The following is a 230,686-nucleotide window of genomic DNA, read 5'->3' as shown; positions in this document are numbered from 1 at the left end:
ATTATGTGATTATTTTAAATACCAATGCCGGCCTTTGGGGTTACAATATTGGTGATACTGTTGAATTTGTATCGTTAAATCCACCAAGAATTGTAGTCACAGGAAGAATAAAACACTTTATTTCTGCATTTGGAGAGCATGTAATTGGGAAAGAAGTAGAAAGAGCCATTAATAGCCAAACAGAAAACACATCTATAAGCATAAATGAGTTTACTGTAGCGCCTCAAATTACGCCTGTAGCAGGTTTACCTTACCACGAATGGTTTATTGAGTTTGAAAATGAACCTGAAGATTTAATGGTTTTCGCTCAAAAAATTGATGAATCATTACAACAACAAAACACGTATTATTTTGATTTAATTTCGGGTAAAGTGTTACAGCCGTTAAAAATTACGGTTATTGAAAAAGGAGGCTTTAATAATTATATGAAATCTGTTGGAAAATTAGGTGGTCAAAACAAAGTACCACGTTTATCTAACGATAGAAAAATAGCAGATGAATTATCAAAATTTCAACAAAAATGATTGTAAAGTCAGTAAATATTGGAGAAAGAAAAGAAATTAATTACAAAGGTAAAATTGTAACAACAGGTATTTTTAAACAGCCTGTAAATAAGGCAATTTTTTTAGGAAAAGAAGATGTGGAGAATGATGCTGTAATTGATAGACGCTATCACGGAGGAATTGAAAAAGCTGTATACGCGTATTCAGAAAATCATTATGCATATTGGAAAGAACTGTACCCCAATTTAGATTGGCATTATGGAATGTTTGGTGAAAATTTAACCATTACAAATTTAGAAGAAACACAAATTTTTGTTGGAAGTCAGTATAAATTGGGAGAAACTATACTTGAGGTTACAAAGCCCAGAGAACCTTGTTCTAAGTTGGGTATTGTGTTTGGCACACAAAAAGTGGTGAAACAATTTTGGAATTCAACTAAAAGTGGTGTTTACTTTAAAGTGTTGCAAACCGGAAATGTAAAAACAGGCGACGCACTTGTATTGTTAAAAAAAGCGGAAAATACACCTAGTATTTCAGCTGTGTATGAAACTAAAAAGTAGGTTTAAAAACATATTAAAATAAAAAAGGGTTCGCAATTGCGAACCCTTCTTCGTTAATCAAAGAAAGTTTGGTTTATTTCTTAGACAGTAAATCTCTTATTTCAGCTAATAACTCTTCTTGAGAAGGTCCTTTTGGCTCTTCAGGAGCTGGTTCTTCTTCAACTTTATTTAAATTATTTAACTTGTTAACACCTTTTACAACCATAAACATTACAAAAGCAACAATTACAAAGTCAATAACGTTAGTTAAAAAATCTCCGTATAATAAGGCTACTTCACCTGTAACTTTTCCAGCTTCATCTGCAATTCCATCTTTTAATATGTATTTCAAATCTTTGAAGTTTGCATTGAAAATTAATCCAATAATTGGAGATACAATTCCTCCTGTAAATGATGTTACAACACTTTTAAAGGCTGCACCCATTACAAAACCAACTGCAATATCAACAAGGTTTCCCTTCATTGCAAATTCCTTAAATTCTTTTAGCATTCCCATATTTAATATTATTAATAAATTTTAGTGCCGCTAATGTAGTAAAAAAAAAGGAGTTGTTAAAATTATGTTAACTTCCTGTTTATTCTCTGTGAAATAGCGGTTAATAATTCGTATGGAATTGTGTTCGATTTTTTAGCTAAATCTTCTATATGTTCTTGATTTTTATAAATAAGTACAGTGTCTCCTTCACTGCAATTAATGTTGGTAACATCTACCATAATCATATCCATACAAACATTTCCAATAATTGGTGCTATTTTATTGTGAATGTAAACGTATCCAATACCGTTTCCAAGTTGTCTTGAAATTCCATCAGCATGACCAATAGGAATTGTGGCTGATTTTATAGTTTTTTTGGCTTTAAAAGCTCTATTATAGCCCACTGTTTCTCCTTGTTGAATAGTATGAATTTGTGAAATAACAGAACTTAATGATAGAACATTTTTTAAGTTACTTGTTTCTTTGTGGCTGTTTCCAAAACCATACAAGCCAATTCCTAAGCGTACCAAGTCAAATTGTGCTTCTTCAGCATAATTTAAAATGCCCGATGTGTTTAGCATATGTAGAAAAGGAGTATTGTGCAATTTCGAGATTATTTCAGAAGAAATATTTTTAAACAAATTTATTTGCTGTAAGGTAAAAGTGCGCTCATTTAAATCTTCACTAGCTGCAATATGTGAAAATATGGAACAAACTTCAACTTGTTGCTGGTTATTTAAAGTAGTAATAAGTGATGGAATGTCTTTTTGAGAAAAGCCCAATCTATTTAAGCCTGTATTAAATTTTAAATGAATAGGATAGTTGCTTAAATTTTTTGCCTTTGCAATTGTAATAAAATCATGTAATAATGCACTCGCATAAATATTAGGCTCTAAACAATGCTCAATTATTTTAGCTAAGTTTTGCTTTTGTGGGTGTAATACTAATATAGGCGTTTTAATACCAGCATTTCTTAAAGCAATGCCTTCATCTACGTAAGCAACGGCAAAGTAATCTACTTTTGAAGCAAGATGTTTTGCAATTTTTGCGGCGCTACTACCATATCCAAAAGCTTTAACAACCACTAATAATTTGGTTGTGTTTTTTAGTTTAGACTTAAAATAGTTTACATTAAAATCAATGGCGTTTAAGTCAATATTTAGAACAGAAACGTGATTATTTTCCATTGTTGCGTTGTTGTTCAGCTTTTTTAATTTTTTCTTCCTGAATGGCTTTGTAGTAAGCAGCTCTACTTAAAGGCTCGTACTCTTGTGTTTCACCTAATAAAACAAGTTCATCACTTGCAGCGGTTCTATGACTGTAATGTGCCAAATTTCCTGTTCTTGTACAAACGGCATGAACTTTTGTAACATATTCTGCAGTTGCCATTAATGCTGGCATTGGTCCAAACGGATTTCCTTTAAAATCCATATCTAAACCAGCAACAATTACACGTATACCACGGTTTGCCAAATCGTTGCAAACAGCAACTATTTCGTCATCAAAAAACTGAGCCTCATCAATTCCAACAACATCTACATCATTGGCTAAAATTCTAATATTTCCAGAAGCAGGTACAGGTGTTGATCTAATTTCATTGGCATCATGTGAAACTACTTTTTCATCATCATACCTAACATCAATGGCTGGTTTAAAAATTTCTACTTTTTGTTTGGCAAACTGTGCACGTTTTAATCTGCGAATTAGTTCTTCTGTTTTACCAGAGAACATAGAACCGCAAATTACTTCGATCCAGCCAAATTGTTCAATATGATTTACTGTATTTTCAAGAAACATTTCGTAATTTTATGCTTGAAAGATTATTGTTTTTAGTTTTCTACCAAATGCAATACATATATTATTATATTTTTTTACATTCGTTTATCATTAAATCTCAATGCGCGAAAGCACTTTTTTGAAATCATACAAATTTATTAAAAATAACACATCAAAAACTATTTAATATTTCAACTTATGCACAAAAAATTAGAAGCTGAATTGGTAAGTCTGGCACACAGTATTTTACAAGAGAAAAATATTGAAGATGTAAATGTTTTACATGAAAAAGCACGCCATATTTACGAAAAGCTTTCAGTATTAAAATTTGTAAACGCCAATATAAACGAAGCGTTGATAGCTGTTGAAGCTGAAGATGAGGTATTTTCTGAAGCAAAAAATGTTGAAGTTGAAAACACCATGAAGGTTGTACCTGAAACAGTTACAATTGAAGAAACGGTTGATGTTGTTAAAGAAGTTACTGAAGAAATAGTAGTAGAGAAGGTTAAAGAAACGATTGAAGAAGTAGATGAGGAAATTTCTAATGTTACTGAAACTGAGAAAACAAATTCTGAAGAAACAGCTATAGAAGACAAAGAAGTGTTAACTGAGGCGCAAGTTGAAGCTATTTTTGGAAACGCTGATGAGCCAATAAAAGATGATGTTAGAGATTTACAATCTACTTTATTTTCTTTAGAAGATGAATTTAAAGATGCTATTTCTGCTGATGTAGCTACAGATCTTTTTACAAAAGCCACCAAAGAAAATCCTGTGGTTGAAGAACCAAAAGAACCGGTAGCACCAAAAGCACGCTCTTTAAATGATACAATTTTTAGTAGTAACTTACAGGTTGGGTTGAATGATAGAATTGCATTTGTAAAACATTTGTTTGAAGGAAGTCAAGAAGATTTTAACCGTGTTTTATCACAGTTAAATTCATTTAAAACTGAAGCTGAAGCCAAAGAATTTTTACAAGATTTTGTAAAGTTAGATTATGATTGGAGTGAGAAAGAAGAATATGAGGCACGTTTTATGACGATTATTGAACGGAAATTTTTATAAGTAGAATGAACTATGAATTGCTAGAAAAAGAATTACAAAAAAGAACTAAATTAGCGTATACTTGGAAAACAAAACAAACTGATATATTAGATAAAGAAACCAACTTTATTTATAAAACAGCATCTTTTAATAAGGTTTTAGAGAAAATTGATACTCTTTTTAAAAAGCAACCAACGTATAGTAATTTAAAAAATTACGCCTTAAATCGTTGGTTTAATTTTTGGTCAGCCAAAGCGGTTGAACATATTTTTTGCGAGCATTCAAGCGTGCAAGCACATAAAAACTCAAAAGATAAGTATGTAGATTTTTTTATTTCAAACATACCATTTGACCATAAAACTACCGTTTTTCCAAAAGGCTTTCAAAAATCAATTCCATACGCAATTACTCATAAACATGAACTAATAAGTTGGTTGTATAACAACCAAAGTCAACAACAGCGCAAACATTATAAAAATAGACTTTTTATTGTGCTTATTAATTTTGAAGAGCAAAATTCACATTGGAAATTAAAGGCAGAAATACTTTGGTTAAAAAGTCTCATTTCAACTTATTTAATTAATTTTGACAGTTCAAAATTACAGTGTTTTACCTTTAATAATGAAAAAGTGTACGCTGATGTAATTTGGGCAATTAAGTAAGAGTTAAACACATATTAAGTCAGATTTTTAACTCTAAATAAGGGAAATGCACGGTGAATTATATAGGTTCTAAACATAAATTATCTTCATTTTTAAAAAAAACAATTAAAGATACTGTTGGAAACAACTTATCTGAAATGGTGTTTTGTGATTTGTTTGCCGGAACCGGTATTGTTGGCCGAAATTTTAAACCTTTGGTAAAGCAAGTAATAGCCAATGATGTTGAATATTATAGTTATGTTTTAAATAGGCATTACATTGGAAATTATAAAGAAATAAATGCACAGCAATTTTTAAAGGTATTAAATAATTTAGAAGGAGAAGAAGGTTTTATTTTTCAAAATTATTGTGAAAATGGTAATGAAAACAGGCTGTATTTTTCTTCTGAAAATGGAAAAAAAATTGATGCAATTCGTAAAAAAATTGAGTTTTGGAAAACTTCAAACAAAATTAATGAAAACGAGTATTTTTACTTACTAACTTGTTTAATTGAAGCTGCAGATAAAGTAGCAAATACTGCTGCTGTTTATGGCGCTTATTTAAAGAAATTAAAAAAAACGGCACAAAAAACACTTCACTTGGTTCCTGCTAAATTTTCTACAACTGAAAATTCACATCAAGTTTTTAATGAAAATAGTAATAACCTAATTCAACATATAAAAGGAGATATTTTGTATTTAGATCCGCCTTATAATGCAAGGCAATACGGTGCAAATTATCATTTACTTACTACCATAGCCAAATACGATAACTTTACTCCGAAGGGAAAAACCGGCTTACGTAATTATTATAAATCTTCGTATTGTAAGAAAAATGAAGTGAAGATTTCTTTCGAGGATTTGATAAAAAATGCTAACTTTAAATACATTTTTTTAAGCTATAATAACGAAGGTTTAATGACTGAAAATGAGGTTGAAAACATTATGAGTTGCTATGGAAAATATAGCTTAAAAACAATTAATTACCAGCGGTTTAAAGCTGATAAATCAACAAATAGAAATCACAAAGCAACTTCAACAGTTGAATATTTACATATTTTAGAGAAACATGAACAATAATAATACTACCGCAAATTATATATTCTGTATGAAATGGGGCACTTTATATGGTGCTGAATACGTGAATAGATTGTACGCTATGGTTAAAAGGAATTTGACCTACGATTTTAAAATGGTTTGTTTTACCGATGATGAATCTGGAATTATTGATGAAGTACAATGTTACCCAATTCCTGAGGTTGAAATTCGTTCTAATTTACCAGAACGTATGTGGAAAAAATTAACCACATTAAAAGAAGACTTATATGGTTTAGAAGGGCGTGCATTATTTTTAGATTTAGATATTGTTATTGTTGATAATATTGATTGCTTTTTTGATGTTGAAGGAGAATTTAGAATAATTAAAGATCATAGTTGGAGAACTTGGAGAATTACCGGAAACTCTTCAGTGTATAGATTTGATATTGGAAAACATGGATATGTGTTTGAAAATTTTACAAATAATTTTGAAAAAGCCATTAAAGAGCATAGAAACGAGCAAGAGTTTTTAACGCATCAAATAAACGATAAAGGTAAATTACAGTATTGGCCAAAAGAATGGTGTCCTAGTTATAAATATGACTGTAATTCACGTTTTCCTATTTCAATTTGGAAAAAACCTACAATTCCTAAAGGTGCAAAAATTATTATTTTCCATGGTGAAATTAATCCGCACAAAGCCATTGTTGGTGGGCAAGGAAAATGGTACAGATATGTGCAAGCAGCACCTTGGGTTGCTGATTATTGGAAATAAGAGGAGACAATATTAGAGCATAAAAAAAGCCTTTTCAAATTTTGAAAAGGCTTTTTTAGTTTTTTAACTACGATGTTATTTTGCTTCCTTTTTTGAAAAAGTATACGTAATACCAAAGTTAATACCAAAAGAAGAATATGGTGCTACTGATGATAATGCTTTTGAAGGATCATCATTAGGTTCAGCTAAAGAGTCTACATACTCAACTTTTGTAGGTGCATAAATTGTTCCAAATACAGGGTGTTCTAATGGAGCATCACCTAAATTCCAAGTCATTGAAGGAACATCAACTCCAACTATTGCAGCTGGTACTGCAGGTGTTGTAATTGTTAACTCTGCAAATTCTGAAGTGTCTCTTGTAACGTTTATTCCTAAATATTCTAATTCAGCAAATAAGTTTAAGTTTTCTGTCAATTTGTATTTGTAACCAAATGCTGCAGTAAACCCTAATGGTGGTCTACCGTGATATTCATTAATACCTTCAGTCATAATTGGCGCAATACCATACGCATTTAATGGTGTGTTAGTTTCTCTAGTAAATGTTGCTTCAGTTTTACCTCCTAATTTAGAAATTACACCAATTTTTCCGTAAAAGCTTTCGTTAAAATTGTACGTTAAAGCAAGGTTAATACCAAATGCTTCTGCATGCGCTTTACCATTTGTGTATTCACTAATTTCACCTGCGTCATTTGTTTCGTAAGAAGAAATATTTTGGTCTGCACCACTTAAGTAACCAAATGCTAATTCAACACCAAACATTTTGTTAAAAAAATAACCTCCTCTAATTTGTGTGTTAAAGCCTTCACCGTAACTTCCATAATGGTTAGTAGCTTCATCTTGTGCTGCGTTTAACGAGGTTCCTGTTAAAATTCCTGCTGATCCCATGCTATATCCTCCACTAGCGGACACATAGAACTGAGCAAATGCTACATTAATAGAGCAAAATGCGATAAGTAATAATAATGATTTTCTCATAATTTCATTTAATTTAAGTTTGTTTAGTTCTCCAAAAATAGATTTTAATTTTAGAAATAAAAATAAAACTGCTTATTTATAAGGATTTTACATTAAACTAATTGATTTTGAGTGTATTATATTGGTTAAGAAACTTATGTTTCTAACGGATTAATGAATGATTTACTATAAACTCACTAGTTTTTTAGTGTTTCCAACTAAAACTTCAGTGTTGTTTACTATTACTGGGCGCTTTAAAAAAGTATACTCATCTAAAATAAGTTGTCTATAATCTTGCTCAGTTAATGTTTGATTTTTTAAATCCATTTCTTTGTATTTTTTAGCCCGTCTGCTAAATAAAACCTCGTAACTATTTGTTAGTTTGTGTAACTCTTCTAATTGCTGAACTGTTATAGGTTCTGTTTTTATTTCTTGTAAAATATAGGTTGAAGTATCCATTTCTTTTAAAATTCTTCTACAAGTATCACAAGTTTTTAGGTAGTATATTTTTTTCATTTTATTTAAATATTTGAATTCATGTAAAATTAAGATGTTTTCTTTTAAATTTGATTTTTTTTAATTTAAAAACAGAAATTCATGCAAAAGCGATTTGACACTTTATTAAAATCAAGGCAATTAATGTTAAAAGTAATTGAAAATACTTCAAATGAGCAGTTAAATAAAATTCCAACAGGGTTTAAAAATAATATTGCTTGGAACATTGCACATTTGGTGGTAACACAGCAATTGTTATGTTATAAATTATCAGGCTTAGACTGTAAGGTTTCTGATGAGGTTATTCGAAATTTTCAAAAAGGATCAGCACCTAGTTACGAGGTATCTTCAGAAGAGTTTGAAGTTATAAAAAAGCAGTTTTTACAATTTCCAGTTGTTTTAGATGAAGATTATGCAAAAGGAATTTTTAAAAATTATACCAAATATACTACAAGTGTAAACGTAACATTGAAATCTATTGATGATGCTATAGATTTTAATTTATTACATGAAGGTATTCACTTAGGTGTCATACTTCAGCTGTTGAAGTTTGTATAGGTTTTTTGTGACTGGGTATTTTAATTAAGGTAATAAACGTAACCAACGTGAACCCAAAGTAGCCAGTCATTATATTTGTTTGCAGGGTCATCTTTTGCATTTAAACCGTCAACCCAATCTGTAAAAAAATATTGCCATCTAGATTCTATTAGAATATCTGAGTATTCACCTATTTTAAGTCTTGTTCCTATTCCACCTGTTAATGATCCTGTAAAACCTGATGAAGTGTCAACAGTTCCTGGTTCAGCCCATTTAGGATATAAAACCGAAGGATCTTCTGTCCAATCACCTAAATCAGACGTTAAAGAAGGGTTGTAAAAATCGGCCATTAATCCAAGGCTTACATATGGTGAAAATTTTAATCTATCAATTCTTCGAGATCCAAAATCAACAATGTCTACAATATGAAACTCCATTTGCGCACCTAAATTAAATAATTGTGCAGTACCGTGCATGGCTCGCAATTGCTCACCTGCATAAGAATCTGTTTCAGCCCATTCTCCAAAATGTTCTAAATCTGCAGACATATATGAAAACTCTGCTCGAACTCTAAAATGTTCTTGAAAGTAATTTGTTCTTTGATTCCATTTGTAGCGGTAATCTGTGAAGTTTAAGTAATAAATAACACCCAATCCTAATCCAACATTACCACCAACATTTGCTTGAAAATTATGTCGTTGTCCATAATCTGTTGTAAAAGAAGCGGAACCAATAATAACACCAAGTTCATGACTGCTTTTATCTTGTGCAAAAGAAGTTGTTATATAAAAACAACATAGCAAAGTAATTAATATTTTTAGGGCTTTGTTTTTCAAAAGTGTATAAATGATGTCAAATGTAACAAAATCTTTATGAATAATTAAAACCTTTACAAATAAGCTGTTATTTTAGTTGAAAAGTTTCGTTATCATCCCAATTTGCTCGTAATTCTATTAATTTATTAAAATATAGTACTTTTTCAGGTTGAGTTTTCATTAAATAATTTCCGGTATCCCATTTTCCATTTTCATTATCATCAAAAATTGCTCTAATAATATAGTTTTTAGGTAGTAAATATTTAAATGAAAGCAGTTGGTTACTGTTAATTTTTTTAGAAGCAATTATTTCATCTTTTTCGGTAATTACTTCAATAATTACGGGTGAAGTTACATTGGTAATCTGTAAATTAATTACACCGTAATCTTCAGGTTTTTTTGTTGTTAAATTGTATACCAGTGTGTCATTTGTGTTTCCAAAAACATCAAAAAGGGCTTCTGGTAGTATGTTTATTTTATAGTTTTGTTCAAATTTTTTGTTGAAATTTAAATACAATTCGTTTTTGTAAGTACTAATAAAACTATGAAAAGGTACTGCAAGAGTATCTTTATCTACTATTGAAACTTTGGTAGTGTCAATTTTTGAAATAGGAATGCTTGTTTTAATAGCAAAAGTATCTCTTGGGTTTAAAGTTGCATTTATTGTACTTTTAATGAATAATGAATCTTTTTTCTTAGACTTTAGTTTTACTGTTATTGTGTCTTTGAAATTTAAGTTTGTAACTTCAAAAATTAAAGAATCTTTCTCTGTTTCTTGAAACCAGTAGCTTAAGGTGTCTTTGTCTTTTTCAAAAGCAATTTCTGGTTTAAAACTTTCAGGAAGTGTATCTAGTAATTTAACAGCTAAATTTGTTTTATCACCTTCATAACCAAATACAATATGACCTTTTGTTGTTTCAATGGCTCTAATTAATCTAAAATCATTTATTTCTTTAAGTAAAGAAATTTGAAAGGTTGTGTCATTTGGTAAGGTAATAAGGTTCTTGTGAAAACCAATTTTATCTTGTCGTGGGCTGTAAATATAATCGTTGTTTGGTTGTTTTAAGGCCATTAACAAGTACTTACCTTCTTTTAAATTGGTCAACTCAAAATTTGTACTATCTAAAGTGCTGGTAACATAGGTTGGTTTTTCTTTGTACACAATAGAATCATTAAATGTTGAATCTACTCTATAAAGCATTACTAAAATTTCACTGTCTGTTTTACGGCTAAAAGCATCTGTAATATCTCCAGATAGTTTTAAAGAATCTAAGTGTTTTCCTGTTGAAAAAACATACTTAAAACTCTCAATCATATTTCCTTCGTTATTATCAACAATACTATTTCCAAAGTTAATAGTGTACGTGGTATTTTCTTTTAAAGTATCAAAAAGTTTAATAGTAATAACTTTACTGGCTGTACCAACAGGTGTTATTTCTGGTTTGTTTTTTAGAGGAGGAGAAATAATTAGTTTCTTATTTAAATCTTTAAACTTTATATACTCGTCAAAAAATATTTTAATTCTTGTAGCGCTAAATTCAACACTTTCTTGAGACGGCGTAGCGCTCACTAATATTGGTGGAATTTCATCTATTTCACCACCAGTAGGTCGTCCTCTTTTAGCGCAACTTGTAAAAGAAAGTACTAGAAAAGCAAAAATTAAAAATTTAAAAAAGTGATATTTCATACTATAAATTTAATGCAAAATAACAATTTATTTATTTAGTGTATGCCATACAAGCAATACTAATTTTGATATTTTTTGTTTTTTCAAAAGCAGTACAGCAAGCTACAAGTGTAGCTCCTGTGGTTATAATATCATCAATTAATAAAATATGTTTATTCTCTAGTGTTTTTTCATTGGCAACAAAAAACAATTCTTGTACATTTTCCCATCTATTAAAACGTAGTTTTTTAGTTTGTGTATTTGTAAAAGAAATACGGGACAACACATTTTCTTGAAAGGGAATATTTAGGGTTTTACTCAAACTATTTCCAAAGGTTGTTACTTGGTTGTAACCTCTAGTTTTTAATTTTTTTTGATGTAGTGGAACAGGTATAATTATATCAATAGTTGAAAATCTAGTGCTTTTTGCCAATTCGCTACCTAACCAATTTCCTAATAATGTACCAACTTGCTGTTGGTTTTTATATTTTAAATGGTGTAATAGATTTTGAATATTTCCTTTTTTAAAAAAATAAAATAAGGCAGTAGCAGCTTCAATTTGAGTTCTTCCGTAAAACGATTTCTCAATCAAGTTGTCTTTTTCTACTGTGAAGTTTGTTAAAGGTAAATCGTGTCTACACTGTAAGCAAATAACAGTTTCATTAGTAGTTAATGCCTTATTACAGCATAAACATAGCTCAGGATAAAATAATTCATAAATGTTTTTTAAAAAATTCATAGCAGTATATTTTTAAAAACGTGTAATTTATAACAAAAATTGTGGATTTTATTAGTTGGAAGTCAATTAATTATGTTTGTTGAAGGTTTTTTACTAATTTTAGTATTCCTCATAAAAAACAAATCACCTCAAATTTTTTGCCCTAAATTGTAATTAATTGCTATAAATTGCGTTCAATTATAAACCCTAAAATTTAAGTGATGGAACAAACAAAAAAATCGAATAATAAAATTATAATAATTGCACTTGGAGCATTGTTATTAGCTGCGTTGGTGTATACTTTTTATACTGCTGGTGAGCATAAAAAATTAACCAACGCCATTGAAGAAGAAAAGCAAGAAATAGCGTCTAATTTAGACAATATGATTGTTAAATATGAAGATGCTATTGGAGAAAACACTTCTATGTCTAATGAATTGGCATTAGAAAGAGATAAAATTATACTGCTTAGAGATTCTATTAAAGGTTTAAAAGCTACCAATTATAGTTTAATACGTCGTTATAGAAAACAAATTGAAAAGTTAGAAGCTGACAATTTAGAGTTATTTCAAATGAATGATGAATTAACAAAGAAAAACGAGTTGTTATCACAAAATTTAGACAGTGTAAATACACAATTTACCAATCAAGTAGCTAAAAACGAGGATTTATCTGCTGAAAATATGAAATTAGGTCAAAAAGTAGCTATTGGTTCTATTTTAAAAGTAGATGCTGTAAAAGTATTGGCAATGCGCGAAAGATCTAGCGGTAAATTAGTTGAAACAAAAAGATCTAAAAATACTGATGCTTTTAGAATTAATTTTGCTATTTCAAAAAATGAAATTGCTGAACAAGGTGAGCGTAGTGTATATATTCAAGTTGTAGATTCACAAGGAAATACACTTGCAAATAAAGGAGAATTAGTGTTGTTAGACGAAAGTACTATTACTTATAGTGATAGAACATTGGTTGAATATTTAAATAAAGAAGTTTCTATAATTTCTTTAGTTGAGGTAAACAGCAACAACATAAAAAAAGGAACTTATACGGTGAACGTGTATATAGATAATTTGCTTGCAAAGTCAGGTATTGTTACCTTAAAATAAAAAGGCAACTCCAATTTAATGTTATTTAATGTTAATGTGGGTGGAAATAGTTTCGGCTATTTCCACCTTTTTTGTTTTATAGTACTAAAAGCTTTACTATTTTTGCAGCATGGCAAATCAAGATGATAAATTTAAAAAAGTAATTTCACACGCAAAGGAATACGGTTATGTATTTCAATCAAGTGAAATTTACGACGGTTTGAGCGCAGTATATGACTATGCTCAAAATGGTGTAGAGTTAAAGAAAAACATTAGAGAGTACTGGTGGAAGGCGATGGTGCAAATGAATGAAAATATTGTTGGACTAGATGCTGCAATATTTATGCACCCAACAACTTGGAAAGCTTCAGGCCATGTAGATGCTTTTAATGATCCTTTAATTGATAATAAAGATTCTAAAAAAAGATATAGAGCTGATGTTTTAATTGAAGACTATGTTGGAAAATTAGATGCTAAAATTGAAAAAGAAGTAGCAAAAGCAGCCAAACGTTTTGGAGAAGCTTTTGATAAAGCAGAATTTTTAGCTACCAATGCACGTGTTGTTGGTTATAAAGAAAAAGGAGAGGCTATTTTACAAAGAATGGGACAATCTTTAGAAAAAGAAGATTTGGCTGATGTAAAATTGTTAATTGAAGAATTAGGAATAGGATGCCCTGTTTCGGGTTCAAAAAATTGGACAGATGTAAAGCAATTCAATTTAATGTTTGGAACTAAATTGGGTGCTTCTGCAGATACTGCAATGGATTTATATTTACGTCCAGAAACAGCACAAGGTATTTTTGTAAACTTCTCAAATGTGCAAAAAACTGGAAGGATGAAAATTCCTTTTGGAATTGCTCAAACAGGAAAAGCATTTAGAAACGAAATAGTTGCACGTCAGTTTATTTTCCGTATGCGTGAATTTGAACAAATGGAAATGCAATTTTTTGTGCGTCCTGGTACTCAAAAAGAATGGTACGAGCAGTGGAAAGAAACGCGTTTAAAATGGCACCTTTCTTTGGGAATGGGTGAAAATAATTACCGTTTTCATGACCACGATAAATTAGCACATTATGCTGATGCCGCTGCTGATATTGAATTTAGATTTCCTTTCGGATTTAAAGAATTAGAAGGAATTCACTCACGTACAGATTTTGATTTAAAAGCTCACGAAGAACATTCAGGAAAAAAAATACAATATTTTGACCCTGAAATTAACGAGCGTTATGTGCCTTATGTTGTAGAAACTTCTATTGGTTTAGACCGTATGTTTTTAGCTGTTTTCTCAAATTCTTTACAAGAAGAAGAATTAGAAAATGGTACGTCAAGAACTGTTTTAAAGTTACCTGCAGTGTTAGCACCAACAAAAGCGGCGATTTTACCGTTGGTTAAAAAAGATGGATTGCCAGAAATTGCAAAAAAAATAGTTGAAGATTTAAAGTGGGATTTCAATGTGGCATACGATGAAAAAGATGCTGTTGGAAGACGTTATAGAAGACAAGATGCCAACGGAACACCATTTTGTATTACAGTTGATCACGATACGTTGACAGATGATGCTGTAACTATTCGTCATAGAGATACTATGGAACAACAACGTGTAAAAATTTCTGATTTAAAAGAAATTATTAAACAAGAAGTTGATATAAAAAACTGGTTGCTAAAAATGTAATTTTTAGTAAAAAGCAAGCATAAAAAAACTCCGAAGATTTGTCTTCGGAGTTTTTTTTATATGTGAAAGTAAATTAAAGTCTGTACCCAATACTTACTCCAACTCTTGGAACAATTGAAGGAGATAAAGAGTCAAATAAATTTCTACCCAATCCACCATAAATATCAATTACAAAGCCTTTAGGAGAAACATATTTTGAACCTACCGAAACACCTAATGCGGCATCTGTATAATTTTCATAAATATCAACACCGTCGTTAGATACTTTTTCATCTCCACTGTTTATACCTAAAAAAACTTCTCCAAAAAAGTTCCAATTTGTGTTTGAAGGAAAATGATGGCGAAAATATGGTGTAAACATTGTTTTTTCATTATAGCTAAAGCTGGCATCATCATCTAAATTAAATAATGCTGAAACACCAATTGAAGATTCATTGTTTAAAAAATGTTCAAAGGAAACATCAATAGATTTTAAAATTAAACCATCAAAAATGTCAAATTTAATTTCGTTTTGGGCTTGACCAAATGTACATGTTAGTAGTGTAAAAGCAACTAATAGTTTTTTCATTGTATTTTTTTATATTAATTTTAATTAGAATCTTTTTCCAACAGAAACACCAAACCTTGGTACAAATTCATAGTTATCGCTGTTGTAATAATCATTATTGTTAAATAAATTACGACCAATACCACCGTAAATTTCAAAAATAAAACCACTACTTGTTAAAAATTTACCTCCAACAGCAATTCCCAAAGCAAAGTTTGTATTTTTTTCAAAGTTGTTATTGTTTTCATAATAAACATCGCTGTTTGGATCAGCAACATCGTAATAGTAAATTGCGTAATGCTCTTCTGTAACATTTAACATTCCAAATCCTTCCACAAAAAAACCAGCGGTTCTTTTCTTTCCAAAGTAAAAACGATAATAAGGTGTAAAAGCAAATTTAAAATCTATGTCGTTATCAATAGCATATAAAATTGAAGCACCTACACTAGATTCTTCGTTTATAAGATATTCATAACTAACTTCAGGCATTCCTCCAATTAAGTAAGCAACATTCAGCTTAATTTCACTGCGAGAAAGCGGCTCTTCATTTTGTGAAAAGGCATTTAAAAACACGCATAAAAAAGCGGTTGTTGCAATAAATTTTTTCATAAAAACTTAATTTGTGGAGGCAAAAATAATAGCATTCAGGTAACAAAGCTAATATTTGTGGTTAAAAATATATTTTTAACACTAATACAAGTGTAGAATTATTTAAAAGAGTGATTGTTGAGGTGATGGATTTTCGTGTTCTAACAACCATTTTTTGCGCCATATTCCGCCAGCATATCCTGTTAAGGAGCCATCACTTCCAATAACACGGTGACAAGGAATTACTATCCAAATAGGGTTTTTCCCGTTTGCAGAAGCCACAGCTCTTATAGCTTTTACATCACCCATTTTTTTAGATTGTTCAAGATATGAACGTGTTTTTCCAAAGGGAATTGTGGTTAGTTCTTTCCAAACTTTTTGTTGAAATTCTGTTCCTTTTGGGTTTAATTTTACGGAGAATTCTGTTCTTGTTTTATTGAAATATTCATCTAATTGCTGCACGCATTCTTGCAAACAAATAGGTATAACTTTAGGAATTTCAATTTCAGTATCTATAACCGCTATTGAAGAAATTCCATCTTCATTTCCCGTAATTTTAGCTATACCTAAAGGTGTTTTGTAGTATGTAGTTTCACTAGATTCCAAAAACATCTTTTGAGTTTTTTGTAGTTATAGTAGCAACTTCTTCAGCTGATATTTTATAAATATCAGCTAATTTATCAACAACATTTGTAATGTAGCTAGTTTCGTTTCTTTTTCCTCTAAATGGTGTAGGTGCTAAATACGGAGCATCAGTTTCTACAACAATATGTTCTAGCGGAATTTCATTTAAAAACTGATCTATTTTTCCGTTTTTAAAAGTTACAACACCGCCAATGCCTAGTTTTAAATTATAGGAAATAGCTTTATTAGCTTGTTCTAAATTTCCTGTAAAACAATGAAAAACACCAAATAAATCACTTCCTTTTTCTTCCTCTAAAATTTCAAAAATTTCATCAAATGCATCTCTACAATGTATGGCAATTGGTAGTTTTTTTTCTTTTGCCCATTTAATTTGTTGTTTAAATGCGTGCTGTTGTTGTTTTAAAAAGGTTTTGTCCCAATACAAATCAATTCCAATTTCGCCAACAGCATAAAAAGTGCGTTGGTCTAGCCATTTTTTCACAAAAGCCAATTCTTTTTCTACATTTTCTTTTACGTGTGTAGGGTGTAAACCCATCATTAAAAAAGTGTTTTCAGGAAAATCTTTTTCTAAATTTAGCATAGATTCTAAAAAAGTAGAATCAATAGCAGGGATAAAAAAACGTGAAACGCCGGCATCTAAAGCGCGTTGAATTACGTCGTTTCTATCTTCGTCAAATTGGTCGCTATATAGGTGTGTATGTGTATCGGTAATAATCATGTTGCAAAAGTAGAGAATAACAATTATAAATTATAGAAGCCGCCAAAATTGTGGCGGCTTCCTTTTTGGCATGTTTCTTGCATTAACATAATTTTAACAGTTATCCAAAAGTATTTGTAAGCTATTAATTAAATTAATTCCACTCAACTAATTAATTGTTACAGAATACAAAAGGCTAACACAAAAACCTTTTCGTATGAAAGCAAAAAAACATCCAAAAGCAAATTTAGAGAATTACAGTAAATTATTTGCACAATTAGGCCTAGTATTAACATTAACCATTGTTTATGTTGTTATTCAAAGTAAAACATTTACCAATGATTTATTAGTATTGAACGATTCAAATGTTGTGTTTGAAGATGAAACTGATGCAATTATTGAATACCGAGTAGAACCGCCAAAAAAAGCACCAATTCCAAAAAAGGTTACTCTTGAAGTAGTGAAACAAGTTGAAAATGAAGCCGAAATAATAGAGTCATTCATAGATGTTGTTGATGTTGAATCGCCTGTTGAAATAAGTGATATTGTTGAAACAGAACCAGAAGAAGCTATTATTGAAGAAGTTCCATTTATTTTAATTGAAGATGCTCCTGAATTTCCTGGTTGCACTGGAACTAAAGAAGAAAAAAAAGCATGTTTTATTTCGCAAATAAGCAAGTTTGTGGGAGCGAATTTTGACGGTGGTTTGGCATCAGAGTTGGGTTTAGATCCTGGAGTTAAAAGAATTTCTGTTTTATTTAAAATAGATAAAGTTGGAAATATTGTTGATGTGCAGGCTAGAGCTCCTCATAAAAAATTACAAAAAGAAGCTATTAGAGTTGTAGCATTATTGCCAAAAATGGAGCCGGGGAAACAAAGAGGAAATCCTGTTACAGTAAAATATGCATTACCTATAGTGTTTAAAGTAGAGTAGTTTTAATGGCTGAAAAGTTTGGTGGAAGGCTTTTCAGCCTTTTTATGTAAATAGCAATTTTTCATGTTAAAAACTGTAAGTTTGCATAAAATAAGATGGTATGAATTTGAAGAATATTCTTTTAAGAAAAGGGTTTGTAAAAATAAAACTTAAAAAAATAAACACCAATCATTTTGAAATTAAGGCAAAGCTAAACGGTGTTAAAGGGCGTTTTATTTTAGATACAGGAGCTTCAAATTCTTGTGTTGATATTTCATTAGCTCATAAATTTAATTTACAGGTTGAAGATTCTGAAACAAAGGCTGCTGGTGCTGGTGCTATTGGAATGGAAACCAAAATTTCTTCACAAAATAAATTAGAATTAAAAAAATGGAATTTTAATAATTGCCACATTGTTTTGTTAGATTTAACTCACGTGAATACGGCTTTAACAGAACATGACGCAAAGGCAGTTCATGGAATTATTGGTGCTGATATTTTAGAAAAAGGAAGTGCTATAATTGATTATAATAAAAAATGTGTGTACCTAAAAAAGTTGGTGTACAAATTTTAATTGTTTAATAATAAAACAAAAATAGTTTACATATTAACCACTATCTTTGCACTATGGAAACAAATAGACAAAAAAAAATAGCAGGTGTTTTACAAAAAGATTTAGCTGATGTTTTACAACACGCTGCGCAGGATGGAATGAAAGGGGTGATCATATCTGTGACCAAAGTAAGTGTAACTTCAGATTTGGGGCAAGCAAAAGTTTTTTTAAGCGTATTTCCTCAATTAAAAAGAGAAATCATATTAAAAGGTGTTCAAGAAAATACATCAACTATACGTTATGAAATGGCAAAACGAACTCGAAATCAATTGCGCCGTATGCCAGAGCTTTCTTTTTTTATTGATGATAGTTTAGATTATATTGAAGATATTGATAATGCTTTAAAAGGGAAAGTAGATAACCCTATTAAAAATCCAGATATTTTAGACAAACGTCAAAAGCGATAATTTGAACTTTTCGCTATACATAGCAAAACGATATTTATTCTCAAAAAGTAGTAATAACACCATAAACATTATAACCTTAATTGCAACTATTGGTGTTATTGTTGGAACTTTAGCGCTGTTTATTGTGCTTTCGGGATTTTCAGGTTTAAGAGCTTTTAGTGTTGGTTTTTTAGATACTTCAGATCCAGATATTAAAATCTCATCCATTAAAGGGAAATCTTTTTTATTTACCAATGAAATTCAACAAATTATTGAAGATCAAAACGGAGTTGTTTCTTATTCAAAAGTAATTGAAGAACGTGCTTTTTTTGACTTTAAAAATAAAACCCATATTGCATATATAAAAGGTGTTGATGCTAATTATATGCAAGTAAATAGTGTAGATACAACAGTTTACATTGGTACTTGGTTAGATGAAAAAATACCATTAGGTGTAGTTGTAGGAAATCGTATTTCAAGTACTTTATCTTTAGGTGTTTTCGATTTTATTGACCCTTTAAAAATATATGTTCCAAAGCCTCAAAAAGGATATATTTCCAATCCTAAAAATGCATTGTCTCAAATAAATACACAACCTATTGGTATTTTTGCGTTGACAGATGAAATTGATAGAAAATTTGTGTTTATATCATTACCTCTTGCTCAGGATTTGTTGAGTTATCAGCCAAATCAAATTTCAGCCTTAGAGTTAAAGGTTGAAAACTTAAAAGACAGAAGTAAAGTAATTGAAGCTTTAAAAAGTAAGCTTGGTTCTAATTTTAGCATTAAAACAAGAGAACAGTTAAATGCTGTTTTTTATAAAATGTTGAATACAGAGAATTTAGCATCGTATTTAATTTTTACGTTAATTTTGGTTATTGCATTATTCAACGTAATTGGAGCCATTATTATGATGATTTTAGACAAGCAACACAATTTAAAAACCTTGTATAGTTTAGGGGCAACTATAAAAAATATAAAGCAAATATTTGTTTTACAAGGCTTTTTATTAACAGTTTTGGGATTGATAATTGGGCTTTCAGTTGGAACAATTCTAGTGTTACTTCAAAAAAAGTTTCACCTTTTTATGATTACACAAAACTTAGCGTATCCAGTTGAATTTACATTTGCAAATCTTTTTACGGTAATAATTACCATTCTTATTTTAGGTTATTTAGCTTCATTAATTGCAAGTAGCCGCATTTCTAAAAAATTAGTTGAATAAATAATTTATAGTTTTCTTTAAAGAATAAAATTATTGTTTTAAATTTACTAAGCTGTTATTCAGTGTGATAATAGCTATTTACTTCACCTCAAGACTTAAAGTACTTATCAAAGTATAAATAATAATTATCGTTATTTTTTATTGATAATTATATTTTATACTTAATTTGTTATAACTTAAAAAATAAAATTATGAGCGAATCAAAAGATGGTAAATGTCCAGTTGACCACAGTCAATTTATTCAAAAAGAAGAAACAAATATAGTTGGAAAATGTCCTGTAATGCATGGAGGAAATACATCAACAGATAAATCTGTTATGGATTGGTGGCCCAAAGCATTAAATTTAGATATTTTACACCAACACGATACAAAAACAAATCCATTAAAAGCAGATTTCAATTATCAAGAAGAATTAAAAAAATTAGATGTTGAAGCATTAAAAAAAGATGTTCACAATTTAATGACTGATAGTCAAGAATGGTGGCCTGCAGATTGGGGACATTATGGTGGATTAATGATTCGTATGGCTTGGCATTCTGCAGGTACATATAGAACAGCCGATGGACGCGGTGGAGGTGGAACCGGAAATCAGCGTTTTGCTCCTTTAAATTCTTGGCCAGATAACGTAAACTTAGACAAAGCAAGACGCTTGCTTTGGCCAATCAAGAAAAAATATGGAAACAAAGTAAGTTGGGCCGATTTAATTATTTTGGCTGGTACAATTGCTTATGAAAATATGGGCTTAAAAACTTTTGGTTTTGCTTTTGGACGTGAAGATATTTGGCATCCTGAACAAGATATTTATTGGGGAGCAGAGAAAGAGTGGTTAGCGCCAAGTGATAATAGATATGAAAGTTTAGAAAATCCGGCAACCATGGAAAATCCTTTGGCAGCTGTACAAATGGGATTGATTTATGTGAATCCTGAAGGAGTAAATGGTGTTCCTGATCCTTTAAAAACTGCAGAGCAAGTTCGTGAAACTTTCAAAAGAATGGCTATGAACGATGAGGAAACTGTTGCTTTAACTGCAGGTGGACATACTGTTGGAAAAACGCATGGAAATGGAGATGCAAGTGTGTTAGGTCCAGACCCTGAATCAGCAGGTGTTGAAGAACAAGGTTTGGGTTGGGCAAATCCTAATAAATCTGGGAAAGGTCGTTATACGGTAACAAGCGGATTAGAAGGTGCTTGGACAAGCGAGCCAACAAAATGGGATAACGGATTTTTTGAAATGTTATTTAAGCACGAATGGGAATTACGTAAAAGTCCGGCTGGTGCCTTACAATGGGAACCTAAAACTATAAAAGAAGAAGACAAACCTGTTGATGTTGAAGATTTTTCTATACGTCATAATCCTATGATGACTGATGCTGATATGGCAATGAAAGTAGACCCAATTTATAAAGAAATTTCATTGAAATTTATGAATGATTTTGATGCGTTTTCAGATGCTTTTGCACGTGCTTGGTTTAAGTTAACGCACCGTGATATGGGACCTAAATCGTGTTATTTTGGACCAGATGTTCCTCAAGAAGATTTAATTTGGCAAGATCCTATTCCAGCAGGGAAGAAGGAATATAATGTTGATGCGGTTAAAGAGAAAATTACTGCTTCAGGATTGAGTATTTCTGAAATGGTTGCAACTGCTTGGGATAGCGCAAGAACATTTAGAGGTTCAGACAAACGTGGTGGTGCAAATGGAGCAAGAATTAGATTGGCTCCTCAAAAAGATTGGGAAGGAAATGAGCCTGAAAAATTAACAAAAGTATTGGCTGTTTTAGAACCAATTGCAGCAGATTTTGGAATTAGTATTGCAGATACTATTGTGTTGGCAGGAAATGTGGGTGTTGAATTGGCAGCTAAAAATGCAGGCCTTAACATTACAGTTCCTTTTACAACTGGGCGAGGAGATGCAACGCAAGAAATGACCGATGTTGAATCTTTTGAACCTTTAGAACCAGTTGCTGATGGTTTTAGAAACTGGTTGAAAAAAGATTATATAGTAAGTCCAGAAGAATTATTGTTAGATCGTACCCAATTAATGGGCTTAACAGCTCCTGAAATGACTATTTTATTGGGTGGAATGCGTGTAATGGGAACCAATTATGATGCAGCAAAACACGGTGTGTTTACCAATAATGTTGGAGCGTTATCCAATGACTTTTTTGTTACCTTAACTGATATGGGTTACGCTTGGGAACCTCTAGAAAATGGATTGTATAATATTCGTTGTAAAAAAACTGGAACAGTTAAATTTACAGCAACTAGAGTTGATTTGGTATTTGGTTCAAATTCTGTGTTACGCTCGTATGCTGAATTTTATGCACAAGATGACAATAAAGAGCAATTTGTTCATGACTTTGTAAAAGCTTGGGTAAAAGTAATGAACGCAGATAGATTCGATTTAAAATAAGAGTGAATTTAATATAGTTAAAAGCAGTTTGATAGTTTCAAACTGCTTTTTTTTTGAACGTTATTTTAAAAAAGGTTAGTTCTCCATTTTAAATACATATAAAGTATTTAAATAGTCACTTACTACATAAACATGATTTTTATAAATGGCAATTCCTTCGCCTTTTAAAACACCTGTTTTATATTTTTTTAAAAGTTTTCCTTCTTTTGAGATTCTATAAATAGCTTTTGATTCATCGCTAATAATCCATAAGCAATCATTATTTTTATCGTAACAAATTCCTGAAACGTCATTGGCAAAACTTAAAGGATATTTGTTTTTAATGTTGCCTTTTAAACTCAACTCTAAAAGTTGTTTTGGTTCTTTTTCATTAATAGCAAACAGTCTTTTTTTTGAGCTGTCAAAACAAATTCCTTCCAATCCACTATTAGACTCTTCTTGTTTCCCTTTAATTTTATGTTTGTTTAAAAATTTCCCTTTAAAATTTAGGTAAATAAGTGAGCGTTTAGCTTCGTTAACAATAGCTATTTTTTTTAAGGAAGGAAGCGTAGTTATACCCTCTAAATCTTTATAATTTGTTTTAATTTTTTCAACAACTTCACCACTTAAAGTTGTTTTGTAAATGTTTCCATTTTGGTCGCTAACAATGTATAAATGCTTTTTGTATGCTGTAATTCCAGAAGGTTCGTCAATATTAAGTTTAATAGTGTCTACTAAATTTAATTCTGCCTGAGAAGTAGCTTTTGGAGAACATCCAAAAAATAGGGTAGCAATTAGCATAAAAAGAAAAACATGTTTCACAAATTAAAATTATGAAAATTTCTCTAAAACTTCATCAAAAGTATCAAAAACATCTTGTGCTAAATCAGAAGTTACCATTTTTAAACGGTATTCTTTAAAATGCGGAATTCCTTTAAAATAATTGGTGTAATGTCTTCTAGTTTCCATAACGCCAACAATTTCACTTTCTTTCCAGTCAATTTCCATTTGTAAGTGGCGTTTTGCCATTTCAACACGCTCAGCAATAGTTACTTTTGGTAGGTGTTCACCGGTTTCAATAAAATGTTTAACTTGTTTAAAAAACCACGGATTTCCAATGCTTGCACGGCCAATCATAGCTCCGTCTAAGCCATATTTATCACGCATTTCAACAGCACGTTCAGGAGTGTTTACATCTCCATTTCCAAATACAGGAATATGCATTCTCGAGTTGTTTTTTACCTCAGCAATAGGTTTCCAATTGGCATCACCTTTATACATTTGTGCACGCGTACGACCGTGAATTGAAATAGCAGCACAGCCCACATCTTGCAAGCGCTCCGCAACTTCTACAATTTTTATAGACGACTCATCCCAACCCAAACGCGTTTTTACGGTCACAGGTAAATTGGTGTGTTTTACCATAGCGTCGGTCAACTTCACCATTAAATCAATATCCTTTAAAATTCCAGCTCCAGCACCTTTGCTCACTACTTTTTTAACCGGGCAACCAAAATTAATATCAATAATATCTGGTTTCGATTGTTCAACAATTTCAACCGTACGCAACATAGATTCTAAATTAGCGCCAAAAATTTGAATTCCAACCGGGCGTTCTTTTTCGTAAATGTCCAGCTTTTTTCTACTTTTTGCAGCGTCTCTAATCAAGCCTTCGCTCGAAATAAATTCAGTATAAACCACATCTGCCCCTTGTTCTTTGCACAACGCTCTAAACGGTGGGTCACTCACATCTTCCATTGGAGCTAACAACAACGGAAACTCACATAATTCTATATCTCCTATTTTTACCAAACCTAAAATTTTTGGCTGCAAAATTACTAATTATTTTTGATACTGTTCTTTTTTGGGCGTTCCCTTGCAGGTCGGGCTTTTCGCTGTATCTTTTGTTGCAATTCCACGTTGTTACATTTCAAAAAAAGGATGTCGCTGCTATCCCTAACGCAAACATACTTTAAGGATTTTTTTTACATTAAAATATAATTTAATGCAGCACAAGTATTCGTGAAAATTTATGTGTTGTTGCTATTTTTAATTGGACAGAAAAAAAGCCTAACAGGTTTTAAAATCTGTTAGGCTCATTCATTAATGTTATAGACTAAATAAATGTTACTGCTCCTGAATGAACATCATACATTGCTCCAACAATTTTGATTTCACCACTGTTTTGCATCTCAGCTAAAACCTCGCTATCCTTCAAAATTTTATCAATAGTTAGTAGTACGTTTTGTTCAGCTACATTGTTTACAAAATCTAAATTTCCAGAATTTCTTAAACTAGCATCTTCAGGTGATGTTATCGCATTAACAGCAGGTTTAATTTTAGCTAACATTCCGGTAAGCTTTCCTAATTTGGCGTCGTCACAAGCTCCTTTTACAGCTCCACATGCGGTATGGCCTAAAACCACAATAAGTTGGGTTCCTGCTAATTTACAGGCAAATTCCATACTTCCTAAAATATCATCGTTTACAAAGTTCCCTGCAATACGAATACTAAAAATATCTCCAAGTCCTTGGTCAAAAACTAATTCTGCAGAAACTCTTGAATCTATACAACTTAAAATTGTAGCGAATGGAAATTGACCTTGACTAGTGTCGTTTACTTGTTCTAAAAGGTTGCGATTTGCTTTTAAATTATTCTGAAATCGTAAGTTTCCTTCTATTAAAAATTGTAATGACTTCTCTGGAGTCATTGTTGCTTGTGTTTCTTTTGTATGTGCTTTCATATGTGTTTTGTGTTGTTTAAAATTAAATTATGCTTCTGAAACTATTAACGAAACGTTTAACTTACGTACTACTTCTTTTAATGAAATATTAGTGTTGGTAATGTTATTTGGTTTGTTTTTGTCTCTGTCTACGCATAATAAACTAATGTTGTTTTTTTGTAAATATGAAGAAATTGTTGCCATGGCATTGGCATTTTCCTCAAAGACAAACTCTACCATTTTTTCTTCATTTAATTTAGGTGAGTTTGCGTTTTTACTATTGAGAATTCTAAAAGATTTAATTGGCGCTTTTGAATGCGTTTTTAAATCATTAGAAAGCTCGTTTTTTAAAAATTTGGTAGAACCATTTAATACACCTAAAGCTATTTTTTCATTTGGAATCAAAGTGTTTTCATTAGAGAAAATCATTATAACTCCATTAAACTTTTTTAACATAAAGTGCGTAATGCTATCACCAATTAGTTTAAAAGGAGCAGATTCACGTTGGCCTAAAACAACAATATCCGGATTGTGAATTTGTAGTTGTTTTTCAATTTCTTCTTTTACTTTTCCAAATGCATAGTCACCCTTTATTTTTACGTCATATTCTTTTGATATGTCGTTAACAATAGTATTTATTTTCTTTTTGGTATTCTTATGCTCTTCATTTAAAGTTCTCATTGAAGATAATTGATTCTCTCTTTCTAAAATATCAATGTGTTCTTTAACATGAAATAATACTATTTCTGCATCAATCATTTTTGCTAAACTTACACTGCTTTTTATGGTTGAGTTTGCATATTTCTTTAAGTCTGAAAGTACAAGAATTTTGTAGTTATTATTTTCCATTTTAGTTTAACTTAAACTTATACTAGACTTAGGTCTCAATTGAAAAAACTCAATAAAACTTGATGGATTTTCAACAACACCTCTTTTTGAAATTAACTTAATATCAATATTTCTTTCTTTAGCTTTAAAAGCAAAATCCTCTAAAATTTCAATAATATCATAATCTAAGTATCTTGTTTTAGTAACATCAAATTCTAAATAAGTATCTCTTGGTAAACTATCTAATTCTTTTAAAATAGCACCTTTGTTAAAGAAAGTTACTTCTTCTGCAAGTTCCATTTTAATTTTATGTTTTCCGTTGCTCTTATCTTCAATATGAAGAAAGTGAGAGTTTTGATAGCTTTTTAATAAAATAACAATAATACCAACCAATAAACCTAAACTAATACCAACCAATAAATCAGTAAATACAATACCAACTACGGTTACAAAAAATGGTACTGATTGTTTCCAACCTAAATTGTACATTTTTTTAAATAAGGCCGGTTTTGCTAATTTATATCCAACAATAAACAGGATAGCTGCTAATACTGAAAGTGGAATTTTATTAATTAACCTTGGAATTAGAATAACAGCTGTAAGTAATAAAAGACCATGAATAATTGCTGACAATTTAGTTCTTCCACCAGATTGAATATTGGCTGAACTTCTCACAATTACTTGCGTTATTGGTAAACCTCCAATCAATCCAGAAATGATATTTCCAGTTCCTTGCGCTAATAATTCTCTATTTGTTGGCGTTACATTTTTATGTGGGTCTAACTTATCTGTAGCTTCTACACATAGTAAAGTTTCTAAGCTGGCTACCAGTGCTATGGTAAAAGCAACAACCCAAACTTCTGGATTTGTAATTTGAGAAAAGTTAGGGAAGCTAAACTGTCCTAAAAAAGAATCTAAATTGTCTGGTACAGGAACGCTTACTAAATGTGAAGGGTTAATTCCAAATTTTGAATTAGAACCAGTTACCATAAAGTAAATAATACCTGCAACAACAGCTACTAAAGGTCCTTGAATTAATTGAAAGAATTTTCCTTTTTTTGATAAAACATTGCTCCAAAGCAACAAAATAGCCAAACCAATAAGCCCAATAATAGTTGAGCCTAGGCTAATATTATTTAAGGCAACAAAAATTTCTGAAAATGTATTTTCTCCATCAACTTGAAAAAAGGCAAAATCACCTTCTGGATTTGCATCATAACCAAAAAAATGTGGAATTTGCTTAAGAATAATAATAATTCCAATTCCAGTTAACATTCCTTTTATTACAGATGAAGGGAAATAATAACCTATAATTCCTGCTTTTAAAAAACCAAAAATTAATTGAATAATTCCTCCTAAAACAACTGCAACTAAGAAGTTTTCAAAACCACCTAAAGATCCAATTGCAGTTAATACTATAGCGGCTAATCCTGCGGCCGGACCGCTAACTCCTATTTTTGAACCACTTAAAGATCCTACTACTACACCACCTACAATTCCTGAAATTAAACCAGAAAAAAGAGGGGCGCCACTGGCTAGTGCAATACCTAAACATAATGGTAATGCAACAAAAAATACGACTACACTTGCTGGTAAGTCACTTTTAATATATTTAAACATATTATATATAATTTTACTCTTAGTTATTTAAACTAAAATTTAATAATGTGATAATTGTGTCTAATAAAGACGTTGAACCGATTTATAAAGTGTAATAATCTGGTGGAGGAGAAATAAGATCTAGGTAAGGTTTACCATATTTTTTATTGCAATGCAATAAACTGTTTTTTGAATAGGAAAGAACAATACTAGAACTATTTGATTTTACATTGGGATATATGACTTGAAAGTCTAAACTCTTTTCGCTTTCTTCGTCATCAGTTGTAGTAGAAATAATTAATGAAATATCAATAGAATTATCAACCATTGTAAGAATGGTTGGTAAGCCTATAAATAATAGAAAAAGGATTGAGAAAACTAAAGAAATTCCTCTTTTTTTCATTTCATTTTTGTTTTTATTGCTGTCAAATATAATAATACTTTTTGCAATAATAGTATTACTATCATAAAAAAGTGTTAAACTTTCGTATATTTGTGTTGAATTAGATTTACTTCTTTATAATTACAACTAAACAGCTATCTTTTAAAAAAGTGTTTAAAATGAGTGTAGCAATAAAAATATCATTAAATAAAGGCTTGTATCTAAAAGAGCCACAAGATTCAAAACTTGGAAGGAAAATGATAAAGCATAGTATCATGCTTATTGAAAAGTTTGGTTTTGAGGCGTTCACTTTTAAGAAATTGGCAAAAGAAATAAATTCAACCGAAGCTTCCATTTATAGATATTTTGAAAATAAGCACCTGTTGCTTCTTTTTTTAGTGAACTGGTATTGGGAATGGGTAAGTTATTTGATAACGTTGAATACCATGAATGTAACTGATCCAAAATTAAAACTTAAAATTATAATACATTCATTTGTTGCAGCACATAAAGAAAATCCGAATGTTGAATATGTGAATGAAAGCAAACTTCATAATATTGTAATTTCTGAAGGAATGAAAGCGTATTATACAAAAGAAGTTGACAATGAGAATTCTAAGGGTTTTTTTAAAAGTTATAAGGAGTTAATAACCTCAGTTTCAAAAGTTATTTCAGAAGTTAACCCAGATTTTAAATATCCATATGCGTTGGCTACAAACCTATTTGAAATGTCAAATAATAGCATCTATTTTGCGCAACATTTACCTACGTTAACGGATATATCAATTAAAGAAAATCAAGTAGATGAAGTGGAAGATATGTTATTGTATTTTACAAGTAAATTGTTGAGAAAATAGCTCAAATATCTTGTGTTTTTAAAATTTATAAAATAAGTAACCTTTTCAATAAACCAATGTAATTAATCTTACCTTCTTATTTTTTATTCATTGTTTAAATTAATAGTTGTTATATTTTCGTTTTAAATAGTAATACTATTATCTTTACATGAAATGCTTTCGTTATAAATGAATAGTTTGAAGATAAATATTGAAGTTAATCAGGAATTATACTGTAAAAAACCCGATTCCTCAGAATTGGGACGAAAAATATTGTCCAAAAGTATTGAAATGATTAATGAAATGGGGTTTGAAGCTTTTACTTTTAAAAAGTTAGGCAATGAAATTCATTCTCCCGAAAGTTCAATTTATAGGTATTTTAAAAATAAGCATATTTTATTGGTTTATTTAACAAGCTGGTACTGGTCTTGGATGGAGTACGAGCTAGTTTTTGCAACAACAAATATTCAATCTTCAAAAGAAAGGCTTTTAAAATGTATCCATATTTTAACAAAGCCAACTATGGAAAACACCTCCATTCCTTATATTAATGAAGCGTTGTTAAGTAATATTATTATTTCAGAATCCATAAAATCTTATCATACTATAAATGTTGATGAAGAGAATAAAAAAGGGTATTTTAAATCGTACAAACAAGTAGTTCAACGAGTAAGTGATATTATTTTAGAATTGAAACCTAATTTTGAGTACCCACATATGTTGGTTTCAACCATTATTGAAGGTTCACACAACCAAAAATATTTTGCTGAACATTTACCAGAATTAACTGATATTAACAAAAAAAATAACACCATTGAAAGCTTTTATAAAGAAATGGTGCTAAATTTTATTAAATAAATATATATGAAAAACCTATTTGATTTTAAGCATTTTAAAGGAGATGTTTTTGGTGGTATTACTGCCGGAATTGTAGCATTACCACTGGCATTAGCATTTGGTGTAAGCTCAGGATTAGGTCCAAGTGCCGGTTTATACGGAGCCATTTTTGTGAGTTTCTTTGCTGCGCTTTTTGGAGGTACAAACACACAAATTTCTGGACCAACGGCTCCTATGACAGCCGTAAGTATGGTAGTTATTGCAGGTATGATTGCTGCATTTGACGGTGATGTAACAAAAGCAATGCCTGCTATATTAACAGTTTTTTTATTAGCTGGTTTAATACAAGTAGCTTTAGGTTTTATGGGATTAGGAAAATATATTAAATATATACCTTATCCGGTGGTATCTGGATTTATGACAGCTATTGGTGTAATTATTTTAATTACCCAAATATTACCTTCAATTGGATATTATCCAAAAGAAGATGCTGAATTTGTAAGTCAGTTTAAGCCTTATGCTGAAGAAATTATTTTAGATAACATTTTAAAAGAAGAGGCCGCTGAAGGATTTTTAGTGTTAGAAGATTTTAAAGAAACAATTTCAAGAGCTGAAAATATTACAGAAGCTCAAATAAACGCTGAATCACAAACTTTGGCAGGGAAAGAAGCTTCTGGAGTTTTAGGTGCTATTAAAGTATTACCAAGAGCGCTTCAAAATATAAATTGGTTAGAATTACTTTTAGCAGCCGGAACAATTTTTATTATTTACGGATTTAAACGAATAACTACTAAAATACCAAGTACGCTTGTAGCGCTTATTGTTATGTCTGGTATTGCAATTGGTTTCAATTTAAATTACAGGCCAATTGAAGAAATTCCTAGTGGTTTGCCAATTCCAAATCTTGAAATTTTCACAAACTTTAAATTAGGAAACATTACTCCGTACATATTTACGGCGTTAACTTTAGCACTTTTGGGAGCAATTGATTCTCTATTAACATCAGTAGTTGCAGATAATATGACCAAAACAAAACATAAACCAAATAAAGAGTTAATTGGTCAAGGTATAGGAAACAGTATTGGAGCTATATTTGGTGGTATTCCTGGTGCTGGAGCTACCATTAGAACAGTAGTAAATATTAACGCAGGTGGTAAAACAAGATTATCAGGAATGATGGCCGGCGTTTTATTATTGGTTATTTTATTAGCGCTTGGTCCTGTGGCTTCACAAATTCCGGCAGCTGTTTTAGCAGGAATTTTAATTACAGTTGGTATTGGAGTGATGGATTATAAAGGTCTAAAAGCAATTCCGTATATGCCAAGACAAGAAGTTGTAATAATGGTGGTAGTACTTGTATTATCTTCATTATGGAATTTAGTATACGCCGTTGGAATTGGATTGGTAATAGCTTCACTTATGTTTGTGAAAAAAATAGGTGATTTAACAGCTGAACGTTCAGACGTAAAACCGTTGTCAAAAGAAAAAGCTTGGTCTGATGAAGTTGATTTTCCTGAAAGCTTAAAAGAAGAAGTTTTTATAAAACATATTAAAGGACCGTTATTCTTCGGTTCAACAAGTGATTTTCAAGACTTGATGAAGCAAATTCCTGAAACGGCTTCAACAGTGGTTATTAGAATGGGAAGAATGCAATATATAGATCAATCAGGTTTATATGTTTTAGAAGATTCGTTAATAGAGTTGGCGAGTCAAAAAATAACAATTCTTTTGGTTGATGTTTTAGAACAACCTAGATATTTGTTAGAGCGCATTGATATTGTTCCTGATTTAATTCCAAAAGAACAGATATTTGAAACTTTTGATGAGTGTATGACTTGGGTAAAACAAAATGTAAATACTAATAAAAACTAAACTAACATGAGAACACAAACTAAAGAAACACAAGACAATTTAACGCCAAAATGCGCACATGATATTTTGGTACAGGGTAATAAACGTTTCGCTGAAAATTTGAAAGCTCAACGAAATTTACAAGATCAAGTTTTTGAAACAAGTAAAGGACAATTTCCTTTTGCTGTAATACTAAGTTGTATTGATTCTAGAGTGCCTGCTGAATTGGTTTTTGATCAAGGAATTGGTGATATATTTAGTGTTAGGGTTGCAGGTAATGTTGTAAACAAAGATGTTTTAGGTTCTATGGAATATGCTTGTAAAGTGGCAGGTTCAAAAATCGTAGTTGTTATGGGGCACACAAAATGTGGTGCTGTTACAGCAGCTTGTAAAAATGTTAAGTTAGGAAATATTACTGGGTTGTTAGAAAAAATTACACCTGCTGTAAATACAATTCGTAAAGATGATAACGAGTTAACTGATGAACAAATTGAGGAAGTAAGTTTTGAAAACGTGAATGTTTCAATAGATAGAATTAGAAAAGAGAGTCCTATTTTGGCTGAAATGGAAGAAAAAGGTGAAATTGAAATTGTTGGTGCGTCATATGATGTAAATACTGGTTTGGTTGAGTTTCATTAGCAACAAACTTGTTTTTATAAGTGTAGTATTTTATGTAACTTCAAAAGTGTAAATTTAGAAGTAGAAAAATTACACTTATGAAAACGTATAATTGGGCCATTTTAGGATGTGGTAAAATTGCAGGGAAATTCGCTGCAGAATTAAAAGGGCTGCCAAATGCTCATTTGTATGCTGCAGCTTCTCGAAATTTAGAGAACGCTCAAGATTTCGCCAATAAATTTATGTTTGAAAAAGCATACGGATCTTATCTAGAAATGGTAAATGATCCAAAAGTTGACATTGTTTATGTTGCTACACCGCACAATTTTCATAAAGAGCATACAATTTTATGCCTAAACCATAAAAAAGCTGTTTTATGCGAAAAAGCCTTTGCTATAAATTCAAAAGAAGTTTCGCAAATGATTGCTGCTTCCAAAAACAATAACACTTTTTTAATGGAAGCTTTTTGGGTGTTGTTCAGGCCAAAATATTTGAAAGTAAAAGAAATTATTGCACAACATAGCTTAGGAAAACTAAAATTTGTGAAGTCTGATTTTATGTTCAATGGAGAGTACAATCCTAAAAACAGATTGTATAATATTGATTTAGGTGGTGGTTCTTTGCTTGATATTGGTATTTATTCCATATTTACAGCATTGATGTTTTTAGGAACTCCAAATGAAATTAAAACTATGCCGCATTTTAGTGCCACAGGTTCTGAAGAAAGTATTTCAATGTTATTTGGGTATAAAAATGGAGCTACAGCAGTATTAACTTCAAGCTTTGATGCGGCGTATAAAAACGAATCTGAACTATGTTTTGAGCATGGAATTATTAAATATGAACGTTTTTCAAAAGAACCTATTTTATTAATTAAAAATGGTAAAACACAAGAGATTCCTTTTGAAAATGGGCCAAATTTAGGGTATCAATTTGAGGCAATTCACGTTATGGAGTGTTTAAATAAAAATTTAAAAGAAAGCCCAATTTTACCATTTTCATTAAGTATGGAGTTAATGAATATTTTAGATAAAGTACGAAAAGATGCTGGGATTGTTTTTCCAAATCACGACTAGATTTTATTTTCATTTTTGGAACAAATAATTAGTTATCTTTGCGGCAAATAAGAAGAGGAATACGAAGTATGAAAAATATTAGAAATTTTTGCATTATTGCACATATTGATCACGGTAAAAGTACCTTGGCAGATAGATTGTTGAGTTTTACTGGTACAACTACGGCTCGTGAAGAGCAAGCACAATTGTTAGATAATATGGATTTGGAGCGTGAACGTGGTATTACCATTAAAAGTCATGCGATTCAAATGGATTATCCGTACGAAGGTGAAAAATACATTTTGAATTTAATTGATACTCCTGGTCACGTAGATTTTTCTTATGAAGTTTCGCGTTCAATTGCCGCTTGTGAAGGAGCGCTATTAATTGTTGACGCTGCACAAAGTATACAAGCACAAACAATTTCTAATTTATATTTAGCTTTAGAAAACGATTTGGAGATTATTCCTGTTCTAAATAAAGTTGATTTACCTGGAGCGAACCCTGAAGAAGTTACAGATGATATTGTAGATCTTTTAGGTTGCGATGCAGAAGATGTAATACATGCAAGTGGAAAAACTGGATTTGGTGTTGAAAATATTTTAAAAGCTATTATTGAAAAAGTTCCAGCTCCAAACGGAGACGTTAATGCGCCATTACAAGCATTAATTTTTGATTCGGTTTATAATTCTTATAGAGGTGTTGAAACCTATTTTAGAGTTATGAATGGTGAAATTAAAAAGGGTCAACGTATTAAATTTGTTGCAACAGATAATGAATACAATGCAGATGAGGTTGGTACGTTGAAATTAACACAAGTTCCAAAGCAAAGTATAAAAGCAGGAGATGTAGGTTATTTAATTACAGGTGTAAAAGCAGCAAGTGAAATTAAAGTTGGAGATACTATTACTGATGCTATAAACCCAACTCAAAATATTATTGAAGGGTTTGAAGATGTAAAGCCAATGGTATTTGCAGGTATTTATCCTGTTGATACAGAGGATTATGAAGAACTTCGTAATTCTATGGAGAAATTGCAATTAAATGATGCTTCGTTAGTTTTTGTTCCTGAAAGTTCTGCAGCTTTAGGTTTTGGATTTAGATGTGGTTTCTTAGGAATGTTACATTTAGAAATTATTCAAGAACGTTTAGAACGTGAATTTGATATGACTGTTATTACCACAGTTCCTAACGTATCTTACCACGCATTTACCAACAAACAACCAAATGATATATTGCTGGTAAATAACCCGTCAGATTTACCAGAGCCTTCAAAATTGAATAGAGTTGAAGAGCCGTTTATAAAAGCAACTATTATTACAAAATCTGACTTTGTTGGACCAGTAATGAGTTTGTGTATAGAAAAACGCGGACAAGTAACTAACCAAACATATTTAACACCAGAACGTGTTGAATTAATGTTTGATATGCCTTTGGCTGAAATTGTATTTGATTTTTATGATAGATTAAAAACAGTATCAAAAGGATATGCATCTTTTGATTATCACCCAATTGGATTAAAAGCTTCTAAATTGGTGAAAGTTGATATTTTATTAAATGGAACATCGGTTGATGCGCTTTCAGCATTAATTCATGCAGACAATGCCTATACAATTGGTAAAAAAATGTGTGAGAAATTACGTCAATTAATTCCACGTCAACAATTTGATATTCCAATTCAAGCTGCTATTGGAGCTAAAATTATTTCAAGAGAAACTGTAAAAGCTCTTAGAAAAGATGTAACAGCTAAATGTTATGGAGGAGATATTTCTCGTAAACGTAAGTTATTAGAAAAACAAAAGAAAGGTAAAAAACGTATGCGCCAAGTAGGAAATGTTGAAATTCCTCAACAAGCATTTATGGCGGTACTAAAACTGAATGATTAATTTAGTTTAGCCTTATTATAAATAAAAAAAATCCCTTGAATAATTTATTCAAGGGATTTTTTTATGGATAACGTTGAGATTACTCTCCGTGCATCCAAGCTTTTTTCTCTAATAAAGCTTCTTCAGTTTCTTCGTGATCTTCATCAGGAACACAACAGTCAACTGGACATACAGAAGCACATTGAGGCTCATCATGGAAACCTTTACACTCAGTACATTTATCAGTTACAATAAAGTAAAACTCATCAGAAAGAGCTTCATTCATTTCATCTGCATCAGCTTCTCCACCGCTAGGTAAAGCAATTGTTCCACTTAAAGCAGTTTCATCTGCATACGACCACTCTGTATCTGGTTCGTAAATTGCATTGTTTGGACATTCAGAAATACAAGCATCGCAATTAATGCACTCATCTGTTATTTTAATAGCCATATTTTCGTTTTTAAAAAATTAATGATATAGCACAAATTTATAAAAATTTCTATAGAAGAGTGTGACAAAAGTCATTTATAGGTTTAAAAACTAGCTATAAATTTGATAAGGACTACATTAGTCTGCTAAAATTTACATAAATTTAAATAAAATTTTATAATTAATTAAATTATGAATACAGGTAAAATTAAAGAAGAACCTGAGGTACTAGAAGCAGTCATAATAAGATTTGTGGGTGATTCAGGTGATGGAATGCAGCTAACAGGAACACAGTTTTCTGATACTTCTGCAATGTTTGGTAATGATATTGCAACTTTTCCAAATTATCCTTCAGAAATAAGGGCGCCGCAAGGAAGCTTATATGGTGTTTCAGGTTTTCAAGTACATATTGGAAGTGTTGAAATTAGCACGCCAGGTGATGAGGTTGATTTATTAGTAGCAATGAATCCGGCTGGTTTAAAAACAAATTTACATGCGGTAAAACCAGGGCACACCATAATTATTGATACAGATTCTTTTACAAAAAAGAACTTGGAAAAAGCCCAATACGAATCAAATCCGTTAGAAGATGATACATTAGAAAATTATCGAGTAATTGAAGTTTCTATGACTTCTCTAACAAAAATGGCTTTAAAAGATGTTGAAGGTTTAGATAACAAATCAATTACTAGAAGTAAAAATATGTTTGCTTTAGGTATGGTGTATTGGATGTATGATCGTTCTACTGAGCATACCGAAGATTTTTTCAATAAGAAATTTAAATCTAAGCCAACCGTAATTGAGGCAAACACAAAGGTTTTAAAAGCGGGTTATAATTATGCAAATACATTAGAGTTAATTCCAAATGCATACACAATTTCTCCAGCAAAAATGGATGCAGGTACGTATAGAATTATAATGGGAAATACCGCAACAGCTTGGGGATTTTTAGCAGCGGCTGAAAAGTCAGGGTTAGAATTATTTTTAGGATCTTACCCTATTACACCTGCAACAGATATTTTACATGAATTGGTAAAACATAAACATTTTGGTGTGAAAGCTTTTCAGGCTGAAGATGAAATTGCAGGAATCGCTTCAGCAATTGGAGCTTCATTTGCAGGTGATTTAGCAATTACAACCACTTCTGGACCAGGATTGGCTTTAAAAGGTGAAGCTTTAGGTTTAGCTATGATGATTGAATTGCCTTTAGTTGTTGTTAATGTGCAACGTGGAGGTCCTTCTACAGGATTGCCAACAAAAACTGAACAGTCAGATTTATTACAAGCAATGTACGGTAGAAATGGGGAAAGCCCTGTAATTGTAATTGCTGCAAGTACTCCAGCCGATTGTTTTGACTTTGCATATCAAGCGTGTAAGTTGGCATTAGAGCATATGACGCCAGTTATTTTATTAACTGATGGTTATATTGCAAATGGATCTGCTCCTTGGAAAATTAAATCGGTAGCTGAAATGCCTGAGATTAAGCATAATAAAATTACTGAAGTGAGTGAAGATTGGCATCCTTATAATAGAGATGAAGCTACTTTAGCGCGTAATTGGGCGGTGCCTGGAACTGCCGGTTTAGAGCACAGAGTTGGTGGTTTAGAAAAAGACAAGGTTACTGGAAATGTATCTTATGTACCTGAAAATCATGAGCACATGACCAAAATTAGAGCCGAAAAAGTTGAGCGTGTTAAAAATTACATTCCAGATATTAAAACAGAATTTGCTGAAACGGGTGATTTACTTGTTGTTGGTTGGGGAGGAACTTACGGTTCCTTGCATTCAGCGGTAAAAGAATTAAATGAACAAGGTTATTCTAAAATTGGATTGGCACATTTTAATTATATAAATCCGTTGCCTAAAAACACAAAAGAAGTATTAAGCAGATTTAAAAAGGTGGTAGTTTGTGAGTTGAATAATGGTCAATTTTCAAAAATATTAAGCGGTCAGTTTAGCGGAATTTCGATTTTGCAATTCAATAAAGTACAAGGACTTCCTTTTGGCAATAGTGAACTAATTCAAGAATTTAAACAATTGGTACAATAATTATGGAAACAGCTGAAAAAAAATATACATTTAAAGATTTTACTAGCGATCAAGAAGTTCGCTGGTGTCCTGGTTGTGATGACTATGTTATTTTGCGTTCAATGCAAAAAGCACTTCCTGAAATGAACGTTAAAAAAGAAGACGTTGTGTTTATTTCTGGTATAGGTTGTTCATCTCGTTTTCCATATTATATGAATACGTATGGAATGCATAGTATTCACGGTAGAGCACCAGGTATTGCTTCGGGAGTTAAATTAGCAAATCCAGATTTAAGTGTTTGGATAATTACTGGTGATGGTGATGCAATGGCAATTGGTGGAAATCATTTTATTCATGTATTGCGTAGAAACATCAATTTAAACATTGTATTATTTAACAATGAAATTTACGGATTAACAAAAGGGCAATTTTCGCCAACTTCTCTAGTTGGGCAAAAAACAAAATCTTCGCCTTACGGAAATATCCAGCAACCATTTTCACCAGGGGAATTAGCATTGGGTGCGCAAGCACGTTTCTTTGCAAGAATTGGTGGTAATAACCCAAAAGAAATGTCTAAAATATTTGTTGAATCTCATAAATTTAACGGTACATCTTTAATTGAAGTGTTGCAAAATTGTGTGATTTTTAATGATGGATGTTTTGCTGGAATTACAGATAAAAGCGTTAAAGAAGACAAACAAATTTATTTGGAACATGGAAAACCAATGATATTTGGAAAAGAAAGAGATAAAGGAATTGTTTTAAACGGTTTGAAGCTTGAAGTGGTTACTATTGGAGAAAATGGTATTACACAAGAAGACTTATTGGTGCACAATGCACACGAGCAAGATCCAACTTTACATCAAATGTTAGTTAGAATGGAGTATCCTGTAGCAACAGGTATTATTCGAAGTTTTGAAGATATTACACTTGAAGAAAGAATGGATGATTTAACTGCTCAAGTGAAAGAAAATTCAAATTTTAAAGAAACAGATGATTTATTTTTCTCTGGAGAAACATATGAAGTAAAGTAGTTGTTTTTATAATTTACTGAAAATCAATTAAATAAGATCAAAGGTATTTAGGTGCTTTTGGTCTTATTTAAATTTATTCTAAATAATACTTCAATTTGTGCTAATAATCTACTACTTTTGTAGACTAATTAAAAAAACTAACTAAAAAAATGGGCTCAGAAGCAATTATTGTATTTCTGTTGGCTGGTATTGTGCTTGTTGCAGGAGCAAATTTTTTGTCGAATTTAATTTCGCACAAGTCAGATAATCCACAAAAAAGAGAACCTTATGAAAGTGGTATGACCACAGTTGGCCCAACTTGGGTACAATTTAAAGTTGGTTATTACCTATTTGCCATTCTATTTTTAATATTTGATATTGAAGTTGCATTTTTAATTCCTTGGGCAGTTGTTTTTAAGGAAGTTGGCGCTGTGGCATTTATTGAAATACTTGTGTTTTTAGTTATTTTAGGTTTAGGTTTAGTTTACGCTTGGAAAAAAGGAGCATTAAAATGGGAGTAGATAAAAAACGTTTTGTAAGTGAGTTGGAACCAAATATGATAGTTCCAAAAGTGCCAGATGATTTTCCGGGGAAAGTAATTCCTGCCGGAAATGGTGCAAATGTGGTAGTTACAACCTTAGATGAGGTTATCAATTGGGGAAGATCAAATTCTTTGTGGTCGCTTTATTTTGGTACTAGTTGTTGTGCTATTGAAATGATGCAAACAGGAGCTGCAAAACATGATTATTCAAGATTTGGATTTGAAGTAGCACGTCCTTCACCGCGTCAGGCCGATTTAATTATTATTGCCGGAACTATTGTAAATAAAATGGCGCCTGTTTTACGAAGATTGTACGATCAAATGGCAGAACCAAAATATGTAATTGCTATGGGAGCTTGTGCTATTTCTGGAGGTCCTTTTTTTTACAATTCCTATTCTGTAGTTAAAGGAGCTGATCACGTAATTCCTGTAGATGTATATGTTCCTGGTTGTCCGCCGCGTCCAGAAGCTTTGTTAGAAGGTATGATTATGCTTCAAAAGAAAATTAGAACTGAAAGTTTAAAACATAAAGAGAATCCTATTGATGGATTTGATGAAGGTAAATAATACGTAAATGATGACGAACGAAGCATTACAACATTTAATAAGTGGTTGGAATTTTGAGTTAGAATTCACAGAAGAAGGCTCTCAGTTTTTAAATATTTCAGTAAAACCTGAAGATTTACACAAATTAATGTCGCAATTAAAAAGTAATAGCGAAACAAATTTCGATTATTTGTTTTGTGTTACCGGTATGGATTATGGTACAGTTTTGGGAGTAATTTATCATTTAGAATCTACTACTTTCAGACATCAAATAGTAATAAAGGTGAAGACCGAAGACAAGGAAAATCCAACCTTAGATACTGTTTCTAATATTTGGAGAACAGCCGATTTTCACGAACGTGAAATTTTTGATTTCTTCGGAATAAAATTCAACAACCATCCAAATTTAAAACGCTTGTTTTTAACAGATGAATGGGAAGGATTTCCATTGAGGAAAGATTATGTAGATGAAATTAATATGGTTATTAAATAAATGATAATGGATATAAACATTGCAAATAGCAACTTAAAATCTGAAGATTATTTTATAAATATGGGGCCTCAGCACCCGGCAACTCACGGTGTTTTACGCTTGTTGTTAACCATAGATGGTGAAATAATTAAAAAAGTAGAACCAGATTTAGGTTACATTCATCGTTCTATTGAAAAAATGTGCGAACGCGATAGTTATCAGCAAATTGTTCATTTAACCGATAGAATGGATTATTTATCGTCTCATATTAATAACGAAGCGGTTTGTTTAACGGTTGAAAACGCGTTAGAATTAGAAGTGCCAGAACGTGTAAAAGTGATAAGAACAATTATTGGCGAATTAACACGTATTGCATCTCATTGTTTATGGTGGGGAGTTATGGGAATGGATATTGGTGCGTTGACAACGTATTTTTACGGTTTTAGAGATCGTGAAATGATCAACGATATTTTTGAAGAAACCTGTGGAGCGCGTTTAACCATGAACTACAATATTCCAGGTGGTTTAATGTTTGATATTCACCCAAATTTTGTAAAAAGAACCAAAGATTTTATAGCGCATTTTAAAACTAAAATTCCGGAATATGATAAATTATTAACCGGAAATGTAATTTTTCAAAAGAGAATGAAAGGAATTGGAGTTTTAAGTAAAGAAGATGCCATTTCTTTTGGAGCATCTGGACCTGTAGCGCGTGGTTCTGGATATTCTTGTGATGTTAGAAAATACCATTCGTATAGTGCTTTGGATAAAGTAACATTTAATGAGTCATTAAGAACAGCAGGAGATAGTTTAGCGCGTTACGAAGTAAGAATTCAGGAAATGTGGGAGTCACTTTCAATCATAGAGCAGTTGATAGACAATATTCCTGAAGGTGATTATAAAGTAGAAACTAAAGCGGTTATTAAATTACCAAAAGGAGAATTTTATCAAAAAGTAGAAACAGCAAGAGGTGAATTGGGTGTTTTTATAAATAGTACAGGAACTAAAAATCCGTACAGAGTAAAATTTCGTTCTCCTGGTTTTTCAAATTTATCATTGTTAAATCATATTGCAGTTGGTGGTAAAATAGGAGATTTAGTAGCTTCAATGGCAACATTAGATTTGGTAATTCCTGATATAGATAGATAAACGATATGATTTTAAGTATAAATATTGTAAACAATAGCATACTAAATATGCTGATGATAGCGCTAATTTACTTAGGGATATTTTCTGTTGCAGGATTGTTTTTAGTATTACTAGAGCGAAAAGTAGCTGCATGGTTTCAATTGAGAATTGGACCAAATAGAGTTGGGCCTTGGGGATTGTTACAAACAATGGCAGATGCTTTAAAATTAGTTTCAAAAGAATTAACAGGAACGGTAAAAGCAGATAAATTTCTATACAATTTAGCACCTTATTTTGTAATTATTTCAGCATTAATGGCATTGGCTGTGTTGCCTTTTACGCAAGATTTTCAAGCGTTTGATATCAATATTGGTCTTTTCTTTTTAATTGCAATTTCATCAATTGGTGTTATAGGGATTTTATTAGGTGGTTGGGCGAGTAACAATAAATTCGCTTTAATTGGTGCAATGAGAAGTGGAGTTCAAACGATTAGTTATGAACTTTCGGTAAGCTTATCATTGGTAACAATGGTGCTGTTAACCGGTACGTTACAATTGTCAGAAATTGTAGAGGTTCAAAAAAATGGTTGGTTAATTGTGCAAGGTCATATTCCTGCAGTAATTGCTTTTATGATTTATATGATCGCCGGAACAGCAGAAACAAACAGAGCACCGTTTGATATGGTAGAAGCTGAAAGTGAATTAGGTGCAGGTTTTCATACAGAATATTCAGGAATGAAATTCGCATATTTCTTTTTAGCTGAATTTATTAATATGTTCATTATTGCAGCCATTGCAGCTACCGTATTTTTTGGTGGTTGGTTGTCGCCATTTGGAATTACAGATTCAATTCCGTGGTTGGGAGTTTTTTGGTTTTTAGCTAAAACTTTTGTGTTAGTTTTTTTAATGATGTGGTTTAGATGGACTTTCCCAAGATTAAGAGTTGATCAATTATTAACATTAGAGTGGAAATATTTATTGCCACTTAACTTGCTAAACTTAGTGCTTATGGCATTTATGGTTTGGTTAGGATTCACAATTCAACTATAGTTATGAGTTATTTTGGAGATATTTATAAAGGAATAAAAACGCTATTGACCGGTATGAGTGTTACTGGGAAAGTTCTTGTTAATAATAAGGATAATTGTATCACGCAACAATATCCAGACAATAGAGAAACGTTAAAAATGTTTGATCGTTTTCGTGGTGAAGTGGTAATGCCACACGATGAAAATAATGAGCATCGTTGTACTGGTTGTCAAAAATGTGAAATAGCTTGTCCTAATGGAACGATAGAAATTATTTGGGACAGAAAATTAGATGAAGAAACAGGGAAAAAGAAAAAAATGATAGACCAGCATATTTATCATTTAAGTATGTGTACTATGTGTGGTTTGTGTATTGAAGCTTGCCCAACAGATGCTATTATGTGGGCGCAGAATTATGAAAATTCAGTGTACGACAGATCATCATTAACTAAAGTTTTAAATCAGCCAGGTTCTAAAATTATGCCTGGAGTAGAATAAACGTATGGAAAAATATATATTTTACATCTTATCGGTAATCCTTATTGTTTCGGCTATTGCATCTGTCACAAGCAAAAAAATGTTGCGCTCGGTAATTTATCTATTATTTACACTTTGCGGAATAGCAGGAATTTATTTTTTAATTGATTATAACTTTTTAGCAGCTATTCAGCTAACGGTATATGCAGGAGGAATCATTGTTTTAATCATTTTTTCAGTAGTGTTAATTCATCATATTGAAATGGAATTAGAAGTTGCAAAACGCTCTAAACAAATTATAGTTGGATTAGCTTGTATTCTTGGTTTAGGTGTTTTTTTAACAACTATTTATGCGCACCAATTTAATGTGGTCGAAAATTATAACACAACAACTACAAAACAAATTGGATTGCAATTATTGAGTTATGAAGATGGCGGATTTATACTGCCTTTTGAATTAATTAGTGTGTTGTTATTAGCTTCTATGATTGGAGCCATAGTAATAGCAAAAGGAACGAAGTTAACTAATAAAAAAGAAACAGAATGATTGCAGGAATTAGCATTTACGAAATACTAACCGTGACTTCTATCTTGTTTTTTATTGGAGTGTATGGTTTTTTAACACGAAAAAATTTGATTTCAATATTAATGTCAGTTGAATTGATATTGAACGCATCGGTTATCAACTTTGTGGTGATTAACAAATATTTATATCCCGATATGTTGCAAGGAGTTATTTTCTCCATTTTTATTATTGCTGTTGCTGCTGCTGAAACAGCCTTAGCAGTTGCCATTATTATTAACCTTTACAGGCAAATTGCTTCTGTAGAAGTGAAGGATACAGAAATTATGAAGTATTAATAGCTAAACTATGAACTTTATTTATATCATATTAATTCCGTTAATTCCTTTGGTAGTTTTTTTACTGTTAGGAATTTTTAACAAAACAATTAAACCAGCTGTTTCTGGTTATATTGGTGTTGCAGGTTTATCAACTTCAGCACTAGTATCGTTTTATGCAGCATATCAATACTTTTTTGTTCGTGGAAAAGTTGATGGTGCTTACCAAGCAATTGTTCAAAAAACAACTTGGATGAATTTTACCGATGCACTTGCCATTGATATGGGAATTTTGGTTGATCCAATTTCTATAATGATGTTAATTGTTGTTTCTATTATATCTTTAATGGTACACATTTACAGCAGAGGTTATATGAAAGGTGATGAAGGATATACAAAATTCTTTGCTTTTTTAGGCTTGTTTTCATTCTCAATGTTTGGATTGGTATTAGCTACCAATCTATTCCAAATTTATATTTTTTGGGAATTAGTTGGTGTTTCATCCTACTTATTGATAGGCTATTATTACACCAAAAATTCAGCAGTTGCAGCGGCAAAAAAAGCCTTTATAGTAACTCGTTTTGCTGATTTAGGTTTCTTAATAGGAATTTTAATTATAGGATATTACACAGGGACATTTGATTTTGAAACGTTGAATAATCCTGAAGGAAATGCCATTTTAACTTGGGCTTCTACATCATTTATGGGGTTATCTGCCTTAACTTGGGCGTTACTATTAATATTTATAGGTGGTGCCGGAAAATCGGCCATGTTTCCATTACACATTTGGTTGCCAGATGCAATGGAAGGTCCAACGCCAGTTTCAGCATTAATTCACGCAGCAACTATGGTTGTTGCAGGTGTTTATTTAGTGGCACGACTTTTCCCAATGTATTATTTTATTGAAGACGGATTCGCTTTAAATATAGTAGCATACGTTGGTGCATTTTCGTCATTATTTGCGGCTGTAATAGCAATTACTCAAACTGATATTAAACGTGTTTTAGCATTTTCAACAATGTCGCAATTAGGGTATATGATGTTGGCTTTGGGAGTTTCTGGTTATAGCGGACACGATGGTGTTGGTTTTATGGCTTCTATGTTTCATTTGTTTACACATGCTATGTTTAAAGCATTGTTGTTTTTAGGTGCAGGTTCTGTGATTCACGCTGTGCATAGTAATTATTTGAAAGATATGGGCGGATTAAGGAAATTTATGCCAATTACCAATATTACGTTTTTAATTGCTGCATTAGCCATTTCGGGTGTATTTCCACTTTCGGGTTTTTGGAGTAAAGATGAAATTTTAGTTGCTGCTTTTGAGCACAACAAACTAATTTATAGTGTTGGTGTTTTTGTAGCAGGTTTAACAGCTTTTTATATGTTTCGATTGTATTTCGGAATTTTCTGGGGAAAGAATACGGAATATAAACACACTCCTCACGAATCACCTTTTTCAATGACAATTCCTTTAATGATTTTGGCTTTTATAACTATTGTCGGTGGTTTTATTCCTTTTAGTGAATTTATATCAGCGGATAAAATTGGGTTCGAAACTCATATCAATTATCCGGTAGCTTTGTTGTCTTCATTTGTAGCTGTTTTAGGAATTGTACTGGCAACTATTTTTTACAAAAAAGAAAACAACTTATCAGATAAATTTGCCAATGCTTTTGGACCTTTTTACAAATGGGCTAGCCACAAGTTTTATTGGGATGAAATTTACATGTTCGTTACCAAAAAGATTTTATTTAATGGAGTTGCTGGTAATATTGCCAAATTTGATAAGAAAGTTGTTGATGGAACTATGGAAGGTATTGGAAATAAAACAGTTGTTTTTTCTGAAAAAATAAAAGGAATGCAATCTGGAAAAGTACAAGATTATGCCTTTGCATTTATTGCTGGTGTAGTAATTATTGCATTAGTATTCATTTACGTGTTGGGTAATTAAAATATAGAATTAAAAAAATAAAACGATCGTCAACCTGAACTTGATTCAGGTTCACATAACAATTGAAGAGCAATATGATGAGATTCTGAAAAAAGTTCAGAATGACGTTTTTTGTAATTTCAAAAGTATTTAGAATAAAAAATATGGATATTTTATCACTTTTTGTCACTGTACCTGTGTTAACAATAGTAGCCTTGGTTTTTACCAAAGGTTTAAAGCAGGCGCGCATAGTTTCAATGGTAGGAAGCTTCATTCAACTTGGAATGGCAATCAATTTGGTTTTTGCGTATTTCAAAGAAAGAGCAATAAACGATAGTATTATGGTGTTTGCCAAAGATGTTGTTTGGTTTAAACATTTCAACATACATTACGCCATTGGTGTAGATGGTATTTCGGTTGCGTTATTGCTATTATCTGCAATTGTTGTGTTAGCGGGCGTTTTTATTTCTTGGAAAATGGAAAATTTACCAAAAGAATTTTTTATTTCTCTATTGGTTTTGGCAACAGGAGTTTATGGGTTCTTTATTTCAATAGACTTGTTCACCATGTTTGTGTTTTATGAAATTGCGGTAATACCTATGTATTTATTAATTGGTATTTGGGGAACTGGTCCAAAGGAGTATTCAGCAATGAAGCTAACATTGATGTTAATGGGAGCTTCAGCAGTTTTATTGGTTGGTATTCTAGGAATATATTTCAATTCCAATGCAACTGGCGGCGCTTTAACCTTTAATATTTTAGAAATTGCTCAAGTAAATATTCCATTTGAAGCACAAAAATTATTTTTCCCTTTAACATTTATTGGCTTTGGAGTTTTAGGTGCGTTATTTCCTTTTCATTCGTGGTCGCCAGATGGTCATGCATCTGCACCAACAGCAGTTTCAATGTTACACGCAGGTGTTTTAATGAAACTTGGAGGATACGGTGTGTTTAGAGTTGCTATGTTTTTATTGCCCGAAGGAGCAATGCATTGGGATTGGTTTTTTATTATTCTTTCAGCAACCGGAGTAATTTATGGTGCTTTTGGAGCCATAAAACAAACAGATTTAAAATATATAAATGCCTATTCTTCAGTAAGTCACTTAGGAATGGTGTTATTTGCGTTATTAATGTTGAATAAAACAGCTTGGAACGGAGCCATTTTACAATCGCTTTCGCACGGATTTATGACCGCATTATTTTTCGCTTTAATTGGAATGATTTACGGTAGAACACACACTAGAGATATTACCAAATTAGGCGGTTTGTTAAAAGTGATTCCGTTTATTTCAGTTGTTTATGTAATTGCTGGTTTGGCTTCATTAGGTTTACCTGGATTTAGTGGTTTTGTTGCTGAAATGAACATATTTGTTGGAGCATTTCAAAATGAAGGACTGTTTTACAGAGTTGCAACCATTATTTCAGTATCTGCAATTGTGGTAACAGCTGTTTATATTTTACGTGTGGTTGGAATTATGTTAATGGGACCTGTAAAAAATCAAGAGTTTTTAAACTTGCCAAAAGTTACTTGGTATGAAAGAACAGGGATTTTATTATTACTAATTCCAATTGTAGCAATAGGTGTTGCTCCACTTTGGTTAAGTGATATGATTTTAGCAAGTTTAGAACCGTTTATTCAAAGAGTATTGTAGAGAAAGAAGTTTAATGGTCACTGTGGGAAGTAGAAGTGATTTTTATCAAAATAGAAACAAATTAAAATAATGAATTTTAGTAATTTTTTATTAATGAGATACGAAATTTTACTGCTTGTAATAACATTGTTATTGTTAGTAGGTGAAATTTTTATTCATAAAAACAAAAAGGAAAGTTTGGTGCATTTAGCTATATTTTTGTTTGCAATTCATACAGCAGTTGGATTTTTAAAACTAGAAGAAAGCAGTTTGTTTGGGGGTTCTTTTCAATCGAACAATTTAATTCATTTTTTTAAAAATATTTTAAATGTAGGTGTGTTAATAATTTTGTTGCAATCTGCAGATTGGATACAAGAAAAAATTGTTTCACAAAATAGAGGAACAGAATTTTTCATTTTGTTATTCTCGTCATTAATAGGAATGTATTTTATGATTTCTTCTGGAGATTTTTTAATTTTTTACATAGGTTTAGAATTATCAACACTTCCAGTAGCAGCTTTAGCCGCTTTTGAGGTATCTAAAAGAATTTCTAGTGAAGCAGGTATAAAACTAATACTCTCGGCAGCATTGGCTTCAGGAGTTTCATTGTTTGGTATTTCATTAGTTTATGCAACATCTGGATCAATCTTTTTTAATGAAATTATTACCGTAATTACTGCCAATAGCTTAACTGTTTTAGGGTTTGTTTTATTTTTCGCCGGTTTGGCATTTAAAATATCTTTAGTGCCATTTCACTTTTGGACTGCAGATGTGTATGAAGGAGCACCTATTGGAGTTACTTCTTATTTGTCGGTTATTTCAAAAGGTGCAGCTGTTTTTATTTTAATGATTTTAATGTTTAGTGTTTTTAAACCTTTAATGCATGTTTGGGAACATATGATTTATGTGGTGGCTTTGGCAACAATGTTTATAGGTAATTTATTTGCGCTTCGACAAAAAAATATGAAACGGTTTTTAGCTTTTTCATCTATTGCGCAGGCAGGTTTTATTTTATTAGGGTTAATTACTGGCACCCAATTAGGTATTGCTACTATTGTTTATTTTGTGCTGATTTATATATTTTCTAACCTTGCTGCTTTTGGAGTTGTACAAGCAATTTCATTAAAAACAGGAAAAGAAAATATGGACGATTATAATGGCTTGTATCAAACAAATCCAAATTTGAGTTTGGTTATGTTGCTAGCTTTATTTTCGTTAGCTGGTATTCCGCCGGTTGCTGGTTTTTTTGGTAAGTTTTTCTTATTTACCGCAGCTGCAAGTAAAGGTTATTATTTATTAGTGTTTTTAGCGGTTGTAAACGTAACCATTTCATTGTATTATTATTTATTGGTTATTAGAGCAATGTTTATTAGAAAGAACGAAAATCCAATTCCATTTTTTAAGAATAAACTTTATATGCGATTAGGATTACTAATTACAGTTGTTGGAATTTTGGTGTTAGGATTATACAGTCCGTTGTACGATTATATTTATGAATTAAGTAGTGTTTTAAATTAAAATTATGGCATTAGCAGGAAAACATACCTTTGGAAGTATTGGAGATACCAGAGTTACTTTTGTTGAAAAAAAGATTGATGAAAGCCGTAAAGATTTTCTTCAAAAATTATTAGAGCACAATGGTTTTGAAGTAATTATTCAAGAAGAAAAACGTAAAACGGAAGAAGAACCACAATTATACACAGTTGCTGTTACTGATATGGTTTTTAACCCAACTATTTGGGTGTTTGAACGCAAGCTAAAAACATTAGATGGTAGAAAAGTAACACAAGATTATTGGAATCAAAAAACTGATGATACCAATCCGCATTACTGGAATTACGCAAATTAAGATAAAGGTTTAAAATTTCTAAACGTTAAGTTTATTCTTGGCTTTAGTACCTTTTTACTTTTTGGAACACCGTGTAACCAATGTTTTTGTGTGGTACCTTTCATAACCAATAAATCACCTGTTTCTAAAAATAAATCAATTTTTTGCTTGGTTTTTATATGTTTTAAAGAAAATTTTCTGGTTGAACCAAAACTTAAGGAAGCTATTGCAGGAGTTTCGCCTAACTCTTTTTCATCATCAGTATGCCAACCTAATCCTTCTTCACCATTGTGGTATAAATTTAACAAGCAAGAGTTGAATTTTTCACCTGTTTTTTCTTCAATTAAATTTTTAAGAACTAATAATTGTGGTGTCCAATTCAATGCAACTTTTTTGGATCCAGAGTACTTGTATTCAAAATTATGATCACCAAACCAGGCAATTTTTCTTGAGGTAATAATGTGTTTTCCAAAAACTATGAGTTCGTCGTTTTTCCAAAAATCAGCTTTCAAAAAATGGTTAAAATAGTGGTTGCAATCTTTTTTGTTTAGTAATGAACCGTAATGAATTACTTCACCATCAAAAGGTAATTTATTTTGAAGGCTATTTGTATTGAATAAATCCATTGAAATATTAAATAGTTCCTAATATTTTGTCCATTACCCAACTTGTGTGCAAAGCCGATTTTCCTAATGAAGGATGTATACTTTTACCAAAAAGATGATCTCTCATGTTTTCTACATGAAAAAATTGAACGTGTTTTGGGTGTTCAATAATAAGGCTTTCATTTTCAAACTCATTTTTTAAAATAATTGGATTTTTATCAAAAACAGAAAAACAAATTTTGCCTTTACTTCCAAAAATTTCTACTGTATCTTCTCTTGTATTACATCCAAAATTCCAACTTCCAGCACCAGTAATACCATTTTCATGTACCCAACAAGCGGTAATTGCATCTTTTGCAGAGTACAGTTTTTGTTGATTTAAACTAATGCCTTTGGCTTCTTTAATGTTACCTAACAAATATGTAAATAAATCTATACCGTGACTTGCCAAGTCATCAAAATAACCTGCAGGAGCAATAGTAGCGTCTGTGCGCCAGTTGTACTTTTTAGAAATATCTTGTTCGCTTGCATTTTTACTTAAATGCCAATTTATGTGACGTACTGTTCCAATTTTATTTGCTGTTAGCCATTTTTTTATGCGTGTAAATCTTGGAAGAGATCTTCTGTAATAAGCAACAAATAAAGGAATATTTAATTTTTTAAAGGTGTTGTAAATTGTTAAACTATCGTTGTAATTTGGAGTTAGTGGTTTTTCAATACAACAAGGTTTTTTGGCTTCTGCTACCTTTAAAGCATAATATTTATGTGTGTCTGGTGGTGTTGCAATATAAATAGCATCTACTTCATTGTCATGAATTAGTTCATCTGCATTTGAGTAGTATTTTTGAATTTGATGTCTTTGTGCAAAATTCTTGGCTTTTTCCAAATCTCTTCGCATTACAGCCACAAGATTAAAGCCTTTAACAAGGTAATATGGCGGGCCGCTTTTAACTTCAGTTACATTTCCGCAACCAATAATTCCCCATCTTATTAATGTTGGTGTGTGTTTTTTAGTACTCATTTTTTGGCTTCTTTAAAAGGAATTTTAAAATTTAAAGATACTAAGAACAACCTTCAGTTTTAGAAATAATTTATGTTGAGAGAAAATAAAGTTTCTTAAATAATTGTTTTACCAACATAACTTAATGTATTCCCTTTTTCAATTTTAAAGTTTTCATCAAGTGAAGATATAATATGAATAACACCTTTGTTGTCTTTTAAAAACATTGGAGAAGATTGGTGTTCTCCATTAATTTCATCCATTAATTTTAAATAGTGCTCTTTAGAATCTACTTGAACTTCATTTACCAGTGGGAAATCACGTACTATTTCACCTAAATTTAAAAAGTCATCTTTATGTGTAAATAGTTGTTTTTTGTTTTTCACTTCGCCTGACAATAATTCTTCAGTAGTAATAATTCTAAAAGCGCCATTTTCACCAAAGTCTGGCGCAAATTTTTCAATAGCATATTCATTTACGGCGCCACCACCGGTTAAGGCAAGTAAATAACCAATATCGTTAAATTCAACATTTCTTAAGAGTTCGTCAGCATAAATATCAGCCTGAAATACTTCTAAACCTAAAGCTTTAGCTTTTTCAATATGTTTAACATTATTGTCAATTAAAACAACTCTTCTTCCATTTTTTTGTAAGTAGCTTGCAATTAATCTTGAGAAATTTGAGGCCCCAATAATCATAATTCCATCAGAATTTTTTAAGAAAACACCTACTAATTTTGAGAAAAATCGTGCGGTTGTAGCGTTTAATAGTACCGTTCCAAGTACAATCATAAAAACTAATGGAGTAATATATTCGGCACCTGGCTCGCCTTGCATTTCTAATTTTAAACCAAATAGCGAAGCGATTCCTGCAGCAACAATTCCTCTAGGTCCAACCCAGCTTATAAATATTTTTTCGTTGAATTTTAAACTAGAGCCTGAGGTGCTTAAAAATACGCCAATGGGTCTTAAAATAAAAACTACAATGGCAAATAGTTCAAGAGTTTCCCATCTGTAAAGTAGCATAATATCGTCTATGCTAATATTGGCAGCTAGTAAAATAAATAATATTGAAATTAATAAAATGCTTAAAGACTCTTTAAAATATAGAATTTCTTTAAGTTCTGCTACTTTCATATTTCCTAATACCATTCCCATAATTACTACCGCTAGTAAACCAGATTCGTGGGCAAATAAATCAGACAAAACAAATACAAAAAGAACACTTGCTAAGGTAATAACGTTTAATAAGTAATGTGGAATTAGTTTTAGTTTTAATGAGTAATAAAGTCCGTAAGCAGCTGTAAAACCTAAGGAAATACCAATAATTACAATTTTGGCAAATTCAACTAAAGCTTCTTTTGTATAATTATATCCGTGACCAATACTAATAAATTCAAAAACCAAAACCGCTACTAATGCACCAATTGGGTCAATTAAAATCCCTTCCCATTTTAATACTGCCGATACATCTTTTTTTAAGGGAATGTTTCGTAAAATAGGACCTATTACTGTTGGTCCTGTAACAATTATTAATGCTGAAAATAGGAATGAAATATCCCAGCTTAAGTGAAAGATAAAATGTGCAGCAATACCTGCTCCAAAAAAAGTAACAACTGAACCTAGAGTTATTAGTTTACCAATTACAGGTCCAACATTTAAAACTTCGTCTCTTTTAAGGGTTAGTCCGCCTTCAAAAAGAATAATACTAATAGCTAAAGAAACAAAGTTAAATAAGCGTTCACCAGGAAATAAACCTTCCGTTCCGTTCCATACAGGTTGAATCCATTGTTTGCCATCTGCAGTTATAAAAGTAGAAATAGGACCAACTAATAAACCAATTAAAATTAATGGCAAAATTGCTGGAATTTTAAACTTCCAAGCAGCCCAATAAGCAATAACTCCTAAAATTATAATGGCAGCAAATTCTAACATTTATTTAAATTTTGTTGGTAGCAATATACTTAATATTTACCATTTGCTGTATGGTTTTTTTGATAATGCTGAATTGTAATACTTGCTTTGGCCTGTAACTTCATCTCCTAACCAATTAGGTTTTTCAAAAAAAGTATTTTCTTTTGGTAATTCTATTTCGGCAATTAGTAAACCTTTGTTATCGCCTAAAAACTCATCAACTTCAAAAAACAGGTTGTTATTTGTTGGAATTATGTATCTATTTTTTTCAATAATGGTAGGTTCACAAATGGCTAATAATTGTATGGCTTCTTCTTTTGAAATTTCTTTTTCCCATTCAAACCTTGTGGTTCCAGATGCATTTCCAATTCCTTTAACAGTAATAAATCCCGTTTCATCTTTTAATCGTACACGAACAGTTCTTTCAGGAACTGTAGATAAAAATCCTTGTGAAATATGAAAATGCTGTGTAGCCTTACTTTTAAAATCTACTTTCACTAAAAATTTACGTTCTATTTCTTGTCCCATTTTGTGCTATGTTTATTGAGTTGTAAACTTACTACAATACTTTCATAAAGTTTTGTACATTTAAAATTCTAATAAAAAATTCATAGTATGAAAAAAATCAACCTTATTTTTTTAGTTTTAGTGGTTACTTTATCGTGTAAAACTGAAACAGCTAGCAAGAAATCAACTGAGTTATCTGAAGCTGAAATTATTGAAAAAGCATTGGCAATTCATAAAAGAGTATTAACTGTAGATACGCATAATGATATTAATGTTAAAAACTTTACAGATTCTTTAAATTACACGCAAGAACTTGATAATCAGGTGAATTTACCTAAAATGAAAAAAGGTGGTTTGGATGTTTCGTGGTTTGTAGTATACACAGGACAAGGAGAACTTACCAACGAAGGTTTTGATGAAGCTTACCTTGATGCGATTAGCTCTTTTAAAGCTATTCATAAGTTAACTGAAGAGATTGCACCTAATGAAATTGAATTGGCAACAACACCGGCAGAAGCTATTGAAATTAATTCCAAAGGAAAAAAAGTAGCTATGATTGGAGTTGAAAACGGGTATCCAATAGGAAAAGAAGTTAGTAGAGTAAAAGAATTTTACGATTTAGGAGCAAGATATATGTCGTTATCTCATAACGGGCACAGTCAGTTGTGCGATTCAAACACTGGCGAGAAAGAAAATGAATGGTTGCATAATGGCGTTAGTGAATTGGGAAAAGAAGTGATTGTTGAAATGAATAAATGGGGAATGATGATTGATGTTTCTCACCCTTCAAAAGAGGCAATACGTGATATGATTGAATTGTCTAAAGCGCCAATCATAGCATCGCATTCATCAGCAAGAGCTTTGTGTAACCACAGTAGAAATTTAGATGATGAGCAATTAATGTGGATGAAGCAAAATGGAGGTGTTGTTCAAACAGTAGCATTTAGTTCATATGTAAATACTGAAAAAAGCACCAAATTTACTGAAGCTTCAAAAAGTGTGTTAGAAGAAGTAGCAAGCGAACTAGGAGTTGAGTTAATAACTTGGAAAGATTATGGATTGTTGTCTAAAGAAGCCAAAGAAGCTTATTTAAATAAGTATATGGAAGTTGTAAAATTAGCAAAACCTAAAATGGCTGAAATTGAAAAAATTGCCGAACGTGTAAATGTGGCAGATTTTGTAAATCATATAGATTATTTAGTTGAGAAAATTGGAATTGATCACGTAGGAATAAGCTCTGATTTTGATGGAGGTGGAGGTGTTAAAGGTTGGGATGATGCTTCAGAAACTATGAATGTAACAATTGAACTTGTGAAACGTGGATATACTGAAGATGAGATAGAAAAATTATGGGGCGGAAATTTATTTAGAGTTTTAGATGAAGTTCAAGAAATTGCGCTTAAAATTCAAAATGAAGAACTGTAAATTTACGAGGTTAAAAGAAATTTTTTAATAGCAAATATTAATTGTTAATTTGAATTTCTAAAGAAGTTGAGTTTTTTCAATTCTATAAAAGGTGTAATGCCCTAATATTTTAAATTATGATAAAAAAAATAGTAAGCCTTTGTCTTATTTTAGTGGTGTCAATAGCGTCATTTGCTCAAAATTTACCAAGTCTTTATAAAAAAGTAAATTCTTCAATTGTTGTTATAAAAACAGTGAATAATGTAAGTGCTGGAAAAGGAGATAAGCAAAAAGTTTCTACAGAAGGTGGTTTGGGATCTGGAGTTTTAATTTCAGATGACGGATTGATTTGGACAGCTTCACACGTAGTGCATTCAGCAGATAAAGTAGCAGTTAAATTCACCGATGGTGATATTTATGAGGCTGAAGTGTTAAGCTCTAATCCGTTAGCAGATGTTGCTTTAATAAAAGTTCTAGGAGATTTTCAGCTAAATAAAAAGCATATTGCTGTTATTGGAAACTCAGATGAAATGTCTATTGGTGAAGATATTTTTGTTATTGGCGCACCGTTAGGTGTTGAACAAACTTTAACAAAAGGAATTATTAGTGGAAGAATTTCGCCAGAAAAAATTGGGAACGATTTTGCTCAAGTTGAATATTTACAAACTGATGCAGCAATTAATCAGGGAAATTCTGGAGGTCCAATGTTTAATATGAAAGGTGAAGTAATAGGGATTGCAAGTTTTATTTTATCGCAATCTGGTAGTTCTGCAGGTTTAGGTTTTGGAACAACTTCAAACATAGCCAAAAAAGTATTGATGGATCAGCCAAATTTATGGACTGGTATGGAATTTTTAATTTTAAGTGATGAATTGGCAGAAGTGTTTAATTTACCTCAAGAAGCTGGTTTGTTGGTGCTATCTGTTACCTCTAAAGGATTAGGAAGTAAAATGGGCTTAAGAGGTGGTTATATGAAAGCTGTTATTGAAGGGCAAGAAATGTTAATTGGAGGAGATGTTATTTTAGAAGTTGCAGGTATTCAATTAAATTCTTCAGAAGGAATGAAAATGTTACGCAATAAAATGTCAACTTTTAAAAAAGGAGAAACCTATTTAGTAAAGTATTTACGCGCAGGAGAAGTTAGAATGAAAGCAATGTTACACAAATAAAATTATTTAAATAAACGCAAAAAAAAGAGCTACATTAAATTGTAGCTCTTTTTTTTAACTCAAATAAATTAACTATTAAGCTGTTTCAAAAAGTTCCAAAACAACAGCTTTTGATGCATTTTTTCTAACGGAAGCAATACCGTTTTCCATTCCTTTTTTTGAAGTGTACATTTGACTCGCTCCTATTGTTTGACCGTTAGTAGCTTTTAAGTTGAAATAAAATTTACCATTCTTAGCTTCTAAACGCTCAAACTTACTATCGTCTGCAGAATTTTTTCTTACAGATTCTATTCCATTCGTACAGCTTGATTTTGCTTTATATCCTTCACTTGCTAAAATCGGTTGTCCGTTATTTGCTTTTAATCTAAATCTAAATTCTCCTCCTTTATCTGTGTAAATTTCAAATTTTGCCATAATTATTTTAATTATTTTTTTAATCTTCAATTATATGACACGTGGTTTTTAATTTGGTCACAAAAATAATGTAGAAATTATTGAAGTGTTTTTTGAGTACTTATTTTTAAAAATAAAACCACCCCCAAGAATGGAGGTGGTAAAATTGCTATGAAAAAGATTGCAGGAAAAAAATAACCTGCTTTTAAAGATAGTAAATTTTTTTATGAGAAATAAATGTTTGTTGTAGTTTTTTTAAAATTAACTTATTGTTTAGTAGTTTGTTAAGTTGGTGAGGGGAATTGTTTCTTTTAAAATTAGAAACTGTATAAAAACAAAAAAGAGTTACATTTCTGTAACTCTTAATTTGCTCCTCCTCTTGGGCTCGAACCAAGGACCCTCTGATTAACAGTCAGATGCTCTAACCAACTGAGCTAAGGAGGAATTTTCGCTTTTGCGAGTGCAAATATACAAGCTTTTCTTCTTTTTGCAAGTTTTTTTTAAAGAAAATATTACTTTTTTAATTGTTTTTTTATTGGCTTGTTGGTAACTAACTGTAAATTAAATTGTAATGTGTTTTAAAGAGGAGCAGGTTTTTTTTACATGTTTGTCATTTTTTGATAAATAAAAGAGGCTAAACTGATACTTTTTCACCGTACCGAGTCTAAATTTATTGAATAGATAATAATTTTAAAAAAAATACAATTAAAATGGTGGTTTTGGTAAAAATTGTATTTTTGTGAGGTAACTAAACATTGACTACGAACAAAATATGGATAAATTTTCATTTTTAAATGCTGCTCATAGTGGTTTTATAGCCGATTTATATGATCAATATTTAATAAATCCCGATGCCGTTGAACCAAGTTGGAGAAGCTTTTTTCAGGGATACGATTTTGCAAACGAAAAATATTCTCTCACCGATGAGGAAGAGGAAACCGCTACAATTCAGGTTCCTGAAAGCGTAACAAAAGAATTTAAAGTAATTGACCTTATTAACGGGTATAGAACTAGGGGACACTTGTTTACCAAAACAAATCCGGTTCGTACGCGCCGTCAGTATTCACCTACTTTAGATATCGAAAATTTCGGACTTTCCGAAAACGATTTAGATACGGTTTTTGATGCGGGAGGATTAATTGGGTGTGGTAAAAATACCCTTAAAGTAATTATTGAGCACCTTAAAACCGTTTATTGCGATTCTATTGGTGTTGAATATATGTATATTAGAAACCCTAAAGAAATTAAATGGTTTCAAAAACAATTGAATAGAAATTCCAATCATCCAAATTATTCAGTTGATTCAAAAAAATACATTCTTAAAAAATTAAATCAAGCAGTAACTTTTGAAAGCTTTTTGCAAACAAAGTATGTTGGGCAAAAAAGGTTTTCATTAGAAGGTGGTGAAACCTTAATTCCGGCTATTAGTTCGGTAGTAAGAAACGCTGCAGAGCTATATGATGTTGATGAATTTGTATTGGGAATGGCGCATAGAGGTCGTTTAAATACACTTACAAATATTTTTAGAAAACCAATTCGTGATGTTTTTAGCGAGTTTGAAGGTAAAGATTTTGAAGATTTAGCTATTGATGGTGATGTAAAATACCATTTAGGTTTAACAACTTCAAAAACCTTAAAAAACAATAAAGAGTTAAAAATGAATTTGGTGCCTAACCCTTCGCATTTAGAAACGGTAGGGCCAATTGTTGAAGGTATTGCTCGTGCAAAAATAGATAGCGATTACAACGGAGATGATTCTAAATTATTACCAATTATTGTGCACGGTGATGCTGCAATAGCAGGACAAGGTGTAGTGTATGAGGTTACTCAAATGAGTATGCTTAAAGGATATTCAACCGGAGGAACCATTCATATAGTTGTGAATAACCAAATTGGTTTTACTACCAATTATTTAGATGCTCGTTCAAGTACTTATTGTACAGATGTTGCTAAAGTAACACTTTCACCTGTATTACACGTAAATGCTGATGATGTTGAAGCTGTGGTTCATGCCATAGAAATGGCACTAGATTTTAGAATGACGTTTAAACGTGATATTTTTATTGATTTATGTGGTTATAGAAAATATGGGCATAATGAAGGTGATGAACCACGTTTTACACAACCAAAATTATACAAAGCAATAGCAAAGCATTCTAATCCGCGTGATATTTATGCTCAAAAGTTAATTGCTGAAGGAAGTATTGATTCAAATTATTTAAATGAAATTATTGTTGAATTTAAAGATTTGTTAGAAGAAGAATATCAATACTCTAAAGAAGTTCAAACATCAAAGGTTCGTGAATTCATGCAAGATACTTGGCAAGAATTTACTCGCCGTAAAGTAGATGCAATGCTAGTTTCAGAAGAAACAGGATATTCAAAAGATAAATTAAAAGGAATTGCACAAGTTGTATCTACAGTTCCTGATGGTGTTAAGTTTTTACGAAAAGCTGAGCGTATTTTAAACGATCGAAGAAAGATGGTTTTTGATACCGATAAAATTGACTGGGGAATGGCTGAAACATTGGCCTACGGAAGTTTATTAGAAGATGGTTTTGATGTGCGCATTTCAGGACAAGATGTAGAGCGAGGAACTTTTAGTCATAGACACGCTATTTTAAGAGATGAGATTTCTGAAGATAGAATTAATCTTTTAAATACATTGCCAAACAGAAAAGGTGAAATGTCTATTTACAATTCACTTTTATCAGAATATGGTGTTTTAGGATTTGATTATGGTTACGCAATGGCGCACCCAAATGCATTAACTATTTGGGAGGCTCAATTTGGTGATTTTAGTAACGGAGCTCAAATTGTTTTCGACCAATATTTATCTGCTGCAGAATCTAAATGGAAATTACAAAACGGAATTGTTATTTTACTACCACACGGTTATGAAGGACAAGGTTCTGAACATTCTTCAGCAAGAATGGAACGCTACTTACAATTGTGTGCTAATGATAATATGATTGTTGCAGATTGTACTACACCAGCTAACTTTTTTCACATATTACGAAGACAAATGTTGCGTGATTATAGAAAACCGCTAATTGTATTTACACCTAAAAGTTTATTACGTCATCCATTGGCTGTTTCTTCATTAGATGAATTTGAAAATGGGAAATTTGAAGAAGTGATTGATGATACCATAAATCCTAAAAATGTTAAGAAATTGGTATTTTGTACAGGTAAATTCTATTACGATTTATTAGCGGAACGTACCAAATTAGAAAGAGATGATATTGCATTGGTGAGAATTGAGCAATTATTTCCATTACATTTAGAAAAATTACAAGAGGTGATAAACAGGTATCCAGCTATTGAAAAATATGTTTGGGCACAAGAAGAGCCTCAAAATATGGGTGCTTGGAGCTATATGTTGCAACGCTTTAGATTGGTACACTTAGAAGTGGCATCACAACCATTTCATGCAGTTCCAGCCGCTGGTTCTTCTGCCAGATTTAAAGTAAGACACCAACGAATTATTGATGACGTATTTGAAACTAACTAACTAATAAAATGTTTTTCTGTTTGAAGAAATAACAAGAAAAAAATTGTACATTTCATACAGAATTTCAAATTTAAAATAAAATTAAAAAGATGATTTTAGAAATGAAAGTTCCCTCTCCGGGAGAATCTATCACAGAAGTAGAAATTGCAGCGTGGCTAGTTGAAGATGGTGATTATGTTGAAAAAGATCAACCAATTGCCGAAGTTGATTCAGACAAAGCAACACTTGAATTACCAGCTGAAGAGAGCGGAATTATTACCTTAAAAGCTGAGGAAGGCGATGCTGTTGAAGTAGGATCAGTAGTGTGTTTAATTGATATGGACGCTAAAAAACCAGAAGGAACTGTTGAAAAACCTGCTGTAGTTGTTGATGCGCCTAAGGTAGAGGAAAAGCCTGCTGCTGCTAAAACTACATACGCAAGTGGAGCCGCTTCACCTGCAGCTAAAAAGATTTTAGATGAAAAAAATATTGCTCCTTCAACTGTAAAAGGTACAGGACGCGACGGTAGAATTACAAAAGATGATGCCGTAAATGCTACACCAAGTATGGGAACTCCAACAGGTGGTTCTCGTAGTTCTGAAAAAACTAAATTATCTATGCTTCGTAGAAAAGTAGCGCAGCGTTTAGTTTCAGTTAAAAATGAAACAGCTATGTTAACTACATTTAATGAAGTTGATATGCAGCCAATTTTTGATTTAAGAAAAGAATTTAAAGAGGAATTTAAAGCCAAACATGGAGTTGGGTTAGGATTTATGAGTTTCTTTACTTTGGCGGTTGTACGTGCGTTAAAATTGTTTCCTGATGTGAATTCAATGATGGATGGAGATTATAAAATTTCACACGATTTTCAAGATATTTCAATTGCAGTTTCGGGTCCTAAAGGATTAATGGTTCCTGTAATAAGAAATGCTGAAAATTTGTCTTTTAGAGGTGTTGAAAGTGAAGTGAAACGTTTGGCTATAAGAGCGCGTGACGGACAAATTACTGTTGATGAAATGACAGGTGGTACATTTACAATTACCAATGGAGGTGTATTTGGATCTATGTTATCTACACCAATTATTAACCCTCCACAAAGTGGAATTTTAGGAATGCATAATATTGTTGAAAGACCTATGGCGGTAAATGGTGAAGTGGTGATTAGACCTATTATGTATGTTGCTTTATCTTATGATCATCGTATTATTGATGGACGTGAATCTGTTGGTTTTTTAGTTGCTGTTAAAGAAGCTTTAGAAAATCCAACTGAATTTTTAATGGACAATAACCCTAAAAAAGCATTGGAATTGTAGTAGTTTCAAAAGAATATTTTAAGCCGAGCAACCTTGTTGTTCGGCTTTTTTTATGATAAATGTCAGTGTTATTTAAAATTATTCTAAATAAGCTTGCATGTTATTTAGAATCATTCTAAGTTTGCCGTCATAAAACAAACAACTATCAATGAAATTCTTTAGAAACAACTTTGTTGTAAAATTTTTAAGCTTAATAAGCTTAAGTATTTTTCTATTGAATATAGTTAACAAAAGTTTATACACTCATTCTCATAAGCTTGCAACCGGTGAAATTGTTACACACTCTCATCCTTTTGATCAGCAAAATGATCATGATCCTTTTAAATCACATAAACATACTTCTTTAGAGTATTTAATGTTAAGTGCATTTGATGTATTTACATTAAGTTTTGTGCTGTTTGCTTTTGTTGTTTTTATTAAAGTATATAAGATAATTTATATACTAAAATCAATAATAAAACAGTTCTATTTTTATTACAAACAAAATAAATCTCCCCCAATTTTAAATAGTTATTAGCAGAGAAAATCAAATTAACTATTTAAAAAAAATAATGAAGAAAATTATAATTATCCTAATAAGCGCAGTGCTTATTAGTCATTCTATTAGTGCACAAGATAGTAGTAAAAGTGCAAGTGTTTCAGGAAAAATAACAAGTAAAGGAAGTGGAATACCATATGTTTCTATCTTTTTAAAAGGTACAACCATAGGAGCTTCAACAGATGATAATGCTGAATTTAATCTTACAAATTTAGCGCCTGGTTTTTATACCGTTCAGGTACAGTATGTAGGTTTTAAGCCTTTTGAAGAGCATATTGAGTTACAAGACAATGAAAACAAAAAAATGAACATTGAGTTGGAGCCTGATGTTCTAGGTTTAGAAGAAGTAATTGTTACAGGAAATAGATATAGAACAACGCGTAAAAAAGCTCCAAGTATTGTAAATGTAATTAGTAGTGAAATTTTTCAAGCTACCCAATCGGTAACCTTAAGTGAAGGGCTAAATTTTATTTCAGGGTTAAGAATGGAAAACGACTGTCAAAATTGTGGTTTTAGTCAAGTTAGAATGAACGGATTGGAAGGTCCATATTCACAAATATTAATTAACAGTAGACCAATTTTTAGTGGTTTAGCAGGTGTGTACGGATTGGAATTGATCCCTTCAAATATGATTGAAAAAGTTGAAGTTATTCGTGGAGGTGGTTCAGCTTTATACGGTGGAAACGCAGTTGCAGGTACCGTTAACATTCTATTAAAAGATCCAATTCAAAATTCATTTGAATTGGGTGTAAATAATTCTTTTATTGGTGTTGGAGTTGATGGTTCAGATTCTCCAGCAACTGATTATTCATTAAATTTTAATGCAACAGTTGTTGGTAGTGAGCAACAAAGTGGTGTTTCTTTTTATGGTTTTAATAGAAATAGAAAGCCATTTGATGCAAATGGAGATTCTTTTTCTGAAATAGCGTTGCTTAAAAATATTACTTTAGGTTCTAGATTGTTTCATAAATTAGGAACAAGAGCAAAAGTTTCATTAGACTTTTTTCATATAAATGAAGAAAGAAGAGGAGGAAATAAATTTGATTTACCAAACCATGAAGCAGATATTTCTGAAGCAGTTGAGCATGATTTAACAACAGCAGCCTTAACATTTGAACAATATTATAGAGAAAATGATTTGTTGTCAGTTTTTGTAGCTGCTCAAAAAATTAATCGTGATTCGTATTATGGAGCCGAACAATCGTTAAGCGATTATGGAAACACAAAAGACTTTACGTTAAATACTGGTGTACAATACAATGCTAAATTCAAAACTTCTGATTTAGTTGTTGGAATTGAAGATACGTATTCAACTTTAAAAGATAAAAAGTTAGGTTATTTAGATATTGATAACGCTGTAATTGTTGACAATGAGATTGTTTCAATTCCGCATACTAACACTACCATAATTTCTAATCAAAAAATGAATACTTTTGGGTTGTTTTCTCAGTACGATTTGAGAATCAACAAATTAAAGTTGTCTTTGGGTGCGAGGTTAGATAGTTATTCAATTGAAAATGAAGAAAGTGATGCCGAGAAAAAAACAGGAAATGTGTTTAGCCCAAGAGTAAATGTTTTATATGATATTTTGCCAGATTTTCAAGCGAGGCTAAGTTATTCAGCAGGTTATAGAGCACCTCAAATTTTTGATGAAGATTTACATATAGAATCATCTGGTTCAAGAAAAGTAATTCATGTAAATGACCCTAATTTACAGCAAGAAACAAGTGATAGTTTTATGGCTTCTTTTGATTATAGCAGGTCATACGGCGCTTCTAGCTTTGGTATTTTAGTTGAAGGGTTTCATACAAAATTAAACAACCCGTTTACCAATGAGTATTCTGCACCTGATGAGAATGGTACTGTAACTTATACACGTGTAAATGCTGAAGATGGAGCTTTTGTGCAAGGAATAAATTTAGAGTTAAATTATGTGCCTATGGCAAGTTTAAAATTAAAAGCAGGTTTTACTGTACAAGAAAGTAAGTATGAAGAGGCTCAAGAATTTGACGAAAAAAGCTTTTTTAGAACTCCAGATTCATATGGTTTTTTCACAATTGATTGGGAAGCATCAGATAGTTGGTGTTTTATAGCAACTGGTAATTATACAGGAAAAATGTTAGTGCCATATTTTGGAACAACCATTGATAACCCTGAAGAAGGTGAGCTTAGAGAATCAGATACTTTCTTTGATGTAGGTTTAAAAATTACTAAAACAATAAAAATTGCTAAAAATAATTTAGAACTATCTGGAGGAATTAAAAATATATTTAATTCATATCAAGATGATTTTGATTCAGGTATTGATAGAGATCCGGCATATGTGTACGGGCCTATGACACCAAGAACTGTATATTTTGGTTTAAAATTTGGAAATATCTTAAATTAATAAAATTGTAAATAAAATTTAATAGCCAATATTTTATTTAAACTAAAACCGGACACTTATGGTGTTCGGTTTTTTTAATAAATCTATAGTTATTTTGGAAATTAATACTTAATAAGTACACTTAAAATGAATTTGAATAAATTCATAATTAAACAATTAAACCATTCGGCAACAATTTGTATATTGCAAGTACTTAAAATAAATTTTACTTTTGAATAAATCATTTGAAACATATCAAAAAAGAAGATTGCGATCTTCCTACTTCTCAGTTGTAATTAGTATTGCTTTAGTGTTGTTTTTGGTAGGTTTATTAGGTCTTATTGTATTGAAAACTAATAGTATAGCAAAGCATTTCAAAGAGCAAGTAGCAATGACTATTTTTTTGAAAGACAACGCTAAAAATTCAGATGTTAAAATTTTACAAGCCGAATTAAAGAAAGCAGATTATACAAAAAACATCACTTATATTTCAAAAGATGAAGCTGCTAAAAAGTATAGTGAAGATATTGGCGAGAATTTTTTAGAATTTCTTGGAGAAAACCCTTTAAAAAATGCCATTGATATTTCATTAAAATCTGAATTTGTTACGCCAGAAAAAATGGCTGAAATAGAAAAGAATTTAGTAATTAGAAGTATTGTTGCTGAAGTAATTTACGACAAACCTTTGATAGAATTATTGTCAAAAAACATAAATAAACTAAGTTTTTGGATATTGCTATTCAGTGCTTTATTTACCGTAATAGCGGTTGTGTTAATAAATAGCTCAATTCGTCTTTCCGTTTATTCCAAAAGGTTTACCATTAAAACCATGCAAATGGTAGGCGCCACAAAACGCTTTATTAGAGTTCCTTTTATTTGGAGAAGTGTACAGTTAGGTGTTATTGGAGCTTTAGTTGCCATTGTTGGGTTGGTTATTTTTATTGTGTACGTAAATAAAATGATTCCTGAAATTGAATTATTAACAGATTTTAAAATCTTAGGAGTGTTATTTGCTGGTATTATTGCAATAGGTATCTTAATAACTTGGTTAAGTACGTTTTTTGCAACCCAACGTTTTTTAAATTTAAGAACAGACGAACTATATTATTAAAAATATGAATAAGAAAAAACAAGAAAATAAGGGTGTATTTCTTTTTGCAAAAAAGAATTATATAATTATGCTTATTGGAATTGCTGTTATTGCCTTAGGATTTATACTAATGGCAGGTGGTGGAAGTGAAGATCCAGCTGTTTTTAATGAAGAAATTTATAACTTTAGACGAATAAGGTTAGCACCTACTTTGGTTATAATTGGATTGGCAATTGAAATTTACGCCATTATGGCGAAACCAAATAAATAAGCATGAATTTAATAGAAGCAATAATTTTAGGAATTATTCAGGGTTTAACTGAGTTTTTACCGGTGTCATCAAGTGGCCATTTAGAATTAGCAAAAGTTATTTTAGGAGACAATTCTTTACCTGAAGATAGTTTAACTTTTACAGTAGTGTTGCACTTTGCTACAGCTTTAAGTACAATGGTTATTTTTAGAAAAGAAATTGCCGAAATATTTAAAGGATTGTTTCAATTTAAATGGAATGATGAGTTAAAGTTTTCTTTAAAAATTATTGCATCAATGATACCAGCAGTTTTTATTGGTTTATTTTTTGAAGAAGAGTTAGAATCCTTTTTTGGAGGGCAAATAGTGTTGGTTGGTTTTATGCTTATTATAACGGCATTATTGTTGCTTTTTGCTGATAGAGCAAAAAACACAGATAAAAAAGTTACTTTTTTTAGTGCAATAATAATTGGAGTTTCACAAGCATTAGCGATGATGCCAGGAATATCTCGTTCAGGAGCTACCATTTCAACTTCGGTATTACTTGGAATAGATAGAACAAGAGCTGCTCGTTTTTCATTTTTAATGGTGGTTCCATTAATTTTTGGAAAAATAGGAAAAGATTTAATGGGAGGTTCAATTTCATTTCAAGGTGATCAAATTTTAACTTTTGGAGCAGGGTTTATAGCGGCATTTGTTGCAGGGTTATTTGCTTGTAAATGGATGATTTCTTTGGTGAAAAAAAGTAAACTTTGGTACTTCTCGTTATATTGCTTTATTGTTGGTGTTATTGCCATTAGTGTATCTTTAATCTAAAATTAATGAATCTTAAAGATTACCAAGAAGGTCAAGTATTGCTTATTGATAAGCCTTTAGAATGGACTTCATTTCAAATAGTAAATAAAATTCGTTGGCACATTCGTCAACAGTTTGGTATAAAAAAAATTAAAGTAGGTCATGCAGGTACTTTAGATCCTTTGGCAAGTGGTTTATTAATTTTATGTACCGGAAAATTCACTAAAAAAATTGAAGAATATCAAGGGCAAATAAAAGAGTATACAGGTGAAATTACATTAGGAGCTACAACACCTAGCTACGATTTAGAAACTGAAGTAAACGAAACTTTCCCTACAGAACATATTACAAATGAGTTGATTTATGAAACAACAAAGCAATTTGTTGGTGAAATAGATCAAAAACCACCAATTTTTTCAGCTATTAAAAAAGATGGAAAACGGTTGTATGAACTAGCAAGATCTGGTGAAACTACAGAAATTAAGACCAGAAAAATTTCAATTTCTACTTTTGAAATAACAAAAATTAATTTACCTAAAGTAGAGTTTAGAGTTGTTTGTAGTAAAGGAACTTATATTCGTTCTTTAGCGTTTGATTTTGGGAATGCGCTTAATTCAGGAGGCCATTTAACAGCGCTTAGAAGAACAAAAATTGGAGAATTTAATGTGGAAAACGCAAAAGATCCGTTATTATTTATTGAAGAAAATTTAAGTTAATTTATTTTAAATAGCGACTTAGCCAACTATCAGTAATATTTATTTCCCAATCATTTTCCAATGCATCTTTACTAGTAATCATATTGTCAAAAACGGTAGTTTTTTTTGATACACCACCAGTTTTTATCATTTTTTTAAACTCAATTAAATCTTTGTATTGCACAAATTCACCCTGTTTGTAGCATACATTTATTTTATCTAATAAAACAATATTGTATTTTACTTCTAAACTTAAAATAAAAGCTACTAACGCATCATGTGATTTTAATGAAAGATTGATGTCTGAATTATCAACGGCAATAAGAATAAATCGGTTGTATTTAATTTCGTAAGCACAATCGAAAGCTTCTTCTTTAGCGCTCCAATTGGTTAAAAATTCTTCTATGCTATTTTTTAAACCCTCAATTTCTTGAGGATAAAATTTTCTGCTAGATGGATATACCCAAAGTTTACTCCATTCAGGGATTTTGTCAAAATCTACAATCATTATAAAAGTTTAAAAGGCAAAGGTATAGTAAAATTAGCCTATTTCAACTTAGGAAGCTTGCAATACAGCTAAAATATCATTTTGGGTATTTATTCCTTTGTCTTTATTGTACCAAATTTGAAGGTTTTTCTTAAACTCAGCATCTAAAGATCCGTGAGCATTTTTATAATCTAACACCATTTGAGTAGCAGTTGAAGGTCTTGGGCCCCAAGAATCGATTACATTTGTGTTTTGGTCAACAATAATTAACTTAGGAATAGCTTTTCCTCCATTGGTTAAATATTGATTCATTAACTCGTCATTTTCATCTCTACACACAATTTTTAAATCAATTTTAGAGGTTGCTTCGGCAATTTTATTTAAAACAGGTAGCACTTGTGCAGCATCTCCACACCAACCTTCAGCAATAACTAAAAAGGTGAATTTTTTAGTTAATTTGTTAAGTGCTTCTTGTGTTTCTGCAGTAAGTTTCATGGTTTTATCCAAACGATCCATACGCTTATCATTAAGCTTGCTGTAATTTGTAAGCTCTTCAGATTGGTTTTTACCTGTTGATTTTTCTTCAACTAATAACCCTTTAATTAAAGTTCTGTATGTTGAGTACGAAACTGCTTTTTTTATACTATTTGAAATTATATTACTTTCCATAAACTATTTGTTATTTTCAATCTTTTGACGATGATTAACTGTAATTCTTACACTTCATTATCATTTAAATATTGTACTGCAAAAATAGAACTTGATTTTGAATACAAAAGGTTACTATTGTTACAAATTACGAGGTTGGAATTTTACTAAATAAAACATTAAAATTCATGATGCTTTTTTCTAATATGTTTATCTTTGTTTTTCATAAAAAGTATATAAAACCAATTCAAAAATTGGTTACTACATTTAGAGTTCATGAAAAATTACAAGCCAAAAGGAAGATTAGCCGCATCAGCTTATATTGATGGGATTTTAAAAGGTGATAGAATGTTATTGTCTAGAGCAATAACTATTATTGAAAGTAATTTAGAAAGCGATAAAGTGCTTGCTAAGGAAATTATTCAAGAAATTTTACCGTATTCAGGAAACTCAATTCGTATTGGAATTACAGGTGTTCCGGGTGTAGGAAAAAGTACTTTTATTGAATCTTTTGGAAAATATTTAATTACAAAAGGAAAGCGGGTTGCTATTTTATCAATTGACCCTAGTAGTCAGCGATCTAAAGGAAGTATTTTAGGTGATAAAACTAGAATGGAGGAATTGGCAAATATGCAAGAAGCTTATATTCGTCCATCAGCATCAGGTGATACTTTGGGTGGTGTAGCTAATAAAACAGGTGAAACAATGCTACTTTGCGAGGCGAATGGTTACGATGTTATTTTAATTGAAACCGTTGGAGTAGGGCAGTCTGAAACGGCTGTACACGGTATGACAGATTTCTTTTTATTGTTAATGCTTTCAGGCGCAGGTGATGAGTTGCAGGGAATTAAAAAAGGAATTATGGAAATGGCTGATATGGTAGTGATAAATAAAGCTGATGGAGATAATATTCGTATGAGTGAAATGGCAAGGATACAATATCAAAATGCCTTACATATTTTTCCTTTGGCTGAGTCTGGTTGGAGTCCTGTGGTTAGTACCGCATCTGCAATTAAGAATATTGGAATGGATACCGTTTGGGATGAAGTTTGTAACTTCAAAGAGCTAGTTGATGAAAATGGCTATTTTGAAAAAAATAGAAATCATCAACAAATAGATTGGATGTATAATAATATTAATGAAAATTTAAAAAATTTATTTTACGGTTCAGCAAATATTAAAGCGCATCTTGCCGGTTTAGAGGAAGATATTATTTCAGCAAAAATTTCACCTGTAAAAGCAGCTCAATTAATGATTGATGAATTTAAAAAATCTATTTAATTAAACTTATTTTCTTGAATTTATAAGTTGCTTTAGAATGAACTCAACACCTTGTTCATCATTTGTTTTTGTTTGAAAATTTGCAATTGTTTTAACATTTGTATGTGCGTTTTCCATAGCATAGCTAAATGTTGCTAGTTCTAACATTTTCAAATCATTGTTATAATCACCAAAAGCCATAGTTTCATCTTTTGAAATATTTAATTGTTTTTGAAGAATATTTATAGCGTGTCCTTTATTAGCATTTAAGTGAGAAATATCTAACCATTGCTTACCTGAAACAATCACTTGAAGTTCATTTTCAAAATGTTTAACAACCGGGTAAATAAAAGTTTCAGAACAATTATAGTGAAAAGCAGCTATTTTAAAAAAAGTATCATTGGTAACTTTTGTTAGATCATCAACTATTGTAAATTCAGAATAATAGTTTTGAAACATTGCAATAAAAGCTTCATCTTTTGTTTCAATATAAGCACATTTTTTACCACATAAAACAATGTAAACTTGGTCTAATTTTCTTAAGGTATAAATGCTTTTTGAAATATATTCTGAAGGAATACAAGATGTAAATAGCTCTTTATTTCCGTGTTTTGCAAAAGCTCCGTTTTCTGCTACTATGGTAATTTCATTTTGTATACTTGTATCAAACCTGTCAATAATACTAAAATACTGTCTTCCACTTGCAGCAATAAATTGAATGTTGAGTTTTTTTAAATCCTGATAAATTTTGGGGAATTGTTTACTAATCTCACTTTTAGAGTTTAGTAAAGTTCCATCCATATCAGTTACAACCAATTTTACTTTTGAAAAATCCATAGTTATTTTTTGAAACGTAAAAATAGGTATTCAAATGTTTATAAAACTTAATTTATTTTATAATTTTTCTAGTTGGTATTGGTGCATCAATACCTTCTTCTTTTAATTTTTTAAATAGTTTTAGAGCAATGTCGTTATCAGCAGACAAAGTATCAGAAAATGTGGTCCAATACATTAAAGCAAAATCTAAATTTCCATCAACATTATAGCCGTAAAAATAGGTTTTAGGAGCTGGATCTTTAAAGGTGAATTCATTTTCATTTGCTATAGTATTAAATAATTCTATGACTTTTTCAGGATCAGCATTTGGTGATGTTTTCATTAAAATTCTACTTCTTCTATCTCGGTTTGTAAGTGTCCAGTTAACAACTTTTTTTGAAATTAAATCACCATTTGGAATAATTGCTTCGGCACCTGTGTAGGTTTTAATATTACTTGAACGTACACCAATATTTGTAATTACTCCTTTTTCTTGATCAATTTCAATTACATCACCTAAATTTACTGGTCTTTCAAAAGCTAAAATTAAACCGGCAACAAAATTTAAAACTACATTTTGTAATCCAAAACCAATACCAACACCAAGCGTTCCCACTATAAAGCCTACCTTACTTAAATCTATGCCTGCTGCAGAGAGCGCAATGTAAAAACCAATACTTATTACAATAATTCTTAATAAAAGCGAAATAGCTGGAGCAATTCCACGAGGTAAAGTATTAATTACCCAGTCATCTTGAAAAATGGAAGCGGCTAATTTTGCCAATAATAAAGTGATTATAAAAATGGTTGAAAATGCTAAAACTCCACCTAAAGAAATGGTCATTTCACCTACTTTCCAATCAATTAATAAAATTTCATTTACCCAAGCTAATAGATCTTCATAAATGTTAAATCCAATTAACGAAAAGTAAATCCAATATAAAAAACCAGCCCAATACAATGTTGGTTGTAACCGTTGATTGGTTACATTTACCATTGTTGAAAGTGTTTGAATATTTGAAGATGTTTTTTTAAGCTTAAATAATATAACTGTGAGTCCTGTTATAACTTTTACAATTAAATAAACAACAACACTAAATAAGGCTGAAATAAATATTCCTTGGTATAGGAAATTTGATAAACCAACCATACCAATACAATTTATTACAATTGAAAATACTAATAATAAAATGTAAATTGGAGAAATAAAAAGGAACAGTTTATTAAACCGTTGAAAAGCTGATGGATTTTGTTTTATCACTTTTCGCCCTTTTATAAGCGCATAAATTAATAAAACGGTTACAGCAATGTCAATAAGTCTAGCGGTTAATTCACTTATTGAGATGTAGAGTTCTGATAAGTTTTCAAGATAGATAACTAGGAACAGAACTAACGTGGTTCTAAATTTTTGAGTTGTTAATTTTGGTAATAAAATAATGGTGCTTATTAGCACTAATAAAATATGAATTTCTCTAAAAAAAGAAGTTAAACCACCATAAAAATATGCTGAAATTAGCAAGCCAACAACAAGTGATGCAGACAGCGGATGTTTCAATATAGTTTTGGCTTCTCTTTCAATAGGGTTTGTTAATTCTTCTTCTGTTTTCCATGATTTATTCACTTTAAACATTATTAATACTAAAAGTAAAATCAATGTAATTTGTGAAGTTAAAGCTCCTATTCTTGAAGATAAATAAACTTTTAATTGCTGAATATCTTTATTTAATTCTGTTAAAAACCCTTTTTTAGAATTTTCAGCTGCCAATTCTAAATTAGCATTATCACTTTCGGTTATTTTATTTAATTTCCATATTGGAGGTGCGTCAACCGTAAAATAATCTCGTTTTATATTTTTTTCTACTTGGTCTATTTCAGCGTTTAATCCGTCTATAATTAAAAGTAAATTTGTTATTTTATTTTGAACAAGGTATACATCATCAAGCCGTTGCAACGCTAGGTTTGTAATATCTTGGAGGTTTTTAATAACTTTATCTAGGCTTTCTGAAACATCTTTTGAGCTGTTTGAGCTTTGCAATGTAGTTTTTGTTAAAGACCATTTATTAAATTCATCAACAAGTTCTTCGTTAATTTCTGAAATATTTTCAGACCTATCTTTTAATGTATTTTGGTATCCTTTTAAGGTAGTGTGGTGTTTTTTCCATAGTACTTTTACAGATCTAAGTTCTCTAGAATTTATGCTGTCAAAAAGTTGAACTATAGAATCTTTACTTTTTAATATTTCTATTTCAGCTAAAACGGTAAGCGAATCTACTGTTTTAACATCTGTACTTGGCTTTAAAATAGTACGCAAACTAAAAATTCGTTGTCCTAGTTTTTCTGCTTCATTAGAGATTTGATCTAAGGATATAACTTCACTTTCTTCAACTTTAGTTGATTCAGTATCTTTTTTTACCTCATTTTGAGCAGTTATACTGAAACTAAAACATAGGAAAATGCAAAAAAAATAAAAAAACGATTGTTTGAAATTTGTACGGGTTTTAAAGTTCATTTGGTGCAGTTTTTGAGAATAGAAAGTTACTATTTTTTTTAAAATAAATTTGCATAAAAAAAAGCCCAAACAATTGATTGTTTGGGCTTTTTAATAGTTAAAACTTAAAGCTTATTCTTGCTCTAAATATTTCTCCATAATTGTAATTGCTGATTCTGAAATAACAGTACCAGGACCAAATACAGCAGCTACTTTTCTTTCGAATAAGTAATCGTAGTCTTGCGCTGGAATAACTCCACCTGCAAATACCATAATATCAGGTCTTCCTAAACTTGCTAATTCTTCAATTAATTGAGGAATTAATGTTTTATGACCAGCAGCTAAACTAGATGCACCAATAAAGTGAACATCATTTTCAATAGCTTGTTTTGCAACTTCTTCAGGAGTTTGGAATAAAGATCCCATATCCACGTCAAAACCTAAATCAGCGAAACTAGATGCAACCACTTTTGCACCTCTATCGTGACCATCTTGACCCATTTTTGCAATCATAACTCTTGGTCTTCTACCTTCAATTTCTGCAAATTTATCAGCTAATTGCTGTGCTTTTGCAAACGTACTATCGTTATCTACTTCTTTACCGTACACGCCACTTATTAATTTAGTATCCGCTTTATGTCTTCCAAAATGAACTTCTAAAGCATCAGAAATTTCACCTAAAGTAGCAAAATTTTCAGCAGCTTCAACAGCAAGTTCTAATAAGTTACCTTCAGCACCTCCAGCACAGTCTTCTAATGCTTTTAGTTTTGCAGCAACTACTTCTGAATTACGTTCAGCTTTTAATTTATTTAAACGCTCAATTTGAGAGTCTCTTACAACTGTATTGTCAACCTCTAAAATTTCAATGTCAGATTCTTCTTCAGTTTGGAATTTATTTACCCCAACTAAAATATCTTGACCAGAATCTAAACGTGCTTGTTTACGAGCAGAAGCCTCTTCAATACGCATTTTTGGAACTCCAGTTTCAATAGCTTTTGCCATACCACCAAGTTCTTCAACTTCTTCAATTAATTTCCAAGCTTTTTTAGCAATCTCTTGTGTTAAGTATTCTACATAGTAAGAACCAGCCCAAGGATCAACCGCTTTGGTCATTTGAGTTTCATCTTGAATAAAGATTTGCGTGTTACGTGCAATACGTGCAGAGAAATCTGTAGGTAAAGCAATAGCTTCATCCAATGCATTTGTATGCAGTGATTGCGTTCCACCTAATCCAGCAGCCATTGCTTCAATACAAGTACGAGCTACGTTGTTAAAAGGATCTTGCTCACTTAAACTCCATCCTGAAGTTTGACTATGCGTACGCAATGCCATTGACTTTGGATTTTTTGGGTTGAAAGACTTAATGATTTTTGCCCAAAGCATACGTGCAGCACGCATTTTTGCAATTTCCATAAAGTGATTCATACCAACTGCCCAGAAAAATGATAAACGAGGAGCAAACTCATCAATTTTTAAACCAGATTTTAATCCAGTTCTAATGTACTCCATACCATCTGCTAATGTATAAGCCAATTCAATATCTGCAGTTGCACCAGCTTCTTGCATATGGTAACCAGAGATAGAAATTGAGTTGAACTTAGGCATATTTTGAGTTGTATAATCAAAAATATCTCCAATAATTTTCATTGAAGGTGCAGGTGGGTAAATGTAAGTGTTACGCACCATAAATTCCTTTAAAATATCATTCTGAATTGTTCCAGAAAGTTTATCTAAAGAAACACCTTGTTTTCTTGCAGCAGCAATATAAAAGGCCATAATTGGCAGTACAGCACCATTCATTGTCATAGAAACAGACATTTTATCTAATGGAATTTGATCGAACAAAATTTCCATATCTAAAATAGAATCTATGGCAACACCGGCTTTACCAACATCACCAGTTACACGTGGGTGATCTGAATCGTATCCACGGTGTGTTGCTAAATCAAAAGCAACTGAAAGTCCTTTTTGACCAGCAGCTAAATTTCTTCTGTAAAAAGCATTTGACTCTTCGGCAGTTGAGAAACCTGCGTATTGACGTACTGTCCAAGGGCGCATAGCATACATAGCACTATAAGGTCCTCTTAAAAATGGAGGTACACCAGCAGCGTAGCCTAAATGCTCAGCTTCTGAAATGTCTTCTTTTGTAAATTGTTTTTTTACAGGGATTCCTTCAGGAGTATTCCAAACGTCTTGATTCTCTGAAGTTGCAGCTGTTTGCTTAACAGCTGAATTTAATTTTATATCTGAAAAATCTGGTTTCATACTTCTTAAGATTTTAATGTTTTTTGAACTTTAGTCTGAATTTTAGAAAGTGTAACTAGTACATCTGATCTCATATTTACAACACCATCTAAACCAGCTTCAGTTAATTCATCCATATTTTTTGGAGCACCAGCTAGCAGTAATACTTTGTCTGCAGCAATAGCTCTAAATGCTTTAATAAATGCAACTGCGCTTTCATCGTAATCTTGGTCTGAACTACAAATTACTACAATATGAGCATCTGATTTTGCACTTTCTGTAGCAGCTGCTTCTGCACTTTCAAAACTTTCCTCTTGGTGAACGTCAAAACCGCTAACACCAATAAAATCGTATGCAAAGGCTGCTCTAGCTTTACGCATTGTTAAATTACCAAAGCTTGCTAATTGTACAATTGGACGCACTTTAGTGTCAGCAACTAATTCTTCTGTTTTTCTTCTTAGAGCTTCAATTTCTAAAGAAGCTCTTCTTGGCGTTAATACTTTTGAAGAATCTTGCGCTCCTTCAGAAAGAATATCAACAGCAATAGTTTCCATTAAATTAGGATATTTGTTAACACCTACTAACGGAGTTCTACGTTGGCTAATTAATTTTAATTTTTGTAAACGAATTTCAGCAATTTGAGCTTGAATTGTTTCGTTTTCAAAAGCAGTATAAAAACCACCTTTTGCTTCAATGTCTTGGAATAAAACCAATGCTTTTTCAGCTATTTTTGAAGAAACTTCTTCAATATAGTAAGATCCATCAACCGGATTTGAAACTTTTCCAAAGTAAGATTCTTCTTTTAAAATTGTAGTAATATTACCAGCAATTCTACTTGAAAAGTCTGAAGGGTTTTTAAATTCTTTATCGTAAGCATCAATTAAAACACCATCTACATTTCCTAAAATAGCGGACATTGCTTCAGTTGTACAACGTAATAAGTTTGTTTCAGCATCTGTAACAGATTTTGTCCAAATACAAGTTTTAGCTGTTATGGTATTTGCTAATTCAGCAACTCCATATTTAGCTGTAACTTCAGCTAATAAACTATTGAAAGCTCTAAATTTTCCAATTTCAACAAAGTATTCTAAACCAATTGCAAGTTTAAAGCTTAAGTTGTTAAATATAGTTTGTGCTTCAACACCTTTTTCTGAAAGTTTTTCAATTAAGAAAACTAAAGAGTTTAAAGTGTACGCAATTTCTTGAACTTGGTTTGCACCTGAATCTAAATATTCAGTTCCTGAAATTGTAATTGCTTTAAAGTTTGGAAAATCAGCAGTTAAATTTACTAATGCTGTAGCTTCTTCAATTTGACTTTCATCAAAAGAACCAGTTGTTACATAATTAGAAATGATACCTGTGTTAAAGTATCCTTTTAAATCTTTTCCTTTTGCAACAGCTACTACATCAGTAGCAAAAGCAACAGCGTTTGAAGATAATTCAAAAGCTACTGTTGTTGTATCTAAATCTAAACCATTTAAAAGTGTAGCAGCTGAAACAGTTTCTTTTAAAGAGAAAATGATACCGTTCATACCTTCTTCAATAGCTTTTAAAGCTAATTTGTTTGCACTTTCAACAGTTGTAACTTCAATGCTACGGAAATTAACTAGAGATTGTGAATTTTCTCCTGTATTTTGAAGTTGTTCAATTGTATTCTCAGTGTTGTAGCAAGGTTGAATATTGATACCATTTAAGTTTTTCCAAACTAGTTTTTTATCAAAATCAGCTCCTTTTAAATCTGCGGTCACTCTTTCCATCCACTGCTCAGTAGAGACTGGTGGAAACTCAGGAAAAAGTGCTTTATTTTTATCGCTCATTGTGTGTTAATTTATATGATTTTAAAATTTAGCGTTTTCAAAAATACAAATTTAAAAAACGCTAATTTCAATTGATTTATTTTATCATTAAGCTACTTCCAAATCTTTCGAAAATGGCCTTGTCTAATTCTTCTCTACTATCAGGATGTGCAACGTCTCTTAACGCAACGGCTCTTTGTTTTAGGCTTCTTCCAAATAATTCAGCTACACCATATTCAGTTGCAACAAATCTTGCGTGCGCACGTGTGGTTACCACTCCGGCTCCTGGTTTTAATGTAGAAACAATTTTTGAAACACCTTTAGCTGTTGTTGAAGTAATGGCGCAAATTGGTTTTCCTCCTTCAGATAATGCAGCTCCACGCATAAAGTCCATTTGACCACCTACACCAGAGAACATTCTCATACCAATAGAATCGGCACAAATTTGCCCAGTTAAATCAACTTCAATAGCAGAGTTAATTGCTGTTACAGAAGGGTTTTGACGAATAACTGCCGTATCATTTACATAAGCAATGTCTCTCATTTCAATTTCTGGATTGTCATCCATAAAATCGTATAAACGACGTGTTCCCATTGCGAAACCTGATACAATTTTGTATGGGTTTGCTTTTTTCTTTGAACCGTTTACAATTCCTTTTTCAACTAAGTCTACAATTCCTTCAGCAAACATTTCAGTATGTACACCTAAATTTTTGTGATTGTGTAAGAAAGTTAAAACAGCATTTGGAATACCTCCAATTCCCATTTGAAGCGTTGCACCGTCATCAATAATTTCTGCAATGTTTTTACCAATTGCGCTTTCAGTTTCTGAAGGTTCTACAAATTTCATTTCGTAAATTTCTTCTTCAATTTCAACACAAGCATCAAAGTTTTTAATGCTAATTTGTGCATCTCCAAAAGTACGAGGCATTAATGGGTTTATTTGTGCAATTACTTTTTTTCCTTGCTCAATTCCTGAAAGTACAATATCTACAGAAACTCCTAAAGAGCAAAATCCATGTTTATCTGGAGGAGAAACATTTACCATAACTACATCTAAATCCATATATCCTTGACGGAATAAGCTTGGAATGTCACTTAAAAAAATTGGAATGTAATCTGCGGTATCACCTATGTTTTTACGAATATTTCCACCAATAAAAAAGGCATTTGTATGGAAACTTTCTCTTAATTCTGGAGCTGTATAACCGTGCTCACCTTCAGTATGTAAATGAACAAGTTCTACACCTCTTAATTCTGGAGCACGTGCAACCATCGCTTTTATTAATGCTTGTGGTGTTGCAGACCCTCCTTGAATTAAAACTCTGTCTCCTGATTTGATTAATTTAACAGCTTCATCAGCTGTCATTTTGTTTGGTATTTTCATGTACTTATAATTTGATGTAAGTTGTTTTGTCAACTTTTTTAATAATTAGTTTTTATCCTAAGAAACTTAAAATAATACCTGCTGCAATGGCTGATCCAATTACACCTGAAACATTAGGTGCCATTGCATGCATTAATAAATAGTTACTTGGATCTGATTTTAAAGCTTCAGTATGTACAACCCTTGCACTGTCTGGTACTGCAGATACACCTGCAGCTCCAATAAGAGGGTTTATTTTGTTATCTCCTTTTAAGAATAAATTCATAAACTTAGCAAATAGTAATCCACCACAGGTTGCAATAACAAATGATATTGCTCCTAGTCCAAAAATTAACATAGAATCTTTTGTTATAAAAATATCTGCTTGTGTAGAAGCTCCTACTGTTACACCTAATAAAATTGTAACAATGTCTATTAATTTTGTTCTAGCAGTGTCTGCTAATCTTTCTGTTCTTCCAGACTCTTTTAATAAGTTTCCAAAAAATAGCATTCCTAATAAAGGCAATGCGCTAGGAGAGATAAACGTTGTTAAAATTAAAGCTACAACAGGAAAAATCATTTTTTCTTTTTGAGTTACCGCTCTTGGTGGCTTCATTTTAATTTTTCTATCTTCTTTAGAAATTAATAAACGCATTAAAGGAGGTTGAATTACGGGTACTAATGCCATATATGAATATGCTGCAATTGCAATTGGTCCAATTAAGTTTTTAACAGTGGTACCATCAGCTAAAATGTTTATACCATTTGCTAATTTTGATGAAAGGAAAATTGCAGTAGGGCCATCTGCACCACCAATAATTCCAATTGCACCTGCTTCAGGAAGGCTAAAACCTAAGTATAGTGCTCCTAAAAAAGTTGCAAATACACCAATTTGTGCAGCAGCACCTAATAGCATTAATTTTGGATTGGCAATTAATGATGAGAAATCTGTCATTGCTCCAATTCCTAAGAAAATTAGCGGTGGATAAATTCCTTTTACAACCCCAAAATATAAATAGTTTAATACTGAACCTGCTTCGTAAATTCCTGTTTGATTGCCGGCGACAAAAGGAATGTTTCCAATAATAACACCAGCTCCAATAGGAATTAATAGTAAAGGTTCGTAATCAAATTTAATTCCAAGATATATAAAAACAATCCCAATAATAATCATTAATATATTACCTGATGTTGCATTTGCAAAACCAGTATAATTGTAAAATTGTTGAATCCCATTAAATGCTCCACTAAACGAACTGTCTTCTTGAGTTTCATCAACTTGAATGTTTGAAACAGGAGTGTTAGTAGTGGTGTTTGTGTTTAAACCCAATGCAGGTCTAATAAAAATTAGCAAGGATAGAACACAAAATATTAAAATTACTTTTTTCATTTTTTTCATTTTTTAGAGCTAATCACTTTTGAATTAAAAATAATTAAGCTCAAAATTTTCTATTCTAGTTCTATCATTAATTGATCTTGCAATACTTGTTGTCCAACAGTAATGTTTAAAGAAGTAATTGTACCTGCTTTTTCACAAACAATATTGTTTTCCATTTTCATTGCTTCTAAAACCATCATACGATCACCAACTTTAAGTTGATCACCAACTTTAACGTCAATAGATAAAACTACTCCAGGAATAGGAGCAACAATTCTCGTTTTTTGAGATTTTGGATTTACTTTTAAAGGTTCAGCAGGTCTTTTAGATGCAGCACGAACCAATGTTGGTGTTTTGGTTTTTTTAATCTCTTGTTTCATAACAACATCATAGGTTGTACCATTTACCTCAAGGGTAATAATATTGTCTTCGTGAGATTTTATATTAACCGTATAGCCGTTTTCGTTTACTTTGAATTTATAACTTTTCATACTTATAGTCTGTTTTGAGTTCCGTAAATTTTAGAACTCCAAGGTGAATAAGGTTTTTTAACTTGTTTTATAGTTAAAATTGCGCTTTCGTGATCGTGTTGTTGATCTAAATACATATGCACTGCTGCACCAATAGCCGCAGCAATTTCACCCGTAAAATCTTTATCAGCTTCAACTTTAATTTCTGAGATTTTTTTGTCTTTTCTTTTTGTGGCTATTTTGTAGACATACAACATCACAGGTAATCCATATTTAAATACTAATGATAGTATTAATAATGAACAAAAAACAATTAACAATCCGGTAATTAAAATAACGTAGCCTTCGTTAATTTGATCTGTAACTAATGGAATAAAACTCATTATAATGGGATGTTTGAATGTTTTTTAGGAGGATTTACTTCTTTTTTATTTTGAAGTAATTCTAATGCTCTAATAATTCTAAAACGTGTGTTTCTTGGTTCAATTACATCGTCAATAAATCCGTATTTAGCTGCTTCGTAAGGATTAGCAAATGCTTGCGTGTATTCTTCTTCCTTCTTATCTATATATTCTTGTTTTTCTTCAGCATCTTCAATTTTTCTAATATTAGAACCTTCTAACACTTCAACAGCACCTTTAGCACCCATTACCGCAATTTCAGCAGTTGGCCACGCATAATTTACATCACCACGTAATTGTTTACAACTCATTACATCATGCGCTCCTCCATAAGATTTACGTAATGTAATAGTTACTTTAGGTACGGTAGCTTCACCGTAGGCAAATAATAATTTTGCTCCGTGTAAAATAATACCTCCGTATTCTTGACCAGTTCCAGGTAAAAATCCTGGCACATCAACTAGGGTAACAATTGGAATGTTAAATGCATCACAAAAACGAACAAAACGAGCTGCTTTTCTAGATGCTTCAATATCTAATACACCAGCATAATATTTTGGTTGATTGGCTACAATACCTACAGGGTGACCGTTAAACCTTGCAAATCCAACGCAAATATTACGTGCGTAATTTCTATGAACTTCTGTAAATTCACTGTTATCTGCAAGTCTTGAAATTACATCAACAATATCATAAGGTTGATTAGGATTTTCTGGAATAATTTCATTTAAAGAATCTTCCAATCTATCAATTGGATCATTACAAGTAATAATTGGAGCGTCTTCTAAGTTGTTTGAAGGTAGGTAACTTAATATTTTACGTACCAATAATAAGTTGGTCTCATCATCTTTTGCTAAGAAGTGAGAAACACCAGATCTTGTTGCGTGAATTTTAGCTCCACCTAATTCTTCAGTAGTTACAACTTCACCGGTTACAGTTTGTACCACTTTTGGTCCGGTAACAAACATATAACTTGTTTCTTCAGTCATAATTGTAAAATCTGTTAATGCAGGCGAGTAAACAGCACCACCAGCACAAGGGCCTAAAATGGAAGAAATTTGAGGAATAACTCCCGAAGCCATAATATTTCGTTGGAAAATTTCGGCATAACCTGCTAAAGAACGTACACCTTCTTGAATACGTGCTCCACCAGAATCGTTTAACCCAATAACAGGCACCCCAATTTTCATGGCCATATCCATGATTTTACATATTTTAAGCGCGTATGTTTCAGAAAGTGAGCCTCCAAAAACGGTGAAATCTTGAGCGAAAAGATAAACAATTCGTCCATCAATTGTTCCGTGCCCAGTTACAACTCCATCAGAAAGATAAACTTGTTTATCTAAGCCAAATGACTTTGTTCTGTGGGTTACAAACATATCAAACTCTTCAAAACTATCATCATCTAATAGAATATCAATTCGCTCACGTGCTGTTAATTTACCTTTAGCGTGTTGCGAGTTAATTCGTTTTTCTCCACCACCTAGTTTTGCTTTTGCCCTTTTTTCAATGAGCTCATTAATTTTATCTTGATTTGCCATTTTTAGATTTAACTTATGTAGTGATTCTTATTTAGAACAAAGCTCAGTAAGTACTCCTTGTGTAGATCTTGGGTGAAGAAAACCAATGTTTAAACCTTCAGCACCAGGACGCGATACTTTGTCTACTAATTGAACACCTCTTTCTTCAGCAGTTTTTAAAGCTTCTGAAGCATTTGGAACTGCAAACGCAATGTGGTGAATTCCTTGTCCTTTTTTAGCAATGTATTTTCCTATTGGTCCATCAGGAGAAGTGCTTTCTAACAATTCAATTTTTGTGTCTCCAACTTGAAAAAAAGCTGTTTTTACTTTTTGGTCAACAACTTCTTCAATGCTGTAGCATTTCATTCCTAAAACATCTTCGTAGTATTTAATTGATTCTTCTAAGTTTTCAACTGCAATTCCTATGTGTTCAATGTGTGAAATATTCATAATTAATTATTTTTTAATATTTTAAAGTTATATCCTAAATAAGGATGTTTTTATTTCTTTTTTAAAAGTAGTCAACAAAATTACAAGATACCATATCTTAAAGATATGACAGATGTCATACAATTGGTTAAACAACTGTTAAATTACTAAAACGTTTTAGTAGTTTGGCGGTTATTTAGCTGAGATTAAATTATTGATTTTCAGTTAATTTTATTTTTGACTTTGTGGTGTTGAAGTTAAACAAAACTAATCTGATGCCTTAGGTAAGTATTTGTTATGTGCTATAAAATTTTGTATTTGGCGTGTAAATTTTTAAGCATCGTTTCTGTCATTGAGGTGAGATTGTATTTAGGCTTCCATCCCCAATGTTTTCTGGCTTTAGAGTCGTTAATGCTGCTAGGCCAACTATTGGCAATTTGTTGTCTAAAATCTGGATTGTATGTAATTTTAAATTCAGGAACTATTTTTTTTATTGTTTCAGCAATTTCTTTTGGGGTAAAGCTCATAGCTGCTAAATTATACGAAGATCGTATTTTAATAGTTGCTGGTTTGGCATTCATTATTGCTATAGTTGCAGCAATAGCATCATCCATATACATCATTGGCAATTTAGTTTCTTCACTTAAAAAAGAGGTGTATTTACCTATTAAAAGTGCACTATGGAAAATTTCAACAGCGTAATCTGTGGTTCCGCCACCAGGTTTGGTTTTCCAACTTATAATACCAGGGTATCGTATGCTACGTACATCAACATCATATTTTTTATAATAGTATTCGCACCAACGTTCACCAGTTTGTTTGCTAATACCATAAACTGTTGTTGGTTCCATAATGGTTTCTTGCGGTGTATTTTCTTTAGGTGTTGTTGGGCCAAAAACAGCAATGGAACTAGGCCAAAATAGTTTTTTTATTTTGCCCTCTTTAGCTAGGTTTAAAACATTAAACAATGATGTCATATTTAAATCCCAAGCTTTTTCAGGAAATTTTTCGCCAGTGGCGGAAAGCATTGCTGCCATTAAGTAAACTTCCTGAATGTTATATTGCTCTACTACTTGTAAAATGGTATCATAATCCATAGCATTTACCAATTCAAAAGGTCCAGATTTCATTAGTTTCTTGTTTCCTTCACGAATGTCAGAAGCAATTACAGCATCATTTCCATACAAATTTCGAAGTTTCTGCGTTAATTCAGTTCCAATTTGACCACAGGCACCAATAATTAATATTTTTTTGAGCATATACAAAAATGTAGTTTTGTTAGTTCTATAAATATACTGAAAATTAAAATTGATTGCTAGAGAGGTTGTTTTTTATCAAATTCACATTCTTTTATTTAGTTCTTCTTAATTATTAGTATTTTTGGGCTTAAGAAGTTTTAAAATGAAGTATATATACCTGTTTTTATTCCTAATTTTAATAATTAGTTTTTCTTGTGATTCAAAGAAAACACAAAGCAATAAGGAAACAATTGATTCTTTGGCAGTAGATTCAAATAGAATTTCAAATACAATTTCTGAAACACTTATTCCAAGTGCAAGAAAAGATTTTGAAAGTTGGAAAGAATACAATGATGTTGATGAATTGATTACAGAATATTATAATATTTCTGTTTCACAGGCTTTGGGCAGATCAAGAGAGTTGGAAGATCTTGTGAAATTAATGAAAGATACAATTAGGGTTGATGCTATTGATAAGTTAAATGTAAATGCTCGTTTTAACGTGTTGCATAATGAAACTTTGCGTTTGGTTGATATGGCAACTATTCCTTCAATTACCAATGAGGAAGTTAGTGAAGAAGTAGGGCAAATTATTGAAGTATACGCATCAGTAAATGCTAAAATTAATACTATTTATAAAGCTCGGGATTTGCAAGAAGCATTGGAGATTGATACAGAAGTTCCTGTTGAAATAATTGAAGAGGAAGAGCCCGTTACAAAAGTGAAAAAGAGAATTACTAGAAAACCAGCAAAGTCAATACAGTAAATTATGAAAAAAATTAGCGTTATCATTTTTGTATTAATCGTATGTTTTAGTTGTACAGATAAAGAAAAGATAGTTCAAAAAGTTGAGCCTAAACAAGAAGTGGCAGCTATTAATAAGGTGTTAAATAGTTGGCATTTAGATGCAGCAGAAACAAATTTTGAGAATTATTTTGAAGCAATGTCTTCTAAAAGTGTTTTTGTTGGAACAGATGCAGCTGAGGTGTGGGATGTACAGGAATTTAAAGCGTTTTCAAAACCTTATTTTGATAAAGGAACTGCTTGGGATTTTAAAGCTGTAGATAGAAATGTGTACTTAAATTCTGATGGAAAAATAGCTTGGTTTGATGAGTTGTTAGATACTTGGATGGGTGTTTGTAGAGGTTCAGGAGTATTGAAAAAAACGAACGAAACCTGGAAAATTGAACACTATGTACTTTCTTTAACAGTACCAAATGATAATATTCAAGAGGTAATGAAAGTTAATAAAGTAAAAGATTCTTTATTTTTAAAAAATTATAAAAATTAGTGATCGTCTAACGTTGGTTTCCCTAATTCAGGGGTTACTTCTTCAATGCTTTTTATTACATTGTTTTCGTAAATTACTTTGGTTTTAATGCCTTTATTCCAATAAAACCAAGTTCCTACTTTTACGCCTTTGTCATAAAAGGCAACACATTTTCTGGTTCCATCATTATTATAACTTTCCCATCCTCCGTGTAATTCACCTGTTTTATCGTAAAAACCATGTTGCATAATTTCACCGTTATCATAGTATAAAGTTATTTCAGTAAGATCTCCTTTTATTTCAGTTTTTGGAGTTTTTGAATCTTGAGAAAATGCTGTGGTAGAAAGCAGTAAAAGGCCTATAATAAAAAGAATATTTTTCATGATTTTAAGTTTTAGCAGTTTCTCAAAATTACAAAAAATAATCTTTTTGAGATGTGATTAAAATCAGGATTTGAAATTAGGAAATAAGGGAATTAACCAGCTCAAAAACCAAGTTACTTTCGTAACCTTTGGAAATTAAAAATGTGGCAAGTTTATTTCTTTTTTTAAATGAATTGGGTTCTTTTATGAGTTTTAATTTTTTTGTTGCAATAGTTTGAAGGTTGTTATAATAATCTTCATCATTTATTTCTTTTAAAGCGGTTTTAATATTGTATGCTGAAATATTTTTAAACTTTAAATCGTTAGCAACTTTAATTTTTCCCCATTTTTTAATGTTGAATTTTCCACGCGCATAAGATTTTGCATAGCGTTCTTCATTTAAAAAATTGTGTTGCATTAAATGCAGTATTATTTGCTCTTTAGCTTCAGGAATCATTTTTAAATCATATAGTTTTTGTTCTACTTCTTTATGACAACGTTCCTGATAAGCACAATAATTTTCTAGAAGCCTTGTAGCTTCATCAACAGTATAAGTTTTGTGTTGTTGCATGTATTCAAAAGTAATAAAAAAGGTGTTTCAATAAAATTGAAACACCTTTAGTTTGTTGTAAGTATAATTTATGAAGCTGTTTTTAGCCTTTTTATTTTATATTTTAGTTTAAGTGATAATAGGAAAAATATTGGTACAATTATTAATGTTAAAAAAGTTGCAACAATTAACCCGTAAATAACGGTCCAAGCTAATGGTCCCCAAAATACCACGTTATCACCACCAACATAAATGTTCGGGTCAAATTCACTAAACAAGGTAAAGAAATTTATATTTAATCCTATAGCTAAAGGAACCAACCCTAAAATTGTTGTAATTGCTGTTAAAAGTACCGGTCTTAAACGTGCTTTACCGGCAAGTACAATACAATGGTATGTGTCTTTTAACGATAGAAAATCATCTTCATCTATACCAAGTTCATATTTTTTTCTGTCAATTAGTAATTGAGCATAATCAAGTAATACAACTCCGTTATTAACAACAATACCGGCTAGTGAAATAATTCCCATCATTGTCATCATAATAACAAAAGAATCACCACTAATAACCAAACCACCAAATACACCAATTAAACTTAGTGAGATAGCTCCCATAATAATTGTTGGTTTTGAAATAGAGTTGAATTGGAATATTAGTATAAAAAATATTAATGAAAGTCCTGTAAAAAATGCACCCATTAAAAAGGCCATTTGTTTGTTTTGCTCTTCAATTTGCCCTGTGTAATCAATTTTAATATCAGTAGGTAAATCTTCAAATTCTTTCATAGAATCTTGTATTTGAGCAACTATTGCACCGGCATCTGTGTAGCCTGGAGCAAGTGCAGAATATACAGTTACAACTCTTTGCACGTCTTTGTGTTTAATAGCACTAAACCCTGATGTGTTTGTTTGTTTTGCAACTGTTGAAATAGGAATTTCTTTAATTTTTCCTGAAGAAGGATCTCTAAATGTAATTTTCTGATTGAAAACAGCACTAGAATTGTATCTGTTTTCTTTGTTGAAACGAACATAAATATCGTAATCTTCTCCATTTTCCTTATAAATACCTGCTTTTGCTCCAAAGATTGAGTTTCGTAATTGTTGACCAACTTTCATGGTGTTTACACCTAGTTCACCCGCTTTTTTACGGTCAACAACTACCTGCATTGCAGGTTTATCTTTGTTTACATCAATTTTTAGTTCATCAATACCAGGAATGTTTTTAGAGTTGATAAAATCTCTCATTCTTTCGGCTGTTGAAATAAGCTCGTTGTAATCTTTTCCTTCAATTTCAATATTTACAGGAGAACCTGCAGGTGGTCCGTTGGCATCTTTTTCAACAGAAATTAATACTCCAGGATAAATTCCTACCAATGCGGTTTGAACTTTTTGTCTTAATAATTCACTGTCTTGGCCTTTTCTGTATTTATATTCGCGCATAGAGGCTGTAATTTTACCTTTATGCGGCATTTCTGCAGCAGAACCTCCATCAGTATTTGGGTTTCCAGCACCTTCACCAACTTGAGAAACGGCACTTTCAACCATAAAATTATAGCCATCATCATCAACATATACATCTTCATTTAAAACCTTGAAAACTTGTTTTTCAATAAGTTTGGTAATTTCATTGGTTTTCTCAATATCAGTTCCTTCAGGATATTCAATGTAAACAATAATTTGATTTGGTTTGTTGTCTGGGAAAAATTCCACCTTTGTACGTTGTGAGCTTAACGACCAACCAAAGGCTATAAATGAAATAATTAATAACGCCACAGTAAAAGATGAATAGGCATACATTCTCCAGCCAGATAGTGCTTTGCTTAATGCAGCTTCATAATATTTTTCTAGTTTTGTTAAAATATTTTCTTGGAAATAATTTGCCATTTTTCGAAGGAATAATCTATAAATCCATAAAAGAACAGCTGTGGTAATCATAAGCACACCAAACGTTCTGTATGAACCTCCAAAGAAGGTTATAAATAATCCTATTGCCGAAATAATACTTGTAAGTTTTATGATTTTGTTTGTTGGCATATCTACGTCTTCAATAGTCATAAATTGAGAGACTAACACCGAATTAAAGAAGATTGCAACAAACAATGATGAACCAAGTACAATTGAAAGTGTAATAGGTAAAATAATCATAAATTCACCCATAACTCCAGGCCAAAGTCCTAACGGAATAAATGCGGCAACGGTTGTTGCTGTTGAAATGATAATTGGAAACGCAATTTCACTAATTCCTTTTTTTGCAGCTTCTTTTCTACTCATTCCTTCTTCATCCATAAGCCTATACACGTTTTCAACTACTACAATTCCGTTGTCTACTAACATTCCAAGTCCCATAATTAGTCCAAAAAGTACCATTGTGTTAAGTGAATAGCCAAACATTTCAAGAATCATAAGCGACATAAACATGGACATTGGAATTGCAAAACCAACAAACAAGGCATTTTTAAATCCAAGGAAGAACATTAAAACGGTTACTACCAAAATAATACCAAAAATAATGTTGTTTACTAAATCGTCTACTTGCCCAACAGTTACAGATGATTGATCATTTGCAATAGTAACTTTTAGGTCTGCAGGGAAAACATTTTCTTTCGCATTTTCTACAATTTCTTGAATTTGTTCTGCAGCAACCACCATGTTTTTTCCGGCACGCTTTTTTACGTCTAGCATTACTACTGTGTTTCCAAATTCACGAGCATAGGTGGTTTTATCTTTTGATCTAAAGGAAACTGTAGCAACATCTTTTAAATAAATTGAATTCCCATTTTCAGATTTTACTACAAAGTTTTTTAACTGTTCAGGGTTTTCAATTTCACCAATAATACGAATAGTTCTTCTTTGTCCGCTAGCAATAAAATTACCTGCAGACATGGTAATGTTACCACCACCAATTGAATTTATAATATCATCGTAGCTTACTTTTGCAGCAGTCATTTTAAAAATATCAACTGCAACTTCTACTTCTTTTTCTTGAGCACCTCTAATGTCTACTTGTTTTATTTGAGGTAGGTTTTCAATTTCATCTTCTAAGTATTCTCCAAATTCTTTTAAACGATTGATTGGATAGTCTCCTGAAATGTTAATGTTTGAAATTGGCATTTCTTCAGATAAACTAAGGTCAAATACATTTGGTTCAACTTTAGCACCATTAAAAGTAGGCCAATCTTCACTAGCAGTTTCAGATTCTATTTCATCCTTAACTTTTTGTTTGGCTGCTTCAACGGTTATATTTTCGTCAAATTCTACAATTATAATAGAGTAATCTTCTTGTGATGTTGATGTTATTTCAACAACATTACTTATAGTTTCTAGTTGATCTTCTAATGGAATTGTAATTAGTTTTTCAATATCTTCAGCAGTATTTCCTGAATACACTGAGCTTACGTATATTTTTGTTTCTTTAATTTCTGGGAAGTTTTCTCTTGGCATATTGTAAAATGCCGAGGCTCCTAAAAACAGAATTAAAGCCATTAATACATAGATAGTAGTTTTATTGTCTATTGCCCAGGACGATAGTTTAAACTCTTTATCAATTTGTTTTTGTTGTTTACTCATTTTGATAAATTATAAGTTTAATATTTTAACTGTTTGCCCATCTTTAATGCTTCTTGCACCTTCCATAATTATTTCATCACCAACAGCAACACCCGAAAGAACTTCAATATAATCTCCTTGAATTAATCCTGTTTCAATTATTGCTCTATGTGCAACAGCTTCATCACTTTTTCTGTCTTTTACAATATAAATGTATTGTTGTCCATTTGCATTTTCAGAAATAATACCTTGTGGTATTAAGATGGCTTTGGTATTTGTGTAATCGTTAATTTTAAGTTTCGCTGTTAAATTTGGTTTAATAGCCTTATTGTTTTTATTAGGAATGTTAACTTCAATTTTGAAAGTTCTGTTGGCTGGGTTTATGTAGCTTCCGGCTTGTCTAATTTTACTTTCAATTGAAGTTCCTAAAACAGGAAATTCAATAATAACATCTTTGTTTTTTGTAACTGTGTTTATATGGCTTTCAGGAACATTAGTTTCTATGTACATATTATTTAAACTAATTATACGCATTAATTGCGATTGTCCTGGAGAAACTACACTTCCTTGGTGCGTAATAACATCATCAATAGTACCATTAAAAGGTGCCGTAATTACGGTTTTAGCTACTTGTTGTTTAATTTGATCAATGGCTTTTTCTTGCGCTTCATATGAAGATTTTGCCTGTAAATATTGCATCTCAGATCCAATTTTTTGATTCCATAAACGCTCTTGACGTTCAAAAGTTGTTTTTGAAAGTGCTAATTGTATGTTTGCTTGTGCTAGTTGTTGACTTAAACCACCATCGTCTATTTTTGCTAAAACTTGCCCTTTTTTAACGTGTTGCCCTTCAACTACATTAACTTCTTTTAAAATTCCTGCATATTCTGGGTAAATTACCAAATTGTTTTTGGTTGTTACGTTTCCTTGCAAATCTATATAATGATTGAATACAGATTCTTCAGCTGTAATAATTGTAGTTAAGGGTACTTTTTTGTTAGGTGATAAATCGGCAATTTTGTGATCAATTAATTGTAATTGTTCTATAAGTGCTTTTTGTTGTGCTGCAATTTCATCTCGTTTAGATTTAATTGCAGTTATGTCACCCGATTCTAAAACTGTTTCTAAAGATTGCCCATTTTCATTTCCTCCGCAAGAAATAAATAAAAATGTAAATAATAAGGTTGAATATAAATATTTCATTGTTGTGTTTTTTAGTTGATTATAGGTGTATTTAATGCTTTGTCTAAACTTGCTTTTGCTGAAATAACATTTAGCATTGCTTCTAAGTAGTTTTGTTGCATTGTGTATAATTGATTTTGTGCGCTTGTTAGGTCAAAACTAGTTGAAATTCCTTCAAAAAATTTCACTTCTTGTTTCTTTTCAATTCGTTCTGCTAATGCTAAATTTTTCTTAGAAGTTTCAAATTCTTCTAATCTATATTGGTATTCAACTTTAGCACTTTCTAACTCTAGTAAAACTTTTTGACTGGTTTCTTCTAAGTTCGTTTTAGCTTTGTCGTATTCAATTTTAGCTTGTTGTGTTCTGGCGCTTCTTGCCAAACCACTAAAAATTGGAATGTCTAAACTAACACCTAGTAATGAAGAATCAAACCAATCTTGGTATTTTTTATGAAATGTAAATGACTCGCTATAACCTTGGTAGCCAAAGTTTATAAAAGAATTTAAGGTTGGTAACGCTTTGCTTTTTTGTAATTTTACAATTCCTTCTTGTCCTTCAAGTGCATTTTCTGCAATTCTGAAATCTATATGATCTTCAATATTAAATTCTTCTTCTAATAAGCTAAATTGTATGTTTTCTTTTGTTAAATCGTTTAAATTTTCAGTTAAAGTAGTCTTGGTATTAATATCTGCTCCAATGGTTATGTTGAACATTTTGTAATTAATACTTTTTAATTTTTCTGATTTAGATAACGATGTTTTTAATGAAGCCAACGTTAGTTCTAATTGCTCAACACTTTCTTCTTCTTCAAGACCATTTAAATATATTTGGTTGGTGTCAGCTAAGTTTTTTTCTAATGTAGCTACATTTTTTTTAAGAATAGCAATACCTTCTTCAGTAAAAAGAACATTTCCGTAGGCATTAATAACAGCCTCTCTAATTAATTGATCGGTTTTTTCTTTTGAGTCTTTTGAAATGCGCATATAAGTGTCTAGATATTTTAGACCAACTATATAGGAGCCGTCAAAAATAACTTGCGATAACGTTGCTGAGGCTGATAAATTATTTTTTGTTCCAAAAACAACTTCTATAAATTCTCCTGGATCTCCGCCAATAAATTCTCCTGGAATTAATGAAACTTGCTGTTTAACCCAATATTGGTAATCTACAGCTGCATTAAGTTGTGGTAAACCAAATGCTACGGTTTCTTTGTTTACTTGTTTTGATAATTCAATGTCTCTACTGGCATTAATTGAGGCGTAACTGTTTTCTAGTGCGTATGAAATAGCTTCATCAAGCGATAAAGACAAGCTTTCTTGTGCTTGTAAAGAAAAAGTTCCTAGTATGCCTAAAAATAGGATAAGATGTTTTTTCATTTTTTAATTATTGTATTGTTGTAATTGTTCTTCTAAAATTTTTATTCCTTTTTCGGTTGCTATGGCTCTTGTATGATATTCTAAAATATTTAATTCTAATTTATGTATGTTGTTTTTATTGTATGTGTATAAGTTTGAATCATGAACACTCATAACAAGTGAAAAGTAAAATTTGGTTACTTGATCTATAAGAATGTTTTTTCTATACAAACCCTCATTAATTCCTTTTTGAATATTACTTAATAAGCAATCTTTAAACATACAAAGTTCTTGCGAAGTTATTCTTTTGTAAGTTTCAGGATAGTATTTTTGTAATTGAAATAAAGGTGAATCGTCTACGTTTTGTATAAATCCATTAAATACTTTTTTTACTTCAAAATTTTCTTGAATTGCATTATGGTTTAAATTGTAAATTTTTAAAACTTCTTTATGTACTTGGTTATGGGTAAAAATGGTAGCTTCATTTACCAAATCTGCCTTGTTTTTAAAGTATTTGTAAATAGTTTTTTTTGAAATAGCAAGTTCATTGGCAATATCATCCATAGTAACACTTTTAAAACCAAGTTTTAAGAATGTTTCACCCGCTTTTTTTAGTATTACTTCTTTCATGAAAACCGTTATCTTTTTAAATTTTTGGTTTGCAAATATAATAAAGGAAACTTTAGAAACAAATAAAGTTTCCAAAGTTTTATTAATTTGATAACATTAAAAATGAAATTGAAAAGTTTGTAGTGTTATTGAAACTTGTATTTTTACATAAAATATAAGTACATGAAAAGTATTGAAACCTACAAAGAAGAGTTTTTAGTTTATCTAAATGAAAAAGTAAAGGTTAAGGAGCCTTTAAATTTATACGAACCAATTCATTATATTTTGCAATTAGGAGGCAAAAGATTACGTCCTGTTTTAACATTGCTTACTTGTGATATTTTTGGTGGGAATGAGAAGCTTGCTTATGATGCTGCTTTGGCTGTTGAAGTGTTTCATAATTTTACATTAATCCATGATGATATAATGGATAGTGCGCCTATACGAAGAGGAAAAGAAACTGTTCATAAAAAATGGGATGAAAATACCGGAATCTTATCTGGTGATGCAATGATGATATTGGGGAATCAATGTTTTGAAAGCTATGATGCTCCAATTTTTAAAGAACTTATGATTTTGTTTAATAAAACAGCGTTAGAAGTTTGTGAAGGGCAGCAGTGTGATATGGATTTTGAAACTAGAAACGATGTTACCATTACTGAATATTTAAAAATGATTACTAATAAGACTTCTGTTTTGGTGGCTGCAGCAATGAAAATGGGGGCAATTATTGCAGGAGCTTCTAAAGATGAAGCCATAAAAATTTATAATTTTGGATTGAATTTAGGAATTGCTTTTCAGTTGCAAGATGATTATTTGGATACATTTGGAGATGCTGCCGTTTTTGGAAAGCAAATAGGAGGTGATATTTTAGAAAACAAAAAAACGTTTCTGTATTTAAAAGCATTGGAAATGTGTAGCTCAAAAGATGCCAAAAAGTTAATTGCTATTTACAATGCAACCACACCCAACAACAATAAAGTAAGTGAAGTAACAAGTTTATTTGTTGAAAATAAAATTCCTGAAGTAACTATCAATGAAATTGAAAAATATTCAAACAAAGCGTTTGAAGTTTTAGAAACAATGTCAATTTCAAGTGTAAAAAAAGAAGCGCTTAAAGACTTTGGTTTGAATTTAATGAAACGTACCATCTAATGTTAAAAGCGGTAAATACAGTTGAATTATTTAATGCGTTAACCACAGAAAATTTATATGTAAATTTAATTCAGCAACTTAATAAAGATTTTCAAATGTCTAATTTAGATATACTTTTTGAAGAGACTATTGAGCCAATTACCTTGCAAAATACATTGAATAAAGTTTTATTGGATTTGATGCGTACGAAGTACGATGATTATTTAAATTTATTATATAGAGTTGATATTTCAGAAAAAGAATTGCTTAAAGTAAAATCAGATAATTTAGAAGCTGCTATACACCAAGTAACATTTTTAATATTAAAAAGAGAATCTCAAAAAGTTTGGTTGAAGAAAAATTTCAATAAATAATTTGGGTTTACATAATTGCTAAATATTCGTACTTAGATTGTTACCTGTTTTTGTAAAATGAAATAAATAATTATTTAGCAAAAAATACAGTAAAAGTATTGTCTATATGAAAAAATGTAGTAATTTTGCAGCCAGTTTTAGGTCCCATAGCTCAGCTGGTTAGAGCATCTGACTCATAATCAGAGGGTCCTTGGTTCGAGCCCAAGTGGGACCACTTTTAAAACTTGTAAAGCCTTACAGAAATGTAAGGCTTTTTTATGCTTTAAGGTAAAAAGGTGTTTAAAATTTATGCAAATAAAAACCTCTAAGAATACAATTCTTAGAGGTTTTTATTTAAGATGTCTTAAAAAGTGAAAAGCTAATTAGTCAACTTTTTGCTCTAATAAATCAAAGAATTGATCTAATTGAGGCATTAACACAATACGAGTTCTTCTATTTTTAGATCTACCTTCAACAGTATCATTACTTGCAATTGGCATATATTCACTTCTACCAGCAGCAACTAAACGAGAAGGTTCAATGTTAAAGTCGTCTTGTAATACTCTAATAACAGAAGTAGAACGTTTTACACTTAAATCCCAGTTATCTTTTATACAAGAAGTTTTAATTGGTTTGTTGTCAGTATATCCTTCAACCATAACTTCAAGATCAGGTTGAGCAGCAATTACTTCAGAAACTTTTCCTAATACTTCTTTTGCTTTGTTAGAAATAGTAGCGCTTCCGCTTTTAAATAATAATTTATCAGCAATTGAAATGTAAACTACAGTTTTCTCAACATTAACTTCAATATCTTCATCTTCAAATCCATCAGCTAACACACTTTTTAATTTAAATCCTAATGCTAAATTAATAGAATCTTTCTTAGTAACAGCTTTTTGAATGTATTGAATGTATTCATCTTTTTTACCCATTTGAGCCAACGTTTCTTTAATGTTGTCTGAAGCAGATTTAGATAATACGGTTAAATTATCAACATACTCTAATGTTTTTTCTTTGTCTTTGTTTAAATCAACAATTCTTTGTTCAAGTGATGAAATTTTACTTTCACTTTCTACTTGACATTTCATTAAATCAGCTTTTACATCAACTAACTCTTGACTTTTTTTGCTGTAATTTTCTTCTAACTCAGCGTATTTCTTGTTTGAAACGCATGAACTTAACACTAAAGATGTCGCTAACACCAATAAAAATAATTTCTTCATAAGATATTTTAAATTTAATACCTAACAAAGGTAAAAAAAATACCAATCTATCTAATATAAATATTAAAATTTAAGATGTTTTTATGAAATAATTTAATATTATCTTTGATGTTTATTAATTTGATAATTGTTGAGTCATTTAGAAATGAGAAAATATGTAGGAATTTTAGTTGTTTTGTTGCTTATTTCTTGTAATAAAACAGAGGATACTTTAAAAGTTATAAAAGGTAATGCTATTGGAACCACATTTTCTATACGTTATTTGGGAGGTTCGTCAGTTGATTTTGAATTTAAAATTGATAGTTTAATAAAAGCTATTAATAAATCTACCTCAACATACATTCCAACTTCTGATATTTCAAAAATTAACAATGGGGACACTACAGTTGTAGTTGATGCTTATTTTGAAGAAGTTTTTGCCAAGTCTGAAAAAATATATAAAGAAACTAATGGAGATTTTGACCCAACTATTGGTGTTTTAGTAAATGCTTGGGGTTTTGGTCCTGGAGATAAAATTGAAGATTTAGATTCTTTAAAAATTAAAGAGTTACTAAAATTTGTAGGTTTTGAAAAAGTAGCACTAAAAGACCAGAAAGTAATCAAACAATATCCTGAAATTTACTTTGATTTTAATGCCATTGGAAAAGGGTTTTTAGTTGATGTTGTTGGGCGACTTTTTGAACAGTACAATATTCAAAATTATTTGGTTGAAATTGGTGGAGAAATAAGGGCGCGAGGTGTAAATGAAAAAAATAGCGCTTGGAGAATTGCAATTGAAAATCCTAATTTTGATGGTACACGTTCATTTGCTTCAACCTTACAACTTCATAACGAATCTATTGCTACCTCTGGAAATTACAGAAAGTATAGAACAGCAAAAGATGGAAAAAAATATGTGCATACCATAAATGCAAAAACGGGTTTTGCTACTGAAAGTAATTTGTTAAGCGCGTCTGTAATTTCAAAATCAGATTGTGCAGATGTTGATGGTTATGCCACTGCTTTTATGGCAATGGGATTAGAAAAAACACAAAGTTTTTTACAAAATCATGCTGAATTAAAAGCTTTTTTAATTTACGTTGATGCCAATGGAGATATAAAAACATACGCTTCTCCAAATTTAGAAATGAAGGCTATTTAGTGCAAACAGGTAAAATTTCTCCTTTTGTTAAACAGTATTTGGTAACTAATTTAGGGTTCAATGTTTTTGAATAGTCAACTTCTTGTACTTTAAATCCGTGAGTTCTTAGTTTTTCAAAATAATCTTTTCCATAAATACGCACGTGGTCATATTGGCCAAAGTGTTTTTTTCGCTCTTCTTTTGAAGTTATTGAAAAATCCTCGTAAGTAGTTTCTAAAGATAAATCTTGTGGAATTTGAAAAATACCTAGTCCGCCAGGTTTTAAAACACGGTATAATTCGCTCATGGCTTTTTTATCATCTTCAATATGTTCTAAAACATGATTGCAGAAAACAACATCAAAGGCGTTGTTTTCAAAAGGTAAATCACAAATATCAGCTTTTACATCAGCAATTGGCGAGTATAAATCGGCAGTAGTATATGTTAAGTTTTTTTGTTTTTTAAAAATTTTTAAAAAACATTGTTCAGGAGCAATGTGTAATACTTTTTTTGGCGCGCTAAAAAAATCGGTTTCGTTTTTTAAGTATAACCAAAGTAATCTATGTCGTTCTAATGATAAAGTTCCAGGAGCTAGCGCATTTTCTCTTTGAGTTTCATATCCATAAGGTAAAAATTTCCGATAACTTTTTCCGTCAATTGGATCTGTAAAATTATTTCCTTTTAAATACAAAGAAACAATAGGACTTACCCAATAACTAGCTTTAATAAGCAAAGGTCTTGGAATAGCGTTCAAAATAATTTTAAAAATACGTGTCAAAATGTAGCGCTAAGTTTAGCTTTATTTAGAAGAGTTTTAAATATGTAATGGTATTTGTCTAAATTCTTCTTCTTCGTTACTTTCAATACCTAAAGCTGCATACACGTACTTAAATGTAGAAAGTAGTTCTGGTTTTCCGTCAACAATAGCAACATCATGTTCAAAATGTGCACTTGGTTTTCCATCTTGAGTTAAAATAGTCCACCCATCATTCAATTGGTTTATTTTGTAAGTTCCTAGGTTTACCATAGGTTCTATGGCAACAACCATACCTTCCATAAATTTTTTACCTCTTCCTCTTTTACCGTAATTTGGCATTTCAGGATCTTCGTGCATTTTTTTTCCTAAACCGTGTCCAACTAATTCTCGTACAATTCCATAACCTTCTTTTTCACAGTAAGCTTGTATGGCAAAACCAACATCACCAACTCTGTTTCCAACTTTTAATTGGCGAATACCTTCGTACAAACTTTCTTTGGTAATTTGTAGTAATTTTTTTGTTTCTGGAGTAACTTCACCAACTTCAAAAGTATACGCGTGGTCACCGTAAAACCCGTTTTTTAAAGCGCCACAATCTATAGAAATTATATCTCCTTCAATTAAAGGTTTGTTGTTTGGAATTCCGTGTACAACCTGAGCGTTTGGACTCATGCAAAGTGTGTTGGGAAAATCATACAATCCTAAAAAACCTGGGATTGCTCCCTGATCTCTAATAAATTCTTCAGCTAATTTATCTAATTGCAAAGTGGTAACACCTGGTTTTACTTCTTTGGCTAATATTCCTAATGTTTTTGAAACAATTAATGCACTCTCACGCATTAATTCAATTTCTTCACGAGTTTTAATCTTAATCATTCCTTCTGAAATTTTATTCTGCAAAGGTACTTTAAAAAAAAGAATTTTTATGGGTGTAGGTAGAATTACCTAAAATAAATAAAACGCAAAAAATCAACTAAAAAATCAATCAAATTTGAGTAATTATCATTATTTTTACATTTTTATATGATTTTAATAAAAACAATGCAGAAATATGTATAAAGCAGTAACGGCAAAAGAAGCAGTAAAGGTTATAAAATCGAATGATAGGGTTTATATTCAAGCCGCAGCAGCAGCTCCGCAAGAATTGATAAATGCAATGTCTGAAAGACATGAAGAGTTGAGAGGTGTTGAGGTTTGTCATTTACATATTGAAGGGGAAACACCTTATGCAAATCCTATTTACAAAGATAGTTTTCATGTAAATTCACTTTTTATTGGTAAAAATGTTCGTCATACTTTAAAAGCCGGAAATGGTTCTTATACACCAGTTTTTTTAAGTGAAGTTCCTAATTTGTTTAAAAGAAATGTGTTACCTGTTGATGTAGCTTTAATTCAAGTTTCAACACCTGATAAACATGGATACTGTTCATTAGGTGTATCTGTTGAAGCAATTTTAGCAGTAATTGCCAATGCAAAACATGTAATTGCTCAAATTAACGATCAAATGCCAAGAGTTCATGGTGAAGGATTGATTCATATTTCAGAATTGAATACGTTTGTTGAGTTTAGTGAACCTATTCACGAATTTGAAATTGCTGAACCAACAAAAATTGAACGTAAAATTGGTGATTTTGTAGCTGAGTTAATTGATGATAGAAGCACTTTGCAAATGGGAATTGGATCTATTCCTAATGCGGTTTTATCACGTTTAGGAAATCATAAAGATTTAGGTTTGCATACTGAAATGTTTTCAGACGGTGTGATAGATCTAATTTTATCAAACGTAATTAACGGAAATTACAAAGGTGTAAATGCCGGAAGGGCTTTAACAACTTTTTTAGGCGGTTCAAAAAGATTGTATGATTACGTTGATGATAATCCGTTTGTTGAAATGCGCTCTTGTGACTATACAAATAGTGTTGCAAATATTAGGCAAAACCCTAAAATGGTTGCTATAAATTCTGCAATTCAAGTGGATGTAACTGGACAGGTTTGTGCAGACTCTATTGGCGCTAATATGTTTTCAGGTGTAGGTGGTCAAATGGATTTTATTAGAGGCGCAAGTTTAAGCGAAGGCGGTAAAGCAATAATTGCATTGCCATCACAAACAACAAAAGGAATTAGTAGAATTGTGCCGTTTTTAAATAAAGGTGCGGGTGTAGTAACTACAAGATCTCACGTGCAATATATTGCAACCGAATATGGAGTTGCTGATTTATATGGAAAAACAATTAAACAGCGTGTAAAAGCTTTGGTAAATATTGCGCATCCTAATCATAGAGAAGCAATTGATAAATCTTATTTTGAAGAAATACGAAATTAAAACTTAAATTAGTTGAAGCCAAGATTGAAATTTTTAATCTTGGCTTTTTTATTTGATAAAGAAAAATTTCTTGTAAATTTATGTAGTAAAAATGAAAAAGATGGAAGTAACTTTTCCTTTATTTGCCGGAATCATAGCTGCATTAGTGCATGTAATTTCAGGTCCAGATCATTTAGCAGCCGTTGCGCCATTTGCCATAGAAAGTAAAAGGGAAGCATGGAAGGTTGGTTTGTTTTGGGGCTTTGGCCATATATTTGGAATGTTGTCTATTGGTGTATTGTTTTTGTTTTTTAAAGAGTTAATTCCTGTTGAAAAAATCTCTACCTATAGTGAACAATTTGTTGGTGTGATATTAGTTTTTTTAGGTGTATGGGTGTTGTTTAAAGTTTTTAAAAATGATGAAAAAACGATAAGTTCTTCTATTAGTCAATCAAATAAAATACATACGTATGATTTTTTAAATGCAAGACAAGGAAACTTTGCTTCTTTGTCTGTAGGGTTTGTACACGGTTTGGCAGGCGTTGCACATTTTTTATTGTTTTTACCTGTTGTTGGATTTGCATCAAACAACGATTCTGTAAAATATATAATTGGATTTGCAATAGGAACTTTAATTGCTATGATTGTTTTTGCAATGTTTGTTGGTAGTATTGCTGCTTTTTCAAAACCAGTTTCTAACCAGTATTTTTTTAAGGGAATTCGTTTAGCAGTCGGTTTATTTGCTTTGGTAATTGGGGTTTATTGGGTGTTAGCTAATTAACAAATTCTTGGTAGTTGTTCACCAACTAAGGGATTCACAATTCTTTTTCCTCCAATTAAACTTTCCATAATTACTTTATTTGGATGTTCATTTGTAATTTCACCAATAATTGCTGCATTTACTCCTTTTATATGGTTTTGCATGAATGTTAAAACTTCAGTAGCAATACTTGGGTCAACAATTACTAAAAATACACCTTCATTAGCTACATATAATGGATCTAAACCTAGCATTTCACAAGCAGCTGCAACTTGTTTTTCTAACGGAATAAAAGTTTCTTTTATAAATATTCCTTTTGAAATAGCATTCGAAATTTCATGTAAAACGGTTCCTAAGCCTCCGCGAGTAGGATCTCTAAATAATTTTATTTGATCACCAAATTCATCAAGTAAATCTTTTACTAAAAAGTTTAAATTGGTAGAGTCACTTTCAATTGTTGATTCAAATTCTAGCCCTTCGCGTTCACTCATAATTGCCATTCCGTGTTGTGCAATAAATCCGTTCACCAAAATTTTATCTCCTTCATTTATATGTTGGACTGAAATATTTGCTTTTGGATGTACTTCACCAAAACCTGTGGTGTTTATAAATATTTTATCGCCTTTTCCACGTTCAACTACTTTGGTGTCTCCGGTAATAATTAATACGTTACTTTCGTCTGCTACTTTTTTTATGGATTGAACAATTTTAATAAATTCTGAAATTTTTAAGCCTTCTTCAATAATAAACGCCAAAGACAAATACTTTGGAATGGCACCACACATTGCAACGTCATTTACAGTTCCGTGCACTGCTAATTCACCAATATTTCCACCTTTAAAAAAAATAGGAGTAATAACAAAACTGTCGGTTGAAACAGCTATTTCACCTTCAAATTTTACAATGGAACCGTCGTGTTTTTGATCTAAATATGGATTGCTGAATGTTTTAAGAATTATATTATCTAATAATTCTCTAGTTAATTCACCACCGCTTCCGTGACCTAAGGTAATAGTTTCAGAACTTACGTTTTTATTCTTCATAATTAGTCATTTAAATTTGTTGAAAAATGATAATATGCTGCGCAAGCTCCTTCTGAAGAAACCATAGGAGCGCCTAAAGGGTTTGCAGGTTTACAAGTTTTTGCAAACTGGTTACATTCTATTGGTTTTTTAATTCCTTTTAAAATTTCACCAGCAATGCAAGCGTTGTTTTTAGTTTCTTTGTTATGTTGAATATTAAATTTTACAGCTGCATCAAATTTCTTGTAAGCACTTTTAATTACGTAGCCGCTATTTGGAATTTCACCAATGCCACGCCATTCGCGTTTACCAACTTCAAATACTTTTTGAATAGCTTCAATAGCCAATTTATTTCCGTGTTCTTTTACAATGCGCACGTACTGATTTTCTAGTTTGTACTTGCCATTTTCTAACTGTTTTACAGCCATATAAATACCTTGTACTAAGTCTAAAGGTTCAAATCCGGTGACTATAATTGGTATTTTGAATTTAGAAACTAAAGGATAATATTCTTGAATTCCCATAATTGCACACACGTGTCCAGCCGCTAAAAATACATCAATAGTACAAAATTTATCTTCTAAAATTGCTTCCATTGCCGGTGGAACTAATACTTGAGAAGCTAAAATTGAAAAGTTTAAAACAGCTTCTTTTTTAGCTAGTAATACCGATAAGGCGTTTGCAGGAGCCGTAGTTTCAAAACCAACAGCAAAAAACACAACTTCCTTATCTGGATTTTCTTTAGCAACGGAAACAGCTTCAATTGGCGAGTATAAAATGCGTAGGTCTCCACCATGTGTTTTGGCTTCAAGCAAGCTTTTTTTACTACCAGGAACCCGAATCATGTCTCCAAATGAACATACAATTACACCTTGGTTTAGCAATTCAATTGCTTTGTCAATTAAGCTTGCGGGAGTCACACAAACTGGGCAACCAGGTCCATGTATCATCTTAATTTTTTTAGGTAATAATTCTAAAATTCCGTTTTTAACCAAGCTGTGAGTTTGTCCGCCACAAATCTCCATAATGTTCCATTCACGAGTTGTGATTTTGTGAATTTCATCTAAGATTTTCTTAGTGGCTTCTAAATTTCGATATTCACTTAAATATTTCATAGCTAGTTATTAATGTGTAAATAATACATTAATTGTCCAAAAGAAATGTTTTCATCGTTTGGCGATAAATTCTTATGAAAATACAACTTTATTTCTTTAGAAGCTAATTCATATAGCATATCAATTAAGGTTGTGTTTTGAAAAACACCGCCGCTAAAAGCTATTTTTTTATAGTCTTTTTTGGTTGCAAAATTTAAAATGGTTGAAGCTAATGTGTATAAAAAATTACATATAATTTGTTCATTGGTATTTCCGTTTTTAAGATCGTTATAACAGTTGGTTATAATTTCTTTTCCTGAAAATCCTGTTGAATTAGTTTTGCAATATAGTTTGCACTTTTTTAAGTTGTAACTTGAAATTGAATTTTCTAAAAGTATGGCGGCTTCACCTTCATAAGAATTAAAATCAGCAATATTTAGTAATGAGGCAACTGCATCAAATAATCGCCCAACAGAGGAGGTTTTTAGCTTGTTTTTACTTTTTAAATTAGTGTAATTGTTGAGTTCGTTTAAGGTGAATTTTTGTTTTAAAAAAGGAAGCATTTCTTTAGGGGAAATTGCGAATAATGAAACACGTGGTTCTGTTGCCATTTTATCGCCAAATAACCAATCAAAATTTTCTAATTGACCAATTCGTTTTATGGTATTGTTTTCGTAATTAAAAAATTCTCCGCCCCAAATATTTGCGTCATTTCCGTAGCCGGTTCCATCAAAAATTACACCTAATACTTTTTCTTCAAACAAATTATGTTCCCCTAAAATTGCTGTAAAATGTGCCTTATGATGTTGAATTTCTACTGCTTTTGAATTTAATTTCTCTGCTAATTCCTTTCCGTATTGCGTGCTTTGATATAAAGGATGTTTGTCAACTAAAATTACGTTTGGTTGTTGTTCAAAAAGCTGCATAAAATTGTTAGAGGTTTTGCAAAACCGGTTATAAACTTCAAAATTATCGAGGACTCCTAAGTACTGGCTAACATATAAATTTTCATTTGGGTAAAAAGTAATGGTGCTTTTTAAATGTGCACCCATGGCTAGTATTTTTTCCTTAGAATTTAGTGATGTGTTTAAATAATTGGGTGCGTAACCTCGCGAGCGTCTAAACAAAACTTCTTGTTTAAATGTTGTACTAAATTTTACAACAGAATCATCTTGTGGATGTTCAATGGTTAAATTGTGTTGTAAAAAATAATCGGCTACGTTTTTTAGTTTTTCAAAGGCTTCAGTATTATTACTTATAATTGGAGAGCCATGAATATTTCCGCTAGTAGCAATAATTGGAAAACTTAACTCGTTGGCCAATAGTTGTAAAATACCGGTGTACGGAAGCATTACACCTAATTGATTTAGTTTTGGAGCAATTTCAGTTAAAGCTAATTTTCCGGTGTAGTTTTTTAATGAAATAATATTAATTGGCCTTTCAGTAGAAGTTAAAGATTGTAGTTGCTGAGCGTTTAATTGAATTTCATTTTGTAGTTTTTTTAATGAAGGATATAAAACAGCAAAAGGTTTATTTGGCCGGTGTTTTTTAATTCTAAGTTTTTGAATAACTTCACTGTTTTCAGCATGGCAACACAATAAATAGCCGCTTGTGTTTTTAATAGCTATTATTTTTCCTTTGGAAAGTAATTGCGCAATTTCATGAAATATATTGTGTTTTGAAATTGAAATTAATTCACGTTTGTTATTGTATAATTCTAGTTGTATTCCACAAGTTTTACAGCTGTTTGTTTGTGAATGAAATCTTCTATTTAAAGGATTCGTATATTCTTCCAAGCAAGTTTTACACATTTTAAATTTTTCGATACTTGTATTGTTTCGTTCAAAAGGGAAAGTTTGTGTTATTGCCCAACGTGGACCACAGTTTACACAGGTTGTAAAAGGGTAGTGGTAGCGTTTGTTTTTGTTGTTTTCAAGTTCTTTTTTACAATCGTTGCAAATTGCAAAATCGGGTGTTAAAGGAAGGTTTAAGTGTCCATTTTTTTTAGAAGGAATGATTTTAAAATCGTTAAAATAAATGGTTTTAATTTCTTTAAAAGTGTGGTTTTTAATTTTTGAAACCGGAGGAGGAGATGTAATTAATTTTTGATAAAAACATTCTACTGTATCTTTTTTTCCTGAAATATAGATAACAACACCTTGCTCGTTGTTAGAAACCGTACCTTTTAAATTAAATTGAGAAGAAAGCGCATACACATAAGGGCGAAATCCTACACCTTGTACTTGTCCAGTAATAGAGATTTTATATGTTTTTAGCATTTTTAGTTCCTCTTAAATGTGCGTATTAAATTTACGCATTTTATAACTAATATTTATTAATGAATGTAGTTGTATTTTTTTGTAAATTTGATAAGAACCTTGAATTATGCATGAATTATCTATAGCGCTTGGAATAGTAAAAATAGCTGAAGATGAAATAGTTAAGGTAAATGCTAAAAAAGTAATCAAAATAGAATTGGTTGTTGGTGTTTTATCTGGTGTAGAGTTAAACTCTTTGAATTTTGTTTGGAGCTCAGCGGTAAAAAATACGGTGTTAGCAAGTGCTAAAAAAGAAGTAGAAGTGATTGTAGGGAAAGGGAGATGTAAAGATTGTGGAGTGGAATTTGAAATGGAAAACATATATGATGTTTGTCCAAAATGTGGCAGTAATTTTAAAGATATTTTACAAGGTGAAGAATTAAAAGTTAAAACATTAGAAGTCATTTAAAAATAACTATTATGTGTGGAACTTGCGGCTGTGGATCTGATGCAAATGGTCCAACAATTTTAAAACTAGGAGAAGTGCAAAATCAAAAGCATGCTCATCATCATCACCATCATCATCATGACGCTCATTCTCATGAGCACCAACATGCGCACCAGCATCGTGTGTTGGATATTGAGCAGGATATTTTGCATAACAATCAATTATTGGCTGCTAGAAATAGAGGTTATTTTGAAGCTAAAAATATATGTTGTTTGAATTTGGTGAGCTCACCCGGTTCAGGTAAAACATCGCTTTTAGAGAAAACTTTGCAAGATTTAAAGCAAGAGTTCTCTTTTTATGTGATTGAAGGCGACCAGCAAACATTGAATGATGCCAATAGAATTGCAGCGTTAAATGTGCCGGTTGTTCAAATAAATACGGGTAAAGGTTGCCATTTAGAAAGTGATATGGTGTATGATGCTGTGAAGAAATTAGAAATAGAAAATAACGCTATGTTGCTAATTGAAAATGTGGGAAATTTGGTGTGTCCGTCTATGTTTGATTTGGGTGAAAGTAAGCGTGTAGTAATTGTAAGTACTACTGAAGGAGAAGATAAACCTATTAAATATCCTGATATATTTTATACGTCTGATGTTTGTATTATTAATAAAATAGACTTGTTACCTTATGTAGATATTGATGTTGAGAAATTGAAAAATTATGCGCTTCAAGTGAATCCTAATTTACAGTTTTTTGAAGTTTCGGCTACCAATGGAAACGGAATGGATGCTTGGTATAAATGGTTGAAAGAAAATAGATAGAATTTGGTAGTTGAGTTTGGTTGAAATTTTAGAATTGTAAAAATTGAAAGTCATTTTACACTGCTCAATGATTAAATAAAGTTATGTGTTAGCGATTGCAGTGATATCCTTTTTTGAAGTGTAACGTAGAAAAAGATATAACGGAAAGCGCGACCTGAAAGGGAACACCCAAAAAATTATAGAATTATGTGTTTAGCAATTCCAGGGAGATTAATAGCAATTACTTCGCCTCTTGATGAGGTTTTTAGAATGGGTAAAGTTTCGTTTGATGGTGTTGTTAAAGAAGTGAGTTTAGCATTGCTGCCTGAAGCTGTGGTGGGTAATTATGTGTTGGTTCATGTGGGTGCGGCAATTTCGATAATTGATGAAGAAGAAGCAAAGAAAACATTTGACTTGTTAAAACAACTTGACGAATTAAATGATTTGGAAAATGAAGCATAAAAAAAGAGGTTGTGAAAACAACCTCTTTTTAAAAATATGTATAAAATTCTATTCTTGGTAAGAATGTTTGTAAGGTTTTCCGTTTACAATTGCTAAAATATCTGCTTCTACACTTTCTCTTGGATATTCAACAAAACGGCCAATTTCTTCTCCATCTTTATAGAAAATAAAAGTTGGTACACGTTCTATGTCTAGTCCTTTTTGCAGGTTGTCTGGTGTTTTTTTACTTCTATTTACGCAAATCATTTCTAAATTTTGATAATTGAAATTGGTAGCGTCTAATATGTTGTAAAGTATTGGAGTTTGCTCTTGACTGTCTCCACACCAAGTTCCCATAAAAGCTTTTATTGTAACTTTTTGAAGCAAAGGTTTTAAACTGTTTAAAATATCTTGGTTTGGTTTATAATCATTATAACCAACATCAAACCAATCTTCTTTAAAAGGTTCAGTAAGAAAATTTTCTTTGGTAGCAATACCAACTAAATTTCCACTTTTATCTAAAGTAGCCGTTTCTTTTTTGGTTTGAGCAACACAACTTACAGTTAAAACTACAAGTATACTTAATAGAATTTTTTTCATTGAATTATATTAATGAGTGACGTGTCATTGCTGCTGGTTGCTCAATTCCCATTAATTTTAAAATAGTAGGAGCAATATCACCTAAAACACCGTCGTTAATTTCTTTTAAATCTTTATCAACTAAAATAAAAGGAACTGGGTTTGTTGTGTGTGCTGTATGAGGAGATCCGTCAGGATTTTTCATAGTTTCACAGTTACCGTGATCTGCAATTATTAAAGTAGTATAGTCGTTTGCATTTGCTGCTGCAACTACATCTTTAACGCAAGTATCAACCGCTTCACAAGCTTTTATTGCAGCTTCCATAACACCTGTATGTCCAACCATATCTCCATTGGCAAAGTTTAAACATACAAAATCAACATCACCTTTATTTAATTCAGGAATAATTGCATCACGAATATCAAAAGCACTCATTTCTGGTTGTAAATCGTATGTTGCAACTTTTGGTGAAGGGCATAACAATCTGCTTTCTCCTTTAAATTCGCTTTCTTGTCCTCCTGAGAAAAAGAATGTTACGTGCGGGTATTTTTCAGTTTCAGCAATTCTAATTTGTTTTTTGCCTGCTTTTTCTAAAACTTCACCTAAAGTGTCCTTTAAGTTATCAGTGTTATAAATTACGTTGATTCCTTTAAATGAAGCATCGTAATTAGTGATTGTTACGTAATGTAATTTTAAAGGCTCCATTCCGTATTCAGGATATGCTTTTTGAGATAATACTTCTGTTAACTCACGTCCTCTATCTGTTCTGTAGTTAAAGAAAATTACAACATCATCTTCTTTAATTTGAGCTTTTGGCGCTCCGTTTTCATCAGTTACAATAATTGGTTTGATGAATTCATCGGTAACATCATTTTCGTAGTTTACATTCAAGCTTTCTACAGCATTTGTAGATTTTTCACCTGAAGCATTTACAACAGCATCATAAGCAATTTTTATACGTTCCCAACGGTTATCACGATCCATTGCATAGTAACGACCTGTAATTGAAGCTACTTCTCCAGTAGTTTTAGCCATGTGCTCTTCAATGTCATTGATAAAATAGCTACCAGATTTTGGATCAGTGTCTCTACCATCAGTAAAAGCGTGTAAATACACATTTTCTGCATTGTTTTCAGCCGCAACATCTAACAATCCTTTTAGGTGATTAATATGCGAATGAATACCACCGTTTGAAACCAAACCTAATAAGTGAATGTTTTTATTGTTTTCTTTTGCATAGTTTAATGCATCAAGCAATACTTTTTCTTGACCTAATGTTTTGTTTTCAATGGCCATATTAATTCTAACTAGGTTTTGGTAAACAATTCTACCAGCTCCTAAGTTCATATGTCCAACTTCACTATTCCCCATTTGCCCAACAGGTAATCCAACATGTTCACCATCTGTACGTAAACTTGCGTTTGGATATTTATTATATAAACTATCAATGTATGATGTGCTTGCGTTATAAATTGCAGAAACCTCAGGCTCTTGCGTTATTCCCCAGCCATCTAAAATCATTAAAATTACTTTCTTGTTCATTCTAAACTATATTTAATTTTCGAATGCCAAATATACAAAGTATTCATCGTAAGCGCCTTATAATTAGGTCTTAAATTCTTGTGAAATTTACTAAAACGATTTAGAGTGCGGTATCTTGAAGTTTGTATTTTTCTTATTGTTTGTAATATTGTGGTTTTTAGAATATTGCAATATGGAAATAGCAATAAATAAAGGATAAAGCCATTTTTATTTTAAAATTTTGAACAAAAAAATGATAATTGTGTATTTTTTTAAAAATATCTTGTTTTTTTAAAATTAAAATTTACATTTGTTCTTTCAATTATGAATATGATAACAATTAACACTTGGACTAACTTCTTTTTTTACTTTTATTTTAGCAATAAAAGATGAGGCTTTGTATGTGTTAGTTAAACAAAATATAATTTAAAAGTCTCGAAAAATTTCGAGGCTTTTTTTTTGATAAAATTTAGAATGAAAGTAGCAATACAAGGTATAAAAGGATCGTTTCACCACATTGTGGCTGATAATTTTTTTGGCAAAAATATTGATTTGTTAGAGTGTATGTCTTTTTCTGAAATGCCAGAATTACTTAAAGACAATAAAGCTGATGTATTGATAATGGCAATAGAAAACACAATTGCTGGGGCAATATTGCCTAATTATGCATTGATTGACCGATATCAATTAAATATTTGCGGTGAATTTCATTTGCCAATTCAACATAATTTAATGGTACTGAATGGTCAAAAAATTGAAGATATTACTGAAGTATATTCACATCCAATGGCTTTATTGCAATGTCATAAGTTTTTTAAGCAATATCCGCATATTAAACTAATTGAAGATAAAGACACTGCTTCTGTAGCAAAAAGAATTCATGACAATCAGTTAAAAGGAGTAGGGGCAATTGCTAGTGAATTGGCAGCTGAAATTTATGATTTAACTATTTTGGCTTCTTCAATTCAAACAATTAAAGAAAATGCAACGCGTTTTTTTATTTTAAATAATGAAGAAAAAAAGAACGCCGTTTCAGCTAACAAAGCTTCCATAAAATTTATTACCAGTCATGATACAGGAAGTTTAGGTAATGTATTGTCAGTATTGGCTAATTACAATTTAAACCTTTCTAAAATTCAATCAATGCCAGTGATTGAAACTCCTTGGAAATATGCCTTTTTTGCAGATTTTACATTTAAAAGTTATGCAGATTATTTTGATGCAATGCAAGAAATTCAAGATAAGGTAGAGATGTTAAAAGTACTTGGTGAATACACAAAAAGTAAAAGATAATGATACAAAAAGCGGACAGGTTAAGTGATGTAAAAGAATACTATTTCTCAAAAAAATTGAGAGAAGTTGCCGCCTTAAAAAATGAAGGGAAGCCAGTAATTAATATAGCTATTGGAAGCCCAGATTTAGCGCCTTCAGCAAGTGTTGTTGAAGCAATAAAAAATGCTGTTGACGGGCCAAATGCACATCAATATCAAAGTTATCAAGGAACTCCTGCGTTACGTGAAGGTATGCGCAATTTTTATGCTACCAATTATAATGTTGAATTAAATGCAGCTACTGAAATTTTACCTTTAATGGGTTCAAAAGAAGGTATTATGCATATTTCAATGGCCTTTTTAAATAAAGGAGATAAAGTGTTAATTCCTAATCCTGGATACCCAACATATGCATCAGTTACTAAATTGGTAGAGGCTGAACCTGTTTTTTATAATTTAAATGAAAACAGTAATTGGTTGCCAAATTATGAGGAGTTAGAAAAAGAAGATTTAGAAAACGTAAAAATTATGTGGGTAAATTATCCGCATATGCCAACAGGTGCAGTTGCATCAAAAGAAGATTTTGAGCAGTTAATTGCGTTTGCTAAAAAACACAATATTTTGGTGGTAAACGACAATCCTTATAGTTTTATTTTGCATAAAAACCCAATTAGTATTTTGGCTATTGAAGGCGCAAAAGAAATTGCTATTGAATTAAATTCATTAAGTAAAACTTACAATATGGCAGGTTGGCGCGTAGGTATGATTGTGGGTGATGCTGAAATTATTAAAACTGTGTTGCAGGTAAAAAGTAATATGGATTCTGGTATGTTTTTAGGAATTCAAAAAGGTGCTGTTGAGGCTTTAAAATTATCAAATGAATGGTTTGAGAGTTTAAATGAAATTTACTTAAAACGAAGAACTATTGTTTGGAAAATATTTGATGCATTAAATTGTACTTACGATAAAACAATAGGAGGATTATTTGTTTGGGCTAAAATTCCAGCAGGAATTTCTTCCGAAGAAATTACAGATAAATTATTGTATGAAAAAGATGTGTTTATAACGCCAGGAACTATTTTTGGGTCAAACGGAGAAGGCTATATAAGAGCTTCACTTTGTGTTACTGAAGAAGTTTTGAATGAAGTTTTAAGCCGTTTAAATAACTAAAATAATGGAAAAATTAGTAGTTATTGGTTTAGGTTTAATTGGAGGTTCATTGGCCTTAGATTTAAAACTAAGAATGAATTTTAAAGTGGTTGGAGTAGATCAAAACCCAGCGCACGTTAAAAAAGCCTTAGAATTAGGGTTTATTGATGAAGAAGGTAGTTTAGATGATTTGTCATACGCTTCAGTAGTTATAATTGCGGTGCCAGTAAATGTAATTGGAGAAGTTTCAAAACAAGTACTAAATGTAATTGGGAAAGACACCTTGGTTTTTGATGTTGGTTCAGTAAAAAATGAAATTTGTAAAGCCGTAGAACAGCATCCAAAACGTAAAAATTTTGTAGCTGCGCACCCAATGGCTGGTACAGAGTTTTCAGGACCAGAAGCTGCGATATTGAATTTGTTTGATGATAAAGTAAATATTATTTGTGAAGCTGATAAAACAGATTGGCGTATTTTAGATCACGCTATAAGTTTGTTTAAACAGTTGAATATGCATATAAAAATGATGAATCCTGTTGAACATGATAGGCATATTGCTTATGTTTCACATTTGTCGCACGTAAGTTCTTTTATGCTTGGTAAAACAGTATTGGAAATTGAAAAAAACGAAGAGGCAATTTTTGATATGGCAAGTACTGGTTTTGCTTCAACAGTGCGTTTGGCAAAAAGTTCATCAAGTACTTGGACACCTATTTTTTTAGAAAATAAAGAGAATTTAATTAAGTCTTTAAATGAATATATTAAAAACTTAAAAGAGTTTAAAAAAATGGTTGAAGATGATGATGCTAAAGGTTTAAATGATACTATGGATGGTACCAATTATATTAAAACAGTATTAAACGGAATTAAATAAGATAGATAGTTAAAAATATTAAAAATAAAAACACAACTAAATTTAAGATGGAGATTACAAAAGAAAACAGAAAGTGGTTAGATGATATGGGGTTAGATCACCCTCTTGTTATTGCAGGACCTTGTAGTGCAGAAACTGAAGAGCAAGTTTTAAAAACAGCTCATTTATTAAAAGATACAGATACAAATGTATTTAGAGCAGGTATTTGGAAACCAAGAACAAGACCAGGAGGTTTTGAAGGTGTTGGTGGAATAGGATTGCCATGGTTACAAAGAGTTCGTGAAGAAACTGGAATGAAAATTACAACGGAAGTTGGAAATGCAAACCACGTAGAGTTAGCTTTAAAAGCAGATGTTGATATTTTATGGATTGGAGCAAGAACAACAGTAAACCCATTTGCAGTTCAAGAAATTGCAGATGCTTTAAAAGGTGTTAAAAAACCAGTATTAGTTAAAAATCCAGTAAACCCAGATTTAGCTTTATGGTTAGGTGGTGTTGAGCGTTTTAAATCTGCAGGTATAGATCAATTAGGTGTAATTCATAGAGGATTTTCAGCATATAATACAGGTCATTACAGAAATAAACCAAAATGGAAAATTGCAATTGAGTTAAAGAAAAACTTTCCAAATTTACCTTTAATTTTAGATCCTTCACATATTTGTGGTAGAAGAGATACTATTTTAGATGTTTCTCAAACAGCTTTAGATTTAAATTTTGATGGTTTAATGGTTGAAACTCATATTGATCCAGATAATGCTTGGAGTGATGCAGCACAACAAATTACACCGGCAAGATTAGATGAAATAACAAAAGAATTAAAGATTCGTCAAAAAAGTAGTTCTAAAGAAAGTTTCCAAAGTAAATTAAATTTATACCGTAAAGAGTTAGATTTAATTGATAGTAATATTATTGATATTTTAGGAGATAGAATGAGTGTTGCTGAAAATATTGGAAAATTAAAGCATAAAGAAAATGTTGCTATTTTACAAAGCGGTCGTTGGTCTGAAATCTTAAATGCAATGGTTGAAACTGGAGTAGAAAAAGGATTAAGCAAAGAGTTTGTTGAAGAGGTATTTAAAGCTATTCACGTTGAATCTATTAATATTCAACACAAAACAAAGTAATAGTATTACAATATTCCTATTTTAAATCCTTCTTGAAATTTTAAATTTTGGGAAGGTTTTTTTTTATAGCGTTGTATTTTAGATGTTTACAATAAATTCAGTAACTTCGAACGGTTATCTTGTTTTTATAAATACTCATGATTTTTCAAAAAATCAAATTTTTAATTTTTCTACTATTATGTGGTTTGTCTTGTTTTGCGCAAGATCAACATAAATTGGCTGTTTACAACATTCGTGCAATGGGTATGAATATTGGAACAATTACAGTGCAAGAAAAAATTGAGGGTGAAAATTTATTTGTAGAGGCAACAAGTGATGTAGAAGTTTGCCTAATTTTTAAAATTAGAGCTAAGTATATGCAATCAAGTAGGTATAGAAACGGTGTGCTGCAAGAATCTTTATTAAAAACCTATAAAAGAGGTAAGTTAAATTCTACTACGCGCCTTGCAATTAATGATAATGGTTATATTATGGATAAAGATGGAAAGATATCTCAAATAAATGATGTAATTAATTATAGTGGTAGTTCTTTGTGGTTTCACGAGCCAAAAGAAGGTGCTTCTATGTATTTTGAAATTAGCGGAGAAAAAGCAATAGTAAAACTTATTTCACCGCATAAATATTCTATAAAACATCCAAATAATGGAAATAAAAATGAATATACGTTTAAAAAAGGCATATTAAAAAATGCACTTATTAAACACAGTTTGGCAAATGTGTATTTAAGTTTGCAAGAAGTTACAGAAAGCGTACCTAATTAACTGTTGGCTAAATATATTTGCATTAAATCAATTTCAGTAAGTGGTCTTTTCCAAGAAGAGGCACTTTCTTTTACTAAATTCAATATTTGTTGAATTCTTTGATCGTCTAGCAATAAGTTTTTCTCCTTAAAGAAATGATGTATTGATGCTTTACCTGAATGTTTTCCAAAACAAAATGCTGTTTTTTCAGTGTCAACACCAAAGTCTGAAGGATTGATAAATTGATATGATTTTTTGTTTTTAAGAATTGCTGAGGTGTGTATACCAGATTCGTGTGTGTGTACTTTTTCTCCAATAAGTGGTTTGTTTAAAGCTAATTTAACCTTTGCAATATCAGCTACAAAATTACAAAGTGTTGAAACTATTTCGCCATTGTATGCTACACTGTTTTCTTTGTAAATAAAATAAGCTATCAACTCTTCTAAAACAGAATTCCCTGCTCTTTCACCCAAACCATTTACTGTTGCACTTAAGCATTTTGCTCCAGATTTATAGGCTGTAATAGCGTTTGCAGTTGCCATTCCTAAATCGTTATGCCCGTGAAATTCAAATTCCATATTTGGAAAATGAGAAGATAAATTTAAAAATAATTCTTGTATTTCTAATGGACTTGAGATTCCAACAGTATCAGCAATACGAATCCTATTTGCTCCAAATTCTTTTGCTAAAGAAATATATTCGTGTAAAAATTGAATGTTTGCCCTTGTAGCATCTTGTGCGCCTACAGTAACGTGATTAAAATAACTACAAGCATACATTGTTGTTTTCTTTAATTCTGAAAGTACCCAATCTCGTGATCTTCCTAAAGTATTTATTTGAATATCTGAAACAGGTAATGAAATGTTTATTGAAGTAGTTTTTAGTGTTGAAGCTTCTTTAATATCATTCATATTTGCTCTACACCAACTTGAGGTTTTGTATGAAAATCCTTCCGATGCAATTGCTTTAATAATTTTCTTTTCTTCATTGCTAATTGCTGGAGTTCCAATTTCAACTTCATCAACACCCATTTCTTCAAGCATATAGGCAATTTTCATTTTTTCTTTTTTTGAAAAAACTACACCAGGTGCTTGTTCACCATCACGTAAGGTTGTGTCTATAATATAAGGTTCAATCATAAAAAATAATATTATACAAAGAATAATTTAAAACTAGCCATTACTAAAACAGAAGCTAAAACATAGCGTAATGTGCTTAGTGAGAATTTAAAACTTCCAGACCATGAGCCAAGAAAACCACCAATTAACGCAACCAATATCCAAGGAATTATCATGGAAGATAAATGAACGCCCGAACTTAAAGTTCCTAACAATCCGGTTGCTGAATTTAGCCAAATAAACCCTGCAGAAATAGTAGCTGCTTCTTTTAAATTAGCCCATCCAAAAACAATTAACAGCGGACTTAAAATAATTCCGCCTCCAATTCCAATCATTCCAGAGAAAAAGCCAACAATAAAACCAACCGTTATTCCTATTAGCATATTTGGAGCTATTAAAGGTTTATTTTTTTTGTTTTTTACAGGAATCAACATTCTAGCAACTGCAATTAAAAGGCAAAAACCTAGTGATATTTTATAGATAGAAGGATCTATTGTAAGTTTTGCACCTAAAAAGGCTGCTGGCATAGAGCCAATAATAAATGGAAGTAAGATTTTCCATTTAAAATAACCTCCTTTGTAATAACTGTAAAATGCAATACCTGCAACAAATAAGTTTAAAATTAATGCTGATGATCTCATGGTAATTGCTTCAATACCAAACATAGCCATTAGCGCTAAATATCCACTGGCTCCACCGTGACCAATAGAGGCGTATAAAAAGGCAACAATAAACAAAGTAATTATAAAAAATAGTTCCATATTTTAAAATTATTTAAAGTGAATGTAAAATTTCTGCACTTAACGCTGCAGGCTTTAGATGTGCAGTTTTAATCGGATATCAAATATTCTTCAACAGCTTCATTTTCTTCTAAAGCATCTAAAATTTCATCTATTGTGTCTTCGTCAGTAACACCTCCGTACCAATAATTATTGGGTTGAACAATAATAACTGGGCCTTGTGGACAAATGTTTAAGCAGGCTGTTGTGGTTACGGCAACATCTAAACCTCTGTCAGCTGCTTCTTCTGAAATATATTGTATTAAATCTGAGGATCCACGTTTAAGGCAAGTGCCTTTTGCTTCTCCAACCATTCTATAAGAATTGCATAAAAGTATTAAGTAATCTGGCTTTTTCATGGTGTGTTAAATTGTTTTGAGTGAATAAAAAATAATAAAATTTTAAGCTGTGCGGATTACTATTAACCGCATCCCATTGCGTTTCCTCCGCAACCAGTTCCGCATTTTGATAAGGTTGTTTTTACAACTGATTTTAGTTTTTTCCCTTTGTAGACAGCTTCTAAACCATCTTCAATTAATCCTGACATTTCTAATACTGCAATTCCTACTTTTTGAAGTAAATCAACAGGTTTTTGACCAACGCCATTCACCAAAATATACGAACAGTCATTCAATGTTTTTGCTAAGTTTATCCAACGTAAATCGCCACTTCCTTTTGCTGGAGCAAAGCGTCTTTCAACCAATTCATATCCAGTTTTAGTTTGTTTGTAAATAAGGAAATCTTTTGCTTCTCCTAAGTGTTTGTTAATCATTAATCCTTCATAACTTGCAACTGCTACGTGTGGTTTTGTTTTGTCTACGGCCGTTGGCATTGCTGCATATTCTTCAATTAATTTGTAAGCATCCATATTGTCATTTCCTAACATACCTGCAGCATCAGCTCTACAGCGTGAGCAATGTGTCATTGGTTTTATATGTTTACGAACAGCCCTGTAACTGTCTCTAATTAATTGACTGCTTGGTTTTTCAAGATCAGCAAATTCAGTATCTTCTGTAGGGATTAAAGGAATGCAATTCATTGTTGCTGCTCCTAATTCTCCTACAATTTGAGCAACTTCTTCTATCTCTGTGTCATTTACACCTGGAATAAGTACGGTGTTTATTTTAACCGTAATATTTTTAGCTACTAAAGCTTTTAAGGCTTCAGTTTGTTGTTCTAGCATTAATTGTGCAGCAGCAACACCTCTGTACATTTTTTTATTGAAACGTGCCCAGTTGTATATTTTGGCTAGCGTTTCTAATCTAAAACTGTTGATTGTTATAGTTACGTGAGTTACATCTAATTCAGCGATTTGATCTACGTATGGTAATAGGTTTAACCCATTTGATGAAAGACAAAATATTTTGTCTGGGAATTCGTCTTTTATCAATCGTATAGCTTCAAAAGTTTTTTCAGGTTGAGCAAATGCATCTCCAGGACCTGCAATTCCAATAGTTGAAATGTTGTCAATTTTTTGTGAAATAGCTTTTATATATTGAAGTGATTGTTCAGGTGTTAAAATAGAGCTTGTTACTCCAGGTCTACTTTCATTTACACAATCGTATTTTCTATTGCAATAACCACATTGAACATTACATTGTGGGGCAACTGGGATATGAACTCGTGCGTATTTTCCTTTTGCTTCTTTATCAAAACAAGGGTGTGTTTTGCTTAATGGGTTTGTATTTTCCATGTAATATTGTTTTGTAGTTAGGTATTCTATGTTTTTTTATAATCTCTTTTTGTAACTTAATGGTTACATGTATTTGTATCCAACGGGTGAATTGTCTTGCATTTGTTGAATTAGTGTGTTTGCAATTAAATCAAACAAGGCTTGGGTTCCTTCGTAACCAATATGTTTTATTCTTGAACCGCCTAATCTGTCATGAATTGGGAAACCAACTCTTGCAAGTGGTATTCCTAGTTCACGAGCAATGTAATAGCCTTTACTATTTCCAATAATAATGTCTGGTTTTAGTTCTTTGCAGGTTTCTGCAATTTCTTCAAAATCAAAATTATCATTGATGTTGATTGTGTGTTTTGGATTTACTTTTTCTTGAATTACTTTTTTTAATAAACCACTGCTTCCGCCAGAAGCGCATAAAACAGTTTCAATACCAATTTCTTCTAAAAACGAAATCATAGCAATTACAAAATCTTCTTCACCATAAACAACGGCCTTTTTTCCGAAGACATATTTATGACCATCTACATAGGCGTCTATTAGTTTTCCGCGTTGCTTTCTGTATTTCTCAGGTGTTTCTTTTTTTGAAATACTTTCTAAAGTTTCAAAAAAGGCATCAGTAGCTTTAATTCCAATAGGAATGTTTAAATTTATTCTAGGTACATCAAAAGTAGATTCTAAATATTCAGCTGCAGTTTGTGATTTTGAATTTGATTTGTTTAAAACATATCCAAATTCAATAGATGCTTTTGAATTTGCTGTTTGTTGCAATTCTTCTATTGTTGTTCCGCCTTTTGGTAGCTTTTCGTATTCTCCTGTGTATTCATTATCTAATATATCTGAATAGTCAGGTGTCATTATTGTTTTTAAACCTATATCAGTGAAAATTTGTTTTAAATGTTGTAGGTCTGCAGGAGATAAAAAACCAGGAAATATATTAATGTTTTGTGTTGTTGTACCTGAAGTTGCAAATGCATTTACAAGTGCCCAAACAGCGTCATGAAAACCGTTTACATGTGTTCCCATAAAACTTGGTGTGTTTACAAAAACGAGTTCAGGAAGCGTTTCATCTTCTTTATTGTCCAATTTATACTTGTGCAGTATTTTTCGCATATCATCACCAATTACTTCGCTAAGGCAAGTTGTTGCAATTCCTATAATTTTAGGATTGTATTGTTTGGTAACATTTTTTAATGCGATAAATAGGTTTTTTTCACCTCCAAAAATGGCTGTTTCTTCGGTGAAATTTGTTGAAGCAATATCTACAGGCTCTTTGTAATGACTAATTAAATACCTTCTTATATAAGTTGCGCAACCTTGTGATCCATGGATAAGTGGTACGCAGCCTTCAATTCCTTTAAAAACAATACTTCCACCAAGTGGCGTGCAAACTTTACATGCGTTTCTTGTTGAAGTGAATGCTTTGTCTTTATGTTCTATTGCTTTCTCCATATTACTTGATTTTTGTGAATTGAAATACTGGGCTCATTGCCGTTGCGTAAATTTCTTTTGCAAAATTTAGCATTCCTAAATATCCTGCTAATGCAAGTTTACGTTCGTGGTTATGGTCGCAAAAACCTAAACCTAGTTTAAAGGCTATTGGTCTTTCTTTAACGCCTCCAATTAAAATATCGGCTTTTGTTTCTTTTACAAATTGTGTTAATTCTAAAGGGTTTGTATCGTCAACCAATATTGTACCCTCATCACTTAGGTTTTTCATAGTTAAGTAGTCTTCTTTATTTCCTGTTTGAGATCCAACAACTACTGTTTTTACACCAATCATTCGTAAAGCTTTTATTAATGAAATTGCTTTAAAAGCACCACCAACATAAATAGCTGCTTTTTTTCCTGTTAAAGCTTTTTTGTAAAATTCTAGTTTTGGCAATAAATCACTTACTTCAGTTCTAACCAATTCAATAGCTTTATCCATCATTTCTTTGTTGTTGAAAAAACGAGCAATGCTATAAAGAGCTTCAGACATGTCTTCAATTCCAAAATATGAAACTCTCATATTTGGGATTTGATATTTTTCTTCCATTTGCATGGCTAAATTGCTCATTGAACCAGAACATTGCACAATATTTAAGGCGGCTTTATGAGATTGGCGAATATCATCTACACGTCCATCACCAGTGATGGTTGAAACTATGTGAACTCCCATTTTTTCGTAATAGTCACGTAGTAAGTATAATTCACCAGCCAAATTAAAATCTCCAATTATATTTATGCTGTTTGGAATAGTTTCGGCTGTTCCTTTTGTGCCAACCAGTTTCATTAAAGTGTCACAAGCGACTTTATAACCATCTTTCTTTGTTCCTGCAAAACCTGGAGCTTGAACAGTAAGTACATCAATACCTGTTATGTTGCTTACAGTTTTACATACGCTTTCAACATCATCACCAATTAAATCAACAATACAAGTTGAATAAACAAAAGCAGCTTTTGGGTTGTATTCTTCAATTAATTCAATGAGTGCGTTTTTTAAGGTTTTTTCTCCCCCAAAAACTACTTGTTTTTCTTTTATGTCTGTTGAAAAGCTTAATCTGTGTATTTGTGGACCAGAAGAAAGGGCACCTCTAATATCCCAAGTGTATGCCGCACATCCAATAGGTCCGTGTACTAAGTGTAGTGCATCAGCAATTGGGTATAATACAACTCTAGAGCCGCAAAATACGCAAGCTCTTTGGCTTACGGATCCTGCTAGGCTAGACTTGTCACAACTTAATTCATGTGAATCTGTTCCTTTTGTCAGTACGTGGTTTTTTCGGTCTTTAAGTATAGATTCCATGAGTTTAATTTTAAGTTATATGTTCATTTGTATTAATTTTTGTTTTATTTGAAGGTATTACATTACCAATTCAAATTCTCTTTCAGGGCTATCTAAATCCTGTTTGTCCATGATTAGATCTAATATTTTTTCTAATATTCTTAATCCTCCCATATAACCTAAAGTTGGGAAATAAGAGTGTCCTACACGATCAAGAATTGGGAATCCCATTCTTAAAAAAGGAATGTTTTCATCTCTTGAAATGTACTTTCCGTAAGTGTTACCAATTAGTAAATCAACACCTTCGTTTTTAATCCATTGGTGTAATAAATACATATCAGCTCCTTTTCCGTTTTGGAACTTAGCTTCAGGTACAACAGGTAAAAGCATTTCTTCTAACTTTTCTTGCATTTTTTTTCCAGGTGTTCCTGAAACGATATAGACAGGTTTCATGTTCATATCTAAAAGGAACTCTACTAAAGGAATTAATTGATCTGGATCTCCAAATAAAGCAACACGCTTTCCGTTTAGGTATTGTTGCATATCAGTAATCATATCTACTAATTTTCCTCTTTCTGTAGTAATTTCGTCTGGAATTGCAACTTCAGCAAGTTTTGATAATTCCATTATAAAACGGTCTGTTGCTCTTACTCCAATTGGAAGGTCTGTAGCTTCAAAAGGTACTTTGCATTTGTTCTCTAATTTAATTGCAGCATCTTTAGTTGCCCATTCTCCAAAAGCTAATGAAGCTTTACTATCACCTGCAGCAATTAAATCTGGAATTTTAGCACCTCCTTTTGGGTACATTTGGTAAGTTCCTGTTTGTGGAGTATCTACAACGTCTGATGTGTCAGGAAACATGGTGAAATTAGCTCCCATTAAAGTTGCTAATCTTTTTACCTCTTTCATGTCTGAAGGTTCTACCCATCCAGAAATTAAATTGATTTTATCATTTGTTTTCCCTGTAGATTCTGATAGGCATTTTACAATACCGCTTACCATATTAGAATATCCTGTAACGTGAGAACCTACATAACTTGGTGTGTTGCAAAAAATAACGTGCTTTCCTTCAGGTATTTTTCCATTGTCTTTTGCTTTCTCAGTAATTTGTTTAAGGTCATCTCCAATAGTTTCAGATAAACAAGTTGAATGAACTGCAATTATTTCTGGTTCGTAAATAGTGAAAATATTATCAATTGCTTGAACAAGGTTTGCTTGCCCACCAAATACTGAAGAACCTTCAGTAAATGAACTTGTTGCTGCCATAATTGGTTCTTTGTAGTGACGTGTAAGTGCACTACGGTGGTATGAGCAGCAACCTTGTGAACCGTGACTGTGTGGTAAGCAACCGTGGATACCAAGAGCAGCATACATAGCCCCAACTGGTTGGCAAGTTTTAGCTGGGTTAATAGTTAATGCCTTCCTTTCTTTTATATCTTTTGTGGTATGTCTTAATAGCATAATGTCTTTAATTTAAAGTTTATAAAATGTTTTTTGTAAATGGTTTTAAACCAGTTTTTAGGCTGTATGAGCCAATTTTGCGACTAATTCTGGTTCGTTTTTCCATGGTGGTGGAATTAATCCCCAAATTTTAGTGTTTACCATTTGATCAATATCTTTATAAAAATTAACAGCACCTTTAAAGCCTGCATATGGACCACCGTAATCATAACTATGAAGTTGTTTTAATGGTACTCCATATTTTTGAATAACATATTTTTCTTTAATACCTGCACCAATAATATCTGGTTTGTAGTATTCAATTAGTTTTTCGGTTTCCCAGTGTGAAATATCATCAATAACTAAACTATTTTTTTCCATGTCTGGCATCATTCCGTCATATTCAGAAAAACCAAACCCTTCATTTTCAAGCGCTGTTTTTTTGTCAACTAAATCTTGTCTCCAAAAAGTTTCATCTTTTACAATATCAAGTTCTTCAATATTTCTACTGTCGGCGTCAATTTTTATACTATCTATAACTTTTCTTCCTTCGTAGTCATCTCGGTGACCAAATTCATACCCTGCAGAGATGGTACGCATACCAATTTCGCCAAATAACTCTTGGTAATGGTGCGCTCTAGATCCACCAACATACATCATACATAATTTGCCTTCTGTTCTACTTTTTACATCTTCAATAGTAGCTTTTACTTCAAGCATTTCACGCTCAATAATTTCTTCAGTTTTTGCAATTAACTCTTCATCTTCAAAATATTCAGCAATTTTCCTCAATGATTTTGCTGTTGCATCAGCTCCAATAAAGTTTATTTTTATCCAAGGAATACCGTGCTTTTTCTCAAGCATTTCAGCAATGTAATTGATAGATCTGTGACACATTACGGCGTTTAAATCGGCCATGTGAGCATTTTCAAACTGACTAATTGTTGAGTTACCACTAAATGTTGAAACAAGTGTGATGCCCATTTCTTCAAAGTATTTTTCAAGTACAAATGAGTCTCCACCAATATTGTATTCTCCAAGTAAGTTTATTTTAAATTTCCCACCTGGGTCAGTATCATTTAAACCAACTACGTGTTTAAATATTCCGTTGTTTGCAATATGGTGTCCTGCAGATTGGCTAACTCCTTTGTAACCTTCACAGCTAAATCCAAAGATATTTATACCTAATTCTTCTTTCATTTTTCTTGAAACTGCGTGTACATCATCTCCAATTAATCCAATAGGACACGTTGAGAAAACACCAATAGAATGTGGTTTAAATATTTCATAAGCTTCTCTAATGGCAGCTTCTAATTTTTTTTCTCCTCCAAATACAATATTTGTATCCTGCATGTCTGTTGAGAAGCAGTAATTCATGTAGTTTTCTCCGTCAGGTCCTGGATCTGTTTGGTTTCTTCTTGTTAGCCAAGCGTAAAATGAGCAGCCTATTGGTCCGTGAACAATATTTATTATGTCACGTGTTGGGCCTAATATTACTCCTTTACAACCGGCATAACAACAACCTCTTTGTGTAATTATTCCTGGGATAGTTCTAATGTTTGACTGAATTTCTTGGTCAATTTCAGGGTCATTTGAAACTAATGATTTTGCTCTTTTTTTGGCTACCTTTTTAGGGTATTTATCTAATATTTCCTCAATCAATTCTGAAGTGTCTGGAAATATATTGGGTTTATTATCTTTAGACATATTTTTTCGTTTTTACAGTTAATCTAATACACTATCTCCAAATTCACCAGTACGTATACTTAGCGCTTCTGTGCTAGGTAGAACAAATATTTTTCCATCACCTGGAGCATTTGTTCTGTTTGAGTTCATAATTTCTTGTACGGCTGTTTTAACTTTTGAATCGGCTACTGTAAGCGTGATCATACGGTGTAGTCTAAGTCTTGGTTCAGGACCTAATAGTGCAATAGCTTCTGGTTGATTGTTTTTAACACCTTCCATAACTTCAGCATCCCATTTTCCTTTACCACGACCATATACTTGACCGGTAGCAGTAAATGAAGGTAAGCCAGCGTTAGAAAGTGCTTCCTTTGTTTTATTCATTGTATGAATTCGTAGAATGGCTATAATTGTCTTCATTGTTTATGGGTTTAAAGTTCTTTAGTACCTCGACTTATAGTGTATGCTTCTTCAACAGGGCTTACAAATATTTTTCCATCTCCAAAAGCTCCTTTTTCTCCTGTTCTAGCAGCTTCCATAATTGTTTTTATAGGGAAGTCTTTATCTTCGTCCTTTACAACAATCATTAATAAATCTTTTGGTATTTCATCGTATGTAATGTCTCCTATTTTAATTCCGCGTTGTTTACCACGTCCTACAACTGGTACTTTTGTAACAGCAACGTATCCTGCTTCAAATAAGGCTTTGATAACTGTTGCAGATTTTTCGGATCTTACAATGGCTCTAATTAATTGCATATTGATATTTTTTAATGATTAGTGTTGTTTAATTTAAAATTCCGAATTCAATTAAAAGGCCTTCCAATTCTTCAATTTCTAAAGGAGTTGGAACTACAAACATTTTATTTTGGTCAATTTTTTGAGCTAATTGTCTGTATTCTTCAGCTTGTGGGTGTTCAGGAGCATATTCAATTACTGTTTTTCTGTGAATCTCAGCTTTTTGAACCATATTGTCTCTTGGTACAAAATGAATCATTTGTGTTCCTAATTTTTTTGCTAATTCTTCAATCATTTGTCTTTCATTATCAACTAAACGACTGTTACAAATTAGTCCACCTAAACGTACAGCACCTGCCTGAGCAAATTTTACAATACCTTTACAAATGTTATTAGCAGCATACATTGCCATCATTTCTCCTGAAACTACAATGTAGATTTCTTCTGCTTTACCATCTCTAATTGGCATTGCAAAACCACCACAAACTACGTCACCAAGTACATCGTAAAAAGCATAGTCTAAGCACTTGTCTTCTTCATATGCACCTAATTGTTCAAGCATGTTAATTGAAGTAATAATACCACGACCTGCACAACCTACTCCAGGTTCTGGTCCGCCAGACTCAGTACAGCTTGTATTTCCATAACCAGGTTTTACAATGTCATCAAAAACTACATCTTCACCTTCTTCTCGTAAAGTGTCAAGAACTGTTTTTTGTGCTAAACCGCCTAGTAGAAGTCTTGTTGAATCAGCTTTAGGATCACATCCTACTACCATTATTTTTTTTCCCATTGCAGCTAAACCTGCCACTGTGTTTTGTGTAGTAGTTGATTTTCCAATACCACCTTTTCCGTAAATTGCTATTTTTCTCATAAGTAAAATTATTTAATGAATATTTGATTTTCATTTTTCATTTACTGTGCCATTAAAAATAGATTTGGCAAGAAAAAGTATTTAAGGTGTGTGTAAGTGTCTTTTTATCAGGTGATTAAAAAATAATATTTTATTTTTTTGAAAATTGTAATTTTTTAAAAGATTACATAAATGTAAAATAATTTAGGTGTTTTTACAAAAACGGAAATTATTGAATAGTTAATGATTTTCATTTTTCAATGAATAAAAACTTCAACTAATACGTTTTCGTTATTTAAAATCTCATATTTTATTGATTTTATTGAAAATAATGTAATTTTGATTTGTTGCATATTAGTGCTGAAGGAGAAATTTAAAAGGTTTGATACCTATGTCTACACAATTAAAAAATACAGTTAAGGACGGATTTAAAAGTCATTATTGCCACAAAGCCGATAGGTTTTGCAAGGGTGATACTGAGCTACCTTTATTATTTGAAATTAGTACAATGATTAATAATAGTAGGTTTATTAAAGATACAATGGAGCCTATTATGGAGTTGGTTGGTAGGTATTTAGATGCAGAACGTTGTATGTTATCTATTTTAAATAGAGAGGTTTCAAAAATATTACTTGAGGCATCGTATGGTGTTTCGTTTGATAGGAAAAAAGAGAGTAGGTATTTGGTAGGTGAAGGTATTACCGGAAATGTTGTGAAAACTGGAAAACCTATTTTTATTGATAAAATTGAAGGAGCTCATGGTTTTGTAAATAAAACTAAAATGGAGCTTAAAACTAAAAGCAAGAAAGATATTTCATTTATAATAGTTCCTATCACTGTTAATTTTGAAATTGTTGGTACACTGAGTATTTCTAGAGTTTATGATAAACGCGTAAATAAAGATGAACTGATACGAATTCTTACAGTTATTGGTTCTATGATTGCCCAAGCAGTGCGTGTACGACAAGATAGAATTGAAGAGGTTGAGCGTTTAAAAAGTGAAAATCAAAAATTGCATTTAGAGTTAGAGAATAGGTTTTCTTATGAAAATATTATAGGAAATTGCTCTAAATTAAGAGAAGTGTTTAAACAAATAGAGCAAGTTTCAACAACGCTTGCAACGGTATTAATAAGAGGTGAAAGTGGTGTGGGTAAAGAATTAATTGCTGATGCTATTCATTATAAAAGCAACCGAGCTTCAAAACCATTTGTAAAAATAAATTGTGCTGCCTTACCAGAGACATTAATTGAGAGCGAACTTTTTGGTCACGAAAAAGGAGCTTTTACTGGTGCTTCAGATATGAAAAAAGGTAGGTTTGAATTGGCTGAAGGAGGAACCATATTTATTGATGAGATTGGGGAACTTTCTGCGCATATGCAAATTAAATTGTTACGGGTTCTTCAAGAAAAAGAATTTGAAAGATTAGGAGGTTCAAAAACTATAAAATGCGATGTTAGAATAATTACGGCTACAAATAGAAATTTAGAAAATGCGATTATAGATGATGCATTTAGAGAAGATTTATATTATCGTTTAAATGTTTTTCCTATTTATATGCCTGCTTTACGTGAAAGATTAAATGATATTCCGTTATTGGTTGATCACTTTATTCAAAAAACAAATAAAAAAAATGGAACAAATATTATTCGTGTAGCTTCTTCAGCAATTGATGCTTTAATGGTGTACCATTGGCCAGGAAATATACGTGAATTAGAAAACTGTATTGAGCGAGCTGCTATTATTAGTGCAGACCAAGTAATACGAGTAGAAAATTTGCCACCTACACTGCAAACAGCAGAATCATCAAGTACCTTGCGAAAAGGTTCTCTTCAAATAATTGTAGAAAAAGTTGAAAAGCAATTAATTATAGATTGTTTGATAGTTAAAAAAGGAAATGTGGTACAAGCAGCAAAAGAATTGGGAATTTCAAATCGTAAATTAGGTTTAAGAATTGAAAAATATGAAATTGAAACATCTAAATACAAGGTTAAAAAATAATATTGTATTTAGATGTTTTTTACTGTTTTAAGCAGTAGCAGTACTACAAGTTTTATGTGCTATATCGCTTATTTCTAAAATAGCACCTTTTAAATCAGTTAATTCTTCTTCAGTAGGTTTAACTGTATGGTATTTTTCAATAGAACAAATAGATTGAATATTCTCATATTTTAAAATACGGTTTTTTAATGATTCATCTAAAGTAATTACGGTTTCTAACGCATACATAAGATCTGAATAAGTATGGTTGTTTGGTAAAGAGTTGTGGAAATCTAAAATAGCCATTGCGTAGGCTTCAAAAGACATTGATATTAGATTGTATCTAATTTCTGTTCCAAATCTACTTCTTGTTCCGTAGGCTTTTAAATATTGATCTCCTTCTTGTAGCCAAGTTGTCCAGTTAAGTTTTTTATTTGCCATAATAGTTATATAAATTGAAGTTCAACTTCTTCCTTTTTTTGAGTTAATTTAAAATCACCTTTTAAGGTTAAGCTGCATTTGTTTTTAATGCAAGCCTTAGATAATTCTTTAAAAAGGGTTTCTTTTTCATCGCAATCTTCGTGAAAATGACATAAGAAATTGGTGTCATCTTTATCGTTAAACTGTATAATAAATGCAGTGTAGTCAGGAAATACTAAATCATCATATGCATATGCTACTGTTAGTCCTGTTGCTTCGTCAATAATTGTGCGTGCTTTTTCTAAATTTCTATATTCCATATTGTTAAATTAATAAAAACCATATTCTTAATTGTTGGTATGCTTCTGCCTGTTCGTAGGTTTGACATTTTACCAACCCCATATTTATTGCGTCTTCAAATTCAACTTCATTAAAATTAAGTTGAAGTAAAAGTTCTTCTTTTGTTAGTTTTGAACATAAAGCTCTTAGTTGTTCATTTTTTATTGCTTCAGTTACAAAATTTAATGCTTTGCTTAATGCCATAATTTATAGTTTAACAACAATCTGTACTACAAGAAGATGCAGAGCTACAAGAGCTACTGCAGCTAGAATTGCTAAATTGAATTTGAGGTGTAAAAGGTTCAAGTTCACTATTTAAAAATAAAGAAATGTTTTTTTCAATATTTTTACTTTTAGATTTGTAAACTATAATGCCACTTTCTTTAAAAAGTCTGAGTGCTAAATAAGGCATATGACTGGTAATAACAGTATAAATACCTTTGCGCTTTAAAGCTAAACTTAAGTTGTCTTCTGAATTGCTTATTTCTTTTGTTTTAAGCCATTCATAACTATTGTTAATGCTGTTGTACACACAAACATTATCAGTGTTATGAAATCCTTTTGAAAGTTTTGATTTGTCTTTGTTTAAATCTGTTACAGGTATAATTACGTTCATAAAGCTCAATTTTTTTAAACATGTTTTGAAGTTGTACTAATTGTTATTTATTAAAACAAATGCAATGCCAAAAAATATAATGCACTGATATTTAGGTTTTTGCGTATTGTGTATAGGTTTAAAAGTTACATTTACGTAAAAAATTAAATTGATTTTACAAAAATGTATAAATTGAAATAGTAATATGAAGTGCCGTGATTTTACTACTTCTGTGCAATTAAAACAGCTTCATAGTTTAAGAAATGAATAAAAAAATAGTTGAAATAATTTTTGGATATCGTATATTTTTAATCAATAAATTCTAGAATTATAAATATAATTTGATTAATAAATTGGTTTAAAACAGCAGGTTATAATTTGGGTTAAAAAAAATCTTTAGACTTTAATTATGTTAATAATTTAACAAAATAGTATTTTTATTGTTTATTTTTTAATTTTTTCAATCTTTTAGTTAGAAATTGTATTGTTTAAGTAAAATGATCGTATAAAATTATTTGAGGTCTTAAAAGGTGATTTAAAAATAATTTAAATGAATTTTAAGAATTAAATATGAGAAGAAAGTGAACTAGTTAATTTGAGTGTATTTATAAGTAGTTTGGGTATCGTATTAAATTTAGATTGATTCTGCCTTATTTATTTCTTTTTTTAAATTTGCAGCGATTGTTGTAAATCATACACATAAGTTATGATTACAAAAAACAAATACAATAAAAAACAATATAAATGAGTACTACATTATTTGACAAAGTTTGGGATTCACACGTTGTTCGTAAAATTGAAGACGGACCAGACGTGCTATTTATTGATAGACATTTAATTCATGAGGTTACAAGTCCTGTAGCTTTTTTAGGATTAAAAAGTAGAAATAATAGCGTTTTATTTCCAAATAGAACTTTTGCAACAGCAGATCATAACACACCAACTATAAATCAACATTTACCTGTTGAAGATCCGCTTTCTGCGAATCAGTTAAAAGCCTTAGAAGAAAACTCTGCTGAATGGGGAATTTCTCACTGGGGATTAGGACATCAACAAAATGGAATTGTACACGTTGTGGGACCAGAGTACGGAATTACATTACCTGGTGCAACTGTAGTTTGTGGTGATTCACATACATCAACACACGGTGCATTTGGTGCTATTGCATTTGGTATTGGTACTTCAGAAGTTGAAATGGTTTTATCATCTCAATGTATTATGCAGCCTAAACCAAAGAAAATGCGTATCAACGTAAATGGAGAACTTGGCGCAGGAGTAACGCCTAAAGATGTTGCATTATTTATAATTTCAAAATTAACAACTTCAGGTGCAACTGGTTATTTTGTTGAATACGCAGGAGATGTGTTTAGAAATATGACAATGGAAGGTCGAATGACTGTTTGTAACTTAAGTATTGAAATGGGAGCTCGTGGAGGTTTAATTGCTCCGGATGAAAAAACATTTGAATATGTACAAGGAAGACAATTTGCGCCTAAAGGAGCAGATTGGGATAAAGCAATGGCTTATTGGGAAACTTTAAGTACAGATGAAGATGCAGTTTTTGATAAAGAATTAACATTTAGTGCTAGTGAAATTGAGCCTATGATTACTTACGGAACAAATCCGGGAATGGGTACAGGAATTTCACAAAATATTCCAACAGCTGACCAAGTTGAAGGTGGAGCAGCTACCTATAAAAAATCATTAGATTATATGGGGTTTGCTGAAGGAGAGTCTATGATTGGAAAGCCAGTAGATTATGTGTTTATTGGAAGTTGTACCAATGGTAGAATTGAAGATTTTAGAGCATTTGCTTCTATTGTAAAAGGACGAAAAAAAGCAGATAATATTACAGCTTGGTTAGTACCAGGTTCACATATTGTTGAAGCAAAAATAAAAGAAGAAGGACTATTAGCAATTTTCAACGAAGCTGGTTTTGTATTACGTGAACCAGGTTGTTCTGCTTGTTTAGCAATGAACGATGATAAGGTTCCTGCAGGTAAAGTTGCAGTGAGTACTTCAAACAGAAACTTTGAAGGACGTCAAGGACCAGGATCAAAAACAATGTTAGCAAGTCCGTTAGTTGCTGCTGCTACAGCTGTAACTGGAGTTGTAACTGATCCAAGAACACTTTTATAAAAGAGCTTTTAGCCTTTAGCAATTTGCTATTGGTTAATTAAATGTGTTGCATGAGAAATTTTAGAAAATATCAAGTTTGGAAATTAGGACATCAAATTACATTAGATGTTTATAAATTAACAGATAGTTTTCCTAAAGTTGAGCAATATGGCTTAACAAGCCAAATGAGAAGGGCTTCATCATCTGTCCCTGCAAATATTGCAGAAGGTTGTGGTAGAGAAAGTGAAGTTGAATTTAAAAGGTTTCTTATTATTGCAAATGGTTCAGCAACAGAATTGGAATATTTTTTAATTCTTGTAAAAGATTTAAGGATTGTTTCAGAAAATGATATAATCGAATTAGTTGAAAAAGTAGATCAACTAAAAAGAAGTTTAAATAAATTAATAAGTAAAATTAATACTACTAGCATAGCCACTAAAAGCGAATAGCTAGTAGCCAAAAGCAAGTAATATGGCTTACGATAAATTCGAAATATTAAAAAGTACAGCGGTACCATTACCAATTGAAAATGTAGATACTGATCAAATTATTCCTGCTCGTTTCTTAAAAGCAACTGAGCGTAAGGGGTTTGGAGATAACTTATTTAGAGACTGGAGATTCAATCCAGACAATACTCCAAAAGAATCATTTGTGTTTAACAACCCAATATATAAAGGAAAAATATTAGTTGGTGGTAAAAACTTTGGTTCAGGTTCTTCAAGAGAGCATGCTGCTTGGGCGGTATACGATTATGGATTCCGTTGTGTAGTATCAAGTTTTTTCGCTGATATTTTTAGAGGAAATTGTTTAAATATTGGAGTGCTTCCTGTACAAGTAAGTGCTGATTTTTTAGATCAGATATTTAAAGCAATTGAAGCTGATCCAGCTACTGAAATTGAAATTGACTTACACAAACAAACCATTACTATTTTAGCAACTGGAGCGCAAGAGTCTTTTGAGATTAATAGTTACAAAAAAGAAAACATGTTAAATGGTTATGATGATATTGACTATTTAACAAAAATGAAAGATGAAATTTCATCTTTTGCTGATACAAGACCATTTTAAAAGATGTTGTTTTGTTGTTCCTACTAAACTAGGAAATTAGACAGCTTAAAAAATATGGACTCCTACTTTTGTAGGAATGACAATAAACCAAACATGTCAAAAAGAAAAATTGAAATAATGGATACAACACTCCGCGATGGTGAACAAACCTCCGGAGTGTCTTTTCCTTCAGTTGAAAAACTAACAATAGCAAAGTTATTGTTAGAAGAATTAAATGTTGATAGAATTGAAGTAGCATCTGCCAGAGTTTCAGAAGGTGAGTTTCAAGCAGTAAAATCAATTACAGATTGGGCTAATAGTAACGGTTATATAGATAGAGTTGAAATGCTCACTTTTGTTGATGGCGGAAGATCTATTGATTGGATGATTAGAGCAGGTGCAAAGGTTCAAAATTTGTTAACCAAAGGATCTTTAAATCACCTAACCCATCAACTTAAAAAAACACCTGAACAACATTTTTCAGAAGTAAAAGAAGCAGTTTTATCTGCTCAAAAAGAGGGGATTTCAACAAATGTATATTTGGAAGATTGGAGTAATGGAATGCACAATTCTCCCGAGTATGTTTTTCAGTTTTTAGATTTTTTAGCAACACTACCTCTAAAAAGAATATTGTTACCAGATACGTTAGGAGTATTAACACATACTGAAACTTTTGATTATTTTTCTCAAATAACCGCAAAACACCCACATATTCATTTTGATTTTCATGCACATAATGATTATGATTTAAGTGTGGCAAATGTAATGGAGTCTATTAAAGCCGGTGCAAAAGGATTGCATTTAACCGTGAACGGTATGGGCGAAAGAGCAGGAAACGCGCCAATGGCTAGTGTAGTTGCTGTTATAAACGATTTCTTTAAAGATGAAGTTGAAATAAATGTAAAGGAAACCTCATTGTATTCAGTTAGTAAAATAATTGAAACATTTTCAGGAGTTAGAATTCCTTCAAATAAACCAGTTGTAGGTGATAATGTATTTACACAAACAGCCGGAATTCATGCCGACGGAGATAATAAAAACAACCTGTATTTTAATAATTTAATGCCAGAGCGTTTTGGAAGAAAACGTAAATATGCATTAGGTAAAACTTCAGGAAAAGCCAATATTGAAAAGAATTTACAAGAACTTGGGTTAGAGTTAGATCAAGTAGACTTGTTAAAAGTTACGCAGCGAATTATTGAGTTGGGTGATAAAAAAGAATTAGTTACCAAAGAAGATTTACCGTACATAATTTCTGATGTGTTAGAAAGTAGTTTGTACGAAGAACGAATTATTGTAGAGTCGTATGTGCTAACACATTCTAAGGGATTAAAACCTTCAACAACAGTTGCTGTTAAAATTGATGGTGAATTGTATGAAGAACACGCACAAGGTGATGGACAGTTTGATGCTTTTATGAACGCTTTAAGAAAGTTGTATAAAAAGAAAAATATGACCATGCCTCAATTGGTAGATTATGCCGTGCGTATTCCTCCAGGAAGCACTTCAGCAGCACTTTGTGAAACCATTATTACTTGGGAAAGTGATAAAAATAAATTTATAACACGTGGTTTAGACTGTGATCAAACAGTATCAGCTATAAAAGCCACTCAAAAAATGTTAAATATCAAATAGTTTTTAAATTTAAAACTGTTTAAATAAATAAAAAATTAAAATTATAGAATAATGAAATTAAATATAGCACTTTTAGCAGGAGACGGAATTGGACCAGAAGTGATAGATCAGGCAGTAAAAGTTTGTGACGTTGTAGCAACAAAATACAATCATGAAATTAACTGGAAACCAGCTTTAACTGGTGCTGCTGCAATTGATGCAGTAGGTGAACCTTACCCAGATGAAACACATGAAATATGTAAAAGTTCTGATGCTGTTTTATTTGGAGCAATTGGTCACCCTCGTTTTGATAATGATCCTTCAGCAAAAGTACGTCCAGAGCAAGGTTTATTAAAAATGCGTAAAGCTTTAGGTTTATTTGCTAATGTACGTCCAACGTTTACATTTCCTTCATTGTTAGAAAAATCTCCGTTAAAAAGAGAGCGTATTGAAGGAACAGATTTAGTTTTTTTACGTGAATTAACAGGTGGAATTTACTTTGGCGAAAAAGGTAGAAGAGAAGGTGGTGAAACTGCTTTTGATAACTGTGTTTATACGCGTGAAGAAGTACAACGTTTAGCTAAAAAAGGATTTGAATTAGCTATGACACGTTCTAAAAAATTATGTTGTGTTGATAAAGCAAATGTTTTAGAAACATCTAGATTATGGAGAGAAACGGTACAAGCAATGGAAAAAGATTATCCAGAAGTTGAGGTTTCTTATGAATTTGTAGATGCAGTTGCAATGCGTTTGGTGCAATGGCCAAATAGTTACGATGTGTTAATTACTGAAAACTTATTTGGAGATATTTTAACAGATGAAGCTTCGGTAATTTCAGGTTCTATGGGATTAATGCCATCAGCATCTTTAGGTTCTGATATTGGATTGTTTGAGCCAATTCACGGTTCATACCCACAAGCAACAGGTTTAAATATTGCAAATCCAATGGCAACAGTATTATCTGCAGCTATGATGTTTGAAAATTTTGGATTACATGAAGAAGGAAAAGCAATTAGAGAAGTTGTAAACAAGGCTTTAACAGAAGGAATTGTAACTGAAGATTTAGCTGACGGTGGAAAAGCATATGGTACTAATGAAGTAGGAGATTGGTTAGCGGCTAACGTATAGTCAATTTTTAATAATATATGAAAGAGTCATTTTCTTAATTGAAAATGACTCTTTTTTATTTTAGATATTATTATATTGTAGTCTTAATTCATCAAAACAAAAATCTATGAAATTAATTATTCAAAATTTATCAAAAACCTATAAAAACGGAGTAAAGGCAATAGATAATTTAAGTCTTGAAATTGGGACAGGAATGTTTGGTCTTTTAGGTCCAAATGGAGCAGGAAAATCATCTTTAATGCGAACAATTGCTACGCTTCAAAGTCCAGATTCAGGTACTATAACTTTTGGAGATATTAATGTTTTGGATGATAAAATGGCGTTAAGAAGGGTTTTAGGATATTTACCACAATCTTTTGGAGTGTATCCAAAAATGTCTGCAGAAGAGTTGTTAGATTATTTTGCCACCTTAAAAGGAGTTTCTTCAAAAGCAGACAGAGTTAAATTAGTTAAGGAAGTTTTAGAAATCACTAATTTATATGAAGTTCGAAAAAAGAATGTGGCAGGTTATTCTGGCGGAATGAAGCAACGCTTTGGAATAGCACAGCTGTTGTTAAATAATCCTAAGTTAATTATTGTTGATGAACCTACAGCAGGTTTAGATCCTGCAGAGCGTCATAGATTTTTAAATGTATTGCGTGAAGTTGGTACAAATTGTACCGTTATATTTTCAACGCATATTGTTGAAGATGTAAAAGAACTTTGCAATGAAATGGTGATAGTAAATGGTGGTAGAATTTTGAAAAAAACAACACCAACTAGTTGTACTGAAGAAGTAAAAGGTCAAATTTGGACTAAAGTAATTGAACGAGATGAATTGGAAGCAATGGAAGCAAAGTACAACGTGTTATCATCTAACTACAATCAAGATAATACTTTAAATATTAGAGTGCATGCTATAGAAAAACCAGCCGAAGATTTTATTGAAGCAGCGCCGCAGTTAGACGATGTATATTTTATTGCTTTAAAAGAAGATGAAGCAAATTTAGTTTCAGAATAAGGTTCTTTTTTTAACAATTTAAACGTACAAATATGTTTACCACAATATTTAAACACGAATTAAAATATTGGTTTAAGAAACCATCATTTTATATATATGTAGCCATCTTTTTTATAATTGCTATTTTCTCTTCAGCAAGTTCGGCAGGAATATTTGACTCGCTTACAGTAAGTGTAGGTTCTTCAAAAATTGTGAATGCGCCTAAAAATATAATTGGAATGTTTAATGGTTTAACCATTTTAATATATTTTTTATTTCCATCCATAATTGGTGTATCTATTTTTAGAGATTTTAAAAGTGAAATGCATACCATTTTGTATTCATATCCGTTCACAAAAACAGATTATTTATTCGGGAAATTTTTAAGCTCATTTTTAATAGTTACTTTAATTGTGTTAACTATTGGGTTTGGAATGTTTATTGGGTTTAGATTGCCCGGTACAAATGCTGAAATTGTTGGTGATTTTAGATTTTTTGCATACTTACAAGCTTATTTTATTTATATAATTCCAAATATATTTTTGTTTGGTGCAATTGTATTTGCAACCGTAACTTTTACACGCAATATTTCCGCCGGATTTATTGTTGTGGTAATGTTAATGTTAATACAAGGTGTATCTGAAAGTTTGTTGAATGACATTGATAATAGATTTATTTCTGCAATGCTAGATCCGTTTGGAGGGCAAGCAGCTAATTACTATACACGTTATTGGACCGTAGCTGAGCAAAACGATTTATTGTTACCAATTAAGGGTGTTGTTATTTACAATCGGTTGTTGTGGTTGGCAATAGCAGCAGTTGTTTTTGGGTTGGTGTTTAAATACTTTTCGTTCAATCAAAATGCAATGTCATTTAGTTTTAAAAAACAGAAAGCTGAACGCATCACAAAAAGTAACTTTGGTGGAATTACCAAAATTGAACTTCCAAAAGTTGCTTACAATTTTTCATTTTTACAAAACTTAAAAACAACTTGGAAACTATCTAATTTAGATTTTAAATTTATTATAAGAAGCTGGCCATTCTTAAGTATTTTATTGGTTGGTCTTATTTTTATTTTAATAATGTCTGTTTCCTTAGGTGAAATTTCAGGAACAAAAACGTATCCAACTACTTGGCAAATGTTATTGTATCCTGGAAATACTTTTTCATTATTTATAAATATTCTTACGTTTTTATATGCAGGAATGCTTGTTCAAAGGGCAAAAATTGCAAAACTAAATCATTTAATTGATGTTACGCCAATTCCAAATTGGACCTTACTACTATCAAAATTTGTAGCCTTATTAAAAATGCAATTAGTGTTGCTGTTTGTAATTATGATTGGCGGAATTATTTTTCAAATTTATAGAGGTTATTACATTTTTGAAATAGATCAATATTTGTATGAATTATTAATTATAAAATTTATCCATTTTGCGGTGTGGGCATTTTTAGCAATATGCATTCAAACACTTGTAGGTAATGCTTATTTAGGCTTGTTTATATTGTTGGTAATTTCTATTGGATTACCATTTTTAAGGTTCGCAGGTATTGAGCAATCTATATTTAAATATAACCAAGGACCTGGTTATTCTTATTCAGACATGAATGGCTACGGAGCATTTTTTAGTAGTTATATAATTTATAAAATTTACTGGGTTTTTGCTGGTATAGTACTTTTTATAATAGCAGCATTGTTTTGGGTGCGTGGTTTACCACACTCTTTTAAAGAGCGTTTGTCTATTGCTAAAGCAAGGTTTAAAGGAGCATATATTATTGGATTTGTTGTTTTTTTAGTCACTTTTTTAGCGCTAGGTTATAGAATTTATTATGAAAACAATGTTTTAAATAATAGAATATCTGTAAAAGAAAGAGAATTGTTTCAAGTTGAATGGGAGAAAAAGTATAAAAAGTTTGAAAACAAAACACAACCAAGAATTGTTGATGTAAATGTTGCAATGAATATTTTTCCTGAAGAGCTAAATTTTAATGCATCAGGAACTTATTTAATGGTAAATAAATCTTCAGAAAAAATTGATAGCATTTTATTAAATCATAATAACTATCCAAGTACGTTTACTTTTAATAAAAAGAATACACTGGTTTTAGAAGACACCATTCATCATTTTGATATTTATAAATTAGAAGAAGTGTTATTGCCTGGTGATAGTTTATCGTTAAATTTTGAAGTTAAAAATAAACCAAATACTTTGCTTAGAATTCATTCAAGCATCAAAGGAAATGGAACTTTTATAAACAATAAATCGCTGTTTCCTTCTTTGGGTTATGGAAGCAATGGAGAGTTAAGAGATGATAAAGTTCGGGAAAAATACGATTTGCCTAAAAACGAATTAAGACCATTTCCAACCGATTCTACGGCTTTAGGAAACACCTATATTTCAAAAGATTCTGATTGGATTAATTTTGAAGCAACCGTTAGTACTTCTAAAGATCAAATTGCAATTGCTCCAGGGTATTTGCAAAAAGAATGGGTAGAAGGAGACAGGCGCTATTTTCACTATAAAATGGATAGTAAAATATTAAATTTTTATGCATTTAATTCTGCTAAATATGAAGTAAAAAAAGATACTTGGAATGATGTGAATCTTGAAATTTATTACCATAAAGGACACGAATATAATTTAGATAGAATGATGGATGGAATAAAAGCTTCATTAGATTATAATTCTAAATATTTTAGTCCGTACCAACACAAACAAGTGCGTATTGTAGAGTTTCCAAGAACCGATGGAAGCTTTGCACAATCGTTTCCAAATACAATTCCTTTTTCTGAAGGAGTAGGTTTTATTGCTGATGTTGATGATTCTGAAAAAGGAGGCGTTGATTATGGTTTTGCAATAACCGTACATGAATTGGCGCACCAATGGTGGGCACATCAAGTAATTGGTGCTGATGTGAAAGGAGCCACAATGCTATCTGAAAGTATGGCAGATTATGTAAAGTTAAAGGTGTTAGAGCATCAACACGGAAAAAAGAAAATGCGTAAATACTTAAAAGAATCATTAGATGAGTATTTGCAGGGTAGAACCTTAGAGCAAAAAAGAGAAAGTCCGTTAATGTATAATGACGGTCAAATGTATATTCATTACAAAAAAGGATCTTTAGTTTTTTATGCTTTAAGCGATTATATTGGCGAAGAAAATTTAAATGCAGCTATTAAAAAATATGTTGATAAAGTAAAGTTTCAAGAAGCGCCATACACCACTTCAATTGAAATGGTAAATTATATTAAACAAGTAACACCAGATTCTTTAAAGTATGTAATTAAAGATATGTTTGAAACAATTACACTTTATAAAAATAGAGTTGTAGATGTTGAAACCACCGAGTTAGAAAATGGAAAATTTCAGGTTGATATTGAGTTTAATGTGAGTAAATATAGAGTAAGTGATAAAGGAAAACGTTTGTATGGAGATAAAGTAGGAGATACTATTTCTTATAAAACCGAAAAAATGAAAAAGCCAATTTTGTCACTTCCTTTAAAAGATTATGTTGAAGTTGGTGTTTTTTATGAAGAAGAAATTGATGGCGAAAAGGAAGAGGTTGAATTATATTTAAAAAAGCATAAAATAACTTCCATAAATAATAAAGTTCAAATTATTGTAGATAAAAAACCTACTGAAGTTGGTGTAGATCCATACAATAAACTTATAGATAATAATTCAGGCGATAATAGAAGAGAACTCTAACGTATATTGTAAACAACACCAAACAAGTTTCAAAAATGTTGTTTGGTGTTGTTAATAAAATTATTTCAATAAAAAAGAATGTCGTTTTTGTAGGGAGAAATAATGATGAAAATCATAAACACGTATTTTTATGTTAAATCTTCTTTTATTATTAAGTAGTTGCGTGAAATAATAGCTTAAAAAATTATATATTTGATGTTCTATTTGTGAGGAATGAAATTATTTAAAATTATTAGTATTTGTTTGCTTTTTATTGTGCCATTTACAATGAAAGCCCAAGAGACATTGCCTGTATATTCAGATTATCTTTCTGACAATGTTTTTTTAGTTCATCCTTCTGCAGCTGGAATTGGAAATTGTGGAAAAATTAGATTCACTGCACGTAATCAATGGAGTGGTGTAGAAGATGCTCCATCTTTACAAACATTAACAGCTCATACAAGATTAAGAGATAATATTGGACTTGGAGTGGTTTTATTTAACGATAAAAATGGATACCACGCACAACAAGGTTTTGAAGCTGTTTTTGCATATCATATCAACTTAGGTAGAATTGAAGATTCAAACCAATTATCGTTTGGGTTGGGTTTAATGGCGGTAAATAATACCGTTGATGAAAGTTCGTTTACAATTTACGACCCGGTAATATCTCAAATTATACAAAGCGAATCTTACTTTAATGCAGATTTTAGTATGGCCTATCACTACAAAGGTTTATTTACCTATTTCACTGCAAAAAATATTATGTTAAGCGCACGAACTTTGTATGATGATTTTTATGAATCCTTAAACTTAAGACGCTATTTATTCACCGTTGGATATTATTTTGGAGAAAGCAAAAGTTTTCAGTTTGAACCTTCTATAATGGCACAAGCTGTTGAAAGAACCGGTGAAAAGTTTGTAGATTTTAATATGAAAGTGTACAAAAATATTGGAGAAGCTCAATTGTGGGCTGCCTTTTCATATCGTCAAGGTTTTGACAATGCTATCTCACAAGAACTACAATATTTCACACCAATTATTGGTGTAAATTATAAGAACTTTATGGTTTCTTATACATATACAAAACAAACAGGAGATGTATTGTTTGATGAAGCTGGGTATAATCAAATAACCTTAGGTTTTAATTTTGGTTGTAGAACACCAAGAAACAGTGGTTGTCCTAATATAAATTATGCTTTTTAAATTGAATTAAACAAGTACCTTCCTTAAACTTATTTTATTATGATTATTAAAGAATTGAATGGAAACATTCCAAAATTTGGTGACGATTGTTTTATTGCTGAAAACGCTGTTATTGTTGGTGAAGTAGAAATGGGAAAACAATGTAGTATTTGGTACAATGCCGTAATTAGAGGCGATGTGCATTATATTAAAATGGGAGATAAGGTAAATGTACAAGACGGAGCAGTGATTCATGCAACCTACCAAAAACACCCTACAAATATTGGTAATAACGTGTCTATTGGGCACAATGCAATGGTACACGGTTGTACCATTCATGACAATGTGTTAATTGGTATGGGGTCAATTGTTATGGATGATTGTGTGGTTGAAAGTAATTCAATTATTGCAGCAGGAGCTGTGGTTACTAAAGGTACACATATTGAGTCTGGAGCTATTTATGCTGGTATTCCTGCCAAAAAAGTAAAAGATATTAGTCAGGAATTAATTTCAGGAGAAATTGATAGAATTGCTAATAACTATGTGAAATATTCAGGTTGGTATAAATAAAAATATGTTGGGCGTTGCCGTTGGCCAGGCTTTCCGTTAAATCTTTTGCCATGCAAAAGGATACCACTGCAATCCTTAACGCAAAATAAACACGTATTTAAAAGTCTAATTCAGTTAATTTATAATTAACTAAACTATCTCTTAATATAGTTTCTAACACTTGCTTTTTTGTGTTTATATAAAATTGATGATTAGGTTTAATATTTAAATCGTTTAATAATAATTGTTTTTCTAAAACCGTTTTTGTTTGTTTTGCAACCGCTTCGCCTGAATCAATTATGTTTACCAACGGACCAATAATTTCTTTAATTTGCGGAATTAAATAAGGGTAATGTGTACAGCCTAATACTAAATGGTCAATATTAAATTTTAGCATTGGAGATAAATATTCAACTAATAATTTTTTTGTTGCGTCGCTGTTTAATTTTCCGCTTTCAATTAATTCAACTAAACCTTTACCGTGCTGTTCAATAATAGTAATATTTTTTGTGTATTCATTAGCTGTTTTTTCAAAAAGCTTACTTGTAAGTGTTCCTTTTGTGGCTAATATTCCAATAGCATCGGTTTTGCTATAAAGTGCAGCAGGTTTAATGGCGGGCTCAATACCTATAAAAGGAATGTTATAGGTGTTTCTTAAATATTCAATTGCGTTTGTGGTGGCAGTATTGCAAGCAACAATTATAAGTTTGCAGCCTTTTGAAATTAAAAATTCGGTATTTTTTATGCTAAGCTCTAAAATTTCTTTTTCAGACTTTTGACCATAAGGTGCATTTTTACTATCTGCAACATACACAGTACGTTCATTTGGAAGTAGCTTTACTACTTCTTTCCATATGGAAGTTCCTCCAATACCAGAATCAAATAAACCTATAGCTTGGTGCTTTTTCATTAGAATAAAAGTAAAAAAAAATCCCGCCTAAGCGAGATTTTTTTAAATAAAAAGTATTTTTTATTGGATACCTAATTTAGCTTTTACTAAAGGTAATAAATCTTTTCCTTTTGCTACTACTAAAGTTTGAGCTCCTAATACGTAGTCAAAACCTTGTTCACTTGCAACCTCTTCAATTGCTTTTCTAGCTTTTTCAATAATAGGTTTCATTAACTCAGTTTCTTGATTTGTAATATCTTTTTGAGCTTGTTGACCTGCTAATTGTAATTTTTGTTGATCTTGTTGAACTTCAGCAACTCTTTGTTGGTTTACTTCATTTGTTTGTGAAGCAGCTTCTGAATCGTATCTTTTTAATTTTGCTTCTAATTTATCATTTTCAGCTTTTAATTCATCTTGGTAAGTTTTAGATAGTTTTTCTAAATCAGCTTGCATAGCTTTAGCCTCAGGCATTAAACTTACTAATTCCATGAAATTAATATGAGCAACTTTAGATTGTGCATTCATTGTATTAAATCCTAAAGCAATAACTGCAACTATTAATAACGTTTTAAATTGTTTCATCTTTTTTTGTCCTTATTTTAAATTAATTATTCTTATTGTCCTCGGCATTTTTAGCCTCTTCTATTTCTTTTATTCTTTGTTGTTTCTTTTCTTCATTTGCTTTTAACAACTCTTCTCTTTTTTTAAGTTGTTCAGCTCTTTTTTCTTCAATTTTCTTTTTCAATTCAGCTCTTTTCAATTCTTTTTCATCTAATTTTTTTTGAGCTTCTTCACTAAGAACTGGTGCTGAAGTTGTGTCAGCTCCTTTTCCTTTTTTATTTTGTTTGTTTTTTACTTCTTCAACCTTTTTTACTCTACTAATACTTTTAATTACAATGTCGCTTATGTCGTATTGCTTATTTGTGTAAAGCATTGTTAAAGCTGTTGATTTGTCTAAAATAAAATCATATTTTCTTTTTACTGCTATGTCTTGAACTGCGTTGTAAACTAAATCTTGAATTGGTTTTACCAATTGTTTTCTTAAAAAAAATAAATCGCCATCTGTTCCAAAGTAAGAAGATTTTAATTTCTTTAAATCAATTTCTCTTATTTTAATTTCTTCTTCACTTTCTTCAATCAATTCTTTTGTAAGCAATACTTTTTCGTTTCTTAAATTGGCTTTTAATTCGTCAATTTCGGCTTGTTCTTTTTCAATAGTATTTTGCCATGATGCAGCTTTTTCATTTATCTTGTTTTCAGCTTCAGCATACTCAGGAATATTTTCTAAAATGTACTCCATGTCAATATAACCAAAGCGTTGAGGCTTTTGAGCTATAAGATTTATGCTTGCCAATAAAAACGTAAATAAAACTACTTTTTTAATCATTACATATTGGTATTTAGAAAAAACCGTGCCATTTTAAAAATTAATTACAAATATAACTGATTTAGTTTAAAATTGTTGCCCAATTACGAAATGAGTTTGCCAACCTGAAGGTTGAGTACCGGTAATAGGATCAAATCCGTAAGCGAAGTCAATACCTAAAAGACCAAATGCTGGCATAAATACTCTAAGTCCCATACCTGCAGATCTCTTAAGGTTAAACGGGTTTAGTTCTTCAAAACCGTCATATGCGTTACCCGCTTCTAAAAATCCTAGTACATAAATTGATGCTGATGGTTTTAAAGTAATTGGGTATCTAAGTTCCATTTGGAATTTATTATAAATTGTACCTCCTAAAACTGATGAAATTTGTCCGTTTTCATAACCTCTTAATGCAACGGTTGTTCTACCATCTAATTGGTACGAAGCCATTCCGTCTCCTCCAACAAAAAATCTTTCAAATGGTGAATATTCTAATTCAGTGTTATAACGTCCTAAGAAACCAAATTCTGCGTTTGTCATTAACACTAAATCTTTATAAATTGAAGTGTACCATTTACCTGTGAAACTTGCTTTGTAGTACTCTAACCATTTGTATTTTTCTTCATCAGATAATGTGCTATAATCTTTGTTGTTCATTAAAGACCAAGGCAAAGTGAATTTTCCAATAATTGCAAATTCAGAACCTGATTTTGGGAATATTGGGTTTGGACCTGATGAATTTCTTGAGAACGTAATATTGTAAGCTAAGTTGTTTGATTGTCCAGTTTCAAAAGTAAATGTTGAAATAGGGTAGTTTTTTAAATCGTACAATTGGTAACTAATACTTTGTGATAGTGAGAAGTTATCATCTGGCCAAGTTAATCTTCGTCCAATACCTACACTTGCACCAATAATATTTAAACGTTCATCTTTACTTACATCATTGGTTATGTAACTATATCTGTATTGTGCTGAATAATACATTGAAAGTGATAGTGATTGTGGTTTTTTACCACCTAACCAAGGTTCTACAAAAGAAAAACTTCCAGTTGTATAATATCTACTTTTTTGTAAACGTAACGAAAGCGTTTGTCCATCACCCATAGGTAAAGGTTTATAAGCTTCTCCGTTAAAAATATTTCTAATTGAAAAGTTGTTGAATGACAATCCTACAGTTCCAATAAAGGAACCACCACCGTAACCTCCTTGTAATTCAATTTGACTAGCTCCTTTTTCAGCAATTGTATAGTCAATATCTACTGTTTTATCACCATAATTTGGTTTAATGTCTGGTGTAATGGTTTCAGCATCAAAAAATCCTAATTGACCAATTTCTCGAATGGTTCTAATAATTTGACTTTTGCTGTACAAATATCCAGGACGCGTTCTAATTTCTCTATAAACAACATGGTCATTTGTACGATCGTTACCGTTAATGGTTACTTTGTTTATTTTTGTAGGTTCATCTTCATAAATTCGTATTTCAACGTCAATAGAATCGTTACTAATTCTAGTTTCAACAGGTACTACTCTAGAGAATAAATATCCGTTGTCTTGATATAGTGTTGAAATGTCTTGAGAGTCTGGAGTTCCATCTCCAGTAACTCGTTCTTTTAAAACAATTCCGTTATAAGTATCTCCTTTTTGAATTCGAAGCATACCTTGTAATTGTTGATCAGAGTATTTACTGTTTCCTAAAAACTTAATATCTCCAAAGTAGTATTTGTTTCCTTCTTCAATATTTATGTTTAGGTTTATGGTATTATCTTCATTCCAAGTAATAGTTTCATCTAAAATTCTAGCATCTCTGTATCCTTTTTCACTATAAGTTGTTACAAGGCTTTCAAGATCTTCTTGGTAATCATCTTCAATGTATTTTGAACCTTTCCATAGTCTACCAAATACTTTTTCTTTGGTATTTTTCATGGAAGATTTTAATGTTTTATCTGTTAGGGCTTCGGTTCCAATGAAATTAATTTTTTTAATTTTAATTTTTTCACCTTTATCTACATGAATCAGCATTTTTACACTATTCACATTTGCAGTATCTGGCTTTGTGTCTAAAGTAACTTTGGCACCTAAGTAACCTTTGTCTTGGTAGGTTTTTTTTATGTAATTTTTAGTGGTAACAATTAAATTGTCTGTTACCATAGTTCCAATTCTAAGTTCAGCATCTTTTTTAAGTTCTTTTTCTTTGCTGCTTTTTACACCTTGAATTGTTATTTGACTAAGTTGAGGAAGTTCTGCAACATCAAATTCTAGATAGGCTGTGTTTCCATCAATTTTTGAGATATAAACATCAATTCTACTAAATTGATTTGTCTCATATAATTTTTTAATGGCACTTGTAAGTTTATCTCCTGGAATTTTAAGTTCCATACCAACTTTTAAGCCAGTAAAAACTTTTACAGTTTGTTCTTCAAACTTTTGTAAACCAATAACAGTTATTCCTCCAAGTTCATATTTATTGTCTGCAATAAAATTTATGGGTTCATTGGTTTTGGGTGATAACGTGTCTTTTACAAGAGTTTTTGTTTCTACTGGAGTCTCTTTTAACGTGTCATTTTTAATTTCTTGTGCTTGCACAAAAGTTGTGAAAGTAACCGCTAAAAGTAAGAGCGCAATCTTGAATTTATTCATTGATTTTTTCAATTTGTTCACTGGTTTTTCCAAACCGTCGTTCTCTGTTTTGGTAATCTATAATTGCGGCATATAAATTAGCTTCTTTAAAATCTGGCCAAAGGGTATCTGTAAAATACAGTTCAGCGTATGCAATTTGCCACAATAAAAAATTGCTGATTCTTTTTTCGCCACTTGTGCGAATCATCAAATCAACATCAGGCAAAGAAAACGTATATAAATGATTATTTATAATATTTTCATTAATTTCTTCTGCCTTTAAGTTATTATTAACAACTTTTTTTGATATATTTTTGATAACATTAACAATTTCATCTCTTGCCCCATAATTTAAGGCAAGCGTAAGGGTTAATGCATTGTTATTTTTGGTTTTTTCAATAACATCTTTTAATTCGTTGTGAGCTTTTTCAGGAAGTCCATCAAGGTTTCCAATAGCCATTAATTTGATGTTATTTTTTTGAAATGTTTTTAATTCTTTTCTTAGTGATGATACTAGAATAGACATTAATGTTTTTACTTCTAATTTTGGTCTGTTCCAATTCTCAGTTGAAAAGGCGTATAACGTTAAAAAATCAACGCCTAACTTTGTACAGGTTTCAATGGTTGAGCGTACGGAAGAAACCCCGTTTTTGTGTCCAAAAACACGTGCTTTGCCTTGTTGTTTAGCCCATCTACCATTGCCATCCATAATTATAGCAATATGGTTAGGTAGTTTATTTTTATCTATTTGAGATTTTAATTCTTCCATTAGTAAGGTGTTGCGTAACAAGGTGGTCTTCCAAAAGTATAAACAAATGAAACGCCCGCTAACGTATACCAATCATTGTTATTTGGGTTTCCAAATTCTAATTCAGGAATGCTGTTAGTACCTTCGTTATAATAGTTGTAATCTAATTCATCAGTAAATGTGTAGGTAGTTCTTAATTCAAAAGCAACGGCAAATCTTCTTCCAACGGCAAATTTATATCCTACACCAAAAGGAATTGCAAATGATGTTTTTGAACCGTATTCGTACACTTGAGGAGCAGTTTCACTTTTTATAGCTTTATAATTAAATGCGGCTATTTCTAGCAAAATATACGGAGTTTGTCTTTGGTTGTAATTGTCTATGTTATAATCAAAATAGCTATATTCAATTCCAACGGCTAATTCTTTAATAGAATTAGTGAAACGTAAACCTCGAGTTTGTCGGGCATTATTAGTAGCATTTTCATCGTTAGATGATAGTTCTGCGTATGTAAAAGTACCTCTTAAAGCCATTCTTGGGTTTGCATTCCATTTATAAATAATTCCTCCCATAAAATTATTTGGGTTTATATAGTACTCTGGGCCTATGTCTCCAATATAATTGCTGCCGCCAGCAAAAATACCAATCTCATTAATTTGAGATGTGGAAGTTGTTGTAATACAGGTAAATAAAATAAATACTATAAAATTTTTCATATAAAAAATTGCGTGCAAATATAAAAAATTCTATTTGCATTTAGAAGTTTAACAAAGTCTTTTTTGATAAACAGATTTTATTTAAAATTATTGTAAATAAAATGAAGTACGTTTTAATAACTTAAGTTTAAAATTTATTGCGAGTATCGTGTCCCCAAAGTAATTTTTCGCGTAAAGTTTTAATAAATGTTTGTTGATTAATTTCAATCATGTGTAAACAAAAATTTGCTTTTTTTACAGCTATTTCTGCACCACTTTCAATAGTGATAATTCGAGAGTCTAACGAAAGGAAAAACTTATCTTCTCTTCCTGTTACTGTAAATTTTATTGTAGTTTCATCAGGAATTACTAGCGGTCTGGCATTTAAATTGTGTGGCGCAATAGGTGTTAAAACAAAACTTTTTGCTTGTGGTGCAATTATAGGACCTCCGCAACTTAATGAATAACCTGTTGATCCTGTAGGTGTTGCAATAATTAATCCGTCTGCCCAATAAGATGTTAGGTACTCGTTGTCTAAATAAGTTTCAATAGTAATCATAGAAGCCGTATTTTTTCGACTTACTGAAACTTCATTTAAGGCAAAGTTTAAACTATTTAAGTTACTGTCTTTAGATGACGTTGAAATGCTTAGCAAAGAGCGTTCTCTAATTTTATATTCTTTTTTTAATAACAAAGAAATAGAAATGGCTATTTCTTCTTTTTTAACAGTAGCTAAAAAGCCTAATCTGCCCGTGTTAATTCCAACAATAGGAATATTAGAGTCTCGTAAAAAAGTAACGGCTCTTAAAATTGTTCCGTCACCGCCAATGGTAAACATAAAATCAAAGGTGCTATTTAGTTCTTTGTGAGAACTAAATGTTTTTATGTTTTTAAGCGGAATAATATCTTTAAAATTTGAATAAAACTGTTGTTCAATTACAAATTCAATGTTGTTTTTTTGCAATAATTGAAGTAACTCTTCAATGTATATTTTATCTTCAACTTTGTAATATTGACCGTATATAGCAACCTTCATAGTTAAATGTTTAAATATTTTTGCAAGTATTTTGAGCGTTCTTTTAAATCTTCTAAATAGTAATCTTCTTCGTGTTTAGAAATTATAGCGTATTCATAGCGTCTAAAAGATTGTAATATTTCGTTTACATCTTGCGAGGTAAATTTAACTGTAATTTTTACGGTTGTGGCGTTGCTTTCAGAAATAAACAACCCGTATAATTTACCACCATTAGACTCTACAATTTGGCAAATTTCGCTAAACGAAAAATCAATCAATTCTTTTTCTAAAATAACAACTGCTCCTTCACTATTTAAAAAAGGAGTTTCGTTGTAAATATGCAAAATATCAACCAAATCAAAATAACCTATGTATTGGTGTTCTTTGTTAGTTATAGGAATAATATTTGTTTCGTTTGAAGCAAAAATGGTAATAATTTCTAAAATATTATTGGTTTCTTCAGTGAAAAAAAGGTTGAATAAATATTGAAAATAGCCAATTTCTTTCTCTTCTTCATCAATGGTTTCAATATCTGTTTCAGAAATCAATCCTATTAAGTGATTGTTTTTAACAATAGGGAAATGACTATACGTGGTTTCAGCAAAGAAATTTTTCACTTCGTAAACCGTGGTTTCTAAACTGAAAGCCTCAAATTCGTTTAATATGTAAGAAGTTGTTTCCATATTGTTTATTATTGCGCTACAAATTAATCAAAAATAAAACCAAAAACATATTCTTAGTTCGTAAATTTGCGAACTCATTCAATTTTAAATAATTAAATAATGACAAAGTTAAGTGTTAATGTAAATAAAATTGCAACATTGCGAAACTCAAGAGGAGCAGATTTTCCTAACGTGGTAAAGGTTTCTTCTGATGTTGAACGTTTTGGTGCTGAAGGAATTACAATTCATCCAAGGCCAGATGAACGTCATATTCGTTATCAAGATGCTTACGATTTAAAAAAGAGTGTAACTACTGAATTTAATATTGAAGGAAATCCAATTCCAAAATTTATGGAAATGGTTTTGGAAATTCGTCCAACACAGGTTACATTGGTTCCTGACGGAATTAACGCAATTACTTCAAATGCAGGTTGGGATACTATAAAAAACCAAGACTTTTTAAAAGAAGTAATTGCTGAATTTAAGTTGAAAGGCATTAGAACCTCAATATTTATTGATACTAATTTTAAATTAATTGAAGCCGCTGCTACTACGGGTGCTGATAGAATTGAGTTGTATACTGAAGATTTTGCAACGCAATATGCTTTGGGTAATAAAGATGCTGTAAAACCGTATACTGAAAGTGCTTTGCTAGCTACAGAACTTGGTTTGGGAATTAACGCTGGACACGATTTAAGCCTAGATAATATTCAGTTTTTTGCTCAAAATATTCCAAACTTATTAGAAGTTTCTATTGGCCATGCATTGATTGCTGAGTCTTTATATTTAGGTTTAGAAAATGTGGTTAATATGTATAAGAATAAGTTAAAAGCATAAAATTAAAGTGGAAGTTTTACATTCAACAATTGTAGGAAATGGAGCGCCTTTACTTATTTTACATGGATATTTTGGAATGAGTGATAACTGGCGAAGTTTGGGAAACAAATTTGCAGAAAATTTTGAAGTACATTTAATTGACCAACGAAACCACGGAAGAAGTTTTCATACGGATGATTTTGATTATGAATTGTTAGTTGAAGATTTATGCCAATATATTGAAAACCATAATTTATCAAAAGTACATCTTTTAGGACATTCAATGGGAGGAAAAGTAGCTATGCTTTTTGCAGTTACGCATCCTGAAATGGTTAACAAATTAATTGTTGCAGATATTTCACCTAAATATTACAAACCACATCATCAACAAATTTTAGCAGCATTAAATGCTGTAAATTTTTCAATACAAGATTCTAGAAAAAAAGTTGAAGAAGTATTAAAAATGTATATTGAAGAACCTGGAATTTTACAATTTTTATTGAAAAATGTATATTGGAAAACAAAAGGACAATTAGCGTACCGTTTTAATATTCATAGTTTAACAGAGAATAATAGTGAAGTTGGAGAAGCATTGCCATCATTTACACATTTTAATGGAGCTACTTTGTTTTTAAAGGGAGAAAATTCAAACTATATTACTAAAAATGAAGAGTCATTAATTGAAGCTCATTTTTCAAATGCTACTATTGTAACTGTCAAAAATGCAGGACATTGGCTTCATGCAGAGAATCCAAGCGATTTTTATACCGAAGTTGTCACGTTTTTAAATAATTAAAAGGTTGGCATAATTATAGTTAAATTTATAACTCATTATAAATTTAAGAATATGAAATTAATTTTAAAAATATTACTTACTGCAGTTGCTGTAGTAATTTTAGCAAATATTTTACCGGGAATTCATGTGGTAAATTATACAAGCGCTATTTTTGTGGCTATTGTTTTAGGGTTGCTTCGTGTAACAGTAAAACCACTACTTATTATATTTACACTGCCAGTTACAGTGCTTACATTAGGACTGTTTTTATTAGTAATAAATGCAATTATTATTATGATGGCAGGTTATTTTGTTGACGGGTTTTTAGTTGATGGCTTTTGGTGGGCGTTATTATTTAGTTTACTATTATCCTTTCTTCAATCTATTTTCTTCTCACTTCTAAAGGAAAATAAAGAAAATTAGTTGAATTTGAACGAATTAAATATTTGTCAGGTGCGCAAAAAATAGTAATTTTGCAGCCAATTTTGAATGATTTAAGATAAAAACAACATAAAATGAATATTACAAAAGAGAATGTTGATGCATTAAATGCAGTAGTAAAGGTTGAAATTTCAGCAGCAGATTATCAAGATAAAGTAGATGCTATTTTAGTTGATTACCGCAAAAAGGCTGATATTCCTGGGTTTAGAAAAGGTCAGGTTCCTATGGGGATGATTAAAAAGCAGTACGGAAAATCTGTTATGATTGATGAAGTAAACAAATTACTGCAAGATTCATTAAATAACTATTTAGTAGAAGAAAAATTAGATATTTTAGGAAACCCATTACCTAAAATGCAAGATGATTTTAATTGGGAAGCTGATGATTATGCTTTTGAATTTGAATTAGGTTTAGCTCCTGAATTTGATGTAAAATTAGATGCTAAAAAGAAAATTACAAAATACGATATTGTTGCTGATACTGAATTATTAGATAAAGAAGTAGCAAATATTCAAAAACGTTTTGGTAAAATTATTCCTCAAGAAACTGTTGTTGAAGGTGCAGCAATTGCTGGTACTTTTGTAAATGAAGAGAAAGAACTTGAGAAAAAATCAACAATTGAATTAGATTCTATCAAAGGGAAAGTTAATAAAAAGAAATTTTTAGGAGCTAAAGTTGGTGATGTAATTGAATTAAAAACAAAAGGACTTTTTGATGATGACCATAAATTAATGGGAGCTTTAGGAATGTCACACGATGAAATTCACGGATTAGAAATTCCTTTAACTTTTACAATTGAAGAAATTAACATAACTGAATTATCAGAAGTTAATCAAGAGTTGTTTGATAAAGTATTTGGACCTGATGTTGTAAAATCAGAAGAAGAATTAAGAGAGAAAATTAAAGAAGATGCTGAAAAGCAATTTCAAACACAAGCTGATCAACAATTATTAAACGCAGTTACTGAATATTTAGTAGAAAACACAAAGTTTGATTTACCTGCTGAATTTTTGAAAAAATGGTTAGCTGTTTCTGGTGAAAACCCAATGACACCTGAGCAAGCTGCAGCTGAATACGAAAAATCTGAAAAAGGTTTACGTTACCAGTTAATTGAGGGGAAAGTTTTAAAAGACAACGATATTAAATTAGACTTTCAAGAATTAAAAGACTTTACAAAAGGTTTTGTAAAAGCTCAAATGGCGCAATACGGTCAAGTAAATCCAGAAGAAAAAGAATTGGATGATATTGTAACTCGTGTGTTAAGCAACCAAGAAGAAGCAAAACGTTTACAAGAACAATTAGTTAGTCAAAAATTATTGAACTTCTACAAAGAAGCTATTACTTTTAAAGTAAAAGAAGTAAACTATGAAGAGTTTGTAAAAGAAGTTTACAAATAAAAAATAGTATAATATTAAAAAAGCTCCTTAAAGAAATTTAAGGAGCTTTTTTTATGTGAATTTTTAAATATTTTAAAAGCTAAAAGTATTGATTACTTTCTTTTTTGACCTCTAGTTTTTGGTTTTTTGTATTTTTTAGCTATTTCTCTTCGGTACGATCCTCCTAAGTTTACTCGTTTATTTTTTTCTTTTTTCTCGTGAAAAGCAGCGCCGCTAGGTTCTGTAATTGTTTTTTTCTTACCTGTTTTTTCAGGTTCTACTTTTGGCATTTCTTCGCCAATTAACTTTGTTGAAATTTCAATGTGCTCAGGTACATCCAACACATCAATTTCGGTATTCATTAAAAATTCAATTTCACCTAAATATTCTGCTTCTTCTTCAGTGAAAAATGAAATAGCGGTACCTTCTTGTTCAGCTCTACCGGTTCTACCAATTCTATGAATATAATTTTCAGGTTCTTTTGGTATGTCAAAATTTATAACGTGCGTTACATCTGTTAAATCTAATCCACGAGCTATAATATCAGTAGCAATTAATACTTTAAAAAAGCCCATTTCAAAGTTTTTTACAGAGCGTAAACGGTAGTTTTGGGTTTTATTTGAATGAATTACATCTGTTTCACCTGGTAGTAAAAGTTCACATTCTTCATATAAAATATTGGCTTGTTTTTTGTTTTTTACAAATACTAAAACCTTGCTAAATGTTTCTTTATCTTTTAATAATTCAACCAAAAAGTTGAGCTTGGTATAAAAATTAGGCACAGGATATGCCAATTGCTTTATAGTATCTAACGGACTTCCGCTAGTGGCAATTTCAACCTTAGTTGGCGATTTAAAAAACTGACTTAAAATTGCATTAACTTCAGTAGTTAATGTTGCTGAAAATAAAATGCTTTGTCTGTTTTTTGGCAACAAATCTAAAAGTGTAATAAGCTGTGGTCTAAAACCAAGATTCATCATTTCATCAACTTCATCAATCACTAATTTCTGAATTTGTTTTAGTTTTAAAATACCATCAAATGCTAAATCTAACAAACGACCAGGAGTAGCTACCAAAATATCTTGACCTTGATACACCAACTGTTTTTGCTTGTTTAAATTTGTTCCACCATAAACGCCAGCAAAACGAACGTTAATGTAAGGTGTTAAATTAGTTAATTCATCAATTACTTGCACCACCAATTCACGCGTTGGTACAATTATTAAAACACGTGGATGTTTTTGTTCAGAAAAGCGTAATTGTTTTAAAATAGGTAATAGGTACGCAAATGTTTTTCCGGTTCCGGTTTGTGCAATACCTACCATATCTTTACCGCTCATAATTAACGGAAATGCTCTTTCTTGAATAGGTGTTGGTGTGGTAAATCCCATTTCATCAAGAGCATCTATCAAAAATCGGTTTAAGTTTAAATCAGAAAAATTCATTACGTGTAGTTTTTTGCAAATATAAGCTTAAAACTTTTAGCAAACGTAAATTGTAATTTTAAGTATTTTAATAAAAAAATAAGCTATTTATTCAGTAGTTAATTCAAATAATAGCCACGTATTAGGGTCAAATTTTATTTCTTTTACATCGCCACTTGTTTCAATAGAATAAGGAGCATTTAGGTAATCTACCTCAATAGTTTTAATTTCAGAAGAGCCATCTTCGTAAATAAGTTCTATATCTAAAGGAAATTCAAAAATACCACCTTGAACTTGCTCAATCATAATTCTTATTCTATTATTGAAATAAAGCCACTGCGTTTTAAGTACCGGATGTCCTGGGTTTTCAAGCCATTGTTTAAAAAATACATCTAAATTTTTTCCTGATGATGCAGCCATAATGCGTTTAAAGCCATTTGTAGATGCGTTTCTGTATTTGTATTTTTCATAATATGCTTTTATTCCTTTGTAAAAAGCGTCATCACCTAATTTTTTACGAAGCATATGTAAAACCCAAGCACCTTTTTGATACGAATTTGGATTTAAAAGTTGCATGTAATTTGTTGTTTTGGTGTCAACAACAGCAGTTTTTGTGGTTTCATGAAATTTTAAAACTCTAGCGCGTTCTTGCTGCATTCTTTTTTGAAAAATGCTGTCACCTTTAGTTTTTTGAACATAAATATCAGTAAAATAAGTAGCAAAACCTTCACTTAACCAAACGTGTGGCCAATCTATTTCAGAAGCTGAATTTCCAAACCATTGATGCACAATTTCGTGCGCAATAGTATTTTCAAATTTTTGCTCACCAGTAAAAGAGGATTCAGGGTAAAAAATACAACTTGCATTTTCCATTCCGCCATAGCGAGTTGTAGATTGTACACTGGCTAATTTTTCAAAAGGATACTTGCCAAAAAGGTCAATGTAAAATTCAAGAATTTCTTTTGAATTCACTAAATCGTGAAAGCCTTTTTCTTTATTTTGTTTATATACCCAAGAGGTGACAGGAATAATACTATCAATAACTCCTAAACTGTCTACAGCAAAATTTGAAGCGCCAATTACCATTACTTTTGTTGGTAGTGGTTTGCTAGTTTTCCAATGCGTTTGTTTTGTGTTCTCGTTTAAATCAACCTCTTCAATTAATTCACCATTGGCAATTATTTTATAATGTTTTGGTGCTTTAACAATGTATTCAATAGTTGCTTTGTCTGAAGGATGATCTATACAAGGAAACCAATTTTGAGCTCTATTTGGCCAATTGTCTCCAAAAAAAGTTCGATCACCGTGTACATTTTTACCTATTATTAAACCATCTTCTGGAACTCCACGGTATTTTATAGTGTAAGTATAAGTAAGGTTTGCAAAGTTGTGTTTAGGGTAAATAGTTAATCTGTTATTTTTGTGTTTAAAGTCAACAGCAACCTTGTTTTGAAAAATTGAATCTACCTTCATTCCTTTTCCTGAAATAGAATCAAAACTTGCCAAATCTAAATAAAATGAAGGAATACTTTTTCTAAATCGTAACTCAATAGCCATTTTAGCAGCAATACTATCGTTATCATCGTTTAGGTCAATAGCTAATTTATAGTGTTCAATATTAATTGTGCTTAGTCGCTCTTTATATTGTTGTGCAAAAACAGCAGAACTCCATATCAAAAATAATATTGAAAATTTAAGGGTTGTCTTCATTTTAATCTTCTTAAGTAGAAATCAAATATACCAAAAAAGGAGAGAAAACGAATGTTATTGGTAGCGCTTTGGTCATTTTTAGCTATAAATTGGTTGTTTAAGCTTTTTTATAAGCGTTTCAATTTACTTGGTGTCTGTATTTTTTTTATCTTTACCGGCTATAACACCTTAAAAACTGTACAATGAATTACGGAAAAGAATTTAAAAAATTTGCGACGAAAGATCAAGGAATTAGCAGCATGCACTATGATAAATTAGTGAGCAGTGTTACTCCTTATATTATAGAAGAACGCCAATTAAACGTAGCGCAAATGGATGTGTTTTCACGTTTAATGATGGATAGAATTATATTTTTAGGAACAGCGATTGATGATTATGTTGCTAATATTATTCAGGCTCAGTTATTGTTTTTAGAAAGTGTTGATAGTACAAAAGATATTTCAATTTATATTAATTCACCAGGTGGAGGTGTATATGCAGGTTTAGGTATTTATGATACAATGCAGTTTATTAAGCCTGAAGTAGCTACAATTTGTACAGGTATGGCAGCTTCAATGGGAGCCGTATTAATGTGTGCAGGTGAAAAAGGAAAAAGGTCAGCATTACCGCATTCAAGAGTAATGATTCACCAACCTTTAGGAGGTGCACAAGGACAAGCAAGTGATATTGAAATTACAGCACGTGAGATTTTGAAATTAAAAGATGAATTGTATCAAATAATTTCAAACCATTCAGGACAATCTATGGAGAAAGTTCATGCAGATTCAGATAGAGATTATTGGATGAAAGCCGAAGAAGCGAAAGCTTACGGTATGATTGATGAAGTATTAGCAAGAAAATAATAAGTTAGTTAAACTAACACATAAAACTAAGAATTATAGAATGGCGAAAGATGAAGTTTTAGAATGTTCGTTTTGTGGTCGAAAAAAACCAGAAACAGACTTGTTAATAGCAGGTTTAGATGCTCATATTTGTGATAAATGTATTGAGCAAGCACACGGAATTGTTGTAGAAGAGATTGCCGAGAATAAAGCATCAGCACTTACTTCTGAATTAATTGTAAGTAAACCAAAAGAAATAAAGGCGTTTTTAGATCAATATATGATTGGTCAAGATCAAGCAAAACGTGTTATGTCTGTTGCAGTTTACAACCATTACAAGCGTTTGCTTCAGCCTGAATCTAACGAAAAGGAAGAAATAGAAATAGAAAAAAGTAATATTGTTATTGTAGGAGAAACAGGTACAGGTAAAACATTAATTGCGCGTACTATTGCAAAAATGTTAAATGTGCCATTTTGTATTGTTGATGCTACTGTTTTAACTGAAGCTGGTTATGTTGGTGAAGATGTTGAAACTATTTTAACGCGTTTATTACAAGCTGCAGATTACGATGTAACAAAAGCCGAAAGAGGTATTGTTTTTATTGATGAAATTGATAAAATTGCTCGAAAAGGTGATAACCCTTCAATAACTAGAGATGTATCAGGTGAAGGAGTACAACAAGCTTTATTAAAGTTGTTGGAAGGTTCTGTAGTAAATGTTCCGCCAAAAGGAGGAAGAAAACATCCAGATCAAAAATTTATTGAAGTAAACACAAAAAACATATTGTTTATTGCCGGTGGAGCTTTTTCAGGAATTGATAAATTAATTGGTAAAAGGTTAAACCGCCAAGCGGTTGGTTACAGCGCTTCAATTAAAGAAGACAAGGTTGACGAAACTAATTTATTGCAATATATTATTCCAAGTGATTTAAAATCTTTTGGATTAATACCTGAAATTATTGGTCGTTTACCTGTGCTAACACATATGAATCCTTTAGATGCTAAAACATTAAGAGCCATTTTAACAGAGCCTAAAAATTCAATTATTAAACAATATGAAAAGTTGTTTGATATGGATGGTATTGAGTTTGAAATTAATGATAAAGCATTGAACTATATTGTTGATAAAGCCGTTGAATATAAATTAGGTGCACGTGGATTGCGTTCACTATGTGAAGCTATATTAACAGATGCTATGTTTGAATTGCCAGGATCTGAAGAAAGCGAACTAAAAATCACCAAAGAATATGCTGAAGACAAAATCAACAAATCAACGTTGAAAAAGTTAAAAGCAGTTTCATAAAAAACTAGTATTACAAGTGATACTAAAAAGGCTATCTGAAATTTGAAAATTTTGCCATTCTAAACTTTGTTTTAGAATTTCATTAAAATTGAATAAATTTTGATGGAAACCTAAGTTAAATATAGGTTGACGTTTTCAAAAAATTTTAGATAGCTTTTTTTTGTCTATTTTTTGTAATTTAGAAAACTCTAAATTTAATACCATTTACTAAATTTTGATATCTAGAACTACCATAGATCAAATTTTTGAAGCCGCTCGTGTTGAAGAGGTTATTGGCGATTTTGTTCAGCTAAAAAAATCAGGGAGTAATTTTAAAGGATTGAGCCCTTTTTCTGATGAGCGAACACCTTCATTTATGGTGTCTCCTGTAAAAGGAATTTGGAAAGATTTTAGTACAGGAAAAGGTGGAAACTCAGTTTCATTTTTAATGGAACATGAGCATTACTCTTACCCAGAAGCACTTCGGTATTTAGCAAAAAAATACAATATTGAAATTGATGAAATTGAGCAAACTGATGAGCAAAAACAGCAAGCTAATGAACGCGAAAGCATGTTTTTGGTATCAGAATTTGCGAGTAATTATTTTCATAAAAACCTACTAGAAAACGAGCAAGGTAAAGCAATTGGTTTAAGCTATTTTAAAGAAAGAGGATTTACAGATGAAACTATTAAAAAGTTTCAATTAGGATATTCACTTAACGAATGGGAAGCTTTTACAAATGAAGCTTTAAATAAAGGATACAATCTTAAATATTTAGAAGCAACAGGTTTAAGTATTGTAAAACAAGATTTGTTGGCCGCAAGTGGAACTAAACAATTTGATAGATTTAAAGGAAGGGTAATGTTTCCAATTCACAGTATGGGTGGACGTGTTTTGGGCTTTGGAGGTAGAATTTTAACCAACGATAAAAAAGCAGCAAAATATTTAAACTCACCTGATAGTGATATTTACCATAAAAGTAATGTGTTGTATGGTATACATTACGCAAAGCAAACCATAGCAAAAGAAGATAATTGTTTTTTAGTTGAAGGTTATACTGATGTGATTTCTATGTCGCAAAAAGGTATTTTAAATGTGGTTTCTTCATCAGGAACTGCTTTAACTGAAAATCAAATTCGTTTGATTAATAGATTAACCAAAAACATAACCATTCTTTTTGATGGTGATGCTGCAGGTATGCGAGCTTCAATTCGTGGAATTGATTTGGTACTTGAGCAGGGAATGAATGTAAAGGTACTTACTTTTCCTGATGGAGATGATCCTGATAGTTTTGCAAAGAAAGTTTCAACAGAAGAGTTGAAAAATTATTTGGCAAATAACTCGCAAGACTTTATCAATTTTAAGGTGTCTTTGTTAATGGAAGAAGCGAAAAATGATCCGGTTAAAAAGGCTGGATTAATTCGTGACATTGTTATAAGTATTTCTAAAATTCCAGATAGAATTCAGCAAGAAGTATATGTACAGGAGTGTTCTAGAATTATGGATATTTCTGAAAGTGTACTTTTTAACGAGTTAGCTCAGATAAACAATAAACAACAAAGAGACGCAGCAAAAGTTTCTAGAAGTAGTACAACAAGTAGTGCAAGTGCAAATATGGCACCTGACCCTAACGAGCCGCCGTTAGATGTTTTGTACCCTGAAATGGTACAATTGCAAAATACACCAAAATTTGAAAAAGTAAATGAGCTAGCTAAATACGAGCAAGAAATAATTAGAATTTTATTGTTGCACGGTAATAAGGAAGCAGAGTTTGAAGATTTTATTGTTGGTGAAGTGGTTGATAGTAATGAAGTGCAACCATTAAAAAAAGAGTATTTTTCTAACCTTGTTTCAAAAGAAATTTATTTGAATCTTCAAGAGGATGAAGTTGAATTTACAGATGATGTTTTTCAACAAATTTATTATGAAATCATTAGTCAGCTAAATCAAGAGAAAAATATTTCTGTAAACGCATTGGTAAACAGTAAAAACCCTAAAATTTCCAGTTTTGTAACCGGTATTTTAATGGATGATGAAAAACATGTATTAAGTAATTGGGGCCGAAAAGAAATTATTATAAAACCAAAAGATAAAGATTTACCTAAAATGGTTTTAGATGCTATTTATAATTTAAGAAGAGTGCTTATTGAGCAAAAAATAAACTCATTAATTTCCGACACAGAAAATCCTGACCGTGAGCACATGCTTGAAACTATTATGAACTACACTGAACTAAAAAAACTATTATGCGTTCGTTTAAATAGAATAGTGTAGTTTAATGTAGTATTTTCTTATTTTTTTATTGAACAACCAATAGCTTTTGTAAAATCAAGCGAAGGTTTTTCACCAATTAATAAAGCTTCAACAGCGTTTTCAACATATTTTTCAGTAACTGCGCTTGCATTTTGAGAGTTATTATCTATAGCGCCAATATACGCTACTTTTAGAGCGTTATTTTCTTTGTTTAAAATAAAAACATGTGGTGTTCTTGTGGCTCCATATTGTGGAAATATTTTTTGACCTTCGTCAAATAAATATGGAAATGTAAAACCTTTGTCTTTTGCTCTTTTTTGCATAGAAACAAAATCATCTCCTTTAGAAATTTCTGGATTGTTTGGATTGATGGCAATTACAGGATATCCTTTTGATTTGTATTTTTTGTCCAATGCAATTATTCTGTCTTCATAAGCAACAGAATACGGACAGTGGTTACAGGTAAAAATTACGATAAAGCCTTTTGCTGAATCAAAATCAGAAAGAGAAACCAGTTTTTCATCAATGTTTTTTAGTTTAAAATCGGTTGCTGTGTCACCAATTTTATATCCTTCAGAAGTGTTTTTTAAGCTGAACGCTGTAATTACTGCAAATACAATTAATACTGCACTTATTTTTAGTGTTTTCATATTTAGTTAATTTTAGTTATTTCGTTTTCAAGTAGTTCGTATGTGAATGATTGCTCATAAAATTTTCGATTGTTTTTATTGTAAATAACTGTAGCTGGAATTGCTCCAGACCATTCAGTACTTACTTTAGGAATCCACGTATTTTGGTCAGGATCACCCATTACAACAACTTTTGGCTTTAAGTTGTGTTCTTTTATAAAAGGTAAAAGTCTAGTCTCAATATGACTAGTAAAGTCTAAACTAACCAAAATAACTTCTACATTTTTGTCTTTGTAATTTTCGTGTAATTTTTCAAAAGCAGGCAATTCTTCAACACAAGGTTTACACCAAGTTGCCCAAAAATTAATTACATACGTTTTGTCATCATTTTTAGATAAAATGGTTTCAAGACCTTTGTAATCAATAATTTCAATATTTGTTGTTGCTTCAGTTTTTTTTTCTGGAGCTACTTTTTTCAAAGGTTTAGGGTCGGGTTTGCAAGCTGTAATTGCAATTGCAAAAAATAGTAAGAGTAGTTTTTTCATAATAGATTTTAAAAATAGTAAATCTAGTGATATGAAAAAGAAAATTAACAAAACTTAACAAAGTCTCAGTAAGTTACTTAAATACTTGCGTAATTGTTATGATAATTGTGAGTTAATTGAAGTTGTTTAGTTTTGTATTACGTGCATCTTCAATTATTTCAGAAGGGTATTTATAAAGTTCTAAAATTTTAATGGCGTTTCTTGTTTGTAACTTTCCAGCCTTTAATTTATGATCAAAAGTTAAAGTTTCATCAACAATTTGTTCACTAAAATGAAATAATTCGTAGTTTTCTTTTTGCAGTAGGTCTGTTAGTTCAATGTCGTGAGTAGATACTAAAACGGTGTGATTTGGTTTGTTTAGATATGCTAAAATAGCTTTTCCACCAGAAATTCGTTCTACAGTATTCGTTCCTTTAAAAATTTCATCCAAAACAAATAAACTGGGTTGTTCATTTTTAGCAGCTTCAACTAATTCTTTTACTGTTAAAACCTCTTCTAAATAATAGCTGGTTTCATCCAATAAATCATCTGTAATTCTAATAGAAGAGTAAATTTTATAAAATGGTGCGGTGTACGATTTTCCAAAACAAATATGTAACGTTTGCGCTAAAATACTATTGATTGCAACGGTTCTTATAAATGTGGTTTTCCCCGACATATTTGAACCTGTTAATAACATACTTTTTGCATTTAAATCTATGTTGTTTGTAATGCAATCTTCAATTAATGGATGGTGAAGTTCTGTTGCTGTTAGTTTGTTTTCAGCTGTGAAATTTGGAGTGCAACTATTTGGAGTGCTTTCTTTTAAAGACGCGGTAGATATGGCAGCATCAATTTCACCAATAAATAAAAAGAGTTGTTCAATACCTTCTTTTTCTTCAGAAATAGAATCAATAAAGCTAAAAAAGATAAGAAATTCAATGTTGAACAAAATTTTAAAAAGTTCAGCAACAAACCAAAATAAAAAGGCAAATTCATTATCTACATTTTTTTCGAAGGCAATAAATTCTGTTTTTAATTGAATTGAGCTTACCTTTTTTATGAATTCAAAATTTTTGAAATGAGTTTTTATTTCAGGAATATCGGCTAGTTTTTTTCCTACATTTAAACTTTTTGATAGTTGTTTTACACCATCTAAGTAATAACTAATATTGGATTTGTTTTTATAATGAAAAAATAAATTAACGGCTAAAATAGCCACAATTAGTAATGAGAAAATTGGGTAGAAAAAAGTTAAAATAATAGAAATAAGTGATCCAAAAGATAAGAGTTTAACAAACCATATGTTTGTAGGTCTTTCAATTTGCTTTCCGTTAAAAAGCTCTTCTAAATAATAAGAATCATTATAGTTTAATTTAGAAAGGAGTTGCTGACAATGAATGCTCAGTGTTTTGTTTTTTTGAAAAATAACTGTTAATGCACTGAATTGAAGTAGGCTTTCTAGATTACCAATAGTTCTTAACCTAAAATATAAATATTGTTGCCCAATTTTTGAGGAGGTTCTGTCAATAAACTTAAAAATTGACTCAATATCTAAGTCATTTTTACATTTGTCTGAAATAATATGAAACGCCTCTTTTTTATGGTCATTGTTTTTAAAATATCGTTCAATAACATAAAAATTGAAATACTCCTTTTGTCTTGAAGTTCCCCAACGTTCAGTAAGCCATTTTTTTAAAGCTGCTTTTTTCTTTTTTCTAGCGTAGTTGCTGTATAAAAAAATGATTGTTAAAATAAAAAGGAACCCTAAAATCCAATTCATAATAATTTTTTTGTTTTTTAGGGTTTGTAATATTGTTTATTTTAATTCTTCAGGAATTATACACACCGGAATTGGGTTCATTTTGTGCTTGTTCGCTTTATTTCTTTGTGCGTAAATAGTAAAAGCTTCTTTTTCTCTACCTTCAAAATCTGAGGCTGTTTTTCCTAAATCAGCTTGAATCATTGCCCATTCTAATTCATCATAACTTGCACCAATTTGATCTTCATCAGTTCTGCTATCTCCAAATAATCCATCTGTAGGTTGTGCTTTTTGAATACTTGTTGGAACTTCTAAAAAAGCAGCTAAGTCATATACTTCAGATTTCATTAAATCGGCTATTGGGCTTAAATCTACACCACCGTCACCATATTTTGTAAAAAAACCAACACCAAAATCTTCAACTTTATTTCCTGTACCTGCTACTAAATAACCGTATAAACCAGCTAAATAATATAAAGTGCTCATACGTAAACGAGCTCTAGTATTTGCTAAAGACATACTTACAGTGGCTTCATTTTCTATTACTGGTGTTACAGATTTAAACTCTTCAAAAGTGGTTGTTAAATTTACTTCTGTTGAACTTACTTTTGGAAAACGTTTTTTAAGTTGTGCAATATGTTCTTTTGCTCTTGATACTTGATTTTCACCTTGGTGAATTGGCATTTCAACACACAATACAGGAAATCCTGTTTTAGCGCATAATGTTGAGGTTACAGCAGAATCAATTCCTCCTGAGATTCCAACAACAAATCCATTTACGTTTGCATTAGTTGCATACTCTTTTAACCAATTTATAATGTGATCAACAACTTTTTCAGTATTCATACTTAAACTTTTTTAGTAATTTTGACGTTTTTAAAAATAGAAGTGTAAATATAGAAATTAATGAACAAAATTATTAGTGTACTCCTTATTTTATTGATGGTAATTTCTTGTAAAAGTGAAATTAAAAACCAAGTTGATGTTTCAGAAATTGAAGTTGATGTAAATATTGAGAGGTTTGAACAACATTTTTATACAACTACTAAAGAAACCTTACCCAATATTAAAGAGTCATTTCCTTTTTTGTTTCCATTGCAATATGCTGATAGTATTTGGTTGCATAGAATTAACGATCCTAAGGAAGTTGAATTATTTGAAAAAACCGAACAAGTTTTTGGAAATTTTGAAACGCAGAAAAATGAAATAGAAGATGTGTTTAAACACGTGAAATATTATCATCCTTTGTTTGAAGCGCCAAAAGTAATTACATTAATTACCAATTTAGATTTTGAAAATAAAGTGATGTATACAAATGACTATTTGTTTATTTCATTAGATATGTATTTAGGTGCAAATGATGAGGTGTATAAAGATTTTCCGTTGTATTTGGCTCATAATTTTACAACTTCTCAATTGTCTGTAGATATTGGAAAGGCAATAAGTGAACGTTTTTATAGCGCTAAAAGTAGTCGTCAGTTTATAGATTTGATTGTAAACGAAGGAAAAAAAATGTATTTGTTAGATTGCTATGTACCTTTAAAAACCGATGCCCAAAAAATGGGTTACTCAACAGATAAAATGGATTGGGTACTTGCGAATGAAGAACCTATTTGGAAATATTTTATAGAAAATAAATTATTATTTAGTACAGATGCCGATTTGTATACACGTTTTGTGGCAGATGCTCCATTTTCAAAATTTTATATTGATATTGATAATGAATCACCAGGGAAAATAGGTGTTTGGTTAGGTTGGCAAATTGTACGTTCTTATATGAATAATAATAATGTAACTTTGCAGCAGCTTTTGCAAACCAATGCAGAAGAAATTTTTAAAAAATCAAAATACAAACCCAATAAATAATGGCAGTAGCACACAAATCAAAAATAGAATTCACAGTTGGTTTAGATGAAAATAAAGTTCCTGAACAATTAAACTGGAGCGCAGAAGAAGGTGGTATTTCAAATGAAGAAGCTAAAGCATTAATGATTTCAGTTTGGGATTCAAAAGCAAAAGATACGCTGCGTATGGATTTGTGGACAAAAGATATGCCTATAGATGAGATGAAACAATTTTTTCATCAAACATTAGTTTCTATGGCAAGTACTTTTGAACGTGCAACAAACGATGAAAAAATGACGGCGACAATGCGTGATTTTTGCGATTATTTTGCTGAAAAATTAGAATTAAAAAAGTAACTATTTCAATGCTATTTGAAATAGGTTTATTTAGCTAATATTTTTTTGAGAATATCTTTGTAATCTTCTGGGTTATTCACAAAGTCTTTGTCTGAAACATCAATAATTAGCGTGTCTAATTTTGTTTCGGTTTTAATAAAAGTTGAATATCCGCTATGAATTTTATCTAAATAAGCTGGTTCAATATTTTGCTCATAATCTCTACCTCGTTTTTTAATATTTTCAATTAAACGTGGTGTGTTTTGATACAAGTAAATATACAAATCTGGCTTTGAAATTTCTTTATACATAATGTCAAACATTTTTCTATAAAGTGTATATTCTTCTTTAGAAAGAGATACTTGTGCAAAAATTAAAGATTTAAAAATGTAATAATCAGAAATTATAAAATTTTTAAATAAATCAAATTGAGCTAAATCATCTGTAAGTTGTGAATATCTATCAGCTAAAAAACTCATTTCAAGCGGAAATGCATACCGCTCCATATCTGCGTAGTATTTTGGTAAAAACGGATTGTCAGCAAATCGCTCTAAAACAATTTTGGCGTTGTAATCTTCTGCAATCATTTTAGAAAGCGTTGTTTTACCAGCCCCAATGTTTCCTTCAATAGCTATGTAATTGTATTTTTCAGAAAGACAAATTGGCCGTGTTAATTGTAGCGCTAATTTTTCAATTTCGCCAGTATCATTACAATTATTTAAACAACTTTGAATACGTTGTTTTTCAATAGGATGCAATAAGTTTGGAGCAATTTCAGCTAAGGGAACCATTACAAACTTGCGGTCTAACATATTTTTGTGAGGAACAATTAATTCTTTCGAAAAAATAATTTCATCTTCAAAAAGCAATACATCAATATCAATAGTTCTTGCTTTATATGTTTGTTCATTAGTTCTTATTCTACCAAGCGAACGTTCAATTTCATGAATTTTAATCAGTAATAATTCAGGGTTTAAACTTGTAGAAACTTTAATGCAACAATTAAAAAAATCATCACTTTCAAAACCCCAAGCCGCTGTTTTGTATACAGCAGAAATCTTAGCTATTGATCCAATTTTTTCGGCAATTAAATCTATAGCTTCTTGTAAGTTTTTAAGCTTGTTTCCTTGGTTGCTTCCAAGAGATAAATATGTGGTTCTTACTATTTGCATATGGTAGGTGCAAAGAAAAGAAAAGTATCATTTAAAAAGCTATCTTTGTGTTTCAACTTATAAACATTTGCATTTTTTTTTGCACCATAAATATTTACGTTTACATGAAATTTTTAAGAAATTTAGTTGCTTCAATTTTAGGTAGTTTTATTGCCTTAGGTTTAATTTTTATACTTTTTTTATTATTCGCAGTGTCACTTAGTGAAAGTGAAGAAACCGTGGTAAAGAAAAATACCGTTTTGGTTATTGAATTAGATAAAATTGTAAAGGATTTTGCTCCAAAAAGTGATGATCCTTTTGATGAGATATTTGGAGCTAATAATAAAAAAATGGGGTTGAATGAAATTTTGAATGCCATTGAAAATGCAAAATATGATTCGAATATTGAAGGAATTAGTATTCATACATTAGGTGTAAATGCTGGAATAGCACAAACCCAAGCTATTCGAAATAAAATTGAAGAGTTTCAAGAAACAGGAAAGTTTGTAAAAGCTTATGCTGATATTTATGATCAAAAGGCGTATTATTTAGCGTCTGTAGCTGATTCTGTATTTTTGAATCCGGTTGGTGAAATTGAGTTTAAAGGCCTGTCTTCTGAAGTGTTATTTTATAAAAACCTGCAAGATAAAACAGGTGTAAAAATGGAAGTAATTAGACACGGAAAATATAAAAGTGCCGTGGAACCATTTTTAGCAAATGAAATGAGTGACAATAATAGAGAGCAAATTTCATCTTTTTTAAACGCCATTTGGGGTGAAATGGTTACTGAAATTGCTGAGAGTAGAGATAAAACTTCAAGTGAGTTGAATAAAATTGCAGATGGATTATTGTCTAGAAATGCAAAATTAGCCATTGAAAATAAAATGGTTGACGAAGCTATTTATTTTGACACCTATGAAGAAAAATTAAAATTAGCTGCAGGTGTTCCTTTAAAAAGTAAATTAAGAACTATAAAACTACAAGATTACATTTCAACAGGAAAAGGAAGAGTTGTAAATACTGCTTCAAATAGAATTGCAGTTATTTATGCGCAAGGTGAGATTATTTATGGAAAAGGGAATGAAGATGTAATAGGGCAAGAGTTAATTATAAATGCATTAAGAAAAGCCCGATCATCAAATAGTGTAAAGGCAATTGTTTTACGTGTAAATTCTCCTGGTGGAAGTGCTTTAACTTCTGAATTGATTTGGAGAGAGATAGAACTTACCAAAGAAAAATTACCTGTGGTGGTTTCTATGGGGAATGTTGCCGCTTCAGGAGGATATTATATTGCTTGCAATGCGCATAAAATTATTGCTGAGCCAACTACAATTACTGGCTCAATTGGTGTTTTTGGCGTAATTCCTAATATAAGTAAGTTGGCAGAAAATATTGGTGTAAATGCAGAGCAAGTAAAAACAAATAAAGGACCAGATTATAGTGGTTTTGAACCAATGACACATGCTTTTAGAACTGTTACACAGGAAGGTGTAGAATTTGTGTATACCACTTTTGTAAATCGTGTTGCCGCAGGTAGAAATATGACGGTGGAAGAAGTTGATAATATTGCGCAGGGTAGAGTATGGTCTGGAATTGAAGCTAAAAAAGTAGGTTTAGTTGATGAGCTTGGTGGTTTAAAGGATGCGGTTATTGAAGCGGCTGGCTTAGCCGGAATTACAGATTATAGAATAAGAAATTACCCAAGCTATAAAATTGATTTTGAAGAACGATTTAGCGATTTTCCTTTTGCAGCTACTAAAGAAGAATTACTTATTGAAGAGTTTGGTGAAGAAAATTACAAATTATACCAAACACTAAAGCAATTTTCAAAAATTAGTGGTGTTCAGGCGCGTTTACCATATGTTATAGATATTCATTAATATATGTATATAAGTAAATAAATTTTTAATAGGTATTAAAAAAGAGGAGCATTTCTAAAAAATGCTCCTCTTTTTTGTTTTAATGCTTGTATAAATATTTGTGATATTGATTTTTTGTGTCTGTATAGAAATCTTTTTTGCAATTTTTAATTTATTCTTTTTGTAAATGTGTGTAATTTTAACTTTAAGATGTGGTTTTTTTGCATAAAAACACTAAAATATTAGTTAAGGTTAAAATACAATAGAAATAAGTAAAATTAGGTGTTATTTAAACTCTATATCCTGCGTACATTTGTCATATGTTTGGTTTACATAAAAATACATAATAAGCGGTTATTATTTATTAATTAAGTTTGGAATCACCTCTTTATAAGAGGTGATTTTTTTTGTGCTATATATTAGTTGTATGTTGTATTACTTATAAACTATATGTATCACATGTAAAAAGCCATTAACAAGTAAATGCAATGGCTTTTATATTGTAAATAAAAAACGTGTATTATTTTAGCTCTACAAGTTGTTTCATTTCATTTCTATATTTTAAAGGACTTTTACCAGTGAACTTTTTGAAAAGTTTGTTAAAGTGAGAAAAGTTATTAAATCCACTTTCAAAACAAATATCAGTAATACTTGTCGGTTTTTCAGCTAATAGTTTTGTAGCGTGTACAATTCTAAATTCATTTACAAATTGAGTAAATGTTTTACCAGTAACCTTTTTAAAGTATCTACAAAATGCAGGAACAGTCATACTTACCTTTTCTGAAATCTCATCTAACGTAATTTGTTGAGTAAAGTTATTACGTACGTGATGAAATATAATCTCAATTTTATTATTGTCTTGAGGTTCAACTTCAAAAGCAAACCCATCTACATTTAATAAGGAGTAATCCTCTGAAAGAGAAAGATCTTTTAAAATTTGCAAAAAGTGAGTAATTCTATCTATACCTTTATAATTAATAAGAGCTTCAATTTTTGGTCCAATTACTTTTTTTGCTTCAGGGTGAAACAATAATCCTTTCTTTGCTCTTGCAAATAAAGTTTTAATTGATTGCATTTCAGGAATATCAAAAAAGGTATCTCCTAAAAATTCTTCTTTAAACTGAATAATTGTTTCTCTACCATTAGATGTAAACCTATCAGTAAAACCACTATGCGGTAAACTAGAACCAATTAATATTAACTGACTATTGTTGAAATAAGATAAATGACTACCTATATGTCTTTTACCTTTTGCCTTATTCACGTAAACTAATTCTAGTTCTGGGTGAAAGTGCCAAAATGGTAAATGATTCTCAACAACTTCGTTATGTTGTTTAATATGTAAAGAGTTTCCAAACTCTAAATTTATTTTTTCAAATGCGGGCTTTGTATTTTTCATAATTTGCCATAATAAAAAGCAAAAGTATAACAATAAATTCAATGATTCTATTTAGATTTCACAAGTTTATATGGTATATTGATATATGTGGCGGTTAACATTAAATTAACAGTTAAAATAGGATATAAATTTGAAAAAATTGAGGTATTTTACCTTGTAAATGCGTCTTACATTTGTATCATACTAATTAAAAGATTATTATTATGAAAAATCTAATTAAAAAGAGTTTACTAATTGTAGCCGTATTTACTACGATAGTATTAAACGCAACTAACACTAATAATGTAGTTGTAAATGTAATTGACGTAAAAGTAATAGATTTAAAATTGAACAACTCTGATGGAGATTTGCAGATAAGCGTTGTTGATACTTACGGAGAAATCTTACACGTCGAAAAATTCACTGGATCTTATTTCTCTCAAAAATATGACTTTAACACTTTACCTGTAGGTGATTATTTCTTTGAAATTGAAGGGCAAACAAAAATTAATTTAATGCCTTTTAAAGTTACTTCTAGTGGTATTGAGTTTAAAAATGTTGTAAACGATGTGTACTACAAGCCTACAGTTAGACAAGATGGAGATTTGTTATTTATCACAAAAGTAGCCTTAGATAATGAAAACTTAGGAATTACTTTATTAGATAAAGAGTTAAATACGTTATATAAAGAAGAACTTACTAACGATATTAACTTAGGAAAAACTTTAAATTTAGAAATGTTACCAGCTGGAGATTATAGCTTATTATTGAAAAGCGATGGTAAAACATTTGTTGAAAAAATAAATAAAAAATAATAATTCATATATTATTTATGTTTGGTTTGGTAAAAAAGGGTCTTATTATTTAATAAGGCCCTTTTTTTTATGCTCTTAAAAAAGTAACAAAGCTGTAATCAAATTTGTTTTTTTCGTCAGCTTTGCAATCTGTTCTTTCTACAACTTTCCAAATTAAAGGGTCAATTTCCGGAAAAAATGCATCTGCTTCAAAGGATTTGTGAACAAGTGTAAGGTCTAATTTATCAGCTATTTCTAGTGCTTGTTTGTAAATTTCGGCTCCTCCTAAAATGTATGGATTTTCATCTGATTTTGCGGCTTCAATAGCTTCAGTAAGTGAATTTACTACAATACAACCTTCTTGCTTGTAATTTTTATTTCTTGTAATTATTATGGTTGTTCTATTTGGTAAAGGTTTGCCTAAAGATTCAAAGGTTTTACGTCCCATAATAATATGATGGCCCAAGGTTACTTGCTTAAAGCGTTTTAAATCGGCAGGTAAATGCCAAATTAATTGATTGTCTTTTCCTAGAGCATTATTATCAGCAACAGCGGCTATTATTGTTATCATTCTTGAGTTGTTGATTTTTGTTGGTTTTCTTTTTGAAGTTCATTTGCGTAAACTTCACTTTCTAGTTTTAATCTTGTTTCTTTTTCAATTTCAATTCTTAGTTTTTCTATTTTGGCTTCTTGCTTTAAAACTAATTTTTCAGTTTGTTTTTCAACCCATTCTTTTCCCATAAATTTATGTGTAATAAATACATTGATAAAATGTAATAGAAACAAAAAAGACCACCCAATTATAGCCCATACAAACCAGTCCAATGGTTCTCCTATTTTTAAAAATTTGTTTACAATAATTAAAAAAACAGAACCTACTAGAAATAAAATAAAGTGAAAATACAAACGTTTTTTTTGTTTAATTCGTTTTTTTGCATTTTCATATAATTCAAATTGTTCTTTCATTTTGAAATTAATTTAGGTGTATTTTAATTGCTATTTTATTGATGTTGAAATAAGCAATAATTTAATAATGCGTTAAGCTTTGTTAGGTTTTATCCTTTTACAAAAGCTAAAAGTAGGCCAAGTGAATAGTTGTGTAGAATATAAAACTACATGTTTTTTACCCATTCCTTAATGTAGTCGGTATATTCACTTGTTTCGCTAACTTCAGTATTTTTATTCTGTTCAATAGCAAAAGTTAAGAATTTTGCAATTTCTTCTTCAGAAGAGTTAAAAAGTATTTCAATAGATTTTAAAATATTTACATCTTCAATTTGATTGATTCTTTCAATTATTTTTTCTTTTAAAACTTGATCTTGCATTTTTTTTGGTTTAGGTTTTAAACTGCAACTGCTCCTTTTATGTGTGGATGCGGGTTGTAACCTACTAAGTTAAAGTCTTCAAATTTAAAATCAAAGATATTTTTAATGTTTTGATTTATTTCCATTTGTGGCAATTCTTTCGGTTCTCTTGATAATTGCAAATTAATTTGATCAAGGTGGTTACTGTAAATATGAGCATCGCCAAACGTATGAATAAAATCTCCAGGTTTTAGGTTGCAAACTTGTGCCATCATTAATGTTAGAAGGGCATAAGAAGCAATATTAAATGGAACTCCTAAAAAAATATCAGCACTTCGTTGGTATAATTGACAAGAAAGTTTTCCATCAGTAACATAAAATTGAAAAAAGGCATGACAAGGTGGTAATGCAGCTTTTCCATTTGCAACATTTTCTGAAAATGAAATAGAAGTATCTGGTAATACGCTTGGGTTCCAAGCGGTCACAATCATTCTTCTACTGTCAGGATTTGTTTTAATAGTTTCAATTACTTCTGTAATTTGATCAATACCTTCACTATTCCAATTACGCCATTGATGACCATAAACAGGACCTAAATCCCCATTTTCATCAGCCCAAGCATCCCAAATTTTAACATTGTGTTTTTGTAAATAATCAATATTTGTTTCGCCCTTTAAAAACCATAATAATTCATGAATAATTGATTTTAAATGTAGTTTTTTAGTGGTAACCATTGGAAAACCTTCACTTAAGTCAAAACGCATTTGATATCCAAATACACTTTTTGTTCCAGTACCGGTTCTATCTTCTTTTAAAATTCCGTTATCACGAACGTGTTTTATTAGGTCTAAATATTGTTTCATGTTTTATTTTTTTAGCTTTTAATTGTTATTTAATGGTAACAATTAAATATTTAAGTAGCAATTAACCTATAATCATTCCTGCAATTGTAGCAGAAAGTAAAGAAGCTAATGAACCTCCAATTAGGGCTTTCATTCCAAATTCAGATAACGTTTTACGTTGTCCTGGTGCTAAAGATCCAATTCCTCCAATTTGTATACCAATAGATGCAAAATTTGCAAATCCGCAAAGCATATAGGTTGCCATAATTATTGATTTATTGTAAGTGAAATGCGTAATGTTACTCACATCTTTTAATTCGGCCAATTGAATATAACCAACAAATTCACTCGCTGCTAGTTTTACACCTAATAATTGTCCCATAAGCATAACATCTTCAGTAGCAACACCAATTAACCACATTAGTGGTGAGAAAATAGTTCCTAAAATAGCTTCTAAAGAAAAACTTTGGTAAGGCGTATTTGATGCCATCCAAGCGTTTAAAGTAGTTATGTCTCCAACCCAACTTAAAACACCGTTTACCATAGCAATAATAGCAACAAATACCAAAAGCATTGCTGCTACATTTGCAGCTAATTTTAATCCTTCTGTTGTACCGTTTGCAATAGCATCTAAAATATTTGATCCAATTTTTTCTTGAGATACTTTAACGTCTGTATTAATTTCTTCAGTTTGAGGATATAGCATTTTAGAAATTACAATTGCTCCAGGCGCCGCCATTACTGAGGCTGCTAATAAATGTTTTGCAAATTGTAAGCGTAATACAGGATCATTTCCACCTAAAAAACCAATATAAGCAGCTAATACACCACCGGCAACAGTTGCCATTCCACCAATCATTACTAATAAAATTTCAGAACGATTCATGCGTTCTAAATAGGCTTTAATCATTAAAGGTGCTTCTGTTTGTCCTAAGAAAATATTTCCAGCAACAGACAAGCTTTCAGCTCCTGAAATTTTTAATAATTTGGTAAGAAGCCAAGCTAAACCTTTTACAATAACTTGAATAATTCCCAAGTAAAATAATAAAGATGTTAATGCCGAAAAGAAGATAATGGTTGGTAAAATTTGGAAAACAAAAATGTATCCAAAGGATTCCACATTCATTAATCCACCAAATAAAAACTCACTACCAGCCGCAGTGTAATCTAAAATGTTTGTAAAAATACCTCCTACAAATTCAAAAATAGCTTGTACAAACGGAATTTTTAATACACCAACCGCAATTAATAATTGTGCACTTAAACCAGCACCCACAGTTTTCCAATTAATGGCTTTTCTATTGCTGCTAAATAAATAGGCTATTAATAATAATGAAGCCATTCCTAAAATTCCTCGTAAAATGGAATTTAAAGAATATCCTTGACTTTCAATAATAGTGTTTGTTACTGTTTCTTGTGCGTTTAATGAAAAAACACTGCTAAAAAGAAGTGCTGATAAACTTAATTTTTTTATCATTTTTATGTTATTTGGAGGAGCGTTTATTTATTTCGTCTCTAATTTTTGCCGCTATTTCGTAGTCTTCATCTAAAACAGCATCGTTTAATTTATCTTGTAGTTGCTCTAAAGTGTCATGTGCGTATGAGGTTTCTTTTGCAGGAACAGGTTCTTGAATTAAATCTTCAATTTCAAGGTTTTCTTCTTGAGGTAAAAATTCATCTTTCATTTTTAAATAAATACCTGCTTTATCTAAAATGTTTTCATAAGTAAAAATAGGAGCACTAAAGCGTGTTGCTAGTGCAATAGCATCAGATGTTCGGGTGTCAATAATTTCTTCAATATTGTCTCTTTCACAAATTAAACTTGAGTAAAATACGCCATCAACTAATTTATGAATAATCACCTGTTTAATATCTATTTGAAAACTATCAGCAAACGATTTAAATAAATCATGTGTTAACGGGCGCGGAGGTTTTATTTCTTTTTCAAGTGCAATAGCAATAGACTGTGCTTCAAAGGCACCAATAACAATAGGTAGTGTTCTGGAGCCATCTACTTCATTTAAGACCAAGGCATAGGCGCCACTTTGTGTTTGACTATATGATATACCTTTTATATTTAAGCGAACTAAACTCATAATTTTATTTTAACAAAAAAAGGCCATCTAATCAAAGGACTCGAATATCCAATCATTAGATAGCCTTTTAAGAGGCACAATTTACTAAAATTATGCGTTATTTGTTTTAAATTCTTTCAACTTTTCAATTAATTTAGGTACAACTTCAAAAGCATCACCTACAATTCCGTAATCTGCGGCTTTAAAGAACGGAGCTTCGGCATCAGTATTAATTACAACTTTTACTTTTGAAGAATTAATTCCGGCTAAATGTTGGATAGCTCCAGAAATTCCAATGGCAATATATAAATTAGAAGCTACAGGTTTTCCTGTTTGTCCAACGTGCTCACTATGAGGTCTCCATCCTAAATCTGAAACAGGTTTTGAACAAGCAGTTGCGGCTCCTAAAACTTTAGCTAATTCTTCAATCATTCCCCAGTTTTCTGGACCTTTTAAACCTCTTCCGCCTGAAACTACAATGTCTGCATCTGCAATTGTAATGGTTCCCGTAGTTTGTTCTATTTTTTCAGAAGTTATGGAGGCATCAATTAAAGTAGGTACAAATTCTTCGGTTGTTCCTGTTACCGGAGCTTCAACAATTCCAAATGAATTTTTAGAAAGGGCAATTACTTTTACTTCTGTATTAATTTGAGTGTTGTTAAATCCTTTGCTTGAAAATGCTTTTCTTTTTACTGTAAATGGTGTTGTTTCACTTGGTAGCGCTACAACATTGCTTGCATATCCGGCTTTTAAATTTACTGCAACTATTGGTGCAACGTACAATCCGTTTGCGTTTGAATCTATAATTACAACCGTTGCATTTTCTTTTTCTGCAGCTTGTTGAATAATATTTGCGTAAACTTTTGCATTAAAGGTTTTTAAATTTTCATTTGAAACATTTAAAACTTTTTCTGCTCCATACGCATATAAATCAGATGGATTTGTTGAATTTATAGCTAAAACTACTGTGTTTGTTCCTAGTTGTTCAGCAACTTTTTTACCGTAAGCGGTTACTTCTATAGCAGATTTTTTAAATACTCCTTCTGATGTTTCGGCTAAAATTAAAACTGACATATTTTTTTCTTTTAGTTAATGGTTTAATCAATAATTGTAATGGTGAAAGCCCTAAAATGGTTACTTCCGCGGTTCATTAATTTTTTTGAAATTAGATTACTTTGGCTTCAGTATGTAATAAATTTACAAGTTCACCTATGTTCTCTGTGCTTACAATTTTACAAGCTGATTTTGCCACAGGTTTTTCAAATGAAACAGTTGCAGTTGTAGTTTCAGTTGAAATTGGTTCAACAATAGTTAATGGCTTTTTACGCGCCATCATAATTCCTCGCATATTTGGAATTCGTAAATCTTTTTCTTCAACCAACCCTTTTTGGCCGGCAATTACTAAAGGTAAATTTGTTGCTAATAGTTCTTTTCCACCATCTATTTCTCTTGAAACAGTTGCTTTTTCTCCTTCAACTTCTAGGCCAATGCACGCATTTACAAAATTAAAATCTAATAATGTTGCAAGCATTCCGGGAACCATACCACCGTTATAATCAATAGATTCTTTTCCTGCTAAAACTAAATCAAAAGCACCACTTTTTACTACTTCGGCTAATTCTTTAGCTACCGTAAAGCCATCAGTTGGTTCAGCATTTACACGAATAGCATTATCTGCACCAATAGCTAAAGCTTTTCTTAAAGTTGGTTCGGTAGTAGCGTTTCCAACAGACACAACTGTAACAGTTGCTCCTTGTTTTTCTTTAAACCACATGGCTCTAGTTAGGGAAAATTCATCGTAAGGATTTATGACGAATTGTACGCCATTGCTATCGAATTTTGTGTCGTTTTCAGTAAAATTTATTTTTGAAGTCGTGTCTGGAACATGACTAATGCAAACTAATATTTTCATTTTAATAGATATTTGGTTTTAAAGTATAAAATTAACGGGAAAATCGTTACATTTTTACGAATGTACTACTTTTTTTTAAAAATACTATGCGTGCATAGTAAAAATTTATAAATCATTATTTTTTTGATAGTGAAAATAGAAATGCTTATTTTTGCAACGCTAAAAAAAAACATAAGATGAAGACTATACAATTTAGAGAAGCTATTTGCGAGGCAATGAGCGAAGAAATGCGCCGTGATGAAACTATTTTCTTAATAGGTGAAGAGGTTGCTGAATATAACGGTGCTTATAAAGCTTCAAAAGGAATGTTAGACGAGTTTGGAGAGAAACGAGTTATTGATTCTCCAATTGCTGAGTTAGGTTTTGCTGGTATATCAGTTGGAGCTGCAATGAATGGTAACAGACCAATTGTTGAGTTTATGACTTTTAACTTCGCATTAGTTGGTATTGATCAAATTATAAATAATGCTGCAAAAATTAGACAAATGTCTGGTGGACAGTTAAATTGTCCAATTGTTTTTAGAGGTCCTACAGGATCTGCTGGGCAATTAGGAGCTACGCATTCACAAGCTTTTGAAAACTGGTTTGCCAATACTCCTGGTTTAAAAGTTGTTGTTCCTTCAAATCCATACGATGCAAAAGGATTATTAAAAGCTGCAATTAGAGATGATGATCCAGTAATTTTTATGGAGTCTGAACAAATGTATGGTGATAAAATGGAAGTTCCAGAAGGAGAATACATTATTCCTATTGGAGTTGCTGATATAAAAAGAGAAGGTACAGATGTAACTATTGTTTCTTTTGGTAAAATTATTAAAGAAGCTTATAAAGCTGCTGATGTTTTAGAAAAAGAAGGTATTTCATGTGAAATTATTGATTTACGTACTGTACGACCAATGGATTGGGAAGCTATTTTTACTTCTGTGAAAAAAACAAACAGATTGGTTGTTTTAGAAGAAGCTTGGCCTTTTTCTAGTGTTTCTTCAGAAATTACTTTCCAAGTACAAGAAAATATTTTTGATCATTTAGATGCGCCAGTTAGAAGAATTACAACTGCTGATACACCTGCACCATATTCTCCTGTATTATTAGAAGAGTGGTTACCTAACTTTACTGATGTTGTAAAGGCGGTAAAAGATGTAATGTATATAAAATAAATAGCACACAATGTGCGTTATAGATTCCTTTCAAGTGCTACTTGAAAGGAATTTTTCTTTCTTATGAAAAAAAATGTTGTTTTACACATATTGTTTCTATTAGCGTTTTCAGTTGCGTTTGCACAAGTGAAAATAAGCGGTACGGTTCAAGATGCGCAAAATAACACGGTTCCTTTTGCAAATATTCTTTTTGTAGGTTCTAATACCGGAACAGTTTCTGACGAAAACGGTTCATTTTATTTAGAATCAGAAACAACATATTCTGAAATTGAAATTTCATTTTTAGGGTTTGAAACAAAGGTTATTCCTGTTAAATCAAGAGATTTTAACTTAAAAATAACCTTAGAAGAATCAGCTTCACAACTTCAAGAAGTTTTTATTTATTCAGGAAAAGTAAAGAAAAAAGGAAATCCTGCTATTACTCTTCTAAAAAAAGTTTGGGAAAAAAAACGTCAAAATGGTATTTACTTATTTGATCAGTATGAATTTGAGAAATATGAAAAACTAGAGTTTGATATTAATAATGTTGACAGTACTGTTGTAAATAGTAAGTTATTTGAGAATATTGAATTTATTTTTGATGGTGTAGACACTTCTAGCGTTACAGGAAAAGCTTTTTTGCCAATATTTATTAATGAATCTGTTTACAAAACTTACGGTGACAATACTAAAAATAGGTTGCGAAATGATATTGTTGCAAATATAAATTCAGGATTTAGTTCAAATCAAAACCTAATTGCATTTATAAAAGACTTGTATGTAGAATACGATATTTACAGTAACTATATTAAAATTTTTGATAAAAGTTTTGTGAGTCCGGTTTCAAAAGCAGGTACATTGTCATATAATTATGTTTTAGCAGATAGTGCATTTGTAGATAATAAATGGTGTTATAATATATTGTATTACCCTAGGCGAAAAGGAGAATTAACTTTTAAAGGTGATTTTTGGGTAAATGATACCACGTTTGCTGTGAAAGAAATTAATATGCAAGCCAATAAAAGTGCCAATATTAACTGGGTAAAAGACATTTATATTGAACAAGAATACAATGTTTTAAACGATTCGGTTTTCTTGTTAAAAAAAGATTATATGATGTCTGATTTCAGCTTTGCTAAAAAAGACAAATCAAGAGGTATTTATGGGAAGCGAACTACTATGTACAAAGATTATGTTTTTGATAGTTTAAAGTCTGATAAATTTTACAAAGTGAAAATAGATGCTTATGATGAATCTATTTACAAAAAAGGTGAAGATTTTTGGAATGTAAGCCGTCAAGAAAAATTATCTGAAAATGAACAAGGTATTTACAAAATGATAGATACCTTAAAAACGGTTCCAAAGTTTAAAAGAATGTACGATTTAGTGTCTATTCTAGGGTCTGGATATGTAGAGTTAAATAACTTTGATTTTGGTCCTATATATTCAACTTTTGGAGCGAATGATGTAGAAGGTGTAAGACTTAGAGTTGGAGGTAGAACTTATTTTGGGCCAAATGACAGGTGGAGAGTGCAATCATATTTAGCATATGGTTTTAAAGATGATCAATTTAAATATGGTGTTTCTGGAAAATGGATGGTTGGACCCAAAAGCAGATTTATTATAGGTGGTGGAAATAGAAGAGATGTTGAGCAAATTGGTGTAAGTTTAACCACTACAAATGATATTTTAGGAAGAAGTTTTGCTTCATCAGCAATTTTTGCAAGTGGAGATAATAGTAAACTAACTTCTATTAATTTGTCTAACTTTTTTATGTCTATAGAGCCAGTTAAAAACCTTAATTTTAGAATTGGTACTTCTTATAGAACATTAAAATCAGCGTCTCCATCAACCTTTAATTTAGATTGGTGGGTTGATAAAGAAAACGGAATTAAAGCCCAAGAAACTATTCAGTCTGAAATTGATTTTTCAATTAACTATACACCAAAACGTAAAACTATTGGTTGGGGAGTTGAGCGCAATGAAGTTTCAAGTGCATACGCAACCTTATTTTTTAATTATTCACAAGGAATTAAAGGTATTTTTGATAGTGATTTTAGTTATCAAAAACTTCAATTTTATTATAGACAACCATTTTTAATAGGTGGTTTTGGAAGAATGTTTACCACTTTTGAAACGGGGAAAATATTTGGTGAAGTACCTTTAGGTTTGTTAAGTGTAGTTCCGGGGAATCAATCATATTTAACTATTGAGAATACGTATTCATTATTAGATTATTATGATTTTGTTACAGATACGTACGCTTCAGTACACGTAGAGCATAATTTTAACGGTCGTTTTTTCTCGAGACTACCACTTTTAAGAGAATTAAATTTACGTGAATTAGTTGGTATAAAAGCTGTTTGGGGTTCTATTTCCGATGAGAATATTGCATTAAACGCCTCTAATATTTCTTATGTAGCTCCTACCAAAACATATTTTGAATACAGTGTTGGTGTGGGAAATATATTTAAAGTTTTAAGAATTGATTTTAGTTGGAGAGGAAGCTATAGACATGTACCTAACGCTAATAATTTCACAGTTAAAGCTGCAGTTGGTTTCTATTTTTAATTATTGCCTAGCATTTTGTCTATTCCATTTTGATTTTTGTATTTTTACCTAAAATAATAAAACTTAACAAATGACAGCTAAAGCTAAAAAACCAATAACATTTGATGTATTAATTGAGATACCAAAAGGAAGTAGAAACAAATATGAATATGATTTTGCATTGCATAAAATTAGATTCGATAGAATGTTATTCTCTTCAATGATGTATCCTGGAGATTACGGATTTATACCTGAAACATTGGCGCTAGATCAGGATCCACTAGATGTATTAGTTTTAGGACACCAACCAACATACCCAATGGTAGTAATGGAAGTTAGGCCTATTGGTGTTTTTTATATGACAGATGAAAAAGGACCTGATGAAAAAATTATTTGCGTTCCAGTTTCAGATCCTATTTGGAGTAATAGAGGAGATATTGCCGATTTAAATCCACATCGTTTAAAAGAAATTGAACACTTTTTTCAAGTTTATAAAGATTTAGAAGAGAAAAAAGTTGATACAGGTGGATGGGGAAATGCTGAAGCAGCAATAAAAATATACCAAGAATGTGTAGAACGTTATGAAAATAGCGAGCATAAGAAAAAAAGAACATTTACAATATAGATAATTGTATTGTTTCTAAAAAAGAACCACTTTATATTTTATAAAGTGGTTCTTTTTTTTTGTATACAGCTGTTTTTAAAATGTTTATGCTATAATTGAACTTCAAATTCATAATAAATATGTACCTTTAATATAGATTTAAGACTAAATAATACTATTTAATACAGGCGCTTTACATAAGCTAAATTTAATTACAAGCTATTGTAACTACACTGTTTTAATTATTTAAGCCTTTTTGCGATTGAACATAATCACTAATTTTAATATACATTACAAATGAAAAAATTAATAGCAATTTTAGTTGTGTTTATGCTTCCTTCAGTTATGTTAGCTAGTGAAGCTGATCTCGTAATCCCAAATGCAATAAAAGAACAGCGCATTTTATATTGGGGTTTTTTAATTACAATAGCAGGTTTGCTATTTGGTTTCTATCAATTTTTACAAGTAAAGAAAATACGTGCTCATCAATCTATGTTAAATGTAGCTCAGGTTATATTTGAAACATCAAAAACGTATTTAATTCAGCAAGGAAAATTTATTTTAATCTTGTTTGCTTTTATAGGCACAGCTGTTGCTTTTTATTTCGGGTTTTTATCTGTAAATCCTGAAACTGGTGAGCATATTTTTGGAGTAGGAGGCGTTTTATTAATCCTTGCTTGGATGGTTTTAGGAATATTAGGTTCGTACTCTGTAGCTTGGTTTGGAATAAGAATGAACACTTTGGCAAACTCTCGTATGGCTTTTGCTTCTTTAGAAAGAAAGCCTATAAAACTATTAAATATTCCATTAAATGCCGGAATGAGTATTGGAGTTGTTTTAATTTCTTTAGAATTAATTATGATGCTCGTTATTTTGATGTTTGTACCTGGAGAATTTGCTGGTGCGTGCTTTATTGGATTTGCTATTGGCGAATCATTAGGTGCTTCAGCTTTAAGAATTGCGGGCGGTATTTTTACCAAGATTGCTGACATTGGATCAGATTTAATGAAAGTTATTTTTAAAATTGGAGAAGATGACCCTAGAAACCCAGGAACTATTGCCGATTGTGTTGGTGATAATGCTGGAGACTCAGTTGGGCCAACAGCTGATGGTTTTGAAACTTATGGTGTAACAGGTGTTGCTTTAATTTCGTTTATTCTATTAGCTATTACAGAGCCTGCACTTCAAACACAATTGTTAGTGTGGATTTTTGTGATGCGAATTTTAATGATCATTACTTCAATTGTTTCATTTTGGGTGAATGGAGCAATTACAAAAGCAAAATTTTCAAATGTTGATGAGTTAGATTTTGAAATTCCATTAACTTCATTGGTATGGATTACCTCAATTTTATCTATAGCCGTTACATTTGTTGCGAGTTACTTTTTAATAGGAGATATTGGAAATAATTTATGGATTCCATTATCTATAATAATTAGTTCTGGAACACTTGGTGCTGCGCTTATTCCAGAATTTACCAAAATATTTACAAGCCCAAAATCAACACATGTATTAGAAGTTGTTGAAGCTTCAAAAGAAGGAGGCGCATCATTAAATATTTTATCGGGTTTAGTTGCTGGTAATTTTAGTGCATTTTGGCAAGGAATGGTATTCTTTTTCTTAATGTTTATTGCTTACTACGCATCTAATTACGGTTTAGGAGAAATAATGATTTATCCTTCAATTTTCGCCTTTGGATTGGTCGCTTTTGGAATGTTAGGAATGGGACCAGTTACCATTGCTGTAGATAGCTACGGACCTGTTACAGATAATGCACAATCTATTTATGAGCTGTCTTTAATTGAAGAAAATAAAGCAGAAGTAACTACTGAAATTGAAAAAGAATTTGGTTTTACACCAGATTTTGAAAAGTCAAAGTATTATTTAGAGGCAAATGATGGTGCCGGAAATACTTTTAAAGCAACAGCAAAACCTGTTTTAATAGGAACAGCTGTGGTAGGAGCCACCACTATGATTTTTGCATTAATTTTAGTGATAGAACATTCTTTAGGAATTAAGCCTGAAGAAATATTGAATTTGTTAAATCCGTTTACAATTTTTGGTTTTTTATTGGGCGGAGCTGTTATTTATTGGTTTTCTGGAGCAAGTATTCAAGCGGTTACAACGGGAGCAAGTAGAGCTGTAGCTTATATTAAAGAACACATAAATCTTGATACAGATGCGCCTAAAAAAGCTGATGTTGAAAAATCACGTGAAGTGGTTAAAATTTGTACGAAATATGCTCAAAGAGGAATGCTAAATATTTTTATAGCTATTTTTTCTTTTGCTTTGGCATTTGCATTTTTATCTGCTCCAAATGGAAATGTTGAAGGAATGATTGATGCAGATAAATTAGTTGCTGCAGCGCCTGTTTCTTTATTTGTTAGTTACCTTATTTCAATTGCATTTTTTGGGTTGTATCAAGCTATTTTTATGGCAAATGCTGGTGGTGCTTGGGACAATGCTAAAAAAGTGATAGAAGTTGATATGCAAGAGAAAGGTTCCGATTTGCACGCAGCTTCTGTGGTTGGTGATACGGTTGGAGATCCTTTTAAAGACACTTCTTCGGTGGCTTTAAATCCAATCATAAAATTTACCACATTATTTGGTTTGTTGGCTATGGAAATAGCAATTTCTCCTTCGTTTAGAGCCTTAGCTCCTTACTTTGGAATAGGATTTTTAATAATTGCCTTATATTTTGTTTACAAATCATTTTATAAAATGAGAATAAATAGTTAAAATAAATAAACGCAAAAAAGGCAGTAAATTTAATTTTTACTGCCTTTTTTGTGTTTATAAATATTGTTAGGTTAAAAAAGTCCGTTTATTTGAGCTTCAATTTTATCAATAATAAAACCTAAATCTTCTGGGTTGTCTACAAAATCTAAATTATCAACATCAATAATTAATAAGTTACCTTTATCGTATTTGGTAATCCAAGCTTCGTAGCGTTCATTTAAACGACTTAAATAATCTATACTAATAGAGTTTTCGTAGTCACGTCCTCTTTTATGAATTTGACCAACCAAGGTAGTTATAGAGGCGCGTAAATAAATTAATAAATCTGGAGGAGAAACTAAACGCTCCATTAATTCAAATAAAGAATCGTAATTGTTATAATCTCTGTTTGTCATTAATCCCATAGCGTGCAAGTTAGGAGCAAAAATATGAGCATCTTCATAAATTGTTCTATCTTGAATAATGTTTTTACCACTTTCTCTAATTTCTAAAATTTGACGAAAACGACTATTTAAAAAGTATACTTGTAAATTAAATGACCAACGCTCCATTTCGCCATAAAAATCATCTAAATATGGATTCTCATCTACAGATTCATAGTGTGGTTCCCAACGGAAATGTTTCGCTAATAGTTTTGTTAATGTTGTTTTTCCTGCGCCAATATTTCCTGCTATTGCTACGTGCATAATAAATTGTTAGGTGAAAATTAAATGGCTAAAATACTTATTTTTTTTATGAATTAACAATATAATATTAACGTGTTAATAAATTAACTTGTAGCCAAATCCGCGAACGTTGATAATTTGAATAGAAGCATCTTCTTTTAGTTTCTTGCGAAGTTTTGTAATAAAAACATCCATACTTCTAGCATTAAAAAAATCGTCATCGCCCCATAATTTTTTTAAAATAAAAGACCGTTCTAAAACTTGATTTTTATTTTTTGATAAATGATATAGTAAATTTGCTTCTCTATGGGTAAGATTTTGGGTTGTGTTGTTAATTATTAAAGTTTGTTTTTTTAAGTTGAATGTGTAATTTCCAATTGGAATATTTTCTGTCAAAGGTTCTTTGTTGCGCTTTAAAAGTGCGTTTATTCTAACGATTAATTCTTCCATACTAAATGGTTTTTTTAAGTAATCGTTTCCACCTAAATTAAAGCCTTCAACAACATCTTCAGTTTGAGATTTTGCCGTTAAAAATATGATTGGAATACTGGTATCTTCTGTTCTAATTTCTTTAGCTAAGGTAAAACCATCTTTTTTAGGCATCATTACATCTAACACCAATAATTGTGGTTGTTCAGTTTTGTAAGTTTGATGCGCAATTTCGCCATTGGCACAAAGTAATACCTCAAAATTTCGAGTTTCTAAACTTTCTTTTATAATTTGACCTAAAGAAGGTTCGTCTTCTGCTAACAATATTTTGGTTGTTTTATGCATTTGGTAGCTCAATTTTAAATACGGTATGGTGGTTTTTATCGTAAGTTATTAGAATGCTTCCACCGTGTTTTTCAATAATACTTTTGGTATAATACAATCCAATTCCAAAACCTTTTACATTGTGTGTGTTCCCCGTTGGAATTCTGTAAAATTGCTTGAATACACTATCTTTTTCACTTTTAGGAATTCCCTTTCCATTGTCTTTAATTAAAATAGTAGTAGTATTTTTTTCTGAAACCATTTCAATAAAAATAGTCTTTCCACCGTATTTAATTGCATTGTCAATAATGTTTCCAATTGCATTTTCAAAATGAAATTTATCTAAATTAGCATCTAAAAATTCTTTATTTGTTTTAAAATTTAGCGTTTTTTCAGGTGCTATCATTTTGTATTTAGCAATCACACTTTCAAGTAAAAGCGCTAAATCTACTGGTTGTTTGGAAATTACTAGTGTTTCTTGGTTAAGAGCAGCTGTTTCAAGTATTTTTTCTACCATTTCATTCAATTTATTAACCTGTGTGTTGGCCATTGAAATATAGGTTTCAGATTTTTTTGGATCGTTTAAAGCGTTAAAGTTTTTTAGCGCTTCCAAGGCAATTGAAATAGTTGCAATTGGAGTTTTAAATTCGTGGGTAATATTATTTATTAAATCGTTTTTAACTTCAGCCAATTGCTTTTGTTTGTATATGGTTTTTAGCAAATACACTAAACTAGCAATAATACTTAATGAAAGTAGTAGCGAAAGTAATACACTAATAAAGGAAGCTTTTAGCAACGTTTTTGTTTCATTTGAGAAATGAATTTCTAATTTACTTCTATGTAAAAACGTAGATTTAGAGACGGCAATTAAGTGTTTTTTAGGAAGGTTATCAATATTAAAAGTTTTATAAATAACGCCGTCTTGTTTATTTCTAGAACGGTATTCATGTTGCAGTCCAAAGGTTACGTCAATATTGTTTCTTTCAAATTCAGTTGTTAAATAAGAATTTAATTTTTCTAAGTCTAACGTATCTTTTGAAATAGAAACAACTACTTTAGATATTAAACTATCTAAGTTTTTAGGAATATTTTTGTTAGCAGTAAAAAATGGATAGGATGTATTTCTTGAATTTTTAATAACTATTGGTTTTCCTAAGCTATCATTTTTTGCTAAATATTGAAGGGTGCTGTCTATTTTTTTTCTGAAATTACGTCTAGAGTTTGTACTTACAACTATGGTGTCAGTTTTACTTTCAGCATTTTTTGAATTAAAAGTAATAATTCCTGATTTTGTTAAATTAGCAAAATACGCTTCAACCGAATTGTCTAAGCTTAGTTGCACTTTACTAATTAAGTGTTGCTTATTAATTTGGTATTCACGGTAGTTCCAATATACTTGTACAGCAATGGTTGTAATAATTGTTATTCCAATAAAATAAACAACCCATTTGTAATTTTGCTTATTCATACTTCAAAGTTAAGTACATAAATTGGTTAATCCGAATGACTTAACAATCGTTAACACTAGTTAACAAAATTACTTGATTGTATCTTTTATATTTGTTCTGCTTAAACATAAAAACTAGTTAAAATGAAAAATTACCTTTTAAAAATAAGTACACTTATTTTATTATTATTTACAATCTCATTAAACGCACAAGATTTTCAAGGGAAAGCTACATACTTCTCAAAAACTACGTTAGATATTGATTTTTCAGCGTCAGGAATTCCTGCAGATAGAGTAAAAATGATGAAAGAACGTATGAAAAGTAATTTAGAAAAAACATATCAATTTACTTTTAATAAAACAGCTTCATTGTATAAACAAGAAGCGCAACTAAACCAAGCCAGCGGACCAGGTGGAGGTAGAGGAGGTATGCGTATGATGATGATGGGCGGTGGTGCTTCAGGTAATTATTATAAAAATATTCAAACAAAAAAATCTACAAAAGAAAATGAATTTAGTGGAAAGAATTTTTTGGTGAAAGATGATTTAGTTACCTACAACTGGCAAATGGAGCAAGAGACAAAAATGATTGGTAATTATTTATGTTTTAAAGCAACAACAACTATTGAAAGGCAAGCAAGACCTGAAATGAAATTTGGAAGAAGATCTCCTGAAGAAAGAGAAGCTGAAGAAAAGAAAGCAAAAGAGTTAGAAAATGTGATGGAAGTTATTACGGTTACTGCGTGGTACACACTTGATATTCCTGTAAGTAATGGACCTGGAGATTATTGGGGATTACCTGGTTTAATTTTAGAAGTTGATGCCGGAGAAACAAAAATTTTGTGTACTAAAATTGTGCTAAACCCTAAAGAGCAAGTAACTATTTCTGAACCTACTAAAGGAAAAGAAGTTACACAAAAAGAATATGATACTATTGTTGAAGAGAAAACAAAAGAAATGAGAGAGCGTTTTCAAAATGAGCGTCAAAAAAGCGGTAGAGGTGGTTTTAGAGGTTAGTTAACTACTATTTTCAGCAATTTATTTTACTCATCAATATTTACTTAAAAATGAAAAACAGTATAAGTTTGTTTCTTTTAATTGCACTTCCTTTTTTAGGGTTTTCTCAAAATATAAAGGTTGAAGGAACGGTAAAAGATTCACTTGGAAATCCGTTAGAAATGGCCAATGTGATTGCTTTTAAAAAAGGCACTCAATTCTTGCAATCATATTCAATTACAGATTCTAAAGGACATTATAAATTAAGTTTAGAGCAAGAACAAGAATATACATTTAGAGCAAGCTACTTAGGTTTTGATACCAAAAGTATTGATGTTTCTGTAGGAAACTCTGCTAAAGATATGATTAAAAATATTGTTTTATCAGAGTCTAAACAAACATTAGATGAGGTTGAAATTACTTATGAAATGCCAGTGAAAATATCTGGAGATACTATTTCATATAATTCAGATTCATTTACAAATGGTACTGAGAAAAAATTAGAAGATGTTTTAGATAAATTACCAGGAGTTGATATTGATGATAATGGTGAAGTTGAAGTTGAAGGAGTTAAAGTTCAAAAAGTTTTGGTTGAAGGAAAAGAGTTTTTTGATGGAGATTCAAAATTGGCAACTCAAAATATTCCTGCAAGTTCGGTTGATAAAATTCAAGTTTTAAAAAACTACAATGAAGTTGCTGGAATGCGAAGCGTAACCAACAATGAAGACAATATTGCTATTAATATTAAATTAAAAAAAGGAAAAAATAAATTTTGGTTTGGAGAAGTAAATGCTGGTGGAGGAGCGAGTGCTGATGATGGAAAATATTTAGCAAAACCAAAATTGTTTTATTACAGTCCAGATAAAAGTGTAAATATTTTAGCCGATTTTAATAATATAGGAGAAGCTCCGTTTACACGTCGCGACTATTTTAGATTTACGGGAGGTTTGCGAAGCTCAGCAAGTAATAATGGAACTAATTTTAATGTTGAATCTGATGGTTTAGGCTTTTTAACAACGCAAAATAATAGAGCACTAGAAATTACTTCTAATTTTGGAGCACTAAATTTTAGCTTAGCGCCTAAAGAAGGTTTAGATGTGAACGGATTTGCCATTGTAAACGATTCTGAAACCGAAATGTTTACCCAAGATCAAACTGTTTATAATGAAACTGGTTTGATTGATATTAGTGAATCATCGTCTACACAAGAAAGTCAATTGGCGTTATTAAAATTTAGTACTACCTATAAAAAAGGAGATGATTTGCATATAGATTATGATATTTTTGGAAAGCTTTCAAAACAATCTGAAATGAATGATGTTACTTCTACTCAGCGAAGTGCAGATACGTATAAAGAGGAAAAGCCGGCGTCAATAAATCAGAATTTAAATGTGTATTACACAATGAATGAAAAGAATATATTTTCAGCTGAGTTAGCGTATTTATACCAAAATGATACACCAATATTTAATTCTTTTGCTGATACGCAGCCGTTTGATTTTGTACCTACGGTGCCTGAAGATATTTATGATTTACTTCAAAATAAAAAATTAAGTACAAGTAAATTTGACGGACAAGTTTCTTATTATTACATATTAAATGCCAAAAGTAATATTAATTTTACTGTAGGTTCTACACTTAGTTCTCAAAAATTCACATCTAATATTACACAAAATTTAGAAGATGGTTCTTCTATTGAGTTTGATCAAGAGAATTTAAATAACGATGTTAAATTTAATTTTACCGATGTGTATTTAGCAGCGCGTTATAAAATGGTTTCGGGAATATTTACTTTTGATCCAGGAGTTATTTTACACCAATACACCATAAAAGATGATCAGTTAGGAACAACAAACACACGAAATTTAACTAAGCTGTTACCTGATGTTTACGCACGTTTACAGTTTAAATCTTCAGAAAGTTTACGTTTTAATTATTCAATTACATCAGAATTTTCTGATATTAATAAAGCCGCTGAAGGATATGTGTATTCTAATTATAGATCTATGTATCGTGGAAATAGAGATTTAGAAAACTCATTAAACCATAGTTACTCATTAAGCTATTTTAGTTTTAGCATGTTTTCATTTACAAACATAAATGCATCATTAAATTATACTAAAAAAGTAAATGGAATTAAAAATAGTACCGAGCAAATAGGTGTTGATAGAGTTTCTTATTCTATTAATTCTGCTTTTGCTGATGAAACATTTTCAGGTTCTTTTAGATACGGAAAAACGTATAGCAAGTTAAAAACAAATTTAAGAGCAAGTTTTAATAATGCTATATTTAATAATATAGTGAATGATGAAGAAATTAAATCAAAAAATTTCTCACACAGTTATCAAGCAAGTGTTGCAACAAAATTTAAGAATGCACCAAATTTTGAAGTAGGTTACAATTTATCATTTTCAAAATATGCAGAAACAGGAAGTACCACAAACCGACCTTTTGCCAATATGGAAATTTCTTTTTTAAAGAATTTTATTTTAACAGCTGATTATAGTTATTACAATTATAGAAATGATGAGCGTACCTACGAGAATGAGTATTCATTTTTAAATGCAAATTTATATTACCAACAAAAAGACAGTAAGTGGGAGTTTAAATTATCAGCAAATAATATAACAGATAATAAATCAATAAATACTGACAGTTATAATGAACTTTCTGATAGTAATTCCACATCTTTGTATTATATTCAACCAAGGTTATGGATGTTTTCAGTAAAATATAATTTATAAGAATAACGTAAAAAATGAAAAATAAAATGTCAACAAGTTTATTGTTTAGAGTAATTCACAGGTATTTAGGGTTCTTTTTAGCAGGAATAATGACTGTTTATGCATTAAGCGGTATTGTGCTAATTTTTAGAGATACAGATTTGTTTAAAGTTGAAAAGCAAATTGAGAAAAAGTTTGAACCAAATACTGAGATTGCTCAAATTGGTAAAAAATTGAGAATTAGAAATATTAAAATTACTAAGACAGAAGGAGATATTGTATATTTTAATAATGGGAAATACAATAAAAAAACCGGAAATTTAAAGTACACTTCTAATGACCTTCCTTTTATAATAGGGAAGTTTGCTCATTTACATAAAGCAAAATCAGGTGAACCGTTATTTTTCTTAAATGTATTCTTTGGCGTTTCTTTACTGTTTTTTGCAGTATCATCTTTTTTTATGTTCATACCAAAATCAAAGTATTTTAAAAAAGGGATGTATTACGCAATAGCAGGATTGGTTTTAACAATTATATTGTTGTTTGTTTAATATACCAAAGCTGCAGCTCCTAAAACGGCAATATTTGGAGTGTCAGAATAAATAATTTCAATATTTTGAAGTGTTTTTTTGTAGGCGAAATTTGAGAGGTGTTTTTTTAAACTCTCATCAAAGTAAGTGGCTGACTGCACAATAGAACCACCTATAATAATTTTTTCAGGATCTATTGCGTACAAAATTGTTTTAATAGCATTTGCAAGATGTTCTCCAAAAATTTCATATGATTTTAAGGCATCTATGTTTCCTTTTGCTGCTGCTATTGAATTTTCTTCACCGTTTACTTTTATAATGTTTTTAAAGAATTTTCCACTGCAATAATCTTCAATAACACCATTTTTATAAGGTATCATACCAAACTCTCCAGAGCCTCCATTGGCATCTCCCATTAATTTATTATTTGTAATTATACCAGCGCCCATTCCGGTACCTAAAGTTAATCCTACAAAATTTGAACAGTTTTTTCCTTCGCCAAAATAGTATTCACCCAAAGCAAAACAATTGGCATCATTGTCTATAAACACCGGAACATTAAATTCTTTATTTAAAATAGCTGCCAAATGAACTTCGTGCCAAGTAGGTATGTTTTGAACTTCGTGAATAATACCTTTTTCACGATCTAATATACTTGGAACACCAACACCAATTCCTGTGATTTTATGTGCTCCAATTACTTCTTTGGTAAGTTCAATAATTAAGTTAAGAACATCCCATTCATCTTTACAGTTTTTAGGCAGTTTTTGTTTTTTGCTACTTAATATTTTATTGTTTTGAACAAGTCCTATATTAACTTTTGTGCCTCCTAAATCTATTCCAATTATGTTGTTTTCTAAATTCTTCATAGTGCTATTTCTTTTTCAAACTAATTGTTTTATTTTTTATAATTGGTTTTGCCCAAATACTTAAACTAAAAATATAAGCTAAGGCTACAAATACAAATAACATTCCAATTTTTAAGGAAGTTAAGTCGCTTAAAAAACCAATTAGTAGTTGAACAACAGCACCACCCATAATTCCTGTCATTAGTATTCCTGCAAATGATCCGTGATGTTTACTTACAGAATTTAGAGCCAAAGAAATAATAATTGGATACATTACAGATAAAAAGAAACCGCTAGCTTGAAATGAATATAAACAAACTTCAGAAGTTCCAAATAAGGCCAATCCAAAGCTTATAATAGCGAAGCTTGTAAATATTCGTAAAACCAATTTACTGTCCATTAATTTTAGTAAAACCAGTCCTAATAGTCCACCAATAGTCATTAATCCCCAAAAGTTTCCTACCGCAATTGCACCAACAGTTTCAAAATCATAACCGTGATATACTTGTAAGAATTTAGACATCCAATATGAAATTCCTTGTTCAGCACCTACGTACGCGAAAATTCCGAAGAAATAAAGAATTACCAATTTATTTTTAAATAAATGAACAAAACTGTCTTTAGAACCAACTTTTTCGTCTTCATTTAATTCAACTTTAGGGAAAGCAATAAAAAGCACTAAAATTATCATAAGTAAGCTAGTAATTGCAAAAACCCAATAGATTGAAACCCAAGATAAATCTACCGGAACAACTTTTGAGAGTTGATTTATAAACCAACTTTTTGTACCTGAAGTTCTGTCGATATTTGTTACTAACCAAGAGTATACTTGCGGACTTACAAATGAAGCAGCTCCAAATATTAATTGCGCAACAACCGATGTTACTGCATAATTTTCTTCTCCACCAGCAACTCTTAACAAAGGATTCATTACAACTTGTAAAATGGCCATTCCTGTACCTATTGTAAATAAAGTAATTATAAAAGAGGTAAATGAAGGGTAATGTGCAAAAAGGAGAGAACCTAATAATGCTAATAAAAAAGCGAATAAAATTAATTTTTTCTCACCAAACTTTTCAACTAGAAAACCTGCTGGAATAGACATAACTCCGTAGGCAATAAAAAATGAAAAAGGTAAAAAACCAGCCATAGTTTCGCTTAAGCTAAAACTTTCTGAAACACTTGGGTTTAAGGCGCCTAAAATGTTTGTTAAAAAAGAAATAACAAAAAATGAGATAAAAATAAGTGCTACAATACTATAATTTCGTTTCATAAGTATAAGTTTAGTTTGATGAAGTTACTGCCAATAAAAACCAAGCTGAATGCGGCATCCATTGCTCAGACCAGCGCCATTTGTGAGACGGATCATTGTCTTGTGGTAATGGCATAAACGCAATATCATTTTCATTGGTAAACCCTGAAGTAATTCCATTGCAAACACCACCTTTAAAATTTAAGCTAACACCTTCCTTGTAATCTGGGTTGTTAAAACCTAAGCCGTCTACCATACAAATATCATAAGGGTTTAAGCCTAAAATCCAATTATTACAATTTGACGAGAATTTTAAAGTTGCTGCCTTTTGATTTTCGGTCATATATTTTGAAGTCATATTAAAAGCACTTACTAAAGAAGCTAAACGAGAATTTTCTCCTTGCCACCAATAACCAGTTTCATTATGATGAGGGATAAAGAAAGAAGCCTTTGCTTTTTCTTCGTTTGTTGCTTTTACATATTGCCTTGGATAACCAAAAGGGTTGTGTACACTATTTGTAATTTCAATTTCAAAATCAATTGATTTTTGAATGGTTTGTATTGTTTTTGCTCTTAAATTTTCATCTTCTTCAAAATCTAAATATCTTTTTAACGAAATTAAAGGTAGCCCTGATTCTACACCGTGAAAGAAAGGTCTACTACCATCGTCATTAGCGCTCCACCAACCTTTGTAATTATCATCTGATTTAATTCTTGAAGTTAATAGTTTGGCTCTATTTTGTGCATATGCTATATAGGATTCATTTTTGGTAGCTCCATATAACTCAGTAGCGGCAAGTAGTGCGCAATAATCATCAATTATATTTTCTTTACCATCATCAATATATTTCGTATTATTTTCAACTAAATGAGCAAAACCTTTTATTGCAGCGTTTAAATATACTTCAGAAGAAAAAGATCCTCCGTTGCTTTCAACGGCAGCTCTTGCAAGTGCAGCAATAGCAATTCCGCCACCTTCTCTAAATCCGGCTTTATATTCATCTGTTTTTTCACCATCTTGGCCTTCGTACGCACAAATTTCTCGTTTGGACGGTTCCCAGCTCCAATTAGCAAAAACATTCGTATAAAAATAACCTTCAGCATCTTGCATTCTTATTAAAAAATCTGCACCAAATATGGCTTCTTGCAACATTCTTTCTTTTAAGTTTTTGTTAATGGTATTATTATTTAGCTGATATTGATTGATAGCTTCTAATAAATTCCAAACAATTAAAGGTGTTTGCTGAGGGTTGAAATAATTAGAATAACATAAATGACTTAAGTATTTTCCTCTATCTCCAGAAGCATCATACCAGCCTCCTGATACATCAATTGTATCTTTTCTATCTCCAAAAAACGTCATTTTTTTATCTTTCTCATCAAACTCGTCTGTACAATGTTGAGATTCAATTCCTTCAATTAATAGTGATAAACTTTTATCAGATAAATTCTCTTCACTTATATTGAATTCTCGACTTTTTATGGTTTGTCCTTCTATTTCAGTAGTAATAAAATAAACTCCAGGGTTGATTAATTTTGAAAAATCACCGGCGTATGCTTTTCCTGTATGCCAATTATCAATGTTTCCGCCAGTTAAAAAATTACCTGTATAAACAACGTTATTGTTAGTGTTTAAAATATTAAATTGTTTAGGTGCTTTTTCACTGGTTGTTTGTAGAACAATGGTTTTAATTCCTTGGGTGTTATAACCTGTGTGATTGATTAAAATTGTTGATTTCATTTTATTAGTTTGGCAGCTAATTAGTAATAGCGTTAATAAAAATAAAGATAGATGGTTTGCGGTTTTCATAATTTCACTTTAATTAAAAAATAACATTAGTTTTAGCTTTATAAATTTAATTGTTTTTGAAGTGAAATATATTTTTTTTCGACGAACGACATCTTATTAAAGACTATTGCATCTTCTTTAAATGTAAAGGTAATTAACACAAGTTACTTAAAAATAAAACACCCATTAAAATTAAAATTTTAATGGGTGTTTTTATTGGTGAAAAAGTTATTTTATAACTTAAAAGCTTCTTTTACTTTGTCAACATAGTCTAGTTTTTCCCAAGTAAATAGTTCAATATCAATGGTTTTTTCAGTTCCATCAACATTTTTAAACGTTTTACTTACAACTTTATTTTCGCGTCCCATATGTCCGTAAGCGGCAGTTTCAGCATACATTGGTTGGCGTAATTTTAAGCGACTTTCAATAGCTGAAGGTTTCATATCAAATATAGTTGAAACAATTTCTGCAATTTCACCATCGGCTAAATCTACATTCGCAGAGCCATTTGTGTTTACATAAATTCCCATTGGTTCAACAACACCAATTGCGTAAGAAACTTGTATTAAAATTTCGTCAGCCACACCAGCAGCAACTAAATTTTTAGCAATATGACGTGTTGCATATGCTGCACTTCTATCTACTTTACTAGGGTCTTTTCCTGAAAAAGCTCCACCACCGTGAGCACCTTTTCCTCCGTAAGTGTCAACTATAATTTTTCTACCTGTTAAACCTGTATCACCGTGTGGCCCACCAATTACAAATTTACCTGTTGGGTTTACGTGATAAATAATATTGTCATTAAATAACGTTTGAATTTCTGCAGGTAATTTTGCTATTACTCTTGGAATTAAAATTGAAGTAATGTCACTTTTAATTTTTGCTAACATAGCTTCGTCAGATGGTCCAAAATCATCGTGCTGAGTTGATACAACAATGTCTTTTATTCTAAAAGGAACATTATCATCTGTATATTCAATAGTTACTTGACTTTTAGAGTCTGGACGTAAATATGTGATGTCGTTATTTTCTCTACGTAATTCAGCTAATTCTAGTAATATTCTATGACTTAGATCTAATGCTAATGGCATAAAATTCTCAGTTTCATTGGTTGCATAACCAAACATCATTCCTTGGTCACCAGCTCCTTGCTCTTCTTTAGTTTCACGATCTACACCTTGATTGATATCTTGAGATTGTTCGTGAATTGCTGAAAAAACTCCACAAGAATTTCCATCAAACATATATTCACTTTTGGTGTACCCAATTTTATTAATAACGTCTCTTGCAATTTTTTGAACATCTAAATAAGTTTTAGATCTTACTTCTCCAGCCAACACAACTTGTCCTGTTGTTACTAAAGTTTCACAAGCAATTTTTGAGTTTTCATCAAACGCTAAAAAATTATCTACTAAAGCATCTGAAATTTGATCAGCTACTTTGTCTGGATGTCCTTCTGAAACAGATTCGGACGTAAATAAATATGGCATATTCTTTAATTTTTATATTATTGAAGAAAATAAATGTTGATTGCAGCGGTCGCTAAAAGGAGTAAAGATTACTGCTTTAGCATTTTTTTACGAGGTTGCAATCAGTCAAATTCTTCCTCTTGAATTATTTAGCTGCAAAGCTAGGGAATTAATTAGTACTAAAATATATTTTAACTAAATTTTTTGATTTTGAAAATTTAGGCATAAAAAAAACCTAATAAGTGAGAAATACTTATTAGGTTTTAAGTGTTTGGTTGCTAACGTAAATTAGCCATTTGTTTTATAAAGTTTCTTGCCATTTCCAAGATGAAAGTAGGGCATCATCTAATGATAATTCGGTTTTCCAACCTAATTCATTATTTGCATAATTTGTATCTGCGTAAGCGGCAGTAACGTCACCTTCTCTACGAGCTACTAACTTATAGTTTACTTTTTTTCCGGTAACTTTTTCAAATGATTTGATAACTTCTAATACTGAGTTTCCTTGCCCAGTACCTAAATTAAATACTTCAAATTGAGCTTTGTTATTGTCTTCAATTAATCTTTTTAATGCTACAATATGAGCTTTAGCAATATCAACAACGTGAATATAATCTCTTACGGCTGTACCGTCTGGAGTATCATAATCACTTCCAAATACAGATAGCTCTTCACGTAATCCAGCTGCAGTTTGAACTACATACGGAATTAAGTTTTGAGGAACTCCAATTGGTAATTCTCCAATTTTTGAAGATTCATGTGAGCCAATTGGATTGAAATAACGTAATGCAATAGCTTTTAACTCGGTAATTTTTGTTGCGTCTTTAATTATTTCTTCACCAATTTGCTTGGTGTTTCCGTAAGGTGATTCAGCTGGTTTTACGGGCGCATCTTCTGTAATTGGTAATTTATCAGCTTGACCATAGACCGTGCAAGAAGAACTAAAAATAAAATTGTTTAGATTGTTTGCTTTCATTTCTTGTAAAATGTAAACTAAACTTGCAACATTATTTTCGTAATACTCTAATGGTTTTTGAACGCTTTCGCCTACAGCTTTATAAGCAGCAAAATGGATAGTTCCATCAACTTTATTTTTTGCAAAAAAGTCTTTAACAGCAGTCTTGTCTCTTAAATCAATATTAAAATAAGATGGTTTAACACCTGTTATTGATGTGATTCTGTCTAAAACTTCAATTTTGGAATTTGACAAGTTATCAATAATACAAACTTCAAACCCTTCGTTTTGTAGTTCAACAACTGTGTGTGAACCAATAAAACCTAATCCTCCTGTTACTAGTACTTTTTTCATAATTATTTGATAAAATTAATGATGGTTGTGGTTATAAATTCTAATTGTTCTTCATCTAATTCAGTATGCATAGGTAAAGAAATTACGGTATCAATTAACTGGTTGGTAACTTTAAAGTCATCTTCATTATATCTCTCATCCATATATGCTTTTTGACTGTGCAATGGTACTGGGTAATAAATTGCATTTGGAATGCCATTATCTAATAAATGTTGGTGTAATTCATTACGTTTACCGTTTAAAATTTGCAACGTGTATTGGTGAAAAACGTGTGTTGTAAATTCACTAATTACTGGTGTTACAATATTTTTATTGTTTTCAAAAGCTTTTGAATATGCTTGTGCAGCTTTTCGTCTTGCATCGCAGTATTCATTTAATAAAGGAAGCTTTATACCTAAAACAGCTGCTTGTAAACTGTCAAGTCTTGAATTTACACCTACAACATCATGATAGTAGCGTTTGTACATTCCGTGATTTACCATTCCTCTAATGGTGTGTGCTAATTCGTCGTTGTTTGTAAATATTGCACCACCATCACCGTAGCATCCTAAATTTTTAGAAGGGAAAAATGAAGTAGTTCCTACGTGACCCATAGTACCTGCTTTCTTTTTAGTTCCGTCTTTAAAAGTATAGGTTGCACCAATTGCTTGTGCAGTATCTTCAATTACAAATAAGTTATGCTCTTTTGCAATTTCTAAAATAGCTTCCATATTAGCACATTGTCCAAATAAATGAACTGGCACAATTGCTTTTGTTTTTGGTGTAATAGCCTTTTTTAAAGCATTGATGTCCATATTAAAAGTGTCTTTTTCAACATCAACTAATACAGGTGTTAATTTTAAAAGAGCAATTACTTCAACTGTTGCAGCAAAAGTAAAATCTACTGTTATTACTTCATCTCCTGGTTGCAAACCTAATCCCATCATTGCTATTTGCAAGGCATCGGTTCCGTTTGCGCAAGGAATTACGTTTTTAATATCTAAATACGTTTCTAAATCTTTTTGAAAAGCATGGACTTGTGGTCCATTTACGTAGGCTGATGTATTTAAAACGTCTTGTAATTGTGTATCTACTTTATCTTTAATTTTTTGGTATTGACCTTGTAGGTCAACCATTTGTATTTTTTTCATGGTAAGAAATTATGTAATTCTGCTAACAAAAATACAATAAATGGCCGTCTAAAACAATGATAATCAAAGAATACTACGACATCGTTTTATTCAAATAAATCTGAAGATAAATAGCGATCTCCACGGTCACAAATAATAGCTACAATAACACCTGAATCTAAGGTTTTAGCAAGTTTTAAAGCTGCGGAAACTGCTCCGCCACTGCTCATTCCTGCAAAAATTCCTTCTTCTTTTGCTAATTTTTTAGTCATTTCTCTAGCTTCAGTTTCGCTAACTTCTATAACTGTATCTACTTTTGAAGGATTAAAGATTTTGGGTAGAAACTCTGGAGACCATTTTCTAATTCCTGGTATTTTAGAATTATCAGTAGGTTGTGCTCCAATAATTTGAATGTTTTTGTTTTGTTCTTTTAAAAAGGTTGAAGTTCCCATAATGGTACCTGTGGTTCCCATTGCTGAAACAAAATGTGTTATTTCTCCATCAGTGTCTTTCCAAATTTCAGGACCTGTAGTTTTATAATGAGCTTTCCAATTATCTTCATTAGCAAACTGATTTAATAAAATGTATCCTTTTTCTTCTACCATTTTTTCAGCATAAGCTCTAGAACCTTCAATTCCAATATCTGAAGAGGTTAAGGTTACTTTTGCCCCGTATGCTTGCATTGTTTGTACACGTTCTTTTGTAGAGTTTTCAGGCATTACCAATTCAATATGAATACCAAATTGCTGTGCAATCATAGCAAGTGCAATACCTGTGTTTCCACTTGTAGCTTCAATTAAATAATCTCCTTGCTTTATTTCTTTTCTTTCAATTGCTGAAGCAATCATATTGTAAGCAGCTCTGTCTTTCACACTTCCGCCAGGGTTGTTTCCTTCTAATTTTAAATGCAACTCAACGCCTTCCTTCACTAAAATATGTTGTGATTTTACTAAAGGTGTGTTTCCAATAAAATTAAATAAATTCTTACTTTTCATAATTATTTTTTTTGTTTTAATCTTATTTCAGCTTTATGGTATACTAAGGAATTTTGCGGAATAGATTCTGTAATCCAAACGTTACCGCCAATAATACTGTTTTTACCTATAACAGTGTTTCCTCCTAAAATAGTAGCATTGGCGTAAATAGTTACGTGGTCTTCTACGGTTGGATGACGTTTTACATTTTGTAATTGTTTTGATACTTGCAGCGCACCTAAAGTTACCCCTTGATAAATTTTAACGTGATCTTTAATTAAACAAGTTTCACCTATAACTGTTCCTGTTGCGTGATCAATAAAAAATGATTTTCCAATTGTAGCGCCAGGATGAATATCAGTACCTGTTTTGCTATGTGCGTATTCACTCATTAATCTTGGAATTAATGGCGTGTTTAATAAATGTAATTCATGGCTAAAACGGTAAATGGCAATGGCGTAAAACCCTGGGTAAGCCATATAAACTTCTTCAATATTATTTGAAGCTGGGTCATTGTTTACCAGTTCTTGAGCGTCTAAATTTAAGTTTTCTAATATTTCAGGTAATTCAGACAAGAATGTTTTCCAGATTGTGCCACAAGAATCTTCATCTACTTTACAAGCTAACTTGTAAATTTCTTCAAAATCAATTTCTAATTGTTCAATATTTTTAGCAACGCATGTATCTGCATCAAATAACGTTTGAAATAAGTTATCTGTAAACTTTTCAGTTTTCTTTTTTAGGCTGAAATTTAAATGCGGTCGATTTTTACTCGACATTATTTTGTTAATAATGCTTTCTTTTGCAGTCATACTATTAATGCGTTTTCTTATTCTTTGTCGTGATTTTTATTGATACATTACCATTGTTTGTAAACTTCTTCAAATGGTATTCTAAAGCGCTCTCCATAAACTCCTTCTGGTTTTTTAATTCCGCAGGAAATCACCATGTTTATTTCGCTTCCAAATGGTAAATTTAGTATTTTTTTAATACGAATTGTATCTGCGCCTTCCATTGGGCAAGTATCGTATTTTTGTGCAGCCATACTTAACATAAAAGTTTGAGCAGCTAAACCGGCAGATTTATGTGCTACTATTCGCATATCTGAATTTCGTAATTGTCTGTAACTTGGTTTAAAAAAACCGGTTAACCACGAAACGCCATATTTTAAGCAACCTAAAATACCTAAAAAATCGGTGTAAATAAATGGAATTAATTTTTGATAGTAATTTAGCGCGAATTTTTCTCGTGAAGAATAATCGCTTTTTGGTTTGTTTCCAAATGTTTTTATAAGCTGTTCAATATTTGCTTTTGCTCTTTTTTTCCATAAATCTTTTCGAACAACTACAATAACCAATTGTTTTGCTGTTTTTGCTGCATTTTGGTTTAAGCAAGCTACAGCAAGTTGGTCAATTATTTTTTGAGAAGTTATATGGTGAAATTCCCATAATTGCATATTACTGCTTGTAGGTGCTAAAGTTGCTTGCTGAATACATTTTTTTACAGTTTCAGTATCAATTTCTTTTGTTTGATCATAAACCCTAACTGAGCGGCGATATTCAATAGCATTTTCAATACTTGTATTGTTTTCCATAATGGGTAAATCTACAAAAAACTACACCCAAAACTTGTAAAAATTTTGGGTGTGGTTTTATTAAATTGTTAAGTGTTAAATAATGGTTGATTGTCCTAAATCAATATTATTTTTATTGTAAAATGTGTTTTCATCATCTAAAATAAAATCGCTTAAAAAATTTCCAACATTGGTGGTTGAAAAGTAATTTGTTGCATTTAAATCAGGTGTTGTAATATTTAATTCAATTGATTTTTCAACTGCAGCCCTAATTTCTTCGGCTTCATCATATAATTGAAAATGATCTAAAAGCATAGCGGCAGATAAAATTGAAGCTAAAGGATTTGCAATATTTTTTCCTTTGGCTTTTGGAAACGAACCGTGAATTGGTTCAAATAAAGCTGTTTTTTCTCCAATAGAAGCTGATGCTAATAAACCAATTGATCCTGAAATAACACTTGCTTCGTCTGATAAAATATCACCAATTAAATTTTCAGTTAAAATAACGTCAAACTGCGTAGGCTTTAAAATTAATTGCATAGCAGCAGTATTTGCGTACAAAAAATTAAGTTGAATACTTGGGTAGCTTTTAGATATTTCTTGTACACGCTTTCTCCATAATCTAGAAGTTGCAAGTACATTTGCTTTGTCTATTAACGTTAATTTTTTTCTTCTAGATTTTGCTGCTTTAAAGGCTAAGTGTGTAATTCTATCAATTTCTTTTGCTGAATAAGTACAAGTATCAGTGGCTTCTTGTTCGTTTTTGCTAATTTTTTTTTCACCAAAATAAATACCTGATGTTAGTTCCCTGTAAATAACAAAATCGGTGCCTTTAACAACTTCTTCTTTTAAGTTTGACTTATGAAGTGAAGACTCATAGGTTTGTACCGGTCTAATATTTGCAAATAAATCAAGCTCTTTTCTTAATCTTAAAAGTCCTTGTTCAGGTCTAATATTAGCGTTTGGATCATGATCATGTACAGGTTCACCAATAGAACCAAACAAAATAGCATCCGCTTCCGAACAAATTTTTAAAGTTTCGTTAGGAAGCGGATCGCCGTTTATTTTCATGGCAGCTGCTCCAATAGCAGCTTTGGTATATTTAAAGTTATGGTTGTATTTTTCAGCAATAGCATTTAAAATTTTAACTGCTTGCTGAGTTACTTCTGGTCCAATTCCGTCACCTGGAAGTAATGCTATATTTAAATTCATAAATTAAATATACAATTTTTCCTGAAAGAATTAGATGGAAATACGTGTTTTAGTAATTTGGTTTAATTCCATTAAGTGATGAATGTCTTCATCATTTACTTCTTTGTGGTGATCTGCAAATTGTAAAAATTGTGGGTATATGTCGTCTAATTGGATTTTAGTTAAATCATAACCAACATTTTTTGCACGGTATGCTAATGCTGCTCTACCGCTTCTTGCTGTTAAAACAATTGAAGATTCGGTAACACCAACATCTGCAGGATCCATAATTTCATATGTTTCACGATTTTTAATAACACCATCTTGATGAATTCCAGAGCTATGTGCAAAAGCATTTTCACCAATAACAGCTTTGTTTGGCTGTACCATCATTCCCATACTTTCTTGCACTAGCAAACTAGTATCGTATAATAATTTGGTATTAACTCCAGTATCTAAATTTAAATAAGGGTGTTGTTTTAAAATCATAACAACTTCTTCTAGTGCGGTGTTTCCTGCACGTTCACCAATACCATTTATGGTACATTCAATTTGGCGTGCCCCGTTTTGAACACCTGCAATGGCGTTTGCCGTTGCTAAACCTAAATCGTTATGGCAGTGACAAGATAAAGTTACATTGTCAATACCTTTTACATTTTCTTTTAAGTATTTTATTTTTGCTCCATATTCATCTGGTAAACAATATCCTGTTGTGTCAGGAATGTTTAAAACGGTAGCACCCGCTTTAATAACATTTTCTAAAATACGGGCTAAATATTCATTATCTGTTCTTCCAGCATCTTCTGCATAAAATTCAACATCTTCCACAAACTTTTTTGCGTAAGCAACGGCATCATAAGCGCGTATCATTATCTTTTCTTGTGTTGAGTTAAATTTATAACGAATATGTGATTCTGATGTTCCAATTCCAGTATGAATTCTTGGACGTTTGGCATATTTTAAAGCATCTGCTGCTACATCAATATCTTTTTGGTTTGCTCTAGTTAATCCACAAACCGTTGCATTTTTCACTAATTTTGAAATAGCTGTAACCGAATCAAAATCTCCAGGACTTGAAATTGGAAACCCAGCTTCAATTACATCAACTCCTAAAAGATCTAGGCGCTCTGCAATCACTAATTTTTGTTCAGTATTTAACTTACAACCAGGGACCTGCTCACCATCTCTTAAGGTTGTATCAAAAATTTGGACTCTATTTTTACTCATTTCTGATTTTTTTTTATCACTTTTGGAAAGTCAAAAATAAAAGTATAGTATTCTTATGGTTTGGTATAATAGGGTGTATTACTATATTCAAGTTGTTGGCTTTGTATTTAAGTAATTGATATTCAGCAATATAAAAATATTTTTATTACAATGGCTATTGAGCAAAAAGATTCACTTTTTACTTTAGTGAAATCACTTTCTAAATCTGAAAAGCGCCAATTTAAACTGTATGTGGGTAGATTGGGTGGAAATTCAGAGGCAAACTTCATGTCTTTGTTTAATTTATTAGATAAAGTTGCTAGCTATAATGATGAGCTTATTTTAAAAAAAACCAACATAAAAAAACAGCAAATATCAAACACTAAAGCACATTTGTACAAACAAATTTTAGTGAGTTTGCGTTTTAATCCTGTACACCAAAATGTGAAAGCTCAAATCAGAGAACAATTTGATTTTGCATCTATACTATATAGTAAAGGATTGTATAAGCAAAGTTTGAAAATACTGGACAAAGCCAAAGATTTAGCTTTAAATAATGATGAAAATAATTTAGCCTACGGAATTGTAGAGTTTGAGAAAATTATTGAATCGCAATACATTACTCGAAGTATGAGTAATAGGGCTGATGAACTTTCAGAACAAGCTAAAGAATTAAGTTTAAAAAATGTGCGAACTAGCAAATTGTCAAACCTTTCATTACAGTTGTATAGTTTATTGTTGAAGCAAGGTTATGTAAAGGATGAATCTGATTCAAATCTTGTAAATGAATATTTTGAAAAACGCTTGCCTAAATATAAATTGTCTGAATTAGGTTTTATGGAAAAGCTTTTTTTATACAAAGCACATTTATGGAAAAGTTTAATTTTACAAGATTTTGTTTCTAGCTATAAATATGCGCAAAAATGGGTAGACTTATTTGAAGGGTCTCCTGAAATGAAAAAGCAAAACACTGTTTTTTATTTAAAAGGATTAAATTACCTATTAGAGTCGTTGTTTTTAATTAGACATAAAGCAAAATTTAAAAACGTAGTAGACACTTTTAAGTTTGATATTGATGAACGTAATATTACTTTAAATGAAAATACGTTAACCTTAGCATTTTTATATTACAACCAAAATAAGCTAAACTCTTATTTTATAAATGGAAACTTTACCGAAGGTTTAAAGTTTATACCTATTCTAGTTTTAGAACTTCAAGATTATAAGGCAAAAATAGATCCACACCATATAATGTTGTTTTATTATAAAATAGGCTGCATGTTTTTTGGAGCTGGAAAAAATGAAGAATGCATTGTTTATTTAGAGAAAATTATAAACAATAAAGATTTAAAAATGCGAGAAGATTTATTGTGTTTTTCTCGAGTTTTAAATTTAGTGGCTCATTATGAAGCGGGAATTGATTATAATATTGAGAAGCTTATAGTTTCTACCTATAAATTCTTGCTAAAAATGAACGATTTGCACGATGTTCAACGAAAAATGATTGCGTTTTTGAAGAACCTAAGCAATATTTATCCACAGGATTTACGAAAAGAATTTAAAAAACTGCATAGTGAATTAATAAAATACCAAGATCATCCTTATGAAAAAAGAGCATTCTTGTATTTAGATATTATTTCTTGGTTAGAGAGTAAAATACAAAATTCAACTGTTGAAGAAATTATTCGACAAAAAGAGAAAAATAAAATACATTAAAACAGTGTTTTTAAATAAAATTTTACATATTTGTAGTAATTAAAATGAAAAAAATAAGTGTCAATATCGTTTCTATTAATGTCTCTGTGATTATTTCATAGGAAGCATAGGAATGTTGTTGAATTATATAAAATATTTAAACCTTCCTAATTTGTTTTAGGAAGGTTTTTTGGTGAAAAAGGTATTATGAAAGTAAACATATTAAAAAGTAACAATTTAATTCAGGTCATTATAGTCTGCTTCAAAAGTTGATACAAGTTTGTATGTTTAAAAAAAACAAAACCTGTATCCGAAAAAATGATGCAGGTTTTTTTTATTCTATAATCATTGTAAAAAAAACAAACCTAATTCACTTATTATTAATGGTTTAGGTTATTTAATTTAAATGTGGCTATTGTAAAAAAAGTAAATGAAAAAATGTTAAAAGAAATAGCTAAATTAAATTTGTATCTTGTTGTTAAAGAATCAAATAGAATCAAATTATTTTGATAATAATTTAATGTAATTTGAAAAACGTTAAAAATAATGCAATTAAATAAGTATAGTAAAAGAGTAACTCAAGATCCAACGCAACCAGCAGCAAAAGCAATGATGTATGGTGTAGGTTTAACGGATGCTGATATGAAGAAACCTCAAGTTGGAATTGCAAGCACTGGTTACGATGGTAATCCGTGTAATATGCATTTGAATGGTTTGGCAGGTTTTATTCAAGAAGAAGTGAATAAAAACGAGCTTGTTGGGTTAAAGTTTAATACTATTGGTGTTAGTGATGGTATTTCAATGGGAACTTCAGGAATGAACTATTCTTTACCTTCACGTGATGTTATTGCAGATTCTATTGAAATAGTTATGAATGCGCAAAGTTATGACGGTTTAGTTACTGTTGTAGGTTGCGATAAAAATATGCCAGGAGCAATTATGGCAATGTTACGTTTAAATCGTCCATCATTAATGGTGTACGGTGGTACAATTGCTTCAGGAAATTATAACGGAAGAAAATTAAATATTGTTTCTGCATTTGAGGCTTTAGGTCAAAAAATTGCAGGAGAAATTTCAGAAGAAGAATATAACGAAATTATAAAAAACGCTATTCCAGGAGCAGGTGCTTGTGGAGGTATGTATACAGCAAATACAATGGCATCATCAATTGAAGCTATGGGGTTTGCATTGCCTTACAATTCATCAATTCCTGCAGAAAATCCACATAAAGAGTCTGAAAGCGAACGTATTGCTGCAGCTATAAAAAACTTACTAGAGTTAGATTTAAAACCGTTGGATATTATTACAAAAAAATCCATTGAAAATGCAGTAGCTTTGGTAAATGCTTTAGGAGGTTCAACCAACGCAGTATTGCATTATTTAGCAATTGCGCATGCGGCAGAAATTGAATTTACTTTAGAAGATTTTCAACGAATTAGTGATAGAACACCATTAATTGCCGATTTAAAACCAAGTGGTGAATACTTAATGGAAGATGTTCACGGAGTTGGTGGTACGCCGGCAATTATGAAGTATCTATTAGAAGAAGGTTTTTTACATGGTGATTGTATGACAATTACTGGTAAAACATTGGCTGAAAATTTAGCAAATGTTGAAGCAGTTAAATTTGAGAAAAATCAAGATGTTATTTATCCTGCAGATAAAGCATTAAAATCTTCAGGGAACTTACAAATATTATTTGGAAACTTGGCGTCTGAAGGAGCAGTAGCAAAAATTAGTGGTAAAGAAGGAAATTTGTTTGAAGGAAAAGCTGTGGTTTTTAATAGTGAGCAAGAAGCAAATGACGGAATTGGCGCTGGTAGAGTTTCAAAAGGTGATGTTGTTGTAATACGTTATGTTGGCCCTCGTGGAGGTCCGGGAATGCCAGAAATGTTAAAGCCAACTTCAATGATTATGGGTGCTGGTTTAGGTAAAACAGTTGCGTTAATAACTGATGGGCGTTTCTCTGGAGGTACACACGGTTTTGTAGTTGGGCACATTACGCCTGAGGCACAATCAGGTGGTGTTATAGGTTTGGTTGAAGATGGTGATATCATTAAAATTGATGCAACTACAAATTCGATAAATGTGTTGGTTTCTGAAGAAGAATTAGCCAAAAGAAAAGCAAAGTGGGTAACACCTGCGCCAAAACATAAAAAAGGAATATTATATAAATATGCTAAAACAGTTTCTTCTGCTTCAGAAGGATGTGTTACAGATAAATTTTAAGAGTATGAAAACATTAAATAAAGAAGCTCAACAAAAACAAACAGCAGTAACTGTTAGAATTTCAGGTGCTGAAGCTGTTATCAAGTGTTTGTTAGAAGAAGGAGCAGATTTAGCTTATGGGTATCCAGGCGGAGCAATTATGCCTGTGTATGATGAAATTTATAAATATCAAGATAAGTTTCACCACGTATTAACGCGTCATGAACAAGGAGCAATACACGCATCTCAAGGATTTGCACGTGTTACCGGAAAACCAGGAGTGGTATTTGCTACTTCGGGTCCCGGAGCAACAAATTTAGTCACAGGAATTGCTGATGCACAAATAGATTCTACACCACTTGTTTGTATAACAGGGCAAGTAGCCTCTCATTTATTAGGTTCTGATGCATTTCAGGAAACCGATATTATTGGTATTTCAACACCTGTTACAAAATGGAATTACCAAATAACTGATGCTTCTGAAATTCCCGAAGTAATTGCAAAAGCATTTTATATTGCAAAATCTGGTCGTCCAGGTCCTGTGTTAATTGATATTACAAAAGATGCACAATTTGGAGAGTTAGATTTTTCATACAAAAAATGTGAAAAAATAAGAAGTTATAAAGCAGTACCTGATTTAGATAAAGAAAAGTTGAATGAAGCGGCTACTATTATAAATAGTGCTAAAAAACCATTAATTGTTTGGGGTCAAGGTGTAATTCTTGGAGGCGCTGAAAAAGAGTTTAAAGCGTTTATTGAAAAAACAAATATCCCTTCAGCTTGTACAGGTTTAGGTCTTTCGGCTTTAGAAACATCCCATCCACTACATGTTGGAATGGTAGGAATGCACGGTAATTATGCGCCAAATGTATTAACAAATTCTTGTGATGTGTTAATTGCAATTGGGATGCGTTTTGATGATCGTGTAACAGGTAATTTAGCTACCTATGCAAAACAAGCAAAGGTTATTCATTTTGAAATTGATCCTGCTGAAGTTGATAAAAATGTAAAAACAGATGTGGCTGTAGTTGCAGATGTTAAAGAATCTCTAGTTGAAATTATGAAGCTTGTTGAAGAAACAGAGCATAAAGAATGGATGCAAGAGTTTAAAAAGTTATATGATATTGAGCATGAAACTGTAATTCACGATCAATTAAATCCTACCAAAGAAGGATTGACAATGGGTGAAGTTTTAGGAGGTATTAATAAAGAATCAAATGGTGATGCGGTTATAGTTTCAGACGTTGGTCAACATCAAATGTTTTCTTGGCGTTATGCCAATTTTAACAAAACTAGAAGTAATGTAACTTCAGGTGGATTAGGAACTATGGGATTTGGTTTGCCAGCTGCAATTGGAGCAAAAATGGGAGCGCCAAATCGTGAAGTTGTTGCAATTATTGGTGACGGAGGTTATCAAATGACTTGTAATGAGTTGGGTACAATTCTTCAAACAAAAGCTGCAGTTAAAATTGTAGTTTTGAACAATAGTTATTTAGGAATGGTTCGCCAATGGCAAGAATTATTTTTTGATAAGCGTTATGCTTCTACAGAAATGTTAAGTCCAGATTTAATTAAATTAGCCGGAGCTTATGACATTGAAGCAAAAAGAGTATCAAAACGTGAAGATTTAGATGCGGCAATTCAAACAATGATGGCTTCAAAAGAAGCGTACTTTTTGGAAGTTATTATTGAACAAGAAGACAATGTATTTCCAATGATACCAACAGGAGCAAGTGTTTCAGATATAAGACTAAGTTAAGATGGAAGAAATTAAAAACTATACAATTTCAGTATATACAGAAAACAATGTAGGGATATTAAACCGCCTTTCAGCAATATTTTTAAAGCGTCATATTAATATTGAAAGTATGACTGTTTCAAAATCTGAAATTGACGGTGTACACAGGTTTACGTTTGTTGTAAATATTAGTGGTACACAAGCACACAAAGTGGTTGGGCAATTAGAAAAACAAATAGAAGTAATACGTGCATTTTTTCATACAGAAGATGAAATTATTTACAATGAAACCGCATTGTTTAAAATTTCAACAGAACATTTGTATAATGAAGAAATTCAAGAAAGAATGAAATTTAGAAGAGCTCATATTATTGCAATAACAGAGCGTTACTTTGTAATTGAAGCCTCAGGTTTAAAAGAGGATATAGACAATATGTACGACAAATTAATGCCGTATGGATTGTTGCAATTTGTACGTTCAGGTCGTATTGCAATTACAAAGCCAAAAATGGCAATATCAGAATTATTAGCAGAATTTAATTAAACAGAATAAAGATAGAGAAATGGCAAATTATTTTAACACACTTTCATTAAGAGACAAATTAGATCAATTAGGAAGATGTAGATTTATGGATTCTTCAGAATTTGGAGAAGGTGTAGAAGCTTTAAAAGGGAAAAAAATTGTAATTGTTGGTTGTGGAGCTCAAGGTTTAAACCAAGGTTTAAATATGAGAGATTCTGGTTTAGATGTTTCATATACATTAAGACCAGCTGCAATTGCTGAAAAAAGACAATCATTTATAAATGCAACTGAAAATAATTTTGCAGTTGGAACATATGAAGAAATGATTCCTACAGCAGATTTATTAATCAACTTAACTCCAGATAAACAACACACAGCGGTTGTATCTGCAGTAATGCCTTTAATGAAAAAAGGAGCAACATTATCTTATTCTCACGGTTTTAATATTGTAGAAGAAGGTATGCAAGTTCGTGAAGATTTAACTGTGATTATGGTAGCACCAAAATCACCAGGATCTGAAGTTCGTGAAGAGTATAAAAGAGGATTTGGAGTACCAACATTAATTGCTGTACACCCAGAAAATGACCCTGAAGGAAAAGGATGGGATCAAGCAAAAGCATATGCAGTTGCAACTGGAGGACACACTGCTGGTGTATTAGAATCTTCATTTGTTGCTGAGGTAAAATCTGATTTAATGGGTGAGCAAACTATTCTTTGTGGTTTGTTACAAACAGGATCAATTTTATGTTTTGATAAAATGATTGCTGAAGGTGTTGATGCAGGTTATGCTTCAAAATTAATTCAGTACGGTTGGGAAACTATCACTGAAGCTTTAAAGCACGGTGGAATTACAAATATGATGGATCGTTTATCAAACCCAGCAAAAATTGCTGCGTTTAACGCTTCAGAAGAATTAAAAGATATTATGCGTCCATTATTCCAAAAACATATGGATGATATTATGGAAGGTGAGTTTTCTAAAACAATGATGGAAGACTGGGCAAATGATGATGTGAACTTATTAACTTGGAGAGCTGCTACTGGTGAAACTAATTTTGAAAAAACACCAGCTGGTGATGTTGAAATTTCTGAACAAGAATATTTTGATAACGGAGTTTTAATGGTTGCAATGGTAAAAGCAGGTGTAGAATTAGCTTTTGAAGCTATGACTGAGTCTGGAATTATTGATGAGTCTGCTTATTACGAATCATTACACGAAACACCATTAATTGCAAATACAATTGCTCGTAGAAAATTATACGAAATGAACAGTGTAATTTCTGATACTGCTGAGTATGGCTGTTATTTATTTGATCACGCTTGTAAGCCGTTAATTGAAGATTACGTTAAAAAAGCACCAAGTAATTATGTTGGAAGAGCTTTTAACGATGGTGGAAATGGTGTAGATAATAAAGAGTTAATTGAAGTAAATGATGCTATTAGAAATCACCCAGTTGAAGAAATTGGAGAGTTCTTAAGAGCTTCTATGACAGCAATGACAAAAATTGTTTAATCAATTTAAGCATATTTAAATTTTGAGTGAAACTATTAAAAATAGACTTTCATTAGAGAAAATTTATAAAGCTCAACAGAGCATTAAAGGAGTTGTGCAAACAACTCCTTTAGTTTTTATGAAAAATTTCTCCGAAGAATATCAAGCAAATATCTACTTTAAAAGAGAAGATGTTCAAGTAGTACGTTCTTATAAAATACGTGGTGCTTATAATAAAATTCAAGGGTTAAGCAAAGAAGAGCTTAAAAAAGGAATTGTTTGTGCAAGTGCCGGAAATCATGCGCAAGGTGTTGCATATGCTTGTAAAAAATTGGAGGTGTCTGCCGTAATTTTTATGCCGGTAACCACACCTCATCAAAAAATTGAACAAGTTAGAATGTTTGGAGGTGAGTTTGTAGAAGTACGCCTTTTTGGTGATAGTTTTGACGATAGTCAAAATGCTGCCGATGAATTTTGCAAAGCTAAAAATAGCACATTTGTACATCCGTTTGATGATTTAGATGTTATTGCAGGTCAAGGAACCATTGGTTTAGAAATTTTAAATGATGTTGATACGGCTGTAGATTATTTGTTTTTGCCAGTTGGTGGAGGCGGATTGGCTTCAGGAGTAGGAAGTGTTTTTAAAGAATTAAGTCCTTCAACCAAAATAATTGGTGTTGAGCCAAAAGGAGCTCCTTCATTAACAGTTTCCTTAGAAAAAGGAGCAAATACAACCTTAGATGAAATTGAAAAATTTGTTGATGGCGCTGCCGTTAAACGAATGGGAGATATCACTTTTAATTTTTGTAAAGAATTGTTAGATGGAACAGATACTATTTGTGAAGGTTTAACCTGTGCAACAATTTTAAAGGTGTACAATGAAAATGCATTGGTGGTTGAACCAGCAGGAGCACTATCTATTGCAGCTTTAGAACAACATAAAGAGCAAATTAAAGGTAAAACAATAGTTTGTATTGTAAGCGGTGGTAATAATGATATTACCCGAATGGAAGAAATGAAAGAACGTGCATTGCTTTATAGAGGTTTAAAGCACTATTTCATTATTAAGTTTCCACAGCGAGCAGGAGCGTTAAAAGAATTTGTGGTTGATGTTTTAGGTGAGACAGATGATATTGCATATTTTGAATACACGAAAAAAAATAATAGGGCTGAAGGTCCTGCAATTGTTGGAATTGAATTAAAGTCTAAAAAAGATTTTGACCCTTTAGTTGAGAGAATGAAACAAAAAGGATTTTTAGGAGAATATTTAAATGACAATCCTGAATTGTTTCAATTTTTAATTTAAGAAAAAGACAAGAATTTTGATGTTAATAATGGATAGCATATAGAGGTAAATTGTAAATTATTCAACAAAATGTATTTTGAAAGAATAATTTTTGTAATATTGTAGTAATGAAAACAAACAATTTACATACTACAATTGTACGCTTGTTCCCTCGCCGCCCCTTGCGGGCTTAAATATCTATTGAATTCGGTGCGTCCGTTTTCCCCTTTAAAAACATCAATAAATAAATTTTAATTAAAAAGTAATCAATGAAAGTTGTTATTGCTAATATGTCGCATATTAAATATGCTGAAATAATTTGTGAAACCATTCAAGAATCTGCAAAGGTTCGAGGTACCGGTATTGCTGAAAGAACTCCAGACTATATTGCAAAAAAAATAAGTACCGGAGATGCCGTTATTGCTATTGAAGATGATCAGTTTGCTGGTTTCTGTTATATAGAAACTTGGGACAATAAATCGTTTGTGGTAAATTCTGGTTTAATTGTGCATCCTAATTTTAGAAATCAAGGGTTAGCAAAAACAATTAAAAAGAAAATTTTTGAATACTCTCAAGAGAAATATCCAGAAGCTAAAATTTTTGGTATCACTACCGGACTGGCAGTGTTAAAAATTAATTACGAGTTAGGCTATCAGCCTGTAACTTTTTCTGAATTAACTACTGATGAGGCTTTTTGGGACGGTTGTAAAACCTGTAAAAATTATGATGTTTTAACAAGAACAGATCGTAAAATGTGTTTGTGTACAGGAATGTTATACAATCCTAAAAATAATAATAAAGCTGAGGAACGCAAATACGATTCTAAAGTATTAAGTAGATTAAAAAAAATTAAACAAGCATTATTTCTAAAGAAGAAAAAATAAGAAAATCATGGAAAAAGTTGTAGTTGCATATAGTGGAGGTTTAGACACATCATACTGTGTAAAATATTTACAAAACGAATTAAATTTAGAAGTTCATAGTGTTTTAGTTAATACGGGAGGTTTTTCAGAAGAAGAACTAAAAGTAGTTGAAGCTAAGGCGTATGATATGGGTGTAAAATCACATACAAACCAAAATATCTTAGATATTTATTATGATAAAGCCATAAAATATATGGTGTATGGTAACGTATTAAAAAACAATACATATCCTTTATCGGTAAGTGCTGAAAGAGTATTTCAAGCTATAGAAGTTGTAGAGTATGCTAAAAGTATAAATGCTAAATATATTGCACACGGTAGTACCGGTGCTGGAAACGATCAAGTGCGTTTTGATATGATTTTTCAAACTTTAGCTCCAAATATTGAAATTATTACACCAATTAGAGATTTAAAACTATCTAGGCAAGAAGAAATAGCATATTTAAAAAAGCACGGAGTAGATTATCCTTGGTCTAAAGCAAAATATTCTATTAATAAAGGAATTTGGGGAACAAGTGTTGGTGGTGTTGAAACCTTAACATCTCACCAAGCATTGCCTGAAAGCGCATACCCAAGTCAGTTAGAAAAAACTGAGCCTACAGATATTAAATTACATTTTGAAAAAGGACAATTGGTAGGAATGAATGATGAAATGGATTCTTCAGTAAATACTATTTTAAAGTTGGAAGCCATTGCTTCAAAATACGCAATTGGAAGAGATATTCATGTTGGAGATACTATTGTTGGTATTAAAGGTAGAGTTGGTTTTGAAGCTGCCGCAGCAACGGTAATTATTAAAGCACATCATTTATTAGAAAAGCATGTGCTTTCAAAATGGCAACAAAATATGAAAGAAGGTTTAGGAAGCACGTATGGAATGTTATTGCATGATGGTCAATATTTTGAGCCTGTAATGCGTGATATTGAAGCCTTTTTAACCAATTCTCAAAAAACAGTAACGGGTGAGGTTTTTGTAACGCTAAAGCCGTATCATTTTAGTTTAAATGGTGTTGAATCTAAACACGATTTAATGAAGTCTAAATTTGGAGAGTATGGTGAAGCTAACAAAGCTTGGAGTGCAGAAGATGCCAAAGGGTTTATTAAAATATTAGGAACAGCAAATAAAATTTATCACAGCGTAAACTCGTAAACATGATTAAAATAGGAATAGTTGGAGGAGCAGGATATACTGCAGGAGAATTGATTAGATTGTTGGTAAATCATTCGCAAGTTGAATTAGATTTTGTGTATAGTACTTCAAATGCTGGAAACTATATTTATCAAGTGCATCAAGATTTATTAGGAGCGTTAGATTTAAAATTTACAAGTGAAATAAATTATAATGTAGACGTGTTGTTTTTGTGTTTAGGTCACGGAAATTCTACGGCTTTTTTAGAAAAAAATAGCTTTTCAAATAACACTAAAATTATTGATTTAAGTAATGATTTTAGATTGAACAACGATATGGTTTTTCAAGGCAAAGAATTTATTTATGGTTTGCCGGAGTCAAATAAAGAAGCGATTGTAAAAGCAAATAATATTGCAAATCCTGGTTGTTTTGCAACAGCCATTCAATTGGCTTTATTGCCATTAGCTAAAGCAGGTTTGTTAAATAGTTCCATTCATATAAATGCAACTACGGGAGCAACCGGAGCTGGAGTTTCACCAGGAGCCACAACACATTTTGCTTGGAGAGATAATAATTTTTCAGTGTACAAAGCTTTTACACATCAACATTTAGGTGAAATTGGTGAAAGTTTAGTTTCGCTTCAAAATAATTTTAAAGAAGAATTATTCTTTATTCCAAATAGAGGAAATTTTAGCAGAGGAATTTTTGCTTCTATTTATTTGAAATTTGAAGGAAGTATTGAAAAAGCATACGAATTATTTGAAGATTATTATAAAGATGCGGTTTTTACACACGTTTCAAAATCTCCAATTAGTTTAAAGCAAGTTGTAAATACAAATAATTGTTTTTTGCATTTACAAAAACACGAAGGAATGTTATTAATAACTTCTGAAATAGACAACCTTTTAAAAGGAGCATCAGGACAAGCAATAGAAAATATGAATTTAATGTTTGGTTTAGATCAAACAGAAGGTTTAAAATTAAAAGCAACAGCATTTTAAATACATAAAAGAACGTAATCACAACTCAACTAAAAAAACACCATGAAAATAGCAGTAATAGGAACAGGAAATTTAGGGTATTCCATAGCCATGGGAATTTTAAGTCAAGAAAATTTCAAGCTTAAAAATTTGTACCTAACAAAAAGGAACTTAGATTCATTAAAAAATTGGGGTAAGTTACCAAATGTTAAAATATCAACAGATAATAAAAAAGCGGTTCGCTTTTCTGATGTTGTTATTATTGCTGTTCAACCAAAACAATTACAAGGCGTATTAGAGGAAATTAAAGGAACTTTAAATCCTAAAAGACATACAGTAATTTCAGTTGTAACAGGGCGTACAATTAGTGAAATTGAAGAGGTGATTGGAAGTGAATTCGCGGTGATTAGAAGTATGCCAAATACAGCTATTTCTGTGGGACAATCTATGACTTGTTTAAGTGGAAATGAGAAAGGAATGGGCAATGCTGAAATTGCAAAATCTATTTTTAGTTCTGTTGGAGAAACAATGTGTATTGATGAAAAATTAATGCAAGCGGCTACAGTGATTTGCGCAAGTGGAATTGCTTTTTGGATGCGTTTAATTAGAGCAACAACTCAAGGAGCAGTGCAGCTTGGTTTTGATGCTGAAGAGGCGCAAGAACTGTCTATGCAAACAGCGTTAGGTGCTGCTAGTTTATTAATAAAATCTAGAAGTCATCCAGAGCAAGAAATAGATAAAGTAACTACGCCAAGCGGGTGTACTATTGAAGGATTAAATGAAATGGAACACCAAGGATTAAGTTCGTCATTAATTAAAGGTTTAGTAACTTCTTTTGAGAAAATTAACCAAATATAAAATTGAATTATGGAATTATTTGATGTTTATCCGTTGTACAATGTTACACCTGTAAAAGCTAAAGGTGCTTATGTTTGGGACGATAAAGGAACAAAATATTTAGATTTGTATGGAGGTCACGGAGTGATTTCTATTGGGCATACACATCCTAAATATGTGAATGCATTAACCGCACAATTAAATAATATTGGGTTTTATTCTAACTCAATTCAAAATCCGTTGCAAAAAGAATTAGCTCAAAAATTGGGTGAAATTTCTTCTTGTGAGAATTACAATTTGTTTTTATGTAATTCAGGAGCTGAAGCCAATGAAAATGCTCTAAAATTGGCATCTTTTAAAACTGGTAAAAGCCGAATTATCTCTTTCGCTAATTCGTTTCACGGTCGTACTTCAGCGGCTGTTGCAGCTACCGATAATAAAAATATTAATGCTCCAATAAATTTACAGCAAGAGGTAACTTTTTTACCGTTGAATGAAATAGATTTGGTAATTCATGAAATAGGAAAAGGTGATGTTGCGGCTGTAATTATTGAAGGAATTCAAGGTGTTGGTGGTTTAGATGAAGGAACAACAGCTTTTTTTAAAGAAGTAGAAAAGGTATGTGGTAAAAACAATGTTTTTTTAATTTTAGATGAAATTCAAAGTGGTTACGGTAGAAGTGGTAAATTCTTTGCATTTCAACATCACGGTATTCAGCCAGATATTATTACTACTGCAAAAGGAATGGCAAATGGTTTTCCAATTGGAGCCGTTTTAATACAGGATAAGCACGAAGCTAAATACGGAATGTTGGGTACAACTTTTGGAGGAAATCATTTGGCGTGTACCGCAGGAATTTCTGTTTTAGATGTGCTTCAAGAAGAAAAGTTAATTGCTAATGCCAACGAAGTTTACCAGCATTTTTTACAAGAAATTGCCACTATTCCTCAAGTAAAAAAAATAAAGGGAAAAGGATTAATGTTAGGTGTTGAATTTGATTTTGAAGTTGGAGAATTAAGAAAAAAACTCATTTTTGACAAGCATATTTTTACAGGCGGTTCAAGCAATAAAAATTTGTTAAGAATATTACCTCCTTTAAACATTACAAAAGAAGAAATAAGTCAATTTATATCGGCTTTAAAAGAAGTTTTAAATTCATAAGTTATGATGCTTTCAATAAAACAACGAAATTCTATTCTATCAAGAATGGCTTCTTTAATTAAAGAAGAAAGTAGTGCTATTTTAGCAGCTAACAAAAAAGATTTAGAAGCTTATTCAGGCGGAGATATTGCAATGTTTGATCGTTTAAAAGTAGATGATGCTAAAATTGAAGGAATGATTGTTTCTTTGGAACAATTGGTTGCAGATTCTGACCCTTTAGGGAAAGAGTTGTATAATTTCACTCATGAAAATGGCATGAACATTGTAAATAAAACGGCTCCGTTTGGAACCATTTTAATTATTTATGAGTCTAGACCAGATGTTACGGTTGAAGCTGGTGGAATTGCCTTTAAATCTGGAAATAAAATATTGTTAAAAGGAGGCAAAGAATCTTTAAATTCAAACTTAAAGATTGTTGAACTTTGGCACAAAGCGTTGACTGAAAATGAAGTGTCAACTTCTTGGGTTGAATATTTAAATTATGATAGAGTTAAAACTCAAGCATTTTTAGAAAACCCAACACAAAAATTAGATTTAATTGTGCCGCGTGGAGGTGAAAAATTAATTGCTTTTGTAAAGCAACATGCGACGTGTCCTGTTATTGTGAGCGGAAGAGGGAATAACTTTGTGTATGTTGATAAAGAAGCCGATAAGGAATTGGCAATGAATATAATTATCAATGGAAAAACGGCTAAAATTTCGGCTTGTAATGCAGTAGATAAAGTTATTATAAATGAAAATTTACCAAATAAGGAAGCTTTTATTCAAGATTTAATTCAGCAATTGAATGAGTTTAAAGTTGAAATTTTAGGCGATGCACAATTATCAGAATTTGAAGGAGTTGCTGCTTTTGAGAATGAAGATATTTGGTTTGAAGAATTTTTAGATTACAAAATTGTGTTGGGAAGTGTAGTTTCATCAACAGAAGCAATTGAAAAAATTAATAAATACGGCGGAGGGCATTCAGCAGTGATTGTAACTAAAAGTAAAAAAGAAGCTGAATTCTTTATGGAATCGGTAGATTCTGCAGCTGTATATCAAAATGCATCCACTCGTTTTACTGATGGAGGTCAGTTTGGTTTAGGTGGTGAGTTGGCAATAAGTACAGATAAATTGCATCATAGAGGACCAATGGGATTACACCATTTGGTAACAAATAAATGGTACGTTTTTGGTAATGGGCAAATCAGATAAAAAAAGGATTTTATTAAAAATTGGTTCAAACGTTTTAACAAAAGAAACCAATCAAATTTCTAGAGGGAAATTAGAAGATATTGCACGTCAAATTGCTGCTTTAAAAGATACTTATGAGTTTATAATTGTTAGTTCTGGAGCTATTGCTGTGGCAAAACAATTTGTAGAATTAGAAAGTGATGGAAAACCAATAAATGTAAAACAAGCGTTGGCATCTATTGGGCAACCACATTTAATGCGTATTTTTCATGAAAATTTTTGGGAGCTAGGTTTGTTAACATCTCAATGTTTATTGTCGTACTCCGATTTTAAAAAGAGTGACTCTAAAAAAAATATAAAAAACACCATTAACGTATTAATTGAGAATAATTATATTCCTATTATAAACGAAAATGACACTGTTGCAACTGATGAAATTAAATTTGGAGATAATGATAAATTATCAGCGTTAACAGCTTCATTGTTAAAAGTTGATTTGTTAATAATTGCAACCAATACCAATGGAATTTATACTAAGAAGTCTATGGGTAGTGAGCATAACGAAACTATTAATGAAACTTCTAACATAGCAACTTTAAAAGAACAAATTCAAGCCTCAATTTCATTACATGGAACAGGAGGAATGGCAACAAAAATTGCCGCTGCTGAAATTGCACAAGATGCAAAAATTGAAACGTGGATTGTAAATGGTTTAAACGATAATTTTATTGTAGATGCTCTTTCAAATAAAACACAATTCACCAAAATAATTACAAAATAACAACACATGAAACATTACTTGAACATCAACAATTTAGATAACTTGCAAAACACAGTTCAAGAAGCAATTGAATTAAAAAAGGATGAACTGAAATTTAGTGAGCTAGGAAAAGGAAAAACCATTTGTTTACTGTTTTTTAATAATAGTTTGCGTACTCGCTTAAGTACTCAAAAAGCAGCTCAAAATTTAGGGTTAAATCCTATTGTTATGAATTTTGGAAGTGAAGGTTGGCAGTTGGAATATGAAGATGGAATTGTAATGAATAAAGACAAAGCTGAACATGTAAAAGAAGCAGCCAAAGTAATAGCGCAATATTGCGATATTGTTGCAATTAGAGCTTTTGCAAGTTTAACTGATAAAGAAAAAGACTTAGCTGAAGTTGTTTTAAACAATTTCAAAAAATATGCAGGAATTCCTGTAGTAAATATGGAAAGTGCTGTTGGTCATCCTTTGCAAGCTTTGGCTGACGCTATTTCAATGGAAGAAATAAAAGTGCCGCATAAACCTAAAGTGGTTTTAAGTTGGGCGCCGCATCCGAGAGCTTTGCCGCATGCTGTAGCAAATTCATTTGTTGAAATGATGCAATTACAAGATGCCGATTTTGTAATTACGCACCCTAAAGGTTATGAGTTAAATCCTGAAGTTACAAAAGATGCAACTATAGAGTATGATCAGAAAAAGGCTTTTGAAAGTGCCGATTTTGTGTATGTGAAAAACTGGAGTTCTTTTAATGACTACGGAAAAGTTGTTTGTACCGATGAAAAGTGGATGATTGATGCCGATAAAATGAGTGTGACAAATAATGGTAAATTTATGCATTGTTTGCCAGTACGTAGAAACGTTGTGGTTGCTGATGAGGTGATAGATTCTGAAAATTCAATTGTTATTGAGCAAGCAAATAATAGAACGTATGCAGCGCAAATTGTATTGAAAAAAATATTAGAAGATATATAATCTCATTTGTCATTCAGAATGAAGTGATAGCGAAATGAAGAATCTTATATCGTTAGTTGAGATATTTCGTTTTAGCTTAATATGACATAAAGAACAAATTTAAACAATGACTAAACAAACATTAAAAGTTGTAAAAATAGGGGGAAATGTAATCAATAACGAAGAAGCATTATTTTCCTTTTTAAAAGATTTTGCTGATTTAGATGGTCCAAAAATATTAGTGCACGGTGGCGGAAGAAAAGCAACTGAAGTATCTTCAGCAATGGGTTTAGAACCAAAAATGATTAATGGTAGAAGAGTTACAGATGAAGCTACGGTTGAGGTTGTTACTATGGTGTATGCTGGTTTATTAAATAAAAAAATTGTAGCTCAATTACAAAAAAATAACTGTAACGCGCTGGGATTGTCTGGTGCAGATGCTAATTGTATTTTAGCGCACAAGCGTATAGTAAAAGATGTTGATTATGGCTTTGCAGGAGATGTAGATGCTATAAATTCTGAAATTATTGATGTGCTGCTTCAAAATAATGTAACACCTGTTTTTTGTGCAATTACACATGATAAAAACGGACAATTATTAAATACAAATGCAGATACTATTGCTTCGGAAGTTGCTATTGGAATGAGTGAGTTATACAATACCGAATTAAATTTTGTATTTGAATTGAAAGGTGTATTGGAAAGTATTAACGATAAAGATTCTGTGATTACTGAAATTAATTCAGAGAAATATAAACAATTAATAGCGGCAGGAATTATTGCTGACGGAATGCTTCCTAAAATGCATAATTGTTTTAATGCACTTGAAGAAGGAGTGAGTAAAGTTAAAATTGGAGACGCTTCTTTAGTGAAAAAATCAACAAAATTATACACAACATTAAGTTTGTAAAAATGATAAAACAGTTGACAAAAGAAGCAATAGAGTTGCTTCAAAATTTAATTTCAAAGCAATCATTTTCAGGAGAAGAAGATGAAACGGCTTTATTAATTAAGCAATGGTTTACCAATCACAACATACCATTTGAAAGTAAAGTTCATAATGTTTGGGCAAAAAACAAATACTTTGATCCTTCTAAAAAAACCATATTATTAAACTCACATCATGATACGGTAAAACCAAATAAAGGCTATACACGAGATCCTTTGCTTCCTGAAATTATTGATGGGAAATTATATGGTTTGGGTAGTAATGATGCAGGTGGTTGCTTGGTTTCGTTATTGGCAACTTTTACGTATTTATATGATCGAAAAGATTTAAAATACAATTTTTTAATGGTAGCTTCGGCTGAAGAAGAAAATACAGGTCCAAATAGTTTGGTGAGTATTGTGCCAATTCTTCCAGAAATTGATTTTGCTATTGTAGGTGAGCCTACACTTATGAATTTAGCAATTTCAGAAAAAGGATTAATGGTATTAAATTGTGAAGCGAAAGGAACTTCGGGGCACGCTGCACACGGAAATGCTGACAATGCTATTTACAATGCTATTGAAGATATCAATTGGTTTCAAAATTATGAGTTTCCAAAGGAATCAGAAACCTTAGGGAAAGTAAGGATGACAGTAACTCAAATTGAAGCGGGAAGCCAACACAATGTAATTCCTTCAAGTTGTAAATATGTGGTTGATATTCGTGTGACTGATGCTTATACAAATCAAGAGGTTTTTGAAATAGTAGCTAAACATGTAAAGTCAGAAGTATGCCCGCGTTCTCAACGTTTAAATTCTTCTTCTATACCAAAAGACCACGAAGTTGTACAAGCTGGAATTAATTTAGGTAGAGAAACATACGGATCACCAACAATTTCTGATCAAGCTATATTAACTTGTCCGTCTTTAAAATTGGGGCCAGGTGAAAGTTTACGATCTCACACCGCAGATGAGTTTATTTATATTCGTGAAATTGAAGAGGGAATAGATTTATATATTAAAATATTAGAACAAATAATATAAGTAGTGGTCGCTGAGCGGAGTCGAAGTGGCATTATAAAAATGTTGTGTGGTTTCGACTCCGCTCAACCACCAAACTAAAAAAAATACAACAATATGAAACTTTGGGATAAAGGATTTTCAACAGATAAAAAAATAGATATTTTTACTGTTGGTAACGACAGAGAATTAGATTTAATTTTAGCAAAATACGATGTAATTGGAAATTTAGCACACGCTAAAATGTTACATAAAATAGGATTGCTTTCTGCTGAAGAAATTTCGGCTTTAGAAGTGGAGTTAAATGCTATTTTAAAAACAATTGAAGCAGGAGAATTTACTATTGAAGATTCTTTTGAAGATGTACATTCAAAGGTAGAATTTCTTTTAACTGAAAAACTTGGAGATACTGGTAAAAAAATTCATACAGCCCGATCAAGAAACGATCAGGTTTTAGTAGATGTACATTTGTATTTAAAAGATGCTTTGGTTGAAATTAACGACGGTGTTGATGAGTTATTTGATTTGTTAATTGATTTAGCTAAAAAGTACAAAGATGTTTTATTACCTGGTTATACGCATTTACAAGTGGCAATGCCATCATCTTTTGGAATGTGGTTTTCTGCATATGCTGAAACCTTGATAGATGATATTTACTTTTTAAAAGCGGCTTATAAGGTTGCAGATCAAAATCCGTTAGGTTCAGCGGCAGGTTATGGAAGTTCTTTTCCTATTGATAGAGATGAAACTACGGAATTATTAGGTTTTGATACGTTGAAATTTAATTCTGTAGCAGCTCAAATGGGGCGTGGAAAATTAGAGAAGTCAGTTTCTTTTGGGTTAAGTTCAGTAGCTGCAACCTTGTCTAAAATGAGTATGGATATTTGCTTGTATATGAGTCAGAATTTTAATTTTATTTCATTTCCAGATGAATTAACAACAGGTTCAAGTATTATGCCTCATAAAAAAAATCCAGATGTTTTTGAATTAATTAGAGGGAAATGCAACAAACTTCAGGCGTTACCAATGGAGTTTACTTTAATTTCAAACAACCTTACAAGCGGATATCATAGAGATTTACAATTGCTAAAAGAAGGTTTAATTCCTTCATTTTCAACATTAAAAGCTTGTTTGGAAATGTTAACGTATTCATTAAAAAACATTCAGGTAAAAACAGATATTGTAGAAGATGATAAATATTTGTATTTGTTTAGTGTTGAAGAAGTAAATAAGTTGGTTCAAAATGGTACACCGTTTAGAGATGCTTATAAAATTGTGGGTAAAGATATTAATGAAGGAAACTTCAATCCTGAAAAATCAGTAAATCACACGCACAAAGGAAGTGTTGGAAATTTATGTTTGGATGAGATTGTAGCAAAGAAAAATAGAGTTTAAAGTATAAAAAAAGGCAAATTTAAAATTTGCCTTTTTTTATAAGTTATTTTACTCACACGCATTCCAAATAACTTCATTTGGAGTTGGTGCGGTTATCATTATTTTTTCATTAGTAACTGGGTGAATAAACTCAATTTTACGAGCATGTAAATGAATACTCGCATCTTTATTACTTCTGTCAAAACCATACTTTAAATCGCCTTTAATTGGGCTTCCAATAGCTGATAATTGACAGCGAATTTGATGATGGCGACCAGTTTCTAAATCAACTTCTAATAAATGGTAGTTGTCTAGAGATTTTATAGTTTTGTAATGAAGAATGGCTTTTTTACTGTTTGTTATTTCAGAAGAATAAGAAGTTGATTTATTGTTTTTAGGGTTTTTTCTTAAAAAGCCTATAAGTGTATCACTATCTTTTTCAGGTTTATTTTTTACAACAGCCCAATACGTTTTATGCACTTTTTTATCTCTCAACATTTTATTAAAACGTTCTAAAGCTTTTGAGGTGCGAGCAAAAACAATTACACCTGTTGTTGGTCTATCTAACCTATGAACTACTCCTAAAAAAACATTTCCAGGTTTGTTGTATTTGTCTTTAATATATTCTTTAACAACATCACTTAAAGGTTTGTCTCCGGTTTTATCTCCTTGTACAATATCACCAGATTTTTTATTGACAATAATTAAGTGATTATCTTCAAATAAAACTTCTAAATCATTTTTGGTTGAAGCCATTTTAAGATTTTTCTAATTGATTATTTATTTGATCAATATAGTTAAGTAATTCTTTTTTTCCTGTAGAATTTGATGCTGAAGTAGTAAAATATTGTGGCATTTCTTCCCAAAGCGTACTTGTCATCTTTTTTGAATAAAATTGAATGTTTTTATTCAATTCATTTAATTTTAGTTTATCTACTTTGGTGAAAATAATGCAAAAAGGAATGCCGTTTTCTCCTAAAAACTCCATGAATTCTAAATCAATTTTTTGAGGTTCAAGGCGAGAATCAATCAAAACAAAAGTGCAAACTAATTGCTCTCTGTTCAAAAAATATTTTTTTATAAAGCTTTGAAACGTTTTTTTGATGCTTTTAGAAACTCTGGCATAACCATAACCTGGTAAATCAACTAAAAACCACTCGTTATTAATTTTAAAATGGTTAATTAGTTGTGTTTTTCCTGGTCTTCCAGAAGTTTTAGCCAATTTGTTTCTTTCGGTAATCATATTGATTAACGAAGATTTTCCAACATTAGATCTGCCAATAAAAGCGTATTCTGCAATACGATCTTTTGGGCATTTAGCCACGTCAGAATTACTGATTACAAAATTGGCAGTTTTAATTTTCATGACCTAAAGGTTGCGTTCTTTTAGCCAGTTTTCTAAAATTTCGTTGAATAATTCAGGATGTTCCATCATTGGTACATGTCCACATTTATCAACCCAAAATAAATCGGCATCAGGCATTAATTTTTCAAAATCTACTGCAACTTCAGGAGGTGTTACGGTGTCATTTTTACCCCAAATAATACACGTTGGAATGTCCATTTTTGGTAAATCTTTTGCCATATTGTGTCTAATAGCACTTTTGGCAATTGTCAATGTTTTTAAAACTTTACTTCGGTCGTTTACAGAAGCATACACTTCATCAATCATCTCTTTTGTAGCGATTTCAGGTTTGTAAAAAACAGCTTCGGTTTTTGTTTTAATATAATCGTAATCTCCTCTTTTTGGATAACTGTCTCCCATTGAGTTTTCGTACAATCCTGAACTTCCAGCTAACACAAGGCCGTCAACATTTTTTAAGTTCATTTTTGCAAAATACAATGCGATGTGACCACCCAAAGAATTCCCCAATAAAATGGCACTTTCAATATTTTTGAAAGTCATAAATTCCTTTAGATATTTTGATAAATTTCGAACGTTGGTTTTTAATATAGGTAGCGTATATATTGGTAGCTCGGGCATAATTACTCTATACCCTAGTTTTGAGAAATGGCCAAAAATACTTTCTAAATTACTTAGTCCGCCCATTAATCCATGGAGCAAAATTATAGGTTGCCCTTCACCTGCTTCCGTATAGCTAAATTTACCTTCTTTTATAAGCGTTAAACTCATTAAATACACATTTTTTATGTAAAGCAAAGGTAGTCTTTTTTTTGAAAATGACACTTATTTAAAATTCACTTCAAATTTATTTTTAAGAGCTTGATGGTCAAAATAATAGCTTAAAGTGGAAGTGAGGTGGTAAAAGTTATCAACAAAGTGGGTAAATGTGGAAAATTGTGGGAAAAAATTTATATTTTTGAATTCAGTCAGAATAGCTATGGTAAATTTAATTGGAACATACGAAGGGAAAGCAGATGCCAAAGGGAGGTTGGTGCTTTCAGCTGCGCTTAAAAAGCAGTTGCTTCCTGTGTTGCAAGATGGTTTTGTACTGAAACGCTCTGTGTTTCAGCCATGTTTGGAGTTGTATCCAATGTCTGAGTGGAATGTTTTAATGGGTCAAGTGAACAAGCTAAATAGGTTTGTTAAAAAGAATAATGACTTCATTAGAAGGTTTACTGCAGGTGTAAAAATTATTGAGTTAGATGCTTCAGGACGACTTTTAATTCCAAAAGATTTGCATGCTTTTGCTGGAATCACAAAAAATGTGGTGCTTTCGTCAGCTGTAAATATAATTGAAATTTGGGATAAGGATAATTATGAAAAAGCTATTGATGATGCTGCAAATGAATTTGCAGATTTAGCTGAAGAGGTGATGGGAACTATAAATAGCGATGAGAATGGAATATCATAATCCGGTGTTGTTAAATGAAAGTGTTGATGGTTTAAATATTAAACCTGATGGTGTGTATGTAGATGTTACTTTTGGGGGCGGTGGTCATTCAAGAGAAATTCTAAGTCGCTTAAATGAAAATGGGCGATTGTTTGCGTTTGATCAAGATGAGGATGCCCAAAGAAACAGTATTGATGATGAAAGATTTACGCTTATTCCTCAAAATTTTAGATTTATAAAAAGGTATTTGCGTTTTTACGGAGTTAAAAAAGTAGATGGAGTGTTGGCTGATTTAGGAGTTTCTTCTCATCAGTTTGATGAGGCTGATAGAGGTTTTTCAACGCGTTTTGATGCGGAGTTAGATATGAGGATGAATCAATCGGTTGGTTTGTCTGCGTTTGAGGTGGTGAATAATTATGATGAAGAACAGTTGAGTAATGTGTTGTTTCAGTATGGTGAGTTAAGAAACGCTAGAGCTATTGCTAAAAAAATTGTTGAAAAACGTTCAGAAGGAGTTATAAAAACAAGTTTTCAGTTAAAAGAAGTGTTAAGTCAATTTATTCCGAAGGCAAAAGAGCACAAAATATTAGCGCAAATTTTTCAAGGAATTAGAATTGAGGTAAATCAGGAAATAGATGTTTTAAAAGAGTTTTTATTGCAAATACCTGAAATATTAAATAGTGAAGGAAGATTGAGTGTTATTTCATATCATTCATTAGAAGATAGGTTGGTGAAGCGTTTTATTAGAGATGGAATGTTTGAAGGTCAGCCAGAAAAAGATTTTTTTGGAAATATTGAAGTTCCAATGAAAAAAGTAGGGAAATTAATTATTCCTAATTCAAAAGAAATAAAAGAAAATAACCGAGCAAGAAGCGCAAAGCTTCGAATTGCAACACTTTCGTAAATGGCAGGTATAAAAGATAGCATATTTAATGTGTTGAAAGGGAAGTTTCTAATTAGTGACGACTCTTTAAATAATTGGGGGTTTATCTCCTTTATTGTGCTGTTAATGTTGTTAATGATTGCAAGTGCGCATAGTTCAGATAAAAAAGTGATGCAAATTGCAAAGCTAAACAAAGAGGTGAAAGAGTTAAGAGCTCACTTTGTTGATTTACGTTCAATTTCAATGAAAATGAAATTAGAATCGTCCATACGAAAGAAAGTGGTTGAAATAGGTTTAGTGCCTAGCGAAACCCCTCCGCAAGTAATAAATGTAATTTCAAAAAAATAATCACCCTTGGCAGTAACTAAAAAAAACATACTAAATAGACTAAATTTTGTATTGCTTTTGGTCGTTGTGTTTTTCATAGCGATTGTTACGCAGTTGGTACGCATTCAATTTGTGCATGGTGATAAGTATAGAAGTATGTCTGAAGATTTAACTATAAAAACAGATACAATCTATGCGAATAAAGGAAGTGTGTTTTCTACAGATGGAAGTTTACTAGCTACATCTATGTCTCAATATGAAATCCGAATGGATTTGGTAACTGTTGATGGTGAGGTGTTTGAAAAAAATGTAAAAGGTTTGTCAAAAGAGTTGTCTAAAATGTTTGGAAATTCTGCCTCAACATGGGAAACAAAACTTAGAAGAGGGCGAAGTAGAAAAAGTAGATATCTTTTTATTGCTCGAAAAGTTGGGTACACAGATTATGTTAAAATTAAAAAGTTTCCAATTTTTAATTTAGGAGTGTATAAAGGTGGTTTTATAGCTGAGCAAACAACAGTGCGAGCACATCCTTTAGATAAAGTTGCAGAAAGAACTATTGGGTATGATGATTATAGAGGTGCTCCTGGGATTGAAGGTGCTTACAGAAGTTATTTAACAGGTATTAATGGTGTACGATTAAAGCAGAAGATTGCAAAAGGACAGTGGAAGCCTATTAATGATAATAATGAGAAAGAGCCTATTAATGGAAAAGATATAGTAACTACTATTGATGTGAATATTCAAGATATTGCGCATCATTCATTATTAAGACAGTTAGAGCATTACAAGGCAGAACACGGTTGTGTGGTGGTTATGGAAACTAAAACTGGTGAGGTAAAGGCAATTTCTAATTTAGGAAGAGGTAGAAACGGAAAGTATTACGAAAAGAGAAATTATGCTGTTTATGAGTCTCACGAGCCAGGGTCAGCTTTTAAAGTAATGGCAATGGTGGTGGCGTTGGAGTCTGGAAAAATTGATACAAGCACAGTAGTAGATACTGGTAACGGAAGGTACCGTTTGCATAAAAGATATATTAGTGATTCTAGACGAGGAGGTTACGGTAAAATTTCTGCAGCGCGCGCTTTAGAAGTTTCTTCAAATATTGCATTTGCAAGATTAATTGATGAGAATTTTGGAGAAAAGCCAGAAGAGTTTATAAATCCATTGTTACAAATGAATTTAAATGATAAGTTGGGATTGCCAATTAAAGGTGAAGGAGCGCCGTTAATACCAAGTCCAGGTCATAAAATATGGAGTCAAAATGCATTGCCATCTATTGCTTATGGTTATAATTTAAGTTTAACTCCGTTGCAAACCTTAACTTTTTACAATGCAATTGCGAATAATGGTGAAATGGTAAAGCCAAGATTTGTTAAGGAAATTCGTTCGTACGACAAGCACGTTGAGAAATTTGAAAAGGAAGTAATAAATCCACAAATATGCTCTCAGGAAACCATTAGTAAAGTGCAAGAAATTTTAAAAAATGTTGTAGAGCGCGGAACAGGAACAAGGCTGTATGATAAAAATTTCTCAATGGCCGGAAAAACTGGTACTGCACGAACTGAATATGGTAATTATCAAGAATGGGTGAAGGATAGAAAATATATTTCATCATTTACGGGGTATTTTCCTGCGGAAGACCCTAAATATTCCTGCATTGTGGTAATTCATAAGCCAGATAAATCTGTAGGATATTACGGGGCAGATGTTTCTGGTCCAGTTTTTAAAGATATTGCTCATAAAATATATACCTCAAATCATATTATAAATTCAATTGAGAATACCACGCCAGATTTTAGAAGTGTTCAAAAAAACTATAGCGCTTATAATACTATAGCTGATATTGAATTTAAGTCAATTCCTAATGTAAAAGGAATGGCAGCTATGGATGCTATTTCATTATTGGAAAATTTAGGGTTAAAAGTGAAGGTTGAAGGTAACGGAAAAGTTGCTGAACAATCTATGAATGAAGGTGAAAAGTTAGTAAAAGGATCAACTATTTTAATAAAATTAGTTTAATTGAAGTTAGTTAAAGACATATTGTACAAAGTAGCTGTTACTGCCGTAAACGGAAGTACAGATCGTTTTGTGAATGCAATTCAGTTTGATTCAAGAAGAGTTGAATTAGATGCATTGTTTGTGGCACAAAAAGGATTGGTTTTTGATGGACATCAATTTATTGATAAAGCTATTGAATTAGGTGCAACTATAATAGTATGCGAAGAATTCCCTGTTCAGTTTATAAATGAAGTTACTTATATAAAAGTTGAAGATGCTGATGAGGCTTTGGCAATTATGGCTGCTAATTTTTATAACAATCCATCTTCTAAATTAAAGTTAGTTGGTGTTACTGGTACCAATGGAAAAACAACCATTGTTACTTTGTTATATCAATTATTTCAAAAGGCAGGGTACAAAACAGGGTTGCTTTCAACTGTTCAAAATTTGGTAGATAAAAAAGTGTATAAAGCTACACATACAACTCCAAATTCATTATTGATCAATCAATATTTAAATGAAATGATTGAAGCTGGAGTTTCGTATTGTTTTATGGAGGTAAGTTCGCATGGAATTCATCAAAAAAGAACTGCAGGGTTGCAATTTGAAGGTGGTATTTATACCAATTTAACACACGATCATTTAGATTATCATAATACTTTTAAGGAGTACAGAGATGTAAAAAAATCCTTTTTTGATTCATTGCCAAAAACAGCTTTTGCCTTGGTAAATATGGATGATAAAAATGGAGTAATTATGCTTCAGAATACAAAGGCAAAACAATATTCATACGCTTTAAAAACAATGGCTGATTTTAAAGTGAGAGTGTTAGAAAACCAGTTTGATGGTTTGGTGTTGAACATAAATGGAAGTGAAATTTGGACTAAATTAATTGGTAGTTTTAATGCTTATAATTTGGCAGCTGTGTACGGTGTGGCAACCATTTTAGGATTAGAGCGTTTAGAGGCTCTAACTTTAATTAGTGAGTTGGAAAGTGTAAACGGAAGATTTCAACATTTTATTTCAAAAGATGGCGTAACTGCTATAATTGATTATGCACATACCCCTGACGCGTTAAAAAATGTGTTAGAAACAATTCAAAATATTAGAACAGGAAACGAAGAAATTATTACGGTTGTTGGTTGTGGAGGAAATAGAGATAAAGCAAAACGTCCTGTGATGGGGAAAATTGCTTCGCAATTAAGTACACAAGTCATTTTTACTTCAGACAACCCAAGAGATGAAGACCCTCAACAAATTTTAAACGAAATTGAAGTGGGTGTTGAGCCTCAAAATTTCAAAAAAACATTGTCAATTTTAGATCGTTCTCAAGCAATAAAAGCCGCTGCTAAATTAGCGCAAAAAGGAGATATAATTTTAATTGCAGGGAAAGGTCATGAAACATATCAAGAAGTGAAAGGAGAACGCACACATTTTGATGATTACGAAAAAATAAAAGAATTACTATAAGCTAAAGAACGTATATGTTATATTATTTATTTAATTATTTTGAAACTCATTACAGTATGCCAGGGGCAAGTTTGTTCCAGTATATTACATTTCGTTCTGCAATTGCGTTCATTTTTTCTTTGTTGATTTCTACAATTTATGGAAAACGAATAATTAGTTTTTTACAAAGAAAACAAGTTGGTGAATCTGTTCGTGATTTAGGATTAGTTGGTCAAGTAGAAAAAGCTGGTACACCTACAATGGGAGGTGTTATAATTATTTTGGCTACACTAATACCTGTGTTGTTATTTACAAAATTAGAGAATGTATATATCATAATTTTAATAGTTACCACCGTTTGGATGGGAATTATTGGATTTATGGATGATTATATTAAAATTTTCAAAAAAGATAAAGAAGGTTTAAAAGGTCGTTTTAAAGTACTTGGTCAGGTTACTTTAGGGATTTTTGTTGGTTCTATGCTTTATTTTCATCCAGGAGTTACAATGAAAGAAAAGCTTCCGCAAGGAGTTGAAGTGGTTTCAGAAAATGGAAGAGTTCAGCTTTTTGGTGATGAAGAAAAATCAACACAAACAACTATTCCTTTTTTAAAGGATAATGAGTTAGATTATGCGGCTGTACTTGATTTATTTGGAGATGGACTTAGAGATTATGCGTGGATTATTTTTATACCAATTGTAATTTTTATTATTACCGCCGTTTCAAACGGAGCAAATTTAACAGATGGAATTGATGGTTTAGCGGCAGGTTCTTCTGCAATAATTGTGCTTACTTTAGGAGTTTTTGCGTGGGTTTCAGGTAACATTATTTTTGCCAATTATTTAGATGTCATGTACATTCCAAATTCAGGTGAAATGACCATTTTTATTTCGGCATTTGTTGGTGCGTTAATTGGGTTTTTATGGTACAATACGTATCCAGCTCAAGTGTTTATGGGTGATACAGGTAGTTTAACAATTGGTGGAATTATTGCTGTGTTGGCTATTTCAGTGAGAAAAGAATTACTAA

The 230,686-nt window shown here is 31.2% G+C and carries 217 protein-coding genes and 2 tRNA genes (2 of these 219 only partly in view); 111 read left to right on the top strand and 108 right to left on the bottom strand.

The features are described from left to right. Both ACFQ5N_RS13830 and ACFQ5N_RS13825 read left to right on the top strand, forming a co-directional pair. Positions 1-524: the end of a GH3 auxin-responsive promoter family protein gene (locus ACFQ5N_RS13830; protein WP_386810326.1), read on the top strand. The gene continues 973 nt to the left of window position 1, outside the view; 524 of the gene's 1,497 nt are visible here — the last part of the coding sequence; its start codon lies beyond the left edge, outside the window; it ends in the stop codon at positions 522-524. Continuing rightward, entirely contained in the window at positions 521-1,063 is a 543-nt protein-coding gene (locus ACFQ5N_RS13825) for an MOSC domain-containing protein (protein ID WP_386810324.1), read from the top strand. Before ACFQ5N_RS13830 ends, ACFQ5N_RS13825 begins: the two co-directional genes overlap by 4 nt. Positions 1,064-1,136: 73 nt before the next feature. On the opposite strand, the gene mscL is transcribed toward ACFQ5N_RS13825, so the two are convergent. From mscL to ACFQ5N_RS13810, 3 genes are all read right to left on the bottom strand, one after another. Further along, positions 1,137-1,553: a large conductance mechanosensitive channel protein MscL gene (mscL, locus tag ACFQ5N_RS13820; RefSeq protein WP_386810404.1), complete on the bottom strand. Its 417-nt coding sequence runs from the start codon at positions 1,551-1,553 to the stop codon at positions 1,137-1,139. 68 nt (positions 1,554-1,621) lie between these two features. Further along, positions 1,622-2,725, bottom strand: coding sequence for an alanine racemase (gene alr / locus ACFQ5N_RS13815; RefSeq protein ID WP_386810323.1), 1,104 nt, complete (start codon positions 2,723-2,725; stop codon positions 1,622-1,624). Beyond that, positions 2,715-3,335: a thymidine kinase gene (locus ACFQ5N_RS13810; protein WP_386810321.1), complete on the bottom strand. Its 621-nt coding sequence runs from the start codon at positions 3,333-3,335 to the stop codon at positions 2,715-2,717. Before ACFQ5N_RS13810 ends, alr begins: the two co-directional genes overlap by 11 nt. A gap of 177 nt (positions 3,336-3,512) precedes the next feature. Here ACFQ5N_RS13810 and ACFQ5N_RS13805 point away from each other — a divergent pair, with 177 nt between their 5' ends. The 4 genes from ACFQ5N_RS13805 to ACFQ5N_RS13790 are packed head-to-tail and all read left to right on the top strand — an operon-like array spanning position 3,513 to position 6,808. Continuing rightward, the gene (locus ACFQ5N_RS13805) at positions 3,513-4,376 is read left to right on the top strand and encodes a hypothetical protein (RefSeq protein WP_386810319.1); all 864 of its coding nucleotides are present in this window, start codon (positions 3,513-3,515) and stop codon (positions 4,374-4,376) included. 5 nt (positions 4,377-4,381) lie between these two features. Continuing rightward, positions 4,382-5,017 carry a hypothetical protein gene (locus tag ACFQ5N_RS13800; RefSeq protein ID WP_386810318.1) on the top strand — a complete coding sequence of 212 codons (636 nt, stop codon included), beginning with the start codon at positions 4,382-4,384 and terminating at the stop codon, positions 5,015-5,017. 53 nt (positions 5,018-5,070) lie between these two features. Next, on the top strand, positions 5,071-6,075 hold the full coding sequence (locus tag ACFQ5N_RS13795) for a DNA adenine methylase (protein WP_386810317.1): 1,005 nt from the start codon (positions 5,071-5,073) through the stop codon (positions 6,073-6,075). A gap of 28 nt (positions 6,076-6,103) precedes the next feature. Further along, entirely contained in the window at positions 6,104-6,808 is a 705-nt protein-coding gene (locus ACFQ5N_RS13790) for a glycosyltransferase (protein WP_386810316.1), read from the top strand. Positions 6,809-6,883: 75 nt separating this feature from the next. Here the strand turns inward: ACFQ5N_RS13790 and ACFQ5N_RS13785 are convergent, their stop codons facing one another. Together ACFQ5N_RS13785 and ACFQ5N_RS13780 are read right to left on the bottom strand one after the other, a co-directional pair. Beyond that, positions 6,884-7,783, bottom strand: coding sequence for an outer membrane beta-barrel protein (locus ACFQ5N_RS13785; protein ID WP_386810315.1), 900 nt, complete (start codon positions 7,781-7,783; stop codon positions 6,884-6,886). 165 nt (positions 7,784-7,948) lie between these two features. After that, complete coding sequence (locus ACFQ5N_RS13780; RefSeq protein ID WP_386810313.1) at positions 7,949-8,278, bottom strand: arsenate reductase family protein; 330 nt, start codon at positions 8,276-8,278, stop codon at positions 7,949-7,951. 81 nt (positions 8,279-8,359) lie between these two features. Here ACFQ5N_RS13780 and ACFQ5N_RS13775 point away from each other — a divergent pair, with 81 nt between their 5' ends. Beyond that, entirely contained in the window at positions 8,360-8,815 is a 456-nt protein-coding gene (locus ACFQ5N_RS13775; RefSeq protein WP_386810312.1) for a DinB family protein, read from the top strand. 20 nt (positions 8,816-8,835) lie between these two features. On the opposite strand, the gene ACFQ5N_RS13770 is transcribed toward ACFQ5N_RS13775, so the two are convergent. The 3 genes from ACFQ5N_RS13770 to ACFQ5N_RS13760 form a co-directional block, all read right to left on the bottom strand. Then, the gene (locus ACFQ5N_RS13770) at positions 8,836-9,630 is read right to left on the bottom strand and encodes a THC0290_0291 family protein (protein WP_386810311.1); all 795 of its coding nucleotides are present in this window, start codon (positions 9,628-9,630) and stop codon (positions 8,836-8,838) included. 67 nt (positions 9,631-9,697) lie between these two features. Then, a complete protein-coding gene (locus tag ACFQ5N_RS13765) occupies positions 9,698-11,296 on the bottom strand; it encodes an Ig-like domain-containing protein (protein ID WP_386810309.1) in 1,599 nt (532 codons plus the stop codon). Positions 11,297-11,327: 31 nt separating this feature from the next. After that, positions 11,328-12,014, bottom strand: coding sequence for a ComF family protein (locus tag ACFQ5N_RS13760; RefSeq protein WP_386810307.1), 687 nt, complete (start codon positions 12,012-12,014; stop codon positions 11,328-11,330). 200 nt (positions 12,015-12,214) lie between these two features. On the opposite strand from ACFQ5N_RS13760, the gene ACFQ5N_RS13755 reads away from it, so the two are divergent. Next, entirely contained in the window at positions 12,215-13,099 is an 885-nt protein-coding gene (locus ACFQ5N_RS13755; RefSeq protein WP_386810305.1) for a hypothetical protein, read from the top strand. Between the two features lie 109 nt (positions 13,100-13,208). After that, positions 13,209-14,750, top strand: coding sequence for a glycine--tRNA ligase (locus ACFQ5N_RS13750; protein WP_386810303.1), 1,542 nt, complete (start codon positions 13,209-13,211; stop codon positions 14,748-14,750). Between the two features lie 73 nt (positions 14,751-14,823). On the opposite strand, the gene ACFQ5N_RS13745 is transcribed toward ACFQ5N_RS13750, so the two are convergent. From ACFQ5N_RS13745 to ACFQ5N_RS13730, 4 genes are all read right to left on the bottom strand, one after another. Continuing rightward, entirely contained in the window at positions 14,824-15,318 is a 495-nt protein-coding gene (locus ACFQ5N_RS13745; RefSeq protein ID WP_386810302.1) for a hypothetical protein, read from the bottom strand. Between the two features lie 24 nt (positions 15,319-15,342). Beyond that, the gene (locus ACFQ5N_RS13740) at positions 15,343-15,906 is read right to left on the bottom strand and encodes a DUF3575 domain-containing protein (RefSeq protein ID WP_386810300.1); all 564 of its coding nucleotides are present in this window, start codon (positions 15,904-15,906) and stop codon (positions 15,343-15,345) included. A gap of 102 nt (positions 15,907-16,008) precedes the next feature. Beyond that, positions 16,009-16,497 (bottom strand): methylated-DNA--[protein]-cysteine S-methyltransferase, encoded by a 489-nt coding sequence (locus ACFQ5N_RS13735; RefSeq protein WP_386810298.1) that lies wholly within the window; start codon positions 16,495-16,497, stop codon positions 16,009-16,011. Beyond that, the gene (locus ACFQ5N_RS13730) at positions 16,481-17,248 is read right to left on the bottom strand and encodes a TatD family hydrolase (RefSeq protein WP_386810297.1); all 768 of its coding nucleotides are present in this window, start codon (positions 17,246-17,248) and stop codon (positions 16,481-16,483) included. Before ACFQ5N_RS13730 ends, ACFQ5N_RS13735 begins: the two co-directional genes overlap by 17 nt. Positions 17,249-17,444: 196 nt before the next feature. Between ACFQ5N_RS13730 and ACFQ5N_RS13725 the strand changes: the two genes are divergently transcribed. The 5 genes from ACFQ5N_RS13725 (at position 17,445) to katG (ending at position 22,778) form a co-directional block, all read left to right on the top strand. Then, positions 17,445-18,161 (top strand): energy transducer TonB, encoded by a 717-nt coding sequence (locus ACFQ5N_RS13725; protein WP_386810296.1) that lies wholly within the window; start codon positions 17,445-17,447, stop codon positions 18,159-18,161. Between the two features lie 100 nt (positions 18,162-18,261). Continuing rightward, positions 18,262-18,714 (top strand): retropepsin-like aspartic protease, encoded by a 453-nt coding sequence (locus tag ACFQ5N_RS13720; RefSeq protein WP_386810295.1) that lies wholly within the window; start codon positions 18,262-18,264, stop codon positions 18,712-18,714. 53 nt (positions 18,715-18,767) lie between these two features. Continuing rightward, positions 18,768-19,160, top strand: coding sequence for a 30S ribosome-binding factor RbfA (gene rbfA / locus ACFQ5N_RS13715; RefSeq protein ID WP_386810294.1), 393 nt, complete (start codon positions 18,768-18,770; stop codon positions 19,158-19,160). A gap of 1 nt (position 19,161) precedes the next feature. Next, entirely contained in the window at positions 19,162-20,364 is a 1,203-nt protein-coding gene (locus ACFQ5N_RS13710) for an ABC transporter permease (RefSeq protein ID WP_386810293.1), read from the top strand. 191 nt (positions 20,365-20,555) lie between these two features. Beyond that, positions 20,556-22,778, top strand: a complete 2,223-nt coding sequence (gene katG / locus ACFQ5N_RS13705) for a catalase/peroxidase HPI (protein ID WP_386810291.1) — start codon at positions 20,556-20,558, stop codon at positions 22,776-22,778. Positions 22,779-22,853: 75 nt separating this feature from the next. On the opposite strand, the gene ACFQ5N_RS13700 is transcribed toward katG, so the two are convergent. The 6 genes from ACFQ5N_RS13700 to ACFQ5N_RS13675 form a co-directional block, all read right to left on the bottom strand. After that, positions 22,854-23,558: an SdiA-regulated domain-containing protein gene (locus ACFQ5N_RS13700; RefSeq protein ID WP_386810289.1), complete on the bottom strand. Its 705-nt coding sequence runs from the start codon at positions 23,556-23,558 to the stop codon at positions 22,854-22,856. A 30-nt stretch (positions 23,559-23,588) separates the two neighbouring features. Next, a complete protein-coding gene (dusB, locus tag ACFQ5N_RS13695; protein WP_386810402.1) occupies positions 23,589-24,569 on the bottom strand; it encodes a tRNA dihydrouridine synthase DusB in 981 nt (326 codons plus the stop codon). A gap of 304 nt (positions 24,570-24,873) precedes the next feature. Beyond that, positions 24,874-25,500 (bottom strand): carbonic anhydrase family protein, encoded by a 627-nt coding sequence (locus tag ACFQ5N_RS13690; RefSeq protein ID WP_386810287.1) that lies wholly within the window; start codon positions 25,498-25,500, stop codon positions 24,874-24,876. Between the two features lie 27 nt (positions 25,501-25,527). After that, positions 25,528-26,328, bottom strand: coding sequence for a universal stress protein (locus ACFQ5N_RS13685; RefSeq protein ID WP_386810285.1), 801 nt, complete (start codon positions 26,326-26,328; stop codon positions 25,528-25,530). 6 nt (positions 26,329-26,334) lie between these two features. Further along, complete coding sequence (locus ACFQ5N_RS13680) at positions 26,335-27,927, bottom strand: SulP family inorganic anion transporter (RefSeq protein WP_386810284.1); 1,593 nt, start codon at positions 27,925-27,927, stop codon at positions 26,335-26,337. Between the two features lie 82 nt (positions 27,928-28,009). Next, complete coding sequence (locus ACFQ5N_RS13675; protein ID WP_386810282.1) at positions 28,010-28,309, bottom strand: hypothetical protein; 300 nt, start codon at positions 28,307-28,309, stop codon at positions 28,010-28,012. A gap of 158 nt (positions 28,310-28,467) precedes the next feature. Here ACFQ5N_RS13675 and ACFQ5N_RS13670 point away from each other — a divergent pair, with 158 nt between their 5' ends. The 6 genes from ACFQ5N_RS13670 (at position 28,468) to lepA (ending at position 35,371) form a co-directional block, all read left to right on the top strand. After that, a complete protein-coding gene (locus tag ACFQ5N_RS13670) occupies positions 28,468-29,145 on the top strand; it encodes a TetR/AcrR family transcriptional regulator (protein ID WP_386810281.1) in 678 nt (225 codons plus the stop codon). A 168-nt stretch (positions 29,146-29,313) separates the two neighbouring features. Beyond that, positions 29,314-29,982, top strand: coding sequence for a TetR/AcrR family transcriptional regulator (locus tag ACFQ5N_RS13665; RefSeq protein ID WP_386810280.1), 669 nt, complete (start codon positions 29,314-29,316; stop codon positions 29,980-29,982). 6 nt (positions 29,983-29,988) lie between these two features. Then, positions 29,989-31,833 (top strand): SulP family inorganic anion transporter, encoded by a 1,845-nt coding sequence (locus ACFQ5N_RS13660; protein WP_386810279.1) that lies wholly within the window; start codon positions 29,989-29,991, stop codon positions 31,831-31,833. Between the two features lie 6 nt (positions 31,834-31,839). Further along, positions 31,840-32,451, top strand: a complete 612-nt coding sequence (locus ACFQ5N_RS13655; RefSeq protein ID WP_386810278.1) for a carbonic anhydrase family protein — start codon at positions 31,840-31,842, stop codon at positions 32,449-32,451. A 77-nt stretch (positions 32,452-32,528) separates the two neighbouring features. After that, on the top strand, positions 32,529-33,506 hold the full coding sequence (locus ACFQ5N_RS13650; protein WP_386810276.1) for a Gfo/Idh/MocA family protein: 978 nt from the start codon (positions 32,529-32,531) through the stop codon (positions 33,504-33,506). A 68-nt stretch (positions 33,507-33,574) separates the two neighbouring features. Next, positions 33,575-35,371: a translation elongation factor 4 gene (gene lepA, locus ACFQ5N_RS13645; RefSeq protein WP_386810274.1), complete on the top strand. Its 1,797-nt coding sequence runs from the start codon at positions 33,575-33,577 to the stop codon at positions 35,369-35,371. 79 nt (positions 35,372-35,450) lie between these two features. Here lepA and ACFQ5N_RS13640 read toward each other — a convergent pair whose 3' ends face one another. Beyond that, complete coding sequence (locus tag ACFQ5N_RS13640; RefSeq protein WP_386810273.1) at positions 35,451-35,801, bottom strand: 4Fe-4S binding protein; 351 nt, start codon at positions 35,799-35,801, stop codon at positions 35,451-35,453. A gap of 171 nt (positions 35,802-35,972) precedes the next feature. Here ACFQ5N_RS13640 and ACFQ5N_RS13635 point away from each other — a divergent pair, with 171 nt between their 5' ends. From ACFQ5N_RS13635 to ACFQ5N_RS13570, 14 genes are all read left to right on the top strand, one after another. Further along, positions 35,973-37,829 carry a 2-oxoacid:acceptor oxidoreductase subunit alpha gene (locus tag ACFQ5N_RS13635; RefSeq protein ID WP_386810271.1) on the top strand — a complete coding sequence of 619 codons (1,857 nt, stop codon included), beginning with the start codon at positions 35,973-35,975 and terminating at the stop codon, positions 37,827-37,829. 2 nt (positions 37,830-37,831) lie between these two features. Further along, complete coding sequence (locus tag ACFQ5N_RS13630) at positions 37,832-38,842, top strand: 2-oxoacid:ferredoxin oxidoreductase subunit beta (RefSeq protein WP_386810270.1); 1,011 nt, start codon at positions 37,832-37,834, stop codon at positions 38,840-38,842. Between the two features lie 149 nt (positions 38,843-38,991). Further along, complete coding sequence (locus ACFQ5N_RS13625; RefSeq protein WP_386810269.1) at positions 38,992-39,342, top strand: NADH-quinone oxidoreductase subunit A; 351 nt, start codon at positions 38,992-38,994, stop codon at positions 39,340-39,342. Then, entirely contained in the window at positions 39,333-39,929 is a 597-nt protein-coding gene (locus tag ACFQ5N_RS13620; protein ID WP_386810268.1) for an NADH-quinone oxidoreductase subunit B, read from the top strand. The genes ACFQ5N_RS13625 and ACFQ5N_RS13620 overlap by 10 nt, the downstream gene beginning before the upstream one ends. 7 nt (positions 39,930-39,936) lie before the next feature. Continuing rightward, entirely contained in the window at positions 39,937-40,401 is a 465-nt protein-coding gene (locus ACFQ5N_RS13615; RefSeq protein ID WP_386810267.1) for an NADH-quinone oxidoreductase subunit C, read from the top strand. Between the two features lie 6 nt (positions 40,402-40,407). Continuing rightward, on the top strand, positions 40,408-41,529 hold the full coding sequence (locus tag ACFQ5N_RS13610; RefSeq protein ID WP_386810265.1) for an NADH-quinone oxidoreductase subunit D: 1,122 nt from the start codon (positions 40,408-40,410) through the stop codon (positions 41,527-41,529). Positions 41,530-41,534: 5 nt separating this feature from the next. Further along, complete coding sequence (gene nuoH / locus ACFQ5N_RS13605) at positions 41,535-42,557, top strand: NADH-quinone oxidoreductase subunit NuoH (protein ID WP_386810263.1); 1,023 nt, start codon at positions 41,535-41,537, stop codon at positions 42,555-42,557. A 2-nt stretch (positions 42,558-42,559) separates the two neighbouring features. Next, positions 42,560-43,033 carry a 4Fe-4S binding protein gene (locus ACFQ5N_RS13600; RefSeq protein ID WP_386810261.1) on the top strand — a complete coding sequence of 158 codons (474 nt, stop codon included), beginning with the start codon at positions 42,560-42,562 and terminating at the stop codon, positions 43,031-43,033. A gap of 4 nt (positions 43,034-43,037) precedes the next feature. Continuing rightward, positions 43,038-43,559 (top strand): NADH-quinone oxidoreductase subunit J family protein, encoded by a 522-nt coding sequence (locus ACFQ5N_RS13595; RefSeq protein ID WP_386810259.1) that lies wholly within the window; start codon positions 43,038-43,040, stop codon positions 43,557-43,559. After that, on the top strand, positions 43,556-43,873 hold the full coding sequence (gene nuoK, locus ACFQ5N_RS13590) for an NADH-quinone oxidoreductase subunit NuoK (RefSeq protein ID WP_386810257.1): 318 nt from the start codon (positions 43,556-43,558) through the stop codon (positions 43,871-43,873). Before ACFQ5N_RS13595 ends, nuoK begins: the two co-directional genes overlap by 4 nt. A 10-nt stretch (positions 43,874-43,883) precedes the next feature. Further along, complete coding sequence (gene nuoL, locus ACFQ5N_RS13585; protein WP_386810255.1) at positions 43,884-45,803, top strand: NADH-quinone oxidoreductase subunit L; 1,920 nt, start codon at positions 43,884-43,886, stop codon at positions 45,801-45,803. 101 nt (positions 45,804-45,904) lie between these two features. Further along, positions 45,905-47,434 (top strand): complex I subunit 4 family protein, encoded by a 1,530-nt coding sequence (locus ACFQ5N_RS13580; RefSeq protein WP_386810254.1) that lies wholly within the window; start codon positions 45,905-45,907, stop codon positions 47,432-47,434. A gap of 93 nt (positions 47,435-47,527) precedes the next feature. Further along, positions 47,528-48,931 (top strand): NADH-quinone oxidoreductase subunit N, encoded by a 1,404-nt coding sequence (locus ACFQ5N_RS13575; RefSeq protein WP_386810253.1) that lies wholly within the window; start codon positions 47,528-47,530, stop codon positions 48,929-48,931. Between the two features lie 4 nt (positions 48,932-48,935). Further along, a complete protein-coding gene (locus ACFQ5N_RS13570; protein WP_386810251.1) occupies positions 48,936-49,262 on the top strand; it encodes a hypothetical protein in 327 nt (108 codons plus the stop codon). Here ACFQ5N_RS13570 and ACFQ5N_RS13565 read toward each other — a convergent pair. From ACFQ5N_RS13565 to ACFQ5N_RS13550, 4 genes are all read right to left on the bottom strand, one after another. Next, positions 49,259-49,867: an alpha-ketoglutarate-dependent dioxygenase AlkB family protein gene (locus ACFQ5N_RS13565; RefSeq protein ID WP_386810249.1), complete on the bottom strand. Its 609-nt coding sequence runs from the start codon at positions 49,865-49,867 to the stop codon at positions 49,259-49,261. The genes ACFQ5N_RS13570 and ACFQ5N_RS13565 overlap by 4 nt on opposite strands. Before the next feature lie 7 nt (positions 49,868-49,874). Further along, positions 49,875-50,867, bottom strand: a complete 993-nt coding sequence (locus ACFQ5N_RS13560) for a Gfo/Idh/MocA family protein (protein WP_386810248.1) — start codon at positions 50,865-50,867, stop codon at positions 49,875-49,877. A gap of 95 nt (positions 50,868-50,962) precedes the next feature. Continuing rightward, on the bottom strand, positions 50,963-52,780 hold the full coding sequence (locus ACFQ5N_RS13555; RefSeq protein WP_386810247.1) for a cation:proton antiporter: 1,818 nt from the start codon (positions 52,778-52,780) through the stop codon (positions 50,963-50,965). Positions 52,781-52,816: 36 nt separating this feature from the next. Further along, positions 52,817-53,287 carry a CYTH domain-containing protein gene (locus tag ACFQ5N_RS13550; protein WP_386810246.1) on the bottom strand — a complete coding sequence of 157 codons (471 nt, stop codon included), beginning with the start codon at positions 53,285-53,287 and terminating at the stop codon, positions 52,817-52,819. Between the two features lie 87 nt (positions 53,288-53,374). Here ACFQ5N_RS13550 and ACFQ5N_RS13545 point away from each other — a divergent pair, with 87 nt between their 5' ends. Further along, positions 53,375-54,691, top strand: coding sequence for a dipeptidase (locus ACFQ5N_RS13545; RefSeq protein WP_386810245.1), 1,317 nt, complete (start codon positions 53,375-53,377; stop codon positions 54,689-54,691). Between the two features lie 116 nt (positions 54,692-54,807). Then, the gene (locus tag ACFQ5N_RS13540) at positions 54,808-55,839 is read left to right on the top strand and encodes a S1C family serine protease (RefSeq protein ID WP_386810244.1); all 1,032 of its coding nucleotides are present in this window, start codon (positions 54,808-54,810) and stop codon (positions 55,837-55,839) included. A gap of 75 nt (positions 55,840-55,914) precedes the next feature. On the opposite strand, the gene ACFQ5N_RS13535 is transcribed toward ACFQ5N_RS13540, so the two are convergent. After that, positions 55,915-56,253 (bottom strand): YegP family protein, encoded by a 339-nt coding sequence (locus ACFQ5N_RS13535; RefSeq protein WP_386810243.1) that lies wholly within the window; start codon positions 56,251-56,253, stop codon positions 55,915-55,917. 349 nt (positions 56,254-56,602) lie between these two features. Beyond that, positions 56,603-56,676 (bottom strand) — tRNA-Asn (locus ACFQ5N_RS13530). A gap of 328 nt (positions 56,677-57,004) precedes the next feature. Here ACFQ5N_RS13530 and ACFQ5N_RS13525 point away from each other — a divergent pair. The 7 genes from ACFQ5N_RS13525 to truB all read left to right on the top strand — a co-directional run bounded on the left by ACFQ5N_RS13525 (position 57,005) and on the right by truB (position 66,794). Next, entirely contained in the window at positions 57,005-59,746 is a 2,742-nt protein-coding gene (locus tag ACFQ5N_RS13525) for a 2-oxoglutarate dehydrogenase E1 component (RefSeq protein WP_386810242.1), read from the top strand. Positions 59,747-59,835: 89 nt separating this feature from the next. Continuing rightward, positions 59,836-61,038, top strand: coding sequence for a 2-oxoglutarate dehydrogenase complex dihydrolipoyllysine-residue succinyltransferase (odhB, locus tag ACFQ5N_RS13520; protein WP_386810241.1), 1,203 nt, complete (start codon positions 59,836-59,838; stop codon positions 61,036-61,038). Between the two features lie 551 nt (positions 61,039-61,589). Next, complete coding sequence (locus tag ACFQ5N_RS13515) at positions 61,590-63,965, top strand: TonB-dependent receptor (RefSeq protein ID WP_386810239.1); 2,376 nt, start codon at positions 61,590-61,592, stop codon at positions 63,963-63,965. Between the two features lie 211 nt (positions 63,966-64,176). Beyond that, a complete protein-coding gene (locus tag ACFQ5N_RS13510) occupies positions 64,177-65,055 on the top strand; it encodes a cell division protein FtsX (protein WP_386810237.1) in 879 nt (292 codons plus the stop codon). Positions 65,056-65,059: 4 nt separating this feature from the next. Further along, positions 65,060-65,305, top strand: coding sequence for a DUF3098 domain-containing protein (locus tag ACFQ5N_RS13505; protein WP_386810236.1), 246 nt, complete (start codon positions 65,060-65,062; stop codon positions 65,303-65,305). 2 nt (positions 65,306-65,307) lie between these two features. Next, positions 65,308-66,099 (top strand): undecaprenyl-diphosphate phosphatase, encoded by a 792-nt coding sequence (locus ACFQ5N_RS13500; protein ID WP_386810235.1) that lies wholly within the window; start codon positions 65,308-65,310, stop codon positions 66,097-66,099. A 5-nt stretch (positions 66,100-66,104) separates the two neighbouring features. Further along, positions 66,105-66,794, top strand: coding sequence for a tRNA pseudouridine(55) synthase TruB (gene truB, locus ACFQ5N_RS13495; RefSeq protein WP_386810234.1), 690 nt, complete (start codon positions 66,105-66,107; stop codon positions 66,792-66,794). A 1-nt stretch (position 66,795) separates the two neighbouring features. On the opposite strand, the gene ACFQ5N_RS13490 is transcribed toward truB, so the two are convergent. Then, positions 66,796-67,281, bottom strand: coding sequence for an ABC transporter ATPase (locus ACFQ5N_RS13490; RefSeq protein ID WP_386810233.1), 486 nt, complete (start codon positions 67,279-67,281; stop codon positions 66,796-66,798). A gap of 48 nt (positions 67,282-67,329) precedes the next feature. Then, complete coding sequence (locus ACFQ5N_RS13485) at positions 67,330-67,929, bottom strand: thioredoxin family protein (protein ID WP_386810232.1); 600 nt, start codon at positions 67,927-67,929, stop codon at positions 67,330-67,332. A 255-nt stretch (positions 67,930-68,184) separates the two neighbouring features. Between ACFQ5N_RS13485 and meaB the strand changes: the two genes are divergently transcribed. Next, positions 68,185-69,189 carry a methylmalonyl Co-A mutase-associated GTPase MeaB gene (meaB, locus tag ACFQ5N_RS13480; protein WP_386810231.1) on the top strand — a complete coding sequence of 335 codons (1,005 nt, stop codon included), beginning with the start codon at positions 68,185-68,187 and terminating at the stop codon, positions 69,187-69,189. 6 nt (positions 69,190-69,195) lie between these two features. On the opposite strand, the gene ACFQ5N_RS13475 is transcribed toward meaB, so the two are convergent. The 11 genes from ACFQ5N_RS13475 to ACFQ5N_RS13425 form a co-directional block, all read right to left on the bottom strand. Next, positions 69,196-70,005, bottom strand: coding sequence for a Cof-type HAD-IIB family hydrolase (locus ACFQ5N_RS13475; RefSeq protein ID WP_386810229.1), 810 nt, complete (start codon positions 70,003-70,005; stop codon positions 69,196-69,198). A gap of 52 nt (positions 70,006-70,057) precedes the next feature. Then, positions 70,058-72,493: a mechanosensitive ion channel family protein gene (locus ACFQ5N_RS13470; protein WP_386810227.1), complete on the bottom strand. Its 2,436-nt coding sequence runs from the start codon at positions 72,491-72,493 to the stop codon at positions 70,058-70,060. A gap of 111 nt (positions 72,494-72,604) precedes the next feature. Then, positions 72,605-74,737, bottom strand: coding sequence for a methylmalonyl-CoA mutase (gene scpA / locus ACFQ5N_RS13465; RefSeq protein WP_386810226.1), 2,133 nt, complete (start codon positions 74,735-74,737; stop codon positions 72,605-72,607). A 5-nt stretch (positions 74,738-74,742) separates the two neighbouring features. Beyond that, positions 74,743-76,533 carry a methylmalonyl-CoA mutase family protein gene (locus ACFQ5N_RS13460; protein ID WP_386810225.1) on the bottom strand — a complete coding sequence of 597 codons (1,791 nt, stop codon included), beginning with the start codon at positions 76,531-76,533 and terminating at the stop codon, positions 74,743-74,745. A gap of 76 nt (positions 76,534-76,609) precedes the next feature. Then, entirely contained in the window at positions 76,610-77,899 is a 1,290-nt protein-coding gene (locus ACFQ5N_RS13455; protein ID WP_386810223.1) for an acetyl-CoA hydrolase/transferase family protein, read from the bottom strand. A 52-nt stretch (positions 77,900-77,951) separates the two neighbouring features. Continuing rightward, positions 77,952-79,268, bottom strand: coding sequence for a sodium ion-translocating decarboxylase subunit beta (locus ACFQ5N_RS13450; protein ID WP_386810222.1), 1,317 nt, complete (start codon positions 79,266-79,268; stop codon positions 77,952-77,954). 59 nt (positions 79,269-79,327) lie between these two features. Beyond that, entirely contained in the window at positions 79,328-79,747 is a 420-nt protein-coding gene (locus ACFQ5N_RS13445) for a biotin/lipoyl-containing protein (protein ID WP_386810221.1), read from the bottom strand. 2 nt (positions 79,748-79,749) lie between these two features. Continuing rightward, positions 79,750-80,109, bottom strand: a complete 360-nt coding sequence (locus ACFQ5N_RS13440) for an OadG family protein (RefSeq protein ID WP_386810220.1) — start codon at positions 80,107-80,109, stop codon at positions 79,750-79,752. After that, positions 80,109-81,668, bottom strand: coding sequence for an acyl-CoA carboxylase subunit beta (locus tag ACFQ5N_RS13435; protein WP_386810219.1), 1,560 nt, complete (start codon positions 81,666-81,668; stop codon positions 80,109-80,111). The genes ACFQ5N_RS13440 and ACFQ5N_RS13435 overlap by 1 nt, the downstream gene beginning before the upstream one ends. A gap of 27 nt (positions 81,669-81,695) precedes the next feature. Further along, positions 81,696-82,097 carry a methylmalonyl-CoA epimerase gene (mce, locus tag ACFQ5N_RS13430; RefSeq protein WP_386810218.1) on the bottom strand — a complete coding sequence of 134 codons (402 nt, stop codon included), beginning with the start codon at positions 82,095-82,097 and terminating at the stop codon, positions 81,696-81,698. Positions 82,098-82,378: 281 nt separating this feature from the next. Further along, entirely contained in the window at positions 82,379-83,335 is a 957-nt protein-coding gene (locus ACFQ5N_RS13425; protein WP_386810217.1) for an NAD-dependent epimerase/dehydratase family protein, read from the bottom strand. Positions 83,336-83,573: 238 nt separating this feature from the next. Between ACFQ5N_RS13425 and ACFQ5N_RS13420 the strand changes: the two genes are divergently transcribed. Both ACFQ5N_RS13420 and ACFQ5N_RS13415 read left to right on the top strand, forming a co-directional pair. Beyond that, entirely contained in the window at positions 83,574-84,080 is a 507-nt protein-coding gene (locus ACFQ5N_RS13420) for a hypothetical protein (protein ID WP_386810216.1), read from the top strand. 3 nt (positions 84,081-84,083) lie between these two features. Next, entirely contained in the window at positions 84,084-84,605 is a 522-nt protein-coding gene (locus tag ACFQ5N_RS13415) for a nuclear transport factor 2 family protein (RefSeq protein WP_386810214.1), read from the top strand. On the opposite strand, the gene ACFQ5N_RS13410 is transcribed toward ACFQ5N_RS13415, so the two are convergent. The 6 genes from ACFQ5N_RS13410 to ACFQ5N_RS13385 form a co-directional block, all read right to left on the bottom strand. Beyond that, positions 84,602-84,967, bottom strand: coding sequence for a nicotinic acid mononucleotide adenyltransferase (locus tag ACFQ5N_RS13410; RefSeq protein WP_386810212.1), 366 nt, complete (start codon positions 84,965-84,967; stop codon positions 84,602-84,604). The two genes, ACFQ5N_RS13415 and ACFQ5N_RS13410, sit on opposite strands and share 4 nt — an antisense overlap. Before the next feature lie 76 nt (positions 84,968-85,043). Then, positions 85,044-85,517, bottom strand: coding sequence for a regulatory protein RecX (locus ACFQ5N_RS13405; protein ID WP_386810210.1), 474 nt, complete (start codon positions 85,515-85,517; stop codon positions 85,044-85,046). Between the two features lie 68 nt (positions 85,518-85,585). Then, a complete protein-coding gene (locus tag ACFQ5N_RS13400) occupies positions 85,586-89,062 on the bottom strand; it encodes an efflux RND transporter permease subunit (RefSeq protein WP_386810208.1) in 3,477 nt (1,158 codons plus the stop codon). Between the two features lie 9 nt (positions 89,063-89,071). Then, positions 89,072-90,244 carry an efflux RND transporter periplasmic adaptor subunit gene (locus tag ACFQ5N_RS13395; RefSeq protein WP_386810206.1) on the bottom strand — a complete coding sequence of 391 codons (1,173 nt, stop codon included), beginning with the start codon at positions 90,242-90,244 and terminating at the stop codon, positions 89,072-89,074. 11 nt (positions 90,245-90,255) lie between these two features. Next, the gene (locus ACFQ5N_RS13390; RefSeq protein WP_386810205.1) at positions 90,256-91,599 is read right to left on the bottom strand and encodes a TolC family protein; all 1,344 of its coding nucleotides are present in this window, start codon (positions 91,597-91,599) and stop codon (positions 90,256-90,258) included. A 3-nt stretch (positions 91,600-91,602) separates the two neighbouring features. Then, positions 91,603-92,208 (bottom strand): TetR/AcrR family transcriptional regulator, encoded by a 606-nt coding sequence (locus tag ACFQ5N_RS13385; protein WP_386810204.1) that lies wholly within the window; start codon positions 92,206-92,208, stop codon positions 91,603-91,605. Positions 92,209-92,370: 162 nt separating this feature from the next. Here ACFQ5N_RS13385 and ACFQ5N_RS13380 point away from each other — a divergent pair, with 162 nt between their 5' ends. From ACFQ5N_RS13380 to ACFQ5N_RS13370, 3 genes are all read left to right on the top strand, one after another. Then, positions 92,371-93,342, top strand: a complete 972-nt coding sequence (locus ACFQ5N_RS13380) for a polyprenyl synthetase family protein (protein WP_386810203.1) — start codon at positions 92,371-92,373, stop codon at positions 93,340-93,342. Continuing rightward, the gene (locus ACFQ5N_RS13375; protein WP_386810202.1) at positions 93,342-93,695 is read left to right on the top strand and encodes a hypothetical protein; all 354 of its coding nucleotides are present in this window, start codon (positions 93,342-93,344) and stop codon (positions 93,693-93,695) included. Before ACFQ5N_RS13380 ends, ACFQ5N_RS13375 begins: the two co-directional genes overlap by 1 nt. Before the next feature lie 140 nt (positions 93,696-93,835). Next, positions 93,836-93,909, top strand: a tRNA-Ile gene (locus ACFQ5N_RS13370). Between the two features lie 148 nt (positions 93,910-94,057). Here ACFQ5N_RS13370 and ACFQ5N_RS13365 read toward each other — a convergent pair. Beyond that, the gene (locus ACFQ5N_RS13365; RefSeq protein WP_386810201.1) at positions 94,058-94,897 is read right to left on the bottom strand and encodes an OmpA/MotB family protein; all 840 of its coding nucleotides are present in this window, start codon (positions 94,895-94,897) and stop codon (positions 94,058-94,060) included. Between the two features lie 145 nt (positions 94,898-95,042). Between ACFQ5N_RS13365 and ACFQ5N_RS13360 the strand changes: the two genes are divergently transcribed. Next, a complete protein-coding gene (locus ACFQ5N_RS13360; protein WP_386810200.1) occupies positions 95,043-96,038 on the top strand; it encodes an FAD:protein FMN transferase in 996 nt (331 codons plus the stop codon). On the opposite strand, the gene ACFQ5N_RS13355 is transcribed toward ACFQ5N_RS13360, so the two are convergent. Together ACFQ5N_RS13355 and map are read right to left on the bottom strand one after the other, a co-directional pair. Further along, on the bottom strand, positions 96,031-96,795 hold the full coding sequence (locus tag ACFQ5N_RS13355) for a class I SAM-dependent methyltransferase (protein WP_386810199.1): 765 nt from the start codon (positions 96,793-96,795) through the stop codon (positions 96,031-96,033). The genes ACFQ5N_RS13360 and ACFQ5N_RS13355 overlap by 8 nt on opposite strands. Before the next feature lie 36 nt (positions 96,796-96,831). Further along, positions 96,832-97,650 carry a type I methionyl aminopeptidase gene (gene map, locus ACFQ5N_RS13350; protein WP_386810198.1) on the bottom strand — a complete coding sequence of 273 codons (819 nt, stop codon included), beginning with the start codon at positions 97,648-97,650 and terminating at the stop codon, positions 96,832-96,834. A 175-nt stretch (positions 97,651-97,825) separates the two neighbouring features. On the opposite strand from map, the gene ACFQ5N_RS13345 reads away from it, so the two are divergent. Further along, positions 97,826-99,097: an acetyl-CoA hydrolase/transferase family protein gene (locus tag ACFQ5N_RS13345; protein WP_386810196.1), complete on the top strand. Its 1,272-nt coding sequence runs from the start codon at positions 97,826-97,828 to the stop codon at positions 99,095-99,097. A 100-nt stretch (positions 99,098-99,197) separates the two neighbouring features. Further along, positions 99,198-99,857, top strand: a complete 660-nt coding sequence (locus ACFQ5N_RS13340) for an urease accessory protein UreH domain-containing protein (protein WP_386810194.1) — start codon at positions 99,198-99,200, stop codon at positions 99,855-99,857. Here ACFQ5N_RS13340 and hypE read toward each other — a convergent pair. From hypE to hypF, 3 genes are read right to left on the bottom strand one after another with little or no spacing between them, the layout of a single operon-like run. Beyond that, positions 99,854-100,879 carry a hydrogenase expression/formation protein HypE gene (gene hypE / locus ACFQ5N_RS13335; RefSeq protein ID WP_386810192.1) on the bottom strand — a complete coding sequence of 342 codons (1,026 nt, stop codon included), beginning with the start codon at positions 100,877-100,879 and terminating at the stop codon, positions 99,854-99,856. The two genes, ACFQ5N_RS13340 and hypE, sit on opposite strands and share 4 nt — an antisense overlap. 2 nt (positions 100,880-100,881) lie before the next feature. Beyond that, positions 100,882-101,973 carry a hydrogenase formation protein HypD gene (gene hypD / locus ACFQ5N_RS13330; protein ID WP_386810190.1) on the bottom strand — a complete coding sequence of 364 codons (1,092 nt, stop codon included), beginning with the start codon at positions 101,971-101,973 and terminating at the stop codon, positions 100,882-100,884. 2 nt (positions 101,974-101,975) lie between these two features. Continuing rightward, positions 101,976-104,231, bottom strand: coding sequence for a carbamoyltransferase HypF (hypF, locus tag ACFQ5N_RS13325; RefSeq protein ID WP_386810189.1), 2,256 nt, complete (start codon positions 104,229-104,231; stop codon positions 101,976-101,978). 106 nt (positions 104,232-104,337) lie between these two features. Here hypF and ACFQ5N_RS13320 point away from each other — a divergent pair, with 106 nt between their 5' ends. From ACFQ5N_RS13320 to ACFQ5N_RS13310, 3 genes are all read left to right on the top strand, one after another. Then, a complete protein-coding gene (locus tag ACFQ5N_RS13320) occupies positions 104,338-104,679 on the top strand; it encodes a hydrogenase maturation nickel metallochaperone HypA/HybF (RefSeq protein WP_386810187.1) in 342 nt (113 codons plus the stop codon). An 11-nt stretch (positions 104,680-104,690) separates the two neighbouring features. After that, on the top strand, positions 104,691-105,479 hold the full coding sequence (hypB, locus tag ACFQ5N_RS13315) for a hydrogenase nickel incorporation protein HypB (RefSeq protein ID WP_386810186.1): 789 nt from the start codon (positions 104,691-104,693) through the stop codon (positions 105,477-105,479). Between the two features lie 186 nt (positions 105,480-105,665). Next, positions 105,666-105,920 carry a HypC/HybG/HupF family hydrogenase formation chaperone gene (locus ACFQ5N_RS13310; RefSeq protein WP_386810184.1) on the top strand — a complete coding sequence of 85 codons (255 nt, stop codon included), beginning with the start codon at positions 105,666-105,668 and terminating at the stop codon, positions 105,918-105,920. Positions 105,921-105,968: 48 nt separating this feature from the next. Here ACFQ5N_RS13310 and ACFQ5N_RS13305 read toward each other — a convergent pair whose 3' ends face one another. Both ACFQ5N_RS13305 and gpmI read right to left on the bottom strand, forming a co-directional pair. After that, positions 105,969-106,499, bottom strand: coding sequence for a thioredoxin family protein (locus ACFQ5N_RS13305; protein WP_386810182.1), 531 nt, complete (start codon positions 106,497-106,499; stop codon positions 105,969-105,971). A 4-nt stretch (positions 106,500-106,503) separates the two neighbouring features. Then, positions 106,504-108,021: a 2,3-bisphosphoglycerate-independent phosphoglycerate mutase gene (gene gpmI, locus ACFQ5N_RS13300; RefSeq protein WP_386810180.1), complete on the bottom strand. Its 1,518-nt coding sequence runs from the start codon at positions 108,019-108,021 to the stop codon at positions 106,504-106,506. Positions 108,022-108,474: 453 nt separating this feature from the next. On the opposite strand from gpmI, the gene ACFQ5N_RS13295 reads away from it, so the two are divergent. The 5 genes from ACFQ5N_RS13295 to ACFQ5N_RS13275 all read left to right on the top strand — a co-directional run bounded on the left by ACFQ5N_RS13295 (position 108,475) and on the right by ACFQ5N_RS13275 (position 113,179). Then, complete coding sequence (locus ACFQ5N_RS13295) at positions 108,475-109,293, top strand: prephenate dehydratase (protein WP_386810178.1); 819 nt, start codon at positions 108,475-108,477, stop codon at positions 109,291-109,293. Further along, complete coding sequence (locus ACFQ5N_RS13290) at positions 109,293-110,441, top strand: pyridoxal phosphate-dependent aminotransferase (RefSeq protein WP_386810177.1); 1,149 nt, start codon at positions 109,293-109,295, stop codon at positions 110,439-110,441. Before ACFQ5N_RS13295 ends, ACFQ5N_RS13290 begins: the two co-directional genes overlap by 1 nt. Positions 110,442-110,445: 4 nt before the next feature. Beyond that, positions 110,446-111,294 (top strand): prephenate dehydrogenase, encoded by an 849-nt coding sequence (locus ACFQ5N_RS13285; protein ID WP_386810176.1) that lies wholly within the window; start codon positions 110,446-110,448, stop codon positions 111,292-111,294. A 47-nt stretch (positions 111,295-111,341) separates the two neighbouring features. Beyond that, entirely contained in the window at positions 111,342-112,418 is a 1,077-nt protein-coding gene (locus ACFQ5N_RS13280; RefSeq protein WP_386810175.1) for a chorismate mutase, read from the top strand. A gap of 137 nt (positions 112,419-112,555) precedes the next feature. Beyond that, the gene (locus ACFQ5N_RS13275; protein ID WP_386810173.1) at positions 112,556-113,179 is read left to right on the top strand and encodes a DUF6134 family protein; all 624 of its coding nucleotides are present in this window, start codon (positions 112,556-112,558) and stop codon (positions 113,177-113,179) included. On the opposite strand, the gene ACFQ5N_RS13270 is transcribed toward ACFQ5N_RS13275, so the two are convergent. From ACFQ5N_RS13270 to nifH, 11 genes are all read right to left on the bottom strand, one after another. After that, on the bottom strand, positions 113,176-114,297 hold the full coding sequence (locus ACFQ5N_RS13270) for a homocitrate synthase/isopropylmalate synthase family protein (RefSeq protein WP_386810172.1): 1,122 nt from the start codon (positions 114,295-114,297) through the stop codon (positions 113,176-113,178). The two genes, ACFQ5N_RS13275 and ACFQ5N_RS13270, sit on opposite strands and share 4 nt — an antisense overlap. 11 nt (positions 114,298-114,308) lie before the next feature. After that, the gene (locus ACFQ5N_RS13265; protein ID WP_386810170.1) at positions 114,309-115,037 is read right to left on the bottom strand and encodes a sulfite exporter TauE/SafE family protein; all 729 of its coding nucleotides are present in this window, start codon (positions 115,035-115,037) and stop codon (positions 114,309-114,311) included. A 68-nt stretch (positions 115,038-115,105) separates the two neighbouring features. Continuing rightward, on the bottom strand, positions 115,106-115,414 hold the full coding sequence (locus ACFQ5N_RS13260; RefSeq protein ID WP_386810169.1) for a (2Fe-2S) ferredoxin domain-containing protein: 309 nt from the start codon (positions 115,412-115,414) through the stop codon (positions 115,106-115,108). A 62-nt stretch (positions 115,415-115,476) separates the two neighbouring features. Then, entirely contained in the window at positions 115,477-116,748 is a 1,272-nt protein-coding gene (locus ACFQ5N_RS13255; RefSeq protein ID WP_386810167.1) for a radical SAM protein, read from the bottom strand. 63 nt (positions 116,749-116,811) lie between these two features. Then, positions 116,812-118,191: a nitrogenase component 1 gene (locus ACFQ5N_RS13250; RefSeq protein WP_386810165.1), complete on the bottom strand. Its 1,380-nt coding sequence runs from the start codon at positions 118,189-118,191 to the stop codon at positions 116,812-116,814. A 1-nt stretch (position 118,192) separates the two neighbouring features. Beyond that, the gene (nifE, locus tag ACFQ5N_RS13245) at positions 118,193-119,527 is read right to left on the bottom strand and encodes a nitrogenase iron-molybdenum cofactor biosynthesis protein NifE (RefSeq protein ID WP_386810164.1); all 1,335 of its coding nucleotides are present in this window, start codon (positions 119,525-119,527) and stop codon (positions 118,193-118,195) included. Between the two features lie 57 nt (positions 119,528-119,584). Then, entirely contained in the window at positions 119,585-120,967 is a 1,383-nt protein-coding gene (nifK, locus tag ACFQ5N_RS13240; RefSeq protein WP_386810163.1) for a nitrogenase molybdenum-iron protein subunit beta, read from the bottom strand. Between the two features lie 57 nt (positions 120,968-121,024). Beyond that, positions 121,025-122,653, bottom strand: a complete 1,629-nt coding sequence (gene nifD, locus ACFQ5N_RS13235) for a nitrogenase molybdenum-iron protein alpha chain (RefSeq protein ID WP_386810161.1) — start codon at positions 122,651-122,653, stop codon at positions 121,025-121,027. Between the two features lie 18 nt (positions 122,654-122,671). Then, the gene (locus ACFQ5N_RS13230; protein WP_386810160.1) at positions 122,672-123,049 is read right to left on the bottom strand and encodes a P-II family nitrogen regulator; all 378 of its coding nucleotides are present in this window, start codon (positions 123,047-123,049) and stop codon (positions 122,672-122,674) included. 11 nt (positions 123,050-123,060) lie between these two features. After that, on the bottom strand, positions 123,061-123,387 hold the full coding sequence (locus ACFQ5N_RS13225; protein WP_386810158.1) for a P-II family nitrogen regulator: 327 nt from the start codon (positions 123,385-123,387) through the stop codon (positions 123,061-123,063). A 28-nt stretch (positions 123,388-123,415) separates the two neighbouring features. Then, on the bottom strand, positions 123,416-124,240 hold the full coding sequence (gene nifH / locus ACFQ5N_RS13220; protein ID WP_386810156.1) for a nitrogenase iron protein: 825 nt from the start codon (positions 124,238-124,240) through the stop codon (positions 123,416-123,418). Between the two features lie 370 nt (positions 124,241-124,610). Between nifH and ACFQ5N_RS13215 the strand changes: the two genes are divergently transcribed. Beyond that, positions 124,611-126,218 (top strand): sigma-54 interaction domain-containing protein, encoded by a 1,608-nt coding sequence (locus ACFQ5N_RS13215; RefSeq protein ID WP_386810154.1) that lies wholly within the window; start codon positions 124,611-124,613, stop codon positions 126,216-126,218. A 27-nt stretch (positions 126,219-126,245) separates the two neighbouring features. Here ACFQ5N_RS13215 and ACFQ5N_RS13210 read toward each other — a convergent pair whose 3' ends face one another. Genes ACFQ5N_RS13210 through ACFQ5N_RS13195 form a run of 4 tightly spaced genes read right to left on the bottom strand, consistent with a single transcriptional unit; the run spans position 126,246 to position 127,572 of the window. After that, positions 126,246-126,638 (bottom strand): hypothetical protein, encoded by a 393-nt coding sequence (locus ACFQ5N_RS13210; RefSeq protein ID WP_386810152.1) that lies wholly within the window; start codon positions 126,636-126,638, stop codon positions 126,246-126,248. A 5-nt stretch (positions 126,639-126,643) separates the two neighbouring features. After that, on the bottom strand, positions 126,644-126,937 hold the full coding sequence (locus tag ACFQ5N_RS13205) for a hypothetical protein (RefSeq protein WP_386810150.1): 294 nt from the start codon (positions 126,935-126,937) through the stop codon (positions 126,644-126,646). Between the two features lie 4 nt (positions 126,938-126,941). After that, positions 126,942-127,160 (bottom strand): hypothetical protein, encoded by a 219-nt coding sequence (locus tag ACFQ5N_RS13200; protein WP_386810148.1) that lies wholly within the window; start codon positions 127,158-127,160, stop codon positions 126,942-126,944. 10 nt (positions 127,161-127,170) lie between these two features. Then, on the bottom strand, positions 127,171-127,572 hold the full coding sequence (locus tag ACFQ5N_RS13195; protein WP_386810146.1) for a NifB/NifX family molybdenum-iron cluster-binding protein: 402 nt from the start codon (positions 127,570-127,572) through the stop codon (positions 127,171-127,173). A gap of 723 nt (positions 127,573-128,295) precedes the next feature. Between ACFQ5N_RS13195 and leuC the strand changes: the two genes are divergently transcribed. The 9 genes from leuC to ACFQ5N_RS13150 all read left to right on the top strand — a co-directional run bounded on the left by leuC (position 128,296) and on the right by ACFQ5N_RS13150 (position 139,881). Next, complete coding sequence (leuC, locus tag ACFQ5N_RS13190; protein ID WP_386810145.1) at positions 128,296-129,690, top strand: 3-isopropylmalate dehydratase large subunit; 1,395 nt, start codon at positions 128,296-128,298, stop codon at positions 129,688-129,690. Positions 129,691-129,740: 50 nt separating this feature from the next. Then, positions 129,741-130,118 carry a four helix bundle protein gene (locus ACFQ5N_RS13185; RefSeq protein WP_386810144.1) on the top strand — a complete coding sequence of 126 codons (378 nt, stop codon included), beginning with the start codon at positions 129,741-129,743 and terminating at the stop codon, positions 130,116-130,118. Between the two features lie 22 nt (positions 130,119-130,140). After that, positions 130,141-130,737 carry a 3-isopropylmalate dehydratase small subunit gene (gene leuD, locus ACFQ5N_RS13180; RefSeq protein ID WP_386810143.1) on the top strand — a complete coding sequence of 199 codons (597 nt, stop codon included), beginning with the start codon at positions 130,141-130,143 and terminating at the stop codon, positions 130,735-130,737. A gap of 93 nt (positions 130,738-130,830) precedes the next feature. Further along, entirely contained in the window at positions 130,831-132,351 is a 1,521-nt protein-coding gene (locus ACFQ5N_RS13175; protein WP_386810141.1) for an alpha-isopropylmalate synthase regulatory domain-containing protein, read from the top strand. 51 nt (positions 132,352-132,402) lie between these two features. Further along, a complete protein-coding gene (leuB, locus tag ACFQ5N_RS13170; protein ID WP_386810139.1) occupies positions 132,403-133,458 on the top strand; it encodes a 3-isopropylmalate dehydrogenase in 1,056 nt (351 codons plus the stop codon). Between the two features lie 106 nt (positions 133,459-133,564). Then, complete coding sequence (locus ACFQ5N_RS13165; protein WP_386810138.1) at positions 133,565-134,458, top strand: ABC transporter ATP-binding protein; 894 nt, start codon at positions 133,565-133,567, stop codon at positions 134,456-134,458. Positions 134,459-134,490: 32 nt separating this feature from the next. Next, positions 134,491-138,147 (top strand): M1 family aminopeptidase, encoded by a 3,657-nt coding sequence (locus tag ACFQ5N_RS13160; protein ID WP_386810136.1) that lies wholly within the window; start codon positions 134,491-134,493, stop codon positions 138,145-138,147. A 213-nt stretch (positions 138,148-138,360) separates the two neighbouring features. Further along, positions 138,361-139,332 (top strand): PorP/SprF family type IX secretion system membrane protein, encoded by a 972-nt coding sequence (locus ACFQ5N_RS13155; protein ID WP_386810135.1) that lies wholly within the window; start codon positions 138,361-138,363, stop codon positions 139,330-139,332. A gap of 39 nt (positions 139,333-139,371) precedes the next feature. Further along, positions 139,372-139,881: a gamma carbonic anhydrase family protein gene (locus tag ACFQ5N_RS13150; protein WP_386810134.1), complete on the top strand. Its 510-nt coding sequence runs from the start codon at positions 139,372-139,374 to the stop codon at positions 139,879-139,881. A gap of 97 nt (positions 139,882-139,978) precedes the next feature. Here ACFQ5N_RS13150 and murI read toward each other — a convergent pair whose 3' ends face one another. The 8 genes from murI to ACFQ5N_RS13110 form a co-directional block, all read right to left on the bottom strand. Next, positions 139,979-140,770: a glutamate racemase gene (gene murI / locus ACFQ5N_RS13145; protein WP_386810132.1), complete on the bottom strand. Its 792-nt coding sequence runs from the start codon at positions 140,768-140,770 to the stop codon at positions 139,979-139,981. Positions 140,771-140,830: 60 nt separating this feature from the next. Next, positions 140,831-141,331, bottom strand: coding sequence for an OmpH family outer membrane protein (locus tag ACFQ5N_RS13140; protein ID WP_386810130.1), 501 nt, complete (start codon positions 141,329-141,331; stop codon positions 140,831-140,833). 22 nt (positions 141,332-141,353) lie between these two features. Next, positions 141,354-142,136, bottom strand: a complete 783-nt coding sequence (locus ACFQ5N_RS13135; RefSeq protein ID WP_386810128.1) for an OmpH family outer membrane protein — start codon at positions 142,134-142,136, stop codon at positions 141,354-141,356. A gap of 66 nt (positions 142,137-142,202) precedes the next feature. Continuing rightward, positions 142,203-144,755: an outer membrane protein assembly factor BamA gene (gene bamA, locus ACFQ5N_RS13130; RefSeq protein ID WP_386810126.1), complete on the bottom strand. Its 2,553-nt coding sequence runs from the start codon at positions 144,753-144,755 to the stop codon at positions 142,203-142,205. Further along, positions 144,748-145,503, bottom strand: coding sequence for an isoprenyl transferase (locus ACFQ5N_RS13125; RefSeq protein WP_386810124.1), 756 nt, complete (start codon positions 145,501-145,503; stop codon positions 144,748-144,750). Before ACFQ5N_RS13125 ends, bamA begins: the two co-directional genes overlap by 8 nt. Then, a complete protein-coding gene (gene porG, locus ACFQ5N_RS13120) occupies positions 145,503-146,198 on the bottom strand; it encodes a type IX secretion system protein PorG (protein ID WP_386810122.1) in 696 nt (231 codons plus the stop codon). Before porG ends, ACFQ5N_RS13125 begins: the two co-directional genes overlap by 1 nt. 127 nt (positions 146,199-146,325) lie before the next feature. After that, a complete protein-coding gene (locus tag ACFQ5N_RS13115; protein ID WP_386810120.1) occupies positions 146,326-147,213 on the bottom strand; it encodes an NAD kinase in 888 nt (295 codons plus the stop codon). Between the two features lie 2 nt (positions 147,214-147,215). Next, positions 147,216-147,875, bottom strand: coding sequence for a CBS domain-containing protein (locus ACFQ5N_RS13110; RefSeq protein ID WP_386810116.1), 660 nt, complete (start codon positions 147,873-147,875; stop codon positions 147,216-147,218). Between the two features lie 99 nt (positions 147,876-147,974). Between ACFQ5N_RS13110 and ACFQ5N_RS13105 the strand changes: the two genes are divergently transcribed. The 4 genes from ACFQ5N_RS13105 to tig all read left to right on the top strand — a co-directional run bounded on the left by ACFQ5N_RS13105 (position 147,975) and on the right by tig (position 151,283). Continuing rightward, the gene (locus tag ACFQ5N_RS13105) at positions 147,975-148,691 is read left to right on the top strand and encodes a pyridoxine 5'-phosphate synthase (RefSeq protein WP_386810115.1); all 717 of its coding nucleotides are present in this window, start codon (positions 147,975-147,977) and stop codon (positions 148,689-148,691) included. A gap of 7 nt (positions 148,692-148,698) precedes the next feature. Next, entirely contained in the window at positions 148,699-149,466 is a 768-nt protein-coding gene (locus tag ACFQ5N_RS13100) for an alpha/beta fold hydrolase (RefSeq protein WP_386810114.1), read from the top strand. A gap of 51 nt (positions 149,467-149,517) precedes the next feature. Then, positions 149,518-149,868 (top strand): phage holin family protein, encoded by a 351-nt coding sequence (locus ACFQ5N_RS13095; RefSeq protein WP_386810113.1) that lies wholly within the window; start codon positions 149,518-149,520, stop codon positions 149,866-149,868. A gap of 92 nt (positions 149,869-149,960) precedes the next feature. Next, a complete protein-coding gene (tig, locus tag ACFQ5N_RS13090; protein ID WP_386810112.1) occupies positions 149,961-151,283 on the top strand; it encodes a trigger factor in 1,323 nt (440 codons plus the stop codon). A gap of 92 nt (positions 151,284-151,375) precedes the next feature. On the opposite strand, the gene ACFQ5N_RS13085 is transcribed toward tig, so the two are convergent. Together ACFQ5N_RS13085 and ACFQ5N_RS13080 are read right to left on the bottom strand one after the other, a co-directional pair. Beyond that, entirely contained in the window at positions 151,376-152,707 is a 1,332-nt protein-coding gene (locus tag ACFQ5N_RS13085) for a DEAD/DEAH box helicase (RefSeq protein WP_386810110.1), read from the bottom strand. Between the two features lie 87 nt (positions 152,708-152,794). After that, entirely contained in the window at positions 152,795-154,396 is a 1,602-nt protein-coding gene (locus ACFQ5N_RS13080) for a M1 family metallopeptidase (RefSeq protein WP_386810109.1), read from the bottom strand. A 182-nt stretch (positions 154,397-154,578) separates the two neighbouring features. Here ACFQ5N_RS13080 and clpP point away from each other — a divergent pair, with 182 nt between their 5' ends. The 3 genes from clpP to dnaG all read left to right on the top strand — a co-directional run bounded on the left by clpP (position 154,579) and on the right by dnaG (position 158,774). Continuing rightward, positions 154,579-155,238 carry an ATP-dependent Clp endopeptidase proteolytic subunit ClpP gene (gene clpP, locus ACFQ5N_RS13075; protein ID WP_386810108.1) on the top strand — a complete coding sequence of 220 codons (660 nt, stop codon included), beginning with the start codon at positions 154,579-154,581 and terminating at the stop codon, positions 155,236-155,238. A 40-nt stretch (positions 155,239-155,278) separates the two neighbouring features. Then, positions 155,279-156,520 (top strand): ATP-dependent Clp protease ATP-binding subunit ClpX, encoded by a 1,242-nt coding sequence (gene clpX / locus ACFQ5N_RS13070; RefSeq protein WP_386810107.1) that lies wholly within the window; start codon positions 155,279-155,281, stop codon positions 156,518-156,520. 214 nt (positions 156,521-156,734) lie between these two features. Then, positions 156,735-158,774 (top strand): DNA primase, encoded by a 2,040-nt coding sequence (gene dnaG / locus ACFQ5N_RS13065; protein WP_386810105.1) that lies wholly within the window; start codon positions 156,735-156,737, stop codon positions 158,772-158,774. Between the two features lie 17 nt (positions 158,775-158,791). Here the strand turns inward: dnaG and ACFQ5N_RS13060 are convergent, their stop codons facing one another. The 4 genes from ACFQ5N_RS13060 to nadE form a co-directional block, all read right to left on the bottom strand. Continuing rightward, positions 158,792-159,403, bottom strand: a complete 612-nt coding sequence (locus tag ACFQ5N_RS13060) for a thioredoxin family protein (RefSeq protein ID WP_386810102.1) — start codon at positions 159,401-159,403, stop codon at positions 158,792-158,794. Between the two features lie 2 nt (positions 159,404-159,405). Then, the gene (locus tag ACFQ5N_RS13055) at positions 159,406-159,927 is read right to left on the bottom strand and encodes a TlpA family protein disulfide reductase (RefSeq protein ID WP_386810101.1); all 522 of its coding nucleotides are present in this window, start codon (positions 159,925-159,927) and stop codon (positions 159,406-159,408) included. A 112-nt stretch (positions 159,928-160,039) separates the two neighbouring features. Beyond that, on the bottom strand, positions 160,040-161,689 hold the full coding sequence (locus ACFQ5N_RS13050; RefSeq protein ID WP_386810100.1) for a MutS-related protein: 1,650 nt from the start codon (positions 161,687-161,689) through the stop codon (positions 160,040-160,042). A gap of 36 nt (positions 161,690-161,725) precedes the next feature. Next, on the bottom strand, positions 161,726-162,514 hold the full coding sequence (nadE, locus tag ACFQ5N_RS13045) for an NAD(+) synthase (RefSeq protein WP_386810099.1): 789 nt from the start codon (positions 162,512-162,514) through the stop codon (positions 161,726-161,728). A gap of 60 nt (positions 162,515-162,574) precedes the next feature. Between nadE and gldB the strand changes: the two genes are divergently transcribed. Continuing rightward, positions 162,575-163,534 carry a gliding motility lipoprotein GldB gene (gldB, locus tag ACFQ5N_RS13040; RefSeq protein ID WP_386810098.1) on the top strand — a complete coding sequence of 320 codons (960 nt, stop codon included), beginning with the start codon at positions 162,575-162,577 and terminating at the stop codon, positions 163,532-163,534. Then, positions 163,534-163,869, top strand: coding sequence for a gliding motility protein GldC (gene gldC, locus ACFQ5N_RS13035; protein WP_386810097.1), 336 nt, complete (start codon positions 163,534-163,536; stop codon positions 163,867-163,869). Before gldB ends, gldC begins: the two co-directional genes overlap by 1 nt. 26 nt (positions 163,870-163,895) lie before the next feature. Here gldC and folK read toward each other — a convergent pair whose 3' ends face one another. Next, positions 163,896-165,020 (bottom strand): 2-amino-4-hydroxy-6-hydroxymethyldihydropteridine diphosphokinase, encoded by a 1,125-nt coding sequence (gene folK, locus ACFQ5N_RS13030; protein ID WP_386810095.1) that lies wholly within the window; start codon positions 165,018-165,020, stop codon positions 163,896-163,898. 104 nt (positions 165,021-165,124) lie between these two features. Here folK and sppA point away from each other — a divergent pair, with 104 nt between their 5' ends. After that, a complete protein-coding gene (gene sppA / locus ACFQ5N_RS13025; RefSeq protein WP_386810093.1) occupies positions 165,125-166,879 on the top strand; it encodes a signal peptide peptidase SppA in 1,755 nt (584 codons plus the stop codon). A gap of 499 nt (positions 166,880-167,378) precedes the next feature. On the opposite strand, the gene ACFQ5N_RS13020 is transcribed toward sppA, so the two are convergent. After that, entirely contained in the window at positions 167,379-168,257 is an 879-nt protein-coding gene (locus tag ACFQ5N_RS13020; RefSeq protein ID WP_386810092.1) for a helix-turn-helix domain-containing protein, read from the bottom strand. A gap of 203 nt (positions 168,258-168,460) precedes the next feature. On the opposite strand from ACFQ5N_RS13020, the gene ACFQ5N_RS13015 reads away from it, so the two are divergent. Continuing rightward, a complete protein-coding gene (locus tag ACFQ5N_RS13015; protein WP_386810091.1) occupies positions 168,461-169,051 on the top strand; it encodes a hypothetical protein in 591 nt (196 codons plus the stop codon). Positions 169,052-169,118: 67 nt separating this feature from the next. Here ACFQ5N_RS13015 and ACFQ5N_RS13010 read toward each other — a convergent pair whose 3' ends face one another. The 8 genes from ACFQ5N_RS13010 to ACFQ5N_RS12975 all read right to left on the bottom strand — a co-directional run bounded on the left by ACFQ5N_RS13010 (position 169,119) and on the right by ACFQ5N_RS12975 (position 175,163). Beyond that, complete coding sequence (locus ACFQ5N_RS13010) at positions 169,119-169,601, bottom strand: dihydrofolate reductase (protein ID WP_386810090.1); 483 nt, start codon at positions 169,599-169,601, stop codon at positions 169,119-169,121. Beyond that, entirely contained in the window at positions 169,598-169,996 is a 399-nt protein-coding gene (locus ACFQ5N_RS13005; protein ID WP_386810089.1) for a 2TM domain-containing protein, read from the bottom strand. Before ACFQ5N_RS13005 ends, ACFQ5N_RS13010 begins: the two co-directional genes overlap by 4 nt. A gap of 146 nt (positions 169,997-170,142) precedes the next feature. Then, positions 170,143-170,355, bottom strand: a complete 213-nt coding sequence (locus ACFQ5N_RS13000) for a hypothetical protein (RefSeq protein ID WP_386810088.1) — start codon at positions 170,353-170,355, stop codon at positions 170,143-170,145. Positions 170,356-170,372: 17 nt separating this feature from the next. Further along, positions 170,373-171,197, bottom strand: a complete 825-nt coding sequence (locus ACFQ5N_RS12995; protein ID WP_386810086.1) for a thymidylate synthase — start codon at positions 171,195-171,197, stop codon at positions 170,373-170,375. Positions 171,198-171,258: 61 nt separating this feature from the next. Then, positions 171,259-172,653 carry a NupC/NupG family nucleoside CNT transporter gene (locus ACFQ5N_RS12990; RefSeq protein ID WP_386810085.1) on the bottom strand — a complete coding sequence of 465 codons (1,395 nt, stop codon included), beginning with the start codon at positions 172,651-172,653 and terminating at the stop codon, positions 171,259-171,261. Positions 172,654-172,660: 7 nt separating this feature from the next. Continuing rightward, on the bottom strand, positions 172,661-173,272 hold the full coding sequence (locus ACFQ5N_RS12985; protein ID WP_386810083.1) for a bifunctional nuclease domain-containing protein: 612 nt from the start codon (positions 173,270-173,272) through the stop codon (positions 172,661-172,663). A 90-nt stretch (positions 173,273-173,362) separates the two neighbouring features. After that, positions 173,363-174,325, bottom strand: coding sequence for an electron transfer flavoprotein subunit alpha/FixB family protein (locus tag ACFQ5N_RS12980; RefSeq protein WP_386810082.1), 963 nt, complete (start codon positions 174,323-174,325; stop codon positions 173,363-173,365). 91 nt (positions 174,326-174,416) lie between these two features. Next, positions 174,417-175,163: an electron transfer flavoprotein subunit beta/FixA family protein gene (locus ACFQ5N_RS12975; RefSeq protein WP_386810080.1), complete on the bottom strand. Its 747-nt coding sequence runs from the start codon at positions 175,161-175,163 to the stop codon at positions 174,417-174,419. 107 nt (positions 175,164-175,270) lie between these two features. On the opposite strand from ACFQ5N_RS12975, the gene ACFQ5N_RS12970 reads away from it, so the two are divergent. The 4 genes from ACFQ5N_RS12970 (at position 175,271) to ACFQ5N_RS12955 (ending at position 182,192) form a co-directional block, all read left to right on the top strand. Then, positions 175,271-176,320: a pyruvate dehydrogenase complex E1 component subunit beta gene (locus ACFQ5N_RS12970; RefSeq protein WP_386810400.1), complete on the top strand. Its 1,050-nt coding sequence runs from the start codon at positions 175,271-175,273 to the stop codon at positions 176,318-176,320. A 63-nt stretch (positions 176,321-176,383) separates the two neighbouring features. Further along, positions 176,384-178,870 (top strand): DUF5686 and carboxypeptidase-like regulatory domain-containing protein, encoded by a 2,487-nt coding sequence (locus ACFQ5N_RS12965; protein WP_386810079.1) that lies wholly within the window; start codon positions 176,384-176,386, stop codon positions 178,868-178,870. Between the two features lie 70 nt (positions 178,871-178,940). Further along, positions 178,941-179,474, top strand: coding sequence for an inorganic diphosphatase (locus tag ACFQ5N_RS12960; RefSeq protein ID WP_386810078.1), 534 nt, complete (start codon positions 178,941-178,943; stop codon positions 179,472-179,474). A gap of 276 nt (positions 179,475-179,750) precedes the next feature. Continuing rightward, positions 179,751-182,192, top strand: coding sequence for a sodium-translocating pyrophosphatase (locus ACFQ5N_RS12955; protein ID WP_386810077.1), 2,442 nt, complete (start codon positions 179,751-179,753; stop codon positions 182,190-182,192). Between the two features lie 71 nt (positions 182,193-182,263). Here ACFQ5N_RS12955 and ACFQ5N_RS12950 read toward each other — a convergent pair whose 3' ends face one another. From ACFQ5N_RS12950 to ACFQ5N_RS12940, 3 genes are all read right to left on the bottom strand, one after another. Next, entirely contained in the window at positions 182,264-182,878 is a 615-nt protein-coding gene (locus ACFQ5N_RS12950) for a deoxynucleoside kinase (RefSeq protein WP_386810076.1), read from the bottom strand. A 75-nt stretch (positions 182,879-182,953) separates the two neighbouring features. Further along, a complete protein-coding gene (locus ACFQ5N_RS12945) occupies positions 182,954-183,631 on the bottom strand; it encodes a response regulator transcription factor (RefSeq protein WP_386810075.1) in 678 nt (225 codons plus the stop codon). Beyond that, entirely contained in the window at positions 183,624-185,078 is a 1,455-nt protein-coding gene (locus ACFQ5N_RS12940; RefSeq protein WP_386810073.1) for a sensor histidine kinase, read from the bottom strand. The genes ACFQ5N_RS12945 and ACFQ5N_RS12940 overlap by 8 nt, the downstream gene beginning before the upstream one ends. Before the next feature lie 123 nt (positions 185,079-185,201). Here ACFQ5N_RS12940 and ACFQ5N_RS12935 point away from each other — a divergent pair, with 123 nt between their 5' ends. The 3 genes from ACFQ5N_RS12935 to ACFQ5N_RS12925 are packed head-to-tail and all read left to right on the top strand — an operon-like array spanning position 185,202 to position 189,327. After that, positions 185,202-186,074, top strand: coding sequence for a GLPGLI family protein (locus ACFQ5N_RS12935; protein WP_386810071.1), 873 nt, complete (start codon positions 185,202-185,204; stop codon positions 186,072-186,074). A gap of 50 nt (positions 186,075-186,124) precedes the next feature. Then, entirely contained in the window at positions 186,125-188,797 is a 2,673-nt protein-coding gene (locus ACFQ5N_RS12930; protein WP_386810069.1) for a carboxypeptidase-like regulatory domain-containing protein, read from the top strand. Positions 188,798-188,811: 14 nt separating this feature from the next. Continuing rightward, positions 188,812-189,327 (top strand): hypothetical protein, encoded by a 516-nt coding sequence (locus ACFQ5N_RS12925; RefSeq protein ID WP_386810067.1) that lies wholly within the window; start codon positions 188,812-188,814, stop codon positions 189,325-189,327. On the opposite strand, the gene ACFQ5N_RS12920 is transcribed toward ACFQ5N_RS12925, so the two are convergent. From ACFQ5N_RS12920 to ACFQ5N_RS12870, 11 genes are all read right to left on the bottom strand, one after another. After that, positions 189,324-190,175 (bottom strand): ROK family protein, encoded by an 852-nt coding sequence (locus ACFQ5N_RS12920; RefSeq protein WP_386810066.1) that lies wholly within the window; start codon positions 190,173-190,175, stop codon positions 189,324-189,326. The genes ACFQ5N_RS12925 and ACFQ5N_RS12920 overlap by 4 nt on opposite strands. A gap of 4 nt (positions 190,176-190,179) precedes the next feature. Then, a complete protein-coding gene (locus tag ACFQ5N_RS12915; protein ID WP_386810064.1) occupies positions 190,180-191,427 on the bottom strand; it encodes an MFS transporter in 1,248 nt (415 codons plus the stop codon). A gap of 10 nt (positions 191,428-191,437) precedes the next feature. Continuing rightward, the gene (locus ACFQ5N_RS12910; RefSeq protein WP_386810062.1) at positions 191,438-193,147 is read right to left on the bottom strand and encodes a glycoside hydrolase family 9 protein; all 1,710 of its coding nucleotides are present in this window, start codon (positions 193,145-193,147) and stop codon (positions 191,438-191,440) included. 281 nt (positions 193,148-193,428) lie between these two features. Beyond that, complete coding sequence (metK, locus tag ACFQ5N_RS12905; protein ID WP_386810061.1) at positions 193,429-194,685, bottom strand: methionine adenosyltransferase; 1,257 nt, start codon at positions 194,683-194,685, stop codon at positions 193,429-193,431. A 280-nt stretch (positions 194,686-194,965) separates the two neighbouring features. Next, a complete protein-coding gene (gene galE, locus ACFQ5N_RS12900) occupies positions 194,966-195,973 on the bottom strand; it encodes a UDP-glucose 4-epimerase GalE (RefSeq protein WP_386810059.1) in 1,008 nt (335 codons plus the stop codon). A gap of 2 nt (positions 195,974-195,975) precedes the next feature. Then, a complete protein-coding gene (locus ACFQ5N_RS12895) occupies positions 195,976-197,103 on the bottom strand; it encodes a DegT/DnrJ/EryC1/StrS family aminotransferase (protein ID WP_386810057.1) in 1,128 nt (375 codons plus the stop codon). An 86-nt stretch (positions 197,104-197,189) separates the two neighbouring features. Further along, positions 197,190-198,077 carry a cysteine synthase CysM gene (gene cysM, locus ACFQ5N_RS12890; protein WP_386810056.1) on the bottom strand — a complete coding sequence of 296 codons (888 nt, stop codon included), beginning with the start codon at positions 198,075-198,077 and terminating at the stop codon, positions 197,190-197,192. A 2-nt stretch (positions 198,078-198,079) separates the two neighbouring features. Beyond that, positions 198,080-198,835, bottom strand: a complete 756-nt coding sequence (locus ACFQ5N_RS12885) for a serine O-acetyltransferase (protein ID WP_386810055.1) — start codon at positions 198,833-198,835, stop codon at positions 198,080-198,082. 80 nt (positions 198,836-198,915) lie between these two features. Next, positions 198,916-199,650, bottom strand: a complete 735-nt coding sequence (locus ACFQ5N_RS12880) for a nitroreductase family protein (RefSeq protein ID WP_386810054.1) — start codon at positions 199,648-199,650, stop codon at positions 198,916-198,918. A gap of 75 nt (positions 199,651-199,725) precedes the next feature. Continuing rightward, on the bottom strand, positions 199,726-200,841 hold the full coding sequence (leuB, locus tag ACFQ5N_RS12875; RefSeq protein ID WP_386810053.1) for a 3-isopropylmalate dehydrogenase: 1,116 nt from the start codon (positions 200,839-200,841) through the stop codon (positions 199,726-199,728). A 30-nt stretch (positions 200,842-200,871) separates the two neighbouring features. Next, entirely contained in the window at positions 200,872-202,047 is a 1,176-nt protein-coding gene (locus ACFQ5N_RS12870; protein WP_386810052.1) for a 2-isopropylmalate synthase, read from the bottom strand. Positions 202,048-202,197: 150 nt separating this feature from the next. On the opposite strand from ACFQ5N_RS12870, the gene ACFQ5N_RS12865 reads away from it, so the two are divergent. From ACFQ5N_RS12865 to argH, 17 genes are all read left to right on the top strand, one after another. After that, positions 202,198-203,742, top strand: coding sequence for a hypothetical protein (locus tag ACFQ5N_RS12865; RefSeq protein ID WP_386810051.1), 1,545 nt, complete (start codon positions 202,198-202,200; stop codon positions 203,740-203,742). A gap of 525 nt (positions 203,743-204,267) precedes the next feature. Then, the gene (gene ilvD, locus ACFQ5N_RS12860) at positions 204,268-205,950 is read left to right on the top strand and encodes a dihydroxy-acid dehydratase (protein ID WP_386810050.1); all 1,683 of its coding nucleotides are present in this window, start codon (positions 204,268-204,270) and stop codon (positions 205,948-205,950) included. Between the two features lie 4 nt (positions 205,951-205,954). Next, positions 205,955-207,688 carry a biosynthetic-type acetolactate synthase large subunit gene (gene ilvB, locus ACFQ5N_RS12855; protein WP_386810048.1) on the top strand — a complete coding sequence of 578 codons (1,734 nt, stop codon included), beginning with the start codon at positions 205,955-205,957 and terminating at the stop codon, positions 207,686-207,688. Between the two features lies 1 nt (position 207,689). Further along, complete coding sequence (gene ilvN, locus ACFQ5N_RS12850; protein WP_386810045.1) at positions 207,690-208,211, top strand: acetolactate synthase small subunit; 522 nt, start codon at positions 207,690-207,692, stop codon at positions 208,209-208,211. Between the two features lie 19 nt (positions 208,212-208,230). Next, entirely contained in the window at positions 208,231-209,703 is a 1,473-nt protein-coding gene (gene ilvC, locus ACFQ5N_RS12845) for a ketol-acid reductoisomerase (RefSeq protein WP_386810044.1), read from the top strand. 19 nt (positions 209,704-209,722) lie between these two features. Then, on the top strand, positions 209,723-210,988 hold the full coding sequence (gene ilvA / locus ACFQ5N_RS12840) for a threonine ammonia-lyase IlvA (RefSeq protein ID WP_386810398.1): 1,266 nt from the start codon (positions 209,723-209,725) through the stop codon (positions 210,986-210,988). 248 nt (positions 210,989-211,236) lie between these two features. Next, positions 211,237-211,851, top strand: coding sequence for a GNAT family N-acetyltransferase (locus ACFQ5N_RS12835; protein WP_386810042.1), 615 nt, complete (start codon positions 211,237-211,239; stop codon positions 211,849-211,851). Positions 211,852-211,858: 7 nt separating this feature from the next. After that, on the top strand, positions 211,859-213,040 hold the full coding sequence (locus tag ACFQ5N_RS12830; protein WP_386810040.1) for an argininosuccinate synthase: 1,182 nt from the start codon (positions 211,859-211,861) through the stop codon (positions 213,038-213,040). A gap of 2 nt (positions 213,041-213,042) precedes the next feature. Continuing rightward, entirely contained in the window at positions 213,043-214,020 is a 978-nt protein-coding gene (gene argC, locus ACFQ5N_RS12825; protein WP_386810038.1) for an N-acetyl-gamma-glutamyl-phosphate reductase, read from the top strand. A 42-nt stretch (positions 214,021-214,062) separates the two neighbouring features. Further along, a complete protein-coding gene (gene proC, locus ACFQ5N_RS12820; RefSeq protein ID WP_386810036.1) occupies positions 214,063-214,857 on the top strand; it encodes a pyrroline-5-carboxylate reductase in 795 nt (264 codons plus the stop codon). A 9-nt stretch (positions 214,858-214,866) separates the two neighbouring features. Further along, positions 214,867-215,997, top strand: coding sequence for an aspartate aminotransferase family protein (locus ACFQ5N_RS12815; protein ID WP_386810034.1), 1,131 nt, complete (start codon positions 214,867-214,869; stop codon positions 215,995-215,997). A 3-nt stretch (positions 215,998-216,000) separates the two neighbouring features. Next, a complete protein-coding gene (locus tag ACFQ5N_RS12810) occupies positions 216,001-217,191 on the top strand; it encodes a glutamate-5-semialdehyde dehydrogenase (protein ID WP_386810033.1) in 1,191 nt (396 codons plus the stop codon). Then, entirely contained in the window at positions 217,175-217,951 is a 777-nt protein-coding gene (proB, locus tag ACFQ5N_RS12805) for a glutamate 5-kinase (RefSeq protein ID WP_386810031.1), read from the top strand. Before ACFQ5N_RS12810 ends, proB begins: the two co-directional genes overlap by 17 nt. A 6-nt stretch (positions 217,952-217,957) precedes the next feature. Beyond that, positions 217,958-218,905, top strand: a complete 948-nt coding sequence (locus ACFQ5N_RS12800) for an N-acetylornithine carbamoyltransferase (protein ID WP_386810030.1) — start codon at positions 217,958-217,960, stop codon at positions 218,903-218,905. Between the two features lie 106 nt (positions 218,906-219,011). Continuing rightward, a complete protein-coding gene (gene argB, locus ACFQ5N_RS12795) occupies positions 219,012-219,794 on the top strand; it encodes an acetylglutamate kinase (protein WP_386810029.1) in 783 nt (260 codons plus the stop codon). A gap of 2 nt (positions 219,795-219,796) precedes the next feature. Next, complete coding sequence (locus tag ACFQ5N_RS12790; RefSeq protein ID WP_386810028.1) at positions 219,797-220,855, top strand: M20 family metallo-hydrolase; 1,059 nt, start codon at positions 219,797-219,799, stop codon at positions 220,853-220,855. 93 nt (positions 220,856-220,948) lie between these two features. Further along, positions 220,949-222,226: an argininosuccinate lyase gene (gene argH / locus ACFQ5N_RS12785; protein WP_386810027.1), complete on the top strand. Its 1,278-nt coding sequence runs from the start codon at positions 220,949-220,951 to the stop codon at positions 222,224-222,226. 48 nt (positions 222,227-222,274) lie between these two features. On the opposite strand, the gene ACFQ5N_RS12780 is transcribed toward argH, so the two are convergent. From ACFQ5N_RS12780 to ACFQ5N_RS12770, 3 genes are read right to left on the bottom strand one after another with little or no spacing between them, the layout of a single operon-like run. Continuing rightward, complete coding sequence (locus ACFQ5N_RS12780) at positions 222,275-222,961, bottom strand: RluA family pseudouridine synthase (protein ID WP_386810026.1); 687 nt, start codon at positions 222,959-222,961, stop codon at positions 222,275-222,277. Between the two features lies 1 nt (position 222,962). Continuing rightward, positions 222,963-223,571 carry a ribosome biogenesis GTP-binding protein YihA/YsxC gene (gene yihA / locus ACFQ5N_RS12775; RefSeq protein ID WP_386810024.1) on the bottom strand — a complete coding sequence of 203 codons (609 nt, stop codon included), beginning with the start codon at positions 223,569-223,571 and terminating at the stop codon, positions 222,963-222,965. 3 nt (positions 223,572-223,574) lie between these two features. Next, positions 223,575-224,339, bottom strand: a complete 765-nt coding sequence (locus tag ACFQ5N_RS12770; protein ID WP_386810023.1) for an alpha/beta fold hydrolase — start codon at positions 224,337-224,339, stop codon at positions 223,575-223,577. A gap of 208 nt (positions 224,340-224,547) precedes the next feature. On the opposite strand from ACFQ5N_RS12770, the gene ACFQ5N_RS12765 reads away from it, so the two are divergent. The 6 genes in view from ACFQ5N_RS12765 to mraY are tightly spaced (at most 14 nt apart) and all read left to right on the top strand, a layout consistent with a single transcriptional unit that may run on beyond the window. After that, the gene (locus ACFQ5N_RS12765) at positions 224,548-225,021 is read left to right on the top strand and encodes a division/cell wall cluster transcriptional repressor MraZ (protein ID WP_386810396.1); all 474 of its coding nucleotides are present in this window, start codon (positions 224,548-224,550) and stop codon (positions 225,019-225,021) included. Continuing rightward, positions 225,008-225,904 carry a 16S rRNA (cytosine(1402)-N(4))-methyltransferase RsmH gene (rsmH, locus tag ACFQ5N_RS12760; RefSeq protein ID WP_386810022.1) on the top strand — a complete coding sequence of 299 codons (897 nt, stop codon included), beginning with the start codon at positions 225,008-225,010 and terminating at the stop codon, positions 225,902-225,904. The genes ACFQ5N_RS12765 and rsmH overlap by 14 nt, the downstream gene beginning before the upstream one ends. After that, positions 225,905-226,231: an FtsL-like putative cell division protein gene (locus ACFQ5N_RS12755; RefSeq protein ID WP_386810020.1), complete on the top strand. Its 327-nt coding sequence runs from the start codon at positions 225,905-225,907 to the stop codon at positions 226,229-226,231. Between the two features lie 6 nt (positions 226,232-226,237). Further along, positions 226,238-228,229, top strand: a complete 1,992-nt coding sequence (locus tag ACFQ5N_RS12750) for a penicillin-binding protein (protein ID WP_386810019.1) — start codon at positions 226,238-226,240, stop codon at positions 228,227-228,229. Then, the gene (locus ACFQ5N_RS12745) at positions 228,230-229,678 is read left to right on the top strand and encodes a UDP-N-acetylmuramoyl-L-alanyl-D-glutamate--2,6-diaminopimelate ligase (RefSeq protein ID WP_386810017.1); all 1,449 of its coding nucleotides are present in this window, start codon (positions 228,230-228,232) and stop codon (positions 229,676-229,678) included. It abuts the gene before it with no gap. A gap of 14 nt (positions 229,679-229,692) precedes the next feature. Then, a protein-coding gene (gene mraY, locus ACFQ5N_RS12740; protein ID WP_386810016.1) for a phospho-N-acetylmuramoyl-pentapeptide-transferase crosses the window boundary here: on the top strand, positions 229,693-230,686 show its 5' portion. The gene runs 233 nt beyond the window's last position; 994 of the gene's 1,227 nt are visible here — the first part of the coding sequence; its start codon is at positions 229,693-229,695; the stop codon falls past the right edge of the window.

It is taken from the genome of Lutibacter holmesii (assembly GCF_042679665.1).
Taxonomy (GTDB): domain Bacteria; phylum Bacteroidota; class Bacteroidia; order Flavobacteriales; family Flavobacteriaceae; genus Lutibacter; species Lutibacter holmesii.
Note: the sequence above shows the minus strand (reverse complement) of the source record. Positions and strands in the feature narration are given on the sequence as shown.

Coding starts and splice junctions, on each gene's coding strand:
- ACFQ5N_RS13475 (WP_386810229.1), bottom strand. CDS start 70,005: ATGGATTTTTCAAAAGTAAAATTGGTTGTAACTGATATGGATGGAACT.
- ACFQ5N_RS13555 (WP_386810247.1), bottom strand. CDS start 52,780: ATGTTAGAATTTGCTGCCATTATAATTTTAGGAGTTATTGCTTATTGG.
- proB (WP_386810031.1), top strand. CDS start 217,175: ATGGGCAAATCAGATAAAAAAAGGATTTTATTAAAAATTGGTTCAAAC.
- ACFQ5N_RS13385 (WP_386810204.1), bottom strand. CDS start 92,208: ATGAAAGAAGTAATACTAAAAAAAGCGGGTGAAACATTCTTAAAACTT.
- mscL (WP_386810404.1), bottom strand. CDS start 1,553: ATGCTAAAAGAATTTAAGGAATTTGCAATGAAGGGAAACCTTGTTGAT.
- ACFQ5N_RS13095 (WP_386810113.1), top strand. CDS start 149,518: ATGAAATTAATTTTAAAAATATTACTTACTGCAGTTGCTGTAGTAATT.
- leuB (WP_386810139.1), top strand. CDS start 132,403: ATGAAATTAAATATAGCACTTTTAGCAGGAGACGGAATTGGACCAGAA.
- murI (WP_386810132.1), bottom strand. CDS start 140,770: ATGAAAAAGCACCAAGCTATAGGTTTATTTGATTCTGGTATTGGAGGA.
- porG (WP_386810122.1), bottom strand. CDS start 146,198: ATGAAAAATTTTATAGTATTTATTTTATTTACCTGTATTACAACAACT.
- ACFQ5N_RS12950 (WP_386810076.1), bottom strand. CDS start 182,878: ATGCACGTAGCAATAGCAGGAAATATTGGCGCAGGAAAAACAACATTA.
- ACFQ5N_RS13550 (WP_386810246.1), bottom strand. CDS start 53,287: ATGGGACAAGAAATAGAACGTAAATTTTTAGTGAAAGTAGATTTTAAA.
- ACFQ5N_RS13445 (WP_386810221.1), bottom strand. CDS start 79,747: ATGAAAAGTTATAAATTCAAAGTAAACGAAAACGGCTATACGGTTAAT.
- nifK (WP_386810163.1), bottom strand. CDS start 120,967: ATGCTATTAAGACATACCACAAAAGATATAAAAGAAAGGAAGGCATTA.
- ACFQ5N_RS12960 (WP_386810078.1), top strand. CDS start 178,941: ATGACAGCTAAAGCTAAAAAACCAATAACATTTGATGTATTAATTGAG.
- ACFQ5N_RS13055 (WP_386810101.1), bottom strand. CDS start 159,927: ATGAAAAAACTACTCTTACTATTTTTTGCAATTGCAATTACAGCTTGC.
- ACFQ5N_RS13295 (WP_386810178.1), top strand. CDS start 108,475: ATGAAAGTAGCAATACAAGGTATAAAAGGATCGTTTCACCACATTGTG.
- ACFQ5N_RS13490 (WP_386810233.1), bottom strand. CDS start 67,281: ATGATTGTAGATTTTGACAAAATCCCTGAATGGAGTAAACTTTGGGTA.
- gpmI (WP_386810180.1), bottom strand. CDS start 108,021: ATGAACAAGAAAGTAATTTTAATGATTTTAGATGGCTGGGGAATAACG.
- ACFQ5N_RS13460 (WP_386810225.1), bottom strand. CDS start 76,533: ATGAGCGATAAAAATAAAGCACTTTTTCCTGAGTTTCCACCAGTCTCT.
- ACFQ5N_RS13655 (WP_386810278.1), top strand. CDS start 31,840: ATGAGAACACAAACTAAAGAAACACAAGACAATTTAACGCCAAAATGC.
- ACFQ5N_RS13250 (WP_386810165.1), bottom strand. CDS start 118,191: ATGGAGAAAGCAATAGAACATAAAGACAAAGCATTCACTTCAACAAGA.
- ACFQ5N_RS13540 (WP_386810244.1), top strand. CDS start 54,808: ATGATAAAAAAAATAGTAAGCCTTTGTCTTATTTTAGTGGTGTCAATA.
- hypB (WP_386810186.1), top strand. CDS start 104,691: ATGTGTGGAACTTGCGGCTGTGGATCTGATGCAAATGGTCCAACAATT.
- ACFQ5N_RS13745 (WP_386810302.1), bottom strand. CDS start 15,318: ATGAAAAAACTATTAGTTGCTTTTACACTACTAACATGTACATTTGGT.
- ilvC (WP_386810044.1), top strand. CDS start 208,231: ATGGCAAATTATTTTAACACACTTTCATTAAGAGACAAATTAGATCAA.
- bamA (WP_386810126.1), bottom strand. CDS start 144,755: ATGAATAAATTCAAGATTGCGCTCTTACTTTTAGCGGTTACTTTCACA.
- lepA (WP_386810274.1), top strand. CDS start 33,575: ATGAAAAATATTAGAAATTTTTGCATTATTGCACATATTGATCACGGT.
- ACFQ5N_RS13230 (WP_386810160.1), bottom strand. CDS start 123,049: ATGAAGACAATTATAGCCATTCTACGAATTCATACAATGAATAAAACA.
- ACFQ5N_RS13150 (WP_386810134.1), top strand. CDS start 139,372: ATGATTATTAAAGAATTGAATGGAAACATTCCAAAATTTGGTGACGAT.
- ACFQ5N_RS12790 (WP_386810028.1), top strand. CDS start 219,797: ATGATAAAACAGTTGACAAAAGAAGCAATAGAGTTGCTTCAAAATTTA.
- ACFQ5N_RS13060 (WP_386810102.1), bottom strand. CDS start 159,403: ATGAAAACACTAAAAATAAGTGCAGTATTAATTGTATTTGCAGTAATT.
- ACFQ5N_RS13450 (WP_386810222.1), bottom strand. CDS start 79,268: ATGAAAAAAGTAATTTTAATATTTTGTGTTCTATCCTTGCTAATTTTT.
- ACFQ5N_RS13505 (WP_386810236.1), top strand. CDS start 65,060: ATGAATAAGAAAAAACAAGAAAATAAGGGTGTATTTCTTTTTGCAAAA.
- ACFQ5N_RS13390 (WP_386810205.1), bottom strand. CDS start 91,599: ATGAAAAAACATCTTATCCTATTTTTAGGCATACTAGGAACTTTTTCT.
- ACFQ5N_RS12935 (WP_386810071.1), top strand. CDS start 185,202: ATGAAAAATTACCTTTTAAAAATAAGTACACTTATTTTATTATTATTT.
- ACFQ5N_RS13405 (WP_386810210.1), bottom strand. CDS start 85,517: ATGCAACAACACAAAACTTATACTGTTGATGAAGCTACAAGGCTTCTA.
- ACFQ5N_RS12955 (WP_386810077.1), top strand. CDS start 179,751: ATGAAAAAATTAATAGCAATTTTAGTTGTGTTTATGCTTCCTTCAGTT.
- ACFQ5N_RS13155 (WP_386810135.1), top strand. CDS start 138,361: ATGAAATTATTTAAAATTATTAGTATTTGTTTGCTTTTTATTGTGCCA.
- rsmH (WP_386810022.1), top strand. CDS start 225,008: ATGGAATATCATAATCCGGTGTTGTTAAATGAAAGTGTTGATGGTTTA.
- ACFQ5N_RS13805 (WP_386810319.1), top strand. CDS start 3,513: ATGCACAAAAAATTAGAAGCTGAATTGGTAAGTCTGGCACACAGTATT.
- ACFQ5N_RS13575 (WP_386810253.1), top strand. CDS start 47,528: ATGAGATACGAAATTTTACTGCTTGTAATAACATTGTTATTGTTAGTA.
- ACFQ5N_RS13725 (WP_386810296.1), top strand. CDS start 17,445: ATGAAAGCAAAAAAACATCCAAAAGCAAATTTAGAGAATTACAGTAAA.
- ACFQ5N_RS13700 (WP_386810289.1), bottom strand. CDS start 23,558: ATGCTAATTGCTACCCTATTTTTTGGATGTTCTCCAAAAGCTACTTCT.
- ACFQ5N_RS12780 (WP_386810026.1), bottom strand. CDS start 222,961: ATGGCTTCAACCAAAAATGATTTAGAAGTTTTATTTGAAGATAATCAC.
- ACFQ5N_RS13415 (WP_386810214.1), top strand. CDS start 84,084: ATGAAAAAAATTAGCGTTATCATTTTTGTATTAATCGTATGTTTTAGT.
- ACFQ5N_RS13535 (WP_386810243.1), bottom strand. CDS start 56,253: ATGGCAAAATTTGAAATTTACACAGATAAAGGAGGAGAATTTAGATTT.
- ACFQ5N_RS13560 (WP_386810248.1), bottom strand. CDS start 50,867: ATGAGTACTAAAAAACACACACCAACATTAATAAGATGGGGAATTATT.
- argB (WP_386810029.1), top strand. CDS start 219,012: ATGACTAAACAAACATTAAAAGTTGTAAAAATAGGGGGAAATGTAATC.
- ACFQ5N_RS13020 (WP_386810092.1), bottom strand. CDS start 168,257: ATGAAAAATACAAAGCCCGCATTTGAAAAAATAAATTTAGAGTTTGGA.
- ACFQ5N_RS13320 (WP_386810187.1), top strand. CDS start 104,338: ATGCATGAATTATCTATAGCGCTTGGAATAGTAAAAATAGCTGAAGAT.
- ACFQ5N_RS12865 (WP_386810051.1), top strand. CDS start 202,198: ATGGCTATTGAGCAAAAAGATTCACTTTTTACTTTAGTGAAATCACTT.
- ACFQ5N_RS12995 (WP_386810086.1), bottom strand. CDS start 171,197: ATGAAACAATATTTAGACCTAATAAAACACGTTCGTGATAACGGAATT.
- ACFQ5N_RS12885 (WP_386810055.1), bottom strand. CDS start 198,835: ATGTCGAGTAAAAATCGACCGCATTTAAATTTCAGCCTAAAAAAGAAA.
- ACFQ5N_RS13760 (WP_386810307.1), bottom strand. CDS start 12,014: ATGAATTTTTTAAAAAACATTTATGAATTATTTTATCCTGAGCTATGT.
- tig (WP_386810112.1), top strand. CDS start 149,961: ATGAATATTACAAAAGAGAATGTTGATGCATTAAATGCAGTAGTAAAG.
- sppA (WP_386810093.1), top strand. CDS start 165,125: ATGAAATTTTTAAGAAATTTAGTTGCTTCAATTTTAGGTAGTTTTATT.
- ACFQ5N_RS12895 (WP_386810057.1), bottom strand. CDS start 197,103: ATGAAAAAAATACAAATGGTTGACCTACAAGGTCAATACCAAAAAATT.
- ACFQ5N_RS13825 (WP_386810324.1), top strand. CDS start 521: ATGATTGTAAAGTCAGTAAATATTGGAGAAAGAAAAGAAATTAATTAC.
- ACFQ5N_RS13340 (WP_386810194.1), top strand. CDS start 99,198: ATGGAAGTAACTTTTCCTTTATTTGCCGGAATCATAGCTGCATTAGTG.
- ACFQ5N_RS13380 (WP_386810203.1), top strand. CDS start 92,371: ATGAAAAGTATTGAAACCTACAAAGAAGAGTTTTTAGTTTATCTAAAT.
- gldC (WP_386810097.1), top strand. CDS start 163,534: ATGGCAGTAGCACACAAATCAAAAATAGAATTCACAGTTGGTTTAGAT.
- ACFQ5N_RS13640 (WP_386810273.1), bottom strand. CDS start 35,801: ATGGCTATTAAAATAACAGATGAGTGCATTAATTGCGATGCTTGTATT.
- ACFQ5N_RS13195 (WP_386810146.1), bottom strand. CDS start 127,572: ATGAACGTAATTATACCTGTAACAGATTTAAACAAAGACAAATCAAAA.
- ACFQ5N_RS13580 (WP_386810254.1), top strand. CDS start 45,905: ATGACGTTTTTTGTAATTTCAAAAGTATTTAGAATAAAAAATATGGAT.
- folK (WP_386810095.1), bottom strand. CDS start 165,020: ATGCAAATAGTAAGAACCACATATTTATCTCTTGGAAGCAACCAAGGA.
- ACFQ5N_RS13080 (WP_386810109.1), bottom strand. CDS start 154,396: ATGAAGACAACCCTTAAATTTTCAATATTATTTTTGATATGGAGTTCT.
- ACFQ5N_RS13545 (WP_386810245.1), top strand. CDS start 53,375: ATGAAAAAAATCAACCTTATTTTTTTAGTTTTAGTGGTTACTTTATCG.
- metK (WP_386810061.1), bottom strand. CDS start 194,685: ATGCCATATTTATTTACGTCCGAATCTGTTTCAGAAGGACATCCAGAC.
- yihA (WP_386810024.1), bottom strand. CDS start 223,571: ATGAAAATTAAAACTGCCAATTTTGTAATCAGTAATTCTGACGTGGCT.
- ACFQ5N_RS13215 (WP_386810154.1), top strand. CDS start 124,611: ATGTCTACACAATTAAAAAATACAGTTAAGGACGGATTTAAAAGTCAT.
- ACFQ5N_RS13635 (WP_386810271.1), top strand. CDS start 35,973: ATGAATACAGGTAAAATTAAAGAAGAACCTGAGGTACTAGAAGCAGTC.
- ACFQ5N_RS13570 (WP_386810251.1), top strand. CDS start 48,936: ATGGCATTAGCAGGAAAACATACCTTTGGAAGTATTGGAGATACCAGA.
- ACFQ5N_RS12880 (WP_386810054.1), bottom strand. CDS start 199,650: ATGGAAAACAATACAAGTATTGAAAATGCTATTGAATATCGCCGCTCA.
- ACFQ5N_RS13255 (WP_386810167.1), bottom strand. CDS start 116,748: ATGGAAAATACAAACCCATTAAGCAAAACACACCCTTGTTTTGATAAA.
- ACFQ5N_RS13085 (WP_386810110.1), bottom strand. CDS start 152,707: ATGAATTTTTCTGATTTAAACTTAAACCGATTTTTGATAGATGCTCTT.
- meaB (WP_386810231.1), top strand. CDS start 68,185: ATGAAAAATTACAAGCCAAAAGGAAGATTAGCCGCATCAGCTTATATT.
- ACFQ5N_RS13610 (WP_386810265.1), top strand. CDS start 40,408: ATGGATATAAACATTGCAAATAGCAACTTAAAATCTGAAGATTATTTT.
- ACFQ5N_RS12985 (WP_386810083.1), bottom strand. CDS start 173,272: ATGAGTTTAGTTCGCTTAAATATAAAAGGTATATCATATAGTCAAACA.
- ACFQ5N_RS13615 (WP_386810267.1), top strand. CDS start 39,937: ATGATGACGAACGAAGCATTACAACATTTAATAAGTGGTTGGAATTTT.
- ACFQ5N_RS13485 (WP_386810232.1), bottom strand. CDS start 67,929: ATGGAAAGTAATATAATTTCAAATAGTATAAAAAAAGCAGTTTCGTAC.
- ACFQ5N_RS13740 (WP_386810300.1), bottom strand. CDS start 15,906: ATGAAAAAATTTATTGCAACAACCGCTTTTTTATGCGTGTTTTTAAAT.
- ACFQ5N_RS13305 (WP_386810182.1), bottom strand. CDS start 106,499: ATGAAAAAAATTCTATTAAGTATACTTGTAGTTTTAACTGTAAGTTGT.
- ACFQ5N_RS13210 (WP_386810152.1), bottom strand. CDS start 126,638: ATGGCAAATAAAAAACTTAACTGGACAACTTGGCTACAAGAAGGAGAT.
- ACFQ5N_RS13500 (WP_386810235.1), top strand. CDS start 65,308: ATGAATTTAATAGAAGCAATAATTTTAGGAATTATTCAGGGTTTAACT.
- galE (WP_386810059.1), bottom strand. CDS start 195,973: ATGAAAAAAGTACTAGTAACAGGAGGATTAGGTTTTATTGGTTCACAC.
- ACFQ5N_RS12940 (WP_386810073.1), bottom strand. CDS start 185,078: ATGAATAAGCAAAATTACAAATGGGTTGTTTATTTTATTGGAATAACA.
- ACFQ5N_RS13310 (WP_386810184.1), top strand. CDS start 105,666: ATGTGTTTAGCAATTCCAGGGAGATTAATAGCAATTACTTCGCCTCTT.
- ACFQ5N_RS13735 (WP_386810298.1), bottom strand. CDS start 16,497: ATGTTTTTGGAATCTAGTGAAACTACATACTACAAAACACCTTTAGGT.
- gldB (WP_386810098.1), top strand. CDS start 162,575: ATGAACAAAATTATTAGTGTACTCCTTATTTTATTGATGGTAATTTCT.
- ACFQ5N_RS13690 (WP_386810287.1), bottom strand. CDS start 25,500: ATGAAAGCACATACAAAAGAAACACAAGCAACAATGACTCCAGAGAAG.
- scpA (WP_386810226.1), bottom strand. CDS start 74,737: ATGAAACCAGATTTTTCAGATATAAAATTAAATTCAGCTGTTAAGCAA.
- ACFQ5N_RS13750 (WP_386810303.1), top strand. CDS start 13,209: ATGGCAAATCAAGATGATAAATTTAAAAAAGTAATTTCACACGCAAAG.
- ACFQ5N_RS12915 (WP_386810064.1), bottom strand. CDS start 191,427: ATGAAACGAAATTATAGTATTGTAGCACTTATTTTTATCTCATTTTTT.
- leuC (WP_386810145.1), top strand. CDS start 128,296: ATGAGTACTACATTATTTGACAAAGTTTGGGATTCACACGTTGTTCGT.
- rbfA (WP_386810294.1), top strand. CDS start 18,768: ATGGAAACAAATAGACAAAAAAAAATAGCAGGTGTTTTACAAAAAGAT.
- truB (WP_386810234.1), top strand. CDS start 66,105: ATGAATCTTAAAGATTACCAAGAAGGTCAAGTATTGCTTATTGATAAG.
- ilvD (WP_386810050.1), top strand. CDS start 204,268: ATGCAATTAAATAAGTATAGTAAAAGAGTAACTCAAGATCCAACGCAA.
- ACFQ5N_RS13675 (WP_386810282.1), bottom strand. CDS start 28,309: ATGAAAAAAAGAGGAATTTCTTTAGTTTTCTCAATCCTTTTTCTATTA.
- nuoK (WP_386810257.1), top strand. CDS start 43,556: ATGATTGCAGGAATTAGCATTTACGAAATACTAACCGTGACTTCTATC.
- nifE (WP_386810164.1), bottom strand. CDS start 119,527: ATGGAATCTATACTTAAAGACCGAAAAAACCACGTACTGACAAAAGGA.
- ACFQ5N_RS13005 (WP_386810089.1), bottom strand. CDS start 169,996: ATGAAAGAACAATTTGAATTATATGAAAATGCAAAAAAACGAATTAAA.
- ACFQ5N_RS13015 (WP_386810091.1), top strand. CDS start 168,461: ATGAAAAATCTAATTAAAAAGAGTTTACTAATTGTAGCCGTATTTACT.
- ACFQ5N_RS13050 (WP_386810100.1), bottom strand. CDS start 161,689: ATGAATTGGATTTTAGGGTTCCTTTTTATTTTAACAATCATTTTTTTA.
- ACFQ5N_RS13630 (WP_386810270.1), top strand. CDS start 37,832: ATGGAAACAGCTGAAAAAAAATATACATTTAAAGATTTTACTAGCGAT.
- clpP (WP_386810108.1), top strand. CDS start 154,579: ATGAATTACGGAAAAGAATTTAAAAAATTTGCGACGAAAGATCAAGGA.
- ACFQ5N_RS13165 (WP_386810138.1), top strand. CDS start 133,565: ATGAAATTAATTATTCAAAATTTATCAAAAACCTATAAAAACGGAGTA.
- ACFQ5N_RS13275 (WP_386810173.1), top strand. CDS start 112,556: ATGATTTTTCAAAAAATCAAATTTTTAATTTTTCTACTATTATGTGGT.
- ACFQ5N_RS13125 (WP_386810124.1), bottom strand. CDS start 145,503: ATGGAAGAATTAAAATCTCAAATAGATAAAAATAAACTACCTAACCAT.
- ACFQ5N_RS13205 (WP_386810150.1), bottom strand. CDS start 126,937: ATGGAATATAGAAATTTAGAAAAAGCACGCACAATTATTGACGAAGCA.
- ACFQ5N_RS12870 (WP_386810052.1), bottom strand. CDS start 202,047: ATGAGTAAAAATAGAGTCCAAATTTTTGATACAACCTTAAGAGATGGT.
- ACFQ5N_RS13410 (WP_386810212.1), bottom strand. CDS start 84,967: ATGAAAAATATTCTTTTTATTATAGGCCTTTTACTGCTTTCTACCACA.
- ilvB (WP_386810048.1), top strand. CDS start 205,955: ATGAAAACATTAAATAAAGAAGCTCAACAAAAACAAACAGCAGTAACT.
- ACFQ5N_RS13000 (WP_386810088.1), bottom strand. CDS start 170,355: ATGCAAGATCAAGTTTTAAAAGAAAAAATAATTGAAAGAATCAATCAA.
- ACFQ5N_RS13345 (WP_386810196.1), top strand. CDS start 97,826: ATGTATAAAGCAGTAACGGCAAAAGAAGCAGTAAAGGTTATAAAATCG.
- ACFQ5N_RS13800 (WP_386810318.1), top strand. CDS start 4,382: ATGAACTATGAATTGCTAGAAAAAGAATTACAAAAAAGAACTAAATTA.
- proC (WP_386810036.1), top strand. CDS start 214,063: ATGAAAATAGCAGTAATAGGAACAGGAAATTTAGGGTATTCCATAGCC.
- ACFQ5N_RS13160 (WP_386810136.1), top strand. CDS start 134,491: ATGTTTACCACAATATTTAAACACGAATTAAAATATTGGTTTAAGAAA.
- ACFQ5N_RS13660 (WP_386810279.1), top strand. CDS start 29,989: ATGAAAAACCTATTTGATTTTAAGCATTTTAAAGGAGATGTTTTTGGT.
- ACFQ5N_RS13375 (WP_386810202.1), top strand. CDS start 93,342: ATGTTAAAAGCGGTAAATACAGTTGAATTATTTAATGCGTTAACCACA.
- ACFQ5N_RS13515 (WP_386810239.1), top strand. CDS start 61,590: ATGAAGAAAATTATAATTATCCTAATAAGCGCAGTGCTTATTAGTCAT.
- ACFQ5N_RS13285 (WP_386810176.1), top strand. CDS start 110,446: ATGGAAAAATTAGTAGTTATTGGTTTAGGTTTAATTGGAGGTTCATTG.
- ACFQ5N_RS13110 (WP_386810116.1), bottom strand. CDS start 147,875: ATGGAAACAACTTCTTACATATTAAACGAATTTGAGGCTTTCAGTTTA.
- ACFQ5N_RS13425 (WP_386810217.1), bottom strand. CDS start 83,335: ATGCTCAAAAAAATATTAATTATTGGTGCCTGTGGTCAAATTGGAACT.
- clpX (WP_386810107.1), top strand. CDS start 155,279: ATGGCGAAAGATGAAGTTTTAGAATGTTCGTTTTGTGGTCGAAAAAAA.
- ACFQ5N_RS13290 (WP_386810177.1), top strand. CDS start 109,293: ATGATACAAAAAGCGGACAGGTTAAGTGATGTAAAAGAATACTATTTC.
- ACFQ5N_RS12980 (WP_386810082.1), bottom strand. CDS start 174,325: ATGTCAGTTTTAATTTTAGCCGAAACATCAGAAGGAGTATTTAAAAAA.
- ACFQ5N_RS13730 (WP_386810297.1), bottom strand. CDS start 17,248: ATGATTATTACCGATACACATACACACCTATATAGCGACCAATTTGAC.
- ACFQ5N_RS12930 (WP_386810069.1), top strand. CDS start 186,125: ATGAAAAACAGTATAAGTTTGTTTCTTTTAATTGCACTTCCTTTTTTA.
- ACFQ5N_RS13625 (WP_386810269.1), top strand. CDS start 38,992: ATGGGCTCAGAAGCAATTATTGTATTTCTGTTGGCTGGTATTGTGCTT.
- ACFQ5N_RS12920 (WP_386810066.1), bottom strand. CDS start 190,175: ATGAAGAATTTAGAAAACAACATAATTGGAATAGATTTAGGAGGCACA.
- ACFQ5N_RS13115 (WP_386810120.1), bottom strand. CDS start 147,213: ATGAAGGTTGCTATATACGGTCAATATTACAAAGTTGAAGATAAAATA.
- ACFQ5N_RS13685 (WP_386810285.1), bottom strand. CDS start 26,328: ATGGAAAATAATAACTACAAAATTCTTGTACTTTCAGACTTAAAGAAA.
- ACFQ5N_RS13135 (WP_386810128.1), bottom strand. CDS start 142,136: ATGATTAAAAAAGTAGTTTTATTTACGTTTTTATTGGCAAGCATAAAT.
- hypF (WP_386810189.1), bottom strand. CDS start 104,231: ATGCTAAAAACATATAAAATCTCTATTACTGGACAAGTACAAGGTGTA.
- ilvN (WP_386810045.1), top strand. CDS start 207,690: ATGGAAGAAATTAAAAACTATACAATTTCAGTATATACAGAAAACAAT.
- ACFQ5N_RS13435 (WP_386810219.1), bottom strand. CDS start 81,668: ATGGCAAATCAAGATAAAATTAATGAGCTCATTGAAAAAAGGGCAAAA.
- nifH (WP_386810156.1), bottom strand. CDS start 124,240: ATGAGAAAAATAGCAATTTACGGAAAAGGTGGTATTGGAAAATCAACT.
- ACFQ5N_RS12990 (WP_386810085.1), bottom strand. CDS start 172,653: ATGATAAAAAAATTAAGTTTATCAGCACTTCTTTTTAGCAGTGTTTTT.
- ACFQ5N_RS13755 (WP_386810305.1), top strand. CDS start 12,215: ATGGAACAAACAAAAAAATCGAATAATAAAATTATAATAATTGCACTT.
- ACFQ5N_RS13270 (WP_386810172.1), bottom strand. CDS start 114,297: ATGATTGAACCTTATATTATAGACACAACCTTACGTGATGGTGAACAA.
- alr (WP_386810323.1), bottom strand. CDS start 2,725: ATGGAAAATAATCACGTTTCTGTTCTAAATATTGACTTAAACGCCATT.
- ACFQ5N_RS12975 (WP_386810080.1), bottom strand. CDS start 175,163: ATGAAAATATTAGTTTGCATTAGTCATGTTCCAGACACGACTTCAAAA.
- ACFQ5N_RS13185 (WP_386810144.1), top strand. CDS start 129,741: ATGAGAAATTTTAGAAAATATCAAGTTTGGAAATTAGGACATCAAATT.
- ACFQ5N_RS13400 (WP_386810208.1), bottom strand. CDS start 89,062: ATGAGTAAACAACAAAAACAAATTGATAAAGAGTTTAAACTATCGTCC.
- ACFQ5N_RS12815 (WP_386810034.1), top strand. CDS start 214,867: ATGGAATTATTTGATGTTTATCCGTTGTACAATGTTACACCTGTAAAA.
- ACFQ5N_RS12835 (WP_386810042.1), top strand. CDS start 211,237: ATGAAAGTTGTTATTGCTAATATGTCGCATATTAAATATGCTGAAATA.
- ACFQ5N_RS13200 (WP_386810148.1), bottom strand. CDS start 127,160: ATGGCATTAAGCAAAGCATTAAATTTTGTAACTGAAGCAATAAAAAAT.
- ACFQ5N_RS13650 (WP_386810276.1), top strand. CDS start 32,529: ATGAAAACGTATAATTGGGCCATTTTAGGATGTGGTAAAATTGCAGGG.
- ACFQ5N_RS13775 (WP_386810312.1), top strand. CDS start 8,360: ATGCAAAAGCGATTTGACACTTTATTAAAATCAAGGCAATTAATGTTA.
- argH (WP_386810027.1), top strand. CDS start 220,949: ATGAAACTTTGGGATAAAGGATTTTCAACAGATAAAAAAATAGATATT.
- leuB (WP_386810053.1), bottom strand. CDS start 200,841: ATGAATTTAAATATAGCATTACTTCCAGGTGACGGAATTGGACCAGAA.
- ACFQ5N_RS13140 (WP_386810130.1), bottom strand. CDS start 141,331: ATGAAACAATTTAAAACGTTATTAATAGTTGCAGTTATTGCTTTAGGA.
- katG (WP_386810291.1), top strand. CDS start 20,556: ATGAGCGAATCAAAAGATGGTAAATGTCCAGTTGACCACAGTCAATTT.
- ACFQ5N_RS13175 (WP_386810141.1), top strand. CDS start 130,831: ATGTCAAAAAGAAAAATTGAAATAATGGATACAACACTCCGCGATGGT.
- ACFQ5N_RS12830 (WP_386810040.1), top strand. CDS start 211,859: ATGGAAAAAGTTGTAGTTGCATATAGTGGAGGTTTAGACACATCATAC.
- ACFQ5N_RS13720 (WP_386810295.1), top strand. CDS start 18,262: ATGAATTTGAAGAATATTCTTTTAAGAAAAGGGTTTGTAAAAATAAAA.
- ACFQ5N_RS13670 (WP_386810281.1), top strand. CDS start 28,468: ATGAGTGTAGCAATAAAAATATCATTAAATAAAGGCTTGTATCTAAAA.
- ACFQ5N_RS12925 (WP_386810067.1), top strand. CDS start 188,812: ATGAAAAATAAAATGTCAACAAGTTTATTGTTTAGAGTAATTCACAGG.
- ACFQ5N_RS13790 (WP_386810316.1), top strand. CDS start 6,104: ATGAAATGGGGCACTTTATATGGTGCTGAATACGTGAATAGATTGTAC.
- ACFQ5N_RS13280 (WP_386810175.1), top strand. CDS start 111,342: ATGGAGATTACAAAAGAAAACAGAAAGTGGTTAGATGATATGGGGTTA.
- ACFQ5N_RS13225 (WP_386810158.1), bottom strand. CDS start 123,387: ATGCAATTAATTAGAGCCATTGTAAGATCCGAAAAATCTGCAACAGTT.
- leuD (WP_386810143.1), top strand. CDS start 130,141: ATGGCTTACGATAAATTCGAAATATTAAAAAGTACAGCGGTACCATTA.
- ACFQ5N_RS13600 (WP_386810261.1), top strand. CDS start 42,560: ATGAGTTATTTTGGAGATATTTATAAAGGAATAAAAACGCTATTGACC.
- ACFQ5N_RS13525 (WP_386810242.1), top strand. CDS start 57,005: ATGGATAAATTTTCATTTTTAAATGCTGCTCATAGTGGTTTTATAGCC.
- ACFQ5N_RS13765 (WP_386810309.1), bottom strand. CDS start 11,296: ATGAAATATCACTTTTTTAAATTTTTAATTTTTGCTTTTCTAGTACTT.
- ACFQ5N_RS13365 (WP_386810201.1), bottom strand. CDS start 94,897: ATGAAGAAATTATTTTTATTGGTGTTAGCGACATCTTTAGTGTTAAGT.
- cysM (WP_386810056.1), bottom strand. CDS start 198,077: ATGAAAAGTAAGAATTTATTTAATTTTATTGGAAACACACCTTTAGTA.
- nadE (WP_386810099.1), bottom strand. CDS start 162,514: ATGAATACTGAAAAAGTTGTTGATCACATTATAAATTGGTTAAAAGAG.
- nuoL (WP_386810255.1), top strand. CDS start 43,884: ATGAACTTTATTTATATCATATTAATTCCGTTAATTCCTTTGGTAGTT.
- ACFQ5N_RS12800 (WP_386810030.1), top strand. CDS start 217,958: ATGAAACATTACTTGAACATCAACAATTTAGATAACTTGCAAAACACA.
- ACFQ5N_RS13780 (WP_386810313.1), bottom strand. CDS start 8,278: ATGAAAAAAATATACTACCTAAAAACTTGTGATACTTGTAGAAGAATT.
- ACFQ5N_RS13565 (WP_386810249.1), bottom strand. CDS start 49,867: ATGGATTTATTCAATACAAATAGCCTTCAAAATAAATTACCTTTTGAT.
- ACFQ5N_RS13785 (WP_386810315.1), bottom strand. CDS start 7,783: ATGAGAAAATCATTATTATTACTTATCGCATTTTGCTCTATTAATGTA.
- ACFQ5N_RS12910 (WP_386810062.1), bottom strand. CDS start 193,147: ATGAAATCAACAATTTTAATCAATCACACAGGTTATAACACCCAAGGA.
- ACFQ5N_RS12965 (WP_386810079.1), top strand. CDS start 176,384: ATGAAAAAAAATGTTGTTTTACACATATTGTTTCTATTAGCGTTTTCA.
- map (WP_386810198.1), bottom strand. CDS start 97,650: ATGATTAAGATTAAAACTCGTGAAGAAATTGAATTAATGCGTGAGAGT.
- ACFQ5N_RS12810 (WP_386810033.1), top strand. CDS start 216,001: ATGATGCTTTCAATAAAACAACGAAATTCTATTCTATCAAGAATGGCT.
- ACFQ5N_RS13680 (WP_386810284.1), bottom strand. CDS start 27,927: ATGTTTAAATATATTAAAAGTGACTTACCAGCAAGTGTAGTCGTATTT.
- ACFQ5N_RS13470 (WP_386810227.1), bottom strand. CDS start 72,493: ATGAACTTTAAAACCCGTACAAATTTCAAACAATCGTTTTTTTATTTT.
- ACFQ5N_RS12765 (WP_386810396.1), top strand. CDS start 224,548: ATGGTAAATTTAATTGGAACATACGAAGGGAAAGCAGATGCCAAAGGG.
- ACFQ5N_RS13810 (WP_386810321.1), bottom strand. CDS start 3,335: ATGTTTCTTGAAAATACAGTAAATCATATTGAACAATTTGGCTGGATC.
- odhB (WP_386810241.1), top strand. CDS start 59,836: ATGATTTTAGAAATGAAAGTTCCCTCTCCGGGAGAATCTATCACAGAA.
- ACFQ5N_RS13265 (WP_386810170.1), bottom strand. CDS start 115,037: ATGGAACTATTTTTTATAATTACTTTGTTTATTGTTGCCTTTTTATAC.
- mce (WP_386810218.1), bottom strand. CDS start 82,097: ATGAATATTTCACACATTGAACACATAGGAATTGCAGTTGAAAACTTA.
- nuoH (WP_386810263.1), top strand. CDS start 41,535: ATGATTTTAAGTATAAATATTGTAAACAATAGCATACTAAATATGCTG.
- ACFQ5N_RS13105 (WP_386810115.1), top strand. CDS start 147,975: ATGACAAAGTTAAGTGTTAATGTAAATAAAATTGCAACATTGCGAAAC.
- ACFQ5N_RS13665 (WP_386810280.1), top strand. CDS start 29,314: ATGAATAGTTTGAAGATAAATATTGAAGTTAATCAGGAATTATACTGT.
- ACFQ5N_RS13260 (WP_386810169.1), bottom strand. CDS start 115,414: ATGAAAAAGCCAGATTACTTAATACTTTTATGCAATTCTTATAGAATG.
- ACFQ5N_RS12755 (WP_386810020.1), top strand. CDS start 225,905: ATGGCAGGTATAAAAGATAGCATATTTAATGTGTTGAAAGGGAAGTTT.
- nifD (WP_386810161.1), bottom strand. CDS start 122,653: ATGTCTAAAGATAATAAACCCAATATATTTCCAGACACTTCAGAATTG.
- ACFQ5N_RS13440 (WP_386810220.1), bottom strand. CDS start 80,109: ATGAGTTTTATTCCATTAGTTACAGATCAAATTAACGAAGGCTACGTT.
- hypD (WP_386810190.1), bottom strand. CDS start 101,973: ATGAAATATTTAAGTGAATATCGAAATTTAGAAGCCACTAAGAAAATC.
- ACFQ5N_RS12945 (WP_386810075.1), bottom strand. CDS start 183,631: ATGCATAAAACAACCAAAATATTGTTAGCAGAAGACGAACCTTCTTTA.
- argC (WP_386810038.1), top strand. CDS start 213,043: ATGATTAAAATAGGAATAGTTGGAGGAGCAGGATATACTGCAGGAGAA.
- ACFQ5N_RS13360 (WP_386810200.1), top strand. CDS start 95,043: ATGAGAAAATATGTAGGAATTTTAGTTGTTTTGTTGCTTATTTCTTGT.
- ACFQ5N_RS13620 (WP_386810268.1), top strand. CDS start 39,333: ATGGGAGTAGATAAAAAACGTTTTGTAAGTGAGTTGGAACCAAATATG.
- ACFQ5N_RS12770 (WP_386810023.1), bottom strand. CDS start 224,339: ATGAGTTTAACGCTTATAAAAGAAGGTAAATTTAGCTATACGGAAGCA.
- ACFQ5N_RS13010 (WP_386810090.1), bottom strand. CDS start 169,601: ATGATAACAATAATAGCCGCTGTTGCTGATAATAATGCTCTAGGAAAA.
- ACFQ5N_RS13395 (WP_386810206.1), bottom strand. CDS start 90,244: ATGAAATATTTATATTCAACCTTATTATTTACATTTTTATTTATTTCT.
- ACFQ5N_RS13595 (WP_386810259.1), top strand. CDS start 43,038: ATGGAAAAATATATATTTTACATCTTATCGGTAATCCTTATTGTTTCG.
- hypE (WP_386810192.1), bottom strand. CDS start 100,879: ATGAAGAATAAAAACGTAAGTTCTGAAACTATTACCTTAGGTCACGGA.
- ACFQ5N_RS13455 (WP_386810223.1), bottom strand. CDS start 77,899: ATGAAAATACCAAACAAAATGACAGCTGATGAAGCTGTTAAATTAATC.